Source organism: Kribbella pittospori (assembly GCF_004331465.1).
In the GTDB taxonomy this organism is placed as follows: Bacteria; Actinomycetota; Actinomycetes; order Propionibacteriales; family Kribbellaceae; genus Kribbella; species Kribbella pittospori.
Map to the genome: position 1 here is coordinate 338,946 of NZ_SJKB01000004.1, position 230,686 is coordinate 569,631.

General features: G+C 68.2%; 202 protein-coding genes and 1 tRNA gene (2 of these 203 only partly in view). 79 read left to right on the forward strand and 124 right to left on the reverse strand.

Translation table 11 applies throughout. The features are described from left to right. Positions 1-236 carry the beginning of a coenzyme B12-dependent isobutyryl-CoA mutase large subunit gene (locus E0H73_RS15200; protein WP_131355645.1) on the reverse strand. 1,438 nt of this gene lie to the left of the window's left edge, so 236 of the gene's 1,674 nt are visible here — the first part of the coding sequence; the start codon lies at positions 234-236; its stop codon lies beyond the left edge, outside the window. A gap of 117 nt (positions 237-353) precedes the next feature. Here E0H73_RS15200 and E0H73_RS15205 point away from each other — a divergent pair, with 117 nt between their 5' ends. After that, the gene (locus E0H73_RS15205) at positions 354-1,472 is read left to right on the forward strand and encodes a WVD2 family protein (protein ID WP_202867400.1); all 1,119 of its coding nucleotides are present in this window, start codon (positions 354-356) and stop codon (positions 1,470-1,472) included. Here E0H73_RS15205 and E0H73_RS15210 read toward each other — a convergent pair. From E0H73_RS15210 to E0H73_RS15245, 8 genes are all read right to left on the reverse strand, one after another. Continuing rightward, on the reverse strand, positions 1,452-3,086 hold the full coding sequence (locus E0H73_RS15210; RefSeq protein ID WP_165555681.1) for a dipeptide ABC transporter ATP-binding protein: 1,635 nt from the start codon (positions 3,084-3,086) through the stop codon (positions 1,452-1,454). The two genes, E0H73_RS15205 and E0H73_RS15210, sit on opposite strands and share 21 nt — an antisense overlap. After that, positions 3,083-3,601, reverse strand: coding sequence for a GbsR/MarR family transcriptional regulator (locus E0H73_RS15215; RefSeq protein ID WP_131355648.1), 519 nt, complete (start codon positions 3,599-3,601; stop codon positions 3,083-3,085). The genes E0H73_RS15210 and E0H73_RS15215 overlap by 4 nt, the downstream gene beginning before the upstream one ends. Further along, positions 3,601-5,061 carry a serine hydrolase domain-containing protein gene (locus E0H73_RS15220; protein WP_131355650.1) on the reverse strand — a complete coding sequence of 487 codons (1,461 nt, stop codon included), beginning with the start codon at positions 5,059-5,061 and terminating at the stop codon, positions 3,601-3,603. Before E0H73_RS15220 ends, E0H73_RS15215 begins: the two co-directional genes overlap by 1 nt. After that, positions 5,062-5,955: an ABC transporter permease gene (locus tag E0H73_RS15225; RefSeq protein ID WP_131355653.1), complete on the reverse strand. Its 894-nt coding sequence runs from the start codon at positions 5,953-5,955 to the stop codon at positions 5,062-5,064. Next, a complete protein-coding gene (locus E0H73_RS15230) occupies positions 5,948-6,874 on the reverse strand; it encodes an ABC transporter permease (RefSeq protein ID WP_131355656.1) in 927 nt (308 codons plus the stop codon). The genes E0H73_RS15225 and E0H73_RS15230 overlap by 8 nt, the downstream gene beginning before the upstream one ends. Beyond that, a complete protein-coding gene (locus E0H73_RS15235; protein ID WP_131355659.1) occupies positions 6,874-8,250 on the reverse strand; it encodes a M14 family zinc carboxypeptidase in 1,377 nt (458 codons plus the stop codon). The genes E0H73_RS15230 and E0H73_RS15235 overlap by 1 nt, the downstream gene beginning before the upstream one ends. Beyond that, positions 8,250-9,845: a peptide ABC transporter substrate-binding protein gene (locus E0H73_RS15240; protein WP_131355662.1), complete on the reverse strand. Its 1,596-nt coding sequence runs from the start codon at positions 9,843-9,845 to the stop codon at positions 8,250-8,252. The genes E0H73_RS15235 and E0H73_RS15240 overlap by 1 nt, the downstream gene beginning before the upstream one ends. 162 nt (positions 9,846-10,007) lie before the next feature. After that, positions 10,008-10,511, reverse strand: coding sequence for a MarR family winged helix-turn-helix transcriptional regulator (locus tag E0H73_RS15245; protein WP_131355665.1), 504 nt, complete (start codon positions 10,509-10,511; stop codon positions 10,008-10,010). A gap of 32 nt (positions 10,512-10,543) precedes the next feature. Here E0H73_RS15245 and E0H73_RS15250 point away from each other — a divergent pair, with 32 nt between their 5' ends. The 4 genes from E0H73_RS15250 to E0H73_RS15265 all read left to right on the forward strand — a co-directional run bounded on the left by E0H73_RS15250 (position 10,544) and on the right by E0H73_RS15265 (position 13,442). Beyond that, positions 10,544-10,990 carry a DUF4231 domain-containing protein gene (locus E0H73_RS15250; RefSeq protein ID WP_131355668.1) on the forward strand — a complete coding sequence of 149 codons (447 nt, stop codon included), beginning with the start codon at positions 10,544-10,546 and terminating at the stop codon, positions 10,988-10,990. Between the two features lie 31 nt (positions 10,991-11,021). Then, a complete protein-coding gene (locus tag E0H73_RS15255) occupies positions 11,022-11,768 on the forward strand; it encodes a maleylpyruvate isomerase family mycothiol-dependent enzyme (protein WP_131355671.1) in 747 nt (248 codons plus the stop codon). Between the two features lie 82 nt (positions 11,769-11,850). Continuing rightward, positions 11,851-12,198: a YciI family protein gene (locus tag E0H73_RS15260; RefSeq protein ID WP_131355674.1), complete on the forward strand. Its 348-nt coding sequence runs from the start codon at positions 11,851-11,853 to the stop codon at positions 12,196-12,198. 11 nt (positions 12,199-12,209) lie between these two features. Next, positions 12,210-13,442, forward strand: a complete 1,233-nt coding sequence (locus E0H73_RS15265; protein WP_131355696.1) for an RNA polymerase sigma factor — start codon at positions 12,210-12,212, stop codon at positions 13,440-13,442. Positions 13,443-13,444: 2 nt separating this feature from the next. On the opposite strand, the gene E0H73_RS15270 is transcribed toward E0H73_RS15265, so the two are convergent. The 4 genes from E0H73_RS15270 to E0H73_RS15280 form a co-directional block, all read right to left on the reverse strand. Beyond that, positions 13,445-14,158, reverse strand: a complete 714-nt coding sequence (locus E0H73_RS15270) for a PH domain-containing protein (RefSeq protein ID WP_131355699.1) — start codon at positions 14,156-14,158, stop codon at positions 13,445-13,447. A 109-nt stretch (positions 14,159-14,267) separates the two neighbouring features. After that, the gene (locus E0H73_RS45845) at positions 14,268-14,426 is read right to left on the reverse strand and encodes a hypothetical protein (protein ID WP_165555682.1); all 159 of its coding nucleotides are present in this window, start codon (positions 14,424-14,426) and stop codon (positions 14,268-14,270) included. Positions 14,427-14,720: 294 nt separating this feature from the next. Further along, a complete protein-coding gene (gene meaB, locus E0H73_RS15275) occupies positions 14,721-15,677 on the reverse strand; it encodes a methylmalonyl Co-A mutase-associated GTPase MeaB (RefSeq protein WP_131355702.1) in 957 nt (318 codons plus the stop codon). Beyond that, on the reverse strand, positions 15,677-16,891 hold the full coding sequence (locus E0H73_RS15280; RefSeq protein WP_131355705.1) for an acetyl-CoA C-acetyltransferase: 1,215 nt from the start codon (positions 16,889-16,891) through the stop codon (positions 15,677-15,679). The genes meaB and E0H73_RS15280 overlap by 1 nt, the downstream gene beginning before the upstream one ends. Positions 16,892-17,006: 115 nt before the next feature. Here E0H73_RS15280 and mce point away from each other — a divergent pair, with 115 nt between their 5' ends. The 5 genes from mce (at position 17,007) to E0H73_RS15310 (ending at position 23,613) form a co-directional block, all read left to right on the forward strand. Then, a complete protein-coding gene (gene mce, locus E0H73_RS15285) occupies positions 17,007-17,438 on the forward strand; it encodes a methylmalonyl-CoA epimerase (RefSeq protein WP_131355708.1) in 432 nt (143 codons plus the stop codon). A 99-nt stretch (positions 17,439-17,537) separates the two neighbouring features. Further along, on the forward strand, positions 17,538-18,440 hold the full coding sequence (locus tag E0H73_RS15290) for a sensor histidine kinase (protein WP_131355711.1): 903 nt from the start codon (positions 17,538-17,540) through the stop codon (positions 18,438-18,440). A gap of 243 nt (positions 18,441-18,683) precedes the next feature. Further along, positions 18,684-20,015, forward strand: a complete 1,332-nt coding sequence (ccrA, locus tag E0H73_RS15295; RefSeq protein ID WP_131355714.1) for a crotonyl-CoA carboxylase/reductase — start codon at positions 18,684-18,686, stop codon at positions 20,013-20,015. A 104-nt stretch (positions 20,016-20,119) separates the two neighbouring features. After that, a complete protein-coding gene (locus tag E0H73_RS15305; RefSeq protein WP_238164021.1) occupies positions 20,120-22,135 on the forward strand; it encodes a coiled-coil domain-containing protein in 2,016 nt (671 codons plus the stop codon). Continuing rightward, positions 22,132-23,613, forward strand: a complete 1,482-nt coding sequence (locus E0H73_RS15310; protein ID WP_131355723.1) for an AI-2E family transporter — start codon at positions 22,132-22,134, stop codon at positions 23,611-23,613. Before E0H73_RS15305 ends, E0H73_RS15310 begins: the two co-directional genes overlap by 4 nt. On the opposite strand, the gene E0H73_RS15315 is transcribed toward E0H73_RS15310, so the two are convergent. Continuing rightward, on the reverse strand, positions 23,610-24,509 hold the full coding sequence (locus E0H73_RS15315; protein ID WP_131355726.1) for an alpha/beta fold hydrolase: 900 nt from the start codon (positions 24,507-24,509) through the stop codon (positions 23,610-23,612). The two genes, E0H73_RS15310 and E0H73_RS15315, sit on opposite strands and share 4 nt — an antisense overlap. Positions 24,510-24,601: 92 nt before the next feature. Between E0H73_RS15315 and E0H73_RS15320 the strand changes: the two genes are divergently transcribed. The 3 genes from E0H73_RS15320 to E0H73_RS15330 are packed head-to-tail and all read left to right on the forward strand — an operon-like array spanning position 24,602 to position 27,593. Then, positions 24,602-25,120 carry a PadR family transcriptional regulator gene (locus tag E0H73_RS15320; protein ID WP_131355729.1) on the forward strand — a complete coding sequence of 173 codons (519 nt, stop codon included), beginning with the start codon at positions 24,602-24,604 and terminating at the stop codon, positions 25,118-25,120. Then, complete coding sequence (locus tag E0H73_RS15325) at positions 25,117-25,848, forward strand: ABC transporter ATP-binding protein (RefSeq protein WP_131355732.1); 732 nt, start codon at positions 25,117-25,119, stop codon at positions 25,846-25,848. The genes E0H73_RS15320 and E0H73_RS15325 overlap by 4 nt, the downstream gene beginning before the upstream one ends. Continuing rightward, positions 25,845-27,593 (forward strand): ABC transporter permease, encoded by a 1,749-nt coding sequence (locus tag E0H73_RS15330; RefSeq protein ID WP_131355735.1) that lies wholly within the window; start codon positions 25,845-25,847, stop codon positions 27,591-27,593. The genes E0H73_RS15325 and E0H73_RS15330 overlap by 4 nt, the downstream gene beginning before the upstream one ends. 4 nt (positions 27,594-27,597) lie before the next feature. Here the strand turns inward: E0H73_RS15330 and E0H73_RS15335 are convergent, their stop codons facing one another. The 10 genes from E0H73_RS15335 to E0H73_RS15380 all read right to left on the reverse strand — a co-directional run bounded on the left by E0H73_RS15335 (position 27,598) and on the right by E0H73_RS15380 (position 37,677). Then, a complete protein-coding gene (locus E0H73_RS15335; RefSeq protein ID WP_131355739.1) occupies positions 27,598-28,329 on the reverse strand; it encodes a PIG-L deacetylase family protein in 732 nt (243 codons plus the stop codon). Positions 28,330-28,339: 10 nt separating this feature from the next. Next, positions 28,340-29,212 (reverse strand): carbohydrate ABC transporter permease, encoded by an 873-nt coding sequence (locus tag E0H73_RS15340; protein WP_131355743.1) that lies wholly within the window; start codon positions 29,210-29,212, stop codon positions 28,340-28,342. Beyond that, the gene (locus E0H73_RS15345; protein ID WP_131355746.1) at positions 29,209-30,144 is read right to left on the reverse strand and encodes a carbohydrate ABC transporter permease; all 936 of its coding nucleotides are present in this window, start codon (positions 30,142-30,144) and stop codon (positions 29,209-29,211) included. The genes E0H73_RS15340 and E0H73_RS15345 overlap by 4 nt, the downstream gene beginning before the upstream one ends. Then, positions 30,141-31,421, reverse strand: coding sequence for an extracellular solute-binding protein (locus E0H73_RS15350; protein WP_131355749.1), 1,281 nt, complete (start codon positions 31,419-31,421; stop codon positions 30,141-30,143). The genes E0H73_RS15345 and E0H73_RS15350 overlap by 4 nt, the downstream gene beginning before the upstream one ends. A 1-nt stretch (position 31,422) precedes the next feature. After that, positions 31,423-32,388 (reverse strand): GNAT family N-acetyltransferase, encoded by a 966-nt coding sequence (locus tag E0H73_RS15355; protein ID WP_131355751.1) that lies wholly within the window; start codon positions 32,386-32,388, stop codon positions 31,423-31,425. Further along, on the reverse strand, positions 32,385-33,485 hold the full coding sequence (locus E0H73_RS15360) for an exo-beta-N-acetylmuramidase NamZ family protein (RefSeq protein ID WP_131355753.1): 1,101 nt from the start codon (positions 33,483-33,485) through the stop codon (positions 32,385-32,387). Before E0H73_RS15360 ends, E0H73_RS15355 begins: the two co-directional genes overlap by 4 nt. Positions 33,486-33,945: 460 nt before the next feature. Continuing rightward, positions 33,946-34,713 carry an alpha/beta fold hydrolase gene (locus E0H73_RS15365; RefSeq protein WP_131355754.1) on the reverse strand — a complete coding sequence of 256 codons (768 nt, stop codon included), beginning with the start codon at positions 34,711-34,713 and terminating at the stop codon, positions 33,946-33,948. Positions 34,714-34,790: 77 nt separating this feature from the next. Next, on the reverse strand, positions 34,791-35,090 hold the full coding sequence (locus E0H73_RS15370) for a hypothetical protein (protein ID WP_131355755.1): 300 nt from the start codon (positions 35,088-35,090) through the stop codon (positions 34,791-34,793). Positions 35,091-35,140: 50 nt separating this feature from the next. Next, positions 35,141-36,532: a M28 family peptidase gene (locus E0H73_RS15375; RefSeq protein ID WP_131355756.1), complete on the reverse strand. Its 1,392-nt coding sequence runs from the start codon at positions 36,530-36,532 to the stop codon at positions 35,141-35,143. 113 nt (positions 36,533-36,645) lie between these two features. Then, complete coding sequence (locus E0H73_RS15380; RefSeq protein ID WP_131355757.1) at positions 36,646-37,677, reverse strand: fatty acid desaturase family protein; 1,032 nt, start codon at positions 37,675-37,677, stop codon at positions 36,646-36,648. A gap of 189 nt (positions 37,678-37,866) precedes the next feature. Here E0H73_RS15380 and E0H73_RS15385 point away from each other — a divergent pair, with 189 nt between their 5' ends. After that, positions 37,867-39,162, forward strand: coding sequence for a sensor histidine kinase (locus E0H73_RS15385; protein ID WP_131355760.1), 1,296 nt, complete (start codon positions 37,867-37,869; stop codon positions 39,160-39,162). After that, a complete protein-coding gene (locus tag E0H73_RS15390; protein ID WP_131355762.1) occupies positions 39,114-39,761 on the forward strand; it encodes a response regulator in 648 nt (215 codons plus the stop codon). The genes E0H73_RS15385 and E0H73_RS15390 overlap by 49 nt, the downstream gene beginning before the upstream one ends. On the opposite strand, the gene E0H73_RS15395 is transcribed toward E0H73_RS15390, so the two are convergent. Then, a complete protein-coding gene (locus tag E0H73_RS15395; RefSeq protein ID WP_131355765.1) occupies positions 39,743-40,552 on the reverse strand; it encodes a helix-turn-helix domain-containing protein in 810 nt (269 codons plus the stop codon). The genes E0H73_RS15390 and E0H73_RS15395 overlap by 19 nt on opposite strands. 50 nt (positions 40,553-40,602) lie before the next feature. Between E0H73_RS15395 and E0H73_RS15400 the strand changes: the two genes are divergently transcribed. From E0H73_RS15400 to E0H73_RS15410, 3 genes are all read left to right on the forward strand, one after another. Continuing rightward, positions 40,603-41,391, forward strand: a complete 789-nt coding sequence (locus E0H73_RS15400; RefSeq protein WP_131355768.1) for a phytanoyl-CoA dioxygenase family protein — start codon at positions 40,603-40,605, stop codon at positions 41,389-41,391. 76 nt (positions 41,392-41,467) lie between these two features. Continuing rightward, positions 41,468-42,664, forward strand: a complete 1,197-nt coding sequence (locus tag E0H73_RS15405; protein WP_131355771.1) for an NAD(P)/FAD-dependent oxidoreductase — start codon at positions 41,468-41,470, stop codon at positions 42,662-42,664. A 14-nt stretch (positions 42,665-42,678) separates the two neighbouring features. Next, complete coding sequence (locus E0H73_RS15410; RefSeq protein WP_131355773.1) at positions 42,679-43,575, forward strand: RNA polymerase sigma-70 factor; 897 nt, start codon at positions 42,679-42,681, stop codon at positions 43,573-43,575. Here E0H73_RS15410 and E0H73_RS15415 read toward each other — a convergent pair. The 7 genes from E0H73_RS15415 to E0H73_RS15445 all read right to left on the reverse strand — a co-directional run bounded on the left by E0H73_RS15415 (position 43,572) and on the right by E0H73_RS15445 (position 49,536). Next, positions 43,572-44,303 (reverse strand): amino acid ABC transporter ATP-binding protein, encoded by a 732-nt coding sequence (locus E0H73_RS15415; protein ID WP_131355776.1) that lies wholly within the window; start codon positions 44,301-44,303, stop codon positions 43,572-43,574. The two genes, E0H73_RS15410 and E0H73_RS15415, sit on opposite strands and share 4 nt — an antisense overlap. Continuing rightward, positions 44,300-45,151 (reverse strand): amino acid ABC transporter permease, encoded by an 852-nt coding sequence (locus E0H73_RS15420; RefSeq protein WP_238164022.1) that lies wholly within the window; start codon positions 45,149-45,151, stop codon positions 44,300-44,302. The genes E0H73_RS15415 and E0H73_RS15420 overlap by 4 nt, the downstream gene beginning before the upstream one ends. Beyond that, the gene (locus E0H73_RS15425) at positions 45,148-45,873 is read right to left on the reverse strand and encodes an ABC transporter substrate-binding protein (RefSeq protein ID WP_238164023.1); all 726 of its coding nucleotides are present in this window, start codon (positions 45,871-45,873) and stop codon (positions 45,148-45,150) included. The genes E0H73_RS15420 and E0H73_RS15425 overlap by 4 nt, the downstream gene beginning before the upstream one ends. 169 nt (positions 45,874-46,042) lie before the next feature. Further along, a complete protein-coding gene (locus E0H73_RS15430; protein WP_131355779.1) occupies positions 46,043-47,821 on the reverse strand; it encodes a 3-hydroxyacyl-CoA dehydrogenase family protein in 1,779 nt (592 codons plus the stop codon). A gap of 64 nt (positions 47,822-47,885) precedes the next feature. Further along, entirely contained in the window at positions 47,886-48,338 is a 453-nt protein-coding gene (locus tag E0H73_RS15435; protein ID WP_131355782.1) for an NUDIX domain-containing protein, read from the reverse strand. Further along, on the reverse strand, positions 48,335-49,216 hold the full coding sequence (locus E0H73_RS15440; protein WP_131355785.1) for a class I SAM-dependent methyltransferase: 882 nt from the start codon (positions 49,214-49,216) through the stop codon (positions 48,335-48,337). Before E0H73_RS15440 ends, E0H73_RS15435 begins: the two co-directional genes overlap by 4 nt. Further along, on the reverse strand, positions 49,213-49,536 hold the full coding sequence (locus tag E0H73_RS15445; RefSeq protein ID WP_131355788.1) for a hypothetical protein: 324 nt from the start codon (positions 49,534-49,536) through the stop codon (positions 49,213-49,215). Before E0H73_RS15445 ends, E0H73_RS15440 begins: the two co-directional genes overlap by 4 nt. A 73-nt stretch (positions 49,537-49,609) precedes the next feature. Here E0H73_RS15445 and nucS point away from each other — a divergent pair, with 73 nt between their 5' ends. Genes nucS through E0H73_RS45855 form a run of 3 tightly spaced genes read left to right on the forward strand, consistent with a single transcriptional unit; the run spans position 49,610 to position 50,932 of the window. Then, the gene (gene nucS, locus E0H73_RS15450) at positions 49,610-50,269 is read left to right on the forward strand and encodes an endonuclease NucS (RefSeq protein ID WP_131355791.1); all 660 of its coding nucleotides are present in this window, start codon (positions 49,610-49,612) and stop codon (positions 50,267-50,269) included. 49 nt (positions 50,270-50,318) lie between these two features. Further along, a complete protein-coding gene (locus tag E0H73_RS45850) occupies positions 50,319-50,636 on the forward strand; it encodes a hypothetical protein (RefSeq protein WP_165555683.1) in 318 nt (105 codons plus the stop codon). Next, positions 50,633-50,932, forward strand: a complete 300-nt coding sequence (locus E0H73_RS45855; RefSeq protein ID WP_165555684.1) for an ArsR/SmtB family transcription factor — start codon at positions 50,633-50,635, stop codon at positions 50,930-50,932. Before E0H73_RS45850 ends, E0H73_RS45855 begins: the two co-directional genes overlap by 4 nt. Before the next feature lie 2 nt (positions 50,933-50,934). Here E0H73_RS45855 and E0H73_RS15460 read toward each other — a convergent pair whose 3' ends face one another. Then, a complete protein-coding gene (locus tag E0H73_RS15460) occupies positions 50,935-52,812 on the reverse strand; it encodes a M4 family metallopeptidase (protein ID WP_131355797.1) in 1,878 nt (625 codons plus the stop codon). Between the two features lie 208 nt (positions 52,813-53,020). On the opposite strand from E0H73_RS15460, the gene E0H73_RS15465 reads away from it, so the two are divergent. The 10 genes from E0H73_RS15465 to mmuM all read left to right on the forward strand — a co-directional run bounded on the left by E0H73_RS15465 (position 53,021) and on the right by mmuM (position 63,230). Next, positions 53,021-53,302: a hypothetical protein gene (locus E0H73_RS15465; protein ID WP_238164024.1), complete on the forward strand. Its 282-nt coding sequence runs from the start codon at positions 53,021-53,023 to the stop codon at positions 53,300-53,302. 35 nt (positions 53,303-53,337) lie between these two features. Further along, entirely contained in the window at positions 53,338-55,158 is a 1,821-nt protein-coding gene (glmS, locus tag E0H73_RS15470; RefSeq protein ID WP_131355800.1) for a glutamine--fructose-6-phosphate transaminase (isomerizing), read from the forward strand. A gap of 39 nt (positions 55,159-55,197) precedes the next feature. Next, the gene (locus tag E0H73_RS15475; RefSeq protein WP_131355803.1) at positions 55,198-56,325 is read left to right on the forward strand and encodes an L-talarate/galactarate dehydratase; all 1,128 of its coding nucleotides are present in this window, start codon (positions 55,198-55,200) and stop codon (positions 56,323-56,325) included. Then, a complete protein-coding gene (locus E0H73_RS15480) occupies positions 56,322-57,011 on the forward strand; it encodes a FadR/GntR family transcriptional regulator (RefSeq protein ID WP_131355805.1) in 690 nt (229 codons plus the stop codon). Before E0H73_RS15475 ends, E0H73_RS15480 begins: the two co-directional genes overlap by 4 nt. A gap of 30 nt (positions 57,012-57,041) precedes the next feature. Further along, the gene (locus E0H73_RS15485; protein ID WP_131355808.1) at positions 57,042-57,920 is read left to right on the forward strand and encodes a LysR family transcriptional regulator; all 879 of its coding nucleotides are present in this window, start codon (positions 57,042-57,044) and stop codon (positions 57,918-57,920) included. Between the two features lie 52 nt (positions 57,921-57,972). Continuing rightward, positions 57,973-58,878, forward strand: coding sequence for a 5-dehydro-4-deoxyglucarate dehydratase (kdgD, locus tag E0H73_RS15490; protein ID WP_238164025.1), 906 nt, complete (start codon positions 57,973-57,975; stop codon positions 58,876-58,878). Further along, a complete protein-coding gene (locus E0H73_RS15495) occupies positions 58,875-60,194 on the forward strand; it encodes an enolase C-terminal domain-like protein (RefSeq protein ID WP_238164026.1) in 1,320 nt (439 codons plus the stop codon). The genes kdgD and E0H73_RS15495 overlap by 4 nt, the downstream gene beginning before the upstream one ends. Positions 60,195-60,259: 65 nt before the next feature. Next, on the forward strand, positions 60,260-61,354 hold the full coding sequence (locus E0H73_RS15500; RefSeq protein ID WP_131355811.1) for an esterase-like activity of phytase family protein: 1,095 nt from the start codon (positions 60,260-60,262) through the stop codon (positions 61,352-61,354). A gap of 42 nt (positions 61,355-61,396) precedes the next feature. Continuing rightward, entirely contained in the window at positions 61,397-62,320 is a 924-nt protein-coding gene (locus tag E0H73_RS15505) for an FAD-dependent oxidoreductase (RefSeq protein ID WP_131355814.1), read from the forward strand. Beyond that, entirely contained in the window at positions 62,304-63,230 is a 927-nt protein-coding gene (gene mmuM, locus E0H73_RS15510) for a homocysteine S-methyltransferase (RefSeq protein ID WP_238164027.1), read from the forward strand. The genes E0H73_RS15505 and mmuM overlap by 17 nt, the downstream gene beginning before the upstream one ends. Here the strand turns inward: mmuM and E0H73_RS15515 are convergent. Together E0H73_RS15515 and pdxR are read right to left on the reverse strand one after the other, a co-directional pair. Continuing rightward, positions 63,227-63,610 carry a VOC family protein gene (locus E0H73_RS15515; protein WP_131355819.1) on the reverse strand — a complete coding sequence of 128 codons (384 nt, stop codon included), beginning with the start codon at positions 63,608-63,610 and terminating at the stop codon, positions 63,227-63,229. The genes mmuM and E0H73_RS15515 overlap by 4 nt on opposite strands. Positions 63,611-63,645: 35 nt before the next feature. After that, the gene (gene pdxR / locus E0H73_RS15520) at positions 63,646-65,022 is read right to left on the reverse strand and encodes a MocR-like pyridoxine biosynthesis transcription factor PdxR (RefSeq protein WP_131355822.1); all 1,377 of its coding nucleotides are present in this window, start codon (positions 65,020-65,022) and stop codon (positions 63,646-63,648) included. A gap of 202 nt (positions 65,023-65,224) precedes the next feature. Here pdxR and E0H73_RS45860 point away from each other — a divergent pair, with 202 nt between their 5' ends. Genes E0H73_RS45860 through E0H73_RS15530 form a run of 3 tightly spaced genes read left to right on the forward strand, consistent with a single transcriptional unit; the run spans position 65,225 to position 68,546 of the window. Beyond that, entirely contained in the window at positions 65,225-65,548 is a 324-nt protein-coding gene (locus E0H73_RS45860; RefSeq protein ID WP_165555685.1) for a hypothetical protein, read from the forward strand. After that, positions 65,545-67,761: a TOMM precursor leader peptide-binding protein gene (locus E0H73_RS15525; protein WP_165555686.1), complete on the forward strand. Its 2,217-nt coding sequence runs from the start codon at positions 65,545-65,547 to the stop codon at positions 67,759-67,761. The genes E0H73_RS45860 and E0H73_RS15525 overlap by 4 nt, the downstream gene beginning before the upstream one ends. After that, on the forward strand, positions 67,761-68,546 hold the full coding sequence (locus E0H73_RS15530) for a SagB/ThcOx family dehydrogenase (protein WP_131355827.1): 786 nt from the start codon (positions 67,761-67,763) through the stop codon (positions 68,544-68,546). Before E0H73_RS15525 ends, E0H73_RS15530 begins: the two co-directional genes overlap by 1 nt. Here E0H73_RS15530 and E0H73_RS47950 read toward each other — a convergent pair. The 3 genes from E0H73_RS47950 to E0H73_RS15545 form a co-directional block, all read right to left on the reverse strand. After that, positions 68,543-71,539 carry a helix-turn-helix transcriptional regulator gene (locus E0H73_RS47950; RefSeq protein ID WP_165555687.1) on the reverse strand — a complete coding sequence of 999 codons (2,997 nt, stop codon included), beginning with the start codon at positions 71,537-71,539 and terminating at the stop codon, positions 68,543-68,545. The genes E0H73_RS15530 and E0H73_RS47950 overlap by 4 nt on opposite strands. A gap of 86 nt (positions 71,540-71,625) precedes the next feature. Next, complete coding sequence (locus E0H73_RS15540; protein WP_131355833.1) at positions 71,626-71,985, reverse strand: hypothetical protein; 360 nt, start codon at positions 71,983-71,985, stop codon at positions 71,626-71,628. A gap of 37 nt (positions 71,986-72,022) precedes the next feature. After that, complete coding sequence (locus tag E0H73_RS15545) at positions 72,023-72,400, reverse strand: hypothetical protein (protein ID WP_131355836.1); 378 nt, start codon at positions 72,398-72,400, stop codon at positions 72,023-72,025. Between the two features lie 223 nt (positions 72,401-72,623). Here E0H73_RS15545 and E0H73_RS15550 point away from each other — a divergent pair, with 223 nt between their 5' ends. Further along, positions 72,624-73,085, forward strand: coding sequence for a carboxymuconolactone decarboxylase family protein (locus tag E0H73_RS15550; protein ID WP_131355839.1), 462 nt, complete (start codon positions 72,624-72,626; stop codon positions 73,083-73,085). Positions 73,086-73,093: 8 nt separating this feature from the next. Then, complete coding sequence (locus tag E0H73_RS15555; RefSeq protein ID WP_131355842.1) at positions 73,094-73,801, forward strand: isocitrate lyase/PEP mutase family protein; 708 nt, start codon at positions 73,094-73,096, stop codon at positions 73,799-73,801. On the opposite strand, the gene E0H73_RS15560 is transcribed toward E0H73_RS15555, so the two are convergent. Continuing rightward, a complete protein-coding gene (locus E0H73_RS15560) occupies positions 73,790-75,673 on the reverse strand; it encodes a hypothetical protein (protein WP_238164028.1) in 1,884 nt (627 codons plus the stop codon). The genes E0H73_RS15555 and E0H73_RS15560 overlap by 12 nt on opposite strands. Before the next feature lie 83 nt (positions 75,674-75,756). On the opposite strand from E0H73_RS15560, the gene E0H73_RS15565 reads away from it, so the two are divergent. Next, the gene (locus tag E0H73_RS15565) at positions 75,757-76,242 is read left to right on the forward strand and encodes a pyridoxamine 5'-phosphate oxidase family protein (protein WP_131355845.1); all 486 of its coding nucleotides are present in this window, start codon (positions 75,757-75,759) and stop codon (positions 76,240-76,242) included. Here E0H73_RS15565 and E0H73_RS15570 read toward each other — a convergent pair whose 3' ends face one another. The 4 genes from E0H73_RS15570 to E0H73_RS15585 all read right to left on the reverse strand — a co-directional run bounded on the left by E0H73_RS15570 (position 76,243) and on the right by E0H73_RS15585 (position 80,323). Continuing rightward, a complete protein-coding gene (locus E0H73_RS15570; RefSeq protein ID WP_238164045.1) occupies positions 76,243-77,061 on the reverse strand; it encodes a M55 family metallopeptidase in 819 nt (272 codons plus the stop codon). Positions 77,062-77,070: 9 nt separating this feature from the next. Then, a complete protein-coding gene (locus E0H73_RS15575; RefSeq protein WP_131355851.1) occupies positions 77,071-77,895 on the reverse strand; it encodes an aldo/keto reductase in 825 nt (274 codons plus the stop codon). A 58-nt stretch (positions 77,896-77,953) separates the two neighbouring features. Then, entirely contained in the window at positions 77,954-79,933 is a 1,980-nt protein-coding gene (locus E0H73_RS15580; RefSeq protein ID WP_131355854.1) for a protein meaA, read from the reverse strand. A 75-nt stretch (positions 79,934-80,008) separates the two neighbouring features. Beyond that, positions 80,009-80,323: an STAS domain-containing protein gene (locus E0H73_RS15585; protein WP_131355856.1), complete on the reverse strand. Its 315-nt coding sequence runs from the start codon at positions 80,321-80,323 to the stop codon at positions 80,009-80,011. 134 nt (positions 80,324-80,457) lie between these two features. On the opposite strand from E0H73_RS15585, the gene E0H73_RS15590 reads away from it, so the two are divergent. The 5 genes from E0H73_RS15590 (at position 80,458) to sppA (ending at position 85,527) form a co-directional block, all read left to right on the forward strand. Next, on the forward strand, positions 80,458-80,790 hold the full coding sequence (locus E0H73_RS15590) for a hypothetical protein (protein ID WP_131355860.1): 333 nt from the start codon (positions 80,458-80,460) through the stop codon (positions 80,788-80,790). A 152-nt stretch (positions 80,791-80,942) separates the two neighbouring features. Next, positions 80,943-81,572, forward strand: a complete 630-nt coding sequence (locus E0H73_RS15595; RefSeq protein ID WP_131355862.1) for an RNA polymerase sigma factor — start codon at positions 80,943-80,945, stop codon at positions 81,570-81,572. After that, the gene (locus tag E0H73_RS15600) at positions 81,572-82,696 is read left to right on the forward strand and encodes a CU044_5270 family protein (protein ID WP_131355865.1); all 1,125 of its coding nucleotides are present in this window, start codon (positions 81,572-81,574) and stop codon (positions 82,694-82,696) included. The genes E0H73_RS15595 and E0H73_RS15600 overlap by 1 nt, the downstream gene beginning before the upstream one ends. Before the next feature lie 120 nt (positions 82,697-82,816). Further along, positions 82,817-83,764 carry a hypothetical protein gene (locus E0H73_RS15605; protein WP_131355868.1) on the forward strand — a complete coding sequence of 316 codons (948 nt, stop codon included), beginning with the start codon at positions 82,817-82,819 and terminating at the stop codon, positions 83,762-83,764. Between the two features lie 110 nt (positions 83,765-83,874). Further along, the gene (gene sppA, locus E0H73_RS15610; protein WP_131355871.1) at positions 83,875-85,527 is read left to right on the forward strand and encodes a signal peptide peptidase SppA; all 1,653 of its coding nucleotides are present in this window, start codon (positions 83,875-83,877) and stop codon (positions 85,525-85,527) included. 16 nt (positions 85,528-85,543) lie between these two features. Here the strand turns inward: sppA and E0H73_RS15615 are convergent, their stop codons facing one another. Continuing rightward, entirely contained in the window at positions 85,544-86,317 is a 774-nt protein-coding gene (locus E0H73_RS15615; protein WP_131355874.1) for an SDR family oxidoreductase, read from the reverse strand. Between the two features lie 36 nt (positions 86,318-86,353). Then, positions 86,354-86,938 carry a cob(I)yrinic acid a,c-diamide adenosyltransferase gene (locus E0H73_RS15620; protein WP_131355877.1) on the reverse strand — a complete coding sequence of 195 codons (585 nt, stop codon included), beginning with the start codon at positions 86,936-86,938 and terminating at the stop codon, positions 86,354-86,356. A 49-nt stretch (positions 86,939-86,987) separates the two neighbouring features. Between E0H73_RS15620 and murA the strand changes: the two genes are divergently transcribed. Both murA and fabV read left to right on the forward strand, forming a co-directional pair. Next, positions 86,988-88,274 (forward strand): UDP-N-acetylglucosamine 1-carboxyvinyltransferase, encoded by a 1,287-nt coding sequence (murA, locus tag E0H73_RS15625; RefSeq protein ID WP_131355881.1) that lies wholly within the window; start codon positions 86,988-86,990, stop codon positions 88,272-88,274. A 70-nt stretch (positions 88,275-88,344) separates the two neighbouring features. Next, positions 88,345-89,514: an enoyl-[acyl-carrier-protein] reductase FabV gene (gene fabV, locus E0H73_RS15630; RefSeq protein WP_131355884.1), complete on the forward strand. Its 1,170-nt coding sequence runs from the start codon at positions 88,345-88,347 to the stop codon at positions 89,512-89,514. A 597-nt stretch (positions 89,515-90,111) separates the two neighbouring features. Here fabV and E0H73_RS15635 read toward each other — a convergent pair. Further along, on the reverse strand, positions 90,112-90,663 hold the full coding sequence (locus tag E0H73_RS15635; protein ID WP_202867401.1) for a CGNR zinc finger domain-containing protein: 552 nt from the start codon (positions 90,661-90,663) through the stop codon (positions 90,112-90,114). 19 nt (positions 90,664-90,682) lie between these two features. Between E0H73_RS15635 and E0H73_RS15640 the strand changes: the two genes are divergently transcribed. Further along, positions 90,683-91,948 carry an MFS transporter gene (locus tag E0H73_RS15640; protein WP_131355890.1) on the forward strand — a complete coding sequence of 422 codons (1,266 nt, stop codon included), beginning with the start codon at positions 90,683-90,685 and terminating at the stop codon, positions 91,946-91,948. Here E0H73_RS15640 and E0H73_RS15645 read toward each other — a convergent pair. Both E0H73_RS15645 and E0H73_RS15650 read right to left on the reverse strand, forming a co-directional pair. After that, the gene (locus E0H73_RS15645) at positions 91,935-94,436 is read right to left on the reverse strand and encodes a DEAD/DEAH box helicase (protein ID WP_131355893.1); all 2,502 of its coding nucleotides are present in this window, start codon (positions 94,434-94,436) and stop codon (positions 91,935-91,937) included. The genes E0H73_RS15640 and E0H73_RS15645 overlap by 14 nt on opposite strands. Then, a complete protein-coding gene (locus E0H73_RS15650; RefSeq protein ID WP_131355896.1) occupies positions 94,423-95,190 on the reverse strand; it encodes a winged helix-turn-helix transcriptional regulator in 768 nt (255 codons plus the stop codon). Before E0H73_RS15650 ends, E0H73_RS15645 begins: the two co-directional genes overlap by 14 nt. Before the next feature lie 73 nt (positions 95,191-95,263). Between E0H73_RS15650 and E0H73_RS15655 the strand changes: the two genes are divergently transcribed. Together E0H73_RS15655 and E0H73_RS15660 are read left to right on the forward strand one after the other, a co-directional pair. Beyond that, positions 95,264-96,013, forward strand: coding sequence for a DUF899 family protein (locus E0H73_RS15655; protein ID WP_131355899.1), 750 nt, complete (start codon positions 95,264-95,266; stop codon positions 96,011-96,013). Positions 96,014-96,226: 213 nt separating this feature from the next. Further along, positions 96,227-97,459 carry an SGNH/GDSL hydrolase family protein gene (locus E0H73_RS15660; protein ID WP_131355902.1) on the forward strand — a complete coding sequence of 411 codons (1,233 nt, stop codon included), beginning with the start codon at positions 96,227-96,229 and terminating at the stop codon, positions 97,457-97,459. A gap of 45 nt (positions 97,460-97,504) precedes the next feature. Here the strand turns inward: E0H73_RS15660 and E0H73_RS15665 are convergent, their stop codons facing one another. The 16 genes from E0H73_RS15665 to E0H73_RS15740 all read right to left on the reverse strand — a co-directional run bounded on the left by E0H73_RS15665 (position 97,505) and on the right by E0H73_RS15740 (position 117,328). Next, on the reverse strand, positions 97,505-99,130 hold the full coding sequence (locus E0H73_RS15665; protein ID WP_131355905.1) for an extracellular solute-binding protein: 1,626 nt from the start codon (positions 99,128-99,130) through the stop codon (positions 97,505-97,507). Then, a complete protein-coding gene (locus E0H73_RS15670; RefSeq protein WP_131355907.1) occupies positions 99,127-100,050 on the reverse strand; it encodes a carbohydrate ABC transporter permease in 924 nt (307 codons plus the stop codon). The genes E0H73_RS15665 and E0H73_RS15670 overlap by 4 nt, the downstream gene beginning before the upstream one ends. Beyond that, a complete protein-coding gene (locus tag E0H73_RS15675) occupies positions 100,047-101,093 on the reverse strand; it encodes an ABC transporter permease (RefSeq protein WP_238164029.1) in 1,047 nt (348 codons plus the stop codon). Before E0H73_RS15675 ends, E0H73_RS15670 begins: the two co-directional genes overlap by 4 nt. A 166-nt stretch (positions 101,094-101,259) precedes the next feature. Then, positions 101,260-102,198 (reverse strand): MBL fold metallo-hydrolase, encoded by a 939-nt coding sequence (locus E0H73_RS15680; RefSeq protein WP_131355910.1) that lies wholly within the window; start codon positions 102,196-102,198, stop codon positions 101,260-101,262. A 3-nt stretch (positions 102,199-102,201) separates the two neighbouring features. Further along, positions 102,202-102,975, reverse strand: coding sequence for an enoyl-CoA hydratase/isomerase family protein (locus E0H73_RS15685; RefSeq protein ID WP_131355913.1), 774 nt, complete (start codon positions 102,973-102,975; stop codon positions 102,202-102,204). Further along, positions 102,968-104,062, reverse strand: a complete 1,095-nt coding sequence (locus E0H73_RS15690; protein WP_131355916.1) for a carbohydrate ABC transporter substrate-binding protein — start codon at positions 104,060-104,062, stop codon at positions 102,968-102,970. Before E0H73_RS15690 ends, E0H73_RS15685 begins: the two co-directional genes overlap by 8 nt. Further along, the gene (locus E0H73_RS15695; RefSeq protein WP_202867402.1) at positions 104,059-105,246 is read right to left on the reverse strand and encodes a CaiB/BaiF CoA transferase family protein; all 1,188 of its coding nucleotides are present in this window, start codon (positions 105,244-105,246) and stop codon (positions 104,059-104,061) included. The genes E0H73_RS15690 and E0H73_RS15695 overlap by 4 nt, the downstream gene beginning before the upstream one ends. Further along, complete coding sequence (locus E0H73_RS15700; protein WP_165555690.1) at positions 105,243-105,989, reverse strand: SDR family NAD(P)-dependent oxidoreductase; 747 nt, start codon at positions 105,987-105,989, stop codon at positions 105,243-105,245. The genes E0H73_RS15695 and E0H73_RS15700 overlap by 4 nt, the downstream gene beginning before the upstream one ends. Positions 105,990-106,005: 16 nt before the next feature. Next, on the reverse strand, positions 106,006-107,838 hold the full coding sequence (locus E0H73_RS15705) for a right-handed parallel beta-helix repeat-containing protein (RefSeq protein ID WP_165555691.1): 1,833 nt from the start codon (positions 107,836-107,838) through the stop codon (positions 106,006-106,008). A gap of 5 nt (positions 107,839-107,843) precedes the next feature. Beyond that, entirely contained in the window at positions 107,844-109,709 is a 1,866-nt protein-coding gene (locus E0H73_RS15710) for a right-handed parallel beta-helix repeat-containing protein (RefSeq protein WP_131355927.1), read from the reverse strand. Between the two features lie 6 nt (positions 109,710-109,715). Next, entirely contained in the window at positions 109,716-111,575 is a 1,860-nt protein-coding gene (locus E0H73_RS15715) for a right-handed parallel beta-helix repeat-containing protein (protein ID WP_131355930.1), read from the reverse strand. A gap of 26 nt (positions 111,576-111,601) precedes the next feature. Continuing rightward, positions 111,602-112,396 (reverse strand): RraA family protein, encoded by a 795-nt coding sequence (locus E0H73_RS15720; protein WP_131355933.1) that lies wholly within the window; start codon positions 112,394-112,396, stop codon positions 111,602-111,604. A gap of 12 nt (positions 112,397-112,408) precedes the next feature. Continuing rightward, positions 112,409-114,322, reverse strand: coding sequence for a DUF8034 domain-containing protein (locus E0H73_RS15725; RefSeq protein WP_131355936.1), 1,914 nt, complete (start codon positions 114,320-114,322; stop codon positions 112,409-112,411). Next, positions 114,319-115,197, reverse strand: a complete 879-nt coding sequence (locus tag E0H73_RS15730; protein ID WP_131355939.1) for a carbohydrate ABC transporter permease — start codon at positions 115,195-115,197, stop codon at positions 114,319-114,321. The genes E0H73_RS15725 and E0H73_RS15730 overlap by 4 nt, the downstream gene beginning before the upstream one ends. Further along, positions 115,194-116,042, reverse strand: a complete 849-nt coding sequence (locus tag E0H73_RS15735) for a carbohydrate ABC transporter permease (RefSeq protein ID WP_131355942.1) — start codon at positions 116,040-116,042, stop codon at positions 115,194-115,196. Before E0H73_RS15735 ends, E0H73_RS15730 begins: the two co-directional genes overlap by 4 nt. A gap of 17 nt (positions 116,043-116,059) precedes the next feature. Then, positions 116,060-117,328 (reverse strand): ABC transporter substrate-binding protein, encoded by a 1,269-nt coding sequence (locus E0H73_RS15740; protein ID WP_131355946.1) that lies wholly within the window; start codon positions 117,326-117,328, stop codon positions 116,060-116,062. Positions 117,329-117,504: 176 nt separating this feature from the next. Here E0H73_RS15740 and E0H73_RS15745 point away from each other — a divergent pair, with 176 nt between their 5' ends. Genes E0H73_RS15745 through E0H73_RS15760 form a run of 4 tightly spaced genes read left to right on the forward strand, consistent with a single transcriptional unit; the run spans position 117,505 to position 124,593 of the window. Further along, a complete protein-coding gene (locus tag E0H73_RS15745) occupies positions 117,505-118,623 on the forward strand; it encodes a GntR family transcriptional regulator (RefSeq protein ID WP_131355949.1) in 1,119 nt (372 codons plus the stop codon). Next, positions 118,616-119,380 carry an amidohydrolase family protein gene (locus tag E0H73_RS15750; protein WP_131355952.1) on the forward strand — a complete coding sequence of 255 codons (765 nt, stop codon included), beginning with the start codon at positions 118,616-118,618 and terminating at the stop codon, positions 119,378-119,380. The genes E0H73_RS15745 and E0H73_RS15750 overlap by 8 nt, the downstream gene beginning before the upstream one ends. After that, complete coding sequence (locus E0H73_RS15755) at positions 119,377-121,806, forward strand: glycoside hydrolase family 95 protein (protein WP_131355955.1); 2,430 nt, start codon at positions 119,377-119,379, stop codon at positions 121,804-121,806. Before E0H73_RS15750 ends, E0H73_RS15755 begins: the two co-directional genes overlap by 4 nt. 30 nt (positions 121,807-121,836) lie before the next feature. Next, positions 121,837-124,593 carry a glycosyl hydrolase family 95 catalytic domain-containing protein gene (locus E0H73_RS15760; protein WP_131355959.1) on the forward strand — a complete coding sequence of 919 codons (2,757 nt, stop codon included), beginning with the start codon at positions 121,837-121,839 and terminating at the stop codon, positions 124,591-124,593. Here the strand turns inward: E0H73_RS15760 and E0H73_RS15765 are convergent. From E0H73_RS15765 to E0H73_RS15790, 5 genes are all read right to left on the reverse strand, one after another. Beyond that, a complete protein-coding gene (locus tag E0H73_RS15765) occupies positions 124,580-125,626 on the reverse strand; it encodes a TRM11 family SAM-dependent methyltransferase (RefSeq protein ID WP_131355962.1) in 1,047 nt (348 codons plus the stop codon). The genes E0H73_RS15760 and E0H73_RS15765 overlap by 14 nt on opposite strands. A gap of 141 nt (positions 125,627-125,767) precedes the next feature. Beyond that, positions 125,768-129,028, reverse strand: coding sequence for a glycoside hydrolase family 2 TIM barrel-domain containing protein (locus tag E0H73_RS46580; protein WP_202867403.1), 3,261 nt, complete (start codon positions 129,026-129,028; stop codon positions 125,768-125,770). 77 nt (positions 129,029-129,105) lie between these two features. Next, positions 129,106-131,154: a beta-galactosidase gene (locus tag E0H73_RS15780; protein WP_131355965.1), complete on the reverse strand. Its 2,049-nt coding sequence runs from the start codon at positions 131,152-131,154 to the stop codon at positions 129,106-129,108. Between the two features lie 96 nt (positions 131,155-131,250). Next, positions 131,251-132,258 (reverse strand): LacI family DNA-binding transcriptional regulator, encoded by a 1,008-nt coding sequence (locus tag E0H73_RS15785; protein WP_165555692.1) that lies wholly within the window; start codon positions 132,256-132,258, stop codon positions 131,251-131,253. A 34-nt stretch (positions 132,259-132,292) separates the two neighbouring features. Continuing rightward, positions 132,293-133,693, reverse strand: coding sequence for a glycoside hydrolase family 28 protein (locus E0H73_RS15790; protein ID WP_165555693.1), 1,401 nt, complete (start codon positions 133,691-133,693; stop codon positions 132,293-132,295). Between the two features lie 170 nt (positions 133,694-133,863). Here E0H73_RS15790 and E0H73_RS15795 point away from each other — a divergent pair, with 170 nt between their 5' ends. From E0H73_RS15795 to E0H73_RS15805, 3 genes are read left to right on the forward strand one after another with little or no spacing between them, the layout of a single operon-like run. After that, positions 133,864-135,255: a glycoside hydrolase family 28 protein gene (locus tag E0H73_RS15795; protein ID WP_202867404.1), complete on the forward strand. Its 1,392-nt coding sequence runs from the start codon at positions 133,864-133,866 to the stop codon at positions 135,253-135,255. A gap of 12 nt (positions 135,256-135,267) precedes the next feature. Next, complete coding sequence (locus tag E0H73_RS15800) at positions 135,268-136,674, forward strand: glycoside hydrolase family 28 protein (RefSeq protein WP_131355974.1); 1,407 nt, start codon at positions 135,268-135,270, stop codon at positions 136,672-136,674. Beyond that, positions 136,671-137,957 carry a glycoside hydrolase family 28 protein gene (locus tag E0H73_RS15805; RefSeq protein ID WP_131355976.1) on the forward strand — a complete coding sequence of 429 codons (1,287 nt, stop codon included), beginning with the start codon at positions 136,671-136,673 and terminating at the stop codon, positions 137,955-137,957. Before E0H73_RS15800 ends, E0H73_RS15805 begins: the two co-directional genes overlap by 4 nt. Before the next feature lie 3 nt (positions 137,958-137,960). Here the strand turns inward: E0H73_RS15805 and E0H73_RS15810 are convergent, their stop codons facing one another. Beyond that, entirely contained in the window at positions 137,961-139,187 is a 1,227-nt protein-coding gene (locus E0H73_RS15810; protein ID WP_131355979.1) for a hypothetical protein, read from the reverse strand. Between the two features lie 6 nt (positions 139,188-139,193). After that, entirely contained in the window at positions 139,194-141,629 is a 2,436-nt protein-coding gene (locus tag E0H73_RS15815; RefSeq protein ID WP_131355982.1) for a pectinesterase family protein, read from the reverse strand. A gap of 190 nt (positions 141,630-141,819) precedes the next feature. On the opposite strand from E0H73_RS15815, the gene E0H73_RS15820 reads away from it, so the two are divergent. After that, entirely contained in the window at positions 141,820-142,839 is a 1,020-nt protein-coding gene (locus E0H73_RS15820; protein WP_165555694.1) for a LacI family DNA-binding transcriptional regulator, read from the forward strand. Here E0H73_RS15820 and E0H73_RS15825 read toward each other — a convergent pair. Next, positions 142,823-145,492 carry an alpha-L-rhamnosidase gene (locus E0H73_RS15825; protein ID WP_165555695.1) on the reverse strand — a complete coding sequence of 890 codons (2,670 nt, stop codon included), beginning with the start codon at positions 145,490-145,492 and terminating at the stop codon, positions 142,823-142,825. The genes E0H73_RS15820 and E0H73_RS15825 overlap by 17 nt on opposite strands. Next, positions 145,489-147,225 carry a glycoside hydrolase family 127 protein gene (locus E0H73_RS15830; RefSeq protein WP_131355991.1) on the reverse strand — a complete coding sequence of 579 codons (1,737 nt, stop codon included), beginning with the start codon at positions 147,223-147,225 and terminating at the stop codon, positions 145,489-145,491. Before E0H73_RS15830 ends, E0H73_RS15825 begins: the two co-directional genes overlap by 4 nt. A 123-nt stretch (positions 147,226-147,348) precedes the next feature. On the opposite strand from E0H73_RS15830, the gene E0H73_RS15835 reads away from it, so the two are divergent. From E0H73_RS15835 to E0H73_RS15845, 3 genes are read left to right on the forward strand one after another with little or no spacing between them, the layout of a single operon-like run. Further along, positions 147,349-148,350, forward strand: a complete 1,002-nt coding sequence (locus E0H73_RS15835) for a zinc-dependent alcohol dehydrogenase (RefSeq protein WP_165555696.1) — start codon at positions 147,349-147,351, stop codon at positions 148,348-148,350. Next, the gene (locus E0H73_RS15840) at positions 148,347-149,666 is read left to right on the forward strand and encodes a RuBisCO large subunit C-terminal-like domain-containing protein (protein WP_131355997.1); all 1,320 of its coding nucleotides are present in this window, start codon (positions 148,347-148,349) and stop codon (positions 149,664-149,666) included. Before E0H73_RS15835 ends, E0H73_RS15840 begins: the two co-directional genes overlap by 4 nt. Then, on the forward strand, positions 149,659-151,164 hold the full coding sequence (locus tag E0H73_RS15845; RefSeq protein WP_131356000.1) for a four-carbon acid sugar kinase family protein: 1,506 nt from the start codon (positions 149,659-149,661) through the stop codon (positions 151,162-151,164). Before E0H73_RS15840 ends, E0H73_RS15845 begins: the two co-directional genes overlap by 8 nt. A gap of 715 nt (positions 151,165-151,879) precedes the next feature. Here the strand turns inward: E0H73_RS15845 and E0H73_RS47210 are convergent. The 13 genes from E0H73_RS47210 to E0H73_RS15910 all read right to left on the reverse strand — a co-directional run bounded on the left by E0H73_RS47210 (position 151,880) and on the right by E0H73_RS15910 (position 171,153). Then, positions 151,880-154,174 carry an HNH endonuclease signature motif containing protein gene (locus E0H73_RS47210; protein ID WP_238164030.1) on the reverse strand — a complete coding sequence of 765 codons (2,295 nt, stop codon included), beginning with the start codon at positions 154,172-154,174 and terminating at the stop codon, positions 151,880-151,882. 117 nt (positions 154,175-154,291) lie between these two features. Further along, complete coding sequence (locus E0H73_RS15855; RefSeq protein WP_131356003.1) at positions 154,292-155,410, reverse strand: glycoside hydrolase family 28 protein; 1,119 nt, start codon at positions 155,408-155,410, stop codon at positions 154,292-154,294. Further along, entirely contained in the window at positions 155,403-157,460 is a 2,058-nt protein-coding gene (locus E0H73_RS15860; protein ID WP_131356006.1) for a hypothetical protein, read from the reverse strand. Before E0H73_RS15860 ends, E0H73_RS15855 begins: the two co-directional genes overlap by 8 nt. Then, positions 157,460-158,674 (reverse strand): DUF5605 domain-containing protein, encoded by a 1,215-nt coding sequence (locus E0H73_RS15865; protein WP_131356009.1) that lies wholly within the window; start codon positions 158,672-158,674, stop codon positions 157,460-157,462. The genes E0H73_RS15860 and E0H73_RS15865 overlap by 1 nt, the downstream gene beginning before the upstream one ends. After that, the gene (locus E0H73_RS15870; RefSeq protein ID WP_131356011.1) at positions 158,671-160,071 is read right to left on the reverse strand and encodes a DUF5060 domain-containing protein; all 1,401 of its coding nucleotides are present in this window, start codon (positions 160,069-160,071) and stop codon (positions 158,671-158,673) included. Before E0H73_RS15870 ends, E0H73_RS15865 begins: the two co-directional genes overlap by 4 nt. Next, a complete protein-coding gene (locus E0H73_RS15875) occupies positions 160,068-161,135 on the reverse strand; it encodes a sialidase family protein (protein ID WP_131356014.1) in 1,068 nt (355 codons plus the stop codon). The genes E0H73_RS15870 and E0H73_RS15875 overlap by 4 nt, the downstream gene beginning before the upstream one ends. Next, positions 161,129-162,658: an ABC transporter substrate-binding protein gene (locus tag E0H73_RS15880; RefSeq protein ID WP_131356017.1), complete on the reverse strand. Its 1,530-nt coding sequence runs from the start codon at positions 162,656-162,658 to the stop codon at positions 161,129-161,131. The genes E0H73_RS15875 and E0H73_RS15880 overlap by 7 nt, the downstream gene beginning before the upstream one ends. An 11-nt stretch (positions 162,659-162,669) precedes the next feature. Beyond that, positions 162,670-163,677: an ABC transporter ATP-binding protein gene (locus E0H73_RS15885; protein ID WP_131356020.1), complete on the reverse strand. Its 1,008-nt coding sequence runs from the start codon at positions 163,675-163,677 to the stop codon at positions 162,670-162,672. After that, a complete protein-coding gene (locus tag E0H73_RS15890; RefSeq protein WP_131356023.1) occupies positions 163,674-164,675 on the reverse strand; it encodes an ABC transporter ATP-binding protein in 1,002 nt (333 codons plus the stop codon). Before E0H73_RS15890 ends, E0H73_RS15885 begins: the two co-directional genes overlap by 4 nt. 10 nt (positions 164,676-164,685) lie before the next feature. Continuing rightward, positions 164,686-165,780, reverse strand: a complete 1,095-nt coding sequence (locus tag E0H73_RS15895; RefSeq protein WP_131356026.1) for an ABC transporter permease — start codon at positions 165,778-165,780, stop codon at positions 164,686-164,688. Between the two features lie 5 nt (positions 165,781-165,785). After that, positions 165,786-166,784: an ABC transporter permease gene (locus E0H73_RS15900; RefSeq protein ID WP_131356029.1), complete on the reverse strand. Its 999-nt coding sequence runs from the start codon at positions 166,782-166,784 to the stop codon at positions 165,786-165,788. Continuing rightward, positions 166,784-168,772, reverse strand: a complete 1,989-nt coding sequence (locus E0H73_RS15905; RefSeq protein WP_131356032.1) for an ABC transporter substrate-binding protein — start codon at positions 168,770-168,772, stop codon at positions 166,784-166,786. Before E0H73_RS15905 ends, E0H73_RS15900 begins: the two co-directional genes overlap by 1 nt. A 14-nt stretch (positions 168,773-168,786) precedes the next feature. Next, positions 168,787-171,153: an Ig-like domain-containing protein gene (locus E0H73_RS15910; protein WP_131356035.1), complete on the reverse strand. Its 2,367-nt coding sequence runs from the start codon at positions 171,151-171,153 to the stop codon at positions 168,787-168,789. A gap of 239 nt (positions 171,154-171,392) precedes the next feature. Between E0H73_RS15910 and E0H73_RS15915 the strand changes: the two genes are divergently transcribed. After that, on the forward strand, positions 171,393-173,132 hold the full coding sequence (locus tag E0H73_RS15915; RefSeq protein WP_131356038.1) for a glycoside hydrolase family 127 protein: 1,740 nt from the start codon (positions 171,393-171,395) through the stop codon (positions 173,130-173,132). Here E0H73_RS15915 and E0H73_RS15920 read toward each other — a convergent pair. Continuing rightward, complete coding sequence (locus E0H73_RS15920; protein ID WP_131356039.1) at positions 173,104-174,138, reverse strand: sugar-binding transcriptional regulator; 1,035 nt, start codon at positions 174,136-174,138, stop codon at positions 173,104-173,106. The two genes, E0H73_RS15915 and E0H73_RS15920, sit on opposite strands and share 29 nt — an antisense overlap. A gap of 39 nt (positions 174,139-174,177) precedes the next feature. On the opposite strand from E0H73_RS15920, the gene E0H73_RS15925 reads away from it, so the two are divergent. Continuing rightward, a complete protein-coding gene (locus tag E0H73_RS15925) occupies positions 174,178-177,024 on the forward strand; it encodes a glycoside hydrolase family 2 TIM barrel-domain containing protein (protein WP_131356040.1) in 2,847 nt (948 codons plus the stop codon). A gap of 7 nt (positions 177,025-177,031) precedes the next feature. Here E0H73_RS15925 and E0H73_RS15930 read toward each other — a convergent pair whose 3' ends face one another. From E0H73_RS15930 to E0H73_RS15990, 13 genes are all read right to left on the reverse strand, one after another. Next, positions 177,032-177,463 (reverse strand): DUF2550 domain-containing protein, encoded by a 432-nt coding sequence (locus E0H73_RS15930; protein ID WP_131356041.1) that lies wholly within the window; start codon positions 177,461-177,463, stop codon positions 177,032-177,034. A 133-nt stretch (positions 177,464-177,596) separates the two neighbouring features. Beyond that, the gene (locus tag E0H73_RS15935; protein WP_131356043.1) at positions 177,597-178,001 is read right to left on the reverse strand and encodes a F0F1 ATP synthase subunit epsilon; all 405 of its coding nucleotides are present in this window, start codon (positions 177,999-178,001) and stop codon (positions 177,597-177,599) included. 1 nt (position 178,002) lies between these two features. Beyond that, positions 178,003-179,457 carry a F0F1 ATP synthase subunit beta gene (gene atpD, locus E0H73_RS15940; protein ID WP_131356045.1) on the reverse strand — a complete coding sequence of 485 codons (1,455 nt, stop codon included), beginning with the start codon at positions 179,455-179,457 and terminating at the stop codon, positions 178,003-178,005. A gap of 5 nt (positions 179,458-179,462) precedes the next feature. Next, positions 179,463-180,374, reverse strand: a complete 912-nt coding sequence (locus tag E0H73_RS15945; protein ID WP_131356047.1) for a F0F1 ATP synthase subunit gamma — start codon at positions 180,372-180,374, stop codon at positions 179,463-179,465. 6 nt (positions 180,375-180,380) lie between these two features. Then, on the reverse strand, positions 180,381-182,018 hold the full coding sequence (atpA, locus tag E0H73_RS15950) for a F0F1 ATP synthase subunit alpha (protein ID WP_131356049.1): 1,638 nt from the start codon (positions 182,016-182,018) through the stop codon (positions 180,381-180,383). A gap of 88 nt (positions 182,019-182,106) precedes the next feature. Continuing rightward, positions 182,107-182,904, reverse strand: a complete 798-nt coding sequence (locus E0H73_RS15955; RefSeq protein WP_131356052.1) for a F0F1 ATP synthase subunit delta — start codon at positions 182,902-182,904, stop codon at positions 182,107-182,109. Then, on the reverse strand, positions 182,904-183,473 hold the full coding sequence (locus tag E0H73_RS15960; RefSeq protein WP_131356055.1) for a F0F1 ATP synthase subunit B: 570 nt from the start codon (positions 183,471-183,473) through the stop codon (positions 182,904-182,906). Before E0H73_RS15960 ends, E0H73_RS15955 begins: the two co-directional genes overlap by 1 nt. A gap of 32 nt (positions 183,474-183,505) precedes the next feature. Next, a complete protein-coding gene (gene atpE / locus E0H73_RS15965) occupies positions 183,506-183,730 on the reverse strand; it encodes an ATP synthase F0 subunit C (RefSeq protein ID WP_131356058.1) in 225 nt (74 codons plus the stop codon). Between the two features lie 82 nt (positions 183,731-183,812). Further along, on the reverse strand, positions 183,813-184,595 hold the full coding sequence (gene atpB / locus E0H73_RS15970) for a F0F1 ATP synthase subunit A (RefSeq protein WP_131356061.1): 783 nt from the start codon (positions 184,593-184,595) through the stop codon (positions 183,813-183,815). 97 nt (positions 184,596-184,692) lie between these two features. Further along, positions 184,693-184,908, reverse strand: coding sequence for an AtpZ/AtpI family protein (locus tag E0H73_RS15975; RefSeq protein WP_131356064.1), 216 nt, complete (start codon positions 184,906-184,908; stop codon positions 184,693-184,695). 90 nt (positions 184,909-184,998) lie between these two features. Beyond that, positions 184,999-185,463: a Cg1360 family ATP-synthase-associated protein gene (locus E0H73_RS15980; protein ID WP_131356067.1), complete on the reverse strand. Its 465-nt coding sequence runs from the start codon at positions 185,461-185,463 to the stop codon at positions 184,999-185,001. Between the two features lie 204 nt (positions 185,464-185,667). Then, positions 185,668-186,786, reverse strand: a complete 1,119-nt coding sequence (locus E0H73_RS15985) for a glycosyltransferase family 4 protein (RefSeq protein ID WP_131356070.1) — start codon at positions 186,784-186,786, stop codon at positions 185,668-185,670. Further along, positions 186,786-187,628: an L-threonylcarbamoyladenylate synthase gene (locus E0H73_RS15990; protein WP_131356073.1), complete on the reverse strand. Its 843-nt coding sequence runs from the start codon at positions 187,626-187,628 to the stop codon at positions 186,786-186,788. Before E0H73_RS15990 ends, E0H73_RS15985 begins: the two co-directional genes overlap by 1 nt. Positions 187,629-187,738: 110 nt before the next feature. Between E0H73_RS15990 and E0H73_RS15995 the strand changes: the two genes are divergently transcribed. Genes E0H73_RS15995 through E0H73_RS16005 form a run of 3 tightly spaced genes read left to right on the forward strand, consistent with a single transcriptional unit; the run spans position 187,739 to position 192,628 of the window. After that, a complete protein-coding gene (locus tag E0H73_RS15995) occupies positions 187,739-188,752 on the forward strand; it encodes an adenosine deaminase (protein ID WP_131356076.1) in 1,014 nt (337 codons plus the stop codon). Positions 188,753-188,776: 24 nt separating this feature from the next. Beyond that, positions 188,777-191,632 carry an AfsR/SARP family transcriptional regulator gene (locus tag E0H73_RS16000; protein ID WP_131356080.1) on the forward strand — a complete coding sequence of 952 codons (2,856 nt, stop codon included), beginning with the start codon at positions 188,777-188,779 and terminating at the stop codon, positions 191,630-191,632. 39 nt (positions 191,633-191,671) lie between these two features. Next, positions 191,672-192,628 carry a hypothetical protein gene (locus E0H73_RS16005; protein ID WP_131356083.1) on the forward strand — a complete coding sequence of 319 codons (957 nt, stop codon included), beginning with the start codon at positions 191,672-191,674 and terminating at the stop codon, positions 192,626-192,628. On the opposite strand, the gene prmC is transcribed toward E0H73_RS16005, so the two are convergent. The 11 genes from prmC to E0H73_RS16060 all read right to left on the reverse strand — a co-directional run bounded on the left by prmC (position 192,629) and on the right by E0H73_RS16060 (position 204,639). Continuing rightward, the gene (prmC, locus tag E0H73_RS16010) at positions 192,629-193,456 is read right to left on the reverse strand and encodes a peptide chain release factor N(5)-glutamine methyltransferase (protein WP_131356086.1); all 828 of its coding nucleotides are present in this window, start codon (positions 193,454-193,456) and stop codon (positions 192,629-192,631) included. Next, complete coding sequence (prfA, locus tag E0H73_RS16015) at positions 193,453-194,529, reverse strand: peptide chain release factor 1 (protein WP_131356089.1); 1,077 nt, start codon at positions 194,527-194,529, stop codon at positions 193,453-193,455. The genes prmC and prfA overlap by 4 nt, the downstream gene beginning before the upstream one ends. 172 nt (positions 194,530-194,701) lie before the next feature. Then, complete coding sequence (gene rpmE, locus E0H73_RS16020) at positions 194,702-194,908, reverse strand: 50S ribosomal protein L31 (RefSeq protein WP_130387310.1); 207 nt, start codon at positions 194,906-194,908, stop codon at positions 194,702-194,704. 111 nt (positions 194,909-195,019) lie between these two features. Then, entirely contained in the window at positions 195,020-197,113 is a 2,094-nt protein-coding gene (gene rho / locus E0H73_RS16025; RefSeq protein ID WP_131356092.1) for a transcription termination factor Rho, read from the reverse strand. A 337-nt stretch (positions 197,114-197,450) separates the two neighbouring features. After that, positions 197,451-198,383: a homoserine kinase gene (gene thrB, locus E0H73_RS16030; protein WP_131356095.1), complete on the reverse strand. Its 933-nt coding sequence runs from the start codon at positions 198,381-198,383 to the stop codon at positions 197,451-197,453. Beyond that, complete coding sequence (thrC, locus tag E0H73_RS16035; protein ID WP_131356098.1) at positions 198,383-199,459, reverse strand: threonine synthase; 1,077 nt, start codon at positions 199,457-199,459, stop codon at positions 198,383-198,385. The genes thrB and thrC overlap by 1 nt, the downstream gene beginning before the upstream one ends. 4 nt (positions 199,460-199,463) lie before the next feature. Continuing rightward, positions 199,464-200,756 carry a homoserine dehydrogenase gene (locus tag E0H73_RS16040; protein ID WP_131356100.1) on the reverse strand — a complete coding sequence of 431 codons (1,293 nt, stop codon included), beginning with the start codon at positions 200,754-200,756 and terminating at the stop codon, positions 199,464-199,466. Further along, complete coding sequence (gene lysA / locus E0H73_RS16045; RefSeq protein WP_131356103.1) at positions 200,753-202,159, reverse strand: diaminopimelate decarboxylase; 1,407 nt, start codon at positions 202,157-202,159, stop codon at positions 200,753-200,755. Before lysA ends, E0H73_RS16040 begins: the two co-directional genes overlap by 4 nt. Further along, on the reverse strand, positions 202,156-203,814 hold the full coding sequence (gene argS, locus E0H73_RS16050; RefSeq protein WP_131356105.1) for an arginine--tRNA ligase: 1,659 nt from the start codon (positions 203,812-203,814) through the stop codon (positions 202,156-202,158). The genes lysA and argS overlap by 4 nt, the downstream gene beginning before the upstream one ends. Positions 203,815-203,876: 62 nt before the next feature. Beyond that, positions 203,877-204,407 carry a hypothetical protein gene (locus E0H73_RS16055; protein ID WP_238164031.1) on the reverse strand — a complete coding sequence of 177 codons (531 nt, stop codon included), beginning with the start codon at positions 204,405-204,407 and terminating at the stop codon, positions 203,877-203,879. A gap of 46 nt (positions 204,408-204,453) precedes the next feature. Next, positions 204,454-204,639, reverse strand: coding sequence for a PspC domain-containing protein (locus E0H73_RS16060; RefSeq protein WP_131356108.1), 186 nt, complete (start codon positions 204,637-204,639; stop codon positions 204,454-204,456). A 213-nt stretch (positions 204,640-204,852) separates the two neighbouring features. Here E0H73_RS16060 and E0H73_RS16065 point away from each other — a divergent pair. The 5 genes from E0H73_RS16065 to E0H73_RS16085 all read left to right on the forward strand — a co-directional run bounded on the left by E0H73_RS16065 (position 204,853) and on the right by E0H73_RS16085 (position 210,277). Then, positions 204,853-204,924 (forward strand) — tRNA-Arg (locus tag E0H73_RS16065). Positions 204,925-205,345: 421 nt separating this feature from the next. Then, entirely contained in the window at positions 205,346-206,008 is a 663-nt protein-coding gene (locus E0H73_RS16070; protein ID WP_131356111.1) for a hypothetical protein, read from the forward strand. After that, positions 206,005-206,718: a hypothetical protein gene (locus E0H73_RS16075; RefSeq protein ID WP_131356114.1), complete on the forward strand. Its 714-nt coding sequence runs from the start codon at positions 206,005-206,007 to the stop codon at positions 206,716-206,718. The genes E0H73_RS16070 and E0H73_RS16075 overlap by 4 nt, the downstream gene beginning before the upstream one ends. A 22-nt stretch (positions 206,719-206,740) precedes the next feature. Further along, a complete protein-coding gene (locus E0H73_RS16080; protein WP_131356117.1) occupies positions 206,741-207,472 on the forward strand; it encodes a hypothetical protein in 732 nt (243 codons plus the stop codon). Positions 207,473-207,475: 3 nt separating this feature from the next. Beyond that, positions 207,476-210,277 (forward strand): CHAT domain-containing protein, encoded by a 2,802-nt coding sequence (locus E0H73_RS16085; protein WP_131356120.1) that lies wholly within the window; start codon positions 207,476-207,478, stop codon positions 210,275-210,277. Here the strand turns inward: E0H73_RS16085 and E0H73_RS16090 are convergent. The 9 genes from E0H73_RS16090 to E0H73_RS16130 all read right to left on the reverse strand — a co-directional run bounded on the left by E0H73_RS16090 (position 210,266) and on the right by E0H73_RS16130 (position 216,612). Next, positions 210,266-210,445 carry a hypothetical protein gene (locus E0H73_RS16090; protein ID WP_131356124.1) on the reverse strand — a complete coding sequence of 60 codons (180 nt, stop codon included), beginning with the start codon at positions 210,443-210,445 and terminating at the stop codon, positions 210,266-210,268. The two genes, E0H73_RS16085 and E0H73_RS16090, sit on opposite strands and share 12 nt — an antisense overlap. Next, positions 210,442-211,098 (reverse strand): DUF6338 family protein, encoded by a 657-nt coding sequence (locus E0H73_RS16095; protein WP_131356127.1) that lies wholly within the window; start codon positions 211,096-211,098, stop codon positions 210,442-210,444. The genes E0H73_RS16090 and E0H73_RS16095 overlap by 4 nt, the downstream gene beginning before the upstream one ends. 22 nt (positions 211,099-211,120) lie before the next feature. Then, positions 211,121-211,474 (reverse strand): fumarate reductase subunit FrdD, encoded by a 354-nt coding sequence (frdD, locus tag E0H73_RS16100; RefSeq protein ID WP_131356130.1) that lies wholly within the window; start codon positions 211,472-211,474, stop codon positions 211,121-211,123. Next, positions 211,471-211,851, reverse strand: a complete 381-nt coding sequence (locus E0H73_RS16105; protein ID WP_131356133.1) for a succinate dehydrogenase/fumarate reductase transmembrane subunit — start codon at positions 211,849-211,851, stop codon at positions 211,471-211,473. Before E0H73_RS16105 ends, frdD begins: the two co-directional genes overlap by 4 nt. Beyond that, positions 211,848-212,591, reverse strand: a complete 744-nt coding sequence (locus E0H73_RS16110; RefSeq protein WP_131356136.1) for a succinate dehydrogenase/fumarate reductase iron-sulfur subunit — start codon at positions 212,589-212,591, stop codon at positions 211,848-211,850. Before E0H73_RS16110 ends, E0H73_RS16105 begins: the two co-directional genes overlap by 4 nt. A 2-nt stretch (positions 212,592-212,593) precedes the next feature. Further along, positions 212,594-214,336: a fumarate reductase (quinol) flavoprotein subunit gene (gene frdA, locus E0H73_RS16115; RefSeq protein ID WP_131356139.1), complete on the reverse strand. Its 1,743-nt coding sequence runs from the start codon at positions 214,334-214,336 to the stop codon at positions 212,594-212,596. Beyond that, complete coding sequence (locus E0H73_RS16120) at positions 214,336-214,569, reverse strand: hypothetical protein (RefSeq protein WP_131356142.1); 234 nt, start codon at positions 214,567-214,569, stop codon at positions 214,336-214,338. Before E0H73_RS16120 ends, frdA begins: the two co-directional genes overlap by 1 nt. 100 nt (positions 214,570-214,669) lie before the next feature. Continuing rightward, the gene (zwf, locus tag E0H73_RS16125) at positions 214,670-216,166 is read right to left on the reverse strand and encodes a glucose-6-phosphate dehydrogenase (RefSeq protein ID WP_131356145.1); all 1,497 of its coding nucleotides are present in this window, start codon (positions 216,164-216,166) and stop codon (positions 214,670-214,672) included. Between the two features lie 68 nt (positions 216,167-216,234). After that, a complete protein-coding gene (locus tag E0H73_RS16130) occupies positions 216,235-216,612 on the reverse strand; it encodes a VOC family protein (RefSeq protein ID WP_131356148.1) in 378 nt (125 codons plus the stop codon). A 145-nt stretch (positions 216,613-216,757) separates the two neighbouring features. Here E0H73_RS16130 and E0H73_RS16135 point away from each other — a divergent pair, with 145 nt between their 5' ends. Genes E0H73_RS16135 through E0H73_RS16145 form a run of 3 tightly spaced genes read left to right on the forward strand, consistent with a single transcriptional unit; the run spans position 216,758 to position 218,937 of the window. Continuing rightward, entirely contained in the window at positions 216,758-217,090 is a 333-nt protein-coding gene (locus E0H73_RS16135; RefSeq protein WP_131356151.1) for a YciI family protein, read from the forward strand. Beyond that, entirely contained in the window at positions 217,087-218,274 is a 1,188-nt protein-coding gene (locus tag E0H73_RS16140) for an RNA polymerase sigma factor (RefSeq protein WP_131356154.1), read from the forward strand. The genes E0H73_RS16135 and E0H73_RS16140 overlap by 4 nt, the downstream gene beginning before the upstream one ends. Positions 218,275-218,307: 33 nt before the next feature. Beyond that, positions 218,308-218,937: a maleylpyruvate isomerase family mycothiol-dependent enzyme gene (locus E0H73_RS16145; protein WP_131356157.1), complete on the forward strand. Its 630-nt coding sequence runs from the start codon at positions 218,308-218,310 to the stop codon at positions 218,935-218,937. 14 nt (positions 218,938-218,951) lie between these two features. Here the strand turns inward: E0H73_RS16145 and E0H73_RS16150 are convergent, their stop codons facing one another. Next, positions 218,952-220,508: a serine hydrolase domain-containing protein gene (locus E0H73_RS16150; protein WP_202867405.1), complete on the reverse strand. Its 1,557-nt coding sequence runs from the start codon at positions 220,506-220,508 to the stop codon at positions 218,952-218,954. An 86-nt stretch (positions 220,509-220,594) separates the two neighbouring features. On the opposite strand from E0H73_RS16150, the gene E0H73_RS16155 reads away from it, so the two are divergent. The 3 genes from E0H73_RS16155 (at position 220,595) to E0H73_RS16165 (ending at position 223,545) form a co-directional block, all read left to right on the forward strand. Continuing rightward, positions 220,595-221,128, forward strand: coding sequence for a helix-turn-helix domain-containing protein (locus E0H73_RS16155; RefSeq protein ID WP_165555697.1), 534 nt, complete (start codon positions 220,595-220,597; stop codon positions 221,126-221,128). A gap of 10 nt (positions 221,129-221,138) precedes the next feature. Further along, a complete protein-coding gene (gene cobF, locus E0H73_RS16160; RefSeq protein WP_131356162.1) occupies positions 221,139-221,897 on the forward strand; it encodes a precorrin-6A synthase (deacetylating) in 759 nt (252 codons plus the stop codon). A gap of 70 nt (positions 221,898-221,967) precedes the next feature. Next, positions 221,968-223,545 carry a carboxylesterase/lipase family protein gene (locus E0H73_RS16165; protein WP_131356165.1) on the forward strand — a complete coding sequence of 526 codons (1,578 nt, stop codon included), beginning with the start codon at positions 221,968-221,970 and terminating at the stop codon, positions 223,543-223,545. Here the strand turns inward: E0H73_RS16165 and E0H73_RS47955 are convergent. The 3 genes from E0H73_RS47955 to E0H73_RS16175 form a co-directional block, all read right to left on the reverse strand. After that, on the reverse strand, positions 223,538-223,660 hold the full coding sequence (locus tag E0H73_RS47955; protein ID WP_272949130.1) for a hypothetical protein: 123 nt from the start codon (positions 223,658-223,660) through the stop codon (positions 223,538-223,540). The genes E0H73_RS16165 and E0H73_RS47955 overlap by 8 nt on opposite strands. A 26-nt stretch (positions 223,661-223,686) precedes the next feature. After that, positions 223,687-225,117, reverse strand: a complete 1,431-nt coding sequence (locus E0H73_RS16170) for an MFS transporter (RefSeq protein ID WP_131356168.1) — start codon at positions 225,115-225,117, stop codon at positions 223,687-223,689. 80 nt (positions 225,118-225,197) lie between these two features. Then, a complete protein-coding gene (locus E0H73_RS16175; protein ID WP_131356170.1) occupies positions 225,198-225,680 on the reverse strand; it encodes a MarR family winged helix-turn-helix transcriptional regulator in 483 nt (160 codons plus the stop codon). Positions 225,681-225,847: 167 nt separating this feature from the next. Here E0H73_RS16175 and E0H73_RS16180 point away from each other — a divergent pair, with 167 nt between their 5' ends. From E0H73_RS16180 to E0H73_RS16200, 5 genes are all read left to right on the forward strand, one after another. Then, on the forward strand, positions 225,848-227,011 hold the full coding sequence (locus E0H73_RS16180; RefSeq protein WP_131356173.1) for an MFS transporter: 1,164 nt from the start codon (positions 225,848-225,850) through the stop codon (positions 227,009-227,011). Between the two features lie 10 nt (positions 227,012-227,021). Then, entirely contained in the window at positions 227,022-228,122 is a 1,101-nt protein-coding gene (locus E0H73_RS16185) for a precorrin-3B synthase (RefSeq protein WP_131356176.1), read from the forward strand. Continuing rightward, complete coding sequence (locus tag E0H73_RS16190) at positions 228,116-228,751, forward strand: precorrin-8X methylmutase (RefSeq protein WP_131356179.1); 636 nt, start codon at positions 228,116-228,118, stop codon at positions 228,749-228,751. Before E0H73_RS16185 ends, E0H73_RS16190 begins: the two co-directional genes overlap by 7 nt. After that, the gene (locus tag E0H73_RS16195; protein WP_131356182.1) at positions 228,748-230,274 is read left to right on the forward strand and encodes a precorrin-2 C(20)-methyltransferase; all 1,527 of its coding nucleotides are present in this window, start codon (positions 228,748-228,750) and stop codon (positions 230,272-230,274) included. The genes E0H73_RS16190 and E0H73_RS16195 overlap by 4 nt, the downstream gene beginning before the upstream one ends. A gap of 77 nt (positions 230,275-230,351) precedes the next feature. Next, positions 230,352-230,686: the start of a hypothetical protein gene (locus E0H73_RS16200; RefSeq protein ID WP_131356184.1), read on the forward strand. 400 nt of this gene lie beyond the right edge of the window; 335 of the gene's 735 nt are visible here — the first part of the coding sequence; it begins with the start codon at positions 230,352-230,354; its stop codon lies off the right edge, out of view.

The following is a 230,686-nucleotide window of genomic DNA, read 5'->3' on the forward strand; positions in this document are numbered from 1 at the left end:
TGGCGGATCGTCCAGGTGCGGCCGCGGTAGCCGGTCGGGTACAGGCCGCGGGTGAACGGGTACTCCCCCGGCCAGCCGATCCGCTCCATCCGCGGGTCGTCGACACCCTCGGGAGGTCCGTACACCGGCGCGACCTCGGTGCCGGAGAGCGTGGTGAAATCCGCCTCCCGCTTGCGCGCCGCGTCGTACCGCTGCTGCCACCGGCTCCGGCCGGCCGCGATCTGCTCGGCATCCATCAGTCAGACCTCCTAGAAGACTGGTCCCAAAATACTAGGACGTCCAACTATTTCCAATTCCCGGGCTGACCCCGATCCGGCGAGATGATGCGCGGCAGGACCTGGGGAGGGGATTCCGTGCGGACTTTGACGACCGGACCGGTCGGGGTGCACTACGGCCAGCTGTACGTCCAGAGCCACGAGTTCGTGTCGGATCTGGGCGCGTCCTACGGCGGCCAGCAGAACGGGCTGTGTGGTGCGGCGGTGCCCGGGGCACTGTTCCTGATCACCGGCCTGCACACCGGCGACGTCGGCTTCTCGGTCGAGCTGCACGACTCCGAGCCACCGCTCGACGACGCCTGGGAGGAGATCGTCGAGGCGTCGTTCACGCCGGTCGGCGCGACCACCGCGCTCGTCGGCTGGGCCGGCGAGTGGCAGGAGCCGCTGGACCTGGCCGAGATCGACTACCGGGTGCGGTACTGCGGAACCGGTATGGACGCCGGCCACGAGACCGACACCACACTGGATGACGAGCCGCTCGTCGACCACTACCTGCTGCAGTTCTGGCCGGCGCCGCCCCAGCCGGACCGGGTCATCAAGGTCACGAGCGGTACGGCGGCGTACTGGCACGACTCCGCGCGACAGCAACCGCCTCCACCGACCGCGGAGGAGCGAGCCGAGGCCGAGCGGCAAGCTGAGCTGGAGCAGGAGCGCAGGCAGGCCGAGGCACGACTCGAGGTCGAGACGCGGGAGTGGGGCGGCACCCTGCCGAGCGAGGCGCTGCGCGCACTCGGCTGGGAGGCGATCCCGGTGGCGCTCACGGACCGCGCCGCGGCCGAGGCAATCGCGCGAGCCGACGCCGGGACGCAGCGAGCGGTCGCACGGTGGGCCGCGCGGCGCGCGTACGAGGAAGCCCGACTGACCGGGCACGACTGGGTCGCAGCAGCACTCGCCGCGATGGACCGGGGCGAGGAACTGCCGGAACCGTTCGACACCACCAGCAAGGCGTTCGATCGGGCCTGGGGCGATCAGAGCGTGACGAAGACGCTGATCACCACCCGCAACGGCAGGTACGACAACTTCTCGCAGCAGGCGATGGCGATCCCGGCGATCTTCGAGGCGTGCGCCGACGAGCCGCTGACCGCCGCGATCGGGGCAGTGCGGGTCGCCGTCGACACCTTCGGGTTCGGGCGGGAACAAGAGTTCTTCGCCGAACTGCGCCGGACCTTCCCAGCGCTAGCCGACCAGGCGTACTGACCGGCGGTGGGCCTGTTCGCGGGGATCGGGGACGGGCGCCGCTTCCAGCAGACGAATCGTGTACGGGTCCTGGGGTGCGCGTAGGACGGCCTCGCGGGTGCCTTGTTCGACGAGCTTGCCGTGGCTCATCACGGCGACGCGGTCGCAGACCTGGTCGACCACCGCGAGGTCGTGACTGATGAACAGGCAGGCGAAATGCAGCCGGTCCTGCAGTGACCGGAGCAGTTCGAGCACCGTCGCCTGCACGGACACGTCAAGTGCCGATGTGGGTTCGTCCGCGATCAGCAGTCCGGGATCGAGCGAGACCGCCCGCGCGATCGACACTCGCTGCCGCTGACCGCCGGACAACTCGTGCGGATACCGTCCGGCCCAGCCGCGCGGCAGCTCGACGCTGTCCAGCAGCTCCTCGACCCGTCCACGCAGCTGATCACCCCGTACGCCGCGATGGACGGCGAGCGGCTCGCCGATGGACTGACCGACCGTCGCGCGCGGGTTCAGTGAGCCGGCCGGGTTCTGGAACACCACGCCGATCCGGGACCGGGTCTGCCGCACGGCCGACGACGACGCGGTGGTGAGAGCCTGACCGTCGACCCGGACCTCGCCCGAGGTGATCGGTGCGAGGCTCAGCACGGACTTTCCGATAGTCGACTTCCCCGACCCGGACTCCCCCACCAGACCGGTGATCTCGCCGGGGTTGAGCGCGAGGTTCACGTGATCCACCGCGAGGACCGTCTTGCCGCGCCGGCCGCGGTACTCGACCACGAGATCCTCGACCGACAGAGCCGGCGTACCTTCCGTCGGCCCGGAGGGTTTGTCGTCACGGAGACCGCCGCGCGGCACCGCGTCGAGCAGCGCCCGCGTGTACGGCTGCGTCGGCCGGTCGAACAGTTCGTGGACGTCGGCCGTTTCGACCACCGATCCCTTGCGCATGACAACGACCCGGTCGGCCACGTCCGCGACCACGCCCATGTCGTGCGTGATGATCATGATCGCGCCGGAGATCTCCGACCGCATCGCGAGCAGTACGTCGAGCACCTCCTGCTGCACGGTCACATCGAGCGCGGTGGTCGGCTCGTCGGCGATCAGCAGCTCGGGGTCACAGGCGACCGCGATCGCGATCATCACCCGCTGACACTGACCGCCGGACAGCTGGTGCGGGTAATACTTCAGCCGCGACTCGGGCTCGGGGATCTCGACCATCCGCAGCAGCTCGATCGCCCGCTCCCGGGCCTGGCCGCGAGACAGTCCCGGCTGGTGCGCCCGGATCATCTCGATCAGCTGCGACCCGATCGTGAACACCGGGTCCAGCGCGCCGACCGGGTCCTGGAAGATCATCGCGATCCGCCGGCCGCGCAGCGTCGTCAGCTCGGCCCGCGACATCGACAGCACGTCCTCGCCGCCGAAGCTGATCCGCCCGCCCACCGTCGCGTTGGACGGCAGCAGCCCGAGCGCCGCCAGCGACGTGACGCTCTTGCCCGATCCGGACTCCCCCACGACCGCGAGTACCTCGCCCGGCCGGACGGCGAAAGTCACGTTGTCCACCGCGCGATGCGTCGTACCGCCGACGGTGAAGTCGACGGTCAGGTCCTCGAACCGCAGGATGTCGTCGGTCACTCGCCCTCCTCGGCGTCGAGTTTGTCCTTGTACTCCTGCCAGTCGAGGAGCATCTTGCGGTGGTACGTCGCCAGCCACTCGAAGTAGTTGCGCGCGTTCCGCAGCCGCTTCCGCGGACCGGTCATCCCTTCGGGCAGCTCGGCGAGCATGTCCTCGAAGACCTGCCGTTGCTTGCCGAGAGACCTGCGCTCGCCCGCGAGGAAGCTCCCCCAGACGTCGTCCTCGACCTTGAAGTAGTGACTGCGATCCCCCGGTACGGCGTGCCGCGCGATGAACCCGAGGTCGATCAGCCGACGCGTCGTACTCGAGATCGACCCCGCACTCGCGGACAGCGCCCGGGCCAGCTCGGCCGAGGAGACGAACGGCTTGTTGCTCACCATCAGGTAGCCGAGCACCCGGCCCTCCATTCGCGGCGAGCCGGCCAGCTCTCTGAGCAGGGCGAACTGCTCGACGAACTCCGCGCGGCGCGGGTCCTCCTCCCAGGCCTCGTCGTCGACCGGTTTGTCATCCGCCATTACGACCTCCTGGCCAAAGCGTGCACCTCGGCGTCCGCGATCTGCGCCGAACGGCGCGCCCGGAACACCTCGACCGGCCACCGCGAGCTGCCGCCGTACCGGACGACCTCGGGCTGTCCGTCGGCATCCCAGGTGAACTCCACCTTCTCGCCGATCGACCCGAACCCGGCCGCCGGTACGACGGCCAGCGTGTTCTCGTCGATGACCTGGAGCTCCTCGTAACTGTCGACCGGGTCCGGCGCGGCCGGGAAGAACGCGACCAGCCGGCCACCGAGCAGCGCGATGCTCATCACGCCCATCAGGTTCGCGAAGTTGCCGCAGAACCGGCGCCCGTCGATGTCGCTCGGCACCGCGGAGCCGGCCGGAGCGTCAGCAGCCAGGTTGAGCAGCTTGACCACGCCGGTCGCGAGGATGCCGGCCGGGCCGCCGATGCAGTTGGTGAGCACCGACACGACGATCTGGTCGACCGGGTCGATGAAGGTCCGGGTGATGTGGCCCGGGTACCCGCCGCTGTGGCCGACCAGTCGGCGGTCGCCGACCTTCACGATGTCCAGGCCCAATCCGTACCGGCCGATCTCGCGGCCGTGCGCGTTGACCAGGCTCTCGTCGCGCTGCAGCAGCCGCTTGCTCGCGTCGGACAGCAGCTGATCCGCTCCGAAGAAGTGCGCGGCGCCGTACGACGTGAGGTCCTCGGCGGTCGAGTAGAAGCCGGTGGCCGCGGCCATCGCCCGAGTGTCGACGTGCGGGATGGTCTCGCGTACGTCGGAACCGTCCAGCAGCCCGGTGTGTCCACCGGCGTACTCGCTCGCCCGCTGCGGGTCCCATTCCGCGCCAGTGTTCGCCAGGCCGAGGCGAGCGGTGATGTTGGCGGCGACGTAATCGCCGTACGAGCGCCCGCTCGCGGACTCGATCACCAGGCCGAGCAGCGAGTAGCCGATGTTCGTGTACTTGAAGTGCTCGTTCGGCTCGAAGACCTGACCATGGCTCAGGCACAACTCCACCAGCGCCTTGCGGTCCGGGAACGGATCCATCAGCTGCCAGTAGTCCTTGTCGACGCCGTCGCGGATCACGCCGCCCTGGTGACCGAGCAGCTCGCGCACGGTGACCGGCGCCAGCGCACTGCCGGCGAGCTCGGGCACGTGCGCGTCGATCGGGTCGTCCAGGCGGACCTTGCCCTGCTCGGCCAACTGAAGGATCGAGGTCGCGGTGAACGTCTTCGAGTGCGACGCGATCCGGAACAGGTGGTCGGTCCGCAGCGGCGTACCGGCCACCTCGTCGCTGTTGCCCAGCGCGGTCGACAGGACGAGCTCGTCACCGACCCGGATCGCCGCCTGGACTCCCGGGGTCCGCAGGTAGCGGCGCTGGTACTCCAGCCAGCTCTCGATCGCGGGTGCGGCTTCACGAGCGGTGGTGAGGTCATACGAGGACAAGGCGGCGTCCGTTCTGTCGTGGGTGGTCATTCAGGAGCGTCCCTTCGGGTTGACCGCGTCGCGGAGTACGTCGCCGAGGGTGATCAGGCTCAGTACGGTCGCGGCGAGGAAGATGCCCGGGTAGATCAAGGTGTGCGGTGCCTGCTGGAACCTGGACTGCGCGGTGGCGAGTTGCAGGCCCCACGAGATCGACGGCGCCCGCAGGCCGAGGCCGAGGAACGTCAGCGTCGACTCCGCGACGATCACGCCCCCGACGGTCAGGGTGGCGACCGCGAGCACCGGTCCGATCGAGTTCGGCAACACATAGTGACTGAGAATGCGGCTGGTCGGGAACCCCATGGCCTTCGCCGCTTGCACGTACTCCGCGTCCCGGGTCGCACGGACCGTCGTACGGACCATCCGGGCGAGCGCCGGCCAGGAGAACAACGCGAGCACGAGCGCGACCGACAGCACCGACCGCTTGCCGAGACTGTTCAGTACGACGATCGCCCCGAGCAGGAACGGGAAGCCGAGGAAGACGTCGGTCAGCCGGGCCAGCACCGAGTCGGCCCAACCACCGACGTACCCGGCGATGGTGCCGACTCCGACGGCGATGACGAGCGCGACCAGCGTGCACATCAGGCCGACCGCCAGCGACGCGCGAGCGCCGTGGACGACGTTCGCGTAGACGTCGCAGCCCTGCAGGTCCTGGCCGAACGGATGCCCGTGCGACGACGGACGCGCGCTCGCCGAGATGTCGCACGCACGCGGATCCGGGTTGCCGAACCATCCGCCGACCCAGCCCGGGAACAGAGCGAGCAACAGGAGTACGGCGAGCACGGTCAGCGGCACCCAGAACAGCACGCGGTGGCGGACGGTCGCCCAGACCCCGCGGCCGGCAAGCGTGTCGTCTTCGATCGGCTGCACCAGCACCTGGTCAGTCATGGCGGATCCTCGGGTCGAGCAGCGAGTTGAGCAGATCGACGACCACGCTGGTCAGCAGGAAGATCAGGATCAGCGCGGTCGCGATGCCGACCACGGTCGGGCCCTCGTGCACCCGGATCGACTGGAACAGCAGCTGACCGACCCCGGGCAGGTTGAAGATCCCCTCAGTCACCACCGCACCGCCGAGCAATGCGCCCAGGTCGATCGCCAGATAGGTCAGCACCGGGATCGACGAGTTCCGCAGTACATGGATGCCGACCACTCGGCGCCGAGTCAGGCCCTTGGCCCACAGCGCCCGGACGAAGTCCGAACTCATCGTGTCGACCACGCTCCCCCGGGTCAGCCGAGCCACCGCAGCCAACCCGTACAGCGCCAGCACTGTCGCCGGCAGCAGATACGACAACGGCCAGCCGTCGGTCACGCCGGCGATCGGCAGCAGCGACAGCTTCACACCGAACACCAGTTGCGCGGTCACCGCCATCACGAAGATCGGCACCGAGGTGATCAGAATCGTCAGGATCAGTACGCCGCGGTCGATCCAGGTGTTCTTCCGCAACCCTGCGATCAGGCCGAGGCCGACCCCGATCACGACCTGGATCACCCACGCGGTCAACGCCAACCGGATCGTCACCGGCCACCGCGTCGCCAGCCGCTCCGCCACCGACCGGCCGCGGAAGTCGACGCCGAGGTCGCCAGTCAGCAGATGGCCGAGATAGCGCAGGTACTGCGACCAGAGCGGGTCGTTCAGGTGGTAGAGCTCCCGGATCCGTTCGACCACCGCCGGGGACAGCGGCTGATCGCCACCCAGGCTGGAGATCGGGTCGCCGGGCAGCGCGAACACGGCCGCGTAGATGGCGAACGTGACGCCGAAGAACACCAGCACGAGTTCGATCACTCGCCGGATGGTGAAGCGCAGCATCAGCCCGCCTCCCGCCGTACGGCGTTCAACAGCGCGAGAGTGGCGGCGTACTGAACTCCGACGAGGTCCTTGATCGGGACGGTCCGCAGCTCCTGGTCGAGCGCCGCGGCCTCCTCCTGCCACTCGCGGTAGTGCTCACGCATCCGCCGACACAGTGGATGCAGTACGGCGGCCGCACTCCCCCGCGCGATCTCGCCCTCGAGCGAGCGCAGCAGCATGCCGCCGAACCGCAGCCGGAACGACCGGTGCACATCGGTCAGCCCGAAGGCCTCCGCGACCGTCGCCACTCGCGCGGGGTCCTCCTTCTCGGCCCGGAGCCGGTCGCGTTCCGGCCGCTTCGCCAGGTACGGGAGGAAGGCGTCGGTCGCACGGACCAGTTGCGAATCGTCGGACAGGTACGGGCGGGCGGCGTCGAAGATCTCGATCATCGCGTCGAGATCCTTGCCCAGGGCATCGGCCATCCGGGCCAGCACCTCGCGGTACGGCACCTCGCTCGGCGTCTGGTCGTCGTTCGCGGGATGAGTCCAGTAGGGCAGCTCGGCGACCAGGCTGACCGTCCCGTGCCGTTCGGCGTACTCCGAGGACGACCCACCCGACGACGTGTACGGCGTCAGCCCCAGACTCTCGGTGTAGTCGTACGTCGCCTTGGCCGAGATCATCTCGTAGACCGCAGGACCGAGCGGCCGCGCGACCGGTGACTCGGGTTCGCCGAGGTCGAGCGGCAGACCGAACGACGCGGTGATCGCGTGCAACTCGTCGACGAAACCGCCGAGCTCGCGGGTGACGTAGTAGTACACGCCACCGACCTCGGTGTTGTGCAGGGAGACGGCGACCACCGGCTTGAGCTCGTCGATCACCCGCATCAGCGCGAACGCCTCGGGCATCACCTGATCGAAGTACGCGTTCTTGTACTGGAACGGGAACGACCACTCGACCTGCTCGGCCGGGGCCGGGCGGTAGAAGTGCTCGAGACAGTTCACCCGGTTGAACGGACCGTCGAACCAGCCCTCGTTCAGACGGGTGCCGTCGGGATCGATGCAGCCGATGATGTTCCAGCGGCAGCCGCCGCGGAGGTCCTCGTCGGCGCACAGGTCCTCGGCCAGCCGGATCGCGGTCCAGAAGCCGATCGGTTCGTTCGGGTGTACGCCGGCGTACACGAGCGCCTCGTCGGGGCCGGCGCCGATCGAGTACATCGTGATCGGGTCGCCGAGGCGCGACGTACCGATCCGTCGGCTGGTGACCAGGCCCGGGTAGCGGCCGGCCAAGTCGTCGAGGCGCTCGGTGATCTCGTCGACGCCCGGGAAATGGTCCAGGTCGGGCACGCGGTGGGCCCGCTCCAGGATCTCCTGGAGCGGGCCTCCGTTGGTTGCTGTCATCAACTATCCGCCAGGGTGGTGTTCTCGAGCTCCAGGCTGCCCGCACCCTCGGCCAGCTTCGCGATCCGGTCCGAGGTCGCGTAGGTGTACTTCTCGAAGAACATCGGCGGGGCCGGGAAGTCCTTGATGATCGCCTTCTGGACGTCGACGTACCCCTCGATCGCCTTCTGCGGATCGACCTGCGCGTCCGCCTTGGCCAGCAACTGCTCGACCTGCGTGGTGTAGTAGGGGATGCAGTTCACGCAGCCGCCGGACTTGGTGTAGAAGGACCGCAGCGTGTTCTGCTGGCTGGCGTAGAGGGCGCCCCAGCGGGAGAAGTACGGGCCGCTCAGCTTCTTCTCGTTGCGCAGCTTCTGGAACTCCGGGAAGTCCGTGGTCGGCGTCGCGGTGACGTCCTTGATGCCGAGATTCTGCCGCAGTTGGTTGGCGTACGCGTTGTAGAGGTCGTCGAGACCGGAGCCGCCCGGGTAGCGGATCTCCATCTTGCCGCTGAAGCCGCCCGCCTCGGCCAGCAACTGCTTGGCCTTGGTGGGGTTGAATGTGCAGAGCTCGCCGCAGAGGTCCTTCGGCGTACCCGGCTCGCCCGGTGGGGTCAGCGCTGTGGCGGGCGTCCAGATCCCGCCGTAGATCACGTTGCTGACGGCCTGGCGATCGATCGCCATCGAGATCGCCTCGCGGACCCGGACGTCGGAGTACCGCTTGTCCCACAGCGGCAGGCCGAGGTAGTTCATGCCAAGGCCCTCGAAGACGTACGCACGGTCGCCGAAATCCTTCCTCACCTGCGCCATCCGGGCCGCCGGTACGAAGATGATGTCGGTATTGCCGGCCTGGACGTCGGTGTAGGCCGTGGTCATGTCGGTGTACGGCTTGAACACGATCTCGTCGATACTCGGCTTCGGGCCCTGGTAGTTCGCGAAGGCCTTGACCGTCATCGGCTCGTTCTCGGTGTAGCTGCCGTCCATCTCGAACGGCCCGTTGCCGATCGGCTTCTTGCCGTACCCGTCGAGATCCTTGTACGCCGCCTCGGGCATCGGGAAGAACCCGGTCTGCGCCTGCGACAACTGGGTCGGGAACTGGCCGTCGGGGCTCTTCAGCGTGACCGTGAAGGTGAGCTCGTCGACCACCTTCAGGCCGGACAGCTCCTTGGTCTTCGGTGCGCCCTTGGCCGGGTTGAGAGCGTCGTACCCGGCGATGTTGACCAGTTGGCCGCTGTTCTCCCAGGCGTTCGGCCCGTAGGCGACCGTGTTCCACGCCTTCACGTAGCTCTCCGCGGTGACCTTCTCGCCGTTGTGGAAGGTCCACCCCGGGCGCAGCTTGACGGTCCAGTGCACGGCGTCGGTCGACTTCACCGATTCGGCGTTCAGGTAGGTCAGGCTGCCGTCGCTCTTCACGTAGGTGAGGGCGGAGAACAGCGCCTTGTCCTGCGCGAAGGCGATGGTCTGACGGCCCGGGTTCAGCGTGACCGGGTCGTCGACGGCGTACGAGATCGACCGCACCCCGTCGGCCGGGGAGGCGGAGCCGCCGCCGGAACAGCCTGACAGCGTGAGGGCGCCGGCGAGCAGGACGGCGGTCACCCGGACAGCACGGCGTTTCATGGGTCCTCCAGCTACTTCCGCGGCCGCAGGGCGGGCCGACTGTGTTCCCCCGATCCTGGATGCCCTGAGCTTGTAGCGCAATAGGGAAACTTGGGAAGTTTCAGTAGGAAATGAACTCTTAGCGCAGACGTAACACTCGACAACAGCTGGTTGAGGCAGGGATCAGCTGAAGTCGCCGGCGTTGTGGCGAAGCGGTTCGAGCACCGACCAGAGCATCTTGAGCTGGTCCTCGGTGAGGCCGCTGAGCGCGAAATCGGCGGCGACCAGGTCGGCGGTGGCGCGCTCGACCAGCTCCCGTCCGTCCTGGGTGATCTCGCACAGGACCGCCCGGCCGTCGTCCGGGTGCGGGGTCCGGGTCACCAGCCCGGCCGCCTCGAGCCGCCGTACGATCGAGGTCACGGACGTCGGGTGGACCTGGAGTCGCTCCCCCATCTTCCCCAGCGGCAGCGACCCACGCCGCGAGAACGTCAGCAGCACCAGAGCCTCGAACCGCGCGAACGTCAGCCCGTGCTTGCGAAGGATGTCGTCCAGTTCCCCGATGACGATCTGCTGGGCCCGCATCAGCGACGTGACGGCCCGCATCTGCTCGACCGCACCCCACCGCCGGCCCCACTGCCGCGACGCCTCGTCGATCGGATCGAACGGCAACGCCCTCTTCCTCGCCATGAGCCGAAGGTTAGCTGGAGACTAGGCACACCATGGGCAGACTCAGAGATTCGGATTTCCCGGCGCTCGGCACCGACGCGCCCGCGGAGCAGTTGATCAGCCTCCGCTTCCGCTGGTATCACCACCAGGCCAACCAGGCCCGGGTCGCCTACCGAGGGCTCGGCACCATCCAGCTCATCGCGGCCTTGTTCATCGCGACCTCGGTCGCGATCAGCGCACCGACCTGGCTCGCTCCGTCGCTCGGCGCCCTGATCGCGCTGGCCGAGGGACTCCGGACGCTCTTCGGGTTCAAGGACTCCTATCCGACCTACCGCCGGACCGCCGAGGACCTGCGGAACGAAGCCTGGCTGTACGTCCAGCGCGCCGGCCGGTACACAACCGCCGAGGATCCGGCCAAAGTGCTGACCGAACGCGTGGTGGAGATCAGCCACACCGAGACCGCCGACTGGGAAGAAGCACTCAAACAGCGGAGCGTCTGAAACTGTCTGCGGGGTCTGGGAGGGTCCGGATATGACGTTGTCGACGGAGCGGGCCGAGTTCTATCTCGGGCACGTGCGGGCTGAGGGTGCACGGCTGGAGGAAGTCGGGCGGATGGGGCTGGATGCGGCGATCCCCAGTTGTCCGGGGTGGACGGTGGAGTCAGTACTGCGGCATGTCGCGCAGGTGTACGTGCACAAGGTGGAGGTGCTGCGGCTCGGCGCGCTGCCCGACCCATGGCCGCCGGACTTCGACGCACGGGAGACCTTCGAGTGGTACGACGAGGCGCTCGCAGCGATCGTGGCCGCGTTGGAGAAGGCCGGTACGTCGCTGGAGACCTGGACGTTCAACCCGGACGACGCCACCTCGGGGTTCTGGTACCGGCGGATGGCGCTGGAGAGTGTCGTGCACCGAATAGACGTCGAGCAGGCCCATGGCGTGGTCACACCGATCGCCGTCGAACTGGCGCTGGACGGTATCGACGAGTTGCTGTTCCCGAACCTCGGCGGACCGTGGTGGGAGGAGGGCGACACTGACCACCCGCTCGACGCGACCGTGCGCATCACGTCCGAGGGCCGCACGTGGACGATCAGCGCGGACAGCACCAGCGTCACCGTGCAGCAGGGCGACGAAGGCGATGCGGCCGCCGAGATCTTCGGATCACCCGATGCGGTGTTCCTCTGGCTGTGGGGTCGCACGGATGCTTCCGCGATCCAGACCGCCGGCGACGAGAGCGTCGTACGGGAGTTCCGTGCGCGGGTCGCGGAGGCCACTCGCTGACGGATGTCCTGTTCGCGGGTTGCTGTTCGTTCACTTGCCGAGGGACCAGAGTGGTTCCTGCAGCAAGGAAAGGAGTGGGCTGATGGCGCAGTACCTGGCGCTCGTTTACAGCGCGGACGTGGACTGGTTCGCACCTGAGCAGGCCGAGGAGCTCGCGGAGTACCGGCGGTTCCAGGACGAGAACGCCGGCCTGATCACCGCCAGCGCGGTCCTCCATCCGACCAGTACGGCGACCGTCGTACGGGTGGAAGGTGCCCGCGGCGGGAAGGTCGTCACCACCGACGGGCCGTACGCCGAGACGAAGGAAGCACTGACCGGCTACTACCTGGTCGAGGCCGAGGACCTGGAGGCGGCGATCGCGATCGCCCAGCAGATCCCGTCGGCGTGGAACGGCGCGGTCGAGGTCCGCCCGGTGATCCGGGCCCGCTGAAGGCTCCGACGATGGAGCCAGGGCACGACGCGGTGGCCGAGACGGTCCGGGTCGAGGGGACACGCATCCTCGCGACGCTGATCCGGACCGTCGGCGACGTGCAACTCGCCGAGGACGCCGTCCAGGAGGCCACCCTGGCGGCCCTCGGCGCCTGGCCGGTGACAGGAGTACCGCCCGAGCCGCGCGCCTGGCTGACCGTGACCGCCCGGCGCAAGGCGATCGACATCATCCGGCGCGAACGGGCCCGCGCCGACAAGGAACGTGACAGCACCCAGCTGATCGAGCTGGGCCGCACCGACATCGTCCCGGCCGAGGTGGTCCAGGACGACCTGCTGCGGCTGATCTTCACCTGCTGCCACCCCGCGCTCTCACCACCAACCCGAGTCGCGTTGGCCTTGCGCACCTTGTGCGGACTGTCTCCCGCGCAGATCGCCGGCGTCATGCTCACGACCGAGGCCGCGACCGCGAAGCGCCTGACCCGAGCCCGGCAGAAGATCGCCGCCGCCCGCATCCCGTACCGGGTGCCACCCGAGGCCGAACTCCCCCAGCGCCTGCCCGCGGTCTGCGGAGTGGTCCACAGCCTCTACACGTCCGGCCACGCTCCGGTCGAAGGACAAACGGCGTACGACGTCGATGTCTGCGCGGAGGCAATCCGGTTGGCGGAGCTCCTGCACGAGCTGCTGCCCGATCAGTCGATGCCGACCGCCGTACTCGCACTGCTGCTGCTCACCGAGGCGCGTCGCCCAGCCCGCCTGGACGCCGAGGGTGAGGTCGTCACGCTCGACCAGCAGGACCGCGGCCGCTGGGACAACGCCGCGATCGCCCGCGGAATCGAGCTTCTCAACGACTCGCTCCTGCGCTCGAACCAGCAGGCCGATGCCTACCAACTCCAGGCCGCCATCGCGGCCGAGCACGCCCGCGCACCCAGCTACGACACCACGGACTGGACGGAGATCCTCCGCCTGTACGAGCTCCTGGTGTCGGTCGCGCCCAGCCCGGCAGCCGACCTGGGACGCGCGGTCGCGGCCGCCGAAGCAAAAGGCACCACAGCGGGACTCGCCTTGCTCAGCGAGCTCACACCCAGCCCACGCTGGCACGCCGTCCGCGCCGAGCTACTGGCCCGCGATCACCGGTACGACGAAGCAGTCGAGGAACTCACCCAGGCGCTGGAAGGTCCGTCGACCGACGCCGAACGACGCCATCGCGAGCGTCGCCTCGAACTCTTCCGAGCCGCGGCCGACTGAGCTCAGTCCTCGTCGGTCCACTTGCCGCGTTCGCTGTTGAAGATCGACTTCGACGCCGGACCGGAGGACGGTGGTGGGCCACCGCGACGCGCCGGCGCGGCGGGCACCGTGGTGGTGATCTCCTGCGCGGAGTCCATCCCGATCGGACCGGTGCCGTCGTCGTCGGAGTCGTCGTCGCCCTCCACCACGTCGACGCTGGCCGACGCGCGCAGGCCCGTGCGCTGGATGACGCGCTGGATGGTCAGGTCACGGTCGTCGGGACGGCTGACCCACTTGATCTCGCGGAAGCCCTGGTCCTGCGCCGCGGACTCGAAGACGAAATGGCCGTAGCCGAAGATCCGGCCGACGATCGGCTTCTGCAGGGTGATGTCGAGGACTCGCGCGATCGGGGTGGTCGCGACGGTCTGCGAGAAGACGCCACGGATCCGCATGACCCGCATGTTGGTGACCACGAACCGGTCCCGGTGGTGGGTGAGGAACTGCCAGAAGGCGTGCGTGAGCAGCACCAGCACGAGCGCGAGGATGACGGGCTGGCCACCGATATCCGTCGTCACCATCGCGACCAGCAAGGCGGTCGCCAGCGCGACCTCGAGCATCGGCGGCAAGTACACCACCCAGTGCTGGCGGACCTCGTCGATGACGACCTCGCCCTCGTCCGAGATCAGGTGCCGCCGGACCTTCGGGTCGAAGATCCGGAACAGGCCTATGCCGGCCATCCACTCACTCCCCTACCACCCTCTCTTGCCAACCGCCGCGCGCCGCGTTGCGGCCCGTACAGCCAAGTGTCCCGCACGATTGCTCGTAACGGGACACTCGGACGGCAGATCAGCTGAACAGCGCGCTCAAGAAGGTGATCACACTCTCGAACGCGTCACCGATGGCCGAGAACGCGCCTCCCACCGCATCGGCCGCGTTCGCCGGCTGAGTGAACAGATAGAAGGCGGCAAAGGCGATGACCGACCAGATCAACAGCTTCTTCGGCATGTCACCACTCCTCGTTAGCAACCACTCGGTCGACTGTATTTGAGTTTGTATCACGGACCGTCACCAATTGTCACTGACTGAACACAGCCCACCGCACAATGCTCACCAGCTACAAGGTCCATTCTGTAACGGATTCGGGGGCATGGCACCCACCGGCGCGCCGCCACGAGACGTGCATCCCGCCGTACGGCGGAAATCCTGCGATGTTTGCCCGATTTCGGAACAGCCATTGGATGAACACCAGGGAGAGACACAATGTGACAGTCCGTGGTCGGGTGTTGCATCTGAGATTGATCAGAGCGCCGCGATCAACTCGTCCGCGGCGGTGTAAGGGTCCGTGTTCCCCTCAGCGACCTTGGCGGCCAGGACATCGAGCCGCGCGTCGCCGTGCAGGTGCGCGAACCGGGATCGCAACGAGGTCATCGCGATCGCCTCGATCTCGTCCCGGGCCCGGCTCCGGCGCCGTTCGTCCAGGACGCCGTTGGACCGCATCCAGGCCAGCCGTTCCTCGATCGCCGCCACCACCTCGTCGACGCCTTCGTTGCGCGAGGCAACGGTCTTCAGGATCGGCGGCGACCAGGCGCCTTCCGGTCGTTCGGCCAGTGCGAGCATGTGCCGCAGGTCGCGGGTGACGTTCTGCACGCCGTCCCGATCGGCCTTGTTCACCACGTAAATGTCGCCGACCTCGAGGATGCCGGCCTTCGCCGCCTGGATGCCGTCACCCATCCCCGGCGCCAGCAGGATGAGGGTGGTGTCCGCCATCCCGGCGATCTCCACCTCGGACTGCCCGACACCGACGGTCTCCACCAAGACAACGTCGTACCCAGCCGCGTCGAGCACCCGCAGCGCCTGCGGGGTCGACCAGGCCAGACCGCCGAGATGCCCACGGGAAGCCATCGACCGGATGAACACCCCGGTATCGGTCGCGTGGTCCTGCATCCGCACCCGGTCCCCGAGCAGCGCACCACCGGAGAACGGCGACGACGGGTCGACCGCGAGCACACCGACCCGCTTCCCGGTCGCCCGGTACGCCGTGACGAGCGCCGACGTCGACGTGGACTTCCCGACGCCGGGCGAGCCCGTGATGCCGACGATGTGCGCATGACCGGCGTACGGCGACAGGGCCGCCATCACCTCACGCAGCAAGGGCGATTCGTCCTCGACCAGTGAGATCAGCCGGGCGACGGCCCGGGAGTCACCCTCCCGGGCCCGCTCGACCAGCTCCGAGACCGGTGCGGTCCGGCGCGGCATCAGCTCTTCGGGACCCGGACGATGAGCGCGTCGCCCTGGCCACCGCCACCGCACAGCGCGGCCGCGCCGACACCACCGCCGCGGCGGCCCAGCTCGAGCGCGAGGTGCAGGACCAGCCGGGCACCGGACATCCCGATCGGGTGTCCGACGGCGATCGCACCGCCGTTCACGTTGACCTTGTCGGCGTCGACCTTCAGCTCCCGCGTGGACGCGATCCCGACCGACGCGAACGCCTCGTTGATCTCGATCAGGTCGAGCGCGGTGGGCTCGATGCCTTCCTTCTGGCAGGCCTTCGCGATCGCGTGCGCGGGCTGGCTCTGCAGCGTCGAGTCCGGCCCCGCCACCGAACTGTGGGCGCCGATCTCGGCGATCCAGCTCAGCCCGAGCTCCTCGGCCTTCGCCTTGCTCATCACGACCACGGCGCAGCCGCCGTCGGAGATCGGCGACGACGACCCGGCCGTGATCGTGCCGTCCTTGCCGAAGGCCGGACGCAGCCGGGCCAGCGCCTCGACAGAGGTGTCACTGCGGACACCCTCGTCGCTGTCGACCACGATCGGGTCGCCCTTGCGCTGCGGCACCTCGACCGGGATCACCTCGTCGGCGAACAGACCGTTCTTCCAGCCCTCGGCCGCGCGCTGGTGCGAGCGCACGGCGAACTCGTCCTGCTCCTCGCGGCTGAGCTTGAGACCCTCGTTGTTGGCCTGGTCGGTGAGCGCACCCATCGGCTGGTCGGTGAACGCGTCCCACAACCCGTCGTACGCCATCGAGTCGACCATGGTGACGTCGCCGTACTTGAAGCCCTCGCGGGACTTGGGCAGCAGGTGCGGCGCGTTCGTCATCGACTCCATCCCGCCGGCCACGACGATGTCGTACTCACCGGCGCGGATCAGCTGGCCGGCGAGCGCGATCGCGTTCAGGCCGGACAGGCAGACCTTGTTGATGGTGATGGCCGGGACGGTCATCGGGATGCCGGCCTTGGCGGCGGCCTGCCGGGCGGCGATCTGACCGGCGCCGGCCTGCAGCACCTGGCCCATGATCACGTACTCGACCTGGTCCGGCGCGACGCCGGCCTTCTCCAGTGCGCCCTTGATCGCGAAGCCGCCGAGCTCGGCGCCGGTGAAGCCCTTGAGGCCACCCAGCAGCCGCCCGATCGGGGTCCGCGCGCCGGCGACTATGACAGTGGTGTTCGCTGAACTACGGGTGGCGTCAGACATGTTGTCACGATACCTGCGACCGCACTGGTACGCCGCTGTCGATCAAGTCACACACGTCGTGTCAGCTCTGCCACTTTCCATGGATTCCGGCCGCCGGCTGCGCCACTCTGGCGCTATGAAGAGCACCGTCACCGGGACCTTGTTCGACGCGATCGACCACGTGGGCGTTGCCGTGGCCGACTTCGACGAGGCGGTCCGGTTCTACGCCGAGGTGTTCGGCATGACGGTCGCGCACGAGGAGATCAACGAGGAGCAGGGCGTGCGCGAGGCCATGCTGTCGGTCGGCGACTCGGGTTCGTCGATCCAGCTGCTCGCCCCGCTGTCGGACTCCTCGCCGATCGCCAAGTTCCTGGTCCAGCGCGGGCCGGGCATCCAGCAACTCGCCTACCGGGTCAGCGACCTCGACGCGGTCTCGGCGACCCTGCGCGAGCGCGGCGCCGAGCTCCTGTACGACGAACCGCGCCGCGGCACCGCCGGTTCGCGGGTGAACTTCATCCATCCGCGCTCGGCCGGCGGCGTCCTTGTCGAGCTCGTCGAACCGGCCTGAACCCGGCCCTCACGACCGGTCTGTTACGGCTCTCGAACACCGGGTGACGGCGCGCCCCGACGCGCTGCCCGGTAGCGGTCGCCGGACTAGGCTGTTCGGGTGCTGAAGGACAGCGCCACCGACTCTCCGGGCGGTGCGCACGCAGGGTTCCGGCACGACGCCTTCGTCTATACCTGTAGCGAGGAGTTCGTGCTTTCCGCGGCGCCGTACGTCCGTGACGGCCTGGCTGCCGGTGAGAAGGTCGTGGTCGCACTCCCCCCGGAGCGGAATGCCGAGCTGCGCCAGGCGCTCGGTGAGGCGGCCGAGCAGGTGCGTTTTATCGATATGACCGTCGCCGGCCACAATCCGGCCCGGATCATTCCGTTCTGGCGTGGGGTCCTCGACGAGCACCCGGGCCGAGTGGTTCGCGGGCTCGGCGAACCGGCGTACGCCGGCCGGACGGCAGCGGAGTACGAGGAAGCCTTGCTGCACGAGGCTCTGCTGTCGGTGGCCTTCGCCGACGCTGTGGGTTTCCGGCTCCGCTGTCCGTACGATGCGGTCGTCGGGATCGATCCGACGGTGACGCATTCGGTGCCGGAAGGCCTTGCAGAGAAGACATTCCGGACCGCGCTGCCCGCCGTACCGGATCGGGCCGAGCGCTGGGAGTTCGTGCGCGGCGAGCTCGCGCAGATCCGGCAATGGGTCAACGCGCGGGCGTCGTCGCACGGGGTGTCGCCGGATCGGATGGACGACCTGGAGCTGGCGCTGCACGAGATCTGCACGAACAGCATCCGGTTCGGCGGTGGCTTCGGGACGTTGTCGGTGTGGATCGAGGACGGCTCACTGGTCTGCGACGTCGCGGACCAGGGACGGATCGACGATCTGCTGGTCGGACGCGTGCTGCCGCCACTCGACGGACTCGGCGGACGGGGCGTCTGGCTGGCGAACCAGCTGTGCGATCTGGTGCAGCTGCGGTCGGGCGACGACTTCACCCAGGTACGGCTCTCCACCCGCCTGCGCTGAATAAGACCACTGACAACGGTGGACTACACAAGTGACGGTCGTCTCACCGGCCCCCGCTTGTGTTACAAGGCACAGCCAGACGTGCATACTCAGCGGTAAGTTCCGCTCACCGAGAGGGTGTCTGGGAGTCCTGCGTCGTCGCGAGCAGGTGCTCGGCGGAGTGCCGAGGTGCCCGCCGAGTGCCGCGCAGCAGGCGCAGGACTCCCAGACACCCTCTAAGACCGCCGTTGCAGGAGGTACGACGTGAAGCAGATCCTTGACGCGATTCTCGCCGGTGACACCGCAGCCGTGGCCGAAATCGACGTACCCGATCACTACCGCGGAATCACAGTCCACGCCGACGAGGCGGACATGTTCGAGGGTCTGGACAGCAAGGAGAAGGATCCGCGCAAGAGCCTGCACCTGGACGACGTACCGACGCCCGAGCTCGGGCCGGGTGAGGCGCTGGTCGCCGTGATGGCGAGCGCGATCAACTACAACACCGTGTGGACGTCGATCTTCGAGCCGGTCTCGACGTTCGCGTTCCTGAAGCGGTACGGGAAGCTGTCGCCGCTGACGGCCCGCCACGATCTGCCGTACCACGTGGTCGGTTCCGACCTGGCCGGCGTCGTACTGCGGGCCGGGCCCGGGGTGAACGCGTGGAAGCCCGGCGACGAGGTGGTCGCGCACTGCCTGTCCGTCGAGCTCGAGTCGCCCGACGGGCACAACGACACGATGCTCGACTCCGAGCAGCGGATCTGGGGCTTCGAGACGAACTTCGGCGGCCTGGCCGAGCTCGCGCTGGTGAAGTCGAACCAGCTGATGCCGAAGCCGGAGCACCTCACCTGGGAGGAGGCCGCGTCCCCGGGTCTGGTGAACAGCACGGCGTACCGGCAGCTAGTCTCCGCGAACGGCGCCGACATGAAGCAGGGCGACGTCGTGCTGATCTGGGGTGCGTCGGGCGGGCTGGGTTCCTACGCGACGCAGTTCGCGCTGAACGGCGGAGCGATCCCGGTGTGCGTGGTGTCGTCGCCGGAGAAGGCGGAGATCTGCCGGGCGATGGGGGCGTCGCTGATCATCGACCGGTCGGCCGAGGGGTACAAGTTCTGGGCCGACGAGACGACGCAGGACCAGAAGGAGTGGAAGCGGTTCGGCGCCCGGATCCGTGAGCTCACCGGTGGCGACGACCCCGACATCGTGTTCGAGCACCCGGGGCGGGAGACGTTCGGGGCGTCGGTGTACGTCGCCCGGCGCGGCGGGACGATCGTGACGTGTGCGTCGACGTCCGGCTTCATGCACGAGTACGACAACCGGTACCTGTGGATGAACCTGAAGCGGATCATCGGCTCTCACTTCGCCAACTACCGGGAGGCCTGGGAGGCGAACCGGTTGATTGCCAAGGGCATGGTCCATCCGACGGTCAGCAAGGTCTACCCGCTCGAGGACACCGCCCAGGCGGCGTACGACGTCCACCGCAACCTGCACCAGGGCAAGGTCGGCGTACTCACCCTGGCGCCGAGCGAGGGCCTCGGCGTCCGCAATCCGTCGCTCCGGGCGCAGCACGAGGCCGCCATCAATCGCTTCCGTAACAGATAACGGTTGGGTCGGGTCGTCCCAGGGGCCCGATTGGCTGGTTACGCCCGAGTTCTGACAGGCTTAAGGTGGGGGATTCAGTGAGCCGCCAGAAGGGAATCTCGGGAATGCCTGACGAGTCGAGCCTGCCATTTTTCGACCGTACGGCGACAGCGGCCGGGGGCTTCCCGGTCAGTCGACGTGGGTACGACAAGCAGGCCGTGGACGACTATGTCCGCGCGCTGGAGATGCAACTCGTCGAGGCCCGTAACAGAGCCGATGAGCTCCAGGGCAGTGTCGCGCCGATGCAGCGGCAACTGGAGGAGACCCGGCGTCAGCTCGACGCCAGCGCCAACCCGTCGTACGCCGGACTCGGCGACCGGGCCGCGCAGATCCTCCGGCTCGCCCAGGACCAGGCGTCCGAGGCGCTCGAGGAGGCCCGCCGCGAGGCCGATGAGCTGCGCAGCACGGCCGCCAAGGAGGCCGCAGCGGTGCGGGCGACCGGTGACCGCGAGGCCGAGGACATCCGCTCGGTCGCGCTGAACGAGGCCGACAGCCTGCGCCGGACCGCCGAGGGCGACGCCGCCGAGCTGCGCCGTACCGCGGAGACCGAGGGATCTGAGGTTCTGCAGGCCGCGCGGCGCAAGGCCGAGCAGCTGCAACTGACCGCCGAGTCGCAGGCCAGCACGCTGAAGAACGGTGCCCTGCACGAGGCGGAGAAGATCCGTACGGCGATCCAGCGCGAGTCCGCCGCCCTGCGGGCCCGGCTCGCCGACGAGCGTGAGCAGCAGGCCAAGGAGCTCGCCGACAAGCACCAGCAGATCGCGGCCGACACCGAGAACCTCACCACCCAGATGCGCGAGGCCGCCGAGGCTTCCGAGCGCCGGGTGGCGGAGGCCACCGAGCAGGCTCGCAAGATCCGCGCCGAGGCCGAGGAGTCGGCCGAGCGGACGATCACCCGGGCGCGGCGCGAGGCCGAGCAGTTGCTGACCACCGCGCGGACCCGCTCCGAGTCCGAGCTCGCGAACGCCGCGGACGAGGCGGAGCGGTCGCGCACGATCGTCGCCCGGGAGACCGAGCGGCTCGCGAAGCGCCGCGACGGCATCCTGACCCAGATCGCGGGTCTGAACGAGATCGCCAGCAACATCGCCCGCCAGGCCGCCGAACTCGACTCCGAGACCGCGGCCCCGGCGTACGTCAGCCCCTTCAACCGCCAGCAGGCGGCGGACTCATTGGGCGGGCCGTCGAGCAACCCGTTGGCCGGGCCGCAGAATGCGCCGGCGCCCAGCCCGTTCGCGGCACCGCCGGAGGCAGCCGCACCGAGCCCGTTCGACGCACCGTCTTCTGCCGGCGCGATCGGTTCTGACTCTGCTGACGCACTGGGTGACTCTTCGGCCGATTCTGGAGCTGCTGCGGACGGCGGCGCGTCCGCCGGATCCGCCGCTTCGGCTGCCCGGCCGTTCGCACCGAAGGATGAGAGCCCCTTCGCGCCCAAGGACGAGAGCCCGTTCGCCCCGAAGGGCGAGAGCCCGTTTGCGCCCAAGGACGACAACCCGTTCGCCGCGGCCACGCCGGTGCCGGCTGAGGCGTCGTACGCCGAGGGTGAAGAGGGGCCGTTCACCGGGGCGAGCCCGTTCGTCGGGCTGGGTGCGGGCGACGCACGGGTCGACGAGACGCGCATCGACACCGCATTGCGGGTCGACCCGAAGGACACCGACGACCTGGTGAGCAAGACCGCCGGCGGCCCGGCCGACGAGTCCGACTCCGCCACGTCCACGTCGACCACTCCTGACGCATCCAGCTCTGCTGCGTCGAACTCGTCGTCCACCTCGGCCGCGTCGAGCTCTGGCGCGTCGACCTCTCGCGCGTCCTCGCGGTCTGCGTCGTCGAAGGCGTCTACGTCGGTCGATGACTCGAAGGCTGCCGGCTCGAAGGCTGTCGATTCGAAGGGCGCCGACTCGGCAGACGATTCGAAGGCGGACGACGACGAGCCGGCGGACTCCACCAAGATCGACGAGTTCCGGCTGGATGACCTCGTGTCGGAGGAGACTCAGGCGCGGGCCCGGCCGAACGGCTCGGTCGACGAGAAGAAGACCGACGAGGCCAAGGCGGGCTCGCGATCCCCGAAGGACAAGACGACGTGACGCCAGCCGGCGACGACACCTCCACTACGACCCCCGACCGGGACCTCGCCGAGGCAACCCGCGAAGCGCAGGAGGCCGCCGCCGACGCAGAACAGGCCGCGGACAAGGCGGACCACTCCGCCGACGCAGCAGCACGGTCCGCCCAGCAGGCGGACGGATCAGCCGACGAAGCCGGCGAGTCCGCGGACAAAGCCGACGAATCGGCCGACGAGGCCGACGAGTCCGCCGACACAGCGGATGAGTCGGCGGACAAGGCCGACGAGTCCGCCGACAAAGCCGATGAGTCTGCGGACAAAACGGTCGAGTTGGCCGGCAAGGCCGCTGACAAGGCGGCCGAGTCGGCGGAGGATGCCGAGGCTCTCCCGAAGACGGCGGACGACGATCTCGCCAGCGAACTGCTGATCGAGGAGCGGCACCCGGACGTCGGCATGGGCCTGCCCGGCCCGCCGTTGCGGCGCTCGAGCCCGTTCATGTTCGGCTTCTTCGCGGCCCTCGGCGTACTGGTCGCCTGGGGCTTGTGGAACGCGGCCGGCCAGGCCAAGTCGGTCCTGATCCTGCTGCTGGTCTCCATGTTCATCGCGGTCGGCCTGAACCCGCTGGTCGAGTGGTTCATGCGCCGCGGCCTGAAGCGCGGCCTGTCCGTCGGCGTCGTGTTCCTGCTGATGATCCTCGCGGTCGCCGGCGTCGGGTTCGCGATCGTGCCGGTGGTCACCGACCAGATCAACAGCCTGATCCGGAACGCACCGCAGTGGCTCGACCTGCTGCAGAAGTCGCAGACGCTGGACGAGCTCGACAAGCGCTACCACTACGTCCAGAAGGCCAAGGACTACATCCAGGACCCGGCGCTGGCGCAGCGCGCGTTCGGCGGCATCCTCGGTGTCGGCAAGGTGGTCGCGAACGCGTTGTTCAACACGTTCACGATCCTGATCCTGACGCTGTACTTCCTCGCCTCGCTGCCGTCGGTCAAGCGCGCGGCGTACAGCCTGGTCCCGCGGACCCGGCGTACCCGCGTCTCGATTCTCGGCGACGAGGTGCTGGCCCGGGTCGGCGGCTACGTCAGTGGCCAGTTCATGGTCGCCCTGTGCGCGGGCTTCTGCATGTTCGTGTTCCTGGAGATCGTCGGTCTGCGCGAGTACGCCGTGGCGCTGGCGATCGTGGTCATGTTCACCGCGTTCATCCCGATGGTCGGCGGCCTGATCGGTGTCGTCCTCGTCTCGCTGATCGGCTTCACTGTCGGCCTATGGACCGGCGTCGCCTGTCTCGCGTACGGCATCATCTACCAGCAGATCGAGAACTACGTCGTCGCCCCGCGGATCATGCGCCGGGCCGTCGACATCCCCGGCGCCGTCACGGTGATCGCCGCCCTCCTCGGCGGCGCCCTCCTCGGGGTCGTCGGCGCCCTCCTGGCCATCCCCTGCGCCGCCGCCCTCCTCCTCATCATCCGAGAGGTCTGGGTCCGCAAAGCCGACGACTCCTAAGCGCCTACGTCTCTGACCGCCCGTACGACGAGGTCCGGGCGGTCGAGATGCATGTAATGGCCGGAGTCAGGGACGATCGTGTGGCGACCGTTGACCGTGGCAACCAGTTGGTCCAGGACAGTGGTCACCTGCTCGGTGCTGTCCGCCGGCCTACCCTTGGTGGCCGTGAGCACCACAACCGGTAGCTCCGGCCAGACACCCTGCGCACGGCGGGCGGCCAGGTCGTCGACGTGGTCGAGGATCATCGGGAACTCGTCGAGGTACGTGAACAGCTGCTCGTCCGTCTCCAGGTAGGACAGGCACGCCTCGATCAGCAGGCGCTGGAGGCGCTCATCTCCTCCGACACTCCGGGCGACGTCAGCGGCCAGCTCGCGACCGAACTTCAGCACGTCCGCAGCCCGCGAATCCTCGCTCGCCGGCGCGGTCCGGCTCGGGTGTCGGTTGTCCCCGCTGAGGAGCTCCGACCAGAAGACCTCGTGCGAGGGGTCGAGCAGCACCAGACCGGCGACCAGTTCGGGCCGTTCCCAGGTGGCCAACTGTGCCAGCAGACCTCCCCAGCTGTGCCCGACAACGACACACGGTCCGACCGCCCCAAGGACTGCCAGCAGATCACCGAGCTGCAGCTCCAGGCTGAGCGGCGCCGGTTCGCTGACACCGTACCCGGCCCGGTCGTAGAAGATCACCCGATAGTCGGGAGCGAGTGCCTTGAAGACCGCCGCGAACCCGGCGGCCGGCGACATCGCGCCGGCCTCGAACAAGACAGTCGGCCCCGCGCCCGCCTCGAGCCACCGCAGCACGCGACCACCCCGATCGAGCTCACGCCGCTCACATCTCCCGTCGACGAGTGGCGCGAAAGCGGCAGCCACCTTGTCCGACGGCGCGTACGACGTACCCAAGGGTCTTCCTCCAGAGCCCGGTCAACCTGTCGGAATGTAGTCCACGCGCAGGGTCTGGACAGATAGATAGCGGGTATATATTCTCGCTATCTATGCGGTCGTTGTTTCTGGCGTTGCTGGCGGACGAGAACCGGTACGGGTACGAGATCAAGCAAGCCCTCGAGCAGGAGTTCGGGGAGCTGCTGCCCGCCTTGAACGCCGGCCAGATCTACTCGACGCTGGCGCGGCTCGAGCGGGACGGGCTGGTGACCAGCGAGAGCATCGAGGGCGACAACCGGCGCAAACGGGTGTACGAGCTCACCGAGGCCGGGCGGGCGGCGCTGACGGGATGGATCGAGACGCCGGTGCCGGGCACGCGGCTGAAGGACGAGTTCTTCATGAAGCTGGTGATTCTCGCGTCGGCCGGGCTGGCCGAGCCGAAGGCGCTGATCGCGGGGCAACGACGCGAGTACCTGCAGTCCCTGCGTGACCTCGATGCGATGGTGGCGACCGATGGGTCCCGACCGGCCGCCGAACTGCTGGCCGAGGGCGCGATCCTGCACCTGAAGGCCGACCTGGAGTGGCTCGACCTGATCGAGCAGCGACTGCCGATGCAACGGGAGCCGGCATGACACCGGTGCTCGAGACCCGAAGGCTCGCCAAGACGTACGACACCGGGGGAACCCAGGTCCTGGCCGTCCGCGGTATCGACCTCACGATCAACAGCGGCGAGTTCGTCGCGATCGTGGGACCGAGCGGGTGCGGGAAGTCGACGCTGCTCAACCTCATGGCGGGGCTCGATCGCGTGACCGCCGGCGAGGTCTGGCTCGGCGACGAGCGGATCGACCAGTTGAGCGAGACCGCGCTGGCGCGGATGCGCCGGCAGAAGGTCGGGTTCGTGTTCCAGTTCTTCAACCTGATGCCGACCCTGTCCGCCATCGAGAACGTCGAACTGCCACTCCTCCTGGTCGGCCGCCACCGGAAGGAAGCCCGGGACGCCGCGAGCAGACTGCTGGACGACCTCGGTCTCGAGAACAAGTACGACGCAGCGCCGTCCCAGCTGTCCGGAGGAGAGCAACAGCGGGTCGCCCTCGCCCGTGCCCTGGCGAACACGCCGGACATCCTGCTCGGCGACGAACCGACCGGGAACCTCGACTCGGCCTCGTCCCGCGAGGTGCTCGCTCTCCTCCGCATCGCGCGCGACCGGGGCCAGACGCTGCTGCTCGTAACCCACGACACCCGTGTCGCCGCGGCAGCGGACCGGGTGATCACCCTTCGCGATGGGCTGGTGAACGACGACACCGAGCTGCAATCGGCCCGACCGGTCACGCTCCCCTTCGACGCCGGTGGACCGGTATGACGCTCACCCTGGTCAGGCTCGCGTTCGCGGGACTCCGCTCCCGGCTACTCGCGAGCGCGCTGACCGTCCTGCTCTGCACTGCCGCGGCGGCGACCATCGTTCTCGCGCTCGAAGTAGGGGCGACTGTCCGCGATCCGTGGCAGCGGACCTTCGACGAGGCCAACGGCGCCCACGTCCTCGCGAACGTCGCCTCGGCGGCGGATGCGGACAAGATCGCGAGACTCCCCGGCGTCGCCCAACGAGACGAGCCCATCCCGAACGCGAACGCCGACGTACTGGGCACGACCGACCGATTGCAGCTCGCCGGTCAAGCATCCGCCCCACACGTCAACACAGCAATCCCGATCGACGGCGTAGGCCAACCCGCGGACGGGATCGTGCTCGAGCGCAGCTTCGCCGAGGCCCTCGGTCTCACCGTCGGTACGACGGTGCGCCTGGCAACGACTGGTGATCCGGTGGAGCTGACCGTCGTCGGTACTGCGGTGTCGCCCAGCCAGCCGCGCTATCCCCGCCGGAACCCCGGACTGGCCTGGGTATCACGCCCCACGCTGGAGCGGGTCCAGCCGGACACCGGTCGCTGGCGCTGGACCGAGGCCGTCCGCCTGGCCGATCCGGCTGCCGCACCGGACTTCGCCGTACGGGCTGCTGGGGCCGTGCCGCCGACCACCGCAGCCTTCGAGACATGGCAGGACCAGCGCGCGAGTGCGTTGGAGGAGGCTGCGCCCACTCGGCTCGTGCTCACGACGTACACAATCGTCTTGCTTGCGGTGGTCTTCGCGGTGGTGGCGATCCTGGTCACGGCCCGCGCCGGCGCGCAGCATCGCGAGATCGGATTGCTGAAGGCTGTCGGCGTCACTCCACGCCAGATCACCGTGGTGTTCGCGCTGGAATCCGCCGGACTCGGCCTGATCGCGGTGGTCCTCGGCTTCGCGATCGGGGTACCGCTCGCGCCTCGGCTGGCCGCGTCGAGTATCGCGACAATGGTGGGAGCGCCAACGATCGCGATGAACCCGTGGCATCTGCTCGTCGCCGCCTGCCCTGTGTTGATCGTGCTGATCGGCAGTGCCGCGTCGTCGGCCCGGCGCGGCATCGGGTTCACTGTTCTGCAGGCGATCCAGTCCGGCTCCGCGGCACCTGCGTCGCGATCACGCCTCGGCCGCCTGATCGGCCGGGCGGCCCTTCCGGTCGTGTTGTCGCTCGGTCTCAAGGACCTTGTCACCAGGCGACACCGAGCCACGCGGCTGGCCGGTGCGATCGTGGTCACCGGGGCAGCCGTCGTCTTCGCGCTCTCGATGCAGGCCAACCTCGACGCCCAGGCCGCCGACGAGGTCAGCGACGTACCGCGTGAGCTGCCTGTCCTCGTCTACACCCTCGACGCCGTACTCCTCCTCATCACCGTCACGACCCTCATCGCGGTCGCCCTTCTCTCCGTGCGCGAGCGCGTCCGCGAGTACGGCGTACTGAAGTCCGTCGGCCTCACACCCCGGCAGATCGCGTCCAGCCTGATCAGCGCCCACGTAGCCCTCGCCACCGTCGCAGTCATCCTGTCGATCCCGGTAGGCATCGCCCTCTACATCACCGTCTACGGCATCGCCGGCGGAAGCCCCGAGGACCGAGTAATCGCCTCCTGGTGGTCACTAGCCCTCATCCCGCTCGGCACCGTCTTATTGGTCGCCCTCGCCACCAGCCTCCCGGCCCGCCTAGCCACCCGAATCCCAGCCGCCGAAGCCCTCCGCTACGAGTAGTCCCCTACGGGCCTGCGAGTTTGGTGATCTCCGGAGTGGCGTTGGTGTGGAAGGCGCAGGCTCGGGGGTAGCCGGCTAGGCAGCCTCGGGTGGTCATGAGGGCGGTGTAGTAGTCGATGTAGCGGAAGCCGTAGGTTTCGCCCCGGGCGAAGGCCTGGTGGCGGATCGCGGAGACCCAGAGGTAGAAGGCCTCGTCGGGGATGGGGACGTACATCGACGGCTGGAAGCCTTCCATGTCCTCCCAGTTCTCGGCGTGCAGGATCGAGCGGACGCCGTGCCGCGGGAGTGCGGCGAGCTTGCCCACGGCACCGTCCATCCCGTCGATCTCCTGGTCCGACGGGAGGCCGGCCAGGAACCGGGCTCGCTCGGCCAGGCTCGACGCATGTTCGTGGTCGCGGTGGATGCTGTGTTTCCAGTGCGCGATGAGCGTGTCGGGCTGCTTCTCGCGGATGATCGTGGCGAGTTCGAGCGCGACGTCGTCGGAGTCGGGGAGGAAACCGTCGCTGTGGTCGAGGACGATGAAATCGGCGCCGATCGCGGCGGCGAAGGCCTCGCCCTCGGCGATCTTCTGCTTCTTGTACTCCGACGGGGTCATCCGCGGGTGACCCCGCTCCCCCGGCGTGAGCGCGACGATGGTGGCGCTCGCGCCCTCCTGGACCAGCTTCGCCAGGGTCGGCCCGGCGGTCAGGTCCATGTCGCCGATGTGCGCCCCGACGGCGAGCACTGATTTGGTCACAAGGGTCTCCTCACTTCAGGCCACTCAGTACGACGCCTCGCACGTAGTACTTCTGGAACAACAGGAACACAACGAGCACCGGCAGGGTGCTGAGGACCAGGCCGGCCATCACGATCGGCATCGTGCGATCGGGGTCGAGGAAGCTCTGCAGCAACTGGATCCCGACCGGGAGGGTCTGCAGGGATGGGTCGGACGACGAGATCAGCAGCGTCCAGATGTACTCGTTCCACTGGCCGATGAACGTGATCAGGCCGAGCGTGATCGCGACCGGCTTGGTCTGCGGCAGCACGATCAGGCGCCAGGTCTGCCACTGGTTCGCCCCGTCGATCTTGGCCGCCTCGAGCATCTCGTCCGGCAGCGACACCATGAACTGCCGCATCAGGAAGATGCCGAACCCGCTCACCGTGAACGGCAGGATCAGCGCGATCAGGCTGGTGGTCAGACCGCCGTCGCCGCCGCGGCCGAGGATGTCGTTGCCGCCGGCCAACGGCCAGTTCAGCATGATCAGGAACGTCGGAATCAGCAGCAGGAACGGCGGCAGCATCATCGTGGCCAGGATGAACCGGAAGATCACCGCGCGGCCGCGGAACCGCAGCTTGGCCAGTGCGTACCCCGCCATCGACGACGTGATCAGGACGCTGACGGTCACGCTGACCGTGACGATGACGCTGTTGCGAAACAGCCGCCCGAGCTCGAGCTGGTCGAACGCCGCCTTGTAGTTGTCCAGCCCGAAGGACTTCGGCAGGAACTGGTACGGGATCACGCCGTACTCCCCCGCGCCCTTGAACGAGCTCATCAGCATGTCGAGGAACGGCATCACCATCGCGACGCCGCCCAGGATCACGACCAAATACGAGAACCACGGGAACCGACGGCGCCTCATGACGTCTCCTCCCCGCGCCGCCGGGCGATCCACAGCTGCAGCAGCGTGATCACGAAGATCACCACGAACAGCACCATCGCCATCGCGCTCGCCGTCCCCCAGGCGCCGAACTTGAACGCCTGCTGGTACATCTCGAACGCCGCCACGTTGGTCGCGTTGACCGGTCCACCATCACCTGTCATGACAATGATCAATGCGAACGACTGCAGGCCGGCAATGAACTGTGTGATCAACACGAACAACAGCGACGGCCGCAGCAACGGCAGCGTGATCTGCCAGAACATGTGCCAGCTGTTCGCCCCGTCCACCTCGGCGGCCTCGTAGTACATGCCCGGGATCGCCTTCAGTCCCGCGGTGAGGATGAGCACGGCGCCTCCGATCGAGGCCCAAGCGTGGACGACAGTCACCGACGGCAAGGCGTACGACGCATCGGACAGGAAGCCGATGCTGTTCACGCCGAGCTTGTTCAGGATGCCGTTGATCAGTCCGGCCGGCTGGTACATCATCTTCCACACGTTGCCGATGGCCACCACCGTCGCGACCACCGGCAGGAAGTACAGCACCCGCCAGAAGCCCTGGAAGCTCAGCCGGTCGATGCAGTAGGCGACGAGCACCGATCCGACCGTCGCCATCACCACGGACCCGAAGGCGAAAAGCAACGTATTGACGAGAATCGGCTTCACGAACGTGCCGTCGAAGCTCAGCACGTCAGAGAAGTTCTTGATCCCGGCGAACTTGATCGTGCCGAGGTCGAAGCCGCCCCAGTCGGAAAAGGCCAGCACGACGGCGAAGATGAACGGCAGGATCAGGAACACACAGAAGAACAGTAGCGACGGCGCGAGGAACAGGTACGCCGCCCGTCCCTCGCGATGCAGGGCAGGTCGCTTGGCCACGGTCACCGTGGCCGTGCGGACCTGAACAGCGGTCGTCATTGCGGCTTGACTGCCTTGGCCGCCTGCGCCAGCGCCTCGTCAGGACTCTTGCCATTGGCAAGCACAGTCATGATCGCATTGTGCAAAGCGGTCTTCGCCTCGTAGGCGCCCGCCTGGTTCGGCTCCGGCATCGCGTACTCCGCCGCTGCGTAGATCGGCTTGAAGTTCGGGTCGGTCAGCGTCTTCTGGTACGTCGCAGCGTCCGCGGCGCGTGGCGGGATCAGGCCCTGGTCGGCCAGCCACTTGCCCATCTCGGTGACGCCGCCCTCGGTCTGGTGCTCGTTCAGCCAGCTGAGGAACTTCCACGCCTCGTCGGAGTGCTTGCTGCGCTGGTTCACGCCCATGAAGAAGCCGTACGCGAGCGATCCCATGCTGCCCGCGGTCGGTCCCGGGATCGGGGCGACGCCGACGTCGGAGTACTTGTCCTTCATCTGGGTCTTCAGGCTGCCCAGCCACCAGCCGGCCTGGATCGCCATTGCGACGCCGCCGCTGCGGAACTGCTTGGTCGGCGAGATCGACGGGTTGGTCGCCTTCGCCGCGGCAAGGTCGGCCTCGACCTGCAGGGCGGATTTGCCGGCGTCGTTGTTGAACTGCGGTGAGCCGTCCTTGCCGAGGAAGGTTCCGCCGGCCGAGTCGAGCAGGGACAGGAACGGGTGTGCCGACTTGTTGTCGCCGTCCTGGATCAGGCTGAGGCCCTCGACCTGGACGTTGCCGTTGGCATCGCGCTTGACGACCTTCTTCGCCACGTCCTCGAGCTCGGCCCAGGTCGCCGGCGGCTTGCTGACGCCGGCCGCGGCGAGAGTCTTCTTGTTGTAGAAGAGCGCGTAGGTGTTGAACTCGGTCGGGTAGCCGAGCAGCGTGTCCCCGGTTGTGACCGCGCCGAGAGCCGCTGGGCTGTAGCTCGCCTTGATCTTCTGGGCGATCTCGTCGGGCACCTTCGCCACCACGTTCGCCTTCTCCAGCTGGCCGCCCCACAGTCCGTAGGCGCTGACGATGTCCGCACCGCGGCCGCCGGTCTGCCGAACGGTCAACGTGGTCAGGAGGTCGTCGAACTTGACCACCTCGGACTTCACCTGGATGTCCGGATTCTCCTTGTTCCACTGCGCGATCATCTTGTCCAGCCCACTCTTGGCCGGATCCGAGGCGTAGTGGCTGAGCAGCGTGAGCTGCACCTTGCCGCCACCACCACCCGAACCGTCCCCGCCACCGCAGGCAGCGCCAGTGGCCATGAGTCCGAGTGCCGCGATCAGGGCCGGGATGCCCTTTCTGATACGCATATCAGTCCTTCCCGTCGGACCGGACCAGGGAAGCCCGGAGGATGGTGAACGTGCGGGTGATGGTGAAGCCGGTCTTCAGATAGAGCTGCCCGGCCGCGGATTTCTCGCCGGTCCAGAGGAACCACGCGCTGTGGGCGCCTACGCCGGCCATCCGCTCCAGCGTCAGATGCAGGAGCACCTTGCCGAGCCCGGTACCGCGGCTCTCCGGGAGTACGCCGAACGGTCCGAAACGATCGATCACACCTTCGTAGGTGCCGTGCATCGCCCAGCCGAGGATCCGGCGGCCGGGATCACGCGCCACCACGATCCGGTCCAGTGGCATGCCCGCCACCACGGCCTCACGGATCGCCCGCGCCCAGTCCGGGTTGAAATCAACCCCGGCAATGTTGATCAATGTGGTCAACTCATCACCGGTCGGGGTTCCGAACGTGTATCCATCATTGATCAACAGGTTGATCCGGTCGCGGACGTCGGGCGGGATCTCGTACCCGACCAGGCTCCGGTCCATTGCGACTGCGTCGTACTGCGGCTCGAATCCGAGGGCCGCGGTTAGTCGTTGGGCAGCTGGGTAACGGGCGCTGTCGAGGCCGGGCAGGAAGTAGTTCGGGGTGTACGAGGAGAAGAAGACCTCGGTCCGGCCTTGGTCGCGGAGCCAGTCCATGGCTGCTGTCAACAGGTCGCGGCCGATCCCTTGGCCGCGGTGGTCCGGGTGCACGAAGAAGAAAGGGATCCATCCGCTGGCTGGTTCGAGGTCGTCGCCTGCGGCTGCGATCAGCCGTCGTACGGCGTAGGCCGCGCCGACCACCTGGTCGTTGTGCACGGCAACCTTGAGCCCGGCCGGGTCGAAGTTGCGGTCGACCAGGAACTGGTCGAGGAACCGCGCATAGCCGATCGGGTCCGCCGGCGCCGCCGCCGTCCACACGGAGGCAAGCGCCGGACCGTCACCAACCTCGAACGAGCGGATCATCGGGTCGTCCCTTCGTAGAGGAGTGCGTCCGGGCGGGGCCAGTCGAGAGTTGTCGAGGGCAACAGGGCTACCGGGTCCTCCCGCGCCTCGAGTGACTTGCGCAGGGAGTCGGAGCCCCAGAGCTTGTCGAGCGACGGGAGTAGACCGAAGTCGGAGGGGTAGAGGTCGTTCAGCACCCGGAGCATGACCAGCGCGGTCCGCACCGGCTGGTACGCCGCCCGGTCCACGACATGCACCTGGACCCCGGGCACCGCCTGACCGGCGTACTTACTGAAGACCGGTTCGAACCAGGTACGGCGGAACACGACGCCGGGGAGCTCGCACTCGCGCAACGCCGGGACGAACCGGGCGTCGATGAACGGCGCCCCGATTGTCTCGAACGGCCGGGTAGTGCCGCGGCCCTCGCTGAGGTTCGTGCCCTCGAAGAGCCCCGTGCCGGGATAGACGAGAGCGGTGTCGAGGGTCGGCATATTCGGCGACGGCGGTACCCAGGTCATCCCGGTCTCCCACGAGTCGCGGGACCAGCCGTCCATCGTGATGACTGTTGCCTCACCCAACTGACGGGCCAGCTCGCCGACGGTCAGACCGTGCCGGAGCGGGATCGGGGCGCGGCCGACGAAGCTCTCGAAGCCCGGCTGGAGCGCCGGGCCTTCCACCTGCACGCCGCCGAGCGGGTTCGGCCGGTCGAGGACGACGAACGGCTTGCCCAGGCGTTCGGCCGCTTTCAGGCAGTCGTACATCGTCCAGACGTAGGTATAGAACCGCGTGCCGATGTCCTGGATGTCGAACAGGAGCACGTCGACGCCGGAGAACAGGTCGTCGAGTTCGCGACCGTGGCGGAGATAGGTGTCGAAGACGGGCAGCCCGGTGTCCGGGTCGACGCCTTCCGCCTCGCTCTCGCCGGCTTGCGCCGTACCGCGCAGGCCGTGTTCGGGACCGAAGAGCGCGGTCAGGGGAAGACCGGCCTCCAGCAGCGCGACCGAGGTGGGTCGCAGATCCGGCAGTACGCCGGTGAAATTCGTGATCAATCCGAGGCGGCCGTCGTCCACCAGCCCCGGTTCCCCGGCCAGACGCTCCGCGCCGGTCCGGACTGCCATCGCCAACCACCAACCCAGATCGTGGATCCTGCAGGAACTGGGTTGAAAACTTACCGAGGTCTTCAGGCGGAGGTCAATGGATTACGGACAAACGTTTACCACCAAGCCGTCAGGGGGCTGCGGCGAGGCCAGATAGTCCATCACCCGGGCGTTGATCTCCGCCGGGCTGTCCCGGGTCCGCAACTCTTCCATCCACTCGGCGCACACCGCGTTCGACGCGCTGAACTCGAGGGCGATGTTGTCCGGATCACGGAAGTTCAGGTGGGACGCAAACGCCTCGTCCCGGATCGGGGTGTCTGGGCAGGGAGGGTGTGCCCGGGCAGGGAGGGTGTGCCCGGTGGGAGGGTGTGCCCGGGCAGGGAGGGTGTGCCCGGTGGGAGGGTGTGTCCCGGCGGGAGGGTGTGTCCCGGCGGGAAGGGTGTGTCTGGGCGGGGAAGGGTGTGTCTGGGCGGGAAGGGTGTCAGGGCAGGAAGGGAGTGAGCGCCGCGAGGAAGTCGTCGAGGCGCTCGGCGTGGACCCAGTGACCGGCTTCGGGGACTTCGGCGTACTGGACCTGAGGGAAGTATGACGCGATCGTCGCGCGGTGGTCCTGCTGGACGTACTCCGACTTGCCGCCGTAGATGAACAGCGTCGGGCCGTCGTACCGCAGGCCCTCGATGTCGGAAGGCCAGCCGGAGATGGCCGGCAGCGCCGCCTCGATCACCGGCAGGTTGGGCCGCCAGCGAGCACCGGCATCGTCGAGGATCAAGTTCTGCAGCAGGAACGCCCGGGTCCCAGGAGTCGGTACGGCGTCCACCAACTGGGCGTCGACGTCGGCCCGCCGCTGGACCGACGACAGATCGGCGCCCCGCATCGCCCGCGCGTACTCGACGAACGCCGGCGGATAGGCGACCGGCGCCGCATCAACCACGACCAGGCGCTCCACGACCTCCGGGAACCGCAGTGCGGTCAGCATCGCGGTCTTACCACCCATCGAGTGACCCACGAGTGCGACCGGCCCCACCCCGAGAGACTCGATCGTCTCCCGGACGTCGTCAGCCATCTCCGGATAGCTGATCGTGTCGGTGTGCGGCGACGTGCCGTGGTTGCGCAGGTCGAAGGCGAACACCCGATGCGCACTCGCGAGCCGACGGGCCGCGGTCATCCAGTTCCGGCCGGACCCGAACAGTCCGTGCATGACCACGACCGGCGTACCGGAGTCGCCGTACGACGCAACCGGAAGCTTCATCCAAACCCCTTCGTGTATGAGGACTGGCAGGCTGACGAGGTCGCAGCTTCTGCGAGAAAAGCAAGTGCGGTGGGGATCTACTTGTGGCGCTGCCAGCAGGCGGTGTGCCAGTGGCGGCGTTCGTCGAGGGACTGGGCGCCGCCGATCGCGGCGAGCAGGCTGGGGTTCTCCGGCCACACCACGACGTGCGGTGTGCCTGGCGCGATCTGCTGGTCGCACCCCGGGCAGCGGTACGACTTCCCGGACGCGGAACCGGACACCCGGCGGACGATCCACCCGCCGTCGGCGCGTTCCTCCCGGAGTTGGCTGCCACCGAGCAACGGCCGGTCGCTGACGGGCCGCTGCCACTTCGACGGTTTCCTGCTCCGGGGTGACATAGCCCTGCAAGGCTATCCGTATGAGCCACGTCACCCCGGCCCAGGCAGGCTCAGCCGCGGGCGACGGCGTACGCCGCGCAGCCGATCAACTCCATCGAGACCTGGAGACGCTCCAGGCTGACGTTCTTCGCGATGGTGTCCTCGGGCGAGTGGTACGGCGGCTCGAGGAACGCCGGTGAGATCTCACCACGCCAGGAGAAGTTGGCCGCCGCGATCCCGACCTCCTGGAACGACTGGTGATCGGACGCACCACGCTGCACCGGCCCGACCAGCTGTGGGTCGTACCCGAGCCGCTGACCGGCCGCTCGGACCGAGTCCGTCGCGGCGTTCGCGAGACCGGTGAAGGACAGCAGCCAGTACGTGATCGCCGGGTCCCAGCTGGTCGCAACCATGTCGTTCTGGAACACCGCCAGATGCCGGTCGCGCTGGTCCTGCGCCAACTGCGCAACGTGGTACCGCGACCCGATCAACCCTTGCTCCTCCGACCCCCACAGCGCGAACCGCAGTGTCGCGTTGGTGGAGATCCGGCTGAAGACCTTGGCCAGCTCCATCGTGAGCACGGTCCCGGAGCCGTCGTCGTTGGCTCCCGGCGCACCGATCACCGAGTCGTAGTGACCGCAGACCATCACGATCGGCGAGTTCGCGCCGCCGCGGCCACGGCGTTCACCGATCACGTTGTTCGACACCAGGCCACGATGGGACGTCGTACTGATCCGCAGCGGCAGCGAGTTCACCACCGCGAGCGCTTCCCGGATCAGCCGCTTCTGCACCTGAGCCACCCCGAGCATCGGGATCGGCGCGTCGGTCAAACCGCTCGGAGAGAACGCCGAGGCGCGACGCGGGAACACCTGGTCGGCGGGCAGCAGGATCACACCCACTGCTCCGCGCGCCGCCGCCTCTGCGACGAAGGCCGGACGCGCGGCCGCGGTGTCATCCGCGATCACGATCGACCCCGCAACGTCGGCCGGCCAGACCGGAGCCGTCGCCGCGCCGACATCGCGGACCGGTCCTTCGGCCGTGACGTCCAGCTTGCCGCCGGGTGCGGCTCCGGCCTGCCAGCTCAGGTCATCGGGGAGGATGCCCCGGACGTCGAAGATCTGGGCAGTGAACTTGTCGGCGACCGAGAACGGCTCCAGCCGGGTCCGGTAGCCGAAGTCGTCGAGCTGGCCGGCGATGTAGTCGGCCGCGCGCTTCTCACTCGTGGTCCCGCCGATCCGCGGGCCGATGTCTTCGGACAGCACCTGCAGGTGGCGCAGTGCGCGCTCCGAGGACAGACCGGACACGATCTGACGGTCGTACTTGTCCAGCGTCGGGCGGTTGACCGCACCGGGTCGCTGGTCGTCCGCGGCCCAGGCGGGGGCGGCGGGAAGAGCCGTGGCGGCGGTGACTCCGGCGACGGCGCCGAGCAGGCCGCGACGACTCAAACCGGACGATTCGGTCATACAAGGTCTCCTCACAAGGTGGGCGGCCCCGAGACCAGAGACCGTAACCGATCTGCGACTGGGTCGCTCCCCCTCGTGACGGATTTTCTTGCAGGACAGGGAAATCCCGCGGTTCAGGCGTGCTGTTCGCGGAGTTCGCGGCCCACTTCGTGCAGATGGCGCAACCCCATCCGATACGAATCGATCAGGCCGGTGCTCACGTACGGCATCCCGATCCGTCCGCAGTACTCCTGCACGATCGGCTGGGCGAAGCGGAGGTTGGCGCGCGGCATGCTCGGGAACAGGTGGTGCTCGATCTGGTAGTTCAGTCCACCCATCATCCAGTCGATCACCAGACCGCCGTTGACGTTGCGGGACGTCAGTACCTGCTTCTCCAGGTGGCCCCACTGGGTGTCGCCGTCAGGCATCTCCATGCCCTTGTGGTTCGGCGCGAACACGCTGCCGAGGTGCAGCCCGAACACCATGTGGTGGATCAGTGCGAACAGGACCGCCTGGCCTGGCGACATGATCAGGAACAACGCGCTGAAGTACAGCACCAGGTGCGCGGCCATCAGGCCGAGCTCGAGCCTGGCCTCGCGGCGCGGGCGGCCGAGCAGGAAGCGGATGCTGGAGACCTTCAGGTTGAAGCCCTCCAGGGTCAGCAGCGGGAAGAAGATCAGCGCCTGGTTGCGGGACAGCCAGCCGTGCAGGCCGGTGCGGCCCTCGGCCTGCTCGAGGGTCCAGACCAGCACGCCCTCGCCGACATCGGGGTCCTTGTCGGTGTGGTTGGGATTCGCGTGGTGCCGGTTGTGCTTGTCGTTCCACCAGCCGTAGCTCATCCCGAGCAGCAGGTTGCCGTGCACCAGGCCGATCCAGTCGTGCAGCTTGCGCGATCCGGCGATCTGCTGGTGCCCGGCGTCGTGCCCGAAGAACGCCGCCCGGGTGGTCAGGATGCCGAGCGGAATCGCCAGCAGCAGCACCCACCAGGTGCTGCCGAGAACCGCCGCGCCCGCCCAGGTCAGGCCCATCAGCACCACGTTGATCCCGATCGCCATCGCGTACGCCGCAGTACGGCGTTCGAGCAAGCCGGCCGACTTGATCTCGCGGAGCAGCGGGGAGAAGTCGCTGCCGCGGGTAGCAGGAGATAACGCGGTTGGCTGAGCCATTAGGTCCTCGTCTCAGAAGCGGGGGGAGGCCTAGGCGTACAGCCGCGGCCAGCGTACGTCATCAAGCCTCATCGCCCTAACGGCCGAGCACACGAGTGCTACGACCCGGATGCCCGGGGGAGGCAGCGCCAGCGTGGAAGTGGACCTAACACCACTGAGCGGGCCCACACGCTCAGTCATGATGGGTGTATGACCACCATCGCCACCCAGGCACCGCCGATGCGGTACCCCAAGCTCGCCCAGCCGTGGATCGCGCTGGCCCTGTCGATCCTGGCCGAGCTCGGGATCGCGTTGTTCGTGCTCAACGTGGTGGCCGTGCCGCTGATCGCGGTCTGGGTCGGGATCCCGCTGCTGCTCGCGTTCGTTCCGGCCGCGCGGTGGTTCGCGAACTGCCACCGCACGATGCTGGCCGGCTTCCTCGGTGAGCGCATTCCCCGCCCGTACAAGAAGCCCCCGATGCCCGGCATCCTGATGTGGCTGCGGACCACGCTGACCGATCCGGCCACCTGGCGCGACATCATCTGGCTGCTGGTGAACGCGGTGATCGGCTTCACTCTGTGTCTGCTCAGCGCCGTTCTGTTCCTGGCGTCGCTGTTCTACCTGGTCTACCCGCTGCTGGTCGGCGTCACCCCGGAGGGCGTCTTCACCGAGCCGTTCGGCGGGCTGGTCACGGTGAACTTCTGGACCAGCTTCCTGGTCACGCCGGTCGCCCTGATCGCCTTCATGATCTGGTACGCCGCCGGTGAGCGACTGCTGAAGGCGAACGCCTTCATGGCCCGTTCCCTGCTCGGCCCGACCGAGAGCGCGAAGCTGGCCCTGCGGGTCCGCGAGCTGGCCGAGTCCCGCGCCGAGACCGTCGACACCCAGGCGGCCGAGCTGCGCCGGATCGAGCGGGACCTGCACGACGGCGCCCAGGCCCGCCTGGCTGCACTCAGCATGAACCTGGGCATGGCCGAGGAGATGGTCGCCCGCGACCCGGCCCAGGCGGCGGCGCTGCTCACCGAGGCCCGGGAGTCGGCCAGTACGGCGCTGTCCGAGCTGCGCGACCTGGTCCGCGGGATCCACCCGCCGGTACTGGCCGACCGCGGCCTGGAAGGTGCGGTCAAGGCGCTCGCACTGTCCTGCCCCTTCAAGGTGGATGTCACGTTCGACGTCCCCGGCCGGCCGGCCGCGCCGGTCGAGTCGGCGGCGTACTTCGCGGTGGCCGAATGCCTCGCGAACGCGGTGAAGTACTCGGCGGCGACGAATGCCTGGATCCAGATCACGCACGAGGAGGAGAAGCTGCACATGATCGTCGGTGACGACGGCGTCGGAGGTGCGGTGATCCGGCCCGGAGGCGGTCTGTACGGTATCGAGCGGCGGCTGGCCGCCTTCGACGGTACGTTGACCGTGGTGAGCCCGAGCGCCGGGCCGACCACCGTGATCATGGAGCTGCCTTGCGAGTCCTCATCGCTGAAGACCACGCCCTCCTCCGGGACGGCCTGATCCGCCTGCTGGAGGCGCACGACTTCGAGGTCGTCGAGGCAGTCGACAACGGTCCCCGGCTGGTGCCCGCCCTGGTGGAGCACCGGCCGGATGTGGCCGTTGTCGACGTACGACTCCCACCGACCTTCACCGACGAGGGCCTGAAGGCCGCGATCGAGGCCCGTCGCCAGGTCCCCGGCCTGCCGATCCTGGTGCTCTCGCAGTACGTCGAGCAGCTGTACGCGCGGGAGCTGCTGACCGGCGGCGGGGGCGCGGTCGGCTACCTGCTCAAGGACCGGGTCTCGAACGTGGCCGAGTTCCTCGATTCGGTACGACGGGTGGCCGCCGGCGGGACCGCGATGGACCCGGATGTGATCGGTCAGCTGCTGGCCCGCAACACCCGCGACGAACCGATCGGCCGGCTGACACCACGCGAGGCCGAGGTGCTCGGCCTGATGGCGGAGGGCCGCTCGAACGCCGCCATCGCCGGCGCCCTCTTCGTCACCGAGAAGGCAGTCAGCAAACACACCAACAACATCTTCTCCAAGCTCGACCTCCCGCCCTCGGAGGACGACAACCGCCGGGTGATGGCAGTCCTCACCTACCTGTCGTCGCGCTGACGGTAGGTCGTCGGGCTGCTGCCGGTGTGGTGGCGGAAGCGGGTGGAGAAGTACAGCGGGTCGAGATAGCCGACCTGGGCGGCCACTGATGCGACTGAGCGGCTGGTCAGCTCGAGGAGGTTGCAGGCCGCGTCGAGGCGGCGGCGTTCGACGAACTGCTGTGGGCTGACGCCGAGCTGCGCACGGAACAGGTGCGCGAAGCGGGACACCGAGAGATTCGCCGCGCGAGCCAGCCGGGGTACGTCGAGGTTCGCGGTCAGATCCTGGTCGATCAGCTCGATGGCGCGCAGCAGGCGGTCGTCGATCTGCACCGCCTTGGGGTTCTGGGTGTCGCACCACAGCAGGGCGGCCTCGAGGGAGTTGGCGCTCAGCTGCTCGGCCTGTGGGAGGACGCTGCTCTGGTGCCGGACCGCGTCACGCAGGTGGTCGGCGATCCGGTCGGCGGTCGGCCCGGCAGGGCGGAGCTGAACGATGCCCGGGGCAACTTCCGGCCAGTCCAGTAGCGGGAGCCAGTCTGGTTTCGGGTTGAGGTGGGCGTAGAGGAAGTGCCACCGCTCCCCCACAGTGCCGTAGTCGTGCAGCGTGCGTGGACGGACGAGGGTGATGCTGCCCGGATCTGCAACAACGGTGCCGAAGCGTCCGCAGCCGTCCAGGGTGTGCACCAGCAGCCAGTCGGTCGTGCCGCGCCGGCGGTAGGTCGCGTAGTCGGAATCCTCGTCGAACTCACCGGTGAGCAGCCGCCGGACGACCGGCGTCGGCGAATCCCCAGTAGCAGGATCTCGAAGGTTCACAACTCGATAGGCTATCGTCTCGGCCGCCCGTCGCCGCCGATCCTGGAAGCATGACCGACGTACTGGCCGAGATCTATAGCGACGAGGGGATCGTCCAGGTCCCGCAGGTGCTCTCCACCGCCGAGGTCGAGCGGATCAGAATCGTGTTCATGGAGCAGGTTGCCGCGGATCACTCACTCGCGATCGACGACGGCGTACCGGACGACGATCCACTGGCGCGATATCCGCGGTTCGTGCATCCGCACCGGCGGCCCGAGGTCGAGGCCGGCAAGATCTCGCTGGAGCTGATGCTGGACAGCCGGATCCTCGATGTCGTCACCACTCTCATCGGGCCCGCGCTGGGCGCTCAATCGATGTTCTACTTCAAGCCGCCAGGTGCGCGCGGCCAGGCGTTGCATCAGGACAACACGTTTCTGCGGGCCGACCCGGAGACCTGCCTGGCGGCCTGGATCGCGATCGACGACGTGGACGCGGAGAACGGCGGGCTCGCGGTGGTCCCCGGTTCGCACAAGACCGAGCTGGTCTGTCCCGAGCCGGCCGACCTGGCGGAGTCGTTCACCAACGCGGAGGTCCCGATCCCGGACGGTCTGCGGAAGGTGCAGACGAAGATGAAGGCCGGTGACGTGCTGTTCTTCCACGGCAGCGTCGTCCACGGCTCCCGCCCGAACTCGAGCACGGACCGCTTCCGGCGCGCGCTGATCTTCCACTACATCCCGGAGGACAGCAGGGAGATCGCCGCCTTCTACAACCCGCTCGTCCGGCCGGACCGGCGTACGGCGGTCCTGCCCGAAGCCATCGGCGGCGGTCCCTGCGGCGACTACGCGGACGCCGAGCCGTAAGTGATCTGACTCACTGGTGTCACATCCGCCGGGGGCGCGGTGTCTTTAAGGCCATCTCTGAGACGAAGGAGTGGCCATGACCGAGAAAACCGATGTCATCCTGATCGGCGGCGGATACGCCGGCGTGATGGCTGCCAACCGCCTGACGCAACGTGACGACATCCACGTGACCCTGGTCAACCCACGTCCGGCCTTTGTCGAGCGGATCCGGCTGCACCAGCTCGTCGCCGGGTCGGACGACGCGCTGGTGGACTACCAGAGCGTCCTGGCCGGCGGCGTTGAACTCGTGGTCGACAGCGTCACCCAGATCGACGCGGCCGGGCGCCGCGTGATCCTGGCGAGCGGGGGCGCCCTCGACTACGACTACCTGGTCTACGCCGTGGGCAGCGGCAGCGGGAAGTCCAGCGTGAGCGGCGCGGCGGAGTACGCCTACCCGATCTCCACCCTGGAACAGGCACGGCGGCTCCAGCCGGTCGTCGACGCCGCGCCGGCATCGGCCGCGCTGACGGTCGTGGGCGCTGGACCGACCGGCCTGGAAACCGCATCCGAACTGGCGGAGCAGGGCCGTACAGTCACCCTTGTGTGCGGAAAGGTGCTCGGGCCGTACCTGCATCCGCGGGCCCGGCGCTCGGTCGCCCGGAAGCTCGCCAAGCTCGGCGTGACCGTGCTCGAAGGCGACGGCGCGACGGTGACGGGCGTAACGGCTGACGCGGTCCAGCTCAGCGACGGCGGCGAACTGCACAGCGACGTGACGATCTGGACCGCGGGTTTCAGCGTGCCGGATCTGGCCACCCGCAGCGGGCTGAGCACGGACTCCCTCGGACGGCTGCTGACCGACGAGACCCTGACCAGCGTGGACGACGTACGCATCATCGCGGCCGGGGACTCGGGGGCGCCATCCGACCTGCCGGTGCGGATGAGTTGTCAGTCCGCGATGCAGCTGGGTCCGCAGGCTGCCGAGACGGTGCTGAGCCGGATCGCCGGCAAGGAGCCCGCCAGCCTTGACGTCGGGTTCTTCGGCGAGTGCATCAGCCTGGGACGCCGTGCCGGCGTGGTCCAGTACGCCAAGCGGGACGACACCCCGACCAGCGTGTTCTATCTGGGCAACCGATCCATGGCGATGCTCAAGGAAGGCGTCTGCAAGAGCACCATCTGGCAGCTGCGGCAGGAGGCGCGCCGACCCGGCAGACTCGATCTCTGGTTCAAGGATCGCCAACGCCGGAAGGTAGTGCGTGCCAAGGCCGCGCCCGTGGACGCAGGCCGGCCGGCCTGACGAGAGGTTCGGAGATGAGCGACCAGTCCAGTGACCCGGCGACCGACGCCTTCGTCGCCCACCGGAACCTGCTGTTCACCGTCGCCTACGAGATCCTCGGATCGGCGGTCGACGCGGAGGACGTGCTGCAGGAGACCTGGCTGCGGTGGAGCAAGGTCGAGCTGGATCAGGTCCGCGATCAGCGCGCCTACCTGATCCGGATCACCACCCGCCAGTCGCTCAACCGCCTGCGCACGATGCAGCGGCGCCGGGAGGCGTACGTCGGTCCCTGGCTACCCGAACCGCTGCTCACCGCGCCGGACGCGGCCGAGGACATCGAGCTGGCCGAGAGCGTGTCGATGGCGATGATGCTGGTCCTCGAGACGCTCACTCCGACCGAGCGGGCCGTCTTCGTCCTGCGGGAGGCCTTCGGTGTCAGCTACGACGACATCGCGGCGGCCGTCGACAAGAACGCGGCGGCCGTCCGCCAGATCGCGCACCGCGCCCGGCAGCACGTCGACGCCCGCCGCCCCCGGACGGTCGTCTCCCCGAAGGAAGGACGGGCGGCCTTCGAGGCGTTCCAGCGCGCGGTCGAGGCCAGCGACCTGCAGGCCCTGCTCGACGTACTCGCGCCCGACGTGGTGCTGGTCAGCGACGGCGGCGGCCTCAAACTCACCGCGCTGCGGCCGATCATCGGTGCAGAGAAGGCGATCCGCATGTTCGTCGGCAGCGTGCAGAAGGTCGGCGGCACGCTCACCGCCGAGCCGACCATGATCAACGGCAACCCGGCGCTGCTGTTCCGCTTCGACGGGAAGCTCGACGGCGTCGTCGCCCTGCGGATCGAGGACGCCCACGTCACCGGCATCTACTACGTCCGCAACCCCGACAAACTGTCCCACCTCGAGTCGGAAACCCAACTCACCTTGCGTTAGGTCCGGATGCGGCGGAGGAATTCTTGGGTGCGGGTTTGGCTCGGGTTGTCCAGGACCTCCGCGGGTGGCCCGCTTTCGAGCAGGCGGCCGTGGTGCAGGAAGCAGACCTGGTCGGCGATCTCGCGGGCGAAGGCCATCTCATGGGTGCAGATCAGCATCGTCATCCCCTCCGACCGCAGGTCGCGGAGCAGATCGAGGACCTCTCCGACCAGCTCAGGATCGAGAGCCGAGGTGATCTCGTCGAGCAGCATCAGGGTGGGTGAGTTGACCAGCGCCCGGGCGATCGCGGCGCGCTGCTGCTGACCTCCGGACAGGTCGTCCGGCCGCGCGTCCGCCTTGTCGCGCAGGCCGACCCGGTCCAGCATCTCCAGCGCCCGCCGACGCGCCTCGTCGCGCGGAACCCCATGCACCCGGATCGGCGCCAGGGTCGCGTTGTCGAGGACAGACAGATGTGGGAACAGGTTGTACGACTGGAAGACGATCCCGATCCTGGACCGGATCCTGTCCGCGTCGGCCCGCGGGTCGGTGATGTCGGCGCCGGCCAGCTCGATCACGCCGTCGTCGACCACCTCGAGCAGGTTGATGCACCGCAGCAGCGTCGACTTCCCGGAGCCGGACGCGCCGATCAGCACCACGCACTCGCCCTCCGAAACCTCCAGGCCGAAGTCGTCGAGCACCACGTTGTCGCCGTACGCCTTCCGCACTCCTCGCAAGGACAGCAGGCTCACACCGGTCCACCTCCCCCGCCGTACCAGCCCTGGCGGCGTGCGACGTAGTCGGTCAGCCGGGTCAGCGGGATCGTCAAGGCGACGAACAGCAGCCCGGCCACGACGTACGGCGTGAAGTTGAAGTCGATCGCGGTCTCCAGTTGCGCCGCGCGGATCGCGTCGATGACGCCGAGTACGGCGATCAGTCCGGAATCCTTCTGCAGGCTGACGAAGTCGTTCAGCAGCGGCGGCATGACCCGACGGACCGCCTGCGGCAGTACGACGAAGCGCAGCGTCTGGCGGTACGACAACCCGAGCGAACGAGCGGCCGCGCGCTGCGACGGATGCACCGACTCGATCCCGGCGCGGAAGACCTCGGCGACGTACGACGAGTAGGTCAGCACCAGCGCGGCCCCACCCCAGACGACCGCAGCGTTCGGCACGCCTTGGAGCCGCAGAGCCGGTACGCCGAAGCCGAGCAGGAAGATCACCAGCAGCAACGGCAGCCCGCGGAAGACGTCCGTGTACGCCGCGGCGAACACGCGGAGCGGGAAGAAGATCGGGCCGCGCAAAGTCCGCAGGATCGCCAGCCCCATCCCGATCACGACGATCAGGACCGCGCAGATCAGCATCACCCGGATGTTCAGCCACAACCCCTCGGCGACGACCGGCAACGCCTCCCAGGCGCGCTGGGGATCGAAGAACGTTGCCCGGACGCGCGGCCAGCCCGGTGTCGATCCGATGCCGATGGCAACGAGCGCCAGCAGCACCACCGAGCTGACCACCGCGATCAGGGTCGAGCGCCGCGCTCGTCGCTGCCGGTACGCGATCCGTTCCAGCTGCAGCGCGGACGGCTGCCAGTCCGTCACGACAGTTCCGGCGCGCCCTGCGTGGTGAGGTATTCCTTCTGCAGATTGGCGAGCGTCCCGTCGGTCTTCAGCGCGTCGACCGCCTGGGACAGACACCCGGTCAGCCCGGATCCCTTCTCCAGCACGAAGCCGAACTGCTCGACCTGACCTGACGACGCCGGCAGCTGACCGACGATCTTGCCGTCGTCGAGCTGCGCCGCGGTCATGTAGAACCCGGTCGGCAGGTCCACGACGATCCCGTCCAGCTGCTTGTTCTTCAAGGCCTGGACGGCCAGGTCGTTGGTGTCGTACGGCGCCATCTTCTGCTTCGGCTTGATCAGTTCCTCGGCCGTCGTGTAGCTCGTCGTACCGACCTGGGCGCCGAGCTTCGCGTCGGCCAGCTCCGCGACCGACTTCGCGTTCGCGATCTTGCTGCCAGCGGTCGTGATCACAGCCTGCCGGACGTCGTAGTACCCGGACGAGAAGTCCACGGCCTTGCGCCGGTCCTCGGAGATCGACACCTGGTTCACGTCGAAGTCGAACTTCTTCGGCCCGGGCGCGAACGCCGAGTTGAACGGCACCGTCTGCCACTTCACCTCGGCGGTCTCGAAGCCGAGCTTCTTCGCCACCGCGTACGTGACGGCCGACTCGTACCCCTTGCCGTTGGCCGGGTCGTCGTTCGAGAACCACGGTTCGTACGCCGGCTTGTCGGTACCGACCGCCAGCGTCCCGGCCGTCTTCACCGCCAGCTTGTCCTTCGCGCAGGCGTCGGCGCCTTACGGCGTCGACGTACTGCTGGACTCATCCTCCGGAGCACACGCGCCGAGCCCGAGGACCAGCGCCACCCCCACCGCCGCCACTGCACGAGATCTCATGCGCAGCAGCGTAGATCAGCGGGGCGTGACTGTGCAGTTAGTTGCTGTAGTCGCGGAATCCGCGGCCGGTCTTGCGGCCCAGGTAGCCGGCGGTGACGAGGTGCTCGAGCAGCGGCGCCGGTGCGAAACCGGGCTCTCGGAACTCGAGGTAGAGGGTCCGCTGGATGGCCAGCGAGACATCCAGGCCGACCACGTCGAGCAGCTCGAACGGACCCATCGGGAGCCGGCAGCCGAGCTTCATCGCGGCGTCGATGTCGTCGACCCCGGCGTAGTGCGCCTCGAGCATCCGGACCGCGTCGTTCAGGTACGGGAACAGCAGCGCGTTCACGATGAAGCCGGCCCGGTCGCCGCACCGGACCGGGTGCTTGCCAGCAGCAACCGCCAGCGCCGCGACCGTGTCGGCCACATCGGGCGACGTGCTGACCGTGCTCACGACCTCGACCAGCTTCATCACCGGCGCGGGGTTGAAGAAGTGCAGCCCGACCACGTCGGCCGGCCGCTTGGTCGCCATCGCCAGGTCGATCACCGGCAGACTCGAGGTGGTCGTCGCCAGGATCGCACCCGGCTTGCAGATCTCGTCGAAGGTCTCGAACAGCGCCTGCTTGACGCTCAGCTCCTCGACCACGGCCTCGACCACCAGGTCGACGCTCGCGAGGTCGTCGAGCTTGGCCGTCCCGGTGATCCGGCGCAGCGTCGCGTCCCGCTCCTCCGACGACAGCTTGCCGCGCTGAACGCCCTTCTCCAGCGAGCGTTCGAGGCCGGCCCGGACCCGGTCCACCTTCTCGGTACCGCGGGCGACGTACAGGACGTCGTACCCGGACTTGGCGCAGACCTCGATGATTCCGACGGCCATCGTCCCGGAGCCGACCACGCCGACCTGCTTGACCGGGCGTACGGCGATCTCCGCGCCGTCCGACGCCGGCGTGTGCTCGTCGTCGACCACGACCGGCGAATCCGGCGCCTCGTAGGTGTAGAAGCCGCGGCCGGTCTTGCGGCCGAGAAGTCCGGCGGTGACCATCTGCTTGAGGATCGGGGCCGGCGCGTGCAGCCGGTTGCGGCCCTGCTTGTACATCGTGTCGAGGATCTCGTACGCCGTGTCGAGGCCGATCAGATCGAGCAGCGCGAGCGGACCCATCGGGTAGCCGCAGCCGAGCCGCATGGCCGCGTCCACGTCCTCGCGGGTCGCGTAGCGCGACTCCACCATCGAGACAGCGTGGTTCAGGTAGCCGAACAGCAGGGCGTTCGCGATGAAGCCGGCCCGGTCGGCCGCCACCACCGGGACCTTGTCGAGCCGGCGGGCCAGCGCGAGCACGTCCTCGACCACGTCCGGCTCGGTGACCACGGTCCGGATCACCTCGACGAACTCCTGCACCGGTGCCGGGTTGAAGAAGTGCATGCCGACGACGCGGCGCGGGCGCTGGGTGGCGACGGAGATCTCGGTGACCGACAGGGACGAGGTGTTGGTGGCCAGGATGGCGTCCTCGCGGACGACCTTGTCCAGCGCCGAGAAGATCTCGCGCTTGAGCTCGAGCCGCTCGATCACGGCCTCGATCACCAGGTCGCAGTCCGCGAGCGCCTCGATCGAGGTGGCGAAGGTGACCCGGTCGAACAGCGCCTGCTGGTCCTCGACCGACAGCTTGCCGCGCTTCACCGCCCGGTCGGTGGAGTGCTGGATGTGCCCGCGGCCGCGCTCGGCCGCCTCGTCGTCACGCTCGACGCCGACCACGGTCAGGCCGTTGCGCGCGAACACCTCGGCGATCCCGGCACCCATCGTGCCCAGACCGACCACACCCACCGTCTTCAGTTCCCGAGCCATGGCCCGAACTATGCCAGTCCCACTACTGGTCCGCCCATGAGCTGAGTCACCCGGGAGGCCAACCTCACACCTCGTCGAACACCACGGGCGACTCGAGCCATCCATCCAGCAGCCAGGCCGGATCCGGGGCGCTGTCGAGCATGGACGCGACCGGTTTCGGCTTGAGCTCGTGCCCAAGCAGGTCCCCGACCGGCAGCCACACCGCCCGATAGCTCCCAGCCTCCGACTCCGCAGTACTTCCCATCTCCGGCCCTTCACCGGCCCCGAACTCGCCACCGATCGACTCCGCCAGGAAGTAATGCTGAGTGCTCGTGCCGAAGTTCACCACGGCGACCAGCCCGCGGATCTTCACCAGCACACCCAGTTCCTCGTGGGTCTCGCGCCGGGCCGCCTCCGCCAGGCTCTCGCCCTCCTCGACCTGGCCGCCGGGCAGGACGTGGTATGTCCGTCCGTCGCGCACCCGCTCGATCGCGGCCACTCCGTGCCGGGAGAGCAGGACGATCCCCGCGCGGATCATGCGCGGGTCGCCAGGACGCTGAACCAGAAGCCGATCCGCGACTCACTGCGTCTGACCTGCTCGACGTTCCAGCCGGTCGCGGCGAGCAGTTCGCGCAACGGTTCCTCCTGCCACATCACGAAATGCCGGGGCAGGTCGAGGTTCCGGTTGGACCACTCCTCGCCCTTGCCCTCCCGGGTCGCGAAAGCAAGAACCGGCGCGGCCCGCAACGCCTTCCGGAGCACTCCGGCCAACTGGGCGCGGTCGAAGTGCAGGAAGACCGCGTCGGAGAACACAGCGTCGTACGGGCCGCCGAAGTCGTCGGTGATCGCGTTCAGCCGATCGGCGTCGTACCCGTCGGCGCGCATCATGTCGAGGAAGGCCTGGGTCGCGTCGGTACGCCGTACGACGAAGCCGCGGCGCTCCAACTCCAGCGCGTCGCGGCCGGTCCCACTGCCGAGCTCGAGCACGTTGGCGCCGGGCGCGACTCCCTCGGCGAGCAGATCGATGAGCAGCTCGTTGGGCTCCTTGGGGATCGATTCCCGGAACTTCTCGGAGGCCTGCTCGTACGTCGCCAACGTCACCTCGTTGTCCGTCGGCACCCGGGTCCACCCGTCGCCGGAGTGCTCGACGATCGCCGGGAGCTTGAGGCCGAGATCGGCGCCGAGCACGACCACGGTCTCACCGCGGTGCAGGTCCGCGATCGCCTGGAGCTCCTCGTCGGGACGCTGCGCGAGCTCGGGTACGACGGTCAGCCGGACGCCGAGGTGGTCGGCCAACCGGGTGCCGGCTGCCACTTCGAACGGGCCGGCGTACACCTGGGCGATCCTGTCCCCGACCACCGGATCCTGCACATCCCCAGGCAGCAGCAGGATCCTCGCGGGGCACATGAGATTCATCCGGCGACATACTCCAAAGCCTCGGCGGCGTAGTCCGGCCAGACCGCGGACTGTGTCAGCGGGATCACCACCCACTCCTTCATCGGCCGGCCCATACCCGGGTCGAACGCCTCGACGCCCGGCAGCGCGAGGGCCTTCTCCCGCGGCTCCGGCGGGAGCTTGAACGTCATGGCGTCACCGAACATCCCGGCGAGCACCTTCTTACCGGTCTTGAGACAGGGCATGCCGAACATGCTTCCCCGCACCACGCCGGCCGACTCCAGCCCGGCCGCGACCGCGTCGTACTCCGCGATCGCCTCTTCGCTCACCTTCGGCATCATGTCCACCACCCTCCCACTCCGACCGGCCAGGCAACATGGGTTCCCGCCGGGTTGTGGACTACGGTTCTTTCTCGTGCGCTTGGTGATTGCTACGTGTTCTGTGGATTACTCCGGTCGGTTGACGGCTCATCTGCCGATGGCGCCGCGGTTGCTGATGGTGAAGGCGGACGGGTCGGTGCTGATTCATGCCGACGGCGGGTCGTACAAGCCGCTCAACTGGATGTCTCCGCCGTGCAAGCTGACCGAGGACGGCGACGTGTGGAGCGTCACCAACAAGGCGGGTGAGGAGCTGCGGATCACCATCGAGGAGGTGCACAGCGACACCGCCTACGAGCTCGGCAAAGATCCCGGTCTGATCAAGGACGGCGTCGAGGCACACCTGCAGGAACTGCTGGCCGAGCACGTGCACACGTTCGGCGAAGGCTGGACCCTGGTACGGCGCGAGTACCCGACCGCGATCGGCCCGGTCGACCTGCTCTGCCGCGATGCCGACGGCAAGCACGTGGCCGTCGAGATCAAGCGCCGCGGCGAGATCGACGGCGTCGAGCAACTCACCCGGTACGTCGAACTCCTCAACCGCGACCCGATGCTGGCCCCGGTCCGCGGCATCTTCGCCGCCCAACTGATCAAGCCCCAGGCCAAGGTCCTCGCCACCGACCGCGGCCTCGAATGCCTCACCGTCGACTACGACGCCCTCCGAGGCATGGAATCCGACATACTCCGCCTGTTCTGAACCCATCGAGGTGTTGACAGGCGTTCACAGCAGGCAGTTACTTAGCAATATGGCTAAGGAAACGGTGATCTGCACCTATCGGGTGCGGAGGGATGCCGAGCACGAGTTCCGGGAGGTGCTCGGCGGGCATTGGGCGACGCTGCGCGGGCTCGGGTTTGTGACAGAGGACCGCGCGACGGTGTTCCGGTCGGTGGACGAGCCGACGTACGTCGAGATCTTCACCTGGGTGGACGGCGGATTCGCAAGGGCGCACGAGCACCCCGACGTACTCACGCTCTGGGAGCGGATGGACCCGCTGCTCGAGGAGCGGGATGGCCAGCCGAAGTGGGACTTCCCGCACTACCTCCCCCAGGATCTGCCGGCTTGACCGCCGGCTCCCGCGGCGGGCGGGACCTCGACGACCTCGACCGGGTGTTCACCGCCCTCGCGCACCACTCCCGCCGTACCATCCTGCTGGTCCTGCACCTGCGCGGCGGCGAGATGACCTCGGGCGAGATCGCAGGCCGCTTCGACCACTCCTGGCCGACAATCACCCGCCACCTGGGGGTCCTGGAGCAAGCCGGACTCGTCCACGTCACCCTGCGCGGCCGCGAGCGCGTGTACCGCCTGGACCCCGACCCGTTGTTCGCGGTCGGGGTCCCCTGGCTCGACAGGTTCCGCTGACCTCAGCAGGCAACGACAGCGTCGACTGTGAAGCCTTGAGCCGTCACCGCGCCGTCACTGGTGAAGTGGACGGTGCCGGTCGGCGTACTGATACACGGCGAGGTGGCGCCGCGACGGGAGGTGCCCGTGTACGTCGCCAGCACGTTCCCGCTCGCATCCGACACGGTCACGAAGTCGAAGTTCTTCTCGGTGTCGAGCAGGCTGAAGTGGAACGCGAATCCGCCGGATCCGTTGTCGTAGACCCACGTGCAGTTCCCGTTGTTGCCGTACGGATGCGGCGTTCCGAACGGGATGGTGGCGTCCGGGTCGCTCACGCACGGCGGAGGCGGCGGTGTTCCCGGCGTGCAGCCGCCATGAACGCCGACGGCTGCCCACGCGGCGTTGATCGCCGCCGTGTTCGGACCCGCGACCGCCAACGTGGCGTTGCGGGCGTCGCAGAAGTTCGCAAACTCCGGCAGGCTGGTGAACCCGTTGTAGAACACCGTCCCGGCGGCGTTCAGCCCGATCGCCGGCACCGTGACGTTGCAGTCGGCGGTGTGCGTGTGGCCGTTCGACCCGACCGCGTCGCAGCCGGCGTTCTTGCCGCCGTTGACGGCGAGGTAGTAGGCGTGGTTCGAGATCCCGCTGTTGCTGTGCACGAACCCGTTGTCGGTCGCACCGACGAGCAGTTCGCTGTAGTGATCGGGGTCGTCGTCCTCGCGCGGGTCGGACATGTTCCGGAACCCGGGGGCCACGTCGGGCGCGAGGAACACGTCCTCGGCGATCAGCCAGTCGGGTGAGCCCGCGGGGTCGAGGCCGCGCTGCGCGGCGTAGAACTCGATCGTGTTGCCCATCATGTCGCTGAAGGACTCGTTCAGCGCACCGGACTCGTTCTCGTAGATCAGGTTCGAGGTGAACTGGGTGACGCCGTGGGTGAGCTCGTGCCCGACCACGTCCAGGCCGCCGGACAGCGAGATGCAGGTCGTGCCGTCACCGTCGCCGTACGCCATCTGCTCGCCGTTCCAGAACGCGTTGCAGTACCGGTTCGCGTAGTGCACGGTCGAGATGATCGGCATGCCGTTGTCGTCCAGGCTGTCGCGGCCGAAGACACCGGAGTAGAAGTCGTCGGTGACGTTCGCGTAGTAGTGCGCGTCCACACCGGGCGCCTGGCTCGGCGAGAGCAGCTTGGGCTTGTTGAAGTTCCAGTGGTCGTCGGCGTCGGTCATGATCGTGCCGGGCTGCACCTGCTTGTTACCCGCGTCGTACGTCTCCTGCCGGCCGTCGACGGAGCGCAGGAAGAAGGTGCCGCCGATCCGGCGGGTGTCGATCTGCTTCGTATCGCCCTTCACCCCGATCCCGTCGCCGTGCGCGACCGCGTCGTACTGCTTCTTGACCGTGCCGGTACTGGCGTCGACCCATTGCACCCAGCGCTGACCCGTCCGCTGGCTGACGACCTGGTGGAAGAGCCGTCCGTCCTTGGGATCGATGCGCAGTGCGGACGACCACTTCCCGGCGGCGCCGACGCGCTTGGCCGCGGCTCCACGGGCACTTGCGGCGGACACCGACGCGCTGTTCTTCGCCTTCAGGCCGGGGAAGTACGTGCCGATCACGGCGCTGGTCCGGCCGGATTTGTCGGTGAGCACGGTCAACTGACCGCCGACGACCGACGCGGTCCCGACCATCTGCTGGTACCGGGTCTGGGTGCCGCCGTCGGCCCGCTGGGCGGTCCAGAGCCGGACCATTCCGGGCGGTACGGCGAAGGCGCGGGCATCGGCTCCGGACAGGGCGATCGAGCCGCCACGGAGCGGTGTCGTGGTCACCTGACCGGCCGTCGCGGTCGAACCGCCGGCGGTGACGAGTGCGAGGGCCGCGATCGCGGCCAGAACACGGGAGCGGGACATGGGGGACCTTCCCTGGTCGATGGGCTATCGACGGGACGGCCGATTCCCCAGCCCCGAGAGTCGTCCCGGTACAGTGCCAGTCCTACGCCGCGGGGCACGCGCCAGCAAGATCCTGGAACAGGTCGCTGGAGACTGACCAGGAAGCCATATTTGCCCGATTTCGGGCAAAACCTTGGCTTGGACCCCTGGAACACTGCAAGGTTGACGGGTGATCAGTGAGGCGGCGGTGGGGCCCGTGGACGAGCTGGCCGAGCAGGTCAGCCGGACCACCGGGCTGTCGGCGGACGACGCGCGGCGCGTCGTGGCCGACGTACTGGCCTATTTCACCGAGACCACCGAGGAGTACGTCCGGCGCCGGCATCGGGAGTTGCAGACCTACGGCGCCCGCAACGACGAGATCTTCGCCCGGCTCGGGACCGAGCTCCGGCACTGGCCCGTGCGCTCCCACGAACTCTCCACGCGGCAGCTGCGACGGATCGTCTACGGCTGAGCGGCGAGCAACCAACCTTCGAAAGGCACCAACACATGTGCGGAATCGTCGGGTACGTCGGCACCAAGCCGGCCGCGCCCATCCTGGTGGACGGACTGGCGCGGCTGGAGTACCGCGGCTACGACTCGGCAGGTGTCGCGGTCCTGGGGTCCAGCGAGCTGAAGGTGCACAAGGACGCCGGCCGCGTCCGTGAGCTGGAGGCGTCGCTGCCGAAGCGGTTCGGCGGCAAGCTCGGCATCGGCCACACCCGGTGGGCCACGCACGGCGGCCCGAGCAAGGACAACGCGCACCCGCATGCCAGCGGCAACGAGCGGATCGCCGTCGTCCACAACGGCATCTTCGACAACGCCGGCGCGCTGCGGGCCCAGCTGGAGGAAGCCGGCGTCAAGCTCCGCTCGGAGACCGACACCGAGGTGCTCGCGCACCTGATCGAGCAGTCCGAGGGCGGCACCCTCGAGGACAAGGTGATGGCCGCCCTGCGCCGGATCGAGGGCACCTACGGCATCGCCGTGATCGACCTGGACTTCCCGGACCGGATCGTGGTCGCCCGCAACGGCAGCCCGCTGATCCTCGGCATCGGCGACGGCGAGATGCACGTCGCCTCCGACGCGGCCGCCCTGATCCGCTACACCCGTCAGGTCGTGTACTTGGACGACGGCGAGCTGGCCACCGTCCGCGCCGACGGCTACCGCACCTTCACCCAGGACGCCGCGCCCACCACCAAGACCGCGAAGACGGTCGAGTGGGAGGCCGACGAGTACGAGCGCGGCCTGCACGAGCACTTCATGATGAAGGAGATCCACGAGCAGCCGGACGCGGTCGGCCGGGCCATCCGCGGCCGCCTGGACGAGCGCTTCCACACCGTCCACCTGGGCGGCCTGAACATGGACGCGCGCGAGGCCCGGGAGATCAAGCGGGTCAAGATCCTCGGCTGCGGCTCGGCGTACTACGCCGGCCAGATGGGCGCGCAGTTCATCGAAGAGGTCGCCCGGATCCCCGCCGACGCCGAGCCGGCCTCGGAGTTCCGCTACCGCAACCCGGTGGTCGAGCGGGACACGCTCTACATCGCGGTCAGCCAGTCCGGCGAGACGCTGGACACGCTGGTCGCCGTACAGGAACTGAAGCGCAAGGGCGGCCGGGTGATCGGCCTGGTCAACGCGGTCGGCTCCAGCATCGCCCGTGAGGTCGACGGTGGTGTCTACCTGCACGCCGGCCCAGAGGTCTCGGTCGCCTCGACCAAGGCGCTGACCAACATGGCGGTCGCGTTCGCGATGCTCGGCATCCACCTGGGCCGGATCCGCGACGTCTCCCCCGCCGACGGCCGCCGGCTGATCGAAGGCCTGAAGAAGCTGCCCGAGCACATCCAGTCGATCGTCGCCCAGGAGGAGGAGCTGGCCAAGATCGCCGGCCGGCTCGCCCAGCACGAGAGCCTCTTCTTCGTCGGCCGGACCCGCGGCTACCCGGTCGCCCGCGAGGGCGCGCAGAAGTTGAAGGAGATCTCCTACCGGCACGCCGAGGCGTACCAGACGTCCGAGCTGAAGCACGGCCCGCTCGCGCTGATCTCGCCGGACGTGCCGAGCGTCGCGATCGTGCCGGACGACGAACTGGTCGACCGCAACATCGGCGCGCTGCACGAGATCGCCGCCCGGTCCGGCCCCCTGTACGTCGTCACTCACCCGACCGTCGACGTACCGGACGGGGTCGCCGCGAAGATCGTCGTACCGAAGAACGAGCCGGAACTGGACCCGATCCTGCTCACCGTCCCGCTGCAGATCCTCGCGTACTACGCGGCGGTCGCGCTCGGTCACGACGTCGACAAGCCGCGCAACCTGGCCAAGTCCGTCACGGTCGAGTAGTCAGTCGTCGTACAAGTCACGCACTTGTACGATGACTGGATGCCGAGCGATCAGATCCGCCATGTTCGCCTGTCGTCCGTCGTTCTGCCGCTGGACCGCCCGATCAGCGATGCCAAGGTGCTGACCGGGCGGCAGCGGCCGATGACCGAGATCGTGTTCCTGTTCGCGCAGATCGCGACCGCGCAGGACCAGCACGGGATCGGGTTCAGCTACTCCAAGCGGGCCGGCGGGCCGGCGCAGTACGCGCACGCCAAGGAGATCGCGGCGAACCTGATCGGCGAGGACCCGTCGGACATCGGCAAGGTGTACGACAAGTTGCTCTGGGCCGGCGCGTCGGTCGGGCGGTCCGGGGTGGCGACGCAGGCGATCGCGGCGATCGACATCGCATTGTGGGACCTGAAGGCGAAGCGGGCGGGACTCCCGCTGGCCAAGCTGCTCGGTGCGCATCGCGATTCGGTCCGGGCGTACAACACCTCCGGCGGGTTCCTGCACGCGCCGATCGAGGAGGTCAAGGAACGCGCGTCGAAGTCGCTGGCCGACGGGATCGGCGGGATCAAGATCAAGGTCGGTCAGCCGGACACGCGGATCGATCTGGACCGGGTCCGCGCCGTCCGCGAGCACCTGGGCGACGGCGTACCGCTGATGGTGGACGCGAACCAGCAGTGGGACCGGCCGACGGCGCTGCGGTTCGGGCGGGTGCTCGAGCAGTTCGACCTGGTCTGGATCGAGGAGCCGCTCGACGCGTACGACGCCGAGGGACATGCTGAGTTGGCGGCAGCACTGGACACGCCGATCGCGACCGGGGAGATGGTGTCGAGCGTGGGCGAGCATGTCCGGCTGATCGAAGCGCGGGCCGCCGACATCATCCAGCCGGACGCGCCCCGGATCGGCGGCATCACGCCGTTCCTCAAGCTGGCCACGCTCGCGGATCATCACGGGCTCCAACTGGCGCCGCACTTCGCGATGGAGATCCACCTCCACCTGGCCGCCGCCTACCCGCGCGAGCCGTGGGTCGAGCACTTCGAGTGGCTGAATCCCTTGTTCAACGAGCGTCTGGAGACCTTGGACGGTCGCATGCTCGTCCCGGATCGGCCCGGTCTGGGCTTCACCACGACCGAGCAATGCGCTGCTTGGACGGTCGACAGCTGCGAGTTCGGCACGCGATGAGCGGGCGGGGACTGGCCTACGAGCTGGTCGAAGAGCTCAAGCGGCGGATCCTCGGTGGGGAGCTTGCGCCCGGGGAGAAGTTGTCGGGCGAGAGCGCGCTGATGGAGGAGTTCAGGGTCAGCCGGACGGTGGTGCGGGAGGCGATCTCGCGGCTGCAGGCAGCCGGATTGGTGGAGACGTTCCAGGGGCGCGGGTCGTTCGTCCTGGAGGTGCCGACGGGTGAGTTCGGGTTGCGGGAGGTGCGGTCGCACCAGGACGTGCTGGAGTTGCTGGACTTCCGGATCGGGGTCGAGAGCGAGGCGGCCGGGCTGGCAGCGGTACGGCGTACCGAGCGTCAACTGAAGGCGATCGAACGGGCGTTGGACGACTTCCGTCGGATCGGGGACGACCCGAGCCGCTCGGTCGAGGCTGACTTCGCGTTCCACCTCAAGGTCGCGGCCGCGTCGGGCAACCGGTTCTATCGCGAGCTGATCGGGTCCCTCGGTCCGATGATGATCATGCTGCCGCGGACCCGCCTCGATCCGGCGTACGAGATGTCGGACGCCACGCACCTGACCCGGGTCGTGCACGAGCACGAGAACATCTACGCCGCGATCGCCCGCTCCGATCCCGAGGCGGCGCGGGCTGCGGCGCGAGTGCATTTGGCCAACACCCGGCACCGGCTGGTGATGCCTGGGCGAGGCTGATCCGGCGCCCGGTGATACCTTCCGGGAATCATGTTCTCGCTCGACCAGCTGAGCGCCTTCGTCGCCGTCGCCGAGGAGCTGCACTTCGGCCGCGCCGCCGAGCGGCTGAACATGACCCAGCCGCCGCTGAGCCGTCAGGTGCAGAAGCTGGAGCGGGCCGTCGGGGTGCGGCTGCTCGAGCGGGACAACCGGCGGGTGGAGCTCACCGAGGCCGGGCAGGCGTTCCTGACCGAGGCCCGTCGGCTGCTGGCACTGGTCGAGACCGCCGGTGATCTGGCCCGCCGGGTCGACCAGGGCGCGGCCGGCACGCTGCGCCTCGGCTTCACGGCTGTCTCGGCGATCCGCACGCTCGGGCCATTCCTGCGCCGGATGTCCGACGAACTGCCGGACGTCGACGTGATCCTGCACGAGCGCGTCACCCCGGCCCAGCTCGACGGCCTGCTGCGCGGTGAACTGGATCTCGGCCTCGGTCGGCCGCCCTTCGACACGCGTCTGCTCGACTCCCGGGTCGTGTTCCGCGAACCACTATCTGCCGTTGTGCCGAGCAACCATCGGCTCGCGTCGCTGGACCGGCCGCTGACCCCGGCCGACTTCGCCGACGAGCCGGTGATCAGCTACTCCCCCACCCAGGCCCGCTACTTCCACGAACTGACGGTCCGATTCCTCGCCGACTCCCATCCCCGGATCGAGCAACGGGTCCAGCAGATCCTCACCGTCGTCCTGCTGGTCGCGGCGGGTCGCGGCGTCGCGCTCGTTCCCGCTTCGGCGCGCAGCCTCGGGGTCGAGGGCGTGACGTACTGCGAGGTCGGCGTACCGGGTGAACCGGTCGAACTGCATGCGATCTGGAACCGCGACTCGACCAGCCCGGTGCTGCAGCGGGTCCTCACGATGCTCCCAGAGCATCGATAGATCCAACATCGATCTTGGACAGGTATCCACACCGGTTCCTAGGCTGACCAGCATGACCCCTGCCGAACTCGCGGCCCAGCTCAAGACCGGACTGCTGTCCTTCCCTGTGACGCACTTCAACCCGGATCTCAGCTTCAACGAGTCCGGCTATCGCGAGCACCTTTCCTGGCTCAGCCAGTACGATGTCGCTGGGTTGTTCGCGGCCGGCGGCACCGGTGAGGGCTTCTCGCTGACGCCGGCCGAGATCGACACGGTCGTCCGCGCGGCGGTGTCCGAGGTAAACGGCAAGCTCCCGGTGATCGCGCCCGCGACCGGCGGTACGGTGACCGCGATCGCCCAAGCTCAGGCCGCGGAGGCCGCCGGGGCTGATGGGGTCCTGCTGCTGCCGCCGTACCTGACCGAGGCTGGTCAGCGTGGGCTGATCGAGCATGTGTCGGCGGTCTGCCGCAGTACGAACCTCGGAGTCACCGTCTACAGCCGCGCGAACGCGATCCTCACCGACGTCTCCGTCGCGGAGCTTGCCGACCGCAACGAAAACCTGGTCTGCCTGAAGGACGGCGTCGGCAACATCGAGATGATGACCCGCACCTACGCCCGGGTTGGCGACCGGCTCACCTACATCGGCGGACTGCCGACGGCCGAGACGTTCGCGCTGCCGCTGCTGCAGCTGGGCGTCAGCACCTACTCGTCGGCGATCTTCAACTTCGTGCCCGAGTTCGCGCTCGGCTTCTACGCCGACGTACTGGCGCAGGATCGCGAGGCGGTCTACCGCAAGCTGAACGAGTTCATCCTTCCCTACCTGGACATCCGGGACCGGACGAAGGGGTACGCCGTCTCCATCGTCAAGGCGGGCGTGACCGCGATCGGCCGGTCCGCGGGACCGGTGCGGCCACCGCTGCAGGATCTGAGCGAGGACGAGTTGGCCCAGCTCACCGAGCTGATCGGCAGGATCAAGTGACGCCGACCATCACGTCCGTCGAGGTCGTGCCCGTCGCCGGGTACGACAGCATGCTGCTGAACCTGAGCGGCGCACACGGACCGTTCTTCACCCGCAACGTCGTGATCGTGACCGACAGCTCGGGCAACACCGGCCTCGGTGAGGTCCCAGGCGGCGACAAGATCGCGTCGACCATCACTGAGGCCTCGAAACTCTTGGTGGGCAAGGAGATCGCGCGCTACCGCCAACTGCTGCGCTCGGTCGGAGCCGCGTTCTCGGACCGCGACGCAGGTGGCCGCGGCCTGCAGACTTTCGACCTGCGTACGACGGTCCACGCGGTGACGGGACTGGAGTCCGCGCTGCTCGACCTGCTGGGGCAGCATCTCGGCGTACCGGTGGCCGAGCTCCTTGGTGACGGGCAGCAGCGCTCTGCCGTGCCGGTCCTTGGCTACCTCTTCTATGTCGGCGACACCGGACGAACGGATCTTCCCTACCTGATCGACTCCGGCGCGGATCGGTGGTCGAAGCTGCGGCGACAGCCGGCGTTGACCCCCGACGCGGTGGTGGCGTTGGCCGAGGCGGCGCAGGAGCGGTACGGGTTCGCGGACTTCAAGCTGAAGGGTGGAGTGTTCGACGGACCTGTTGAGCTCGACGCCGTCCGGGCGTTGGCTGCACGTTTCCCGTCGGCCCGGATCACCATCGACCCGAACGGCGCGTGGTCGGTGCGGGACGCGATCGCGTGGTGTTCGGGCATGGACGACGTACTCGCGTATGTCGAGGATCCGGTCGGTGCGGAGCCGGGATTCTCCGGGCGCGAGACGATGGCGGAGTTCAAGCGTGCGACCGGGCTGCGGACGGCGACGAACATGATCGCGACCGATTGGCGCGAGCTCGCGCATGCCATCCGGGTCGATGCCGTCGACATCCCGCTGGCCGATCCGCACTTCTGGACGATGGCCGGTTCGGTGCGGGTCGCGCAGTTGTGCGCGGACTTCGGACTGACCTGGGGGTCGCACTCGAACAACCACTTCGATATCTCGTTGGCCATGTTCACGCACGTGGGCGCGGCGGCACCGGGCGACATCACGGCCCTGGATACGCATTGGATCTGGCAGGACGGGCAGGCGCTGACCAAGGAGCCGCTGCAGATCGCCGGCGGGGAGATCGCCGTACCGACGCGTCCTGGTCTCGGTGTCGAGCTGGACCGCGAGGCGCTCGCCGCGGCACACGCTGTCTATCTGGAGCATGGGCTCGGGGCACGTGATGACGCGATCGCGATGCAGTACCTGGTCGAGGACTGGACGTTCGATCCGAAGCGCCCCTGCCTGGTGCGGTGATGTTCACCTGATGTTGTGCGCGATAGGTTTCGATCGGTGCTGACGTCCCGATCAAGGAGCCTTGAATGCGCTGGCAGAAGCCACTCGCCGCAGCAGTTGTCCTGACCGCCCTGACCACGACGCTGACCGCATCGGCGACGCCGGGCAAGCATCCCGGTGGTGGTGGTTCCTGCTCGCCGAACGCGCAGTTCCTCGGCTTCAGTGATGCGCTGGACAAGACGACGTTCGACGGGCAGCCGGTCGCCGGGCTGTCGGCGCTGAACGTGACCGGCGCGCACAGCGCGACCGCCCTGGTGGACAACGTCGGGACCACGCCGGCCCGGGTGTTCCAGCTCAAGACCAACAGCAAGCCGACGGCGGTGAGCGTCGACGGGATGACGATCCTGCGCCGCCCGGACGGTACGCCGTACACGGGTTTGGACTTCGACGGCGAGGGCCTGGTCGTCGAGCGGGGCGACCGGACCATCCTGGCCACCTCCGAGCGCGAGCCGTCGATCCGCCGCTTCCGGCTGTCCGACGGCAAGGAGATCGCCTCGCTGCCGGTGCCGTCGCGCTTCCAGGTCGCGCCGGCCGGTGAAGCGACGAGCAACGCGACGTTCGAGTCGCTCGCGGTCAGCCGTGACGGGCTGTCGCTGTTCGCCGGCATGGAGGGCCCGCTGGCGTCCGACGGCACCGACGCCGACGGGCGTACGCGCAACCGCATCCTGCGGTACGCCGGGTTCCCGGGCCACGACTACCGCGTCGCCGCGCAGTACGCCTACAAGCCGGACCCGGGTCTCGCGCTGGTCGAGCTCGCCTGGGTGAACCGGGACGAACTGGTGTCGATGGAGCGGACGTTCACGCCGGGTGTCGGCAACACGATCCGGGTGTTCACCGTGTCGCTGCGGCGGGCCGTCGACGTGTCGAAGCAGGCGTCGCTGGCGGATGCGCCGGAGAAGGTCTTCCTGCAGAAGAAGCTGCTGTTCGACCTGGTGAACTGCCCGCCGTCCGGTGCGGTCGCCAAGCAGCCGCAGCCGAACCCGCTGCTGGACAACGTCGAGGCGCTCGCCCTCGGTGGCTTCCTCCCGGGCGGCCGTCGGCAGCTGTACCTGCTGTCCGACGACAACAACGGCGCCACCCAGATCACCCGGTTCTATTCGCTGGCGGTCGACCTGCACTGACATCACATGGCGTGATGCGTACGCGCGGGTCACAATGTGTGAATGCGCGTGATCGTGGTGGGTGCGGGCGTGATCGGGCTGACCTGTGCCGTCCGGCTCGCCGAGGGTGGGTACGACGTGGCCGTGTTCGCCCGCGATCTGCCGCTGGAGACGACATCGGCGGTGGCTGCGGCGATCTGGTACCCGTACTTGTCCGCTCCCGAGGACCGCGTCGCCGCCTGGTCCAGGACGGCGTACGAGGAGTTCTCCAAGCTCGCGGAGCTCGAGCCGTCGGTGCGGATGCGGCGCGGGCGCGAGTTCCTGGTGGAGCGGAAGCCGGATCCGCGCTGGGCCGACGTACTGCCTGATCTGACCCGGGTGTCGCCACCGGCCGGGTTCGAGGACGGCTGGTCGTTCACGACGGCGGTGATCGAGATGCCGGCGTACCTGCAGTCGCTCGTGAAGCGGCTGGACCAGGCGGGCGGTACGCTCACCCGCGCTGCGTTGCCCGCGTTGCCGACGACCGCTGATGTGGTGATCAACTGTGCGGGCCTCGGGGCTCGACTGACCGCGAGCGACCCGACCGTGACGCCGGTGCGGGGGCAGGTGATGACGGTCGAGCAGTGCGGTCTGACCAAGTGGCTCGTGGCCGATCGGTCGCCCTCGGAGCTGACGTACGTCGTACCGCGGGAGCATGACGTGGTGGTCGGCGGCACCAGCCAGCCGAACGACTGGAACCTCGCGGTCGATCAGGCCACAGCGGATCAGATGCTGGAGCGGGCGGCCGAGTTGGTTCCTCAGTTGCGCAAGGCAAAGATCATCCGGCATCGGGTCGGTCTGCGGCCGGCTCGTCCGACGATCCGGTGCGAGCTGGTCCGGACACGGACCGGCGAGCCTGTGATCCATTGCTACGGACATGGCGGTTCCGGGGTCACGCTGTCCTGGGGTTGCGCGGACGAGGTCTTCGAGCTTGTCCAGGGAATCTGACCGGCCGATCATCCTGGACGGCGGTCTGTCGAACGCCTTGGAAGATCGCGGGCACGACCTGTCGGATGCGTTGTGGTCGGCGCGGTTGTTGAAGGACGCGCCGGATGAGATCGCGGCGGTGCATCGGGCGTACTACGAAGCCGGGGCGATGGTGGCTACGACGGCGAGCTATCAGGCGAGCGTGGTCGGCTTCGAACGCGTCGGCGTGCCGCGAGCCGAGGCCGAGCGGCTGATCGCGAGCAGTGTGCGGATCGCCCGCGAGGTGCGCGACTCATTCACCGACGGCCTGCGGCGGTTGGTCGCTGCGTCGGTCGGGCCGTATGGCGCGATGCTCGCGGACGGATCGGAGTACCGCGGCCGGTACGGCGTGAGCGCGGCGACCCTCCGTGATTTCCACGGGCCGCGGATGGAACTGCTGATCAGTGCTGAGCCTGACATGCTGGCGGTCGAAACCATCCCGGACACCTTCGAAGCCGAGGTCCTGGTCGAGCTGCTCGCCGAGCTCGACTTCCCGGCGTGGTTCTCCTACTCCATCTCCGGGGCCCACACCCGAGCCGGCCAACCTCTCACCGACGCCTTCGCGATCCCCACGATCGACCAAGTATTTGCCGTAGGCATCAACTGCTGCACCCCCGACGACGTCCGGCCCGCAGTCGAGACAGCCGTCACCATCACCGGCAAACCAGCCATCGCCTACCCCAACACCGGCGAGACCTGGGACGCCACCGCCCGCCACTGGACCGGCCACCGAACAACCCCCGCCACCACAGCGCCCCTCACCTCCGACTCCTCCCTCGCCCCCGATCCCTCTCTCGCCTCAGCCTGGTTCGCCGCCGGCGCGACGTACATCGGTGGATGCTGTCGAGTCGGCCCCGACGACATCCGCGCACTCGCGGACGCGATGGGCTAGTTCTCCGCGTAGACGATGAGCTTGTTGCCGTCCGGGTCAGCCAGGTGGAAGACGCTGACGCTGCCGATGTCCTCAACCGCACCCACCTCCGTGGCATGCTCGACGGCGAACGAGTGCGCCGCCTGGATGTCGTCGGCGTGCAGCATCAGCAACGGCTCACCGGGCCGAAACGTCCCCCTGGCATGGGCGTGCCCGTCCAGCGTCAGACCGGTGGGACCGTCCATCGGCACGTCGTAGATCAGCCCCTCGTGGCTGGCCTGCTGCCTGGGCACTCCGAGCAGGTCGCCGTACCAATCGATGGCGCGCTGCATGTCGGTGACATGGACGAACACAGCCCCGATCCGGTTGTGGATCGGCGAACCTCCAGGCGCATCAACCATGTCCGCACGTTAGCTGCCGGCACCGACGGTTTTGGTCAGACGCCTAGGACCTGGCAGAGGAGGTCCAGGGCGCCGGGGTAGGCGTGGTCGGGTGGGGTGCCGTAGCCGACGATGATCGCTTGGCGGGTGGCCGGGGTCGGGTTGAAGTGGTAGCTGCTCAAGCTGGCGAGACCCAGGCCCTGGCGGGCGGCTCGGGCGACCATGTCTTCCGCGTCACCGGGGACCTCGAGGAGGACATGCATGCCGGCCGAGATGCCGGCGACCTTGACGTTCGGGGCGCGGACGGCGAGCAGCTCGACCAGGCGGTCCCGGCGCCGGCGGTAGTGCAAGCGGGATCGCCGTACGTGCCGGTCGTAGTGGCCGGAGGCAATGAATTCCGCGAGGGTGAGCTGCTCCAGGGTCGCGGTCTGGAAGTCGGCCGTCCGCTTGGCCGCGACCACCGGCTCGATCAACCGCTGCGGCAACACCATCCACGCCAGCCGCAGCCCCGGCGCAAGGCTCTTGCTTGCCGTCCCGGTGTAGACGACCCGCTCGGGATCCAGCGCCTGCAGCGCCCCCACCGCCTGCCGGTCGTAGCGGAACTCGCCGTCGTAGTCGTCCTCGATCAGCACTCCCCCGGTGTCCCGCGCCCATTCGACCGCCGCAGTACGACGCTCAGGCGCAAGCGGCACGCCCATCGGCATCTGGTGTGCAGGTGTGAGCAGCGCACCGTCGCCAGTCAACTGTGACACCTGCGCACCAAGCTCATCGACCGCGAGCGGCACAGGCGTGAGACCCCGCGACCGGATCACGTCCAGGTGCAGGGCGTACCCGAACTCCTCCACGGACACGGTCGTCCCGCCGAGGTTCCGCAGTACTTCGCTGAGCAGACTCACGCCCTGCACATAGCCGGAGCAGATCAGGATCCGCTCGGGATCGGCACGTACGCCGCGGGCGCGGGCGAGGTAGTCGGCAAGCATGCGGCGCAGTTCGATCCGGCCGCGCGGATCGCCCAGGCCGAACGCCTCGTTGGGTGCCGCGGTCAACGCCTTCCGCGCGGCGGTCAGCCACTCACCGCGCGGGAACGTCGAGACATCGGGGGCACCGGGAGTCAGGTCGTAGCGGTACGCCCTTGCCGCGGGCAACGACACGTCGGGGGCCGGCGGCGTGGTGGCACGGTTGGCGACGACGGTGCCGGAGCCTTGACGGGCGGTCAGCCAGCCCTCGGCAACGAGTTGACCGTACGCGTCCGCAACAGTGTTGCGGGCGATGCCGAGATCCTTCGCCAACGACCGCGACGACGGCAACCGCGTGCCGGCCGGCAACCGCCCGCTCCGGATCGATGCATGCAACGCTTGAACCAGATCGTTCCGGCCGCGTGACGCCGCCAGGTCCAGATGCAGGTCAGAACCGGCAGCCCCTCGATCCTCCATGTTCTGGACCTTATGCCTCGACCGAATGACTCAGCCACGCGAACCACCGGGTGCCGGACCCCTTGAGGCCTACTGCCGCCGGGACGATACTCGAAAGATCGGCTGTGACCGGCCGATTCGTGGTGGGGGGCGCCGCAGACACAACGGGGCGCAGGGGGATCACGTGACGTCACCTCGCCGTCCATGCTTGGAGGGGGAAGCGATGCCAGGTCAGGAGGAGTACGACGAGCTCGAGGGCAGGATCGTCAAGCTGGAGCAACAACTGACGACCCGGTCCGTGCCGGACATCCAGGACATCTCTGCGGAAGAGTTCCGCATCTATATCAAGGTCCGCGACATCTTGGCGGTCCTGTTGGGCGGTGGCACCGGCTGCGCACCGGGCAGGTTCAGCCCCGGCGTCGACTCCGGTGGGACCGGCTGCGCGCCGGGCGGATTCAACCCCGGCGACGACACCATCGGCACAGGCTGCGCCCCGGGCGGGTTCGGCGGCGGTGCGGTTGGGCGATTCGGAGACCTCGGCGGATGACCTCGAGGCGGCCGGGCTCGGGACCGTTCATCACGTCGGTCCCCGGCCTGGACGTCGTCGCCTCCGGAAGCGGGACGCGTCACGACGACGTCATTCTCAGGACGCCGTCGGCGACGCTGCGACTGGAGGGTGGGGTCGCGCGAGTGGTGCGGGACAGGATCCTGCCGGCGCTCGCACAGCCACTCAACCGCGCGGATCTGCTCGACGACTTGTCCGATCTGCCGACTGCCGAGATCGATCGACTGATCGGCTCGCTGCTCGAGTCCGGCGTCTTGGTGGAGGAGAACGGCGCGGCGCCGGACTGGCTGTATGCGCTGCCCTCGGCCGACCACGAACTGCTCGCCAGGCGGTTGGCTGCGGTGCGAGTTGTTGTGTTCGGTCATGTTCTAGGGGGACCCGGCATCCCAGGCCTGGTTCAAGCGCCGTACCCGTCTCGCCGCGACGAACTGCCCGCCTTGATGTCGGGTGCGGATCTCGTCGTCGCGGTTGGTGATGGCTCGCTCCCGGTCCTGCATCAGTGGGTCAACGCGGTCGGCCTGGAGCTCGGCGTACCGACGTTGCATGCGGAGTTGCAGGCCACCGGAGCGACGGTCGGTCCTCTGGTACTGCCCGACGGCGGCCCTTGTTACATGTGTTGGCGGATGCGGGCGCTGTCCTGTGTGAACGATTTCAGTGCGGCGATGGCACTCGAGGAGGCGCTCGATGCTCGCCGGCTCGTGGACGCTGCCGCGAGGCCATCGCTGCCGGCACTTCTGCCCATGGTCGCCGCGGCGCTGATGACCGAGGTACTCGCACTGACGCTGTCGATCGCGCCGCCGCGGCTGACTGCCGATGTGCTCACCCTCGATGCGCTTGGTGGCGGCGAGGAGTTGCATCCTGTGCTGCCGCACCCGGACTGCCCGGTCTGCGCACAAAGAAAACGTCGGCCGGTGGAGGCTACCGACTTCGAGGGCATCGCCAACCGCACGGTCGACCCGCTGTGCGGCGTGGTCCGCAGGCTCGTTCCCTTCCCGAAGGATGTCGATGAGCCGGAGCGGCCGTACGTCGTCCAGGCCGAACTGGCGAACGCCCTCTTCCGCACCGACGGCAATCCGTTCGTCGTCTGCTCCGGCAAGGGCTGGACCCGGCAGCAGGCCCGCGACAGCGCTCTTGGTGAGGCTCTCGAACGGCACGCGGCCATGACGTGGCGGCCTGAGCGCACGATCACATCGACGTACGACGGGTTGGACCGACCGCGCCTGCATCCGCGGGACCTGGTGCTGTTCGCGGATCATCAGTACGAGACAGTGCCCTTCCAGCCGTGGCGGCCGGAGACCGAACTCGCGTGGGTGCCGGGACTGTCGCTGGTGAGCGGCGATGAGGTCTGGATTCCCTTGCTGGCAACGCATCTGGGCTATCGGCCACCGCCGGAGGCCGGGCTGTTCCCGACCACGTCGAACGGGTTCGCGGCCGGGCCGGACCGGGACGGCGCCACGCTGCGCGCGTTGCTCGAGGTGATCGAGCGGGACGCGTTCATGATCGCGTGGTCGCATCGGCTGCTGGGTCATTGCGTGGCCGCTGCCGACGTACCGGACGAGCAGACGCTCGGGATCGCCGCGACGCATGCACGGCGTGGGGTCGAGATCGTGGTGCATCTGTTGCCGACCGACACGATCGCGTCGGTGGCCCTCGCCATCGCGTGGTCGGACCGGACTCCGGCCGCGGTTGTCGGGCTCGGAGCTGGGCTGGATCCGGTCGCTGCTGCCCGGTCCGCGGTGCTCGAAGTCGGACAGGCGCGACCGCTACTGCGCGCTCGCCTCCGGCAACCGGGGGTCAGGGCTCGGATGGCCGAGCTGGTTGCCACGCCGGCGAAGGTCGCGAGTCTGGGCGATCACAGCCTGCTGTACGCCGCGGGTGGGATGCGCTTCCTCCGAGAGGCTCCGCGTCAGCCTTGGCCGGATGCCGCGTCATCCGGGCCTGCCGACTTGGCGGTTCTGATCAAGTCGCTGGCCGAAGTCGCCGGCGACGTACTCGTTGTGGACGTCACGACGCCGGACGTCGCCGCGCTCGGGGTGCGGGTGGTGCGTGGGTTGGTGCCGGGGTTCGTGCCGATCTGGTTCGGCGCCAACCAGGCTCGACTTGGCGGGCGGCGACTGCTGGAGATGCCGGGCCGGATCGGGCTGCGGCCCGCGCGCTTGGATGAACTGAACCTCGACCCGCATCCCATGGCGTGATGACGATGACTGCTTTCCGTACCGCTCAGCCGCTGGCCTGGACCTTCCACCGCGGTACTGTCCGCCGGCGATCCGACAATCCGCAGGTACTCCAGCCGCGGCCGGAGCCGGGGCGTGAGGACCCGTCGGCGCCGTGGATCAAGTTGCCGCCAAGCTTGCGGGTCGCCGCACCGCTGGCCGACCTTGTGCGCGGACGGGTGTCCTGCCGAGTGTTCCGCGACGAGCCGATCGGTTTCGCGGAACTGGCCACGCTGCTCCGGGCCGGGTATGGCGTCACCGACGACAGCGCGATGCTTGACCGGGCGGTGCCTTCTGGCGGCGGGCTCTATCCGCTGGAGGTGAGCCTGCTGGTGCGCTCGGTGGACGGACTGCCGGCGGGGATCTACCACTACGTTCCTCTTGCGGACGGTCTGGAGCGGGTGCGCGGCAAAGCGGTGCCCGAGCCGCTGATCCGCAACCTGTTCCTCGGCCAGCCGTGGGCGGCCGAAGCCGCCGTCGTCCTGGTGTTCTCGGCTGTCTGCGCGCGCAGCCTCGGCAAGTACGGCGACCGCGGCTACCGCTACCTGTTGCTGGAGGCCGGCCACGCGGCGCAGAACGTCGTACTCACGGCGACCGGGCTCGGACTCGGCTCGGTCAACCTCGGCGGCTTCTTCGACGACGAACTGTCCGGGCTGCTGCGGCTCGACGTCGAGTCCGAGATCGTCTTGTACGGAACGGCGATCGGCCATCCGACGCCTGGTAATCGCATCGCCCGCCGAGGTCTCGACCGGCTGACGGACGGCTAGTCGTGATGTCCAGGGACGTCGGTCGGCGATCGGCGCAGCCGGATGGCGAGGGCAGCCACCTCGCGACGGGACGTCGTACCGGTCTTGTGCAGCAGGTTCGACACATGCACGCTGACCGTCTTCTCGCTGATGAACAGCGATTGCGCGATCTCGGCGTACGTCCGGTTCGCGACCAGGTGGGCGAGCACCTCCTGCTCCCGCTTGGTCAGGGATCGGAACGGTGCCGCGGGTTCGTCGTCCGTCGGTGCCGATGGCTCGTCGAGCTGGATCTTGCCGAGGCCGGCCAGCGTCTCGACCTGCTGCTGCAGGGGATCCGCGCCGACTTCGACGGCGAAGTGGTGCGCCGACCTCAGCGGTACGGCGACGACGGCCCGGGCAGCTCTCTCGGCGAGCAAGGCCTGTGCCCACCGCCAGGATGCGACGGCTTCCTCCCACCGAAGGCCTGCGGCACCGCAGCGGTGTGCAGCATCCTCCCAAGCACCTGAGGTCGGCGTCTTCGCCAGGCATCGTTCCGTCTCGGCGGTGAACAGCGCCTGCATCGCCGGTTGGATCAGATCCTCGGGCGTGATGACTTCGAACGGCGGCGGCGACAGCCGTGCGCGCGAGGCCACCAGGTCCTCGAGGTGGGCGCGAGCCTTCCGGAGGCTTCGGCCGTCGCGCCGGTCTCGAGCGGACTCCGCCAGATCGGCCGCCGCGCGTGCACCCCCCATCAGCATCTCGTCCGCGTCGCGGGGATCGGCGATGTGGATGGTCATTGTGCGCGACAGTAGATCGAGAGCCGCCTCCGCGTGACCCGTCGCGAGCAGGTACTCGGCCAGGACGGGCGGCGCACCCAGCCCGAGACGCTCCTCCAGTGCCGGAATCAGCTCGTTGGCCCGCTGCAGGTGCATGCCTGCCACGTCCAGGTTCCCCTGGCGGATCGACAACGACGCCGCGCTCAGCCGAACCATCGCACTCGGGCTCGGAAGACAAGCCAAGGCAAGCCCCTGCCGGGTGACGTCGCTGCTCTCGGCGAAGCGTCCGAGGATCAACAGGTCCTTCGCCAGGATTCCGGCCGCGAAGACCGCCGACGACAGTGCCCCCACGTCGAGTGCGAACCGGAGGAACTCCGTTGCCGGCTCGACGCATGCCGCGACACCACCGCGTTGGAGCAAATAATTGCGTCGGGCCACGAGTGTCCGCCACAGCACATCCGGATCGCCAGTCTTCCAGGCCGAGCGCAACGCCGTCGCAGTGTCCCCGTCGGAACGCTCGTTGCGCAGATCCGCGCATCCGCGGGCCGCGTAGGCGAGGCTGAGTGCCGCACTCGATCCGACGCGCTCCGCAACCAGCACCGCCTCCTCGGCATGTTGGCGCGCCGGCTCGACATCGTTGTTCCAGGCTTGTCGCCAACTGAGGCCGGCCAGGGCTTCGGCGTACTCCGCGCTGTCCGGATACGGCCGGCTCAGCTCGACCGCTCGGCTGGCCTCGGCGATCGCCTCATCGCTCAGCCTGCCGGTTGCCCAGGCCGAGTCGGCCCATCGCCGCCGCAGCCTGCTGGCGCGGAGCGGGTCGGTGCGCTCGTCCACGAGTTCGAGTGCGCGGCTCCACGCCGCGAAGCTCGCCTCGCCTTCGCCGACCAGTTCGTTGGCTCGCGCGACGCGCTCGAGCAGGTCGCCTTCATCCGCCCGGCCGGCTGAGTCAGTGCCGTACACCGTCGACCACAGGCGGGCTGCCCGGCGGAGATGGATCGCCTCCTCGCGCCGCGAAATGATCCCGTTCGCCAGGTCGGCCGCCCGCAGCGACGCTTCAAGGCAGGACGCCAGATCGTGCGCGCCCTCGTAGTGCAGAGCGAGGTCGCCTTGCCGTTGGACTTCGTCGGGACCGGTGGCGCTGCGGGTCTCGAGCGTCTTGGCCCAGGCGGCGTGCACGGATTCCGCCTCGCCGGGCACGAAGGTCGCGTACAGAACCTCTGCCAGCAACGGGTGCCGGAACCAGCACATGTCCACACCCTGCGCCACGCTGATTCCGGTGTCGGTCGCCTCGACCAGCGCGTTCGTCAGGGCCTCGGGGCCGATCCCCCGCGTCGCCGCAACCTCCCGCAGGTCGTCGATCGACGTCGGCCGTCCGGACACCGCCAGCACCCGCATGACTTCCCGGGCCGGAGCCGACAGCCGATGCCAGGCAGCGAGCACGGCCGCCCTCAGCTCCGCCGGCAGATCGGCAGGCAACTCCTCGTCGCCCACGGTGACCCCCTCGAGGAGCAGTTCACTGAGATACGGGTTGCCGTCGGACCGTCGTACGACGTCGTCCACCAGGCGATGGTGCGGGTGATCGCCCAGGTGCAGCTCGAGCTGCTGCTCGGTCTCGTCCCAGGTCATCCGATTCAGCCGCAGGCCGGTCACCGACGGCATCCGCCGGAGGTCCGCGAGCCAGCTGTGGATCGGATCACCGGTACCGAGCTCCTCGTCGCGATACGTGGTCAGAATCGCCAGTTGCTGTCCACGGAACCCGGCGATCAGATACGAGAGCGCATCGCGGGACGCAAGGTCGGCCCACTGCACGTCGTCGATGACGAGAACTGCCGGGCGATGCGAGGCGATCGCCATCACGAGTGCATCGACCACGGACAGCAGCCGGATCGCACTGCTGGAGGTGTACGCGTTCAGTGACGGCAACAATCCGCCGGCCGCAGGAACATCAGCGAGTACGTCGGCCAGCTCGCGGGGATCGGCCGACTCCGCCCAACCCTCCAGCGCACTGATCAGCGGACCGTACGGCGAGTCCACCGCGCCGAAGCGAACGCATCGGCCCCAGAGCACCGCCACGCCGCGGGCCGCGGCCTCGTCAGCGGCGACTCGCACCAGGCGAGTCTTGCCCACGCCCGCCTCTCCGTGTACGAACACCGCACACGGCCGTCCTTCGGCAGCCGCCCGGATCGCCGTTCCGAGGATCCTTCGTTCCTCGGCCCGACCGGCGATTCGGGGTGAGCGTAAGACCCCCGCCCCTCCCACAACCCCCAGTCTGCGCCCGTGACGCCGGGCTGTCGCTGTAAATACCCGTGTGCTTGATCAACGTGGATCAATCTGTGTGCACACGATCAATGCGACTGCCCGGCCGGGTTCGGCGTTCTCCGGGTCTCCGGATGCAGGTCGAAGACCACCCGCGCCGGTGCCACCGGGTCGTACCTGATCGGGACCCGCTGCCCGGCGTACGGGACCTGGCCCGGCAGGGGGTACCGAACATCGTTGCGAATCAACGAGGTGCCCACCGGGAAGCGGACCAGCAAGAACGTGCGGTTGCCGGCCCGCAGTACCGAGAGCACCTCGGCGTCCACCTGGCGCCAGTTCGCGGACTCGAGTTCGAGATCGTCGAGCCCGGGGTCGGGCTGGCTGATCAGGGCCAGAAGCCCTGCCCCCACAACCAGCCCGACGCTTGTCAGCACTGCGATCATCCACATCGGCTGTGCCTCATCCCGCGGAATCCGGACGGCCTGATCAGCCGGCCAGCGCGTGGCGACGCCGGTACAGCCACATGCCGCCGAAGGCGATGGCCGCACCACCGAGTGCGGAGGCACCGGCCTGCAGAGCCTCGACACCGTTGTCGTCCGACAGCCTCTGGGCCGACACGGTCTTCCCGGCCGGCACCTCGTAGGCCGGGTCGTAGTTCGGGTAGTTGTACTCCGGACCGGTGGTCTCGGATCCCGGGTAGCCGCTACCTTCATCCGGCCAGTCGGGTGGCGGAGCCGCTGGGCCGCGCTGAGAGACCGATGCGGAGTCAGGCTCGTTCGGCATGGCGGACGCTTGCGGCGTGGTGAGAACGACGGTGCCCATCGCGACTGCGGACAGAGCGAGGACGGTGTACTTGCGGTTCATGATTCCTCCGTGAATTCGGCGGCGGCGGGATCGCCGCTCTTCATTCACAGTCGGCCTCAGGGGCCTCTGGCCACATCGGGGGTGACCCCTCAGAAATGCAGTGCTACCCCTCAGATTCGGCCAAGGTGCCGCCCGCCGCGTCTGAGGATCGGCAGAATTGGCCCCCGGATCCGGCGGGGAAGTGGACCAGCGACCTGGGCCGATCCAGGCCTAGGTTGGTGGCATGAGCACAACGACGCGGCGGGTGAAGCTCGCCAACCTGGTTCCCGACTTCTATCAGGCGATGATCGCGCTGGACGCGGTCTCCGACGCCGGCATCGATCCGAAGCTGGCGAACCTGATCAGGATCCGTGCCTCCCAGCTGAACGGGTGCTCGTACTGCACCGACATGCACTCGCTCGATCTCCTGCACCTCGGTGACGACCAGCAGCGAATCTCGCTGCTGCCGGTCTGGCGGGAGGCGCGCAAGTTCTACACCGAGGAGGAGCAGGCCGCGCTCGAGCTGACCGAGGCGATCACGCTGATCAGCATCGACCACGTCCCGGACGAGGTGTACGACCTGGCAGCAAGCGTGTTCGGCGAGAAGGACTTGGCACAGTTGATCGCATTGATCATCACGATCAACATGTGGACCCGGGTCGGGGTGACCGGACGGATGGAGCCCGGCCACTACAAGCCGAGCTGAGCCGCGCGATGACATCGGGAGCGGAGAAGTTCCGGGCCTTGCATCACGGCGGGACGCCGCTGATCCTGCCGAACGCCTGGGATCCGGTCAGTGCCAGGATCATGGCCGAGGCAGGCTTCCCAGCGATAGCGACCAGTAGCGGCGCGGTCGCACGCGTCCTCGGGTACGACGACGGTCAGCTGACCCCACCGGCGGAGATGTTCACCGCTGTCGCCCAGATCGCGCGGGCGATCGACGTACCGGTGACTGCTGATCTGGAGGCCGGTTACGGCCTGGCGCCGAAGGAGTTCGTCGACCGCGCGCTCGAGACCGGAGTGGTCGGCTGCAACCTGGAGGACTCGGTGGACCGTGTGCTCACCGACCCGGCGCGGCAGGCCGACTACTTGGCCGAGGTCCGCGCCGCCGCAGGTGCGGACCTGGTGATCAACGCCCGGGTCGACGTGTTCATCCGCGGTGGTGATGTGGCCGACGCCATCGCCCGCGGCCGGGCGTACCGCCGCGCCGGCGCCGACTGCGTTTACCCGATCATGGCCCCGACCGACGTCCTGGCCGAGGTCGTCGAAGGTATCGGCGGACCGATCAACGCCCACGCAGCGATCGGCGGTCCGACCGCCGCTGAGTTGATCGCCGCCGGCGCCCACCGCATCTCCTACGGCACCAGCATCCACACCCACCTGATGAACAACCTGCGCGAACTGCTCCCCTCACTCACCTGAGGCCCTGAGGGCATAAACCAATGCCCAGTCCTGGTCGTTGGCCAGCGGGTCGGCGACATGGGCGGGCTGTCCGTTGACGCAGCTCGGGTAGACGAAAGCGCAGGTCGCGGAGCCGTCCGGGGAGAAGTTGACCAGGTTCGCGCGGAGGATCGAGTCCGTCGCGGCATCCAGCCAGGCCGCCGTCGACGGCTCGACCAGTTCCCGCGGCCAAGCGGCGTACACAGCTGCACTCAGCACGGACCAGTAGTGCGGGAAGACGTCGCCCCACAACCGCAGCCGGCCGAACCAATACCCGTCCCAGTGCCGGATCGCGACATGCCGCAGTCGTACGTCGGGCTGATCGGCGGCGAACGCGGTCAGCCACGGTAACCGGCGATTCAGCTCCGCGCCGTCGATCTCGTCGGGCGCCATCCGGTACGCCGCCACGAGTAGCTCGAGCAAGGGCGCGACCATCGACTGCTCGTAGTTGACCTCGTGCGGCGGCAACTCGTCGCCGTACGCGATGAACTGGCGGGCATGCCGGATGAGGTGATCGCGCATCCCGAGTTCGCTCAGCAGCGGACCGAGGTCGAACGCCAGGAAGTGATCGCCGCCGAGTTCGTAGTACCGGTCGAGGATGCGCGCGGCAGCTGTCCGATCGCCCTGCCCGAGCAGGAACCTCGCGAACCACGGGAAGTTGTACAGCCGCACCCGGTCCTGATGAATGCTGTCGTCCTGGACCGTGCCGTCCTCGTCCACCACATGCTCGCGGACAAAGCGCTCGTACCCCGCCAACGCGTCGTCCAACTCGGCCCGATCACCCCAACCGCGATCACGGACCTCCTGCAGCAGCAGCGCCATCCCGATCCGTTCGCGCGCATCGGACCAGTCCGCCCATGCACCCGACAGCACAGTGAGCCCACTGTCGTTGTCGTACGGCACGAAGGCGTACTGGCGACTGTCCGCCAGCTCCGGCCGGCGCTGCCGCTCGAGGATGAACCGCACCCGCCGCTCGGCGATCTCGCGTAGTGGCTGATGGAACAGTACGGCGATCCGGGCGGTCCGCTTGCCGTCCGTCGCCTCGACGTGCACCAGACCGGGCTCGTCGCTCGTGACCGCACTCGGACCGTCTCCGGTGAGCTGGATCGTCTCCCCCACCTCGGCGGCCAGCCGGTCAGCGCCGATGAGCGGCTGCCGGTCCGCATGGAATCCCGGCAAGTCGTCGTACCAGGCCAGCTGCCAGGTCCACCGGTACGACGCTCCCGGCGCGAGCGTGATCGGCGGCTGACCGCCCATCGCGTGCTGCGCGCGAGCGTGGTCGGTCGGGTGAAGGTAAATGTGCCCACGAACGTTGCTGCTCGTCCCCGGCTCGCGCGACTCCACCGAGTACGCCCACAGTTCGCCTTCCTTCAGCTGCAGACCGAGCCCGGGACCGCTGCCGTCCATCGGCACCGCCCACACCCATGCATCCGCGCCACCTGTCCACACATGCGCGTGCACAGCCCCCGTCAGACTCTCCCGACTCGAGCGATAGATGTCGCGGTACGGCGTACTGATCGCAATCGACCCGACCGTCACCGGCTCGGCCCCGGCGTTCCGTAGCTCGTAGGTCTCCGTCCACTGCTCGCCGAAGCGGCGGCCGACGCGCAGTTCCAGCTCACCCAACTGGTAGAGCAGATCGAGCCCGGTCTGCCGCCAACGCACGAGCGCCGGGTCGTCGAAGCGGTGGCTGCCACGGTCCGTGATCACGAAACCCTTGCCCCAGGCGTGCAGCGTGTCGTGCACGGGTCCGGGATCGAGCAGGACCCGCCGTCCGTCCGGGTGGACGACCTGCTCGACCGCCCCGTCGTCACCGACCTGGACCGTGCCCGGACCGAATGCGAAGATTTCCACGATTTCCCAACCTATCGATGTCGAGCGCACCGCATCGGCTTCGTCCCCCTGATGAGAACACCTCCGAACGGAAGGATCCGATCATGACCAAGGACGAGATCGCAGCGGTACTGGCCAAGCCCCACTCGCAGGCGTTGATCACCGGCCCCGGGCCGGCCCGGTTCGCCTACGACGGACTCGACGGCGCCCCCAGGGTGATTCCGATCGGCTTCTGGATCGAGGGCGACCGGATCCAGATGGCCACCGTGCCGAAGGCGGCGAAGGTCGCGGCGCTGCGGAAGAACCCGAAGGTCGCGCTCACCATCGACAAGGGAGCCTTCCCGCCGAAGGTCCTGCTGATCCGCGGCACCGCGGAGGTCGAGGTGGTGCCCGGCGTCCCGGAGGGCTACCTGCTGGCCGGGCACAAGGTGATGACCGACGAGCAGTACCCGGACTGGGAGGCCGGAGTGAAGGGTCTGTACGACGAGATGGCCGTCATCACCATCACCCCGACCTGGGCCAAGCTCCTCGACTTCGAGACCACCATCCCCAAGGCGGTCGAGGATCTGATCAAAGAGAAGTCGTCGTGATCACTCGCTGACGCCGCGGCTCAGGAACACCGCAGCGATGAAGGTGCGGAACAGCCGCAGCGGATCGTCATTGCGCAGGGCAACGATCTTCTCGTCACGTCGCTCGACGCCGCGGAGTTCGCAGGCCAGTTCGGCCAGCGCGCGGTTGTGGTACCGGATGGTCAGCTCGGCCGGCAGCGTGATGGTCGGCAGCCGGAAGTCGGCCAACCGGTCCACTGCACGCTGCGCACCGTCCCGGATCAGCTCGCGGGCCGTGTCCGGATGCACGGACAGGGCGGCGTTGTGCGAGACCGACTCCTTGACGACGACGGACTCGATGTCGGGGCAGAACGGCTGCGCCTCGTCGATCGTCACCCGGTCGCCCGAGATGAGGACGACGGGAACCCCATGGGCAAGCGCAACCAGTGCGTTGACCCCGGCCTCGCCGGCGATCTCACCGTTGAGGCGTACTTCGGCGATCGCCCTGGGGTTGTACGTGTGGAAGAGCACCGACGACGTGGAGTTCGCCGACCCGTGGTACGAGATGAACAGGGCCGCGTCGAAGGAGTCGTCGAGGCCTTCCATCATGTACAGCGGCTTGTGCCGCCCGGACAGGTAGCCGGCACGGCCGTGCAACTCGTCCGGGCGGAGATTCTGCATCGTCGAATGTGAGTCGTTGACCAGAAACTCGGTCGCACCCGCGGCCAACGCGCCGTCGATCGCGGCGTTGACCTCCGCCTGCAACTGTCCGCGGTAGTACTCGTACTCCTGTGCGGGACCGCGGACCTGGCCCCAGTCGACGACCCCCGCCGTACCTTCCATGTCAGTCGACAGGAACACCTTCAAGGGTCAGGACCACCACTTCTGACCGAGAGCCTCGTCGGTCTGGCCGGTGGTGTCGAGGGCGTCCAGCGCGGAGACGGCTTCGGCGTCGAGTTCGAAGTCGAAGACTGCGAAGTTCTCCTCGATGCGCTCGCGGTGGGTGGACTTCGGGATGACCGACAGCCCCTTCTGGACTGCCCACCTGATCAGGACCTGTGCGGGGGTGTGGTCGGTGGCAGCCGCGATCCGCGCGACCACCGGGTCGCCGAGGTGCCGTCCGGTTCCCAGCGGGCTGTAGGCCTGGGCGACGATCCCTGCGTCCTCGCAGGCTGCGACCAGGGCAGCGCGGTACTCGAACGGGCTGAACTGGATCTGGTTCACGGCCGGCTGGATCTGGCTCGTCTTCAGAAGCTCCTGGACCTCGGCCGCGCTGAAGTTCGAGATGCCGATGCCCTTGGTCAGGCCGGCTTCAACGGAGGCTTCCATGCCGGGCCAGGCCCACGTCGGTCCGCTCTGCGGCCAGTGGATCAGGTACATGTCGAGGTAGTCGGTGCCGAGCCGCTCCAGGCTCTTCTCCGCCTCGGCGCGCGGGTCCTTGTTGCCCGGGTAGAACTTCGTGGTGAGGAAGATGTCCTCCCGCGGGATCCCGCTGCTGCGGATCGCCCGCCCCACACTCGCCTCGTTCCGGTACGCCTGAGCCGTGTCGATCAGCCGGTAGCCAATCTCGAGGGCCCACTCGACCGCCCGCTCCGTCTCCGGCCCGTCCGCCGCCTGCCAAACCCCCAGCCCAAGCACCGGAATAGCCCCACCGTTCGAGAGCCTCAGAGTCGCCTCAGCACTGTTAGCCGTCATGTACTCCTTCTACCACGCCCACAACTCGCGAGCACGACAGCAGTTGCCCCACGGACACCTACAGCTTGTGGGCGTGGCGGATGACGTCTACTACGTCGGACATCATGCCGGTCAGGTCGTAGTCCTTGGGGGTGTAGACAGCGGCTACTCCGGCGGAGCGGAGTTCTCGGGCGTCGGCGTCGGGGACGATGCCGCCGACAACGACCGGTACGTCGTCGAGGCCGGCCGCACGCAGTCCGGACACGACCGCGGGGACGAGCTCCATGTGGGAACCGGAGAGGATCGAGAGGCCGACGCAGTGAACGTCCTCGGCGACCGCGGCGGCGACGATCTGCTCAGGTGTGAGACGGATGCCCTGGTAGATGACCTCGAAGCCGACGTCGCGGGCGCGGACGGCGACCTGCTCGGCGCCGTTCGAGTGGCCGTCCAAGCCGGGCTTGCCGACCAGGAAACGCAGGCGCCCGCCGAGCTCCTCCGACGTGGCGGCGACCTTCTCGCGTACGGCGGCGATCGCCTCACCACCACCGGAGACGCCGACCGACCCGGTGACCCCGGTCGGAGCGCGGTACTCGCCGTACATCTCCCGCAGGACCCCTGCCCACTCCCCCGTGGTCACGCCCGCGCGGGCGCACTCGAGGGTGACGGGCATGAGGTTGTCCGTGGTCTTCGCAACCGCGCGCAGCTTGCCCAGCGCAGCCTCGACTGCTGCTCCGTCACGGCTAGCCCGCCACTCGCGCAAGGACGCCAGCGCCGCGCTCTCAGCAGCGGGATCAACAGTCTGGATGGCGGTGTTCAAGTCCGCGGTGAGCGGTGACGGCTCGGTGTTCTCGAACTTGTTCACCCCGACGACGACCTGCTCGCCGGACTCGATCCGCTGCCAGCGTTCGGCATGCGACGCGACCAGCGCCTGCTTCAGGTACCCGCTCTCCACCGCGGCGACCGCACCACCCATCGCCTGGACGCGATCGATCTCCTCGCGAGCGCCATCGACCAACTCGGAGACCTTCGCCTCGATCACGTGTGATCCGTCGAAGATGTCGTCGTAGTCGAGCAGATCGGATTCGTACGCCAGCACCTGCTGCATCCGCAGCGACCACTGCTGGTCCCACGGCCGCGGCAGCCCGAGCGCCTCGTTCCACGCCGGCAACTGGACCGCACGGGCGCGGGCGTTCTTCGACAGCGTGACTCCGAGCATCTCGAGCACGATCCGCTGCACGTTGTTCTCCGGCTGCGCCTCGGTCAGGCCGAGCGAGTTCACCTGAACGCCGTACCGCAACCGCCGTGCCTTCGCGTCCGTCACGCCGTACCGGTTCAGCGTCAGGTCGTCCCAGAGCCGGACGAACGCGCGCATCTTGCAGGTCTCCTCGATGAACCGCACCCCGGCGTTCACGAAGAACGAGATCCGCTGCACCACGTCGCCGAACCGCTCCGGCGGCACCTGGCCGGCGTCCCGAACACGATCCAGTACGGCGATCGCCGTCGACAACGCGAACGCAAGCTCCTGCACCGGCGTCGCGCCGGCCTCCTGCAGGTGGTAGCTGCAGATGTTGATCGGATTCCACTTCGGGATGTTGGCGACCGTGTACGCGATGACGTCGGTGGTCAGCCGCAGGGACGCGTCCGGCGGGAACGCGTAGGTGCCGCGGGACAGGTACTCCTTCACGATGTCGTTCTGCGTCGTCCCGGTCAGCTCATCGGGCAGTGCGCCCTGCTCCTGGGCCGCGACCTGATACAGCGCGAGCAACCACATCGCCGGCGCGTTGATGGTCATCGAGGTGTTCATCTGCGCGAGCGGGATCTGGTCGAACAGCGCCCGTACGTCGCCCAGGTGCGCGATCGGTACGCCGACCTTGCCCACCTCGCCCTTGGCCAGCGGATGATCCGCGTCGTACCCGGTCTGGGTCGGGAGGTCGAACGCGACCGACAGACCGGTCTGGCCCTTGGCCAGGTTCCGCCGGAACAACGCGTTCGACTCGGCAGCGGACGAGTGGCCCGCGTACGTCCGCATCACCCACGGTCGATCCTTCTCGGTCGCCATGTACCCGAGAGTAGGACTCTGTTCCCTTGTGAGTCGCGACCTCGTGACCGGTGTCACCAGGGGATTGGGTCACATTCACGCGCCGACGGGAAGCGGGCTCCGCTCGACCCGCAGGACCCGGTGCAGCCGGGTGACGGCGAGGATCCGGATGACCGAGGGCATCGGGTGCCACAGGACGAGCTGCCGCCCGAGCGACTGCGTCCGGCGGTGGGTGGCGACGAGCAGGCCGAGACCGGTGGCGTCGACGGCGTCCACCCGTTCGAGGTCGACGATGACGTCGCCCACGCAGGTGTCGATGACGGTGTTCAGGGTCTGCCGGACGTCGCCGACGGTGCGGACGTCCAGGATGCCGGTCAGTTGTACGACGTTGTTCGGGGTCGGTGCGAGCATGTCCGTGCCCTCCGCTCTTCCGGCGGCCCCCGAGTCATCGGCCGCGTGGCAGCGTGTCCAGCTGTGTGATCGTAAAGACTCCCCGGAGACACGGAAGGTTGCCAAGACCTCGCGACCTTTTATTTCGCGAGACAATGGTGTCCGTGTTCGGTGAGGAGTACTTCGTCTTTCCGGTCGTGGCCATCGCCCTGGCCGGGCTGATGGTACTGCTTTGCCGCTGGGCTTTCTCGAAGGCCAAGGGCGGGTCGCTGGTTCGGCGGGTCGATTCCCGTCCCGCCGAGCGGGACGCGTTCGGGCTGCTGATCGACGTCCGGACCGTGCGGACCTACAACGAGGCGCGGATCAAGGTGTCGATGCTGAAGGACTTCGGTATCAAGGCGACCGCGGCCCGGACCAAGGAGGGCTGGACCGTCTACGTGTGGCCGAACGACGAGGCCGCCGCCCGCGGGCTGCTCGACACCCACTGATCTTTCTCCCGCACGCGTGTCCTCCGGAGAGCGCTCTCGCGCGTCTAGCCGCCGGGGTCAGGAGATCGAGGCGGGGTCGCGAGAAGGGGTCTGGGGACATCGGGCAAGAAGTGGGTGAGCCGACCGGCAGCACAGCAGACGCGAGGAGTTCGATGACGCCCGACGTGGCTCTGGCCACCCTTGCGTTCCCCGGTCGGCTGCCGGCTGCCGCCGTACCCGCGGAAGCAGACGAGGACGGGCGGCTGCTGGAGGCGTCGGTGCGGGAGCCGGACCGGTTCACGCCGATCTTCGACAAGTACTTCCCACAGGTGCACGGGTACGTCGCCCGCCGGCTCGGCGCGGATGTCGCGGACGACCTGGCGGCGGAGACGTTCCTGATCGCGTTCCGGCAGCGGGACCGGTTCGACCGGCGCAGCGGGGTGGTGCGGGCGTGGTTGTACGGCATCGCGACCAACCTGATCCGACGGCACCGGCGGGACGAGGTCCGCGCGTGGCGGGCGCTGGCGAAACTCCCACCACCCCTTCCGGTGACCGGAGCCGAGGAGCGGATCGCCGCGCAGGTCACCGCTCAAAGCACGAGACGCGAACTGGCCGCCGCCCTGGCGAAGGTCTCGGCCAAGGACCGCGAGGTACTGCTGCTCGTCGCCCTGGGCCAACTCACGTACGACGAGGTGGCCGCGGCGCTCGGGATCGCGTACGGCACGGTCTGCTCCCGTCTGTCCCGGGCCCGCCGGATCGTCCGGGAATCACTCGGCCACAACCCCACGGGAGGTGACGCCTGATGAACGAGCTCGACTCCGTCCGCAAGGCGTTCCCCTCGGCTGATGCCCCTTCCCCGGAAGCGACCGCCGTCGCACGCCAGCAACTCGACGGCTTGATCCGCGAGCAGCGCGGACCCAGCCGGTGGTTGGTGGTTGCGCGGGCCGGTTGGGTGGGAACTGCTGTGACTGCCGCGACGGCAGTGGTTGCTGTGGTCGGGCTCGGTGTCCCGTTGGTGCGTGGCACCGGGGGCGGGAGTGACGTCGGAGTGGCGCCCGCAACGGTGACTCCGACGACCCCTCGGCTCGCCACCGCCAGTCAGGTGCTGATCGCGGCCGCGGTGCAGCAGGAGAAGAACGAGAAGCTGTCCGGGAAGTTCTTCCGGGTGCGCAGCCTGCAGGTGGGGCCGACCGTCCGCGTGGGACAGCCGAAGTACACGGTGCAGGGGCGGTCGATCATCGAGAGCTGGATGCCGATGAAGCCCGGGGTCGAGTCGTGGTTCGGCTGGGCGGGGCTCGGCTACGGCCCGGCGACGGCGACCGACGTAGCCAAGTGGCGCGCCCAAGGATCACCGAAGACCTGGCAAGTGCCGGGCGACCGCGATCCGCTGAGCAGCCGGGCCATGGCGCCCGTCATCCACGAGATGTCGTTCCGGGACGTTCCTCCTGGCTACTTCCTGACCGGAACCACGCCGCTCAGCGCCCAGCAGATCGCGGTGCTGCCGACCGATCCGGCACTCCTCCGCGCCTACCTCGTCACAGCGGCCGACCCGCTACCGACGCCCTCCGATCGTGACTACGCCGTGTTCGCTGCTGCCGGCCAGCTCCTGTTCGAAACCCCGTCGCCACCGAAGCTGCGCGGCGCCGCCCTCCGCGTGCTGGCCGCACTTGCGGGGACACGCATTCGCACCGGAGTCAAGGACCCGATCGGCCGAGTCGGGACGGAGATCACCATCGACCTGCCGAAGGCCATCCCCAGCGGCTCCACCACGACTCTGGCGCGCGGCCGCAGCGTCTACATCATCGACGCCACCACCGGCCGGCTGCTCAGCTCGACGATCGAGGGCCTGAAGGGCGGCTCCACCGTCGTGCTCGAGTCCGGCTGGACCGACCAGAGTCCGAAGCCCCCTTCGCCGACCGTCCGTTGACCGGTCTGTACCGCTGGCCACTGCATGGTCACGGAACGTATTCGTCGTAACGCCGAGTGCCACCACAACGATGAGGCAGGCACTGCCCGTGAGGCATCGAATACTGGAAGGGACTTCCTCTTGAAGAGAATGCGACGTGCTGCGCTGGCTATCGCCGGGGTGGGCCTGCTCGCCGCCGCTGCGGTTCCGGCAACCGCCGCCACGCCGAAACCCGACAACTACCGAGCCACCGGCAAGTCGGCCGGCAAGCTCCCGACCACCAAGGCACAGGCCGCCACGGCAGCCTGCGGCATGGGGGTCGGAGCGGTGAACGCCGTCGGTACCGCCGGCGGCTACGACATCACCGCCACCCGGCCGCCGTCGGTTCTGCCGCTGGAGACCTTCAAGCTCTTCAACGTCCGGGCCAGCACCACCTGGTACTTCACCGACGGCGCCCAGCAGGACTACTACTCCAGCCTGATCCTGCAGGGCTCCAACCTGTACGGCTCGATCGTCAGCTACAACGACGTCGCGCCGGACCCGGACCTGGCCACCGTCAAGCTGGGCACCGGCTGGACCAGCTTCCGGGCGATCGCGAGCTCCAACTACGTCCTGGGCGCCGCGCCGCACTCGTTCCTGTACGGGCTGCACTCCAACGGCTCCCTGTACCGGTACACGGTGGGCGAGACGGTCCGCGCCTTCGGCTCGGCACCGGGCTTCGGCACGGTCAAGGCGATGACGCTGATCGCCGAGACGGCGTCGTACGACACACTGCTCGTCTCGCTGACCGGCGGTTCGCTCTACACCGTGCGGGTGCCGGTCACCAACCCGATGAAGCCGATCGTGAAGAAGGTCCGCAGCACCGGGTTCGCGGCGTACGAGTCGCTGATCGCACAGCGCTGCGGCGCGGCGAGCACGCTGCTGTCGGCGTTCGACAACGACACCAAGACGGTGACCGTGTACGCCGTCAGCCGGGCCACCGGCGAGTCGACCGTCATCAACAACTACGGCAGCGCGCCGGCCACCTTCGGCGGTACGGCGAGCTTCCTCCTGACCGGCGACGCGGGTCCGCAACTCGTCGGCGAGTGAAGTGGGGGTTGCTGGCGGCGTCTAGGTCGTGTCTGGTGATCCCACGCCGTAGCGAGCAGGTGCTCGGTGCGGTAGGCGGGGGATTACCAGACACGGCCTAAGGTCGTTGTATGGGGATTCTGCTGGAGCTGGATCTGACCCGGGGTGTACTCGAGACGCCGCCTGCTTCGCCGGTGGCCGCGTTCCGCGCGCGGCATCTGCCGACACTGCGTGAGCTGGTGGCGGCGTTGCGGAAGGGCGCGCGGGACGACGAAGTCGTCGGCCTGGTCGCGCACCTGGGCGGGCATCGGTTGTCGCTCGCCCAGGTGCAGGACCTGCGCGAGGCGGTCGCCGACTTCCGGACGTCGGGCAAGACCGCCTTCGCCTGGACGGAGTCGTTCGGCGAGGCCGGCGGCGGGACCGTCCCGTACTACCTGGCGACCGCGTTCGACGAGATCTGGGTGCAGCCGTCCGGTGAGCTCGGCATCACCGGGGTCTCCGTGGGGGCGATCTTCGTCCGCGGGGCGCTGGACAAGGCCGGAGTGATCCCGCAGTTCGGCAAGCGGCGTGAGTACAAGACCGCCGCTGACACCTTCACCGAGAAGGAGATGACCGGTCCGGCGCGGGAGATGGCGTCCCGGCTGGCCGAGTCCGCGTTCGAGCAGATCGTCGAGGGCATCGCCGTACGACGACGGCTGGACACCGCTCGCGTGCGGGAGCTCGTGAACACCGCACCACTGTCCGGACAGGCCGGACTGGACGCCGGACTGGTGGACCGCCTCGGCTACAGATCCGATGTGTACGACGCCCTGGAGAAGGGTCTCGGCGAAAGCACCAGACTGCTCGCCGAGCGGTACATCCGCCGCGGTCCGCGCACGCTGGAGGAGCTCCGCAAGGTCCTCCCCTGGCCGCAGAAGCCGATGGTGGCTGTCGTCCGCGTCTCCGGCGGCATCAACGTCGGCCGCAACTCCAGCAGCCCGCTCGGTGGGCCCAGCTCAGGGTCCGACACGGTCGGCGCCGCGCTGCGTGCCGTGGCCGAAGAGGACAAGGTCAGGGCAGTCATCCTCCGGGTCGACAGCCCGGGCGGCTCGTACGTCGCCTCGGACGCGATCCGCAACGAGGTACTGCGGCTGCGGTCCACCGGGAAGCCCGTCATCGCGTCGATGGGCACAGTGGCTGCGTCTGGCGGGTACTTCGTCGCGATGCCGGCCGACGTGATCGTCGCGCAGCCCGGCACGATCACCGGATCGATCGGCGTACTGACCGGCAAGGGCGTCGTACGGGACGCACTGGGCCGGATCGGGATCACGCAGGAGGCCGTGTCGGAGGGTGAGAACGCGCGGATGTACTCCGCGCAGGAAGAGTTCACCGACGAGCAGTGGGCGCGCTTGGAGGAGACGCTCGACCGCATCTACAAGGACTTCGTCGCCAAGGCCGCACTGGACCGCGGTCTGCCCGAGGAGCAGCTGGAGTCCCTGGCCCGGGGCCGGGTCTGGACCGGCGCCGACGCTCACGACCGCAAACTGGTCGACGAGCTCGGTGGCTTCCAGCACGCACTCACGCTGGCCTGCGACCGAGCCGGTCTGGACCGCGACGAGGTCGCCCTGGCGACAGTCCCGCATCGCAACCTGCTGGAACGCCTCCGCCCGCCGACAACCACAGACGACCTCGCTGTGACCATGCAACCACTCACCCTCGACGGCCTGACCACGAGCCTCTACAGCGCCCTGGGCCTACCACCCGCCGGCCTGCTCCGGATGCCGCTCAACTGGCAGCTGGGGTAAGCGACTCGCCGCTGGTTCAGAGCGTGGGCGTCAGACCTCCGTCAATGATGATGTCCGCGCCGGTGAGGTTGGCGGCCCGGTCGCTGGACAGGAAGACGACCAGGTCGGCGACCTCCTCCGGACGGGTGAAGCGGCCGGTCACGGAGCCGGCCGCGGCCTGGGCTGCCACGTCGCCGGGGTCGGCGCCGACTGCCCCACCGACCGTCTCGGCCACGCCGCCCTTGCCCAGCCACAGATCGGTCGCGACCGGACCGGGGCTGACGGTGTTCACCCGGACACCACGCGGCCCCAGCTCCTTGGACAGCGACTTGAAGTAGCTGAGCGACGCGGCCTTGGCGGCGCTGTAGTCGATCACCAGTGGATCAGGAAGGGTCGCGTTCACCGAGCAGACCGTCACGATCGCTCCGGACCGCTCGATGAGTGTCGGCATCGCGGCCCGGGTCGTGCGGACGGCAGAGAGCAGATCCAGGGTCAGAGTCTCGAGCCAGTCCTCGTCCGTGACCGAGCCGGACCCCGCCGGCCGCGGCCGCACCATGCCGACGTTGTTGACCAGGATGTCGAATCCGCCGGTCATCGCCAGTGCCTCGTCGATGAACCGGCCCGGGCCGTCCGCCGTCGCAAGATCGACCGCGATCGACTCCACCGGCAGCGAGCCGAGGTCGCCGCCGACGGTCCGCGCGCCGGCGACGACTTTCGCGCCTTCGGCAAGCAGAGCCCGGGTCGTCGCCAGCCCGATCCCCCGGCTGGCACCGGTGACCAGTGCTGTCTTGCCACTCAGGTGCAGGTCCATCCGCAGTACCCCTTGCTCATGCGTTGATCGGAACGTTTACGGGGTGCGCTCGCCGCCTGGGACCCAGAGGACGTCGCCGCCGGAGGAGAGGTTGGCTACGCGGCCCAGGATGAAGAGTAGGTCGGACAGGCGGTTCAGGTACTGCAGGGCCAGCAGGTTGACGGAAGGGCCGTGGGTTTCCACTGCGGCCCAGCCAGCGCGCTCGGCCCGGCGGACGACGGTGCGGGCGACGTTCAGGTAGGCGGCGCCCGGCGTACCGCCCGGGAGGATGAACGAGCGGAGCTTGGTGAGGCGGTTGTTGTACTCGTCGCACCAGCCTTCCAGACGGTCGACGTACTCCTGGGTGATCCGCAGCGGCGGGTACTCCGGGTTCGGCGTGATCGGGTTGCACAGGTCGGCGCCGACGTCGAAGAGGTCGTTCTGGATTCTGGTCAGCAGGACGACCAGAGTGCTGTTCAGGTGACCGGCCGCGATGGCCACGCCGATGGCGGAGTTCGCCTCGTCCACCTCGCCGTACGCCGCCAGCCGCGGATCGGTCTTCGAGGTCGTCGAATTGTCGCCCAGGCGGGTCTCACCGGCATCACCGGTCCGGGTGTAGATCCGCGTCAAGTTCACAGCCATGGAAGGACTCTACGCATGTCCGGGGACACCGGTTCGCTACAGTCGGCGGGTGGAACGGTTTCGGATCGCGGGTGAGGCACGGCTCGAGGGAGCCGTGGAGGTCGCTGGAGCGAAGAACAGTGTGCTCAAGCTGATGGCGGCCGCCCTGCTGGCAGAAGGTACGACGACGCTGCGGCAGGTGCCAGGCATCCTCGACGTGGCCTTCATGGCCCAGTTGCTGGAGACGCTCGGCTGTGAGGTCACGGTCGACGCGGAGGCGCAACTGGCGACGATCGCCGTACCGCATGAGGTCCGGTACCAGTGCGACTACGAGTTGGTGCGCAAGCTGCGGGCGTCGATCTCGGTGCTCGGACCGTTGCTGGCCCGCTGCGGCAAGGCAGAGGTGGCGCTGCCGGGTGGCGACAATATCGGCTCACGCGGACTGAACATGCACGTCGCCGGGCTGGAGTCGATGGGCGCGAAGGTGCACATCGAGCACGGTTTCGTGATCGCCGAAGCACCACAGGGCCTGCACGGCGCCGAGGTCTGGCTGGACTTCCCCAGCGTCGGCGCGACCGAGACGATCATGATGGCCGCGGTGCTGGCCAAGGGCACCACGGTGATCGAGAACGCGGCCCGCGAGCCGGAGATCCAGGACATCGCCGCGATGCTGGTCGAGATGGGCGCTCAGATCGACGGCGCCGGCACACCGCGCATCGAGGTGAGCGGTGTGGCCGGTCCGCTCAACCCGGTCGACCACACCGTCGTCGCGGACCGGATCGTGTCCGGGAGCTGGGCGTTCGCGGCCGCTATCACCAAGGGTGACGTGACGATCGCCAACGGACATGCCCACCACCTCGAACTTCCGCTGGACAAGCTGCATAAGGCCGGCGCCGAGATCACAGTGCTGAACCCAGGCTTCCGGGTCCGGATGGATGACCGACCGAAGCCGGTGGACGTGGTGACACTGCCCTACCCGGGCTTCGCGACCGATCTGCAGGCGTTCGTGATCGCGCTCAACGCGCTGAGTGACGGCGCTGCGATGGTGACGGAGAATTTGTTCGAAGGCCGGTTCACCTTCGCACAGGAGTTGACCCGTCTGGGCGCACAGATCCAGACCGACGGGCATCACGCCGTGGTTCGCGGCGTGCCGCGGTTGTCGGGGGCTCCCGTCGTGGCCAGCGACATCCGGGCCGGCGCAGCGCTCGTGCTGGCTGGGCTTGCGGCCGAGGGCGAGACGCTGGTGTCCGCGGCCCACCATGTGCACCGCGGCTACACGGACTTCGCCGGCAACCTTCGCCGACTCGGCGCCGACGTCACAGTCGAGCCGGACGACGCGGAACTGTACTGGAACTGAACCGGACTTCTCCGCGCACTCTTCTGGCACTCTGCCGCGCCCGCGCTCTGGGGCGGGTTAGGGTCCTGGCATGACTGAGCGCGTGATCAAGCCCCTGGGCCGTGGATTCCTCTTCCTGGACTCGCATCCGGCCGGTTGTGCCCGGATAGTTCGTGACCTGGCCGGCCAGGTCGAGCGCCGGGCACCAGAACGCCGTACCGCGCTCGTCATCGGCTCCAGCTCCGGCTACGGCCTGGCCACGACCATCGCAGGTCTCGCGCGCTACGGGATCGACGGGATCGGTGTGTCCTTCGAGAAGGCACCGACGGCTCGGCGTACGGCGACCGCCGGGTGGTACCGGACTGCGGAGACGGCTGTGCTCGCGGCCGAGTTCGGTCGAGACTTCCGCTTCTTCAACGCTGATGCGTTCGCGGACACCACGAAGGACGAGGTGCTCGGGCTGATTGCCGAGCGGTTCGGCGGCGTCGACCACCTGATCTACAGCGTCGCCGCGCCTCGGCGGGTCGATCCGAGGACCGAGGAGACGTTCCAGTCGGCGATCAAGGCGATCGGCGCACCGCACACCACCAAGAGCCTCGCCTACGAGGACGGGCAACCGGTTCTGCAGGAGGTCGGGATCGAGGTCGCGACCGACGACGAGATCGCCCAGACGGTCAAGGTGATGGGCGGTGAGGACTGGGCTCGCTGGGTCTCGGCGCTCGACGAGCGCGGGCTGCTGAAGCCCGGTTTCAACACGGTCGCGCTCACCTATATCGGGTCCGAGCTGACCGGGCCGATCTACCGGCAGGGCTCGATCGGCGCCGCGAAGGCGGACCTCGAGCAGACCGCGGTCACGCTCGCCAAGGACGGCGTGAAGGCGATGACGTCGGTGAACGGCGCGGCGGTCACCCAGGCGTCGTCGGCGATCCCGGGCATCGGTCTGTACGTCAGCCTGCTGCACAAGGTGCTCGGCGACGGGCTGCGGACTCCCGTGCAGCAGTCGGTCGCCCTGTGGGATCAGCTGACCGGCGAGACACCGCTGGATCTCGACGACGAGGGCCGCATTCGTCTCGACCGCTGGGAGTTGTCCGACGACGTGCAGGCCGCGGTTCGCGCGCAGTGGGAGTCCGCGACGCAGGACAACATCGCGGACGTTGCCGACACCGCGTGGTTCCTGGCCGAGGTACGGCGCCTGTACGGCTTCGACGTACCGGGAGTCGACTACGAGGCACCAACCGAGGTCGACGTCACCTGGCCCTGAGCCCCGGGCGTCTCGGGAAGGCTCTGCGCGTTCACCGCGCTCTTCACCACGCGATGTCGAACGCGGCGGGGACCTGTCACTTGACCCCGCGGACGTCCTGGTTCGTTGCCGAGGCACCGGCAGCGCGAGCTGTACCTGTAGCGGATGACAATGACCGCTGTGCCGTCACGCCGAGGGTGGGTGGCCGGGGACGGCCGGGTTCGGGGGTGGCGGCCGGCTCCGGGGAGGATATCTGCCCCCGATCGGGACTGCTCGGCTCCCCAAATCAGGAGGTTGATGCATCGGGGCTGCCGATGATGAGCCCGCGCCTGCGGATCCGGGCCCCCGAGCGTGCGGATCCGGGAGGCCCGCGGGTGATGCTCGCTGACGGGTTATGTCATCGCCGGCGGCATCTGAAGATGCTGTCGGCGAAATAACCGGCCAGTGGGCGCGTCACGGCCGGTTCGCTCGGTGTGTCGGTGGGTCCGTCCGGCTGACGATCAATCGCACGGGAGAGCTGACCCCGACCGGCGTGACCAGGACGACGGCGACAATCCAGGACGTCAACGTTGACCGGTCCACCGCGCAGATGGTGCTTCCCGAACCACGGATCCAGGCTCAGGCGCGGGCGCGGTATTTGCGCATCTTGTTGCGAGAGCCGCAGAGGGACATCGTGCACCAGCGGCTGCGACCGGCCGGGCTGCGGTCGTAGTACACCCAGCGGCAGGTGTCGGCGGCACACGCCTTGAGCCGCGGCCAGTTGCCGACAGCAACCGACGTCGCGATGTCCGCCGCGAGGCGGGAGACCAACGCCTGGACGCCGGTCAGGCCGTCCGCCGGGCGGACCGTCGCGCCCCCGTCGGCTGACAGCGCCAGCGTCAGCGGTGCTTCGGCGAGTAGCCGATCGAGCGCCGCGAGGGACTCCGCCGGTACGTCGATACCGGCGTGCGCCTGGCAGACGTCCCGCAGCGCCTCACGCAGTGTCAGCACCTCCGCGAGGTCAGCCCGACCGAACCGCGGACCGGACAAGCCGTGGTCAGCGCAGAACGCGCTCAGGTCCGCAGGGCTCATCAGCGCGTCCTGCTCCAGCTCCAGATCGACGGTGTTCACCAGGTCCTGCACAAGCGTCAGCGGCTCAGGGGCAGGGGTCCGCTCGCCGGGCTGAATCACAGTTGCCACGTTACCGGCCATGGGGCATGATCCGGTAACGGAGTTACTGGATGAGGCGGAGGTACTGGTAACGGTGGACGGCGACTTCAAGCGTTTCTGGGCGGGACAGACGGTCTCCGCGGTCGGCACCCACGTCACCGCGGTCGCGCTTCCGCTGACCGCAGCGCTGACCCTCGACGCGGGAGCAGCAGGCGTGAGCGCCATCGCGACGGCGACCTACCTGCCCAGCGCGGCACTGCCGCTGCTGACCGGGCACTGGCTCGAAGGGCGGCGCAAGCGCGGGGTGATGATTGCCGTCGACATCATCCGCGCCGCGGCGCTGATCGTGATCCCGCTCGCCTGGGCGATGGACCAGCTCAGCCTGCCGCTGCTGGTCGCGGTCGCCTTCCTGGTCGGCGCGGCGAGTGTGGTGTTCGACATCGCGTCGTTCGCCTATCTCCCCGACTTCGTCCCCGAGGCGGAGCTGCCGTCCGCCAACCGCGCACTCCAGGGCTCGTCCACCGCAGCACAGGTCGGCGGCCCGGGCCTGTCCGGAATCCTGGTCCAGTTGCTCGGCCCCGCCGTCGCCCTCCTCGTAGACGCCGTCTCCTACCTGGCCAGCGCTGTCGGCGTCGGCTCGGCGCAACGGCCGGAGATTGCTCCACACGCCACTGACGATCGGCCGGGTCTGTGGGAAGGCGTTCGGCAGATCAAGGTCAGCCCGTTCCTGCGTTCGCTGACCGCCCACGCCGCGCTCTACAACGCGTCGGCGCAGATTCTCGTCGTCAACCTCGTCGTCCTCGCGGTCAAAGAACGCGGCCTGTCCGCAGGCGGGTACGGCATCGCCCTCAGCGCCGGCGGCGCAGGCGCCTTCGTCGGCGCAATGCTCGGTCTCCGGCTGGCGAAACGCCTCGGCTACGGCCGCGCCTTCGGTACCTCTCTGGTCCTCTCGACCGGACTACCACTCCTGCTGGCGTTCCTCCCAGGCCGAGGCATCCAGTACGGCGTCCTCCTCGGCGTACTGCAGTTTCTGTCCGGCATCGGCCTCGGCAGCGCCAACGTCCTGTCCGTGACGATCCGCCAACTGCTCATCCCCCGCACCGCGCTCGCCCGCAGCAACGGCGCCTACCGCACCTTCACCTTCGGCGTCCTCCCGATCGGCGCCGCGCTCGGCGGCGTACTCGGCAGCACCTTCAGCACCACCGCGGCGGTCGCCGTCGGATCCATCGGCATGGCGTTGTCAGCCCTGCCGATGTTCGTCCGCGAAGTGAGAACCCTCGAGACCGCGGTGACTACAGCGGCTTGAAGGATGCCATTTCCAGGACCAGGTCCTCGGCCTCGTCCGAGGCGGCGAGGTCGATGCTGGCGGTGATGCGCCAGTCGTGGTTGCCCTCGGGGTCGTCGATGATCTGCTGGACCTCCCAGTAGCCCGGGTGCTCCTCGATCATGAACAGCGCGGGACCACGGGCCGCCGGACCGGTGCCGACCACGTCGTGCTCCGCGTAGTACGCCGTACCTGCCTCGGCCCAACGGCCGGCGTCCCAGCCCGACTCGGAGTCGAGTTGGCCGAGCTCGGCCCAGCGGTGCAGGGCGACCAGCTCGACCCGGCGGAACATGGCGTTGCGGACCAGCACCCGGAAAGCCCTGCTGTTCAAGGTGATCCGGCGCGGACCGGCCGGGACCGGCTCGGCCGCCTCCTCGGTGGTCGGGTTGGTCAGCTCCTCCCACTCGTCGAGGAGGCTGGAGTCGGTCTGCCGAACCACTTCGCCGAGCCACTCGATCAGGTCGGTGAGGTCCTCGTTCACCTTGTCCGGTGGCACCGTCTGCCGCAGCGCCTTGTAGGCGTCGCTCAGATACCGCAGTACGACGCCCTCCGACCGCGCCAGCCCGTAGAACCCGATGAACTCACCGAACGTCATCGCCCGCTCGAACATGTCCCGGACGACCGACTTCGGCGACAGGCCGGAGTCCGCGATCCACGGGTGCGTCTGCCGGTACATCTCGAACGTTGCCTCAAGCAACTCATTGAGCGGCTTCGGCCAGGTCACGTCCTCGAGCAGTTCCATCCGCTCGTCGTACTCGATGCCCTCGGCCTTCATCGCATTCACGGCCTCGCCGCGGGCGTGGTGCTCCTGCGCCCACAGCACCGCGCGCGGATCCTCCAGCGTCGCCTCGACCACCGACACCACATCCAGCGCGTACGACGGATCCTCGGGATCGAGCAGGTCCAGCGCAGCCAATGCGAACGTCGACAGCGGCTGGTTCAGGCTGAAGTCCTTCTGCAGGTCCACGGTCAGCCGAAGTGTCCGGCCGTTCTCGTCCGGCTCGTCGAGGCGCTCGACCACGCCGGCGGTGAGCAGCGTGCGGTAGATCTGGATCGCGCGGCGGATCAGCCGGACCTGGACCTTCGAGTCCTCGTGGTTGTCGCGGAGCAAATGCCGCATGCTCTCGAACGCGTTGCCGTCGCGAGCGATCACGTTCAGCAGCATCGCGTGGCTGACCCGCATCCTTGACTGCAGCGCCTCGGGCTCGGCCGCGACCAGGCGATCGAACGTGTCCTCGCCCCAGGTGACGAACCCCTCCGGCGGCTTCTTCCGCTGCACCTTGCGCTGCTTCTTCGGGTCGTCACCGGCCTTGGCCAGCGCCTTCACGTTCTCCACCACGTGATCCGGCGCTTGTACGACGACTGTGCCCGAGGTGTCGTAGCCGGCCCGGCCCGCGCGACCCGCGATCTGGTGGAACTCCCGCGCCTTCAGGATCCGCTGCCGGCGTCCGTCGTACTTGCTCAGTGCGGTGAGTACGACGGTCCGGATCGGGACGTTGATGCCGACGCCGAGGGTGTCGGTGCCGCAGATGACCTTGAGCAGGCCGGCCTGGGCGAGTTGCTCGACCAGGCGGCGGTACTTCGGCAGCATGCCGGCGTGGTGGACGCCGATGCCGTGCTTCACCAGCCGCTGCAGGGTCCGGCCGAAGCCCTTGCTGAACCGGAAGTTCCCGATCAGCTCGTTGATCTTCTCCTTCTCCTCCTTCGAGGAGACGTTGATGCTCATCAGTGCTTGGGCGCGTTCCAGCGCGGCGGCCTGGGTGAAGTGGACGACGTACACCGGCGCCTGGTGGGTGGTGAGGAGTTCCTCGAGCGTCTCGTGCAGCGCAGTGGTGACGTACTTGTAGATCAGCGGGACCGGGCGTTCGGCCGAGGACACGATCGCGGTCGGGCGGCCGGTACGGCGGGACAGGTCGATCTTGAACCGCTCGACGTCGCCGAGGGTCGCCGACATCAGGATGAACTGGGCGTCGGGCAGCTCCAACAGAGGCACCTGCCACGCCCAGCCGCGGTCCGGCTCGGAGTAGAAGTGGAACTCGTCCATCACCACCTGGCCGACGTCAGCGGCCGAGCCCTCGCGCAGCGAGACATTCGCCAGCACCTCGGCGGTGCAGCAGATGATCGGAGCCCCGGCGTTCACCGATGCGTCGCCGGTCAGCATGCCGACCTTGTCGGCGCCGAACACGTCGCAGAGCGCGAAGAATTTCTCCGACACCAGGGCCTTGATCGGCGCCGTGTAGAACGTCCGCCGTCCGTCCGCCAAAGCCGCGAAGTGCGCACCGGTGGCGACCAGACTCTTTCCCGAGCCGGTCGGCGTCGACAGGATCACGTTCGACCCCGTCATCACCTCGATCAACGCCTCCTCCTGCGCCGGGTACAACGAGATCCCCTGCTCCCCCGCCCACCGCGCGAAGGCGTCGTACAGGTCGTCAGGCTCGGTCGTCCCCGGCAGTTGCTCAGTCAGCGTCATCGATACCCATTGTCCCTGACTCCCGGTCATCGGCCGGAACCCGGATCCCCTCAACCAGCCGCCGTACGACGGACCGGTCGCCGGTGATGCTGGTCGCCGCATCACCCGCGGGCGGCAGCGCATGCCGCCCGAACGCCGCGAGCAGCTCAGCAGTGGTCGTCCGCACCACCGCGTCGGCCGCGTCCGGTACTGCGTGCGCGACCTCGGCGCCGGCCGAGGTGAGGCGTACGCCGAACACCCCAGCTGCCCCGTGGTCGTACAACTCGATCCGAATACTCGCGTCCCCACCGGCACCGGCATTGGGGCCGGCGTTGGCGTTTTCAGCGGCGTCGGCGCCGTGATTGGTGGCGGCAGCTCGGTTGGTGACGGGCGGGGCGTAGTACGTGCGGATGGTGAGCATGGCGCTGTCGGTGCTCACGAAGATCTGGTCGTCGGTCGGCGGCGCCTCCAGGGCCCAGGTTCCGAGCGCGATCACGATCGGCTCGAGGCGGCGTCCCCAGTCGGTCAGCTCGTAGACCTTGGCGGACGCCGGCGGTGGCAACGCGCCGCGGCGCAGCACACCCGCGTCCGTCAGCTCACGCAGCCGATCGGCCAGCGCATTTGGGCTCGCGGCAGGCAGCGCCGCCTGCAGGTCCGTGAACCTCTTCGGCCCGAGCAGCAACTCGCGCACCACAAGGAGCGCCCACCGCTCACCGACGATGTCAAGGCCGCGCGCAGTCCCGCAGGCCTGACGGTAGCCCCGCCGTACCGGCATCCGAACCTCCCGACTCTGTACTTGCTTAATCATAGCAAGCACTTGTAATTTCATAGCAACCAAGGAGGAGACCATGACCATCCCACCAGCACCGCCGATCGCCGACCGCGACACCTGGCTGCGGGAACGCAACGAACTGCTCGTCCGCGAAAAGCAGCACACCCGCGAGGGCGACACCATCGCCGCCGCCCGACGCCGGCTCCCCATGACCGAGGTCGACGGTTCGATCCAGCTCACCGGCGCGAGCGGACCCACACCGCTGCGCGAGATCTTCGCGGGCCGCGACGAACTGGTCGTCTACAAGCACATGTTCCACCCCGGCAAGCCGCTCCCCGACCAGTGTGAGGGCTGCACGATCAGCCTCTGGGGCGTTCAGGACACGTCGTACCTCAACGCCGTCGGCATCACCTTCGCCGTCTTCGCCGAGGGCCCGTACGACGAGATCGCGGCCCTCCGTGACTTCATGGGCTACCCGCACCCGTGGTACTCCAATCACGCCATCGACGACCCCGCGGTCGCCGGCGGCGGTGTCTACGCCTGCTTCCTCCGCCGCGACGACCGGGTCTACCTCACCTACGAGACGACGAACCGCGGCGTCGAGACGGCAATCCCAACCCTCAAGCTCCTCGACCTGACGGCGTACGGCCGCCGCGAGCAATGGGAGGACTCCCCCGAAGGCTGGCCCCAAGAACCCACCTACTCCTTCTGGCGCACCGACGCCCAAGGCAACCGCGTAGGCCTCGGCCAAGGCCGCCCCACCCCCCAATGGACCCGCCCCAACGTCACCTCCGCCACCTCCCAAACCCCACACCACTGTCACTGAACACAGAACAGCCGCTCCACCAGGACCCACGGATCCCGGGCGGCGGTTGCCTGCGCGGCTCCGGTGGGACGAGGGCGTGCGGACGATTGTTCCGGAGCTGCCTCGGGGGTTCTCCCGGTGTCCGCGACCGTTCGTCTCGGGAAACGGACCGTTGGGCGCTGCATCCAGTGCAAACGATTGCAGACATGTCTATTCAAGAGTGACTTGATGGGCATGGATACTTCCTCGTGGCGCCGGGTCGGCGCGAGCTTGCTGGTGACGGCGGTGGGTGCGGCGGGTCTGGTCAGTGCCGCGACACCGAATGGTGATGGGGCTGCGACCGTCGGAGGGTCGCAGCTCGTGACGACATGGGGTGCGGCCGACGACATCGCCGGTGGGACCTTGAGTGACGTGACGGTCCGGAACGTGCTGCGGACGAGTGTCGGTGGGCAGGATCTGCGGATCCGGATCTCCAACGCGAACGGGGATCAGCCGCTCGTGACGGATTCGGTGTACGTCGGCCGCCACCACAGCGGGGCGTCCGTCGTACCAGGGTCGAGCCGGCGGCTGACGTTCGGCGGGAAGACGACCGTCGTGCTGCCGCCGGGAGCGATGGCGGTCAGTGATCCGTTGCCGGGGGCGGTGCCGGCGTTGACGAGTTTGACGGTGAGTCTGCACGTGGTCGGGACGACCGGGGTGATCACGGCGCACAACCGGGCGATGCAGCACAGCTACAAATCGACGTCCGGCGATCACGCGGCCGACGAGTCGGCAACGTCGTACCAGACCGAGTCCTCGCCGTGGTACTTCCTCAACGCGGCGATCGTCGAGGCTCCGCATCAGGTGGAGACGGTGGCGACGCTGGGCGATTCGATCACGTCGTCGGTCGGTACGACGATCGACACGAACCGGCGGTGGCCGGATGTGCTGGCGGATCGGTACGGGCAACTGCCTGAGCCCCGGCGGCTGGCGATCTCGAACGAAGGTATCTCGGGGAACCGGGTGCTCGGTGGGGTCGCGAAGGCGGGTAGTGCTGGGGCCAGCGCGTTGGCGCGGCTCGACAAGGATGTGCTGACGAAGCCCGGCGTACGCACGGTGTTGTTGCTGGAGGGGATCAACGACATCTATGCGGGTGCTACTGCTGACGAACTGATCGATGGGTATCGGCAGTTGATCGCGCGGGTGCATGCCAGTGGGCGGTGCATTGTTGGTGGGACGCTGACGCCTGTTGGTGGTTCGTTCGTGTACACGCCTGAGAAGGAGGCGGCGCGGCAGGCCGTCAACTCTTTCATCCGTTCGAGCGGTGAGTTCGACGGTGTGGTCGACTTCGACGCCGCCACCCGGGATCCCGCCGACCCCAGTCGTCTCCAAGCCGCCTACGACGGCGGCGACGGCCTCCACCCCAACGACGCAGGCAACCAGGCGATGGGTCATGCGGCCGACCTCAACACTCTTCGTTGTAACTGAGAGAGAAGCACCGCCCGCACCAGTTGGTGCGGGCGGTGCGGGCGGTTACTTATTGCCTTTGATGGCTAAGGCTTCTTCGTATTCGTGGCGGATGGCGTCTCCGCCGGCCTTTCGCCAGTCGGCGTTGGCCTTGTCCCAGTCGGCGAGGTCGGCGCGGCCCAGCTGGATGTCCTTGGTGAGCGCGTCGAACCGGGTGTCGAACACCTTCCCCTTCGTGGACTGCGTCGGCGAATACAGCCCGTACGTCGGCTGCAGGATCGCCGTCGGCAGGATCGTCTTGAGGTGCCCGTACGCCACGTCGACCGCCTCCGGGTGTCCCGGGAAGTAGACCGGATACCCACCATCGGCGAGGTACTGGATCGGGAACTCACCCAGGCAGACCTCACTGCTACCGGCCTCCGTCAGCACCGGGTCGGTGCCGTTCAGCTTGTAGTGGCGCCCCTGCAGACCGAACTTCCGGAACAGGTACTCCTCGGTCCCGAACGGCGCAGCGAACCAGTTCAGCACCCGCAGCAACATCCGGGTCCGCTCCGGCGAACTCGGCCGCATCGCCGCGATCGAGTTGTTCGGTGCACCCAGCAGGAACCGCCCGACCTTCCCGGCATCATCGCGGACGACCGGCAGCCCGATGGCGAAGGTCTTCACCGTGGCGCGCCGGTAGAAGCTCTGGATCGAGGAGTACGTGTCCTGAGTCATCACCGCCGATCCCTGTGTGAACCAGACCTTCTGGTTGTTCTTCGCCACGCCGTCGGGATGGATCAGCCCGTCCTTCTGCAACTGCCGGCCGATCCCGATCATCTGCTTGTGTTCCTCGAGTTCCCGGCTCTGCACCAGGCGCCCGTCGCGAACCTCCCACCCGTTCGGCAACCCGAGCATCGCGCTCAGCGCCGCCGTCGGCGGGACAGCGAACGCCCACCGGTTCTTCTTCTGGTCCGTGACCGCCTTGGCGACCTTGATCAACTCGTCAACGTTCGGCGAACCGAGTTCGACACCGAGTTGATCAAGGATGTCCTGCCGGGCCAGCAGCAGGTTGGACGACATCACCCCGCGCTGGATCGGAACCGCCCGGATACCACCGGAGTACACGCACCCGCGCCACGAGTCGGTCGACAGGTTGGCCAGGAACGGATACTCCAGAATCGCATCGCCGGACAGGTACTCGGTCAGATCCTGCGCCCGCGCTTCGAGGAACTGCGGTAGATACGCGAAACCGCTGTCGACATTGAACAGATCCCCGAGCGTGTCACCGGCCACCGACGTCGCGAACTTGTTGACGTAGTCGTTGCCCGCGGCCGAGGTGATGGTCAGCTCCAGCGGTGACCCGACCCTGCGGTTCAGCTCCTGCCAGTACGGATTGCGATCGGCGGTCGGCGGGATCGGGTTCGACGTCGGCACGGTTCCGGACACGTCGCTGCCGTCGCCGGGTTTGCCCTCGGTGACCCGGACCGGCTGCGCCGGGAACCGGTAGAAGCAGTCCGGCATCAACGGATGGCTCCGCGGCAGGTCCGGCTTCGGACCGTCGAACCGCCGGTACGTCGGCAGCGCGACCGGCTTGTTCAGCGCCGCGATGTCCGTCGACCTGGTCACGGTGGCGCACCCACTCAGTCCACCGATGCCCGCGGCCGCGGCCAGCGAGCCGCCGAGCAGTCTTCTTCTGCTGATCATGGTCATCCCTTCACCGCGCCGGTCAGCATGCCCTTGGTGAAGTGCCGCTGGAGGAACGGGTAGACGATCAGGATCGGCACCAGCGAGATCACCAGGATCGCCATCTGGATCGACTCCTGCGGCGGCAGTTGATCCGCCGACGCTCCACCGAGATCACCACTGCTGAGCTCGGTGTTGTTGATCACGTACGTCCGCAGTACCAGCTGCAGCGGCCACTTCGCGGTGTCGCTGATGTAGAGCATGGCGTTGAAGAACGCGTTCCAGTACCCGACCGCGTAGAACAGGCCGATCACCGCAAGCACCGCCCGCGACAGCGGGAGGACGATCGACCAGAAGATCCGGAAGTCGCCGGCCCCGTCGACCCGGGCCGAGTCGATCACCGAGGCCGGGATACTCATGAAGAACGAGCGGAGCACGATCACGTTGAAGCCGTTGATCGCGGTCGGCAGGACCAGCGCCAGCAGCGAGTCGAGCAGCCCGAACTCCTTCACCACCAGGTAGTTCGGGATCAGGCCCGGGCTGAACAAGATGCTGAACAGCACGATCATCAGGATCGGCCGCTGCCCGAACGAGCCGGGCCGGCTCAGCGCGTACGCCAGCATGGTGGACCCGGCCAGACTGATCAGGGTGCCGCCGAGGGTGATCACGAAGCTGACCAGCAGTGCCCGTTGCACCACACCGCCGTTGAAGATCGCCCGGTAGGAGGCCCAGTTGAGGCTGTCCGGCCACAGCACGAAGCCGCCGGACTCGGTCACATGCGCCTGGCTGGCGATGCTGGTCGAGATCACTCCGATGAACGGGACGATCACGACCGTGCAGCACAGCAACAGGATGATGCCCTTGAGGACCCGTGTCGGGATCGTGGGTACGTCGTCGATCGTCGACGACCGGCGCGTAGTTCCGAGGAGATTCGTCTGGGTACTCATGCTTTCTGGTACACCCCCGCCTCACCGAAGATGTGTGCGACCTTGTTGGCGCCGATCACCAGGGCGACGCCGAACAGACCCTTGACCAGGCCCACCGCGGCCGAGACTCCCCATTGGCCGGCCAGTACGCCGTTGTTGTAGACGTAGGTGTCCAGGACTTCACTGGCCGGTCTGCCGACCAGGTTCTGCTGCAGGATGATCTGCTCGAAACCAACGGTGAGCGAGTCACCGAGCCGCAGGATCAGCAGCAGGATGATCAACCCGCGGATCCCCGGCACGGTGATGTGCCACAGCTGCCGCAAGCGCGACGCTCCGTCGACCCGAGCCGCCTCGTACAGGCCCTGATCGATCTGCGTCAGCGCGGCCAGGAACAGGATCGTCCCCCACCCCGAGTCCTTCCAGATCACCTGGCTGGTGAGCAGCGCGATGAAGCTGTCGGGATTGCCGAGGAAGTCGATCGTGTCGATGCCCCGGGCCCGCAACGTGTTGTTGATCAGGCCGCTGCCGCCGAGGATCTGCTGGAAGATCGCGATCACGATCACCCAGGACAGGAAGTGCGGCAGGTACAGCACCGACTGGACGACGCGCTTGATCCGCTCCGACAACAGGCTGTTCAGCAGCAGGGCCAGCGCGATCGGGGCCGGAAAGACGAAGATCACCTGGACCAGCGTGATCAGCAGCGTGTTCTTCAACGCGTTCAGGAACTCTGCGTCACCGTTGAAGATCACCGAGAAGTTGTCCAGACCGACCCAGGCACTGCGTCCGAACGGAACGAACGGCAGGTACTCCTGGAACGCGATCAGGTTGCCGAGCAACGGCAGGTAGTGGAACGCGAGCAACAAGGCCAGACCGGGGATCGCCATCAGCAGCAACACCTTGTCGCGGCGAGCTCGCGCCCACCAGGACAGCTGCTGGCCGCCGGTGGGCGGTGCGGATCTCTCGGCGGTCGAGATGCCCGGCGGTCCTGAGTCGGACGGCCTGGCTTGATCGATCAACTTGGTTTGGTTCGCTTCGGGGCTGAGGATTTCGTCTGCTCGAGCCACGCGACACTCCCTGCGTCGTCGGTGAACGTCGCTCTCCCGTGGGAGAGCGCTTTCCGTTCCCCCCTGTTCGATGTTGTCGTGTTTTGGGGAGTGGCGCAGCTTCAGCCGGAGAGTCATCCGCGAATCCGGCCGGCCCGATGCGATTCAGCCGCGGTTCAGCCGCGGTTCAGCCGCGGCGATGCCAGCGGGGTTCGATGTCGCCCTGCCGGGCCAGGTGTTCCAGGTGGGCGCGTGCCATCCGGACCGTCTGGAGGTTGATGCCTCCATAGCTGCCGAGATCGGTGCCGATGGCCGTAGCCAGTTCACGGACGGTGAGCGAACCCTTGGCCCGCAGGAGTTCCACCGTGAGCGCTTCGACCTCAGCCACCCACTCCAGGCTCTCGGTGATGCGCTTGCGGCCGGCATCCGAGTCCAGTACGTCGCCATGTGACGGAACGAGGGCGTCGAAGTCCAGCTCCAGCAGGCGATTCAGCCCGCCGACGTACCGATCGACGTCGGTGTAGAGCGGCGCCAGCCAGGTGGAGCTGTCCAGGTAAGGCTGACCGCGACCTTGCACATCGTCGAAAGAGAACAGAGTCCGGGACGATTCATCCAGTACGGCGATGTGGCCCGGGCTGTGCCCGCTCGTCGTCATGACGCGGAGTGAGCGATCAAGCGGAAGGTAATCGCCGTCGCGCAGCAGTACGTCGACCCGAACGCGCTCGTCCAGCATCTCGAGCAGCTCCGAGCGTTCGGCCGACGACAAGTCCATGGCGGCCGGATCCGAACCCCAAAGCTCAGTCAGCAACAGCTCGTTGTCCTCCAGCCAACCCACCTCAGCCGCCGGAGCAGCCACCCGCGCACCACTCGCCCTCTTGAGTACGGCGTTCCCACCCATGTGATCGGGATGTGCATGACTGTTGACGACAAGGGTCAAGTCGGCCAGCCCGAGCCCCAGTCCAGCCAATTCGGGTGCCGTCGCGGCCTCAGGCGTGGAGGAAATCCCTGCGTCGAGCAGCACGAGCTCCGAGCCCGCGTCGATCACATGCAGCCACAACGGCAACCCGCAGACATGTGGGTAGTCCGTCGCCAACCGATGGATTGCCGGTGCGATCTCAACGGGCACAGTTCACCGTCCTTCGAAGTCGCCGGTACGACGCTCCGCAAAGGCCGCCCGGCCTTCGGCTGCGTCGCGGGTGCCGAGAGCAACGGCCTGCAGCTCCCGCTCGTACTGGATGGCCTGTTCGAGTCCCATCGACCACGCGGCCCGCAGGTTCGCCTTGGCCGCCTGGGCCGCGATCGGTGGCCGCGCGGCGATCCGGTGCGCCAACTCGGTTGCGGCAGGCAACACCTCGGAGGCGGGCAGCACCTGGCTGACCAGCCCGATCCGCAACGCCTCCGCGGCGTCGATCGGATCACCGGTGAGCAGCATCATCGCCGCATCACTGGCCGGCACCGACGCCGCAAGCAGGGCCGTCACCCCGCCACCACCGATCCACCCGAGCTTGATCTCGGCCGCGGCGAAGCTCGCCGTCGACGACGCCAGCCGGATGTCACAGGACAGCGCCAGCTCCAGGCCGCCGCCGTACGCATAGCCGTTGATTGCCGCGATCACCGGCGTACGCAGGGCGCGTAAGGCATCGCAGTAGTCGCGGCGGTTCCGGAAGTGCCAGGGACCGTCATACCGGTCGAGTTCGCCGATGTCGCTGCCGACGGAGAAGGCGCGGTCGCCCGCACCTGTGACCACCACGGCCCGGATCGAGGGATCGTCGTCGATCCTCGGGATCAGCTCGAGCAGTTCTGTGCTCATCGAACGGGTTGCCGCGTTCAGTTTGGCCGGCCGGTCGAGCGTGAGCAGCCCGACGTACCCGTCCTGCTCGAAACCGATCCGGCCGTCATCCATGACTCACGCTCCGGTAGTCGTCCTCGATCCGGTCGACCGCAGCCCCCGGATCCTGCGCATCGTCCAGCAACTCCCGCACGCGCTCCGACAGTTCGTCCTGGAAGGCGATCCATCCGTCGAACCGAGGCCGGATGTACGACGTCGTGAGCGTGCCGAGCGTGGCCGAGTAGTGCCCGTTCCACGCCTTGTCCACCACGTCGGACGCCCACACGGCCGCGGTCGCCGACTGCCCGCCGACCGTCGACACGACATCCAGCTGAGTCCCGACATCCAGCAACCCGCGCACGTACTTCGTCACCGCCAGGACCTGTCGGTACGCCCGCGGAGTCACAGCCAATCCAGTCCCACCCAGCGTGCTGTTGGCCAGCCGGTCCGCCGGTCGCAACCGCGGTGCGGCCGACCACGCCAGCGGCTGCCGGTCCTCCCCCACCGCGCCGTAGTACGCGTAGCTGTACACCAGCGGACAGCACACCAACTCGTTGCTCTCAGCAAGCAGCTCGTGGATCCCGATCGGATCGAGCTCCGCCACACTCCGATCACTCCGCTGCCAGACAGCGCGCAGCACCCGGATCGCCTCGACCGCTCGATCCCGATCGAGCAGCCGAGCACCGGTCCGATCGCCGGCGAGTCCGAGCAACATCAACCCGGCATGCGGCCCGGCGACACACAGCACGACGCCCGGCAGCTCCAGCACGTCGGACCAGGTCGCCGGCGGCTCTGTCACCCGGTCCGGCCGATACAGACAGGTCTGCGTCGCCGCGTCGATCGGTAGTGCCCAGCCGTACCCGTTCAGCCGATAGCTGTCCCACGTCGGCTCGACCGCCCGCGACCGCCACACCTTGAGATCCCGCGCCGCGAACACGTCCTCCACCGGCAGGATCGCTTCCGCCTCGACAGCCGCTCCCAACCCGGGATGATCGACCACGAGCAGGTCGTACTGCTCGGCCAGCTCCGCCAACGGCGTGGACTCGAACCCGGACAACGGCTGCCGATCCCACACCACCTCTACGCCGGACTCCTCGAACGCCTCCAACGGCCGGTAACCACGTGGGTGGTCCCACGTCAGCCCGCGCAACTGCACGGTCACGGCGAGACCACCGCGCCTTGCTGGAGCAACGCCTGCCGTTGTTCCGACGACAGCCCCAGCTCGGCGAGCAGCTCATCGGTGTGCTCACCGACGAGCGGCGCCGGACGTCGTACCTCCGCAGGCGTCCGGCTGAACCGATACGGGAACCCCGGCGTCGTCACCGCACCCTCGGTCGGGTGCTCGTACGTGACGAAGGACCCGTTGTGCAGCACCTGCGGATCCGTGCGTACGTCGGCGTACGACAGCACCGGCCCACACCAGACACCGCGCTCGCGCAGCTTGTGCAACCAGTGGTCGGTCGATTCCCGCCGCAACGCGTTCGACACGGCCGCGGCGATCTCGTCGCGCCGGGCGAAGCCGTCCCGCTCCGCATCCAGCCCGGCCAGCTGCGGCGCGTCGAGCACCTCGGCCAGCACCGGCAAGTTGGCGAACGCCAGCGAGAGATAACCGTCGGCGGTCGTGAAGATGCCGTACGGCGCACGAATGTAGCTGTGCGCGTGCACCTCCTCGGACCTCGTCTGTGGAATGCCGCCGACCGTGTGCACGGACAGTTCCTGCATCTGCAGAGCGATCACCGCGTCGAGCATGTTCACCTGCACGAGCTGACCTTCACCAGTGCGTTCGCGATGCAGCAACGCGGCGAGCACGCCTTCAAAGGCGCTGTACGCCGTGACCGCATCGGCAAGGAAGTACGGCGCGGCGACCGGCGGCTCGTCCGGACGACCGGCACTGAACAACGCACCGCTCATCGCCTGGACCAGCAGGTCCTGTCCCGGCCAATCGGCGTACGGACCGGTCTCGCCGTACCCCGAGATCGACACATAGATCAGGTCGGGTTTCAGCGCGCGCAAAGTCTCGTAGTCCAGGCCGAGCCGGGTAGCGACACCCGGGCGGTAGTTCTGCAGGAACACGTCGGCCGACTTCACCAGCTCATGAACCAACTCCCGGCCGTCAGGAGACTTCAGGTCGACTGCGAGGCTGCGCTTGTTCCGGTTCAGCGACAGGAACGACGCGTTGACCTCGTTCCCGGTCGCGCCACCGGCAGCGGTATGCCGTTGCCATTCGCCCGTCACCGGCTCGACCTTGACGACGTCCGCGCCCAGGTCGCCGAGCCGCATCGCCGCCAGCGGTCCGGCCATCGCCACCGATACGTCGAGGACGCGGTAGCCGTCGAGGATGCTCACTGGGCGGTCCATCCCGCGTCGACCGGCAGGACGGCACCGGTGATGAACGACGCGTCGTCGCTGGCGAGGAAAGCGATCGCGGCCGCGACCTCCGACGGCTGCCCGATCCGGCCGAGCGCGTGATGCCGGTCGACCATCGCCTGCATCGCGCCGGGATCGTCCGCGCCGCTGACCTTGCCGTTGCGGATCAGCGGCGTGTCGATCAGACCGGGTGCCACGCAGTTCGCGCGCACGCCCGCCCGGCCGTGGTCGAGCGCCATCGCGCGGGTCAGGTTCTCCACGCCGGCCTTCGCCGCGCAGTACGCCGACCGATTGCGCTCTCCGACCGTGCCGATCGCCGAGGAGATCGTCACGATCGCCCCACCGCCCTGCTCGACGAAGCGAGGCAGGACGGCGCGGCAGGAGTTGTAGACGCCGGTCAGATCGACATCGAGGATCGTCTGCCACTCGTCCGGAGACGTGTTCGGCACGGTGTCGCACACGTCGACCCCGGCCGCACTGACCAGGACGTGAACAGCATCAAGCGATGCGACCAGCTCGGCTGTCCCAGTGAGGTCCGTGACATCCAACTCGTACCCGCGACCGCCCAGCTCGGTGCCCAACGCAGCCGCAGCCTCGCCGTTTCGGTCGCACACGATCACGGTGCCGCCCTCGGCAGCGATCCGGCGGGCGGTGGCCGCGCCGATCCCGGAGGCACCTCCGGTGATCAGCGCGACCTTGCCCACAAACCGTTCCTTGTCCATAAGTAATCCGGGAACCTCAGGGCTTCTCGTAGGGGAAGGAAGGCAGTACGCCGATCTGGTCGTACTGCATCCGGGAGTCGTCGAACCCGGGCTCCCAACTGACATTGGCGAATGTGTCGCACGGTCCCGCCGACGGCCCGTGGTACGGGTCGCTCTCGGTGTCGGTCACCTTGATGTCGGAGAACGCGAAGGCACAGCCGCCGAAGTCCATGTGCACGCCGTACGGCTTGCTGTCCGGCATCGACGGATCCGCGTTCGCGTCGTCGATGATCATCTGGGACACCGCCGCGTCCGGCGTGTACGGCGGCTGATTGCGAACGCCGTACGCGTAGAACGGACCGGTGTCACCGCTGTCCTGCGCCAGGTGCGACAGCCGCACGTGGTGGACGGTGTTGCCGCCGGCGTAGTTGTCCGCGTTCGGAATCTCCGGACGCGACTCGATGCTGATGCCGTACCGGGCACCGTGCTCGACGACGGTGTGACTGATCTCGTTGTCGCCGCTGTTCATGATCTCGACGCCGGCCGAGTCGCCCGGGACGAGCTCGCCGATGTGATGGATGTAGTTGTTGGTGAACGTGTTGCCGTGGGCAACGTCACCCTCGCCCGGCCAACCGCCCTCGACCTTGATGCCGTCGTTGCCGAGGTGCTCGAGCAGACTGTCCGACACCGTGGTCTTCTCGTTCGCGAACAGCAGTTCGATCGCGGTGAATCCGGTCTGCTGCAGGTGCATCCGGGTCAGCTTGACGCCCCGGGTGTTGGTGAGCGTGATCGCGCCCCACCGGTTCCGCGGCAGCTCGATCTGGGTGTCGTACTTCGGGTACTTGCGCTTGAACCCGGAGTCGCCGGTCTGGTTCCAGCCGTACCGGTACCACTCCATGAAGTCGGTGTGCTGGATGGTCAGCCCGTCCAGCGTCAGGTTCTCCACGCGCCGGCTCGCGGACGCACCGGCGACCGAGAAGACCTGCGTCACCGTCGGCCGCATCACCGTGACACCGTCCATCGTGCCGCCGGCCGGCTTGTAGTACAGCGTCTTGTTCGGGTAGTCCAGGTAGTACTCACCGGCCTGGTCCAGCAGGCTGAGCGAGTTCTGCACGAAGTACCGCGAACCGCCGCCGGAGTTGATGAATCCGTAGCGTGCCGGATAGACGAGCGTGGTGCGCTTCTTGGTGAAGTTGATGTCGAGCATCGGGATCGTGTCGGTGAACCACGACCACGACCCGCCCGACCACACCGTCACCTGCGCCGGCCAGTCGGTCCCGAGCCGCAGGTCCCACGACGGGTCGATGTCACCGGTGGTGAATCCGAGCTGGTCGCGCACCGCCTCCTTGGTCGAGTCGAACAGGATCGACCGGTTGTACGGCGCCCAGGCGTCATCCGCCTGCCGGTTCGGGTACCGCGCGGTGGTGGCGCGCTTCCCCTCGGCGTACAGGCTGTAGAACGGCTGGTTGACATCAACAGGCGCCTTGAAGATGCCGTCCTTGTACGGCGTCCACCCGGTGACCTCCCGGGCACCCTCGAACACGGCCTTCCCCGGCCCGTCCACACTCCGGTACGCCACCCCGGAATCCCGGTCGTCGAAGGTGATCGCCTTGTCGACCTGGTACGTCCCTGCTTTGAGGTTCACCACCGGAGCACAGGTGAGGACCGGCTTCTTGGAACGGACGGCGTCGCGTGCATGCTCGACCGTCTTCCAAGGCTTCCGCTCGCTCCCCGCGGCAGCATCACTCCCGGTCGGTGAAACCCAGAACGACTCGCACCTGGCCGATCCCTTCGGAGCCGCACCGAGCGCGGAACCCGCACCGACGACGGCGAGAGCGAGACCGATGACCAAACCACCGACCAATCTCATCCGGCTCACCGCCCCGCCACGTCGTACGGGAAGGAGGGCAGGACGCCGATCTTGTCGTACTCCATCCGGCCGGTGTCGAAGCCCGCCGCCCAGTTGGCGTTGGTCACCTCGTTGCATTGGTACGACTGGTACTTGTCGTCGGTCACCTGCCCGACCTCGACGTCGCTGAAGCTGAAACCGCAGCCGCCGGCGTCCATGTGCACGCCCCGGGTGCCGCTGTCCGGCATCGAGGCATCCGGGATCACGTCGGTGATCACCATCTGCTTCACCGTGTTCCGGACCGGGTGCGGCTCCTGGTTGTCGACGCCGTAGGTGTAGAACGCGCCCATGTCACCGCTGTCCAGACCGGTTTGCTCCAGCCGGATGTAGGAGAACTCGTTGTCCAGCGCGTAGCCCTCGCCGTCGGTCACCTCGGGCCGGCCCTCCAGGCTGATGCCGTACCGCGCGCTGTGTTTCACCACGACGTGCGAGACCTTGTTGCCGCCGGTGTTCATCAGCTCGATCCCGGCCGCGTCGCCCGGGACCAGCTCACCGATGTGGTCGATGTAGAGGTTGGTGAACGTGTTGTGGTTCGCGACGTCGCCCTCGCCCGGGTACGGGCCTTCGACCTTGACGCCGTCGCCGCCGATGTTCTCCAGCAGGGTGTCGGCGATCGTCACGTGGTCGTTGGCCGTCAGCAGGTAGACACCGTGGTAGCCGGTGTCGCGCACGTGCAGCCCGGTCAGGTCGACGTTGCGGGTGTTGGTCAGGGTGACCGCACCGAAACGGTTGCGGGTCATCTCGATCTGGCGGTCGTACTCGGGGTACTTGTGCTTCTGGCCCGAATCTCCGGCGCTGATCCAGCCGGATCGGTACCACTGCATGAAGTCGGTGGCCGCGATCCCGAGTCCGTCGAACGCGATGTCGTGCAGCCGGCGCGCGGGCGAGACCCCGGCCAGCGACAGCACCTGGGTCTGCGTCGGGCGCAGGACCCGCTTGGCGTCCATCGTGCCGCCGCGGGGCTTGTAGTACAGCTCCTTGTTCGCCCAGTCGAGGTAGTACTCGTCCTCGGCGTCGAGCAGATCCAGCGAGTTCTGGACGAAGTACCGCGACCCGGACCGGGAGTTCATCATCGCGTACCGGGTCCAGTAGTCCAGGATGACCTTGTTGTCCTTCCAGTCCGCGTTCTTGATCGGCACCGTGTCGGTGAACCAGCTCCACGAGCCGCCCGACCAGATCATCAGCTGCGCCGGCCAGTCGGTGTAGCTGTTCAGGTTCCAGGTCTCGTTCCAGTCACCCTCGGTGTAGCCGACCTGGTCCCGCAGTGCCTCCTTCTCCGGCTCGATCAGGACCGACTTCAGGTACGGCGCCCATGCGTCATCGGCCTGCCGGTTCGGGTACCGGGCCGTGGTGGCCCGCTCGCCGTCGACGTACAGGGTGTAGAACGGCTGGTCGATGTCGACCTTGGCCTTGAAGATGCCGTCCTTGTACGGCGTCCAGCCGGTCACCTCCTGCGCCGCCTCGAGCTCCGCCTTCCCCGGACCGTCCACGCTCCGGTACACGACCTTGTGCCCGTTCGATCCCGAGTCACGGTCGTCGAATCCGATCGTCTTGGCCACCTGGTAGGTGCCGGCCTTCAGATTGACGACCAGGTCGCAGGACATCCGCTGGTTCAGCCCGCGCGCCCGGATGGTGTCGCGAGCATGCTCGATCGAGCGCCACGGCTTGCGTTCGTTCCCCGGCGCGGCGTCGTCGCCGGTCGGCGAGATCCAGAACGCGTCGCACTTGCCCGGCCCCGCGGCCGGGCCGGCGGCTCGCGCCGCCAGGCCGCTGCCGAAGACGAGCGCCGGAAGGGCGAGCCCGGCGATCACTCCACCGATGAATCCACGCATCTCAGCTCACCGGCCCGACACGTCGTAGGGGAAGGTGGGCAGGACGCCGATCTTGTCGTACTCCATCTTCGAGGCGTCGAACCCGTCGGCCCAGTCGGCGTTGGTCACGTCGTTGCACTGGTAGGACTGGTACTTCTGGTCGGTCACCTTCCCGACCTGAACGTTGCTGAAGGCAAATCCGCAACCACCGGCGTCCATGTGGACGCCGCGCGTGCCACCCGCGTCCGGCATCGACGGATCGGGGATGACGTCGCCGATGACGAGCTGGTCGACGGTGTTCGTGACCGGATGCGGTTCCTGGTTGTCCACGCCGTACGTGTAGAACGAGCCCATGTCGCCGCTGTCCAGGCCGGTCTGCTCCAACCGGATGTACTTGAAGCTGTTGCCGGACGCGTACTGATCGCCGTCGGTGACCTCCGGCCGCGACTCCAGGCTGATGCCGTAGCGGGCGCTGTGCTTGACCTCGATGTTCGAAATGGTGTTGTTGCCGGTGTCCATCAACTCGATCCCGGCCGCGTCGCCCGGCACCAGCTCGCCGATGTGGTCGATGAAGGTGTTCGAGATCGTGTGATGGTTGCTCAGGTCACCTTCGCCCGGCCAGCCGCCCTCGACCTTGATGCCGTCGGCGCCGATGTTCTCCAGCAGGCTGTCGGTGATCTTGGTGTGATCGTTGGCGAACAACAGGTAGACGCCGGTGAAGCCCGCGTCGGACAGGTGGAGCCGGGACAGGTCGATGTTGCTCGTGTTGGTGAGTGTGATCGCGCCGAACCGGTTCCGCGGCAGCTCGATCTGCCGGTCGTACTCCGGGTACTTGTGCTCGACCCCGGCGTCGCCGCCGGCCACCCAGCCGTTGCGGTACCAGCTGACGAAGTCGGAGTACTGGACCCCGAGCCCGTCGAAGCTGACGTCGTGCAGGCGGTCCTGCGGCGACGTACCCGCGAGGTTCAGGACCGTCTTGACGGTGGGCCGCAGCACCTTGATGCCGTCCATCGTGCCGCCGCGCGGCTTGTAGTAGACCTCACCGGCCTTGGCGTCGAGGTAGTACTCCCCCGGCTGGTCCAGGAAGCTCAGCGAGTTCTGGAAGAAGTACCGCGATCCGCCGTTGCTGTTGACCATCGCGTAACGGGTCCAGTACTTCAGCGTCGTCTGCGTCTTCTTGAAGTTCGTGTCGAGCAGCGGGATCGTGTCGGTGAACCACGACCACGAGCCGCCCGACCAGATCGTCACCGACGCCTGGCTCATGTCCCAGCTGGGATCCCAGTCACCGGGATTGCCCCACAGCCAGTTGTGCACGTCCATCTTGTCCTCTTCGAACAGGACCGACCGCAGGTACGGCGACCACTGGTCGTCGCTGCCGCGGTTCGGGTAGCGGGCGTTGGTGGCCCGCTTCCCGTCCTCGAAGAGCGTGTAGAACGGCTTCGACGCATCCACCTTGGCCTTGTAGATGCCGTCCTTGTACGGCTCCCAGCCGGTGATCTCCTCGGCACCTTGAATCGTTGCCTTGCCCGGGCCGTCAGCACTGCGGTAGATCACCCGGTGCCCGTTCTTGCCGGAGTCGCGCTGGTCGAACCCGATGGTGGAGGTGACCGGGTACTCGCCGGCCTTCAGGTTGACGGTGATGTCACAGTTCATCCGGTCGTTGAGGTGCTTGGTCCGGATCTCGTCGCGAGCCCGGGTGATCGTCTTCCACGGGTTCTTCTCGGTGCCCTTGGTGGCGTCGTTGCCGTTGGGTGCGACATAGAAGCTGTCGCACCGGGCCGCGCCGGCGGGCTGGGCGTTGAGCTGCACGGCTGCGACCGTCACCAGGGCGGCAGCGACCACCCCGGCGCCGACGCTGAGCGCCGTACGCCTGGTTCTGTTGGACATGTTGGGCGGGGTCCTCTCTCGGAGGGTCAGTCGCCGGCGTTGCCGTTCTGGCTACGCCAGCGCTCGTACTCGAGGCGGGTCTTCTCGGTCAGGGGGTAGTAGTCGCGCAGCGGGGCGCCCTCGTCGATCCGGGCCCGGCTGAACTTCTCCCACGCGTCGTGCTCGGCGGCCGCCTGGACGACGGCCTCCGCGCGCCGCCGCGGGACGACGACCGCGCCGTCGTCGTCGGCGAGCACCAGGTCACCGGGCAGCGTGAGGACGCCACCGACCGCGACCGGGACGTTGTACGCCCACGGGAACAGTTCGGCCTGGGACGCGTAGTGCGGGGTGGCTCCGGTGGACCAGATCGGTACGTCGAGCTGCGACACCCGGGGTACGTCGCGGATCCGGCCGTCGATCACGATGCCGGCCCCGCCACGGAGCTTGAAATAGCGGACCAGCATGTCGCCGAAGCAGCCGGTGGTGTGGCTGCCGTAGGCCTGGACCACCAGCACGTCGCCGGGCTGTACCTCGTCGAGCACGGCCCACAGCGCCGTGCTGCGCTCGATGTACTCCTGCGTCTGACCGTCGGCGATGTCCTCCCGCTGCGGCATGAACTGCAGGGTCAGCGCCCGGCCGACCGCCTTCTTGCCGGGGAACATGCTGGTCGGTCCGTCGACGAAGGTCCGGCGGATGCCCTGGCCGTGCAACCGGGCACAGGCGGTCGCCGACCCGATCTCGGCCAGCCGGGACACCAGGCCGGGATCCGATGGCGGCGGGGTGTCGCCGCGCACCGGCAGGTCCCAGACCGGTGCCACCGGGGCTTGTTCCGTGCTGCTCATATATCTCCTCAGTCAAAGCGCCAGGTGTGCGGCGCGGTAGGTGTTTCTGGTCAGCCGCAGCTCGAGCCGAATGGTCCGGCCCGGCGGCATCGTCACTTCGAGTCTGTTGCTGTCGACAACGACCGTGCGGGTGCCCGGCGTCGGCGGCGGTGAGGTGTACGCCGGGGACGGTCCGGGGTACGCGCCCGTCGCGGTGGACACGGTGGCCTCGTCGATCCGGTCGGTGCCGAAGCTCCCGGCCTGGACGATCACGCGGCGGGTCTGAGTCGCGGACAGGTTGACCAACTGCAGGCAGGTCCGGTCCGGCTCGACCGTGTCGACCAGTGCGGCGACGTCGGCCGGCAGACCAGGCCGTCCACGGTCGGGATCGAGGTACAGGACCCGAAGCGGCAGCAGTCCACCGTTGTACAGGAGCTGCGGTGTGCCGGTGGTCAACTGCAGCAGGGCTTCGGTCGCGACCGGGTTGTGCCGCTGCCAGTGATGGATGTTCAGGTCGGCCGGATCGGTGGTGTCCACCGCCATCAGATCCATCCGGCGTTGCACCTGCGACAGCGCGACGCCCAGCATCGCCTCTGGATAGCCGGGGTTGTCCCCGGCGAGGTAGGCCAGCCAGGGTGCTTCGTGCCCGGCGTCCTCCTTGTTGCGGAAGTCACGGACGGTTCGCCAGTCATAGCCGCTGCGTTCCCTCAGTTGCCGGAGCCGATCGCGGTCCGAGGACTCGAACCCGGCCTGCCACAACCAGATCGGCAACCCGAGCTGCGGCGGCTGGTAGTCGAACCAGCCGTCGTCTCCATGCCGATTCGGGATCAGCAGAGTCGGCTTGGCGCAGTCGTCGCCGAGCTCGGCCTGCCAGCGGTCGCGGATACTCAGCTCGGTCTCGTCGACCGCGCCCGTGATGCCGCGCTCGTACAGGTGGTCGAGCAGGTTCCTGGCGATGTCGAGCCGCGTGGAGTCCCCGGTCAGCACAGCGCCGTTCAGTGCTGCGATGCACGCGGCCGAGCCGACGCTGTAGACACCGTGCGGCCAGTTCCAGCCGTAGTTGGCGCCGTACCAGCGGCCGTCGTGCAACTCGCCGACGATCCCGCTCGGCCCGACGTTGTCGGGGACCAGCCCGTCGTTGGCTGCGGCCCTTTCCTGCCAGGCGTCGAGGTACTCCAGCGTCCACGCGGCGAAGCGATCGTTGTGATCGTAGAGCCAGGCGTTCGCGGTCAGAGTGGTCGCCGCGAGGTTGACCGCGCTGTCGCCGGCACCCTGACGCCGGATCATCTCCGCGCCCATCAGGTCCGCGTTCGCCGGATCCTTCAGGTCGTCCCAGCTGGTGATCCCCGGTACGCCGGCCAGCGGCAGCCCGAAGATGCGCATGTTCGTCAGGTCGGCGCCGTACGTCCGCCACTCGTCGTTGATACCCCAGCGCGGACCACCACCGCCGTTGTGCGGTGCGCGGATCGTGCGCGTCGCCGGGTCGTAGTTGCCCGCCGGTGAACCGGGGAGGTAGAGCTCCGCGAACCGGTACGCCCGTTCGCGGAACACCTCGTCGCCCGGATCGGCCGCACACAAGGCGTAGAAGAAGATCATCGACTCGCCGATGTGGAACCAGTCGTACCCGCGCTCGAACTCGTCGACCAGGAAGCCCAGGTCGGTGAGCTGGCGGGTGACGCCTTCCCAGTGCCACTTGGCGACGTCGATCAGGTCGTCCGCACCGCCGAGCTGGTAGAGCACGGGCCAGTTCACGAACGCTTCGTAGAAGTCGTCCGCACCGTCGCGGCTCTGCACGGGTCCGGCGTACCGGAGGCTGCCGTCGGGCAGGCAGTACCGTTCGCGGAACAGCCACCAGCCCTCGTCCATCACGTCGAACAGGCGGCGCTGCATGATCGCCCACGCGGGCGGGGTGCCGATCGGAGTCTCGGCAACAATCGGTTCGGTCATCCCTTGGTCGCCCCCGCAGTCAGGCCGCTGATCACGTGCCGCTGCAGCAGCACGAAGACCACCAGCAACGGGGCCACCGCGAGCAGCAGCGTCGGGAAGACGACCGTGTAGTCGGTCGAGTACTGGCTCACCGCGGCGTACACACCGGTGGTGACCGTGTAGAGACCGCTGCCCGGGCCGAGGATGATCTGCGGGTTCACGAAGTCGTTCCACACCGAGAAGGTGTTCAGGATGACCATCGTCACCACGGCCGGCTTCATCAGCGGGAACACGATCGACCAGAAGATCCGGTGCTGGCCGGCTCCGTCGACGGCGGCCGCTTCATCCAGGCTGGCCGGGATCGTCATGATGTAGCCGGCGTACAGGAAGATCGAGAACGGCAGGGTCAGTGTCGTCTCGAACAGCACGAAGCCCGGGATGGTCCCCATCAGCCCGAGGAACTTCAGCGTGTAGACGACCGGGATGACCAGCACCTGGCTCGGGATGAACGTGCCGGCCACGAACAGCAGCAGGAGCATGCGGTAGCGGCGTTCACTGCGGCGCGCGATCACGTACGACACCGGGCCGGCCAGCGCGACGGACAGGACGTTCACCGAGACCACGAACAGCGCGGTGACGGCGTACCCCTTGAGGATGTTGAAGTCCGGGTTCGTCCAGGCCTTCTGCAGGTACTGCGTCGTCAGTTGGTCGGGCGACAACGAGAAGGGGTGGGCCAGGATGTCCTGCTGCGACTTGAACGCGCTGACCACGAGCAGGTACATCGGCACCAGCATCAGCACACTGGTCACGATCAGGAACGCGATCCGGCCGGCGCCCTTGGTGCGCAGCGGCTTGAACTGCACTGTCGCCACTCGAGGCATGCGAATGGCGCTCATCCTTTCACTCCCTGATCCGCTCTGGATCGCAGCCGCGCGACCGTCAGGGCGAGTCCGGCGGTGACGATCATCAGTACGACGCTCTGCGCCGACCCGAACCCGAGCGCGTTGTTGTGGAAGGAGTCCCACAGAATCAGGTACGCCGCCGTCTGCGTCGAACCGGCCGGTCCGCCGCCGGTCAGCGACACGACCAGGTCGTACGTCTTCAGCAGCGTGACCAGCGACAGCACGAGGTTCACGGTGACCACCGGCGCGAGCGCCGGCAGCGTGACGTTGCGGAAGGTCTGCCGCGCCGACGCCCCGTCGATCCGGGCGGACTCGAGCAGATCCTTCGACACGGTCTGCAGGCCGGCGAGGTAGAGCACGACGTTCACGCCGAACCCGGCCCACACCAGTACGCCGATCAGACTCGCGAGCGCCCAGTGCGGATTGGACAAGAACGGCAACACCTCAGCGCCCTTGGTGGTGAGCCAGCCGTTCACGACACCCGACGTACCGAGGACCGCGCTCCACAGGAAGCCGACGACCAAGGCACTGAGCACGTGGGGATAGAAGAGGACGACGCGGAAGAGCGAGTTGAGCCGGGACGCACCGTTCACCAGCAGGGCGAAGCCGAGACCCAGCACGCTCAGGAGGACCGTTCCGACCGCGGCGATCACCAGCGTGACCCAACCGGCCCGGAGCGCCTCCTCGCTCTTCGCGAGGTCGAGGTAGTTACGCAGGCCGACCACCACCGGGTTCGCGCTGTACCCGTTCCAGTCGGTCAAGCTCAGATAGACCGAGAGACAGACCGGGACGACGAGCATGACGACGAACAGCACCAGGGCGGGACCGACCATACTCATCGTGGTCAGTCGCGCTCTCACGACTTCGACCCCATCCACCTGTCGATGCGGGTCGCCACGTCCTTCGCGCTCTTGCCGGTGTAGAGGCTCTGGACCGCCTTGTTCCATTCGCCGTTGAACCCCGACGGCAGCGTGTTGGCGCCGTACCCCTCGCCCTGGGCGACACCCTTCGGCGCCTGGTCCAGGATGTCCTGCACCTGCTTGCCGAGCGGCGTCAGCTTGTCGGTGAAGCCCTTGCGGAAGTTGCCGTCCTGCGCGAGCTGACTCTGTACGGCGGCTTGGTCGGTGACCAGGAACTGGACCAGCTTCACGGACAGGTCGCGCTGCTTGGTCGACTTCAGCACCATGTACGGCGCGGCCATGGTCACGCCCTGCGGTCCCGGGTACGGCTGTCCGGCCTCGGTCGGGGCGGCGAACACGCCCAGGTCGAAGGTGGGTTTCTGGCTCTCCGCGGTCCGGACGAACCAGCTGCCCATGACGTACATCGCGGACTTGCCGGTGAGGAAGTTGGTCTGCGCGTTCACGTCGTCGAGGCCGAGCGCGTTCTTGTCGACGTACCCGCTCTTGATCCAGGACTCGTAGCGCTGCAGCAGCGGCAGCATGCTCTGGCCGACGCCGAGCTGCTTGGAGCCGACCTGCTGGTACCAGTCCGGGTGCTTGGTGGCGATCGACGGGTCGCTGAGCTGCAGCAACTGCAACCCGGTCACGTAGTCACCGGCCGTCTGCAGCGGCAGGTAGCCCGCCGCCTTCAGCTTGCCCATCGCGGCGGTCAGCGCGTCGAGGTCCTTGGGCGGCGCGGCGATGCCGGCCTTGGTGAACGCGTCCTTGTTGTAGAAGACCAGCGACTGCGCCTGCTGGCCGACGCCGACGGTGTAGACCTTGCCGTCCAGCGCGGCCTGCTGCGCCAACGGGGTGTCCTTGGTCCAGGCCTGGTCGGTCAGCTCGAGCATCTGCGGCGCGAGAACCTTGTCGGCCATCAGCGTCTCGACCACGTCCGGAGCGTTTCCGGCCGCGAGCAGCTGCGGCAGCGAATCCTTCACGCCCGAGCCGGTCGGCGCCTCGATCTTCACGTCGACGCCGGGGTTCGCGTCCTCGAACGGCTTGACCAGTCCCTCCCAGTACCCCTTGGTCAGGTTGGGCGTGATGTTCACCAGCATCCGCACCTCGCCGGTGGCGGCACCGGCCGAACCTTCATCGTCGAACCCGCCACCACCACAGCCCGCCGCGCCCACCAGGATCACGACTGACGTCAGCAGACCGAGCTTCCGCCGCACCGAACGAGACATTCCGGGTCCTCCTCAGATCAACCCGGCGTCGGGGGCGGCCGGGCGTCGTTATCGAGTGACGATGCAGAGGAGCGCGCTCAAGTGTCAACGTATAAACGGCAAACTGGACGTTCTGAGTCAGAAGTCAGTGCCATATAGGGTCGACAGAACGACGTGAGCCGGGTCACCATGCAGCCATGCCCGATGCCGGAAGACCCAAGTCGCCGCTGACTCTGTCGTCAGCCGAGCGGGCCGCGCTGACCCATCTTGCCTCGGGTCCGCAGACCAGCGCAGCGATGCGCCTGCGCAGCCGGATCGTGCTCGCCTGCGCGGAGGGTGAGTCGAACAAGGACGTCGCGGACCTGCTCGCGGTCACGCCGGGAACGGTCGGCAAGTGGCGGCGGCGGTTCCTGCGGATGGGGATGGCCGGTCTCGACGACGGCATGCGCAGCGGCCGGCCCCGGATGGTCGACCGGATCCAGCTCGGCGCGATGGCGCCAACATCGATGGCCGATTCCGGACACCTGCCGTCGACGCGCGAGATCGCGGCGACGTACGGCGTCTCGCAGTCGACCGTCTCGCGCCGTCGCCGGGAGGAACTGCACCGGCATCGCACCGGCGGCGGCGGGCTGGCGTTGCACGCGACGCAACCCGCTCCCCCGCCGTCGAGTGAGAACGAACTGCTGTCCGATCGTGTCTACGAGGCGATCCGCGGCTGGATCCTGTCCGGCGAACTCGCGCCCGGCATGCGCGTGGTCGAGTCCGAGATCGCCCGCGTCCTCGGCACCAGCCAGACACCCGCCCGGGAAGCGGTACGGCGCCTCGCCCACGAGGGACTGGTGACGTACCGGCCGCGGCTGGGGAACTTCGTCACCGAGATCTCGCAGGTCGAGGCCCGCGAGGCGCGCGAGGTCCGGGTGCTGCTGGAGAGCGCGGCCGCCCGGCGTGCGACCGGGAACGTCCCGCAGGCGGAGCTGGACCTGCTGCGGATCGAGGTGCAGCGGATGACCGACGCCGCCGACCACCACGACATCGGTGCGTTCCGGGAGGCCGACCTGCGCTTCCACCGCCAGGTCCTCGCGACCAGCGGCAACTCGATGCTGCTCCGCGTCTGGCGCACCCTCGAGCCCGCGCTGTGGAACCTGCAGGTGGTCTCCAACGCCATGTACGCCGGCGACTGGGGCCTGATGGCACGGCGGCACCTCGATCTGATCGAGGTGCTGTCCGGCACCGACCCCGAGGACTCCGCCCGCCTCTTCTCCGCCCACGCCCGCGGCGAGAGCTCGATCACCAGACCCGCGGGCCGCCATGATTGACGCTCACGTCCACGTCTGGGACATCGAACGACGCAAACTGCCGTGGCTGCCTCCAGGTCATCCTCTCCGTCGTGACTTCACGCTCGACGACCTGTCCGATGATGACGTCGTACTGGTCCAGGCCGATGCGGATCCCCTGGAAGTCACCGACCTTCTCGACCTGGCTGCCCGCACCCCGTCGGTTCTCGGGGTCGTCGGCTGGTTCGACCTGCTGGATCCTCCGGAGTACTTCCCCGAGGACCCACGGCTCGTCGGCATCCGCAGTCCGCCCGTTGACCAGACCGACCCCGACGTACTGATTGATCCCGCGCACGTGCGCGGCGTACGGGCCGCCACCGCTGCCGGCCTCGCCATCGACCTCCTGCTTCGACCACCCGCCCTGATCGGCGCCGCACGCCTCGCCGAAGCGGTGCCCGACGCACGCCTGGTGCTTGACCACCTCGGCAACCCGCAGACCGCCGACACCACCTGGCGCACCGGGATGAAGGCCCTCGCCGCCGCGCCGAACGTGACCGTGAAGCTCTCCGGCACCGCCCACCTGCCGCCCGACGACCTCGCCGAGCTCGTCGACGTGGCCCTCGATCTCTTCGGCAGCGACCGGTTGATGTTCGGTTCGGACTGGCCCGTGTCCACGCTGTCGGCCGGTCGTTCCGAGGTTGTCCGCCGTACCGCTGATCTGCTCCCCTCCGCCACGCACAACGACGTGTTCCGCGGCACCGCCCAGCGCACCTACCGCCCCAGGGAGACCGCCCCATGACCGAATACACCCGACGCCAGGTCCTGCGGACCGCCGGCGCCGCGGCCGGCACCGCTGTCGTCGCCGGCTCACTCACCGATCCACTCACCGCCGCTGCCGCTCCGCCGGCTCCTGGCAGCGACACCAATCCGCTGACGCTCTGGTACATCCAGCCCGCCACCGAATGGCTGCAAGCACTTGCCGTCGGCAACGGCCGGCTCGGCGCGATGGTGTACGGCGGGACCGCGACCGAACAGCTGCAGCTCAACGAGGACTCGATCTGGGCCGGCGGCCCGCACCAGTACGACGACCCGGTCGGGCGCGAGGTACTGCCGGAGATCCGCCGGCTGATCGCCGAGGAGCAGTACCTCGACGCGCAGAACCTGGCCGACGAGCACTTCATGGGCCGCCCGACCGAGCAGATGCAGTACCAGCCCGTCGGCAACCTGACGCTGACCTTCCCGGGCATCACCGACGCCGGTATCTCGTCGTACCGGCGAGAACTTGATCTGACCACCGCGATCACCTCCGTCAGTTACGTCCACGCCGGCATCCGCTACACGCGCGAGGTCTTCGTCAGTCATCCGGCGCAGCTCCTGGTGATGCGCTTGACGGCGGACACGCGCGCCACACTCACCTTCGACGCGACCTTCAGCACCGAGCAGGCCGCCACCTCGGACCGCTTCGACGACCGCACGTTGGCCCTCAACGGCATCAGTGGCGACGCTGAAGGCCTGACCGGCTCGGTCAAGTTCTGCGCCCTCCTCCGCGGCTTCACCGAGGGCGGCACGCTGGCTGTTGCCGAAGGCAAGCTCTCGGTCGCCGGCGCGGACGCTGTCACGCTCGTGTTCTCGGTCGGCACCAGCTACCGCAACTACCAGGACGTCAGCGCCGACCAAGTGGCGCGCGCCGTAGCACCGTTGCCCAACGAGCGCCCGGCGTACGGGCGGCTGCGGCACGACCATGTCGAGGACTATCGCCGGTTGTTCGGTCGCCTCGACATCGATCTCGGTACGTCGGACGCGGTCGCGCTGCCGACCGACCAACGGGTGCAGGCGTTCCGCGACGGCGGGGACCCGCAACTGGCCGCGCTGTACTACCAGTTCGGCCGGTATCTGCTGATCTCCAGCTCACGCAGTCCCGGGCAACCGGCCAACCTGCAAGGCATCTGGAGCTACAAGATGCTGCCGGAGTGGCAGTCGAAGTTCACGCTGAACATCAACTGCGAGATGAACTACTGGCCGGCAGGTCCGGCCAACCTCGCGGAGTGCTGGGATCCGCTCTTCCAGATGATCTCCGAGCTCGCCGAGTCCGGGGCGCGGACCGCCGCAACGATGTACGACGCTCCTGGCTGGGTCGCGCACCACAACACCGATGGCTGGCGGGGTACGGCTCCGGTCGACTTCGCGTTCTACGGTGTCTGGCCGACCGGTGGCGCGTGGTTGTCGCTGTTGTTCTGGGAGCGGTACGAGTACACCGGCGACCTGGAGATGCTGCGGCAGTACTACCCGGTGCTGCGCGGATCGGTGGAGTTCTTCCTGGACCAGTTGCAGACCGACGCGAAGACGGGCTGGCTGGTGACCAGTCCGTCGCACTCACCCGAGCTGAAGCACCACGACTACGACAACGTCGGCGTGAGCATGTGCGCGGGCCCGACGATGGACACCGAGATCCTGCACGACCTGTTCAAGGTGTTCGGACAGGCGGCCGCGCTGCTCGGCGAGGACTCGGCGATGGCTGCGCAGGTGGCAGAAACACGGTCCCGGCTGGCGCCGATCCAGATCGGCTACCTCGGCCAGATCCAGGAGTGGCTGATCGACTGGGAGGAGGCCGCGATGGAGACGAGTCGACATGTCTCGCACTTGTGGGCCGTCTTCCCGAGCGACCAGGTCACTCCACGCCGTACGCCGGAACTCGCCGACGCGGCCCGCAAGTCGCTGGAGCTGCGTGGTCCTGCGGTCACGGCCGGGTGGTCGCTCGCCTGGAAACTGAATCTGCGCGCCCGACTACTCGAAGAGGACAACGCGTACAAGCACCTCACCCAACTTCTCGCTCCCGGACGCACCGCGCCGAACCTGTTCGACCTGCATCCGCCGTTCCAGATCGACGGCAACTTCGGCGGTATCTCGGGTATCACCGAGATGCTCATGCAGAGCCACTCCGGCGAGGTCGCTCTCCTTCCCTGCCTGCCTGCCGCCTTTGCGAATGGACGGATCCAGGGTCTGCGAGCCCGCGGCGGCTTCGATCTGGATCTGTCCTGGTCCGAGGGCAAGCTCACCCGGGCTCGCATTCATTCGCTGCTGGGCAACCGGCTGCGGCTGCGCACCGGCGTACAGGTCGACGTGAAGTCCAGCGCCGGTCCGGTCGCCTTCGCGCGACCTGAGGACGGCGTGGTCGAGTTCCGCACCCGGCGGGGCGTCGACTACTTCGTCGAGCCGCGCCCCTGACCTGTCGCCACCGCCCCGAAAGGTTCCAGCATGCCTGTTGGTCGATGGACCCTGCCCATGCTCATCACCCTGCTCGCCACCAGCGCCGGTTCGCTCGCCGCGGCCGGCCCGATCCCCCAGACCGAACCCAGCCCGACCACCGCCTGGCACGACGGCGCCCTGCGCACTGATCCGGCCGGTCTCGTCGGCCGATCCGATCTCGTCCAGGAAGGACCGGCCTGGCGTGCGTACCAGGCCATGCCGCTCGGCAACGGCGTCCTCGGCGCCGCGGTCTGGGCCGAGAAGGGCTTCAGCGCCCAGCTCAACCGGGTCGACACCTTCCCCGATCTCAAGTCCGCCGGCCGGCTCGTCGTACCCGGTCTCGATCCGTTGATGCGCGCATCCGACTACAAGGGCCGGCTGGCGTTGTACGACGGCCAACTCGTGCAGAGCGGTGGCGGGATGTCGGCCCGTTCGTACGTGCGCGCCGATGCCGACCAGTTCGTGCTCGAGGTCACCGGCGCCGATCCTGGCAAGACCCAGACCGCTGATCTCAAACTCTGGCCGGGTCGTACGCCAACCACGAGCGCGGCCGGTGCGGTCGCAGCACTGGCGGAGACCTTCAAAGACGAGGCATCCGGAGGTGTCACCGGTGCGGTTGCCGCGTTGACCGCGCGGGCGCGGGACGTGTCCGCGTCCGTCGTTGATCCGCTGACTGTCCGGCTCACCTTCCGGCCCAATCGTGACGGCAGCTTCCGGCTCGTCGTCGGCGTACCGTCGTACAAGGGTGGCGATGTAACGACTGCCGCTCGCCATGCGGTGGTCGAGGCCCACAGCAACCATCTCGCCTGGTGGCATGACTTCTGGGCAAAGGCGGCGCCGATGCGGATCACGTCCGCCGACGGCACCGGCGAGTACGTCGAGAACCTCCGCACGCTGCAGCTCTACACGATGGCCGCGTCGATGCGTGGCCCGGTGCCGAGCACCCATGGTGCGGTAGTCCGGATGTTCTCCTCGTCCCAGGACCAGGCCGACTGGGATCAGGACGCGTACTGGCACTTCAACCTGCGCATGCTCGTGTCCGCGAATCTCGGTGCGGGCATCGGCGATCTCAACGCGCCGTACTTCGACTTCTATCTCGACCAGGCCGCGGCGATGAAGGAGTGGACGGCCACCCACTGGACCGGTGCCCGCGGGATCTGCGTGCCCGAGTTCCTGCGGTACGACGGGACTGCGGACGGCTGTGACAACACGTCCGAGCCGAACTACACGACCCGCATCCTGAGCAGTGGGGCCGAGCTGGTGAACAACATCTGGCAGCAGTACCGCTACACCGGCGACCGGGCGCTGCTCAACGGCAGCTACCCGTTGATGCGGGAGGTCGCGGACTTCTACCTGTCGGCGCTGACACCTGGTGAGGACGGCTACCTGCATCTCGAGCACGTCAACGCACTCGAGGTGCAGTGGGACACCAACGACCCCACACCGGACCTCGCCGGGATGCGGGTCATCTTCCCGATCGTCGCCGACCTCGCCTCGGCGCGAGGTGATGACGCGTTCGCCGGTCAGCTGCGCGAGGCGGTCGGCAAGCTGCCGTCGTTCCGGACCGTGCAGCGTGGTGGCGAGGAAGTGCTCGCGTGGTCCGGCACTGATGAAGAAGCGCACAACACGCAGAACCCGGAGATGGAGGCGCTGTGGCCGTGGGGTCTGTTCGACGAGACCTCTAGCCTGATGCAGGCGACGTACCGGCAACGGGTCTACCCGCAGGACAAGGACTGGGGGATGGACGCCACGTGGGCCGCGCGTCTTGGGCAGTCCGATGAGGTGAAACGGCTGCTGTTGAAGGGGATCGCGGACTTCCAGATCTACCCGAACGGTTTCACCGTCCACCGGCCTGGTCAGGAAGCGGTCCGGAACCACAGCTTCTACAACGAGTGGGGCGGGGTCGTGACCACCGGTCTGCAGGAGGCTTTGGTCCAGTCGTACGACGGTGTCGTCGACGTCGCGCCGGCGTGGCCGAGTGACTGGGACGTGTCCGGGTCGGTGCAGATCGAGGGTGGTCACCGGATCAGCACCGAGGTGCACGGCGGCGTACCGAACCTGGTCGGGATCGAGGCCGGGAGCAAGGACACGCTTCGGGTGCGCAACCCGTGGCCGGGTCAGCAGGCGCGGGTGATCGATGATCACGGCCGGGCTGTGGTGGCGCCGACGACTGCTGACGTTGTGACGGTCCCGGTGGCGGCGCATGCGTCGTACGTCGTGGAGCGGGTGGCTGTGCCGCTGTCGTCGTTCCGGTTCGTGCCGTTGACCGGTACGCCGGCCACCGCGGTGAAGACAGTCGGCAACCGGATGCTCGGCGTACCTGTGAGTGAGCCGCCGCTGGACAGCGATCTGGTGAGTGTGCGGACGCCGGAGAAGTTGTCGAACCTCGTGAAGGCTCAGGCGGGCGCGCCGATCTATGTGGATCGCAGCTACACGATCACCGATCTGCCGGCGCAGTTGGCTGGGCAGGCGTTGGTACCGGGCGCCAACGATGACTCGAAGGCGACCGGTCCATCGGACTACATCACGCTGGAGCTGAGCCAGCCGGCCACCGTGTACGTCGCCTTCGACCCGCGGGGCGAGGGCGTCTGGTGGCCGGGATGGCTCAGCTCGTTCACTCGGACCGGCGAGACCGTTGGCACGACCGACCAACGGCTCATCCTGTTCAAGCGCGACGTACCAGCCGGACAGTTGGCGCTCGGTGCCAACTCCGGGATTGTTGACAAGGGCAACTCGACCTACATCACCTTCGTCACCCCGCGCTAGCCACTACGATCCGGGGATGCTGCCCGGCGACAGCGACGTCGTACACGTCACTGACCCGCCAGGCGGCATCCCCGATCATGTTGGCCGCCTGTTGGTGGTTGAGGATCGCGACCACGAGCCCGTCCGGCTGCAGGATCCCGCGCCATTGGGCCAGGTACGGCGTGAAGCTGCCGATCCCCAGCCGGACGTCCCAGGGTGGATTCGTGAGGATGCGATCCACCGGACCGTCCAGTCGCGCCGCGTCGCCGGTGCTCCAGACGATGGACGAGTCGCGCGGCGAATTCATCCGCGCGGCCGCGACGGCGATCGGCTCCTGGTCGATCCCGACGTACGTCGCTGCCGGCTCGATGGCCTGTGCTTCGAGAAGCAGGGTTCCTGCACCGCAGAACGGATCAAGGACTCTGTATCCCTCAGCGATGCGTGCCAGTCGGGCCATCGCGGCGGCCACCGGCGGATGCAGGCTGCCGGTGACAGTCTGCCGGCGCCAGACGCGGCGGTGCAGCGGGACGTCGTACGGCCGGACGCCGATCCACAGCGTCTTGCCGTCGAGGATGACCCGCCACTCCGTCCGGTCGACCGGCGGAGCCTCGCCGGTGCGGCGCGAGTGGTACCTGGCGCCGGACCGCTCCTGGATGAGGCGGCCAACCAGGTCTTCGATGTCGAACCGGTTGTAGTTGCGCCGGCCGAGGGACGACGCGGTCACCGCGAAGTCTCCTGCATCGTTCAACTGGACGCAGGCTTCGGTGACGGCCGCTGCCAGATCCTGCTTGGTACGCCCCGGATCGGGCACGGCGGCCTGGACGACGAACAGGTCGTCGGCGAGGCGTGGTGGGGTGGTGATGATCGTCGCCGCGGCGGGCTCGACGATGAGTTGTCGCTTGGACAGGTCGATCACGCGGTGGCTCGCAGCGGCCAGTTCCTCGGCCGCTAGTTGCTCCAGGCCCGTGACGGTTCGCACGAGTACGACCCGCTGTGAACCGGTGCGGAGGGTTTGGGTGATCGATTCTGCCGCGACTGTACGCGCAGATCGCATGAAGGGTCTCCCGGTCAGCGGTCGGGAGCGGCCTAGTAGTCCGCTCCCGCATCGCCGGCCTCGGGCGGGTCGTGCCGAACACGACCGCTACAGCCTCGGACTGGCCAGCGGGAAGCTAGCTCAGTCGGAAGAAGTTCATGATCATGCGTCCGATCGTCCCACAGCGTGTTCAGCGCTGCGACCGAATTGATGGAACGTGAGGGAGAAGGTGTACGACCCTGGCTCGAGGGTGTGTTGTGGCGTCGCGGGTGGTCCGCAGGACGCGGAGCCGAGGCCGTTCTGCGCCAGGTCGAGGTTGAGGTAGATGTGCTCGCGCGGGGTCAGGTCGGAGCGGTGGCGGGCGCGTTCGAGGTCCTCGGCGGTCCAGCGGCGTGCCGTCAGCTGGAAGTACGGCGCTCCCTCCACTCGGAGGCCGTTGCCCTGGGCATCGGTCAGTTCTGCCCAGCGCACGTCGATCCGCGATCCGTTCTCCTGAGGTACGACGTACGGCGTCTGCATCTCGTCGACCGTGCTGGTGTACCGCCCGACCCGGGCCGCCTCCCGACTGTCGGCGTACGCCTCCCCCGGTCCACCACCGAACCACCGGACTCTGTCCAGGCTGCTCGGCACCGCCATCCGTACCCCGACCCGCGGCCAACTCCCACACCGCGGCGACACCGCCGTACCACCCCACTCCCCCTCCGGCTCGACCTCAACCGTCAGCCGCAACCCATCTCCCACACTCACCCACCGATAAGTCGCCCGCACCCCCACCCCAAGCCCATCAGGCGCCACCCGCGCCCGCACCACCAACTCCTCGTCCCCCACCCGCCCCGATCCGCGACCACCCCGCGGCCCCTCCACCCGCCCCGATCCGCGATCACCCCGTGTCTCCCCCACCCACCCCGATCCGCGATCATCCCGCGGCTCCTCCACCCGCCCCGATCCGCGCTCACCCCTCGGCTCCTCCACCAGCTCGACCCGATGCAACAACCGATCCAACCCAGCCGCCCGCCACTCCCCCACAACCCCATTCCGCCCACCCTGCCCACAGTCGTTGTCAGTAGGCGCCCGCCACAAATCCAACTCCGGCCCGCCCACCTCAACCCCACCCAACCGAACCAGCCGCCCGGTCCCCCGCTCGAACTCCCCTACCCCAAGCCCAATCCGCTCCCCACCCCCACGCAACCCAACCCGCTCCCGCAGGCCGCTCAGCCCAGCCCGCTCCTCATCCACCCCGCCCGACACAACCGGCCCCACCTGCACCCCGCCCGACCCAGCCCACTCCCCATCCACCCCGCCCGACACAACCGTCTCCCCGGTCACCCCGCTCGGGACAGCCTCTTCCGGCTGCATCCCGCTCGGCACGGCCCGCTCTGGCTGCACTCCGCTCGGCTCGACCTGCGTCGACTGCGCCGGGCTCGGCGTATCGCGCCGGTCCTGCGCACTTCCGCCATCCAGGCGGAACTGGGTCCAAGCCACCTCGTGCCCGGCGGAGGCCCACGCCTCGTCCTTCGCCAGCACCGCCCGTACCGTCAACCACCGCTCGCCGACCAGACCCGTCGAGGGCAGATCAACCGGTGGCTGTACTTCCACCGTGGAACCCGGTTCGACCTTGGGAACTCCCAGCCGGCCGGACCCCACCTCGACACCATCGCTCTCTTCCGACCACAGGAACTCCAGGTTGTTGAGGGTGGTGAAGGTTTGGAGGTTGTGGATGGTTAGGGGGTTGGGGCCGGTGATGCGGACCGGCTCGATGACCTTTTTGTATTCGGTGAGGCCGGGGGACGGAGTGCGGTCGGGGAACAGGAGGCCGTCGATGCAGAAGTTGGCGCCGTGGACGCGCTCGCCGAAGTCGCCGCCGTACACGTGGTCGGTTGCGCCAGGCAACAGCAACCCGTGATCGATCCACTCCCAGACGAACCCACCCTGCAGCCGCGGGTACCGCTCGAGGATCCGCTGATAGTCGGCCAGCCCGCCAGGACCGTTGCCCATGGCATGGGCGTACTCCGCGAGCACGAACGGCAACCCACGCCGGCGGGTCTCCAACTCGGGGCTGTCCTCGGTCTCCGGCGGTACGTCCTCGGTCCGGGTGCCGATCGCTTCGAGATCCTCGAGGGGCGTGTACATCAGGCTGTAGAAGTCGGAGAACTCGTAGCTGCGGTCCCGCTCGTAGAACACCGCCCGCCCGGGATCGCGCTCGCGGGTCCACTCGGCGAGCGTGCCGAAGTTCCGTCCGCGGTGGCTCTCGTTCGCCAACGACCAGACGATGACGCTCGGGTGGTTCTTGTCTCGCTCCACCATCCGGCGCATCCGGTCCAGCATCATCGGTGCCCAGTCCGGATCGTCGGCCGGGTTGCCGCGCCAGTCGGTGTAGATGAAGCCGTGGGTCTCGATGTCGCACTCGTCGATCACCCACAGCCCGAGCTCGTCGCACAGGTCGAGGAACGCGGGATGCGGCGGATAGTGCGCCGTACGGACCGCGTTGAGGTTGTGCTGCTTCATCAGCACGAGGTCCTGCCGCATCGCCTCGACCGTCATCGCCCGGCCGCGGCGTTCGTCGTGCTCGTGCCGGTTCACCCCGCGAAAGAACAGCGGCTGCCCGTTGACTGTCAGCAGCCCGTCGGTCATCGCGACCGTCCGGAAGCCGATCCGCAACTCCACGGTCTCGCCGTCGACGGCGACCTGGGCGTCGTACAGGCGCGGTACTTCCGCCGTCCATGGCTCAACGCGTGGGATCGTGACGGTCTCGCCCGGCTGCAGTTCGAGCCCGAGCTCCGGGATCGTGATCCGCGGGTGAGACTGAAGGGGATCGGTGCCAGGCTCACGCCGTACGAGGGCTGACGGTTTGACGTCGACTCGCAAGGTGCCGGCGCCGGTCAGGTGGTCGTAGTCGGCGTGGACGAATACATCCTCGATCAACGGCCGGCTGAGCAGCGCCACGTCGCGGAAGATTCCCGGCAGCCACCACATGTCCTGGTCCTCGAGGTAGCTGCCCGACGACCATTGGTGCACTCGTACGACGAGTAGGTTCCGCCCCGGCTGCAGCAACTCGCCGACGTCGAACTCACTCGGCAGCCGACTACCCTTCGCCGTCCCGACCTCGGTCCCGTTGAGCCAGACCTTGAAGCATGAGTCAACGCCTTCGAAGCGCAGTACGGCGCCAGCTCGCTGCCAGTCTGCTGGCAGGTCGAACCATCGACGGTGGTCGCCGGTCGGGTTCGCGTCCGGCGTCCGCGGCGGATCGATCGGGAACGGGAACGCGGTGTTCGTGTACCGCGGCCGGTCGTGCCCCTGCAGCACCCAATGCCCGGGGAGTTCCAACTCATCCCAGTCCACGTCCACGTCTGGCTGCATCACATCCGCCGGCGCCTCAGCCGGCCCACTCCACAGCTTGAACTCCCACCGCCCGTTCAAACTCATCCGCGGCCGCGAAGACCTCAACCAAGCCCGCGGCTCCCGGCATCCAGTCCCCGGCGCCAGATCCTCGTAGTACGCCGTCATGCCGCCCCCTCCCGCAACACCCGAACATCCCAAGCCCCCAACTCAACCCGCCCCACCAAACCCCCACCCAACACATCAACCATCTCCCCAGGCGCCTCAACCACAACCGCCTCCCCCGACCAGTTGTGCACAAACCACAACCGCTCCCCCACCCCATTGACCGCAGACAAAGCAGTAACAGCCTCCGGCAACCCACTCCACACACCACTTGTTCTATGGAGTGCAGCAGCCAGAACCGGATCCGGCACTGTGCCGACGTAGGTCACCCGACCCTCGCCCCAGCGTTTGGTGGTGATGATCGGGCGTTGGCTCCCGCCGGGATGGTGGTACCAGGCGAGTGGGTCGGCGTCGTCGATGAGGAGGGTTTCTGCCCAGCGGGTTGCGTGGCCGGGGAGGCCGGTGACGGGGAGGTCGTCGTGGAGGTTTTCGTATTCCTGGTAGTGGAGGCCGGCCGCCTTGGACAGGCGGGGTGGAGCGGGCTCTGGGCGGGGGCGAGCGTCCGGGTCTGCGTAGGCTGTGCGGGGGCCGAGGATTAGGTGGCCGCCGGCTCGCGCGTAGTCGGCCAGCAGCTCCAGCTGTTGATCGGACGCGATGTAGAGGGCTGTAACCACAAGGGTTGGGTACTGCGCGGCGAGGGCCGCGGGATCGTTGCCTAGGCGCTCGATGGGTAGGACGCCTGGACGTAGGCCGGCGTCCAGGATGCCGGTGTAGAAGGCGTTGACGATCATCCGGTACGACGACCTGTCCGGCGCACCACCCGGATGCGCGAGTGGCGGTTGGAACTGCAGGGCCCATTCGCTCTCAACCGACCACACGACCGCCACATCCACGTCGGGCCGCAACCCGACGATCGACGAGCCGGCTCGGGCCAGCTCGTCGCCGATCACCGCGATCTCGTCGTACACCCGGCCCGGTTGCAGGTCGTGGCCGAGGATTCCGCCCCAGAACGTCTCCGCACCGTGGTGGATCGAGTGCCAATGCCAGTACTCGACCATCCGCGCACCACGCGACACGAACCCCCACGCGAGCTGCCGCAACTGACCGTCGTACGGCGGCCTGTTCTGATGCGAACCACCGATCGACGTCGCATTCGTCTCGGTGACCAAGAACGGCTCCCCACGTGACCCCTGCACGCGATCCGCGGCCAGATACAGCTCCGCGACACTCCGCCCGATCCACCCGACCTCGAGTCGCGACGGTCGCGCCGGCCGCTCCAACCCGTCCTGCACGTCGACATAAATGTTGCCCGCCGCAACGTCCAGCCGCGACGTCAACGGTACGTCGGCCACCGCCGGCCGATCGTAGGCCAGACAAGTCGTCACGAACTGCTGCGGCCGCCGCAGCTCCCGGACCAACTCCGCCTGCCACCCGATGAACTCGGTCGTCCGCTCCGCCTGGAACCGTCGCCAGGCCAGGTCGTACGACGGCGTACTGTTCCCGTCCGGCCGCCACAACTCGGACCAGTCGCTCAGCCGATGCGACCAGTACGTCAATCCCCAGGCCTCGTTCAACGCATCGACGTCACCATAGGTCGCCCGCAAGCGAGCAACGAACGCCGAGAACGCCGCCGAGTTGTGCGCGAGCAGCACCCCAGGCTCGTTGTCGACCTGGTAGCCGATCACGGCCGGATGGTCGCGATGCCGCCCGACGATCCGCCGGATGACCCGCTCCGCATGGAACCGGAACGCCGGTTGCCCGAAGTCCACCTCCTGACGGATCCCCCACGGCACCCGCTCCCCCGTAGGTCGCTCGGCCGCGATCTCCGGATGAGCCCGCTGCAGCCACGGCGGTACGGCGTACGTCGGAGTCCCCAGTACGACGTCGATCCCCCGCTCACCGGCCGCATCGAGCACGGGCAGGATCCACTCGAGGTCGAACACGCCGTCCCGTGGTTCCCAGGTCGACCAGACCGACTCACCGACCCGGATGGCGGTGATACCGGCCGCCGCCATGAGATCCAGGTCAGTGGCGATCCGATCGCCGACGGCCCGCGGCAGGTATTCGGGGTAGTAGGCCGTCCCGAGCACAACACGTGGCGGCAGCATGAGTAGACGCTAACTCATGCCGCGATCCCCGTGCAATCGTTTGCACACAGGAATCCCACACAGCGAATCTCACACAAGGATTCCCCCGCAGGCAGTTCAGGTAGTTCGGATCCGAGCCCGCCGCCGCGCCGGACCGGTGCTGGCCCGGACGACCAGCTCCGGCGTGAGCAGATCCGGCCGCGGCCAGTCGTTCCCGGCGAGGCGCGTGGCGAGCTGCTCCCAGGCCAACTCCCCCAGCCGCGCCCGCTCATTCCGCAACGATGTCAGCGGCGGCCGTGCGTACGCGGCGATCGGGATGTCGTCGTACGACGCGACCGACAACTCGGCCGGGACGTCGACGTCGTTGTCGTGCATCCAACTGAGCAGCCCGACGCCGACCAGGTCGTTGAACGTGATTACCGCGGTCGCGCGACTGCTCAGCACGGTCGGCCCAGCGTCGTACCCGTGGTTCCCGGCCCAGCCGCCGTCCATCTCGTCCAGCGTGACATCGAGCGATCGCGCCGTACGACGCAACGTCCGGCGACGTTCGCCATCGGACCACGAGGACGCCGGACCGCCGACGTACAAGACTCGTCGGTGGCCTAGACCGGTGAGGTGCTCGAGCAGCAACCGGCTCGCCGCGCGGTAGTCGATCGCGACCGCGCCCGCGTTCTTCACGGTCCGGTTGATGCAGACAACTGGCACCGGCAGAGCGAGCGCCTTCTCCAGGCCGCTGCGGGTCAGGCGTGAACTGCAGAGCACGAGCGCACCTGAGTGGTCGACGAGCTCCTCGACGAGCCGCAGCTCCTCGGCCGGATCCTCGCCACTCTCCCCGATCAACAACCGGTAGCCGCCCGCCCGAGCGGACGCGGCGAGGCCCTTGAGAACCTCGGAGAAGAACGGGTTCGTCAGGTCCGGCACGGTCACGCCGACCGTCAACGGACGGCCCAGTTTGAACTCCTGCGCCCGCTTGTCGGCGCGATAGCCCAACTCCCCGGCCACCGCGCGCACATGCGCGACCACTTCAGGAGAGATCAGGTCGGAACCGTTCAGCGCCCGCGACACCGTCGACACCGACGTGCCCGCCTCGCGCGCCACGTCGATCAGCCGAACCCGCTCCGCCACCACTCACCTCTCACCTCTGCGGGGCGGGGTTTGGTCACCCCACCCTCGTGCCCGCGATCCAGACGTTCCGGATCGTCACATCGTCGGCGTACTGTACGACAGCTTCCGCCGCGACCTGGTCGAACTTGCTGTTCGTGACCGCCACGGCACGAATCCGCTGTGTCTCTGCTCCTACCATGCGATACGCCCGTTCGGCCCGGGCCACCCGGACCCGGTCGAACCGGATGTCGCGGACGTCGGGGAACAGCGACTGGTCGCCACCACCGGAGTAGCTGAAGGTGATCTCGAGGGGACGATACATCCACGCACGGGAGTCGACGTCGGACAAGTCCACGTTGCGTACATACCCGCCGCGGGTCGAGGTCGACTTCACGCACAGCACCCACTGGACGTACGCCTCCTCCGCGGCCGGGTCGGCCGGAATGTTCAGGCGGCGTACCCAGACGTCCTCGATCCCGCCGCTCATCTCGCTGCCGATCGCGACCGCGGCACCGCCGCTGACGAAGGTGCAGTCCTCGATCAGGATCCCGCGCGAGGGCAGACCGAGCCGCCGGCCGTCGGCGTCCCGGCCGGACTTGATCGCGATGCAGTCGTCGTGCGTCTCGAACGTGCAGTCGCGGATCAGGACGTCCGTACACGACTCCGGGTCGCAGCCGTCGCCGTTCGGGCCGAGGTTGCGCACAGTCACGCCCTGGACGGTGACGTTGTGGCACTCCAGCGGATGGATCGTCCACATCGGCGAATTGAGGACGGTCACACCCTCGATCAGCACGTTCGTGCACCGGAAGGGCTGGATGAAGCTCGGCCGCAGGTAGTGACCGGCACCGAAGACGCGCTCCTCGACCGGGACCTGCTCGTTGTTCATCCGCTCCAGCTCGCCCCAGTCCTCGCGCTGGTTCGGCAGGCCGGTGTGCCAGCCGTACTGGCCACTGCCGATCAGGTACCACCAGTGCTCGTTGTCGCCGGCGCCGTCGAGGACACCCTCGCCGGTGATGCCGATGTCGGTCTGGCCCTCGGCGCGGATGAGCGACGAGTAGTTGTAGACCTCCACGCTCTGCCACCGGGTCCGGACGACGGGCAGGTAGTCGGCCGGATCGGTGCTGAACCGGAGAGTCGAACCAAGCTGCAAATGCAGGTCCACGCGGCTCAGCATCTGGATCGCTCCGGTCTGCCAGACACCGGGAGGTACGACGACGTGACCGCCGCCGGACTCGTGACAGGCCCGGATCGCCGCGTTGATCCCGGCGGTCGCGTCCTCCGGCGTCGCGCCGTACGCCGTGATCGGGAACCACGCGTCGCGGAACCGCGGCGGCGAGATCCGCGCCCGGAGGGCCTGCTCAGGGCCGGCACCCGACGCGAGCGCGGGAACTCCGATGCCTGCAGCAACTACCCCGCCGAGGCCGGCGCCGAGGATCTGACGGCGAGTGGGATGCATGGGCGGCACCTTCCGATCGAGCTGGGCGGGCAAACCTTTGCCCGCAAGTATCCAAGAGATTCCGGGCCGGTCAAGAGTTCGTCCACGCCAGCCGTTGACAGCGCGGGCCGACGACGGCACGATCGATTGCAATCGTTTGCACTCTGCATTGCCTGTCGAGGAGGCTGAGCATGTCCGCCCCAGTTCGTCGCCGTACTCTCCTGTTGGCCAGCGGAGCTCTTGCGATCGTCGGCGGAGGTACCGCCCCGGCCGCCGCCGGCCGACCATCACCCGATTCCCAGGTGGACGCCATCCTGCGCCGGATCCGGCCACCGCGGTTCCGCGATCGCTGGTACGACGTGACCGACTTCGGCGCGGTCGGCGACGACGCGACCGACTGTACGGCGGCGATCCGGGCCGCCATCGAGACGTGTCACAAGCACGGCGGCGGTCACGTCGTCGTACCGGCCGGCATCTTCCGGACCGGTGCCGTCCACCTGCTCAGTCGCGTCGACCTGCACTTGGCGGCCGGTTCGAGGTTGGCGTTCAGCCAGGACCCGGCGGCGTACCTGCCCGTGGTGGCGACCCGCTACGAGGGGACGGAGTGCTACAACTACTCCCCCTTCGTCTACGCGTACGGACAGCGCGACATCGCGGTCACCGGCAGCGGTGTCCTCGACGGTCGGGCCGACGACACGCACTGGTGGGACTGGACCGGTGGGCCGCCGCCGAACGAGTCGCCCGACAAGACGCTGCTCATCCAGATGGCGGCGGACGGCGTACCGGTGAAGGAGCGGGTGTTCGGCGCCGGGCACTATCTCCGGCCGAACCTGCTCCAGTTCAACCGCTGCACGAACGTGCTGCTCGACGGCATCACGGTCAAGGACTCACCGATGTGGAACCTCCACCCGGTGCTGTGCCGCAACGTCACCATCCGGGACGTGGTCGTCGACAGCCCGAACGGGCCGAACAACGACGGCATCGACCCCGAGTCGTGCACCGACGTCCTGATCGAGGGCTGCACGATCTCCACCGGCGACGACTGCATCGCGTTCAAGTCCGGCAAGGACGCCGACGGCCGGCGGGTGAACGTGCCGACCCGGTACGCCGTCGTCCGCAACTGCGAGATGGCCGACGGGAACGGCGGCGTGACGGCCGGCAGCGAGACCAGCGGCGGCATCATGGACATCTTCGTCCGCGACTGCACGATGAGCAGCCCGCGGCTGGAACGCGCGATCCGGATCAAGAGCAACCCCGACCGCGGCGGCACGATCGCGAACATCGACGTACGCCGGGTGACGGTCGGGCAGGCCGCGGACTCGGTGATCGAGATCGTGCTCAACTACGCCAACGTCACCACCGGCGCCTACCCGCCGGACGTGCACGGCATCAGCATCAGCCAACTCACAGCCGCCGCGGCGCCTCGCGCGCTGAACCTGCTCGGCCTGCCCGACGACCCGCTCCGCGACATCCGGCTGCACGACTGCCGCTTCGACGCGATGAGCGAGGAGAACGTGATCCAGGACGTCGAAGGGCTGCGACTCGACCAGGTCTGGATCAACGGCACCCGCGTGGACAACTGAAGGAGCCTCTCGATGGACAAGCTCAGCCGCAAGAACTTCCTCAGACTCGGCGCCGGAGCCGCACTCGCACCGACCGGCGCGGCCTTCCTCGGCGTTGGTGAGGCAGCAGCCGCACCCGACACCGGTCCCGGCTGGGGTCACGTCGGCGACATCCTCCGCAACACCCGCCCTCCCCGCTTCCGTCCCCGCGACTTCCTGATCACCACCTACGGCGCGATCGCGGACGGCACGACCGACGCGACCGCTGCCATCGCGAAGGGGATCGACGCGTGTCACCGCTCCGGCGGCGGACGAGTCGTCGTACCGGCCGGAACCTTCAGCACCGGCGCGATCCATCTGCAGTCCAACGTCAACCTGCACGTGTCGGACGGCGCGACGCTGCTGTTCAGCACCGATCCGGCCCAGTACCTGCCGGTCGTGCTGACCCGCTTCGAGGGCGCCGAGTGCATGAACTACTCGCCGCTCATCTACGCCCGCGACTGCGAGAACATCGCCGTCACCGGCACCGGCACGCTCGACGGCGGCGCGACCTGGGACGACTGGTGGTCCTGGGTCGGTCCGTCGAGCCCGGACGCGCAGGCACTGCAGCAGATGGCCGAGGACGGCGTACCGGTGAAGGATCGCGTGTTCGGCGCCGGCCACTTCCTGCGCGCGGCGTTCATCGAGACCCAGTCCTGCCGCAACGTGCTGATCGAGGACGTGACGATCCTGCGGTCGCCGTTCTGGGAGATCCACCCGGTGCTGTCGCGCAACATCAGGGTGCGCGGCGTCCACATCGACAGCCGCGGACCGAACAACGACGGCATCGACCCGGAGTCCTCGCAGTACGTCGTGATCCAGGACTGCGTGCTGGACTGCGGCGACGACTGCATCGCGATCAAGTCCGGCCGCGGCGCCGACGGCCTGCGGGTGAACGTGCCGTCGGAGAACATCCTGATCGAGAACTGCACGCTGAACATCCGGTACGGCGCGATCACGATCGGCAGCGAGATGACCGGTGGAGTGCGCAACGTGTTCGTCCGCAACTGCACGATCGGCAGCCCGAACCTGTACTTCGGTCTCTACATCAAGACCAACTCGGTCCGCGGTGGCTACGCCGAGAACATCTATCTGGACAACCTGCAGATCTCCAACCTCACCAAAGAGGTGGTCTCCTGCAACTTCTACCGCAGCGAGGGCGACACCGGTCCGCTCACCCCGAGGGTGCGCAACGTCGAACTGCGCAACATCACCGTCGGCCATGCCCGCAACGCCTTCTCGATGTTCGGCTACCCGCGCTCACCGATCCAGGGCTTCCGGCTGATCGACTGCACGTTCACCAGCATCGACGACGTGAGCGAGATCCAGGACGTCGACATGTCGTTCCGCAACTTCACGGTCAACGGCAAGAAGATCACCGACCCGGCGCAACTGCTGTGACGGACGGCTGGTCGGACGCCGACCGCATCCTGGCCGACGTCCGACCACCTGTATTCCCAGATCACGACTTCCCGATCACCGAGTACGGCGCAACGCCGGAGCACGCGACCGCCGGCCTCGCGCACGCCATCCGCGCGTGTCACGAGTCCGGCGGCGGCCGGGTCGTCGTACCTCCCGGGGTATGGCACACCGGCGCGATCCACCTGCGTTCAAGGGTGAATCTCCATGTGTCCGAGGGCGCGACGCTTCGCTTCAGCACCGACCCGGCGCACTACCTCCCGGTCGTCAAGACCCGGTACGAAGGGCTCGAGGTCTACAACTACTCGCCGCTGATCTACGCCAACGGATGCACCGACATCGCGATCACCGGCACGGGCACGCTCGACGGCCAGGCCGGCTGGGACAACTGGTGGGGCTGGTTCCACACCTGCGACGAGGACTTCGGGCAACTCCGCCAGCAGGCGGCGTTCGGCATCCCCGTGACGGAGCGGGTGTACGGCGCCGGGCACCATCTGCGGTCGAGCTTCATCCAGCCGTACGAGTGCACGAACGTGCTGATCGAAGGCGTAACGATCGTCCGGTCGCCGTTCTGGCAGGTCCATCCGGTGCTGTGCCGGAACGTGACCATCCAGGACGTCGTCATCGACAGCCAGGGTCCGAACAACGACGGCGTCGACCTCGAGTCGTGCCGCTCGGTGGTGATCCGCGGCTGCACGTTCGACGCCGGCGACGACTGCATCGCGCTCAAGTCCGGCCGGGAGGCGGACGGCCTGCTGGTGAACGTTCCGACGGAGGACGTCCTGATCGAGCAGTGCGTGATGCGGGTCAAGTACGGCGCGATCACGCTCGGGTCGGACCTGACCGGCGGGATCCGGAACGTGTTCGTCCGCGACTGCACGATCGGCGGTCCGAGCCTGTACTTCGGTCTGTACATCAAGACCAACGCGATCCGCGGGGGCTTCGCGGAGAACGTCTATCTGAAGGACCTGACGATCTCCAACCTCACCAAGGAGGTTGTCCAGTGCAACTTCTTCCGCGGAGAAGGTGACAGCGGGCCCCTCACGCCGTACGTGCGCAACGTGGAGCTGCGCGGCATCAAGGTCGAGCGGGCTCGCAACGCCTTGATGCTGCGCGGCTACCGGCGTTCGCCGATCCAGGACTTCCGGCTGATCGACTGCGACTTCACCGTCGACGCGCCCAGCACCGTCCAGCACGCGGCGCTGAGCTTCGACAACGTCTCCGTCAACGGTCACCCGATCACCGACGTCCACCAGCTCCGCTGACCCTCACGGAAGGTGGGCGCAGTGGACGTCCAGGTCCCAGAGGATGACGGACAACGCGTACGGGCTGATCGTGTGCTCGCCATGGGTGGCGTCCTCGAGCAGCTCCCAGTGGCCGTTCGACTCGTTGCTGACGGCATCGGTGCCGATGACGGCGATCCGCTGCCGGACGGCGGCCTCGTAGGAGCGGTGGCCGACCCCGTTGAAGCAGCACTCGTCGAACCGGTTGAGGATCTGCATCTGCCGGCGGTGCCGCCCGACCGCCGCCAGTGCGTAGAGGTCAGGGAAGTCGGCCAGGCCGTAGAACCCGGGCTGCATGTCCTGCCGCTGCTCCCAGTCTCCGCGGGTCGGGCTGGGCTTCGGTGAGCCTGGCCGGACGAAGAACGGCAGCGATCCGGCAGTCGGATACGACCGGGTGATGCGTGGATCGAGGGCCGGGTAGATGGTCGTCGCCCAGCCGCCGCCGGACAGGCCGACCATCTGCACGGACGACGGCCGGTAGGTCTTCTGGACGTAGTTCATCGACACCGCGAGCGGCTCCAGGAACAGCGCGAGCGGCGAGTAGTTCACGGACTCCCACTGCGGGAGATCGTTGTGCGACGGCTGCAGCTGCACCGACGGGTCGGCCGGGTCCTGGATGGTCTTCGGGTTCCAGTGGTAGAAGGGCATCGCGAACAGCAGCACCGTGTAGCCGTGATCGAGCAGCCCCTGCGCCACCCGCTGCATCGTGTCGAGCGGCTCGCCGTGCCCGTTGTGGTAGAACGCGACCCGGCTGTGGTTGCTCCGCGTCGGCTCGAGGACGAAGACGGTTGCGACGTACCCGAATGGCATCGCCACGTCGAGGCGGTCGTACCGGCGTACGCCGGTGAACGCGGGCAACTCGGCCGGCACACCGACGTCCCGTCGTACTGTCGGAAGACCGGTCGGCATGACCCCGGTGTCCTTCCAGACCTGGGCGACCAGCTGCGGGCGGAGCGCGTCGGCGTCCGCGGCGGTGTGGATCTTCATCAGGTCCTCGACGTCGACGCCGACAACCACCTCGGGCAGAGTCTTGTACACCGCAGCGTGGGCGGCCGCGATCTCAGCGTTGACCGGCGCGACGGGGCGCGGTGCCGGGCGGCCCGCAGGCGCAGCGGGTGTCTCAGCGGACGCAGTAGCCGGCCAGCCGGTTGCGGTGGTGGCGGTCACGGCGAGAGCTCCTCCGAGCACGGATCTGCGATTGACGATGCTCATTCTGGTTCACCTTTCGGGGCGGGGGACGACCGGGTGCCAGCCGCCGAAGACGGACGACGGGTCGCGCAGTTGCGCCGCCTCGTCGTCGCCGAGCTGCCGGGAGCACGCCAGTCGTGAACTGGTGTCGATCGGGCGGCCGTTGAGGTCGGTGCTGTGGTACTCCCAGAACCGGATCTGACCGGCGGCCGCGCAGTCGTTGGGGCTGGTGATCTGGAAGCCGGTCGTCTTCACGTGGCTGTCCATCGCCGAGTCGATGAAGACGACCTGGCTGGTCGGGAACCGGCTGAGCTCGGCCCGCGCGAGGAACACGCTGTCGTCGGGTACGTCGGGAGCCCGGGTCAGCCGGACGCGGACGAAGATGTTGCCGGGACCGTTGTCGACGTTGCGGACCTGGTTGTAGTAGCCCTCGTGCAGCGCCTTCAGCTCCGAGTCCTGCAGGAAGACTCCGCCGGTCCCCCAGACGAAGTCCACATCGCCCTCGATGTAGCTGTCGGTCACGAAGGCCTGTCCCTGCAGCCGCAGGCTGTCTTGGTACCCGAGGATCCGGACCCGGGCGAGCACGATCCGGTTTCCGTTGCCGAAGAAGGCCTCGGCCTGGGACCCGCGGTACGGCGTGAGGTTCTGCACGGTCACGTCCGTCATCGTGAAGTCGTCGGCGAACACGCCCATCGCGGATCGCCAGCAGTTGAAACGATCCGACTGCGGGATGACGCGGCGCTGACAGTACGCCTGCTCGATCGGCACGTTCGCCATCGCGGAGTCGCCGTTCAGCAGGTTGTTGTTCGGGTAGCCGATCACGGTCCGGCCGGCGCCCGCGCCGGTGATGGTGATCCCGGGCTTGGTCGGCGGAACCCAGACCAGCTCGCGGTAGAGGCCCGGCGCCACATCGATCGTCGCTTTGTCGCCGTCGGCCACGAAGTCGATCGCGGCCTGGACCGTGCAGAAGTCCGCGTGACCGTTGCCGTTGACACTCAACCGGCTGTCGGTCCTCGGGTCCGGCCGGCTCCGGAACGTCCAGCCCTTCGTGATCCCGGGATGGCCGACGACGAACCCTGGATCGACCGTCACGTAGTACGCCTGCCCAGGAGCGAGCCGCTGATGCGGATGGACCGAGACGGTCCGCCCGTCGACGACCACCGGCTGGTACGTCCACGTGTGCAGCTGACCGAAGTCGGTCCGCGCGTCACCGACCGAGCGGTGGTACGACGTGAGGTCCGCGAGGTCGATCGTGTCGACGACTTCGCCGCCGGCTGTGTGGATCTGAAGCTTGCCACGGACACCGAGTCGGACCGGCCCGCGGAAGGTCATCGTCAGCGGGGTGTCCGAGCAGGTGGCACCTCTCGGAGACACGTTGGCGGCGTCACCGGAGCTGCTCGGGCGCCAGCCCGTGAGGTGTTCGAGCACGGTGGTGAGCTTGGCGGCTGCGACCTGATGGCCCTGGACGTTGGGGTGGGTGCTGCCGTTGTAGTCGTCCGGTCCGAGCCAGCCGGTTGTATCGACGTACACGATCTTGTGGTCCTTCGCGGCACGGACGGCGGCGGCGATGTCGGCCGCGTGCGTGCCGTTGAAGGGGCGCAGAGCAACGATCAGGGTGTGCGGATCGGCGGCGCGGATCGTGCGGAGATAGGCGAGGTACGCCGGGGTGAATTCGGCGCTGTTGTAGGCGGCGTCATTCGTGCCGAAGTTGACGACGACCGCACCGGGGTCGATCGGCTCGGCTGGGAAGCCGGCCAGGTTCCAGCCGAACGAGTCCGCCGCCGCACCGACGTTGCCGTGACCGGGCTGAAGGATGCCCTGCTTGCCGAAGCCGACCTGGTTCGTGTCCGCGCCGAACGCCTCGCCGACCAGGTGCGGGTAGCTCTTGCTGCCGTCGGCGCAGTCGCTGCCGAGCTCCGCACACAGCGCCATCACGCCCTGGGTGATCGAGTCGCCGTAGAACTCGATCCGATGCTCGGCCGTGGTCGGCAGCGGGACAAGCTGCGCCAAGGGAGCCAGTTCGATCTTCTCGAGGACGACGCCGGACTGCAGCGGCACCGTCCAGCGGTTCGCGTACTCGTCCACGTCCTTGACCATGATCTCGGCCGTGTGCGCGAACGCCGGATCGAGTCCCTCGGCGAACACCTTGTGATCCTCGTCGACCTTCACCAGGACGGGATCGCCGCCGTCGATCGCGACGTACAGCTGGGCCGGGCTCGTGATCGCCTCGGTGTCGAACCAGGCGCCGAGCCGGTCGCCGGTGAAGCGGAATCGCAGCGACGAGCCGGAGTTCACCGTGATCGCCACGTCGTCGTCGCGGCCCCAGTGACCGTCCAGCTCGATCCGCGGATCGAACGGTCCGAACGTCGCCGGATTGTCCGCGGCGGCCGCCGTACCGGCGGGCACGATCAGGGTTGCGAGGCCCAGCAGGACGGCCAGGCAGAGGCTCAAGAGGCGGTTTCTCACGGTGGTCTCCTCGCGCGGACCGCCGTGGCAGCTGCCCGGGGCGGTGGGCGGGTAATCCTTTTCCTCGGCTACCGTCGCAGCGCTTCGGGGCTGCGTCAAGACCTTGGCGGGCAGAATCGGCGCGAAACGGGAAAAGGTTTACATCACTGTGGTGGCAGCGATCGTGGCGCGGACATGGTCCAATGATCCGGTGAGAAAGCCGACCAGCGACCGTGCGTCCGCCGGCCGGGCCACGATCCACGACGTGGCCCGGCTCGCGGAGGTGTCGACGGCGACCGTGTCCCGGGTGCTCAGCGGCGGCAAGCCGGTCTCGCCTCAGGTGGCGGACCGGGTGCGCGCCGCCGCGCAGGAGGTCGGCTACCGGCCCAACCCTGCGGCGCAGACGCTGTTGCGCGGCAGCAGCCAGACCATCGGCGTCGTCGTACCCGATCTGGGCAACCCGTACTTCGCCGAGATCCTCAAGGGCATCGCGGCCGAAGCCGCCGGCGACGGGCATCACACGCTCGTGGCCGGGACCGAGGAGGATCCGGAGCAGGAGTACCGGTCCGCGATCGAGCTCGCGCGCTGGGTCGACGGTCTGCTGCTGTGCGCGCCGCGGATGAGCGCTCCACAGCTCAAGGAGGTCGCCGAGGCCAGCCGCCGACTGGTACTGATCAACCGGGTACTGCGGCACCCGTCAGTGGGAGCCGTGGTCGTCGACTACCACCATGGCATCCGGGAGCTGTGTGCCCACCTGGCGTCGCTCGGCCACGAGCGAATCGTCTACCTGGAAGGGCCGTCGACCGCTTGGTCCGATCAGCAACGGCAGCGTGGCTTCCGCGCGGCCGGTCTGCCTGTGACCCGAGTCGCGTGCGGCTCGTCCCTTCGTGACGGGTATGCGGCGGTCGACGAAGCGTTGACTCACGAACCGACCGCGCTGATCGCCTTCAACGATCACGTCGCTGTGGGCGTGCTGAGCCGGCTGCGAGAGCTCGGTGTCACGGTGCCGGACGACCTGTCCGTGGTCGGTGTCGACGACGCTCCGATGAGTGCCCACACCGACCCCGGACTCACGACGTACGCCGTCTCGACGGTGGAGCTGGGCCGCCAGGCATGGCAGCACTTCAGTCCCACCGCCTCGACGGCGACCACTCATCTGTCGGGCGAACTGGTGGTCCGGGGATCGACGGCCCGGCCGCGACGGCGTCGTACGGTCAAGCCTTCGCGGTGAAGCTGTAGGTGCCTGCGCCGACTCTGCACACCTGCTGACCCAGTGGTTGTCCGGACTCGCGGACCGAGTCGGGGTCAGGGGTTGGGACGTGGATCGTCGCGGTGGCTCCTGGCGGTACGACGACGTCCAGGCGCAGTACGCCGTCGGTGATCTCCCAGCGAGTGGAGACTCTGCCTGTCGGTGTGTCGTAGGAGCCTTGGGCCCAGGTCAGGCGGCCGCCACGGCGCGGTCTGATCACGAGGTCCCGGAAACTGACCGACTCCGGTGACTGGCTGATGCCGGCCACGTCGGCGTAAAGCCATTCGCCGACCGAGCCGAGCGAGTAGTGATTGAAGGAGTTCATCGCGACCGGGCCGAAGCCGTTCTCCTCGGTCCAGCCGTCCCAGCGCTCCCAGATCGTCGTCGCGCCGTGCTTGATCGAGTACCCCCAGGACGGATTCCTGTCGTCGTGCAGCAGGTCGTACGCGAGGTCCGCGTGCCCGTACTTCGTCAGGATCGGGCACAGCAGCGCGACTCCAGCGAACCCGGTCGTCAGTGATCGGTCCCTCTGCTCCAGGTCAGCGACGAGGTGCTTGACCGCCGCATCCTCCTCGGGCAGCAAGCCGAACGCCAACGGCAGCAGATAGCCGGTCTGGGTCTCGCCACGGATCTTGCCCTCGGCGTCAACGAACTCCTTCCGGAACGCCTGCGCAATCCGCTCCCACAGCTCGCCGTACGTCGCGGCTTCGTCCTCGAGACCGAGGACTCGCGCAGCCGCGGCGGTGAACTCGACGCTGCGGGCGAAGTACGCCGTTGCGAGGACATCCCGGTCGGTGCTGACTCCAACCTGGAGCCAGTCGCCGTAGTGGCCGCTGGTGCGGTTGCGCCAGATCAGGTCGGGGTTGGCGCGGTGGACGTAGTCGACCCAGCGGCGCATCGACGGCCAGGCCTTTCGCAGTACGCGGTCGTCGCCGTACATGCGGTAGAGCGTCCACGGCACGATGGTCGCCGCGTCGGCCCACGCGGGTGTGCCGTGGCGTCCTGTGATGACATGCGGGATGACATCGGGGATCGCGCCTTCGTCGGTCTGTGCCGTGGCGAGGTCGGCCAGCCAGTTGTCGAAGAACGTGAGGACATCGGCCTGGTACGCCGCGGTGGGCAGGAAGATCTGCGCGTCGGCGGTCCAGCCGAGTCGCTCGTCGCGTTGCGGGCAGTCGGTCGGGACGCTGACGAAGTTGCCGCGCTGACCCCAGCGGATGTTGCTCAGCAACTGGTTGACACCCGCATCGGAGCACTCGAAGCGCCCGGCGACCGGAGTGTCTGAGTGCAGGGCTCGACCGGTCACGTCCTCCGTCGTCAGCTCACCCGGGTAGCCGTCGATCTCGACGTACCGGAAGCCGTGGACGGTGAAGATGGGTTCGAAGTACTCCTCTGCGGCACCGGCGCTGACGAAGTAGTCGGTGGCATCCGCGGTGCGGAGATTGGCGGTGTAGAGCTCTCCGTCGGACTCGAGCATCTCGCCATGTCTCAGGCGGATGCGGTCGCCTGCCTGTGCGCCGCGGATGCGGAGCCGGACGCGGCCGGCGATGTTCTGGCCGAGGTCGACGATGAAGCGGCCGTTGCCGCGCGCGGTGACCTCGGTGGCCGGTAGGTCCTCGGTGACGCGGACTGGTTCAGTCGTTGCGGCGATCAGGGTCGACGGGTCGGCGCCCATGTCGCCCACGGGCGCCCAGCCGGTGGCGTCGTACCCGGGGCTCGACCAGTCGCCGAGCTCGAGCCTGGCGTCGTACGACTCCCCCATCAGCAGGTCGGCGAACCGGATCGGGCCGGGGCGTTCGACCCAGCTGCCGTCCGTCGCGACGACGGTGCGGGAGCCATCCGGGTGGTCGACGACGAGTTGCGCGAGCAGTTGCGGCTTCTTGCCGTAGTGGTGTGCGTGACTGCGGGTGTCCCAGCCGACGTACCCTGACCACCAGCCCTCACCGAGCACCGCACCGATGACGTTCTTGCCCTCTCGCAGGAGGTGCGTGACGTCGTACGTCTGGTAGGCGAGGCGCTCGCGGTAGTCAGTCCATCCGGGCGTCAGCTCGTCTGCTCCGACCCGCTGACCGTTGGCGCTGAGCTGGTACAGGCCGTGTGCTGTTGCGTAGACGCGGGCTCTGGCGACCGGCTGCTTCAACTCGAAGGAGCGGCGGTAGTAGCGCGGCGGTGCGATGGTGGCCTGGCGCACCGACCGTGGCTCCGCGCGGTCGACCGGTGGTTCGAACTTCGGATCGGTGTCGTAGTCGTGCTCCAGCCAGTGCGCCTCCCACTCCTCTTTGTTGAGGAGACCGGTGGCAAACGTTGCCGACGTCTCGGACTGGTCGCCGGCGGCGTCCCGGACCTCCAGCGTCCACACGTAGTCGGTCTGCGACGTGAGCGGCGCGCCACCGTGGTCGACGTATGTCCGGTCGTCGGTCCGCCAACCGGAGTCCCATACCTGTACGCCGTCACGCAGCAGACGGACGCGGAACGCGTCCTGCCGATCGCCACGCACCGGTGACGCCAGCCGCCAGCTCAGCCGCGGCCTCGCTGTCCCGATGCCGAGTGGGTCCGCCCGGTGCTCGCAGCGGAGGTCGTACGGCGTCAGCGCTTCGACTGTCGGTGGATCGGTCAGCAGCCAGCCAGATGTCACCAGGACCACTCCGTCTCGGGTCGGTGGAGTTCGTAGTCACGCAGACCGCCGGCGTGTTCCGGCCGATCGCCGTACATGGGCCGGGACCGGCCGGGCGGGTCGATCGCGACCACGTCGTCGCCACGCCAGGTGGTCCGGAATTCGTTGCCGGCAGCAAACTCGGTGGTGGTCTGCTCGACCATCGGGAAGGTCACTGTGATCCGCTCCCCTGGCTGCGGCTGCGGGATCGAGAGGTAGCCGTCCGGCGCCCAGATGCGCTCGGCGCCGGTGCGTGTCTCGTCTCCTCGGTTGAGCGTCAGCCGCGCATACCCCGCCCACTCCGGGATGCGGACACGCAGCTCCTCCACCGGCTCGTTGATGTGGAGCTCGACCTTGCCCTCCACGGGCAGGTGGCTCACGACGTCGACGGCGTGGTGCGCGCGGGTGAGGAGCAGGTTGACGCGGGTCACGTCGGCGTTGCCGGTGACGATGCTGTTCCACGCCCAGAAGAGTCCGCGGACGCCGGAGCCGACGCAGCACGCCTGTACGTCGTTGGTGTGGCCGCGGCCCAGCGGTACGTCGGACACGTAGTCGTTCGGAGCGCCGTACCCGCAGAACGCGCCGAGGACGCGCTCGCCCACATCGACGTACGTCCGCCAGCCCGGCTCGTCACCCGAACGGTCCGGAGCGGACTCCACCCAGCTCACATCGCGCAGCTGCGACGCTGCCAGGTGGTTGCGGACGAACCGCTCCACCACCGACCAGTACGACGTCTGTCCGCTGGCGGCGAGCGTCGTACCCAGTCCGATGAGGTCGACGAGTGAACAGGTCTCGTGCTCGTAGCGCTGGTCGGCCAGGTCACCTGGGGTCCAGCCGAACCTGGTGGCCTGAGTGAGCACCCAGTCGTAGCTGCGTCTGGTGAACTCGGTCAGACCGTGGTCGCCGGTGTGCCTGGCGAGTCTGGCGAGTCCCTCCAATGTGCCGACGCGGGTGTGGAAGTGGCCGCTGCGGTATGCGCGGGCCCGGTTGAAGCTGCCGTCCGGGAGGAACACGCCGCTCTTGTCGACGATGAGGCGGGCGAACCACTCGCAGAGCTCGAGAGTGTCGCTGTTGCCGGTCGCCTGGTGGTAGCGCAGCAGCGGCATGATCAGGCGGCCGGAGAACGACGCGGGGTCGGGCGCTAGGTGCAGGTCGATGGCGTTCGAGGAGGGCCAGCCTTCGGTCGTGTACTCCGAGGCCGGGTAGAACCAGACGTCGCGTTCCTTGATCGCGATCCGCTTGAGGGCTGCGATCTGTGCGTCTGCTGCCTTCTGCGCTTCCGGATCGCCAGTGGCGACGACTGTGGTCGTCAGGGCGAGCAAAGTGGCGCGCTGGTCGATCAGGTTGGCGTTCGGCAGCCAGTGACCGCGGGGGTGGACGCGGCGATAGGTCAGACCGTCTTCACCTAGCAGTGCGAAGAGGGTCTGGCGGTAGCGGTCGGCGATCGCGACCCAGTGTGGGTCCCACTGCGGGTTGCCGTGGGGGGTGCTCTCCTTGCCGCCGGTCATCTGGCGGGCCAGGAGGATCGCGTCGGTCAGACGGCCGTGGCTGGAGCCGTAGTCCCAGTCGCCGTGGTCCAGCCGGGCCGGACGGGACAGCAGGTTCGCGCTGAAGAACGGGATGCCGTCCAGGTCGTCGTCGGCCAGACCGGTCACCGCGTTCATCGCCAGCGCGGCCCGTTCCTCGAGCAGCAGGGTCGCCGGGATCGTCGCCATGAGGAAAACCTTTACCCCCAGGCGGGGCGATGTCAACGGGCTATCCACAGATTGGCGGATCGGCCTTGTTTTCTTGAGGTTTCCCGGCGGAGACTGGCGGGACCCGATCGAAGGAGAATGCTGATGAGGGCAGCCCTGCTGGAGGCACCGCGACAGGTCTCGGTGAGTGAGGTGCCGGATCCGGACACTGGTGGAGACGTGCTGCTCCGGATGCGTGCGGTCGGGTTGTGCGGGTCCGACCTGCATACGTGGCTCGGGCATCATCCGTTCCGGAAGCCGCCTGTCGTGCTCGGGCACGAGGGTGCCGGCGAGGTGGTGGCGTCGGGTGATTCGCGCTTCAACGTCGGCGATCGGGTCGCCGTACTGCCTGCGTTGTCGTGCTGGGAGTGCACGCGCTGCGAGGCCGGGGATCCTCATCTGTGCGTGCACAAACGGGTTCCGGGCAGCGGCTGGCCGGGGATGCTGAGCGAGTACTTCGCCGCGCCCGGGCGGGTGCTGGTGCCGTTGAGCGACGAGATCGGGTACGACGAGGGCGCGATGATCGAGCCGGTCGCGGTGGCGTGGCATTCGACGTCCGCGGTGCGGGCGGGTGATGCGGTCGCTGTGCTCGGTGGCGGGGCGATCGGGGCGTTGGCGGCTGCTGTTGCGCGGGAGCGTGGGGCTCGCGCGGTGCTCGTGAGTGACATCAAGCAGCACAATCGGGACTTCCTTGCGTCGCAGGGTGTTGATGCGGTGGTGGATCCGGCTGAGTTGGAGGCTGTTGGGGCTGAGGTCAGTGGCGGGGACGGGTTCGATGTGGTCGTGGTCGCGTCCGGGCATCCGAGTTGCCTGGCGGAGGCTTTGGCGTTGTGCCGGCCGCGGGGCCAGGTGGTGTTGCTGCCGATGTTCGGTGGCGCGCTGACGGTGGACCTGAATCCTGTGGTGCTGAAGGAGGTGACGATCCAGGGGTCGACGATCTACACCCCTGCAGACTTCGCTGCGGCGGCCCGGTTGGTGAACCACCGTGTGCTCGACGTCAGGCCGTACATCACGTCGATCGCTGGGTTGGACGAAGTGCCTGAGGTGCTCGAGGCAATCGACGCCGGCTCTGACCACATCAAGACTCAGATCGACCCGACCCGATGAGCCGGTCGGAGGTCGTCGCGACGTACCGGGTGGATTCCTACCTCCCGTTGGAGCAGGCCGCGGAGGTGATCGCCGGCGAACAGTCCACCGGCACGTTCGTGGCAGTCGCCCGCGAGACACCCGAACTCCGCGACCGCTTCGCAGCCCGAGTAGTCGCGATCGAGCCGACACCCTCGTCGGCAGCTGATCTGGCCGGCGCTGATCTGGCCGGCGCTGATCTGGCTGGCGCGGATTTGCCTGGTGCGATCCGGCCGGCGGGGGCGCGGCGGCGGAGCGGGCTGGTGCGGATCGCGTTCGGGTTGGAGAACTTCGGCCCGTCCCTGCCGAACCTGCTCGCCGCAGTCGCCGGAAACCTCTTCGAACTCCGCCAACTCGCCGGCATCCGGCTACTGGACCTGTCGTTGCCCGACGCGTTCGCGGAACGCTACCCGGGCCCGCAGTACGGCGTCACCGGGACCCGGCGCCTCCTGGACCGACCGGACGGCGTACTGCTCGGCACCATCGTGAAGCCAAGCATCGGCCTGCCGCCCGAGGAGTTGCGCATCCTCGTCCGCGAACTGGCCGAGGCCGGCATCGACTTCATCAAAGACGACGAGCTGATGGGCAATCCACCTCACTCACCACTCGCCGACCGAGTCAGAGTGGTCACCGAGGAACTGGACAAAGTTGCCGCGCGCACCGGACGACGCCCGATGTACGCCTTCAACATCACCGACGACCTGGACCGAATGGCCGCCAACCACGACCTGGTCCACAACGCCGGCGGGACCTGCGTCATGGCCTGCATCAACCTCATCGGCCTAGCCGGTCTCGCCTGGCTACGCGAGCGCTGCGCCCTCCCCATCCACGGCCACCGCGCCATGACAGGCGTCTTCACCCGAGCTCCCCAACTCGGCATCGACTTCGTCGCCTGGTCCAAACTGGCCCGCCTGGCCGGTGCGGACCACCTCCACACGAACGGTCTGTCCAACAAGTTCTACGAAACAGACGACGAGGTCCTCCGCTCAATCGCCGCAGTCCGCGAACCCCTCCTCGGCGGCTACCAGACCCTCCCCGTCCTCTCATCGGGCCAGACCCCCGGCCTGGCCCCGGAAACCTACCGCCGAACCGCCACCACAGACCTTCTCGTCCTGGCCGGCGGTGGGATCCACGGCCACCCCGACGGCCCCGCCGCCGGCGTCACCGCCATGCGGGCCGCCTGGCAATCCACCACCTCCGGCCGCGATCTAACCGAAACCGCCCAACAGGTCCCCGCCCTCCAACAAGCCCTAGAAACCTTCGGGCCACCCAGCACGTCCGGAGGCGGCCATGGTTGAGGTTGCGTTCTACGGCGACGACTTCACAGGGTCCACGGATGCGCTGGCTCAGTTCACCCGCCTGGGATTTCGCGGGATCCTGCTGGTCACGATGCCTGCGTGGGACGAGCTTCAGGCGTTGGCTCGGCAGTACGACGTGATCGGGGTGGCCGGGATCGCGCGCTCGTTACCACCCGACGAGCAGGAAGCCGAGATCCGCCCGATCCTTCAAGCACTGCGCGACCTGGGTCCACACTTCGTCCAGTACAAGGTCTGCTCGACCGCCGACTCCTCCCCCACCCTCGGCAGTATCGGTTGCGCCCTGGAGGTCGGCCGCTCCATCTTCGGCCCAGCCGTCGTACCAATCCTCATCGCCCAACCAGACCTGGGCCGCTACACAGTCTTCAGCCACCACTTCGCCGCCGAAGCAGGCACCACCCACCGCCTAGACCGCCAACCCACCATGTCGTCCCACCCCACCACCCCCATGCACGAATCCGACCTCCGCCGACACCTGGTGAACCAAACCAACCTCCGAATCGGCGCCGTCCACCTAACGTCCTACCCCGACCTCCCAGCCCACGACACCAACGCGACGTACGACGCTCTCATCCTCGACGCCCTCACCGACGCCGACCTCCAATCCATCGCCCACACAATCCTCACCCCACCCACCACCCCCACCTTCGCCATAGGCTCCGGCGGCCTCTCCCGCGCACTCGCACTGGCCCTCACCAGCCCGCCTCCCACCTGTGACCACCCCGACCCAACGCCATCCGCCGCCGACTCGAAGCATCCCAAGCCGAGCACCCCTCCGTCCGACCCCCCAACAACCCTCACCGACCAGTCACCCACCCGCGACCGCACCATCACACCACCCGCCGACAGTTCGAGGCAGCCGGCGACGAGTACGTCTGCGTCCGGTCTCGCAGCAGTTGGGCACCCGACCACGCGGCCCAAGAACCACGCGATGCCTGGTCGCGGTGACCGAGCACAGGTGAGCGTCGCTGGGCAGGTGCTCGTTGTGTCCGGTAGCCAGTCGCCTCGGACCGCCGAACAGATCGCCCACGCGGTCGCGTCCGGCTGGCATTCGCTGCCGCTCACTTACCGACCGGCCGCGGCGCCCGACAGCTCACCCTCGGTCGTGACCGAAGCAGTTCGCGTACTGAAGGCTGGGGCACCTGGGGTCGTGGTGCACACGGGCGAGGCGATCGGCCGAGCCGCGGGTCAGCTGCTCGGTGCCTTCAGCAAGGAACTGGCCGCAGTCGTCCGGGAAGTGGTTCGCACCACGCAGGTACGACGGGTCGTGGTAGCCGGCGGCGACACCTCCGGACGCGTACTCCGCGAGCTCGGCGTCACCGCCCTAGAACCGTCCCCCACCATCCCGCCCCACCTCGGCCAGGGCCTCACGCTCTGCACCGCGATCTCCACTGATCCAATGCTGCGGGGCATCCAGTTCCTCCTCAAAGGCGGCCAACTCGGCGACCCGAACCTCTTCGCCCGTCTACGCCACGCCTGACCCGATCGCCCGCACTCTACGACCCCAGACACCGGTGCTCCTCGTGGACCACTTCGAGGAGGTCTCGCTGTGCCAGGACGAACCTTCTTGAGCGCCGGTACCGCGTCCAGGTGCTCGGCCCAGAAAGCTCGCGCGACTGTGATGTGGCTGAATGCAGAGTGCGAGCGGGCGTCATGCAGCGCATCACTTCCGCACGAACGCATGTGGCGTCGCGGGAGCAGAACGACCGCCTGCACCGCCCCGGCTGGGGCGCGGAGGCTCGACGCGTCGCGAGGTGGATCCGTGCGGAGCTCACGTTCCGCGCGTATGGACAGCCGTTGGGGCCGCTGGGTCGCCCCACGGATCGTGCTGGGCCGCTCGCGCGGAAGAGGCTGAGGCACCGCGGGAAGCAGAACCCGAGGTGGATCCGCACGGAGCTCACGTTCCACGCGCACGGACAGGCGTTGGGGCCGCTGGGTCGCCCCACGGATCGTGCCGGGCCGCTCGCGCGGATGAGGCTGAGGCACCGCGGAGGACAGTCGGCGTGTCCGAGTCGCTCGTTGCCGTGTCGCCCCATATCGCTTGGCGTGCAGCCTCTCGGCGAGCCGCACCATCAGTGCCGCAGTCGCCCGGGCGCGCAATTACCCGCGACGCGTCTCCCACGCGCCCATCCCGTGACCGCACACTGTCCATGCGTGCAGCCTCGCCTGACCGGACCCCGTCCGACCGCAGCCCGTCAGACCGCAGCCCGTCCGAGCGCCACTCGTCTGATCGGAGTCCGTCCGAGCGCGGCCCGTCCGACCGCAGCCCGTCCGACCGCAGCCCGTCCGACCGCAGCCCGTCCGACCGCAGCCCGTCCGACCGCAGCCCATCTGAGCGCAGCCCGTCCGACCGCAGCCCGTCCGACCGCAGTCCGTCTGAGCGCAGCCCGTCTGAGCGCAGCCCGTCCGACCGCAGCCCGTCCGAGCGCAGCCCGTCCGACCGGAGTCCGTCTGGGCGCTGTACGTCCGACTGGTGTTCGTCTGGCTGAGGTTCGGCTGGCGGGGGGTCGGCGTGCGAACCGTCCTCGGACGGTTGTCCGTGGAGGGTTTCGTGCCGGGGGTTGGGAGGTGCGGCTGCGGGCGGTCTGGCGGATTGGGGTGGTGAGACAGGTGCGCGATGTCGATGACGACGTGGAGCTGGTGGGTCGGCCCAGGTGGGGCGGGTGACGTGGACTTTGCCGTTGGTGATCGTGATGGTCCAGTGGCCGGCGTGGAGGTCGATGTGGTGGCGGCGGCAGAGCAGGACGAGGTTCCAAGATGGCGGTCTGACCGCCGTCGATCCAGGAGCGTAGGTGGTGGGCGTCGCATTGGACGGGTGGGGCGCCGCAGACGACGCAGCCTTTGTCGCGGGTGTTGAGGGCGCGGCGCATGGCGCGGGTGACGAGGCGTTCTGATCGGCCGACGTCGAGGGGCTCGGAGTTGGAGCCGAGGACGAGCGGGATGATGTTTGCGTCGCAGGCCAGGCGTCTGATCGCGGCAGCGGACAGGTTGTCGCCGTACACGAGGTGCCCGGTGGCGTCCGCGGCGGCCGCCTTCAGGTCTTCCAGGTCGATGGTGACCGTGATGTTCGCCTTCGCCCCGAACCCTGGGATCCCACCGTTGGCGTTCGTTCCGCGACCGGTGCCGGTCGTCGCACCCGCGAAGGGGCCGGAGCCGGTCGTCGCACCCGCGGAGGGGCCGGTGCCGGTCGTCGCACCCGCGGAGGGGCCGGTGCCGGTCGTCGCACCCGCGGAGGGGCCGGTGCCGGTCGTCGCACCCGCGAAGGGGCCGGAGCCGGTCCTCGCACCCGCGAAGGGGCCGGTGCCGGTCGTCGCACCCGCGAAGGTGGCAGTGGCTGGCGGGGTGGCGCCAAGGTCGGCGCCGACTCCGGGGAGCGGGAGCGCGGTGGCGGTGCCGTGCGTGGCGGTCGCGTTGGCGGTGGCGGTGCCGTGCGTGGCGGTGGCGGTGCTGTGCGTGGCGGTGGCGGTGCTGTGCGTGGCGGTGGCCGTGGACTCCGGCGACGCCAGGGTTGTTCCAATGGGATCTGCGGTCGGCTTGGCAACGCCTGGTTCGGTGATGCTGGAGGCGCTGGGGTTGCCGGCGGCGGCGACAGTGGTGTTTGGGCTGCGGGTGTGGGTGGTGTCTGTGGCGGTGGCGGCGAGGGTTAAGGCTGTGGTTAGGGCGTCGGCTTGGCGCTTTTCGCGGGGGCGGGGGTCTAGTTCGCCGTCGAGGGTTTTGTGGGGGCGGGCGCCGGTGTGGATGAGGGCGCGGAGGAGTTCGGCGTTCTCGTTGGCCAGGTAGCCGCGGAACTTGACGCCGTTGTCGGCGGTGATGAGGGCGAGGGATTCGCGGGCGTAGGCCTTGTGTTCGTCGGGTTCGGGGCCGTCGGTGTCGAGGAGGTCGCGGATTTGCTTGCCGGCTTTGCGGAGTTCGCCGGGGGTGAGGTGGCGGGCGAGGTTGACGAGTTGTTGTTCGGCGACCTGGAGGTCTTCGACCGGCACTGTGGTGGGGACGCGTTCCAGGGCGGAGACGATCGCTTCGGCCTGCGCGGGGCGGAGGAGCCATGCAGTCGAGTGATCTTGGCTTGTCTCGTCGGCCTCACCGTAGGTCTCGTTCTCGGTTTCTGGTACCCCGCCGCCGTTGTCCTCACCGGCGGTCTCGGACTCGGTAGTCGGGAGGGCGCTGTCGCCGTCGCCGTCGGTGTCGGACTCGTCGGGTCCCACCACCACAGGATCTGTTAGGGCGGTGGTGACGGTGGGGTATTTGGGGAGGGCGCGGGCCAGGCGGACGTCGCGGTAGGCCGTGGGGCGGTCCAGGCGGTAGCGGAAGGCTAGGAGCTGGACGGTGTCGTGGGCGCCGAGGTCTGCTGCGTGGCCGGTGTTGTCGAGGGCGGCGATGAGTTGGAGGCGGTAGGTCTGGCGCCGGTCGAGGTCGGCCTCGAGTTGGTCGAGAGTGGTCAGCAGCTCGCTGCCGCTCATCGACCAGATCGGCTGCTCGCCCAGAAGTTCCATACCGACAACAGTAACCACAGCCACCGACACTTCTCAAACCCAGAAGGCCTTATCCACAAAGGGTTTCAGGACTTCAGATCGTCCACAGGTTGTGGATGTTGCTGCGGGCAACGTTGCCTATGGGAGCAGGTGCAGGTCGGTGACGGGCGAGGTTGGGGTGTCGTGGATTTCCAGGGTTTGGGGGGTGTTGTGGGCCTGGAGGTTGGTGATGGTGATATGGCGGACGGTTGGGGGGAAGGGGCTGGGTGGTGGGGTGGGGGTGGCATGGGTGGTGGTGATGTGGATGGCGGAGGTGGTGACGGCGTCGACTTGGGTGTCTTGGAGGGTGATGTGTTCGATCGTGCCACCGCGGTGGAGGTTGGTCTTGATGCGGAGGGCGTGGTCGACGGCCGGGCCGGTGATGTGGAGGTCCCGGGCGTGGATGTGGTGGATGCCGCCGGAGGTTTCGCTGCCGATGGTGACGGCGCCGTGGCCGGTGCCGAAGCGGCAGGACTCGATCAGGATGTTCGCCGACGGGCGGGCGACGCGGCGGCCGTCCGCGTCGCGGCCGGACTTGATCGCGATGCAGTCGTCGCCGGTGTCGAAGGAGCAGCCGGAGATGACCACGTCCTGGCAGGAGTCGGGGTTGCAGCCGTCGTTGTTCGGGCCGCGGCTGTCGACGGTGATACCGCGCGCGAGTACGTCGGTGCAGAACACCGGATGCACCACCCACATCGGCGCGTTCACGATCCGTACGTCCTCGATCCGCACCCGCCGGCAACTGTGCGGCTGGATGAAACTCGGCCGGAACCCGTGCCCAGGTGGAAAGATCCGGTCATCGACCGGTACGCCGTCGTCCACCATCCGCAGCAGCCGGTTCCAGTCGTCGACCGGCTTCGTGTCTCGCCACCAGTTGTCAGGCCCTGCGCCACCGTCCAGTGTCCCGGTCCCGGTCACCGCGACGTTCACCTCGTCGTACGCGTAGATCAGCGGCGAGTAGCTCCAGCACTCGATCCCCTGCCACCGGGTCCGCACCATCGGGTACGCCGAACGGTCGGTCGAGAACCGCAACGTCGCTCCGACCGACACGTGCAGCTCCACGTTGCTCCGCAGCCGGATCGGGCCGGTCAGGAACAGGCCGGCGGGCACCACGACCCGGCCACCGGTCAGCTCGCAAGCCTTGACGGCAAGCTCGATGGCCCCTGTGCAATCGAAACCCTCACGAGCGCCGTACTCCGTGATGACGTGGTCAGTCATGCGGCTCCAGGGAACGGATGCGGAGGGCGTTGGCGAGAGGGACGGCAATCACCCAGGACGGGTTCCAGGTGTTGCTGTGTCCTCGGCGCTGCCAGTGTGTCTGGAAGAACGCTTCGCCTTGCTCACCAGGGATCTGGAAACCCCACTCACCAGGGCCCGCAGAGATGCCTTGTCCCATCGCACCCATCGTGGTGCGAGCTGCGGCGGCCAAGTCGGGCCGATCGGTGGTGAGGCCGAACTCCATCAGCTCGTACGTCGGGAAGAACGCGTCCAGGTGATGGTTCTGGACACTGACAGCCGGCCAGCCGATCGCGTTGAAGCCGGCCGCTCGCAGTGGAGAGTCGAGGTCCAACTCGGGCGACCAGACATAGACCCAGGTGAGGAGCCAGTCGGCAGCGACCTCGGCCCACTGCGCGTAGAGGTCGTCTCCAGTCAGGCGGAACAACTCGTACGCGGCGAGGAAGAAGTACATCCCCGCCTCCTTGTCCTCGCACGCAGCGTCGAGGGTGGAGCGGGCGAACGGACGATCGAACGTCCGCGCGTGCTGCCCGTGATACCGCGTCAGCCACGTCGTCGCCTCCGACAACAACCAGTCATCCCCGAGTACGACGGACGCCTTGAGCGCCGCCAGCACGCACGGAATGCCGGCCGCGGACAGCATGGACGCGGCGGGCTTGCCGTCGAGGCGCCACCCGATCGGGAACGTGCCGTCCGGCAGCAGCGCGCCACGCAGGAACTTCAGTGCACCAGCGAGCGCATCCGGCCAGGACGGCGGCACCGGCTCACCCTCAGCGCGGAACAGCGTGATGATCTCGGCCAGGTCCGCGATCGTCTCGCCGTACGCCCGACTCGAGACCATCGCGCGGCCGCCGCTGCGGAAGCTGGTCCAGCGGCGGCTGCCGACCTGGTAGGCGTTGTGCCGCAGCCCAGGCGTCCGCGTCGAGCTGCCGGCGAGGTAGAACTCGACGGCCGCGCGGCAGCGGTCGATCCTGGTCCGGTCGCCGGTCTCGAAGCCGAGCCGGGCGTCGCACCAGGCGAGCTTCAGGGCCTGGCCGGTCCAGCCGTACATGAAGTGCCGTGCCTTCGCCGGACCGTTGCCGACGACGTCGCTGAACTTGGTGTAGCCGGCTACTGTCCCGTCCCGGTACCACCTGTTGTCCAAGGCAATGGTCTTGCGAGCGACGACGTCGTCGAGGCCAAGCGGGTGGGCGCCGGCCAAGGTGAACAGCGAGCGGCCGGTCCGGACGAGCTCGCGGAAAGCGTGCCCCCGATACTCCTGCGGTCCCCAGTCGAGGACCAGCCGTTGGACGTACTCCTCTCCCGGCCGCAGCGTCAGGTAGCCATCCTCGGTCGACTCCGTCTCGGCCTTGCTGACGTACCGGACGTCCTGTTTGCCGTCGAACATCAGTACGCCGCTCAGCGCCGCGATGACAGGCCCTTCCTGGCGGATGACCCCCAGCGAGCCGTAGCGGACCTGCCCGTCGCCGGACCGCCGAGGCTCCGGGCGGGAGAACACGCTCAGCCAACGGCGCTCGCGGCCGGCGCGCCACTCCAGGTTCACGCCAGGGATCGGGAGCCGGTCCTCCTCGGCGACGAAACCCCCGCCGGGCTCCGGACCGATCCGGGGTACGGCGCGCGCCGGGTCTGCGGACGGATTGTCGTTGTAGATCAGCCCGGGGACGGTCAGCTGGCTGTCGGTGACGCGGCCGAGGTCGAGCATCAGTCCGACGGCCAGATCACCCAACCGCCGCTGGCCGGTGTTGCGCCACCGGAGCTCCAGGTTCAGCCGATCGTCCGCGTCGAAGGAGAGCCGGATCTCGACCGCAACAGGCCCGGTACGGCAGCCGGCCCGATGCTCACCCGGCCGCCGCGAGATCCACCAGCCCTCCCGCTGCATGACGTTGGGCTGCCACGGTCGTCCGGACGAGCACGTGAGCAGCTCGGCGACCGGTCGCTCCAAGTACGGCGTACTGGTGCCCAGGTGGAGGACTACTCCGTCGGAGGTGCGGCGGAGTTCGGCGGTCCGGGGGCCGGACGTGAGGGCTGGCATCAGGAGGCTCGACGGATCTGGATGGCCTGGTACTGCGTGCCAGGGAGGCGGACGGTGAGGGTGTCGGCAACGGTCTCACGGGTGCTGCGGACAGTGTGGTTCCAGACGTCGAGTACGTCGACCTGGTAGGTGCCGACCGGGAGAGTGAAGGTGCGGTCGGGGAACTGGTGCTCGCCGAGGTACTGCAGGTAGTAGCTGCCAGGTACGGCGAGAGTCGGAGCGTCCCGGTAGTCGTCGATGGGCTCCACTCCGTCGGGCAGCTCGTCGAGAACCTCCCGGAGCAGGCGCAGGCGTTGCGCGACCACACCGGTCGGGCGGGTTCCGCCGGCCGACCACGGTCCGCCGTCGGAGTCGGCGTACCACTCGCCGTGGGTGACGTGGGCGCCTCGGACGGTGCCCTCCCAGATACGGGTGAGCAGCTCCTCCGGTCTGAGGCTGGTGTCTGGCGTGGCGCCGTCTCCCTCGTAGCCGCACGCGTCGACGAGGACGGGCTTGGCGTAGTCGCGGCGGAGGGCCGTGACGCCGCGCAGGTTCTCGAGCGGCACGCTGAGGTGGGTGAACCACGGCGGTCCGGGGTCCACGGCTTCTGGTGCTGCGTGCACGGAGATCAGGTGGTTGCTGGAGTCGCACTCCGCGATCAGCTCGGCCAGATGGCGCGCGTCCGAGGACGCGTCCAGACACCAACTGACGTTGCGATAGGCGGCCAGTCGGTTGACCAGGTGGCGGATCGCCTGCTCTTCGGATGGCAAGAGGATCTCGGCGTCGATGCCTGCTGCGAGGAGGTCGCGGACCTGAGCCTCGAGGCGCTGCGGGTTGTCGGCGCGCAGTCGGACCCGGGTGAACGGGGAGGCGGCGAGAGCGCGGCCGGCCGCGGCCCAACAGTCGGCCGAGTCGCCGGTCGGGTGGTCGAACCAGGTGGTGGTGAGGGGGTGGTACGGCGTCCCGTCGGCACGGCGCAGAGTGGTGCCGGACGAGCGGATCGGCCCGGACGTCGTCGCCGGGGTGCAGGTGAACGCCAGTGGGCCGGCGGTCGGGGCGCCCGGCAGCGCGTAGTGCCAGATGCCTTCCAGCGACGGCATGAAGCGGATGAGCCAAGGGTCGCCGTCCTGGAAGGACTCCGCGTAGGCAGACTCGCCGGACTCGTGCCGGAACACCGTCGAGACCGGTCCGCCGACCTGCAGCTCGAGCACGCCCCAGCGTTCAACCTCGGTCATCGGGTGCCTCGCAGGACTAGGTAGGGATGAGTGGGGAGCGGGATGCGACAGGAGCCTGAATACGAACCGGCGACAGGAGTGATGGTCAGCGCCCGCGTGTCGATCAGGTCGAAGCGGAAGGGATCACCTGGCGGAAGATCCAGCTCAACGGCCGACGGTTGACGGTCGCCCAGGTACTGCAGGACACACCGAGAGGCATCCACCTCGCCGTCACCCAGCCGCGGCAGCTCGGCGAACACCGAGCGCAGGAAGGCGATCCGCGCCGGACTCTCGCCGTACAGCCGACCGCCGACCGAGATCCACGCCCGCGTCTCGCGATCGACGAACGATTCGCCGTGACCGACGTACCCACCCAATGACATGCCCTGCCAGAAGCGATGCACCATCTCGTCCGCGGTGAGATTGCCCCACCGACGCCCGGCGTTCCCCTCGTAGCCGATCTCGTCGATCACCACCGGCTTCAGGCACGCGCGCCACGCGGCGACCTCCGCCCCATCCCAGTGCTGCACGCTCTGGTGGGTGATGCACGGCTTGCCGAAGTCGTACGGCGTGAAGACCTCGTACATCTTGGTCCCGTTGTGGATCGACCGCAGCCGCTGGTACGGGTCGTACCGCTGCACCAGTTGCAGCAATCGATCCCAGTCCGCGATCGTCTTCTCCCGGTTGAAGTCGTACTCGTTCGACAGCGACCACCAGACATTCCGGTACGCCGCCAGCCGCGCGACCACATACCGCAGGTACGCCGCATCCTCGGCAGCCGTCATCCGGTCGAACCCCCAGACCCCTCGGTCGTAGGGGTGGAACAAGATCAGATCAGCCTGGATGCCCAAGGCAAGCAGGTCGGCCACCCGAGCCTCGAATTCCCGGAAGAACGACGGATCGAACCGGCTGACGTCGACCGACCCCGGCGTGGACCCCGCGAACGGCGTCCGCTCCGGGCGCATGCCGTCGGTCGGCAGCAGACACATCCGCACCTTGTCGAAAGGTGCCGACCGCAACGATGCGAGCGTCAGCTCCTGCAGGTCCTTGGACTGGTACGTCCAGTGGTAGCAGGTGGTCCCGATGCAGTCGTACCGGCTGCCGTCGGCGTACGCGAAGTGATGTGCGCCGCGCACCCCGACCGGCCCGTGGTTGCCCGGGCCGGGCGGGATGCACAGCAAGGTACCGCGATGACCGTCGAGCTCGGGTGCGGAGCTGCTCGTGAGGTACGACCACTCCCCTTCCCGGTCCGGGCTGAACCGCGCCCGGTACACCCCGTCGCCGTCGTAGAAGCCGTCCACCGTCAGCACCCGGTTCCGGTACCGATAGGCGACCCGGAACTCGACGTCGGCGAACGGGTTCCCGTCGGCCGGCCCGGTCAGGGTGAGCTCGTGCACTCCCCACCGCTCCACAGTCATGGCAGTCGGTCTCCCGCCTCGATCCATTCGGGCGTCAGGATCACGTGCTTGATGGTCTTGCGCAGATACGAGTACGCGACGTGCAGCCGCCCGTCGCGGGTCTGCAGCAGCGTCGGATACGAGTAGCCGAACTCGCTGTCGCGGTACTCCTCGTCCTGCACCTGCAGGTTCCGCCAGTACGGCCAGGACGCGCCATCGTCCTCGGACAGCGCCAGTGTCAGCGGAGTCCGCAACGTCTTCCGCCGCACGCCGCCCTTCCCGTCGGGCACCCAGCGGAACTGGTCCCGCTCGGCCGACGAGTCGTTGAACACGAGCACGAGCCGGCCGTCGGCCAACCGCAGCACCTGGATCGCCGAGTTGTTGTTCGGCAACGCAGTGCGCTCCGGCGCCGACCACGTCCGGCCGCTGTCCTTCGACACGGACCGGTGGATCCGGTCCGCCGCACGACTCCTGAAGTACCCGAGCAGCTCGCCCGGCGCGACCTCAACCGCACTCAGCTGCACTTGCCCGATCGCGTCCGGCAAATCGATCCGCGTCCAACTCACACCCTGGTCTGAGCTCAGCAGGACAACCGTGGTCTCCGCGGACTTGTCGCAGTCGTACGCCGGCAGCAACCAGTCACCGTTGCTCAGCACAACGATCGGGTTGCGGACGAAGCTGCCCGGGCGGTCGAACAGAACGTCGCTCGGGACCCAGGTCAGCCCGCCGTCACGCGAGACGCGGCGCAGCACGCGCGAGGTGGACTGATCGTGCGGCTCGTTCGAGGTGTGTAACAGCCACACCTCCCCGGACGGCGCCACGAACAGCACCGGGTTCTGTTCGGAGCGGTCCGGGTCCGCGGACATCGGCACGGGCACCGTCCAGGTGTCCGAGCCGGCGGGGAGCCGGGACAGGACGATCCTGGTCTCCGCCTCCCCCTCCTTCGGCCCGTTGAACCAAGCACACAACAGATCGCCGGCCGCAGTCTCGACCAGGGTCGCCGCGTGACTGTCGCCCTGGTGCAGCGTCGGCAGCAGCGCGACGCCGTCCCGGAGACGACCGTCGAAGCGTGGATCGATCACCATGTGAATCCTGCGGCGACCTGCGCCTTGATGTAGTTGGGGATGTCCTGCTGCTCGGCCACCTGCAGCGCCGAATCGACATCCATCCCGTCGATCAGCACGTGCTGCCGGAACACCTTGTAGAGCGGGATGTCCCAGTACTCGGTGTTCTGGTAGTTCTTGACCACCGCGTTGTCACCCCAGTACACGCCCGACGTGTCGATCCCCTGCAGCTCCGGAATCGCCGTACCGAACGCGTTCACGACCGCATCCGTCTGCAGCACTGCCTTCACGCCGTACGACGAGAGCCGGGTCTGAGCCTCCTCCGACACCAGGTACTTGAGGATGTCGAGGGACTCGGCCTGATGCTGCGACTGCGGCGGGATGTACGCCGCCCTGGCGTTCGGCTGGTAGATCGCGGTCGAGCCGCGCGACAGCACCGGCATCGAGGTGACGCCGATGCTCACGCTCTTGGCCCATTCGGCGTAGTCGGCCGCGTCGTCCTCCTCGACGTACAGCGAGCTGAGTGCGTAGGCGTTCAGCTTCGACAGCGTGTTGACCGCCATCGCCAGGTGGCCAGGGAAGCTCATGTCGCCCTTGAAGAAGTCGTCCACCGTGGTGAAGCCGTTGCCCGGCAGCATCAGGAAGCGGTGCATGTTGTCGGCGACCCGCTTCCACTCCGTGGTGGTCAGGCTCACCTTGATGTCCTCCGGCGCCGGCTGCTCACTGTCGCCGGGCACGAACGGGTACAGACCGAGCTGGTTCAGCGCCAGGTAGTTGTCCGGGTGCTGCATGAAGCCCTTGTAGTGGTGGATCCCGTCCTGCGTAGTCAGTCGCTTGGCGATCTTGTAGATCTCGTCGTACGTCGACCCGGTCCGCGGGTAGCGGACGCCGAACTTGTCGAAGATCTGCTTGTTGTAGAGCAGCACGTGCTCGTCGATGAACAGCGGTACGCCGTACAGGCCACCGTCGGAGCGTGACTTCACCAGCTCGACCGAACCGAGGTTCAGCGCGGACAGGTCGATCCCGGCCTGCTGCACCATCGAGGTCATGTCCTGGACCCAGCCGAGCGGCTCCAGGTCGCGGTCGATCCGGGTCCGCGGGTCGTCGATGATCAGGTCCGGCACCCGGCCGGCCTTGGCGATGTCCTCGTAGCGGATCGGGTAGTCCCAGGTGGCGTACTTGAGCTTCACATCCGGGAACTTGGCCCGGATCGCGTCGCCGAAGACAGCGTCGAAGTACCGGGTCGCCTCGCGGCCGTCGTCGTCGCCACCGAGTTCGAACGGCTTGAAGTTGACCGCGAAGACGAAGACCTCGTCGTCGTCGACGGAGAACGGCTTGCCGTACTTGTTCGGGATCTCGACGGTGCCGGCCGCGGACCGGGCGCCGGCGCGCGGGGTGGCGGTGGTCGAACTAGCTGCCGCCGGGGCCGCCTGGAGTGCGCCGCCGAGGGCGGCGAGACCGCCGATCAGGGCGGTGTTCCGGACGAACCCGCGCCGCGACAACCCGGGGGTCTTGTCCTCGGGAGTGTTCTGAGTGTCGGACATGGTGAGCCTTTCTAAGGGGCGGTGGCGTCCGCGAGGACGCCCTTCAGCTCCAGCTGTTCGGCGAGGTGACAGGCGACCCGCCGGCCGCCGACCTCGCGCAGCTGAGGTACTTCGGTGCGGCACCGGGCTTCGGCGTACCCGCACCGTGGATGGAACGGACAGCCGGCCGGCACCTTGGACGGATCCGCGATCTCGCCGCGCAGGACGATCCGCGATCGCTGTCCGCGCGAGGCCGGATCGGGATCCGGGACGGCGCTCAGCAGCGCCTCGGTGTAGGGATGCAGGGGCTTGGTGTAGAGCTCTTCGGTCGAGGCGCTCTCGACGAGCTTGCCGACGTACATCACCGCGACGTCGTCGGCGACGTGCTCGACGATGCCGAGGTCGTGGGAGACGAACAGGTAGGTGAGGCCGGACTCTTCCTGCAGGTCCTTCAGCAGGTTGAGGATCTGGGCCCGGACCGACACGTCGAGCGCGCTGACCGCCTCGTCCGCGACCACCAGCCGGGGGTCGGTCGCCAGTGCTCGAGCGATCACCACACGCTGCCGCTCACCGCCGCTGAAGGCATGCGGGTACCGGTGCGCGTACTCCGCTCGCAGCCCGACTCGACGCAGCAGAGCGCCGACCTTGTCGTCGATCTCGTCGCGATTGCCGCCGCCATGCACTCGCAGTGGCTCGGCGATGATGTCGCGCAAGGTCTTGCGCGGATTGAGTGAGGAGTGCGGGTCCTGGAAGATGAGCCGCACCTGCGCGCGGTACGGCTTCAGTTGCTTCTCGGAGAGCGGTGCCAGATCGACGCCGTCGAACATGATGCTGCCCGACGTCGGTTCGTAGGCGCGCACGATGCAGCGTCCGAGCGTGGTCTTCCCGCAGCCCGACTCGCCCACCAGACCGAGCGTCCGGCCGGCCTTGATCGACAGGTCGACACCGTCGACCGCCTTCACCACGCCGCGGTTCCCGCCGAAGAACCCGCTCTGCAGCGGGAAATGCATGGTCAGGCCCTCAGTGGTCAACAGATTCATCGCTCCCCCTCGCCGTACAGCAGGCAGGCGACGTCGATGTCGTCGGTCCGTACCCGAACCGGCACGATCTCGTCGCACTTGCCGGCCATGAACGCATCGCAGCGCGGATGGAACCGGCATCCCGACGGCCGTTCGTACGGCGGCGGCACACTCCCCCGCACGGCGGCCAGCCGGTCCTGACCGCGTTGCCCGAGCCGCGGCACCGAGCGCACGAGCGCCTGGGTGTACGGATGCTTGGGCTTGGTGAGCACCGAGGTCGCCGGACCGTGCTCGACGACCTCGCCGAGATACATCACCGCGACCTCGTCGGCGACCTGTGCAGCGACACCCAGGTCGTGCGTGATCAGCATGATCGCCATGCCGAACTCCTCCTGCAGATCCTGCAGCAGGTCGAGGATCTGGGCCTGCGTGGTCACATCGAGCGCGGTGGTCGGCTCGTCCGCGATCAGCAGCCGCGGCCGGCACGACAACGCCATCGCGATCATCGCGCGCTGCCGCATGCCACCGCTGAGCTCGAACGGGTACGAGTCGACCCGGCGGTTCGGGTCCGGGATGCCGACCCGGCCGAGGAACTCGATCGCTCGTTCGCGGGCGACGGCCTTGCTGACGTTCTCGTGCAGCCGGATCGCCTCGACGATCTGGTCGCCGATGGTGTGCACCAGGCTGAGCGATGCCATCGGCTCCTGGAACACCATCGCGATGTCGGCCCACCGCACCTGCCGCAGCCGCCTGTCCTTCGCGGCCAGCAGGTCCTCCGGGTCGCCGGCGGACTCGTCGCCGTACAGCAGCACCTCGCCGCCGACGATCCGGGCCGGGCGTTCCACGAGCCGGAGGATCGACCGTGCGGTGACGCTCTTGCCGCAGCCCGATTCACCGACCACGGCGAGCGTGCGACCGCGGCTCACGGTCAGGTCGACACCGTCGACGGCCTTGACCACACCGTCCTCCAGCTCGAAGTGAGTCCTGAGGTCGCGGACTTCCAGCAAAGGCATAGCCATCGGAGTCCTCCTACTTGTAGGGATCCGCGGCGTCGCGGAGACCGTCGCCGACGAAGTTCATGGCCAGTACGACGACCACGACCGCGAGGCCCGGGGTCAGCAGCCAGGGGGCGGTGGCGACGGCCCGGATGTTCTGCGCGCCCTCGAGCAGAACACCCCAGCTCACCGCCGGCGGCTGCAGACCGAGGCCGAGGAACGACAGGCTGGTCTCGCCGAGGATCATCCGGGGCACCGCCATCGACACCGACGCGATGATGTGGCTGGCGAACGACGGCACCATGTGGCCGAAGATGATCCCGCCGCGACCGACACCGTCCAGCCGCGCCGCCATCACGAAGTCCTCCTCGCGCAGGCTGAGGAACCGGCCGCGCACGTCGCGTGCCAATCCGGTCCAGCCGATCAGCGAGAGGATCACCGTGATCGCGAAGTACCGGGTCAGCGGTCCCCAACTGCCTGGCAGGGCGGCCGACAAGGCCATCCACAGCGGCAGCGTCGGGATCGACATGATGAACTCGATGACCCGCTGGATCGCGTTGTCGACCCGGCCGCCCAGGTACCCGGAGATGCCGCCGATCAGCATGCCGAGCAGGAAGCTGGCGAACACCCCGACCAGGCCGATCGACAGCGAGACCCTCGCCCCGAGAATCAGCCGGGACAGCAGATCCCGGCCGGACTGGTCGGCACCGAGCAGGAAGAAGGGTTCGTTCGCGTTGGTCGGACCGATCAAGTGGATGTCGGACGGGATCACCCCGAGGACTTTGTACTTGTCGCCGTGCACGAAGAACCCGACGTCGATGATCTTGGACTTGTCGACGGTGAAGGTCTGCTCGAACGTCTCGTCGTTGCGCGTGGATGAGAAGCCGTAGACGAACAGGCCGTGCTCGGTCGACACGTTCAGCCGCTGCGGCGGTGCGTACGGCAGGGATGTGTGGGCGGTGTCGCTGCCGGACGGCGCGAAGAACCCCCCGAAAGCCGCGACGAAGTAGATCGGGACCAGGACGATCAGACCGATCAGCGCCAGTTTGTGCCGGCGGAACTGCCGCCACATCAACCGCCACTGCGTCTGCGAGACCGTGGTCTGCTGGGCAGCGTTCTGCTGGAGCATCCGGCCTATCCCTTCTGGAACCGGGCGCGGATCCGCGGATCCCACCAGGCCAGTGCGAGGTCGCTGAGCATCGTGCCGATCACCGTCAGCGTGCTGAGGATCAGCACGAAGCTGCCGACCAGGTACATGTCCTGGCTCTTCACCGCACCGAGCAGCAGCGGACCGCTGGTCGGCAGGCTCATCACGACCGACACGATCGTCTCGCCGCTGATCAGGCCCGGCAGCAACCAGCCGACCGTGCTGAAGAACGGGCTGAGCGACATCCGGACCGGGTACTTGAGCAGGAGCTTCCACTCCGGCAGCCCCTTGGCCCGCGCGGTCGCGACGTACGGCTTGTGCAACTCGTCGAGCAGGTTGGCCCGGGTGATCCGGATCAGCCCCGCGGTGCCGGCCACGCCGACCACGACGATCGGGATCCACAGGTGCGAGACCAGGTCGAGCAACTTGCCCAGGTTCCACGCGGCATCGGCGTACTCCGGTGAGAACAGTCCGCCGACGCTCTGGCCGAAGTACCGGAATCCGACGTACATCATCACCAGCGCGAGCATGAACTCCGGCACAGCCATCCCGATGAAGCCGAGGAACGACGCGACGTAGTCGCCAGGCGAGTACTGCCGCAGGGCGCTGTAGATGCCGATCGGGAACGCGATCGCCCAGACGAACAACAGGCTCGCGATCGACAGCACCATCGACAACAGCACCCGGTTGCCGATCAGGCTGGCCACTGACTGGTTCCAGGCGAACGACTGGCCGAGGTCACCGTGCAGCACGACGCCGGAGATCCAGGTCAGGTACTGGACCAGGAACGGCTTGTCCAGCCCGTAGTGCCGCTTGAGCTCGGCGATCTGTGAGTCCGGGATGTCCTGGCCGCGGGCCTCGGCGTTGGCGATCACCGTCGAGGTGTAGTCGCCCGGCGGCAGCTTGATGACGACGAACGTGACGAAGGAGATGGCCGCCAGCGTCACCGCCATCCACAGCAGCCGCCGGACGAGGAAGCGCAGCATTATGCCCCGATCGAGAACTGTTCGGGGTGGACGATGCCGGGGGCAACCGCCTCGATCATCTGCTCCGGGACGTTGTGGAAGTCGTTCTTCACGACGCCGTAGGTGTTCGGGACGCTGCTGGTGCCGATGTAGTAGAACTGGTCGGCCGCGATCTGCAGCACCTGCTTGCCGAGGTCGAGCGTCTTCGCGGCATCCGGCTCGTTCCGGGCCTTGGTGAACAGGTCGAGCTGCTTCTGCACCTCGGGCGGCGGCGTGATGCCTTCCTTGCCATGCGTCTGGTACCACTGGGCCCAGCCGACGCCGTACCGCGCGCTGCCGTCGTTGGTCGGCACCCAGTAGTGGTCGCCGCCGGTGCCGGTCGGGAGGACGAAGGTCCCACTGGTCCAGGTGCCGGCGTCGTGGTCGTTCGCCTTCACGCGTTCCTTGTAGAGGTCCTCGCTGACGGCCTGCGTCCGCAGTTCGACACCTACGGCGAGCCACCGCTTCTTGACGAACTCGATCGCCTCGACGTGGTCCGGGAACGACTCGCTGACCAGCACGGTCACCGACACCGGCTTGCCGTCCGCGCCCAGCCGCCGTCCGTCGGCCGCCTTCTTCGTGAGCCCGGCGGCGTCCAGGTGCTGGTTCGCCTTGGCCACGTCGAACTCCAGGTACTGCGTGGCCAACTGCTCGTTGTAGTACGGCGAATCCTTCGGCGGAGCACCCTGCCAGGCCTCACCCTGGCCGGCGTACACGGCGTCGATGATCTCCTTGCGGTTGATCGCGTACGACAGCCCGATCCGGAACTCCTTGTTCGCGAACAGGGCCCGCTTCACCGGGTCCTTGTGCGTCTGGTTGATGCCGATGATCATCGTGTTGGTGAGCTGGGTCGGCACCTCGAAGATCTTGTAGCCGCCCTTCTCCCGGTTCTGCGCCACCACCGGCTTGTTCTGCGGCGTACCGAAGTTGCGGTACTGCATGCCGAACTCGCCGTTCATCACCTTGAGCAGCTCGACCTGGGCATCCTGGACGACCTCGACCCGGCAGGCGTCGATGTACGGCAGCTGCCGGCCCTGGTCGTCGACCTTCCAGTAGTACGGGTTCCGGGTCAGGGTGACCGCGGAGCCCTTGCCCAGCGCGGTCGTGACCTTCCACGGCGCGAGCGTCGGCTGGTCGGGGTTCGTCCAGGGGTTCTGCTTCTGCGCGAACAGGTCGGTCCAGCTGCCGACGCCGGCCTTCTTCGCCAGCGCGTTCGCATTCTTGTTGTACTTGAGGTGGAACTGCTGGAAATAGTGCTTCGGCAGCAGCATCCCGTAGGCACCCTCACGCAGGAAGATCCCGTCGGCGATCTGGCTGATCAGGGACGGCTGCGGCGCGGTGTAGCTGAGCTTGACGGTCCGGTCGTCGACCTTCTCGATCTTCGCGAGCTTGCCTGTATCGGGCGAGGCGAACGCATCGTAGATGCCGTCCGGGTGCAGGCCGGTGTCGCACTGCACCTCGAGCAAGGTGAACAGCATGTCGTCAGCAGTGCACGGCTTGCCGTCGGACCACTTCAGGCCCTCGCGGAGCGTGAAGGTGATCTCCTTGCTGTCGGCATCGACCGTGTACTCGGCGGTGTTCGCCTCGATCTCGTCGTACCCGGGCTTGCCGGTCTTGTCCGGCTTCCAGCGGACCAGCGGCTCATAGGCCAGGCCGTTCCACAGCCACTGGGTGTCCTCCTGGGTCAGCATCGCTGACCGCCAGGTGCCGCCGTACTGCGCCTTGCCTGCCAGCGGCTTGATCACCGGTGGGTTCTTCGGCAGTCGCTGCTCCAGCGGGGGCAGGGATCCCTTGTCCACCAGGGCTTTCAGCATCGGCGACTCCTTCTCGCCGGCCGCGGCGACCTGCGCACCGGAGCCGGCCGGCTTGGTGTCGAAGAAGCCGCAGCCGGGGACTGTCGCCACTGCCAGCAGGCCCAGGCCGCCTTGCAGCAGCCCGCGCCGGCCGATCGTTCGTTGCTCTCGGGACATCTTTGCTTCCTGCCTCACTGCTCGACCGAGATGTTGCTGAACTGCGCGGTCCCGTAGTCGACGAGGTCGTTGTCGACCTTGCCGCCGTCGATCGCGAATCCGATGTAGAAGGTCCGGCTCGGCATCACGAGCTTCTCGTAGCCGAAGCGGTCCCACGTGGTCTTGTCGGTGGAAATGAAGGCCTCGAACTCGACCTCCCGCGCCTGCGGACGCTCGCGCCGCAGCAGCCGCAGCCAGTACTGCTTGGTCGGGTCGAGGTAGCTGTCGTCCCAGGGCCAGGGACCGACGCTGGGGTTCGGTCCGTCGGTCTGGATCCGGATCGCCTGCGCCTTCATGCCGCCGTCGTCGGTGACGTCCGGTGCTCCACTCGCGTTGTCGCCAACCGTGCCCATCCCGCCGGCCACGCCGTACCCGACGCCGCCGTACATGAACGGAGCGGCCGGGTCGAGACTGTCGCGGATCATCAGGCCGGCCGTGATGCCGTTGGCAACCTTCGCGAGCTTGTCGAGCCGCGTGGTGATCTGGGCGACCGATCCGGCACCGCCGACCTGGAGCTTGCGGTAGACGTAGTGGAAGTTGCTCGAGCGGCCCAGGATCCGGCCGGAGCCCTTGATCGTGAGGATCCCACCGTCGAGGCTGCCCGATCCCTGCACCACCGGCTTGCCGACGGACGCAGATGTCCAGCCCGGCGTACCGGCCTGAATGTTGACGTGCACCGGCACCGCGGTCGACTGTGTCGCGGTCCCGTTCCGGTCCGTCGCCCGCGCGGTCAACCAGTAGGAGCCGTCAGCAACGTTCCTCCACTCGATCTTGTACGGCGCCTTGGTCGCCGTACCGATCAGCTGGTCGCCGGCGAAGAACTCGACCGTGGCGAGCTCCCCACCCTTGTCCGCGGCGGCATCTGCCTGGACGGTCACGGTCGGAGCGGTCCGGCCGGGGATCGTCTGGTTATGCCGTGGGCTGGTGATCCGCACGCTCGGGTTGCCGACCGGGTCGGGCACGATCGAGTTGAGGTAGTTCTCGAGGTAGGTGTAGCCGTTCGGCGCGATCTTCTGGGCGTCGGACGGGTCGTTGGGGTCCAGGCCGTTGGCCTGCTCCCACCAGTCCGGGATGCCGTCGTGGTCGGAGTCCAGCGGTGCCTCGGTCTGGACCAGCGTCGGGAAGCCGCCGACCTCCTTCTGCGAGTTGATCAGCCGGCCGGTGCCGTTGCGGACATCGTTGACGACCCGCTCGTCGACCGCATCGCGCCGCGGCAGGATCGCACCGGCGTTCGCCAGGACGGCGTCGTACGCCTTGGCCGCCGGCTGCGGCTCGAACGTCCCCGGGATCGGCTGCGGCTCGGACAGCTCGACGATGCCGCCGATCGGGTACCGGATGCCGCGCCGGTTGTGCGCGGTGACGTCGGGATGACCGTCGACGTGGTTGCCTGCGACGTACCACTGGCCGCCGCGGTTGGCGCTCACGATGACCGGTGCCACTTCGCCCAGGGTGGTCGGGCCGGGCTTGTAGTAGTTGCCGACGATGTTGATGCCGTTGGCCCACTCACCGCCGTACACCGAGGTGTAGCCGTGGTCGTAGACCACGTTGTTGAAGTGGTCGACCTCGAGGTTGATGCCCTCGGTGTAGCCGAACCGCGGCTGCCGTCCGCCCTGGTGGGCGATCAGGTTGTGGTGGTAGGTGTTGCGCTCGCCACCCCAGATGCCGCCGTACCCGTGCCGGTTCTTCGGGTGCGCGGACAGCGCCAGGCCCTCGGAGACGATGCACCACTGGATCGTGACGTCGAAGTTCCCGTACGGCGACAGGCACTCGTCGACGGCCCAGCTGAACGAGCAGTGGTCGATGACCAGGTTGCGGATCTCCGGACTGACCGAGCCCGGCACGTTGGTGTTGAAGGCGTCGTCGGCGATCTCGTTGCGGTCGCTGAGCCGGAACCGGATGTAGCGGATCACGATGTCGTGCGCGCTGCCCTTGATCCCGGTCCCGTATCCGGAGACGCAGATGCCGCCGCCGGGCGCGGTCTGGCCGGCGATGGTGAGGTTGTTGCCGGCGATCAGTAGCTGGGATTTCAGCTCGATCGTGCCGGACACCCGGAACACGATGGTCCGGTCAGAGCCGGAGACGCCCTCACGGAGCGATCCCGGGCCGGAGTCGGCGAGTGTAGTCACCTCGTACACGGATCCGCCGCGGCCACCCTTGGCCCACTTGCCGGCACCCTCGGCACCGGGGAAGGCGGGAAGCTGATCGTCGGCGGCCGCGGTCCGCGCCGTCGCGACGGTCTGGGCGGAGGCCGACGGGGCGATGCCGAGAGAGGCAGCGGCGCCGACGGCGGCGGTCGTTCCGACGAAGGTACGCCGGGTCCAGCCGGAGGAGATTTCGGTCATCGTCCACGCCTCACTTTGGGGCCTCACTTTCGCAGGGGCGGCTGCCGCTTGAGCACCAGATGTGAATATCTAGTCGGCATCGAATGGATCGACGGCCTCATGGTTGCCGAGGTTACGAAGGAGTGTCAAGAGCATGACGCGGATGATTTGCAATCGTTTGCAGCCACGGGATCGCTCGTTGGCAATCGTTTGCATCGAAGTCTTGCCGCAGGCTTCGCCCGGATGGTTTCCTGTCAGCCATGCCCCTTCGCCCACTCCCCCTCGGTGCCACCAAGATCACCGGCGGCTTCTGGCGGGAGCGCCAGCAGACCAACCGGACGTCGACGATCCCGGCCGCGGGACTGCGGCTGGAGGAGGCCGGGACTCTCGGCAACTTCCGCCGTACGACCGGTGGGTTCGTCGGCAAGCTCTTCGCCGACACGGACGTCTACAAGTGGCTCGAGGCGGTCGCCTGGGAACAGGCCCGCGAGCCGGCCGAGGATCTTGCGTCCTGGCAGACGACTGCGAGTGCGCTGGTCGCGGCAGCGCAGGAACCGGACGGCTACCTGAACACGCACACGCGACTAGCACTCGACGGCCGGCGGTTCGGAGATCTGGAGAAGGGGCATGAGCTGTACTGCGCGGGCCACCTGCTGCAGGCGGCGGTCGCCCAGTCCCGCGCCACCGGCGATCGCACGCTGCTCGAGGTCGCGTGCCGATTCGCCGATCTGCTCTGCAAGACCTTCGGGCCTGGGCGGATGGAAGGCGTCGACGGTCATCCGCTGATCGAGATGGCGCTGGTCGACCTCTACCGCGAGACCGGGACGGCGTCGTACCTGGAGCTGGCGTCGTACTTCGTCGAGGCGCGGGGACGTGGGTTGCTGGTGCCACCGGGGCACCACGGACCGGCGTACTTCCAGGATCATCTGCCGGTGCGTGAGGTGCGGACACTCGCGGGGCACGCCGTACGCGCGTTGTATCTGGCGTCCGGGGCGACTGATGTCGCGGTCGAGACCGGTGACGCTGAGCTGCTCGATGCGCTGCGGGAGACCTGGCAGACGATGGTCGACAGCCAGACGTACCTGACGGGTGGCGTCGGCTCACGGTGGTACGGCGAGGCTTTCGGCGACCCGTACGAGTTGCCGCCGGACACGGCGTACTGCGAGACGTGTGCGGCCATCGCGAGTGTGCAATGGAGCTGGCGGCTGCTGCTTGCTACGGGCGACAGCAAGTACGCCGACCTGATCGAGCGGACCCTGTACAACGCGGTGATCTCAGGGGTCTCGCTGAGTGGTGAGTCGTTCTTCTACGTCAATACGTTGAAGGTGCGGCAGCATGCGTACGCCGACGACCAGCGCTCGGCGGCTGCGGGAAGGCAGCCTTGGTACGGCACGGCGTGCTGCCCGCCGAACGTGATGCGCACGCTCTCCTCACTCGACCAACTCGTGGCGACGTCGGACTCCGATGGAGTCCAGGTGCACCTCTACGCACCGGCTGTGGTGACGGCTGAGTTGCCTGTTGGCAGGGTCGGGTTCGAGGTGGCGACCCGCTATCCGTGGCATGGGCGGGTGACGGTGACCATCACCGAGACGCCGTCGGAGCCGTGGACTCTTGGTCTTCGTATCCCTGCCTGGGCAGGTGGTGCCAGCGTTTCCGGACCGCTCCGACGGTCATGGTCTGTTGGCGACCAAGTGGTGCTGGAGTTGCCGGTGGAGGCGCGGCGTACCGAGCCGGATGATCGGATCGACTCGGTGCGCGGGTGTGTCGCGATCGAGCGTGGGCCGTTGGTGTACTGCTTCGAGCAGGTCGACCAGGACGTCGTACTGGATGAGACGGCTGTGGTGGCGGGCGATCTCGTCGAGCGGGAGCGGCCTGAGCTGCTCGGTGGGGTGACGACCGTCGAGGTGCCGGGACGAGACGGGCCCTTGACGGCGATTCCCTACTACGCGTGGGCGAATCGGACGGTCGGACCTATGACTGTGTGGGTCGATGCTCGCTGATTTGCTCACCAGCCAGGCGCTCGGCGACCGAGCGGTCGGTGATGAGTACGTCGACCCAGCCGCCGAGCAGTGCCGCGCGGATGGCGGCGTACTTGCGCATGCCGCCGGCGACGCCGACGCTGCGGAGGTCGTCGCTGCGGACCTGAGCGGCCGACAGACCGAGCACTCGCTGGTCGAGCTCGGAGCGGACCGGTTTGCCGGCCTCGTCGAAGAAGCGCAGGCAGATGTCGCCGACCGCGTCCTGGTCCCGCAGCACCTTCTGGTCCTCGGGGGTCATCGCGTTGCCGCTCTCCTTCAGCAGCGGCGACGGCTCGAGGCTGCCGATCCCGACCAGCAGCAACGTGAGGCGCGACCACGCATCCATCACCTCGGTGACCACCGGGTCCTTCATCAGTGTGCGCTTCGCGCTCACACTGCCGACCAGGCCGGGCACTGGAAGCAGTACTGGCGAGGCGCCGGTCAGGTCCGCCAGCCGGCCGACCAACCGAGCCGCGCGGGCCTGAGCGGCCGGGTTGCCTACGCCGCCGAGGACCTGGACTACCTCTTCGGCGACCTGCGTCGGCCGCGGCGTCATCGACTCGACCGTGGCGAGCAGCGTCGAACTCCAGGACGAGATGCCGATCCGGTCACCGCCGGTCAGCGTGGTCTCCAGGTACACCGAGGCTGCCGCGCCGAGCGCCGGGATGATGTGCCCGTCGTCCTCGCCACTGGCGTCGACCACGATCACCTCACGCAACCCGTAGCGCAGCTCGATCGCGTTCTCGAGTTCGGTGTGTACGCCGCTTGGCGGGATCACGACCGTACGAACGATGCCGGCCACCACGGCCTGCTTCAGCAGCCGGGATACCCGCGGCTGGGAGATGTGCAACTGCGCGGCGATCTGCGGCTGGCGCACGCCCTGCTCGTGGTACAGCTTCGCGACCTTCGTCAGCAACCGCAGCTGCTCAGCCGACGGCTGTCGCCGGACCCCTTGGCGTGGGCCCTCTCCCGCACTCGCCGTCGTCATGCTCAGCATGCTAGCCACCTACCGCATCGGATGGTTTGAATGACTTACTACGAAGACGCTGGGCCTGGGTACGGCGTACTGCCTGCGCGGGCGGCGATCCATACGGATGCACCGTTGATCAATCTGAACGGGAACTGGCGGTTTCACCTTGCGGAGTCGGTGGGCGAGGCGCCGGACGGGTTCGAGCGGGACGACTTCGACGACTCGGGTTGGGCTGTTCTGCCGGTGCCGTCGAGTTGGCCGATGCACGGGTACGGGCGACCGGCGTACACGAACCAGGCGTATCCGTTCCCGGTCGATCCGCCGTACGTGCCGACCGAGAATCCGACCGGCGATCATCGCCTGGTGTTCGAGCTGCCGACGTCGTGGAGCGGTCCGACGGTACTGCGTTTCGACGGGGTCGACTCGTGTGCGCGGGTGTGGCTGAACGGGGTGGAACTCGGGGTGACGCGCGGGAGTCGGGTGCCTGCCGAGTTCGCCGTCGGTGGGGTCCTGCGGCCGGGGCGGAACGTGCTCGCGGTCCGGGTGCATCAGTGGTCGTCGGGCAGTTATCTCGAGGATCAGGACATGTGGTGGCTGCCGGGGATCTTCCGCGACGTCACGCTGATCGCACGGCCCGTCGACGGGGTGGGCGACGTCTTCGTGCACGCGGACTACTTGGATGGTGCCGGGGTCTTGCGGGTCGAGGCCGGGCCGGGTGCGGTGGTGCGGATTGCGGAGCTGGGTGTCGAGGCGCCGGTCGGCGAGACCGTGACGATCCCGGAGGTCGAGCCGTGGTCGGCGGAGGTGCCGCGGTTGTACGACGCCGTGGTGGAGACGGCTGGTGAGACTGTGGCGATGCGGATCGGATTCCGTACTGTGGCGATCGTCGACGGGGTGCTCACGGTCAACGGCCGGCGGGTGCTGTTCCACGGGGTCAATCGGCACGAGCACGATCCCGCGCTGGGTCGCGTCGTACCCGAGGAACGGCTGCGGCAGGAGCTGCTGGTGATGAAGCAGCACAACATCAACGCGATCCGGACCAGCCACTACCCGCCGGACTCGCGGCTGCTGGAGCTGTGCGACGAGCTCGGGTTCTGGGTGATGGACGAGTGCGACTACGAGACGCACGGCTTCTTCCTGCTGGACTGGCGCGGGAACCCGGCCGACGATCCGCGCTTCCTGGACGCGTCGGTGGACCGGATGCGGCGAATGGTCGAGCGGGACAAGAACCACCCGTGCGTGGTGATGTGGTCGCTGGGCAACGAGGCCGGAATCGGGCGGAACCTCACCGCGATGGCGGAGTGGACGCGGGAACGCGATCCGTGGCGACCCGTGCACTACGAAGGCGATCCGAGCTGTGCGGACGTGGATGTGTACAGCCGGATGTACGCCGCGCACGCCGAAGTCGAGGAGATTGGGAAGCGCGCCGAGCCGGCGCTGGACGATCCGGTACTGGATGCGCGGCGCCGGGCGATGCCGTTCGTCCTCTGTGAGTACTCGCATGCCGGAGGCAACGGTCCGGGTGGACTGCCGGAGTACGAGGAACTGTTCCACCGGTACGAGCGGTGCCAGGGCGGATTCCTCTGGGAGTGGATGGAACACGGCATCCTGCGTCCGGATGGCACCTACGCGTACGGCGGCGACTTCGGCGAAGAACTACACGACGGCAACTACGTCCTCGACGGCCTCGTCTTCCCCGACCTCACCCCCCAACCAGTCCTCCTGGAAGTCCGCAAAGCCTACGAGCCCATCCACCTGACCATCACCCCCACCACCCTCCACCTCACCAACAACTACGACGTCCTGGACACCTCACACCTCTCCCTCCAATGGTCCACAGCCGACGAAGGCGAGGTAATCGCCCAAGGCACCCTGCAACTGCCGGTGATCCCCGCCGGCGGCCACTCCTCCGTGCAACTCCCGCCCCTAACCACACCAACCCAAAACCGAGAACGCTGGCTAACCATCCGAGCAGTCCTCACCACCGACACCCCCTGGGCCCCCGCAGGCCACGAAGTAGCGTTCACGCAAGCAGCCATCACCCCGAGCCCACGACGGGTTGCTACGTCACCGGCGGTGCAGGTCATAACTACAGATGGCGAGGTGTGGGTCGGACCGGGCCGGTTCTGTCCTCGCACTGGGCGGCTGACTGGGTTGCGTGGGTGGGAGGTGGAGCACGTGCCTCTGGAACTATGGCGGGCGCCTACTCAGCATGATGCTCGGACCTGGGATGCGACGACGCGTGATCGGAAGGCTCGGTGGGCTGCGGCCGGGTTGCACCGGTTGCGGTATCGGACGGTGTCGGTGGAGCCGGACGGGGACGAGCTAGTCGTGGTGACCATGGTCGGCGCCGCGGCGACGGATGCTCGGGTGCTGACGACGTACCGCTGGAGTTCGGACGGCAACCGGCTGACCGCGGACGTGCAGGTCGAGCCGCTGGGCGAGTGGACGGTGCCCTGGGCGCGCCTCGGGGTGACGTTCGGACTGCCGGCTGGGTTCGACCGCGTGACCTGGTTCGGACTCGGACCGGGGCAGGCGTATCCGGACTCCCGGGCAGCTGCGCGGATCGGCCGCTACACCGCGACCATCGACGACTGGCAGGTGCCGTACATCTACCCCCAGGAGAACGGCGCCCGCGCCGACGTCCGTTGGGCCGACCTGTCCGGAACAGCCGGCAACCTCAGACTGACAGCCGACCCGCACCTGGCGCTAACGCTCCGCAAATGGAGCATCGCCGAACTCGCCGCCGCGGACCACCGAGAAGACCTCACCCCCAGCGCCAACACCTGGCTGACCCTGGACGCTCTCCAACACGGCCTAGGCAGCCCAACCAGCGGCGCCCCGATCCTCCCGCCGCACGACCTACAACCCCAACCCCACAATTTCCGCTTCAGCCTCGGCTGAGCAGGAGTTAGTGGTAGGTCTGGCTGCTGGGTGGGGCGGATTCTACCCAGGCCAGGACGCCGGTGAGGGCCTCTTCGGTCATGGCGAAGTGGACTGTGCGGTCTTGGAGGGCGGCGTCGACTATGACGTGGCCGGCGTAGGTGACCAAGGGCTCGTTGCCCATCGGGCGGCGGGTGGTGATGCCTTCGAGTTGGCGGCGGTTGACGACCAGCTTCGGCCACCAGACCAGGCTGAAGACGCGGAACCACTGCAGTTCGTCACCGACGTAGCGGGCCAGGCCGAGGGCCCAGCCGCGGCCGTGGTCCTTCTCGGCCAACTGGAGGCTGCAATCGAAAGTGCCGCCGTCCCTGGACAACCAGCGACGGCGGCACGCGAACGCGATGATCAGCAGTACGGCGGCAAGCAGACAGACCCCGACGACATCGAGGACTGTTCTCATACCTTGCCGACCTCATTCCCGGTGCCCGATAGCGTACTGCCCCGGACACCCCGGAGAACCGTACTGTCAGTGACGATGTTCGATTATGGCAGGTGGGTGCTGTGCCGATTGCGGCCCCACCCCACCGCCGCGGTCAGGCCGTCTTCTCGGCGGCCCTCACCCTGGCTTCGGCGAGGCGGACCTCGTCGGAGTCGGCATCGGTCTCGCTGCCGGTCGCCAGCGCTTCCTCGAGTTCGCGCCGGGCCTCCTCGAGGTCGATGTCGTGACCCATCTCGGCGTTCTCGGCCAGGATCGAGACCCGGTCGTTGGCCACCGAGATGAAGCCGTCCGGCGCGGCCGCGACGAAGTACTCGTCGTCGACGGTCCGCACCTGGACGGTGCCACCCTGCAGCAGGCCCAGCAGCGGCGCGTGGCCGGGCAGGATCCCGACGTCACCGTCCGTGGTGCGGGCGATGACGATCCTGGCCTGACCCTGCCACACGGTCCGCTCGGCCGCGACCAGCGCGACCTCGAGGTGCTTGGCAGATTCGTCGGCCATGTCAGTTTTCCTTCTGCAGCTCAGTCCACTTGCGGTCGACGTCGTCGAGCGAACCGACGTTGAAGAACGCCTGCTCGGCGACGTGGTCGTACTCGCCCTCGGTGATCTTCTTGAAGGACTCGATGGTGTCCTTCAGCGGCACGGTCGAACCCTTGATGTTGGTGAACTTCTCCGCCATGTAGGTGTTCTGGGAGAGGAACTGCTCGATCCGGCGCGCCCGCGCGACGGTGATCTTGTCCTCTTCGGAGAGCTCGTCGACACCGAGGATGGCGATGATGTCCTGCAGTTCCTTGTTCTTCTGCAGGATCTGCTTCACCCGGACGGCCACGTCGTAGTGCTCCTGGCCGATGTACTGCGGGTCGAGGATCCGCGACGTCGAGGTCAGCGGGTCGACGGCGGGGTACAGACCACGCGACGCGATGTCACGCGAAAGCTCGGTGGTCGCGTCCAGGTGGGCGAAGGTGGTCGCCGGCGCCGGGTCGGTGTAGTCGTCCGCGGGCACGTAGATCGCCTGCATCGAGGTGATCGAGTGACCCCGGGTCGACGTGATCCGCTCCTGCAGCACGCCCATCTCGTCGGCCAGGTTCGGCTGGTAACCAACGGCCGACGGCATCCGGCCGAGCAGCGTGGAGACCTCGGAACCGGCCTGGGTGAACCGGAAGATGTTGTCGATGAAGAGCAGCACGTCCTGCTCCTTGACGTCGCGGAAGTACTCCGCCATCGTCAGCGCGGACAGCGCGACCCGCAGCCGGGTGCCCGGCGGCTCGTCCATCTGACCGAAGACCAGCGCGGTGTCCTTGAAGACGCCTGCCTCTTCCATCTCGTTGATGAGGTCGTTGCCCTCACGGGTCCGCTCGCCCACGCCGGCGAACACCGACGTACCACCGAAGTTGTGGGCGATCCGGTAGATCATCTCCTGGATCAGAACGGTCTTGCCGACACCCGCACCGCCGAACAGGCCGATCTTGCCGCCCTGGACGTACGGCGTGAGCAGGTCGAGCACCTTGATGCCGGTCTCCAGCATCTCGGTCTTCGACTCGAGCTGGTCGAAGGCCGGCGCCTTGCGGTGGATCGGCCAGCGCTCGGTGATCTCGAACTCGGACTCGTCCTGGTTCAGGCACTTGCCGGTCACGGACCAGACCCGGCCCTTGGTGACGTCGCCGACCGGTACGGAGATCGCAGCACCGGTGTCGCGCACCTCGACGCCGCGGACCAGGCCGTCGGTGGGCTTCATCGAGATGGCCCGGACGATGTTGTCGCCGACGTGCAGCGCAACCTCGAGGGTGATCGTCTGGGTGGTGTCGCCCAGGGTGATGTCCACCTCGAGCGCGTTGTACATGTCCGGCAACTCGTCCGCTGGGAACTCGATGTCGACGACCGGGCCGATCACCCGGGCGACGCGACCAACACCAGTAGAGCCGGCCTCGTTGTTCTTCTCGGTAACCGTGGCAGTCATTTCTCTCACTCGCTCCCGGCGTTCGCGTCGGCCAGCGCGCTGGCACCACCGACGATCTCGCTGATTTCCTGGGTAATTTGGGCCTGGCGGGCCTGGTTGAGGTCCCGCGTGAGCTTCTCGATCAGGTCCTGCGCGTTGTCCGTCGCCGACTTCATCGCCCGCTGCCGGTTGGCCAGCTCGGAAGCGGCCGCCTGCAGCATGCAGTAGTGGATCCGGCTGGCGACGTACTTCGGCAGCAGCCCGTCGAGCACCTCTTCGGCGGACGGCTCGAACTCGTACAGCGGCAGTACGTCGTCCGCCGCCGGCGCCTCCTCGCCCTCGACGACCTCCAGCGGCAGCAGGCGGATCACGTCCGCGCGCTGGGTCAGCATCGACACGAACCGGGTGAAGACGATGTGGATCTCGTCCACGCCGCCCTCCTCGGTCGGGGTCAGGAAGGCCTCGATCAGCGCATCGGCCATCTCCCGCGCACGGGCGAACGACGGAGCGTCGGAGTCACCGCTCCACGACTGCGCGACCTCGCGCTGCCGGAAGGTGTAGTACGCGATGCCCTTACGGCCGCTGAGGTACGGGACGACCTCTTTGCTGTCCTCGCGCAGCAGCTGGTTCAGCCGCTCCCCTTCACGGATCACGTTGGCCGAGTACGCCCCGGCCTGACCGCGGTCGGAGGTGATCAGCAGCACCGCGGCCCGCTTCGGATCGGGCTTCTCGGTGGTCAGCGGGTGGTCGACGTTCGAGAACGTCGCCACCGCCGACACGGCACGGGTGAGCTCACGCGCGTACGGACCGGCCGCCTGGGCGCGCTGCTGCGCCTTGACGATCCGGGACGCCGCGATGAGCTCCATCGCCCGGGTGAGCTTCTTGATCGTCGAGACCGAGGCCTTGCGATCGCGTAGCTCCCGCAGATTGGCTGGCACGGTCGATCAGCCCCGCTTCTGCCGGACGATCTGCTCCTGCTCGACGTCCGCCTCGTCCATCGCCTCAGCCTCCGCCTCGGTGCCCAGCAGGGTGCCCTCGGAGGTCTGGAAGGTCGGCTTGAACGCGTTCAGCGCCTCGGTCACGGCCTGGGCCGAGTCGTCGTCGAACAGACCGGATTCGCGGATGCTGTCGAGCACCTTGCTCTCCCGGCGCAGGTAGTCCAGGAAGTCCCGCTCGAAGCGCAGTACGTCGTCGACCGGGACCTCGTCGAACTTGCCCGTCGTACCGGACCAGATGGAGACGATCTGCTCCTCCACCGGGTACGGCGAGTACTGCGGCTGCCGGAGCAGCTGGACCAGCCGCTGACCCCGGTCGAGCTGGCGGCGGGAGGTGGCGTCGAGGTCGGACGCGAACATCGCGAACGCCTCCATCGCGCGGAACTGGGCCAGGTCGATCTTCAGCGAGCCGGACACGTTCTTCATGCCCTTGACCTGCGCGGCGCCGCCGACCCGGGAGACCGAGATACCGACGTCGATGGCCGGCCGGATGTTGGCGTTGAACAGGTCGGACTGCAGGAAGATCTGACCGTCGGTGATCGAGATGACGTTGGTCGGGATGAAGGCCGACACGTCGTTGGCCTTGGTCTCGATGATCGGCAGACCGGTCATCGAACCGGCGCCGAGCTCGTCGGACAGCTTCGCGCAGCGCTCCAGCAAGCGGCTGTGCAGGTAGAAGACGTCACCCGGGTACGCCTCACGGCCCGGCGGGCGGCGCAGCAGCAGCGACATCGCGCGGTACGCCTCGGCCTGCTTGGTCAGGTCGTCGAACACGATCAGCACGTGCTTGCCCTGGTACATCCAGTGCTGGCCGATGGCCGAGCCGGTGTACGGCGCGACGTACTTGAAGCCGGCCGGGTCGGACGCCGGGGAGGCGACGATGGTGGTGTACTCCATCGCGCCGGCCTCTTCGAGCGCACCGCGGACGGCGGCGATCGTGGAGCCCTTCTGACCGACCGCGACGTAGATGCAGCGGACCTGCTTCTTCGGGTCGCCGGACTCCCAGTTCGCCTTCTGGTTGATGATCGTGTCGACCGCGATCGCCGTCTTACCGGTCTTGCGGTCGCCGATGATCAGCTCGCGCTGACCACGGCCGATCGGGATCATCCCGTCGATCGCCTTGATACCGGTCTGCAGCGGCTCGCGGACCTCCTGGCGGTCCATCACGCCGGCCGCCTGCAGCTCCAGCGCACGGTCGCCCTCGAGGTCCTTGATCTCGCCGAGGCCGTCGATCGGCTTGCCCAGCGGGTCGACGACGCGGCCGAGGTAGCCCTCGCCGACCGGCACCGACAGCACCGAGCCGGTCCGGCGGACCTGCTGGCCCTCGTCGATCCCGTCGAACTCACCGAGGACGACGACTCCGATGTCGCGGACGTCCAGGTTCAGCGCGATGCCCCGGGTGCCGTCCTCGAACTCGAGCAGCTCGTTGGTCATCGCCGAGGGCAGGCCCTCGACATGCGCGATACCGTCACCCGCGTCGACCACGGTGCCGACCTCTTCGCGGGCCGCCTCCGCCGGTTGGTACTCGGTGACGAACCGATCCAGGGCGTCCCGGATCTCCTCCGGCCTGATCGTGAGCTCAGCCATTGTGTTTCCTGCTTCCTTGACCCTGCTGGCCTGTTGTGGCTCTAAAGGCTTTCCCGACCCCTAGCGCCGCTTATGTCGTTAAGGGGGTTCAGCCCGCGATGCGCCGTTGCGCTTCGTCGAGCCTGGCCGCGATGGTTCCGTCGATCACTTCGTCGCCGATGTCCACCCGTACGCCGCCGACCACGGTCGGGTCGACGATCACGTTCAGCTGGATCTCCCGGCCGTACTGACGGCCGAGTGCCTCGGCCAGCCGGGTGCGCTCGGCCTCGGAGAGGTCGGTCGCGACCCGGACGGTGGCGATGCTGGCGTTGCGCCGGGCCGCCGCGGCGACCTGGTAGGACCGCAGCGACGCCGCGAAGCTCCGGCCGCGTCCGTCCACCGCACGCTCGGCCAGCCGCATCGTGGCGGCGTCGGCCTTGCCCTGCAGCAGTCCGGCGAGCAGCTGCTGCCGGGCGGTGAGCGGGATGTTGTGGTCGCTGAGCTTGTCGCTCAGCCCCCGCTCCATCGCGACGATCCGTTCCAGCCGGAACAGCTCGTCCTCGACGTCGTCCAGCTTGCCCCGGGTGTCGGCGTACGCCACCTCGGCCTCGACACTGAGCTGGTCCAGCGCGTCCGCGAGGTCACGGCTGCTGACCCAGCGGCCGGCCACGGCGGCGGTCACCACCTCTTCCGCGGGGGCGGAGATCTTGCCGCCGAGCAACTGCTGGACCAGCGCGACGCGGGCGTCCCGCGGCCGGGCCGGGTCGGTCAGTGCACGCCGGAGCGCGCCCGTGCCGTCCAGCAGCTTGGCCACCGAGAACAGCTCGGTGCCGAGCTCATCGGTCACCGTGACACTCGCCAGGGCCTCCTGGGCCTTGGCGAGTGACTCCTTCGATGCGCCGCGCATCAGCCGTCCGTTCCGACGGCCTGACGTGCGGACTCCGAAGCCTCCAGGTCGGCCAGGAACCGCTCGACGATGCGACGCTGACGCGCCTCGTCCTCGAGCGACTCCCCGACGATGCGGCCGGCCAGCGTGGTCGCCATCGTGCCGACCTCGGCCCGCAGCGAGGCCACGGCCTGCGCCCGCTCGGCGTCGATCTGGGTCCGCGCGTGCGTGACGATCCGCTCGGACTCGGCGTTCGCCTGCTCACGCATCTCCGCGATGATCTGCGCACCCTGCTCACGCGCGTCCTCGCGGATCTTCGCAGCCTCCTGCCGGGCCTCGGCCAGCTGCGCGTTGTACTTGTCCAAAGCCGCCTTCGCCTCGGCCTGAGCCTGCTTGGCCGCGTCCATCCCGCCTTCGATGGCCGCGGTCCGATCGGCGTACGCCTTCTCGAACCTCGGCACGAAGAACTTGGCGAAGGCGATGGCCAGCAGGACCAAGAACACGAAGCCGAAGATGATCTCGGCGGTGTGCGGGAGCAGCGGGTTCGGCTGCTCGCCCTCCGTCGCCAGCGGTAGCACCATCGTCAACATGTCTGAATCCTGTCAGTCAGAGGGGAAGTGGCTCAGGTACGGAAGACGAACGCGAGCGCGATACCGATGATCGCCAGAACCTCGGTGACGCCGAAGCCGATCCACGCGATCGACTGCAGCTTGCTCTGCGCCTCCGGCTGCCGCGCGGTGCCGTTGATCACGGCGGCGAAGATCAGGCCGACGCCGACGCCCGGGCCGATCGCGGCGAGGCCGTAACCCAGTACTGCGATGTTGCCGGTGATGTCGAGTGCGGTCATTGCAGTGTGTTCCTTTCGGTACGGATAGCGGCTATCCGGATTTCCGTTACTACGGTCTGTGGGGCGGTGCAGGTACTGCGGATCAGTGATCTTCGGAGATGGCGCTGCCGATGTACTGCGCGGTCAGCACGACGAAGATGTAAGTCTGGATGACCTGGACGAACAGCTCGAGACCGGCGATCGCGAGGCCCATCAGCCAGGTCACGACGCCGACGCCGGCCAGGGCGATGTTGCCGGTCTCGAGGACCAGGTACTCGCCACCGAGTACGAACACACCCAGCAGGATGTGGCCGGCGAACATGTTGGCGAACAGACGGAGGCTGAGCGAGATCGGCCGGACCAGGATGTTCGAGATGAACTCGATCGGGATCATCAGCGGCATCAGCCAGACCGGCACCCCGGCCGGCATGGTCTGGTGCTTGAAGTAGCCCCACGCGCCGTGCTTGCGAATGCCGACCGTGTTGTAGATCACCCAGCTCATGATCGCGGCGACGTACGCCCAGCCGATGTGGCTGAAGGTCGGGAACTGGATCAGCGGGATGGTGGCCGCGACGTTGTTCAGCAGGATGAAGAAGAACAGGCCGCACAGGTAGGGCACGTACTTCATGTGCTCCGCACTGCCGATGGCGTCGCGGGCGATCGAGTTGCGGACGAAGTTGTACCCGAGCTCACCGGCGAACTGCAGCTTGCTCGGCACGATCGCCGATTTGCGGGACGCACCCCAGAAGAACCAGATGATCACGACGACGGACAGCGCGGACACCAGCACGGGCTTGGTGAACCAGTCCACGCCGTCGATGATCGGCGGAAGGTCGAAGCTTTCGGGACCGGGCGGGGTGAACTCGGTCGGAACGCCGGCTATCACCGGGTCTCCTCTCGCGTCGTGCTCAAGTCGGACGCCTTCTGATCAAGGGCAGGGCGGCTCAGGGCATGGCGGTCAACAACGTCAGACCCGGCGTGGGTCAGGACCGCGACCCGTACCGGAAGTGCAGCAACAAAACGGTGAGCCCGGCACCGAGGACGATGCCCACCGGGAGTAAGAACTGGGTGCCGAGCAGGCGATCCAACCCGAACCCGATGCCGCCGTACAGAACGACACCGCCGATCAAGTAGGACAGGACCCGCCAGCCGTCGCCCGCATTCCCGGGTGATGGCTTCGGATCCTCGTGCTCGCTCATTGGCACCCGAAAGGTACCAGTCCGCGACACGACCGGTCACACCGGCACCTGTAACACCCACCACACCAGGGGAATCATTACCCAAGGTGGTCATGCGGTCACCTCGCCGTCGAGGTCGTAGATCGGGATGCGCAGCCGCGACCAGGCCCAGATCTCGCCGGCCATCCAGCCCATCACGACGACCAGTGCGCAGATCCCGAGCACGGTCAGATTCACGTGCCGGGCCAGGCCGTCCGAGCTCAGCGCGACGGCGAGCAGGCCACCGAAGATCGCGATCCGGCCGGTGTACGACGCCATCGCGACGGCGAGTTGCATCGTCGGGGAGGTACGGCGGGACAGGTGCAGCGCGAGCAGGCCCGCGCCGGAGAAGATGACGACCATCAAGAACCCGAGCAACGCGCCCCACAGGCCGGGGAGACCGGCCGCGACGGTGGACACCGCGGCCGCGTTGACGCCGACGACCAGCGCGGCGATCAAAGCGCCACGCAGCATTGCCAGCGCCGGGTGCCGAGTGGCCTGGCCGGCGACTTTCGGGCTGTGAGCCGAGGGAGCCATCTGCTGGTTCCGTCCTGCTGGCGACCGGGTCTCGCGGCTCGGTCGTCGGGTGGGCGGGGTCAGGGGTGTCGCTGTTCTTTGCTGGTGCTTGTGAAAACTAGCACAAAGTCTGCATGGTCAGCAAAACGAGCGGTCCTGCCGCTGTACACGAACACCCTATCGGTAGGCCACCCCGACGAGTGGTCTGGTCCCCGGTCTTCTGGGTCAGACCTTGGCGAGCGGTTTCCGGGATCGCCTCGGCAGACCGGTGGTGAGCAGGACCGCGGTGACCGCGACGGCCAGCACGATCAGGGCTGTCCACCAGAACAGGACGAGCCCGAGGACGACCACGCCGTACGCGATCAGGGCGGTCCACAGGTACATCAGCAAGACGGCGCGACGGTGCGAGTGGCCGCGTTGCATCAGCCTGTGGTGCAGGTGCAGTTTGTCGGCCGCGAACGGCGACTGGCCGGCCTTCGTACGGCGTACGTAGGCCATCGTCAGGTCCAGCGCAGGGATCGCGAGCACGGCGATCGGCAGGACCAGCGGGAGCAGTGCGGGCAGCAGGCTGGAGCCGCCGACCTCGTACGGAACGGCGTTCGGATCCATCTGGCCGGTGAGGCTGATCGTCGACGCGGCCAGCATCAGGCCGATCAGCAGAGCACCGGAATCGCCCATGAAGACTCGGGCCGGGAAGAAGTTGTGCGGCAGGAAGCCGAGGCAGGCACCGGCCAGCGCGACCGTGATCAGCGTCGAGGTCGTCGCCCGGTCGAGGTTCTGCTCGAAGTTCAGCAGATAGGAGTAGATGAAGAATGCGGTCGCCCCGATCGCGGTGACCCCGGCGGCCAAACCGTCCAGGCCGTCGACGAAGTTCACCGCGTTGCAGGACACCAGCAGGATGCCGGCGGTCAGTACGGCAAGCTGCGCGGCCGATGGCGACACCACGCCGCCGGGCAACGGGAGCCAGTACAACTGGATGCCCTGGACAACCATCACGCCGACTGCGAGCACCTCGCCGGCCAGCTTGGTGATCGCGTCCAGCTCGTACAGGTCGTCGACCACGCCGACGGCGCAGATCACCACGCCGCCGATCAGGATCGCCCGGGCGTCGTGCGCGACCTGCAGGCTGTTGCCGAGGAACGGCAGGCTGGACGCGACCGCGAACGCGGCGATCAGGCCGCCGAGGATCGAGATGCCGCCGAAGTACGGGATCGGGACCTTGTGCACGTCGCGGGCCCGTACCTTCGCCACGGCGCCGTACCGCAGCGCGATCTGCCGGGCCACGCCGGTCAGCAGGAAGGTCGTGGCCATCGCCACGAACAGGACCAGCAGATACTCGCGCACTAGTCCGCAGGCCTCACATCATCCGGTTCGGACGGCTTCTCGTCGTCCTTTGCTGAGGACGGCGGCTTCTCGTCGTCCTGCTCGTTGGACGCCGCGACGGGTTCCTCGGTTGGCTTCTCCTCGGCCTCGTCCGGCTTGGCTTCCGGTTCGTCGGCCTTCGCTTCTGATTCTTCGTCCGGCTTCTCGTCATCAAGGTAGCTGGTGACGCCAGGGACGATGGCTCGGAGCTGCTCCAGCGACAGGGCACCGAGGCGTACGACGTGAGGGGTGTCGCCGGTGATGTCGACGATGGTGGACGGCTGCCCGCCGGTCGCCGTACCTCCGTCGAGGTAGACCGCGACCGTGTCCTCCAGTTGCTCCTCGGCGTCGTACACGTCCAGCGCCGCGGGCCGGCCGCTCTTGTTCGCCGAGCTGACCGCGAGCGGACCGGTCCGGGAGAGCAGTTCGCGGGTGTTCTCGTGGTCGGGCACGCGCAGTGCGACCGTGCCCTTGGTCTCCCCCAGGTCCCACATCAGCGAGGTCTGCGCGTGGCAGATCACCGTCAGCGGGCCGGGCCAGAACTCCTGGCACAGCGTGCGGCCGTCGTCGGGGACGTCGGTGGCGAGCGCGTCCAGCGACTCCACCACCGAGATCAGCACCGGCGGCGGCATGTCGCGGCCGCGGCCCTTGGCATCCAGCAACCGCTGGACGGCGTCCGCCTTGAAGGCGTCCGCGGCGATTCCGTAGACGGTGTCGGTCGGAAGGACGACCAGGTCGCCGGCCTCGATGGCGTCCACGGCCGCTCGATAGGCCGGTGCCAGCTCGTCGCCGGTGAAGTCGAAGCGCTCACTCACGCACCGCATCGTGCCACCCGCGACCCCTGCGACTCCAGCCGGGCCACGGCCCGGCGGATCCTGACAAGCGAATGTGAGCTTTCCGGCGGATCGGTCCGGAGACTCCTTAGGATCCCGGCATGACTGTGTCGCGTGAGTTCCTTGCCGGGTTGCCGAAGGCCGAACTGCATGTCCACCACGTCGGAAGCGCGTCGCCGCGGATCGTGGCCGAGCTCGCCGCGCGGCATCCCGAGTCGCCGGTGCCGGCCGATCCGGCCGCGCTGGCCGAGTACTTCCAGTTCACCGACTTCGCCAAGTTCATCGAGATCTATCTGAGCGTCGTCGAGCTGATCAAGACGCCCGAGGACGTCCGGCTGCTGACCTACGAGGTCGCCCGCGAGATGGCCGCGCAGAACCTGCGGTACGCCGAGCTGACCTGTACGCCATACACGTCGGTGGTCCGTGGGATCGCGCCCGAGGCGTACTGCGAGGCGATCGAGGACGCGCGGGTCGCGGCCGAGAAGGAACTCGGGATCACGCTACGGTGGATCTTCGACATCTCCGGTGAGGACGGGCTGCCGGGCGCCGACGAGACGCTGCGGATCGCGACCAAGATCCGGCCCGAGGGCCTGGTCGGGTTCGGCCTGGGCGGCCCGGAGATCGGCGTACCGCGGCCGCAGTTCCAGCCGCACTTCGAGGCGGCGCTGGCCGCTGGGCTGCACAGCGTGCCGCACGCGGGCGAGACGACCGGTCCGGAGACGATCTGGGATGCGGTCCGGGTGCTGAAGGCCGAGCGGATCGGCCACGGTACGTCGGCCATGCAGGACCCGGCGCTGGTCGACTACCTGGGTGAGCACCGGATCCCGCTCGAGGTGAGCCCGACGTCGAACATCGCCACCCGCGCGGTCGCGTCGTACGACGAGCACCCGCTGCGCGCGATGGTCGACGCCGGCCTGGTCGTCACCATCAACTCCGACGACCCGCCGATGTTCGGCACGAACCTGACCAACGAGTACGCCGTCGCCGCCCGGCTGCTCGAGCTGGACGATGCCGGTGTCGCCGAGCTCGCCAAGACCGCCGTACGGGTCTCGTTCGCCGAGGACTCCGTGAAGCACGCCCTGCTGCAGGAGATCGACGCGTATGTAAGCGCGTAATCGCTCCGCGTTATCCTTCGGGGCGTGACGGGCGATCTGCGGCTGGACCTGCTTGGCCCACTGCATGGCTGGTCGGGCGGCCGTCGGCTCGATCTCGGCCCGATCCGCCAGCAGGCTCTGCTCGCCGTTCTGGCGCTGCGGCCTAACCAGGTGATCACTCCGGACGAGTTGGTCGACCTCGTCTGGGGTGACGCCCCGCCGTCGACCGGCAGGCAGATCGTGCCGCCGTACATCTATCGGCTGCGCAAGTTGCTGCCGGAAGGTGTGCTGATCCGTACGCGGGACGGCTACAGCCTGCGGATCGCACCGGATGCGGTGGACCTGAGCCGATTCGAGGCTCTGGTCAACGCCGGTCACGCTGCCCGGGACGCAGGCCGGCTGGACGAAGCAGCAGCCCGTCTGACCGAAGCCCTCGACCTCTTCACCGGCGAGCCCCTCAGTGGGCTCGCCGGGCACTACCTGAGCGCACAGCGCCATCGCCTCACCGAGCGCCGTCTCAAAGTACTGGCGGAGCGGATCGACCTGGACCTGGAGCGAGGCAGGTACGGCGATCTGGTGCCCGAACTGGTCGCATTGGTCGAGGAGGACCGGCTGCGGGAGCACTTCGCCGGACAGCTGATGCTGGCGTACTGGCGAAGCGGCCGGAGCTCCGAGGCGCTCGACACCTACACGCAGACACGGCATGAGCTGATCGACCAGCTCGGAGTGGAGCCCGGTCCGGCACTACGCGCCATCCACGAGCGGATCCTGCAGAACGAAGAGCAGACGGAGAAGGTGAGCCGTACGGCGGTCCGGGACGAACTGCCGTACGACGGTGCCGCGTTCGTGGGCCGCGAGGACGCACTGCAACAGGTGGTCGACGCAATGGCCACCCGCGACCGGACTGTCATGCCGGTGGTGGCGATCGACGGCATGGCCGGCGTCGGCAAGACGGCTCTGGCAGTCCGGGCCGCACGGCAGCTGAGTGAGCAGTTCCCGGAAGGCAGGCTGTTCATCGACCTGCACGGCTACACGCCTGGGCGCGAGCCGGTGTCTCCCCTGCAGGCGCTGGACCGGTTGCTACGCACGCTCTCTGTCCCAGCAGACCGCATCCCTGCCGATCTGGAGGAGCGGGCCGCCTTGTGGCGTTCCGAGCTCGCTGGTCGCCGCATCCTCGTCGTACTGGACAACGCACTCGACTCTGCCGGGATTCTGCCGTTGCTGGCCGGCAGTCCGACGTGTGGCGTGCTGGTGACGAGCAGACGGCAGCTGACCGGGCTGGACGCGACTGTCCGCCTGGCACTCGACGTACTGCGGCCCGACGACGCTCGCGCACTGCTGGCGGAGATCGTGGGAGCGGATCGCGCAGCCGACCCGGAGGCTGCTGCGGCTGTGGTGAGCCACTGCGGTCATCTGCCGCTCGCGATCCGCGTCGCCGGTTCGCGGCTGCGGCATCGGCCGAGCTGGACGATCGAACATCTGAGCAAGCGCCTCGACGCAGAGGACCGACGGCTCGCGGAGCTCAGCACTGACGGTGGTGGAGTCTCCCCCGCTTTCGCCTTGTCCTACGAGCATCTGCCGGCCGACCAGCAGCGTCTGTTCCGGCTGCTCGGTGTGATGACCGGTCAGGACATCGAGCCGTACGCCGCTGCCGCACTCGCCGAGGTGGATCCGGTGGACGCGGAGGATCTGCTCGAGCAACTCGTGGATGCGAACCTGCTGCTCCAGCTACGACCAGGCCGCTTCCAGTTCCACGACCTGCTGCGGCAGTACGCCGGGACGCTGGACGCCGAGCCGGGTGCTGTCCAGCGTCTTCTGGACTACTACCTCTACGCCACCGCAGAAGCGAGTGCGGCCATCTTCAGCACGCGCCTGCACCAACTCCCCATGCCACCTCCAGTGCCGCTGCCTGTCTTCGAGACGGCTGCTGACGGGCTGGCGTGGATCGACATCGAAGGCGCCAACGTGCTGGCGACGATCCGGGTCGCGGAGGCGAGTGGCGCCGACCAGCATGCCTGGCGACTCGGTCTAGCGGTGTCCTCGTGCTTCTACCAGCGTGCGCGGATCTACGAGATGGAAGAGGCGCTGGAGCTCGCGCTGCGTGCGACCCGTCGGAACGGCGATCCGGACGCAGAGTCGCGCGTGCTGCTGTCCATCGGCAGCCTCGGCCGCTACCGCCGTGGTCCGGAGGAGAGTCTGCACACCCTGCAGCAGGCGCACAGCAAGCTGCCGGACGACGCGGACCTGGTGCTGCGGGCTCGAGTGCTCGCGTCCATCGGCTACAGCATGGCGAAGATCAGCCCGGATGCCGAGGCGATCGCCGTACTCGACGAGGCTCTGGAGGTGTCACGTCAGTCCGGCGATCGGAGCATCGCGTCCCGGGTGCTCGGGTATCTCGGGGTGACCTATGGCGACCGGCTCGAGTTCCCCGAGGCGTTGGCGGCGTACGAGAAATCGCTGCGGTTGGCGCAGGAGGTGGACGACCGGTCGGTGCAGGCCGAAGTACTGAACGGGATCGGCGAATGTCTGCTCGAGCTCGACCGCGTGGACGAGGCGGTGACCGCACTGACCACTGCACAAGAGGCGGGGATCGAACGCGGGTCCGACTACAGCCTGATCTACACGTACGCGTTCCTCAGTACGGCGTACACGCGGCGGGGGCAGTGGGCGGAGGCGCTGGAGGTCGGCCGGAAATCGCTGGCGCTGGCGCTGGACAGCGATTCGCGGCAGTCCGAGCAGAACGCGCATCTCCGGCTCGCGGAAACCTTGCTGGCCAAGGGCGATCCGGTCCAGGCGCGTCCGCATTTCGCGCGGGCGCTCGAGCTCGCTCTCGACGACGGGCAGGAATCGGTCATCACGCGCGCTGCCGATGGCCTGGCCCGAACCAGCGCGGCGGCCTGAGTGGGTTGGTTCCTGCGCGGTTCGTGGTTGGCTGGAGCGATGCGGAGAGTCTGTGGGGTGCTGGCGATGGCCGGTGTTCTGGTCGGCGTGGCCGCCTGCACCGATGTCCCCGCGAAGGTCGCCTCCACACCTGCCCCGACGAAGACAGAGCACAGTCCCTCCGCACCCGCGACACCACCACCGCCTCCAGCTCCCCCGGCGGGCAACCAGTTGCCGCGGGGCGGGCGGGTGATCTTCCCGAAGTACCAACTCGTCGGGTACGTCGGGCTGCCCGGCTCACCCGCACTCGGGCCACTGGACAAGGACCTGGAGAAGAAGGCGGCGACGCTGGAGAAGCTCTCCAGGTCGTACGCCGACGGGCGGACACCGCAGCCGGTGATGGAGCTCATCGCGGTGGTCGCGAAGGGGTCGCCGGGCAAGGACGGGCTGTATCGCGGACGGCTGGCCGACGCCGCGATCGACGAGTACCTGACGGTTGCGCGCAAGCACAAGATGCTGTTGCTGCTGGACATCCAGCCGGGCCGCGCGAAGATCCTGCCCGAGGTGAAACGGCTGGAACGCTGGCTGAAGGAGCCCGACGTCGGTCTCGCGTTCGACCCCGAGTGGGCGGTCGGTCCGGGTCAGGTCCCCGGCCGGGTCTTCGGCCATACGACCGGCGCCGAGCTGGACAGCATCGCGTCGTACCTGTCGGGTCTGGTCCGTGCCAACAACCTGCCGGAGAAGGTGTTCGTCTTCCACCAGCTCTCCACCCGGATCGTCAGCAACGAGAAGGCGCTGACCAAACACCCCGGCGTCGTCACGATCAAGTCCGTCGACGGCATCGGCGCTCCCGTCGACAAGCTCAAGACCTGGGGCAAGCTGACAGCCGCGCTTCCACCGTCCGTGCACGCCGGCTTCAAACTCTTCTACACCGAAGACGCGCGGCAGGGCCCGCTGATGACGCCACCCCAGGTCCTCGCCCTGAAGCCCCGGCCGGAGTTCGTCGTCTACGAGTAGCTAGATCCTGCGGCCGGTGCTGAACCGGTGGCGACCGGAGAGATCCAGTTGGTCGCGGACCTCGGTGAAGGACCCGGTGGCAGTGAAGACGGCAGGGGCGGATTCGCCTTGTACGTCGGCATGTTCGCAGGCGAACCAACCGCCGGGCTTGAGCAGCCGGGCCGCGGTGGCCGCGACGACCTTGATCTCGTCGAGGCCGTCGTCCCCGGACCACAGGGCGAGGGCCGGGTCGTGGTCGCGGACCTCGGCGGTGACGGACTCCCAAGCGGTCAACGGGATGTACGGCGGGTTGGCGATCACCGCATCCACCTGGCCGTCGTACTCCGGGAGGCAGCCGTCGATGTCGCCCTCGTGGAGGGTCGCACCGGTGCCGGCCAGGTTGCGACGGGCCCAGACGCAGGCCTCGGGTGACAGCTCGACGGCGTGGACCGTGCTGTCGGGACGTTCGGTCGCGACCGCGCCGGCGATCGCGCCGGAGCCGGAGCACAGGTCGACCACGAGCGGCTCAGGTACGTCGGCCAGCCGGTCAAGGATCCAGCCGACCATCACCTCGGTTTCCGGCCTCGGCACGAAAACGCCGGGTCCGACCGCCAGTTCCCGGTAGCGGAAGGCCGCCGTACCGGTCAGGTGCTGGAGGGGTTCGCGATCCGCCCGGCGAGCGATCAGCTCGTCGTACCGGCGTGCCTGGTCCTCGGTCGGGTCGCCGAGGTTGAGGCGGCTGGTGCCGGTGACGAAGGCGAGCAGTTCCGCGGCGTCGAAGTCGGGTGAGGCGACGCCCGCGTCGCGCAACCGGGCCGCGGCATCGGCGACCAGGGTCTTGGTGCTCACTGGGATTCGACGGCCTCGAGCCGCGCGGCGAGGTCGGCGTCGGTCAGCGCCTGGATCACCGGCGCCAGGTCGCCGCCGAGGACCTGGTCGAGGTTGTGCGCCTTGTAGCCGACGCGGTGGTCGGAGAAGCGGTTCTCCGGGAAGTTGTAGGTGCGGATCCGCTCGGACCGGTCGACGGTCCGGATCTGCGACCGGCGGGCGTCGGACGCCTCCTGGTCGGCGGCCTCCTGCGCGGCGGCGAGCAGCCTGGACCGCAGGACGCGCATCGCCTGCTCACGGTTCTGCAGCTGGGACTTCTCGTTCTGCATCGACACCACGATGCCGGTCGGCAGGTGGGTGATGCGGACGGCCGAGTCGGTCGTGTTCACGCTCTGCCCACCCGGACCGGACGACCGGAACACGTCGATGCGCAGATCGTTCTGGTCGATCTCGACGTCGACGTCCTCCGCCTCCGGCAGCACCAGGACGCCGGCCGCGGACGTGTGGATCCGGCCCTGCGACTCGGTCACCGGCACCCGCTGGACCCGGTGCACGCCGCCCTCGAACTTCAGCTTCGCGTACGGCGCCTCGCCCGGCTCCGGAGTGCCCTTCGCCTTCACCGCGACGGTGATCGACTTGTAGCCACCGAGGTCCGACTCCGCGGAATCCAGGACCTCGGTCTTCCAGTTCTGCGACTCGGCGTACTTCAGGTACATCTTCAGCAGATCACCGGCGAACAGGGCCGACTCGTCGCCGCCCTCGCCCGCCTTGATCTCGAGGATCGCGTCCTTGTCGTCGCTCGGATCGCGCGGCACCAGCAGCACCTGCAGCCGCTCGGCGAGCTCCTCGCGGCGGGCGGTCAGCTTGGCCGCCTCCTCCGCGAACGCCGGATCCTCGGCCGCCAGTTCCTTGGCCGCGCCGATGTCGTCCGCGGTCTGCAACCACTCGTCGTACGTGCGGACCACCGGCGCCAGCGCGGCGTACCGCTTGCCGACCCGGCGGGCGTTGGCCTGGTCGGAGTGCAGCGCCGGATCCGACATCTGCCGCTCCAGTTCGGCGTACTCCGCCTTGAGCGTCTGAACCGCCTCAAACATGCGCACTCCTCCTCTCGCAACGCTCCGCTATCCGAACCGCGCCAGCCCCGCGCAAAGGGGGTGCGGGTGGCGAAGCCCCCGCTCGCGGCAAGCGAAGCGCAGCCGCACAAACACGCGAAGGCGAGGTGGCCTGCGCTGTCCGCAGGCACACCTCGCCCATCGCCTTCGCCAGCTACTTCTTGGCGTACCGCTTCTCGAAGCGGGCCACCCGGCCACCGGTGTCGAGAATCTTCTGCTTGCCGGTGTAGAAGGGGTGGCACTGCGAACACACGTCGGCGTGGATCACGCCGTTCTCCGCGGTCGAGCGCGTGGTGAACGTGGCGCCACAGGTGCAGGTCACCGTGGTGTCCACATACGTCGGGTGGATGTCGCTCTTCAAAGGATCTCCTAGGTTCAGGTGCCCCGGGTCGCCCGCGGATGCGGACGTGAACCGGAACCGACAGACCAGTTTGCCACCCGAGGGCGGCAAACTGGTAATCGACTGTTTCTCTCAGTTCCCGTCGTCGGTGCTGCGGGCGCCGCCGGCCGACGGGGTCGTCTTGTTGACCTGGAGCAGGAACTCGATGTTCGACTTGCTCTCCTTGAGCTTGCCGATCAGGAGCTCCAGGGCCGCCTGGCCGTCGAGCGCGGACAGCACCCGGCGGAGCTTCCAGACCACGCTGGTCTCGTCCTTGCTCATCAGCAGTTCCTCGCGGCGGGTGCCGGAGGCGACCACGTCGATGGCCGGGAAGATGCGCCGGTCGGCGAACTCGCGGCGCAGCCGCAGCTCCATGTTGCCGGTGCCCTTGAACTCCTCGAAGATCACCTCGTCCATCTTCGAGCCGGTCTCGATCAGCGCGGTCGCGAGGATGGTCAGCGAGCCGCCGTCCTCGATGTTGCGGGCCGCACCGAAGAACCGCTTCGGCGGGTACAGCGCGGACGAGTCGACACCACCGGACAGGATCCGGCCGCTGGCCGGCGCCGCGATGTTGTACGCCCGCCCGAGCCGGGTGATCGAGTCGAGCAGTACGACGACGTCGTGGCCCAGCTCGACCAGCCGCTTGGCCCGCTCGATCGCCAGCTCCGCGACCGTGGTGTGGTCGTCGGCCGGACGGTCGAACGTCGAGGCGATGACCTCGCCCTTGACGGTGCGCTGCATGTCGGTGACCTCTTCGGGCCGCTCGTCCACCAGCACCACCATCAGGTGCACTTCGGGGTTGTTCGTGGTGATCGCGTTCGCCAGCGCCTGCAGCACCATCGTCTTACCGGCCTTCGGCGGCGAGACGATCAGGCCGCGCTGGCCCTTGCCGATCGGGCTGACGATGTCGACGATCCGGGTGGTGAGCACACCGGGCTCGGTCTCCAGCCGGAGCCGCTCGGTCGCGTACAGCGGGGTCAGCTTGTTGAAGTCCTGCCGCTGCTTGGCGATCTCCGGGTCCGCACCGTTGACGGTGTCGATCCGGACCAGCGGGTTGAACTTCTCCTTGCGCTCACCCTCCTGCGGCTGCTTCACCGCACCGGTGATCGCGTCACCCTTGCGCAGGCCGTAGCGCTTCACCATCGACAGCGCGACGTACACGTCGTTCGGGCCGGGCAGGTAGCCGCTGGTCCGGACGAACGCGTAGTTGTCGAGTACGTCGAGGATGCCGGCGGCCGGGACGAGGACGTCGTCCTCGCTGATCGTCGGCTCCGGGTCGAAGCGCTCGCCGCGGCCCCGGTTGCGGCTGCTGTCGCGACCGCCCTGGTTCTCCCGGGTGCGGTCGCGGTCGCGGCCCCGGCGGCGCCGGCGACGGCCCTCGCCCTCTTCGCCGCGGTCGTTCTGGTCCTGCCGGTTCCGCTGGTTGTCCCGCTGGTTGTCGCGGTCCTGGCCACCCCGGGTCTGGTTGTCCCGGCCCTGGTTGTCCCGGTTGCGGTCGCGGTTGCCGTCACGGTTCTGGTTGTCCCGGTCACGGTTCGCGTCGCGGTTGCCGTCCCGGTTGGTGTCCCGGTTCCGGTCGCGGTTGCGGTCACCGTCGCGGTTGTCGCGGTTGCGGTTCTCACCGCCCTGCTCGGTCTTCGGCTCGGCCGTCCTCGACTCGGCCGCTTCGACCGGGGTGGAGCCGTTCTGCGCGGCGCTGTCCTGCGCCGGAGCCTGCGCGGCCGGAGCCTGCGCGGCCGGCGTCTCGACGGCGACCGGCGCTGCCGTGGAGTGGTCGGCACCGGACTGGCCGGCACCGTTCTGGCCGACGGTCTTCTCGGCCGCGGCGCGGGTCCGGCGACTGCCACCCTCGCGCTTCTCGGCCCGCCCGGCCCGAGCGGCCGGTGCGTCGGCCGTGGGGGCCTCGGCGGCACCCTCGTCCAGGGTCGGCTGGCTCGACTTCGGGCGCGAACCGCCCGTGGAGCCACCGGCCTGGGCGGCCTTGATCGCCTCGATCAGCTGGCCCTTGCGCAGCGCGCCGGTGCCCTTGATGCCCAGCGTCCCGGCGAGCTGCTTGAGCTCGGGGAGCAGCATGCCCTCGAGGCCGCCTCCGGCCTTCCGGCGACGCGTGGCGGTGGTGGCCGCGGCGTCGGTACCCGGGGCCGGTGAGGTACCGGCTCCGCTGGAGGCTTCAACAGTTTCTGTCACGTGAGGTCCTTCCCACACGGATGGACGATGTCCCTGAAAGGCTCATCGCCCGGAATCATCACCCACGACCGACGAAACGGCGACGTGGGTATCAAGAGGCTCTCGCTCGATCTGAGTCCCTCCGGACGTTTCCGGCGCAGGCGGCGCAAGATCAGTCCGCTGGAGGGTCGCCACACAACACAGGGTGCCGGGAGCACAGCCCGGATCGTGGCGAGAGTTCACCGATCACCTGGAGGGGATCGGGTGAGTCGAGACTAGCACCACTGGGGGTCGTTCTGCTGACTCGAGGGATACAACGCGTGTCAATTGCCGATCATTCCCCTCCGGCCCCGGCACGCTATCCGGACTCCATCGACCAGACCTGTACGCCGACTGGATCAATGGCCAGGTCGTACCGGGTCCAGCCGTCCGGGGCGTCCGGCGTACCGCGGAAGAATGTCGGCTGACCTGCGGCTTTACCTGCCGGCGCAGAGGTTTCATCTGGGCGGCCCAGTACGGCGACCGTCGGGCCGGCACCGCTGACGATCGCGGCCAGTCCGCTCCCCCGCAACTTGTGCACCAGCGCCAGGCTTTCCGGCATCGCGGGCTCGCGGTACTCCTGATGCAGCCGGTCTTCGGTCGCAATCAGCAACAACTCCGGGCGCGTGGTCATCGCGGCGACCAACAATGCCGCTTTTCCGGCATTCGCGGACGCGTCGATGTGGGAAACAACGCCAGGCAACAATCCGCGCGCCTCCTTTGTCAGCACGCGATTGTCGGGTACATAGGTGACCACCGCGAGCCCGTCCGCAGGGTCCAATCTGATCGCCCGGCCGGCGTCCCCTTCGGTCCACGCGATCGTGAATCCACCCAGCGCGGCCGCGGCCACATTGTCCGGATGCCCTTCGATCGCGTTCGCCAGTACGACGATCCGATCGCGATCCACCGGTACGCCGGCCAGCCCGTACGCCGCCGCGAGTCCGCCGACGATCGCGGCCGACGACGACCCCAGTCCGCGGCCGTGCGGGATCCGGTTCTCGCACCGCAACGTGAATCCGGGCACCGGCACACCCAGCGCATCCAGGCCGGCACGGATCGAACGGACCACCAGATGCGACTCGTCCAGCGGCACCTCGCCCTCACCGGATCCGGTCACCTCGACAGTCACCCCGGATCCACCGGGCGTCACGACCAGGTCGTCGTACAGGGTCAAGGCCAGGCCGAGGGCATCGAAGCCCGGCCCGAGGTTGGCGCTGGTCGCGGGCACCCGGACCCGGACCTGGTCCGGCATCAGGCGAGGCCGGCGACGCGGGCGACGGCGTCGGTGTCGGCGGGTGTGACCGGGGACTCGTCCACCTTCGCGTGATCGAGCGCGGTGTCGATGTCCTTCAGGCCGTGACCTGTGACAGTGATCACGACGGTCGAGCCGCCGTGCAGCCATCCGTTCGCCTTCGCGTGCAGCAGACCGGCGACGCCGGCCGCCGACGCAGGCTCGACGAACACACCCTCGCGGGCGGCGAGCTCACGTTGTGCGGTCAGGATCTGCTCGTCGGTGACCATCTCGATCCGGCCGCCGGACTCGTCCCGGGCGGCCTCGGCCAGCGTCCAGGACGCCGGGTTCCCGACCCGGATCGCGGTCGCGGCGGTGTCCGGCTTCTCGACGATCGCGCCACGCACGATCGGAGCCGCGCCCTCGGCCTGGAAACCCCACATCTGCGGGGTCTTCGAGGCCAGCTTGTCCTTGGCGTACTCCTGGTACCCCTTCCAGTACGCCGCGATGTTGCCCGCATTGCCGACCGGGAGCAGGTGCAGGTCGGGGGCGTCGCCGAGCGCGTCGCACACCTCGAACGCCGCGGTCTTCTGACCCTCCAGACGGACCGGGTTCACCGAGTTCACCAGCGCGACCGGGTAGTGCTTGCCAAGCTCGCGGACGATCCGCAGGCAGTCGTCGAAGCCGCCGTCGATGGTCACCAGCCGTGCACCGTGAACGATCGCCTGCGCCAGCTTGCCCTTCGCGATCCGGCCGGCCGGGATCAGCACCAGCGGGACCAGCCCGGCCCGAACGGCGTACGCAGCCGCCGACGCCGAGGTGTTGCCGGTCGACGCGCACACGACGGCCTTGTCACCGGCCTGGGCGGCGAGCGAGATCGCGACCGTCATACCGCGGTCCTTGAACGAGCCGGTCGGGTTGTTGCCTTCGACCTTGAGCCAGACCTCGCACCCGGTCTGCTCGCTCAGCCACTGCGCGGCCACCAGCGGCGTCCCGCCCTCGCCGAGCGTGACCACGGGAGTGTCCGCCGAAACAGGCAGCCGGTCCCGGTACTCCTCGATCACGCCTTGCCACTGATGAGGCCGCTGCTGAGCCATGCCCTTATCCGCCTTCCACCCGCATCACACTGCTGACTTCACGAACGATGTCCATGTCGCGCAGGGTCTCCACGGTTGCGGACAACGCTGCGTCGGTCGCGGTGTGGGTGACCACCACCAACTGCGCGTCACTCCCCCGGCCCTCCTGGCGGACGGTCTGGATCGACACGTCGTGCTCGGCGAAGGCGTGGGCCACTGCCGCCAGCACACCGGCCTTGTCGGCCACGTCCAGCGACACGTGATAGCGGGTCACCGCGTCACCCATCGGCCGCACGGCCCGCTGGGTGTACGACGACTCGCCGACCCCCGGCACACCCTTGAGCCGGTTGCGCGCGGCGGACACGAGATCCCCGAGGACTGCACTGGCCGTCGGGGCGCCGCCGGCACCACGACCATAGAACATCAGCTGCCCGGCCGCCTTGGATTCCACGAAGACGGCGTTGTACGCGTCCCGGACGGAGGCGAGCGGGTGGTTCGCCGGGATCATCGCCGGGTACACCCGGGCGCTGACCGAGTCGGTCGTCTCGTCCAGCTCACAGATCGCCAGCGACTTCACCACACAGCCCATCTCGCGGGCCGAGGCGATGTCGGTCGCGGTCACGTCGGTGATGCCCTCGCGGTGTACGTCGGCGATGGAAACCCTGGTGTGGAAGGCCAAACTCGCCAGCAGCGCCGCCTTCGCGGCCGCGTCGAAGCCCTCGATGTCCGCGGTCGGGTCGGCCTCGGCGTACCCGAGTGCCTGGGCCTCCTCCAGCGCCTCGTCGAAGCCGGCGCCGGTGCTGTCCATCTTGTCCAGGATGTAGTTCGTGGTGCCGTTGACGATGCCCATCACCCGGGTCACGTCGTCACCGGCGAGCGACTCACGCAGCGGCCGCAGGATCGGGATCGCGCCGGCCACGGCCGCCTCGAAGTACAGGTCGCGCTGGTACTTCTCCGCGGCGGCGAACAGCGTCGGTCCGTCCTCCGCGAGCAGTGCCTTGTTCGCCGTGACGACGGACGCACCGTGCTCGAGCGCGGACAGGATCAGCCCGCGGGCCGGCTCCAGTCCACCGATCACCTCGATCACGAGGTCCAGGTCGCCGCGCGACACCAGGGCCTGCGCGTCGGTGGTGACCAAGGACGGGTCGACGGCGATGTCGCGCTCGCGACCGGCCCGGCGTACCGCGATGCCGGCGATCTCGAGCCGGGCGCCCACGCGGGCGGCGAGGTGATCAGCCTGCTCGGTCAGGATCCGCACGACTTCCGTGCCGACCACACCACAACCGAGCAGGCCTACCTTCAGAGGTTTGTCGTTCACTCCTCAGCCCCCATGTCGAGCAGTAGCAGGTCGTCTTCGGTCTCTCGGCGTACGACGACCCGCGTTCGACCGTCCTTCACCGCGATCACCGGTGGCCGCGGTACGTGGTTGTAGTTGCTCGCCATCGACCGGCAGTACGCACCCGTGCCCGGTACGGCGATCAGGTCGCCGGGTCGCACGTCCGACGGGAGGAACTCGTCCTTGACCACGATGTCGCCGGACTCACAGTGCTTGCCGACCACACGAGCCAGCGACGGCTCGCTGTCGGAGTAGCGGTTGGCGAGCGTGCAGGAGTAGTCGGCGTCGTACAGGGCGGTGCGGATGTTGTCGCTCATGCCGCCGTCGACCGAGACGTAGGACCGGGAGGCGCCGTAGTCGAGCTCGACCTCCTTGACCGTGCCGACCGAGTAGACCGTGCACATGGCCGGGCCGACGATCGCGCGGCCGGGCTCGATCGAGACCTTGGGCACCTCGACCTCGAAGGCGCGGCACTCGTGCTCGACGATCTTGCCGAGCTCGGTCGCCAGCTGCGCCGGATCGGACGGGTCGTCCTGGGTCGTGTAGGCGATGCCGAAGCCACCACCGAGGTCGAGGTCCGGCATGTCCACGCCGAGCTCGTCGGAAACCCTTGCGTGCAAGGCGATCACGCGCTTCGCGGCCACCTCGAAGCCGGACGAGTCGAAGATCTGCGAGCCGATGTGCGAGTGCAGGCCGAGCAGCTCCAGCTCCGGCGCTTCGTTGACCCGGGCAACGGCTTCGAAGGCGGCACCGGAGGTGATCGAGAAGCCGAACTTCTGGTCCTCGTGCGCGGTCGCGATGTACTCGTGGGTGTGCGCCTCGACGCCGGCCGTGACCCGGATCATCACCGGCGCGGTCGTCTTCCGCTCCCGGGCCAGCTCGATCAGCCGGCTGATCTCGTACTCCGAATCGACGATGATCCGGCCGACACCGGCCTCCAGCGCGCGGACCAGCTCCCGCTCGGACTTATTGTTGCCGTGGAACCCGAGCCGCTTCGGGTCGGCGCCGGCCCGGAGCGCGACGGCCAGCTCACCCCCGCTGCAGACATCCAGGTTCAGGCCTTCTTCCATCACCCAGCGGACGATCGTCGTACTGAGGAAGGCCTTTCCGGCGTAGTAGACGTCGAAGTCCTTGAAGGCGTGCTTGAACGCGCGGGCGCGGGCGCGGAAGTCGTCCTCGTCCAGCACGTACGCCGGGCTGCCGTGCTCGGCGACCAGGTCGCGGAGGTCGACACCGCCGATCACCAGTGAGCCCTCGGCCGACTTCTTCGCGGTGGACGACCACAGCTGCGGGACCAGGTCGTTGACATCGCGCGGGGTGCTCAGCCAGGCGGGCCCGCGGTGCCCGGCCTGCGCGTGCAGGGCCCCCGCCTCGTGCGCCCTCACATCCGCTCCGGAGCGGAGACGCCGAGCAGGTCCAGCCCGTTGGCGACCACGGTCCTGGTCGCGCCGACCAGGGTCAGGCGGGCCTTGTGCACCGGCTCCACCTCCTCGTCACCGCGCGGGAGCACGCGGCAGCTGTCGTAGAACTTGTGGAACGCGGACGCGGTGTCCTCCAGGTAGCGCGCGACCCGGTGCGGCTCGCGCAGCTCCGCCGCCGTTGCGACGATGCGCGGGAACTCGGCCAGCGCGCGGAGCAGGTCGCCCTCGCGCTCGTGGCTCAGCAGGCCCGGCTCGAACTCGTCCAGCTTGATGCCGAGCTCGTCCGCGTTGCGCAGGATCGACGCGAGCCGGGCGTGCGCGTACTGCACGTAGTACACCGGGTTCTCGCTGGCCTGCCGGGTCATCTCCTCGATGTCCAGCGTCAGCGGGGAGTCGGCCGGGTAGCGGCACAGCGTGTATCGCAGCGGGTCGACGCCGCCCTCCTCGACCAGCTCGGCCAGCGTGACGATGGTGCCGGCCCGCTTGGACAGCCGCATCTCCTCGCCGCCCTTGAGGATCTTCACCAGCTGGCCGATCAGGATCTCGATGTTGTGCTCGGGGTCGTCACCGGCACAGGCCGCGATCGCCTTCAGCCGGTTCACGTATCCGTGGTGGTCGGCGCCGAGCAGGTAGATACAGACGTCGAAGCCGCGCTCGCGCTTGTTCACGTAGTACGCCGCGTCGGAGGCGAAGTACGTCGGTTCGCCGTTCGAGCGGATCAGGACGCGGTCCTTGTCGTCGGTGAAGTCCGTCGTCCGCATCCACAGCGCGTCGTCCGCGTCGTACAGATGACCCTGCTCGCGGAGCTTCTCGATCGCGTGGCCGACGCCGTCCTGCTCGTGCAGGCTGCGCTCGGAGAACCAGACGTCGAACTTGGTCCGGAAGTGCTCGAGCTGGGCCTGCTGCTCCTTCAGCTGGCGCTCGTACCCCGCCTCGCGGAAGGCGATCAGCTGCTCGTCGGCGGGGAGGTCGGTGATGCCGGGGACCTCGGCGACGATCTGCTTGGCGAGGTCCAGGATGTACTCGCCGTGGTAGCCGTCCCCGGGGATCGGCTCGCCGTGCGCCGCGGCCTGCAGGCTGGCACCGAACTTGTCCATCTGGGCGCCGCGGTCGTTGATGTAGAACTCGCGGCTGACCTTCGCACCGGCCGCGGTCAGCACCCGGGCGAGCGCGTCGCCGACGGCGGCCCAGCGGGTGTGGCCGAGATGCAGCGGGCCGGTCGGGTTGGCCGAGATGAACTCCAGGTTCACCGTCTGGCCGTGCAGGCTGTCGGAACCGCCGTACGCCGGGCCGGCGTCCAGGATCGCCTGCGCGATCTTGCCCTGGGCGTCCGCCGCGACCCGGATGTTGATGAAGCCCGGACCGGCGATCTCCACCGCGGTGATCGCGTCGTCGTCCTGCAGCTTGACCGCCAGCAGCTCCGCGAACTGGCGCGGATTCAGCCCCGCGCGCTTGCCCAGTTGCATGGCGACGTTGGTGGCGTAGTCCCCGTGCTCGGGGTTCTTGGGGCGCTCGACCTTCAGCTCGCGCGGCAGCCCGCCCTCGACGGTGATGGTCCCGTCGTCGGCGAGCGCGGTCAGGGCCTGGAGGATCTTCTCAGCGAGCTGTTCCGGAGTCACCGCCTCAGCCTAATGGCCCCACCCCGAAACCCTTGACTCACCATCCACAGCCCGGTACGCGCTCAGTGCCGTGCGCTCACGACGATCTGGGCGTTCGGAGTCAGGGCGGCGTCCCAGGCAACCGGCTTCCCGTCCATCGTGGCGGTGAGTGAGGTGCAGGCGTCTGCGAGGCATTTGCCGTCGTACTTCACGCCCCAGAGGGTGAAGAACTGTTGGAGGGTGGGGCGCTCGGCGGTGGTTTTGGCCTCGACGTACACCAGGCCGTCGGCAGTGTGCGTGTGTACGGCGGCCTGCTCGGCGCGGACCCGGTCGACGCCGATGCCGGCCGGGACCTGCACCGGCTTGCCGTCGACCGAGACCGCGATCTTCAGCGTGTACGGCGACGGGCCGGAGAAATCGAGCGGGAGCCGTTCGAACCCCGCCTTGTCGATGTACGACACCCCGTCCCGCGGCGCGTCCCAGGGCGGCGGACCGGTCCGGATCTCGGCCGGACCGGGCGGCGCAGGACCCACCTGGCAGCCGCCGGCCACACTCGTCATGAGGAGCAGGGCGGCCGCCGTCGCACCCACCCGGCGCCACCTGCCTGCTCTCATGACGAGCCAGGTTGCCATGTGGCACCGGGGGTGCGGACCGCCGGGGTCAGTACTCCGACGGCATCAGGATCCAGAGCACCAGATAGATCAGGACCTGCGGGCCCGGGAGCAGACAACTGACCACGAAGATCAGCCGCATCGTGTTGGCCGAGATACCGAACCTGCGGGCCAGTCCGGCACAGACACCGCCGATCCAGCGACCGCTCGACGGGCGAACCAGTGTGCTAGCCATGAGTTCAGATTTCCTTTCCACAGATGGACTTACCTCCACTATGACTCCGAATCCGCCCGAGTCGATCCCTCCACACCGCCGATCCAGGGTCCGCTCAGGGTGCCCCGGGCGACCGGATCGGTGACCCACCTGGCGTCTTTCGTCGGGCGCCGCGCGGAGCGCACCCGATTCGGGACTCAGCGCACTTTCCTGCTACTGTTCTGACGTTCCTGAGCCCCCGTAGCTCAGGGGATAGAGCACCGCCCTCCGGAGGCGGGTGCGCAGGTTCGAATCCTGCCGGGGGCGCGACCGATCTGGCCGATCCTTGCTCGCGGAGTGCGCGAGCGGTGGATCGGTCGTTGTGTTTTGTGGGGGTGCGACCCCCACACCCCGCCCGGAGGGGCTTCGCCCCCCGGACCCCCCATCGTGGTGGCTGCTGTGGGTGCCTACGGATCCGGTGGCGGCTGTGGTTGCTGTGGTTGCTGTGGTGCCTACGGATCCGGTGGCGGCTGTGGTTGCTGTGGGTGCCTACGGATCCGGTGGCGGCTGTGGTTGCTGTGGGCGCCTACGGATCCGGTGGCGGCTGTGGTTGCTGTGGGCGCCTACGGATCCGTCTGGTGGGTTGCGGTGGGTGCCTACTGGTCCGGTTGTGGTGGTTGAGTGCGGTCGGTCACGGCGGGGTTGCTCGTAGTATTGTTGCGGGCTCTCGGTTGAAGGGGTCGGTGCTGTGAGGGCGCTGCTGGGGATTCCGTCACTGGTGCTGGGGATCGTCGTCGTGGCGATCGCGGACGGGGACGTCGCGCAACTTGTCGGGCTCGGGCTGTGGTGGGTCGGGGTGCTGCTGCTGGTGGATCTGTGGCTCGGGGACGGGCTGCCGGCTCAGTTCTTGTGGGGACTCGGGACGGCGTTGGCCGTGTGGGTCTACAGCTCGGACCGAGCCCAGGTTGTTGTCCTGGAGCATTGGGTTCTGATCATCACCGGGGTAGGCGTGGTGCTGATCTTGATGCTCCTGCAGCGATTGGGAACGGCCAGGAGGCCTCAACTGGCTGAGCCGGCCCGACCAGCGATGAAGGTGGCGGAAGGACCGGGGATCACCGGGCTGCTGCGGGTGATGGAGCGGTACGCCGTACAGGTTTCCGACCGTGGTGAGGTCGGCGGGGCGGATCCGCAGCAAGCGCTCAGGAGGTATCGGGACACTCACGGAAGCGACACGGTGTCGTCGTCCGCGGCGCCGCCCGCGTTGCAAGGTGCGGTCGTCCGGTTGGGGCGAGAACTGGAGGGCGTCCGGCAACGGCAGCCGATAGAGAGTGAAGCGTATGTCGCGGCCGTCGTGCTCACCCGGTACGCCGAGCTCCTGGCCGACCTGACGCTCGAGCAAGAGCGAGTGTGACGGTGGCCAAGGACTTCGAGAACATCGTGCAGAAGGCCCTCGCCCGGTGGGACGAGGCCCGCGGGTTCGAGGCTCGGGGAGAGCTGCGCCACGCCTTCTGGGCCTACAGCAAGGGCATCGGATACTTCCTGTCCTATCTGCGGCTGACCGATCGCCGGCACCTCGTGCCGGTTCACCACGCGATGGGAACGATGTGCCGTGAAATCGTCCGCGTGGCCGAGCTGCGTGGCTCCACCCGGGAGGCCGTGGACCATGCCCGGATGGGCCTGGCCGCCACCCATCTCGCCGCGCCGTCGGTCGGCCGGCCCGCGAAGGTCCGGCAGTTGCTCCGTACGCCGGCCGGCGAATCGATGGTCCATCGCGTCATCGGAGGTGACGCACCACCGTTGACCGTCGCTGCCCTGGTCACCGCCGCTGCGGAATCACGGCTGATGCTGGCCGATCTCCTGCGCAGGCACCCCGGGCGGCAGCCCGCAGACCGCTGGACGATCGGCACCGGTGAACGCGTCAGCTACCCGGCGTACCTCACTCGCTATCGCCGGGCGGTGCTGCCCAGCTGTGCGGGGATGGACGAGACCACGGAGATGCGGCAACTGGCCGTCGAGGCGGTCCTCACCTACGACGAGCTGTGCCGGTCACAGCACGGTTCCGAGTCCGCCGTACGCCGTGCCACCGAGACGCTGGCCCGCATCGAGGGAGTCGTCCTGTGATCACTCGGCCAGGAGCACGCTGATGGCGCGCACGGCCGACAGCTCGCTGCAGACCGGGCTGATGCGATGGGACACGGCCCGCAGGCAGGTTCAGGAAGGCGAGCGTCGTCGCGCCGCGCTGACGTACCACGTGGGGGTCCAGGACGTCCTCCTCAGCGTGACTCTGAGCCGGACCGCGCAGGCGAGTGGCAGCGGGCTCCCAGGATCCTCCGACCTCGTCGCCCTCTATCACGCGCTCGCGGCGATGACCCGCGAGGGAGTTCCCCTCATGGAACAGATCAATGCGACGAAGCCGGCCCGCCGCAACGCCCGGACAGGCCTCGCGGCCGCGCACCTGGCGGACCCGGCCCAGGGACGCCCGGAGCAGGTTGCAGGAGCCCTCGCAGCCGACGCGGAGTCGCCTCCCGTTCTCGATCTGAACGGCGACGGTCCACTGTCCGACGAAGTCCTGATCGCGGCCGCGGCCGAGGCCCGGCTGATCCTGGCCACGCTGCTGGCCGACCGGCCGGACCTCCGGCTGCCGCACCGCCGGCCGTGGTCGATCACCACCGAACCGGCTCGTCACTTCGCCTGGGAAAGACGGCGGTTCCGCTACGCGATGCTGCCGAGTTGCGCAGGGCTGTCTCCCGTGGACGAGATGCGGCAACTCGCGCAGGAGAGCCTGCTCCTCTACACGGAGCTGTGGCGAGCGAACTCTCGTCATGAGCCGGCCCGCGACCGTGCCCGGGACCTGGCCGCGCGCATCCGGAACTGATCAGTGCCGACGGCGATCTGGGGACTGCTCGGTGCTCTGCTCATCCTGGCCTGCGCGGCGCTCACCGATCGGACGCCCCGCCTGGTCCAGTACCGGTTCCCGGGGTTCGCCGCCGGCTTCCTCGCCTACGCACTGACCGGTGCGAGGGCGACCGATCACGGGTGGATCTTCGACGCCACCCACGCCACGTTGGCACTCGCGGGATGCGCCTGGTTCCTGCGCTTCGCCCGGGGGCGACGCGGAGATCCGTCGTACGACCCCGACGCCGTGGCGACCGGGACGGCCCGGGGGCACGACCACCTCCAGCGGTACTTCGTCACCGGCGACGTCGCCGCGCTGGATCAGGCCGTCGACCAGCACCGGAACGCAGTCAAGACGACAGCGCGCCAGGCGAGGCACCTCACGCACGTCGTCGCCCTCCTCGGCAGCCTGAAGGCTCGCTACGAGCGGGCCCGCCACCTGAACGACCTTGAGGACCTGATCGACACCGCCCGCGAATCCGTTGCCTCTGGCATCGGTGGAAGAACGCAACGCGGGCTGGTGCAGGCCTTGCTCAGTACGGCGCTCCGGCTGCGGTACGACCACGTCGGTGCCGTCGTCGATCTGAACGCCGCCCGGGAGGCGAGCGCGGAGTCGATCCGGCTGGTGCCCTTCGGGAGCCGCCATTTCCCGTTCTGCAGCAGCGAACTGGCCAGGTGCTTCCAGAGCGAGTACGAACGCACGCAGCACCTCGAGAGTCTCGACCTCGCAATCGCGCAGGTGCGGCAGAGCCTGAAGTCCGTCCGCCGCGGCGCCGGACGGCCGGTGGACCTGACCATGCTCTGCGTCCTGCTGGCCGAACGAGGGCGGCAGACCGAACAGTTGGGTGATCTCGACGAGGCGGTCGAGGCCGGCCGGAAGGCCCTGACCAGCACAGCACCGACCGATCGCCTCTTCCTCCCGTGCCAGAACAATCTGGCCATCGCGCTGCGGACCCGGTTCGACCTGCGTGGGCGGGTGGCCGGCGCCGTGACCGCGAACAATGGGTACGAGGTGCGGACACGGGTCGGTGACCTCGACGAGGCGATCCGGCTGGCACACCGAGCCGCGCAACTGGTCGCGGCGGACGCTCCACAACGAGCGGACCATCGCCTGAACCTTGCCCTCGCGCTGTACGCCAAGCACCAGTACGGACTGCAGCGCCACGAGGATCGCGAGCATGATCTCCACTGGGCCCTCGAGGCCGCGCGCGACGCCGCGACGCATCCCTCGGCCGATCTCGTCACCCGGATCAGGGCCGGTCTGACCTGGAGTGAGATCGCCGCATCGACCGGCGGGTACGCCGAGGCCGTGACAGCCTTCGAGCACGTCATCGAACTGTTGCCGCGCGTCGCGCCCGGCGAACTCCGGCGCTACGAGCAGGAGGACAGGCTCGGACGCTGGGCCGGCATCGCCTCCGACGCCGCGGCCTGTGCGCTCGAGGTCGGACGCTACGAGCAGGCGCTCGCGCTTTTGGAACAGGGCCGGGGCGTACTGCTGTCGCGCGAACTCGTGGTCCGCGCCGACCTGACCGCGTTGCGGGCCGCGAACCCCAGCCTCGCCACGGAGTTCGAGGAACTCCGGCCCACGTTCGACGCGACGCCGATGGCGTCGACCGACGATCGGTCCCGCCGAGCGCGACGTCAGCGGGACGAGCGGTGGGAGGAGTTGGTGCAGCGGATCCGCAGTGAGCCCGGATTCGAGGACTTCGCCAGGCCGCCGAGTGTCGAGCGGATCCTCGAGCAGGGCTCGAAGGGGCCGGTGGTGTACCTCAACGTCAGCCGGTATCGGTCGGACGCCATCATCGTCCAGCCGGACGGCCTCAGCACGTGGCCGCTGCGCGTCACCCCGGACGACGCGATCGAGCAGAACCGCCGGCTCCAGCTCGCTCTGCGCCCCGGCGACCTCATCGACCCGGATCGTCAGGAGGTCGTGCACGACGTACTGGCCTGGCTCTGGGACCGCGTCGCCGAACCGGTGCTGGACGCGGCCGGGATTCCGGTCCCGGCGGCACAGGCCGAGCTGCCGCGGATCTGGTGGATTCCGGTCGGGCTACTGGCTCCCTTTCCGATTCATGCTGCCGGTCGCCACCTCACCGACGCGGCCTCGTCTGTTCTGGACCGGGCGATCTCTTCCTATGCACCGACGGTCCGGATTCTCGCGGCGGCGCGGGCGCGGTACGGCGGTCGATCCGGGCCACGCCCGCTGGTCGTCGCGATGTCGCAGACGCGCGGCGCCGAGCCGCTCGGCAACGCGGCGGCGGAGGCCGAGCTGGTGCGGACGCTGTTCCCGGGCTCAACGGTCCTCACGAACCATGCAGCGACCAGACAACAAGTACTGGACGAGTTGCGGCGCCACGACTGGGTCCATCTCGCCTGTCACGGCATCGTCGATCCGCTGAGCCCGTCACGCGGTCGCCTCCTGCTGGGTGATCACGAAGAGCACCCGCTGACGACGGCCGACATCTCCGGTCTCGAGCTACCGGATGCGGCCCTTGCCTACCTCTCGTCCTGCGGGAGTGCCCGCACCGGTGCCCGCCACGCCGACGAAGCACTCCACTTCGCGACCGCGTTCCAGGTCGCCGGGTTCAGCGATGTCATCGCGACCCTCTGGAGCATGCCCGACCGGGTGGCGCAGGGGTTCGCCGCCGACACCTACGCCGAACTGAGCCGCGCGAACACCGCGCCGTACGCCGCGCATGCCGTGCACCAGGCCACCCGCCAAGCGCGATCGAGATACCCGAACCTTCCGGGGGTCTGGGCGGGCCTGGTGCATCTAGGACGCTGAAGGCTCCGAGTTCTCGCCTGATCGGGGAGCCACCTTGGATGCCCCGGCCGGCTCGGACGGCGCCTCCGTCGGCTCAGGTACGTCGTCGTCCGGCGTGTAGCCGCGGTGGTGGACCGGGTCGCTCATCAGCTCCCGCTCGTACGGCGTCAGCTCGCGGCGATTCGTCATGCCTGCACCGGCCGCCTTTCCTGCGCTTGCTCGGGCAGCAGCAATTCAAGCAGGTCGACGTCGGCGCCGCGAACGTGCAGTCCGGCGCTGCGCGCGATCGGCCGGACGAACCGCCCGGCGGGATCCATCACCCAGGAACTCTGCAGGAACACCTCCGGCGGCTGCGGGTACGAGCTCGCGTACGACCTGGACCCGTACCACCCACCGGCCCACGTGCCGTCCTTCAACCGGACCCGGACGAAGCACGATCCCCTGTTCTCGAACATCCGGTCCCACGCGGTCGGCGTACTGCGGTATCGGGCCGACCGCAGTGTGCGGCGCTGCCACCAGGTGACACCGCCGGCTGCGGCGGCGGGGACCACGACGAACAGCAGCAGTCCCAGCAGGCCCGCCTGGCGGGCATCATCGGTGAGGCCCTGCCAGCCTTGGGTGCCGACGCGGCGAGCCAGCCGGACCAGTGCGGGACCGGCCACGATCAGGTACAGCAGATTCAGCAGGATCGACGCCGCGATGGAGCGCAGTACGCGTTCGGAGAGGTCACGCTCGCCGGGAACCGGGCCGCGCCACCGTTCGCGCAGAAACTGGTACGTGATCCCTGGCAGCACGAACAGGGCCAGCAGTGCCACCTGAAGCACGGTTGAGGGCGTTCCCATTCGCCCGAGGCTACCGGTTGGATCAGACCGTCAGCAGGAGTGCGGCGGCTATGACGGAGCCCACGACCGCGCCGCCGTAGCAGAAGATCACGATGGGGACGGCGAAGCGCTTGAGTTGGAGGCCGTCGTAGAGGGTGTAGCGGAAGCGGTGGGCCCAGTGGAAGAGGGCCAGGGCGGACAGGCCGAACAGCACGAGCCGGGTGAGTGGATTGTGCAGTACGGCGTACAGGTGCTCATGCGTCGGCGGTGTCAGCCAGTCCAGCGGGAACGCGATGCCGAACAGGAAGAGCAGGATCGGGAGCATCAACGCCGCGACCATGCCGCCGGAGCTGAACAGCATCCACAGCAGGGGTTCGGGCGAGCGGCGGTGGTTCATCGCAGCACCAGCCAGGCGACGATTGCCGACAGCACCAACCAGGCAAGGTAGTGCGCGGCAACGATCTGCCGCGGCGGCACCCGGTGCCCACGCGCCTTGACCACCATGGCTCGCGGCGCCAGCCCGAACCAGGTCACCACATGCAGCAGCAGGAACAGCATCGTGATCACGTTGATCGCGACCATCCACCACTCGCCACTGCGGTCCAGGAACCGCTGGTACGACGTCGGCCCGTCGCTGACCGCGTTGACCAGCAGCAGGAGGTAGACCACCGTCCACGCGACGAACACGCTGCTCAACTCGCGGAGTACGAAGAGCAGATAGGACCGGCGCTCGAGCCACCACAACAGGTGAACCGGCCGCTCGTACACACTCATCGCCGGCTCCTCGGCATCAGCAGGCCCTTGATCGCCTGGGTCGCCGCGGTCAGCTTGTACCGCTGGATCGCGCCCGCCGGGTCCACGCCCTTCGGGCACGCGGCACTGCACTCGCCGACGAAGGTGCAGGACCAGATCCCTTCCGGCGACGACAGGACGGCGAGACGCTCGTCGGCACCCTCGTCCCGCGAGTCGAGGTTGTAGCGCTGCGCGAGCGCGATCGCCGCCGGGCCGACGAAGTCCTGGTCGAGGGCGTACACCGGGCAGGCCGAGTAGCACAGCATGCAGTTGATGCACATGCTGAACTGCTGATAGTCCTCCAGCTCCTCCGGTGTCTGCAGGTACTCCCCCTCCTCGAGCGGACTGTGCACGTCCCGGACCAGCCACGGCTTGACGGTCGGCAGCTTGTCCATGAAGTCGCCGATGTCGACGACCAGGTCGCGGATCACCGGGAAGTTGTGCAGCGGCTCGATCCGGATCGGTCCGGGCGCGTAGTCGGTGAGGAAGGTGGCGCAACTCAGCTGGGGATCTCCGTTGACCGTCATCCCGCAGCTGCCGCAGATGCCCATCCGGCACGACCATCGGAAGGACAGCGTGCCGTCCAGATGGTCCTTGATGTAGCTGAGGCCGTCCAGGACGGCCCACTGCTCACGCAGCGGGACCTGGTACGACTGCAGGACCGGTTCGGTGTCCTCCCCGGGCCGGAAGCGCGCGACCTCGAGGGTGATCTCGTCTGCCATCACTATCTCCCGTACACGCGTTCGCCCGGCGGCCAGCGGGTGATGGTCACCGGTAGGTACGTGACGCGGCCGGTCCCGTCGGGTTGACGGCGGACCAGCGAATGCGCCAGGAAACGATCGTCGTCGCGGGCCGGGAAGTCGGTGCGCTGGTGTGCTCCGCGCGACTCCTCCCGGCGCAGCGCGCAGGCAATGATGCTCTCGGCAACATCGAGCATGAACCCCAGCTCGAGCCAGGCGATCAGCTCGGTGTTGAAGTTCGTGCTGTGGTCGTCGATCGCCGCGTGCTGGTACCGCAGCCGCAGCTCGGCCAGCCCGTGCTCCGCCTTGGTCAGCGAGTCGCCGTCGCGGTAGATCCCGGCGCCGTTCTCCATCGTGGTCTGCATCTCGGTGCGGATGTCCGCGATCCGTTCATGACCCTCGGCACGCCGGGCCAGCTCCCCGGACAGCCGCCGCTCCTCGTCCCGGCCCTGCGCCAGGACAGCCTCGGGTACGGCGGTCCGGTAGCGGCCGGCGAACACCGCGGCGGCCCGGCCGGCCCGGGTGCCGAACACCAGACACTCCGGCAACGAGTTCGACCCCAGCCGGTTCGCGCCGTTGATGCTGACACAGGCGACCTCGCCGGCGGCGTACAGGCCCTCGAGTGACGTGGCACCCCGGATGTCGGTGTGGATCCCGCCCATCATGTAGTGCACCACCGGACGGACCGGCACCAGTTCCTTGACCGGGTCGATGTTCTGGTAGTTCGTGCACAGCTCGCGGACGAACGGCAGCTTGGCGTCGATCAGCTTCGCACCCAGGTGCCGCAGATCCAGGTGGACGACCGGCCCGTACGGCGTATCGGTCGTCCGGCCCTTCTCCACCTCGTGGACGAACGCCTGGGACAACCGGTCGCGTGGGCCGAGCTCCATGCTGCGCAGGACCGGCGTCGGCGACGGCGTACCGAGGTCGTAGTCCTGCAGATAGCGATAGCCGTCCTTGTTCAGCAGCCAGCCGCCTTCGGCCCGCGTCGCCTCGGTGATGAGGATGCCGGTGAACGGCAGGCCGGTCGGGTGGTACTGCACGAACTCCATGTCCTTGAGCGCCGCACCGGCTCGGTACGCCAGCGCCATGCCGTCACCGGTCTTGATGTTCGCGTTCGTGGTGAACGGGTAGACGCGTCCGCACCCGCCCGTACACACGATCACTGTGCTCGCGGTGATGGTCTCGATCCGCCCGGTGGCCAGTTCGATCGCGACAACGCCGTACGCGCGGCCGTCGTCGACCAGGATCTTCGTGACGTACCACTCGTCGTACCGGACGATGTCGGAGTACGAGAGCGCGGTCTGGAAGAGCGTGTGCAGCAGGTGGAAGCCGGTCCGGTCGGCGGCGAACCACGTGCGCTTCTTCTTCATGCCACCGAAGGCCCGGACCGCGATCCGTCCGTCGGGCTGCCGGCTCCACGGGCATCCCCAGTGCTCGAGCCGGAGCAGTTCGCGCGGCGCCTCGGCGACGAACGCCTCGACCGCGTCCTGGTCGCAGAGCCAGTCGCTGCCGGACACCGTGTCGTACGCGTGCTCGTCCAGGCTGTCGTCGTCCGCGGCAACGGCCGCGGCGCCACCCTCGGCCGAGACCGTGTGGCTGCGCATCGGATAGACCTTCGACACGACCGCCACCCGCAGTGCCGGGTTCGTCTCGGCCACCGCGATGGCAGCACGGAGCCCGGCGCCGCCGCCCCCGATGACCACGACGTCATGGAAGGTGGTCATCAGGCCTCGTGCTCGCCGCTGTGCTCGTCGGACAGGACCTTGCCGTCGTGCCGGACGGTCCGGATCCGCACGCTGCCGTCATGGAACTCGTGCTGCATGTGCCGGCAGCCGCAGGCGTAGTGCATGTCGTCGAGCCGGAAGCCCTCGAAGTCGTCCTCCTGGCTCCGGTCCGCATCACCGAGCCGCCCGCAGGGCGCCCGCTCCCCCGTGAGGTGGGTCTTCGTCCCGGTCATCCTCCTACCCCCTAACCGCTCGAGGCGTTTGTGACCTACATCACGCCTCGATAGTGCGCCTAGGTTTTCGCGGCGGCAATGCCTGAGTCGCCGGGAAGAACTACTGCTTGCGCTCCCGCCATTCGCGTTCGAAGGGGAGCCGCCAGGCGCGGGGGGCGATCAACTGGTGGATCGCGTTCGGGCCCCAGGTGCCCGGCTGGTACGGCTTCACCGGCGGCGGATCGTCCAGCAGCAGGGCCGAGCGGTCCCAGAGCGACTCGATACCCTCCGCGGTGGTGAACAGCGTATGGTCGCCGCGCATGGCGTCAAGGATCAGGCGTTCGTACGCCTCCAGTACGTCGCCCGCGCTCTCGGTCTCCTGGGTGGAGAACTGCATCGAGAGCTTCTCCAGCCGCATCCCCGGGCCGGGGCGCTTGCCGTAGAAGGACAGCGAGACCCGGGACGAGTCGGCCAGGTCGAAGGTCAGGTGGTCCGGGCCCTGGGCACCGACCCCGGAGCCGGCCGGGAACATCGTCTTCGGCGCCTCCTTGAAGGCGATCGAGATGATCCGCTGGCCCTCGGCCATCCGCTTGCCGGTGCGCAGGTAGAACGGCACGCCGGCCCAGCGCCAGTTGTCGATGCCGACCTTCATCGCGATGAAGGTCTCGGTGTCGGAGTCCGGCGCGACCCCGTCCTCGTTGCGATAGCCGCCGTACTGGCCACGGACCACGTCCTGGGTCTGGATCGGCAGCATCGAGCGGAAGACCTTGTTCTTCTCCTCGGAGATCGCCCGCGGCTCCAATGCGGTCGGCGGCTCCATCGCGACGAACGACAGCACCTGCAGGACATGCGTGACGACCATGTCCTTGAACGCACCGGTCGGCTCGTAGAACGTGGCCCGCTGGTCCAGCCCGAGCGACTCGGGGATGTCGATCTGCACGTGGTCGATGAAGTTGCGGTTCCAGATCGGCTCGAACAACCCGTTCGCGAACCGGAACGCGAGGATGTTGAGTGCCGCCTCCTTTCCGAGGAAGTGGTCGATCCGGAACACCTGCGCCTCGTCGAAGGTCTCGTGGACGAAGTCGTTCAGGTCGATCGCGCTGGCCAGGTCGTCGCCGAACGGCTTCTCCATCACGACCCGCGCATTGTCGACCAGGTCCGCGTCGCGCAGCATCGCGATCACGGACTGCGCCGCCTTCGGGGGCACGGACAAGTAGTGCAGCCGGCAGGCGTCAGGGCCGAGCAGCGCCTCCGCCGACTTGACCGCGGCGGCCAGCGCCTCGGGGCCGGCGGTCACCGGCACGTACTCGAGCCGGTCGGAGAACACCGCGCATTCCTCGTCACTCATCCGGTGCGTCCCGAACCTCTCAACGGCCTCCCTGGCCCGGACCCGGAACTCCTCCGTGGTCAGGTCCTCGGTCGCCGACCCGATGATGCGTACGTCGGGAGCGAACTTGGACTGCTGCAGATACGCCAGACCGGGCAGCAGTTTGCGCTTGGCCAGGTCACCGGTCGCGCCGAACAGCACGATCACGTGCGGCGCCAGCGGCACCGGGTCGCGCCGCGACGGCCGCGACCCCGGTGCCGGATACGCGATGGTCTGGGTACGGTCAGGCATTCAGTCCTCCCACGGACGCCACCGGAGCCAACATCCGCAGTCTAGGTGCCTGAGGTGACGCTCCGGCGTCAGGCGGATTGCCAGAGTCCTAGGACGTTGCCCTCGGGGTCTTCGAAGTACGCGGCGAAGCCCATGTCGCCGACGGCCATCTTCTCGCCGACCTGCTTGCCGCCGAGGCTCTCGACGGTCTTCAGCGCGGCGTCCACGTCGGTCACGTCGACAGTCAGCACCGGGCGGGTGAGCTCCTTGGTGCGCTGGAACATGCCGCCGTTGATGAAGCCGGGCTCGGACGGCATCGCCTGGTCGTCCACCGGCCCGGTCGACGCCATCGTGTAGTCCATCTCGGGCATCTCCATCAGGTTCCACCCGAACGCTTCACGGTAGAACGTCCGCGCTCGCTCACCGTCGTCGTACGGAACCTCGAAGTGCACAATTCGACCGGTCATAACCATTCCCCTCCCCGGGTGGTCGGCTGTTGCCGACGCTAGTCCCGGCAGGTCGTTTGAGCCAGGTCTGGACGGCTACGGTGGAGCTGTCTGTTTCCGTCCGGACCGTTCGTCGGTGGGGTGAGACATTCTGTGGAGGAGGACCATGAAGTACCTGCTGATGATCTGTGCTGAAGACGACTCGCACGCGAACGACGGCTGCGGCGGGTGGTCGGAGGAGATGGAGCAACGCGGCGTGGTCGCGGGCGGTGCCGGGCTGCGCCCGCCGGCGGAGGCGACGACCGTCCGGGTCCGGAACGACGAACTCCTGCTCACCGACGGCCCGTTCGCGGAGACCAAGGAGCAGATCGGCGGTTTCGTGCTGATCGACTGTGCCGACCTGGACGAGGCGATCGAGATCGCCGCCAAGCACCCGGCAGCGGGCTACGGCACCATCGAGATCCGCCCGGTGCTGGAGCCACCGCCGGGGGTGAGGTGACGTTCGAGGAGATCTACCGGCAGGAGTGGGGCCAGGTGGTCGCCACTCTGATCCGCGTGACCGGTGACTGGGAGCTCGCCGAGGAGGCCGCCCAGGAGGCGTTCGCCGCGGCCCTGGAGCGCTGGCCGCGGGACGGCGTACCGGACAAGCCCGGTGCCTGGTTGACCACCACCGCACGCAACCGCGCGATCGACTGGCTGCGCCGGGAGGCTGTCGGCACCGCCAAACTGCAGGAGGTGGCTGTGATGACGCATGAGCCGGACGCGCCGTACGACGTACCGGACGACCGGCTGCGGTTGATGTTCACGTGCTGCCATCCGGCGCTGGCCATGGAGGCCCGGGTCGCGTTGACACTGCGGACGCTGGCCGGTCTCAGTACGGCGGAGATCGCGCGGGCGTTTCTGGTGCCGGAGACAACTATGTCGAAGCGGCTCACCAGGGCCAAGCAGAAGATCCAGCACGCCGGTATCCCCTACCGGGTCCCGCCGTCGCACCTCCTGCCCGAGCGGACGCCCGCGGTACTGGCTGTCCTCTACCTGCTGTTCAACGAGGGGTACTCCGATATCGTCCGTAACAGCCTTAGTGCTGAAGCGATCCGGTTGACGCGGCTGCTCGTGCAGCTCATGCCGGACGAGCCGGAGGCCGCCGGACTGCTCGCCCTCATGCTGCTCCACGACGCCCGCCGTGAGACCCGCCTGACGCCGGACGGCGAGCTGATCACGTTGGAGGACCAGGACCGGACTCGGTGGGACGGTGAACTGATCGCCGAGGGCGAGGCACTGCTCGATGCGACGCTCCGCCGCGGTGCACCCGGGCCTTACCAGGTGCAGGCCGCGATAGCCGCTTGTCACGCCACCGCGCGTACGGCGGCCGACACGGACTGGCCGCAGATCGCGGCACTGTACGGACAGCTCAAGCAGACGCCGGTGATCGCGCTCAATCGCGCCGTCGCCATCGGCATGGCCGACGGGCCAGGCGTGGGACTGCGGCTGGTGGACGACCTGTCCGCGGGGCCGTTGACCGGCTATCACCTGCTCCCGGCGACCCGCGCGGACTTCCTCCGGCGCCTCGGGCGATGGTCCGAGGCGGCATCGGCGTACCGGGAGGCAATCGAACTCGCCGGGACGGATGCGGAACGCCGATTTCTGCAAAGAAGGTTGAGCGAGGTGTCTGTCCGGGCCTGATCCGTTCGTCGGTCGGACGAAAGGAGATTGCTCATGACTGACATCCGATCGGCCATCGCGGGTGAGCGGACCGACCTCGCCGACATCCTCGCCGGCCTGCCTGCGGACGACTGGGACAAGCCGAGCCTGTGCAAGGGCTGGCGGGTGCGCGAGGTCGTTGCCCACATCACCATGCCGTTCCGCTACTCGACTCCGCAGTTCCTGCTGGGGATGGTGAAGGCGCGCGGGAAGTTCGATCGATTCGCCGATCTGGCCGCCCGGCGGGACGCGGCGGCGTTGAGTGCCGCGGAGCTGACCGCCAGCCTGCGCGACAACGTCAACCACGGGTGGAAGCCGCCGGGCGGTGGGTACGAGGGCGCGCTGTCCCACGACGTGATCCACGGCCTCGACATCACCGTTGCCCTCGGCATCGACCGGACCGTGCCGGCCGACCGCCTGCGCCACATCCTCGGCGACCTGAAGCCACGCCAGCTCAAGTACTTCGGCGTCGACCTGACCGGCATCCAACTCCGCGCCACCGACCTGGACTGGACCTTCGGCACCGGCGATCCCCTCACCGGCACAGCTCAGGACCTCCTGCTGATCCTGTCCGGCCGATCCCTCCCTCCAGCCCACCTCACCGGCCCAGCAGCCACCCGCTTCACCACGGAAGTCTCCCGATAACCATCAGCCTGCGGTTAGAGCAGGCGTGGGTGGGTGAGGTTTGCCTTGCGAGCACCTGTCGTACGACGGTCCGCGGGCTGGTGACGGAACAGGCGGCCGCCGTAGCGGAGCCATTGGGGGTGGCCGTTGGCGTCGAAGACGAAGTTGACTCGGATGTGGGTGGGTTGGCCGGAGGGGTCCAGGGCGAGGGCGTAACCCTTGCGGTAGAACGCGAGGCGGAGGGCGACCTCGCCGTCGACCTTGGCGACCAGTTCGCCGTCCTCGGCGACCAGGTCCAGCCCGAGGTCGCTCGGTTGGCCGTCGAACCCGATCTGCTGCGAGACGTACGTTCCTTCGTACGCCGCCAACCGGTGCGGCGGCAGCTCCCGCGGTACGGCGCGCAGGTTGCTCACGTTGGCGAACTCGCGCAGCGCCCAGTCGTCAGCGAACAGCTCAGCCACCAGCGACGGACCGCTCTCGGAGTTGGTCAGCAACGTGATGGCGAAGTCTCGCTTCGGCACCATCAGGAAGCCGGAGTGCTGACCGGACCAGTCGCCGCCGTGCTGTACGACGGTCGGCCCCTCGGCCGTGGGCCGCAGCATCCAACTGACCCCGACACCGTTGAGCTCGACGAACAGCGTGCCGCCGGGACCGGGGTTGGACTGCATCGCCCGGCGGGACCGGTCGGCGAGCAGGTGCGGGAACCCAGAGTGGCCCAGGTGGTAGCGCGCGTACCGCAGTTGGTCATGGGCGCTCGAGATCAGTCCGCCGGCCGCGTGCAGACTGCGCGGCATTGCGTCGAAGGCCGGCTCGACCACGGGTTTGCCGTCGACGATGTTGTGCGACGCCGCGATGCTGAAGCCCTCGAGCTCGCTGCGGAAGTACCGGCTGTGGGCCAGCCCGAGCGGATCGACGACGAGCTCGCGAACCGCTGACTCGTACGGCTTGCCGGTCACGACCTCGAGGATCCGTCCGGCGATCCCGATCGCGGCGTTGTTGTACGAGAACACCTTGCCGAGCGGCGTGAGTTGCGGGACCTGCGTCATCCCGGCGACGTACTGAGCCAGCGCATCGTCGCCCTGGCCGGTGTCGAGGAAGTAGTCGCCCTGCCAGCCGGCCGAATGGTTGAGCAGTTGGCGGACCGTGACGCGGGCGGCGACCGATGGGTCCGAGGTGATGAAGTCCGGTAGATACCGGCGTACCGGCGCGTCCAGGTGGATCCGGCCGCGTTCGACCAGCCGCATGATCGCGGTGGCGGTGAACGTCTTCGTGGTCGACCCGATCCGGAACACGGTGTCGGCGGTCACCGGCGCCTGCGTGTCGACGCTGGTGACGCCGAAACCGCGGACGTACTCCCGGCCGCGGTACCACAGGCCCAGGCCGACGCCGGGGATCGCGTACTTCGCCATCCCGGCCTCGATCTTCTCCGCCAGGCGGCCGATCGCGGCGGGTTCACGAACGCTTCCGGCGACGGCGGGCAGCGCGGGTACGGCGGCCAGCGGGACGGCGGCGGCCGCGGCGCGGAGCACGGTCCGCCGGGAGAGGGTGGTTGGTTGGTTCGAACGGTGGATGAGCTGCGAGCGGAGCGACACGGCAGTACGGCAGTCTCCTCGGTCGAGGGCGAATGCTTCCGTTCGAGATATTATTACCGAAGTTGGGATCAATGGGAGGCCTGGCCATGAACGAGTCGCCGACGCCGGTGGCGGATCTGCTGCTGCACCCGGTCCGCTGGCGGATCGTGCAACGGGTGCTCGGCCGCGAGCTGACCACCACCGAGCTCAAGCACGACCTGCCGGACGTCCCGGCCACGACCCTCTACCGGCACGTCGCCGTACTGATCGAGGCCGGCTACCTCACCGTGGTCCGCGAGCGGCGGGTCCGCGGTACGACGGAGCGCACGCTGTCGCTGGACCAGACGAAGGTCGGCCGGATCGACGAGCGGGAGGCGCGCGCGATGACGCCGGAGCAGCACCGGCAGGCGTTCCTGCTGATGCTGACCCGCCTCGCCGCCGACTTCGACCGCTTCGTCGAGCGCGGCGACCTCTACCCGCGGCTCGACCAACTCGGCTACAGCCAGCTCGCGCTGTACGTCGACGCCGACGACCTCGCCAGTCTGCGCGAAGGGCTCAACGCCCTCCTCGAGCCCCACCTCCAGGAGAAGCCGGGCAAGGACAGGCTGACCCTGTCTCTGGTCTCGCTGCCGGACGTCTAGGCTGCGGGCCATGCGGGAGATCGTGGTGATCGGGGTCGGTGCGGGTGATCCGGAGCAGGTGACGATGCAGGCCGTCGCGGCGCTGAACCGGGTCGACGTGTTCTTCGTGCTGGACAAGGGCGAGGTCAAGCAGGAGCTCGTGGACCTGCGCGAGGAGATTCTGCGCCGGTATGCCACGGACAAGGACTACCGGGTCGTGGTCGGCCGCGATCCCGAGCGGGACCGGACCACTTCGGCGTACGTCGAAGCCGTTGACGACTGGCGGCGGCGCCGGGCCGATGTGTGTGCGGAGCTGATCGCGGCGAACCTCGGTGAGGATCAGGTGGGCGCGTTCCTGGTCTGGGGCGACCCGACGCTGTACGACAGCACGCTGGCGATCCTGGACGACATCTTGGCTCGCGGTGAGCTGGCGTTCGAGGTCGAGGTGATCCCGGGGATCAGCAGTGTGTCGACGCTCGCGGCGCGGCATCGGGTCGGGCTGAACCAGGTGGGTCGGCCGATCCAGATCACCACCGGCCGGCGGCTGGCGAAGGCCTGGCCGGAGGACGTGGACGATGTGGTCGTGATGCTGGACGCGCAGACCGCTTTCACGTCGTACGCCGATGAGGATGTCGACATCTATTGGGGCGCGTACCTCGGGACCCCGGACGAGCTCCTCATTTCCGGCCCGCTCCGCGAAGTCGCCCCCGAGATCGAGAAGGTCCGCGCCGAGGCCCGCGACCGCAAAGGCTGGATCATGGACACCTACCTGCTCAGAAGGCGTGGTTAGACCAAAGGTGTAGAGGGTCTGGCCTTCGGGCCGAAGCGGTGGGTGGGCGGTTCCGCCGAGGGTTTCGGGTATGACGAAAAGACTCTTGGCGATACTTGCGGCTGGGCTTGCTCCGGCCGCTCTTCTGGTGAGTGCGGTGCAGCCTAGTGCTGCTGCGCAACCGACCGTCGTACGGACCGATGGCGGGCTCGTGCAGAGCACGGCCGTCGGCGATGCGCTGGTCTACAACGGGATCCCGTACGCCGCTCCGCCGGTCGGGCCGTTGCGGTGGAAGGCGCCACAACCCGCGAAGCCGTGGGACGGCGTACGGCAGTCGAAGATCAGCAACCCGTGTCCGCAGCAGGCCAACCCGGAGGTGCCTGACGGCGCATCCACCGAGGACTGCCTCTACCTGAACGTCACCACCCCGGCAGCCAAGTCGACCAAGCCGCGAGGTGTAGTGGTCTGGATTCCGGGCGGCGGATTCTTCTCCGGCGCCGGCTACAACTACGGCGCGTCCAGGCTGGTCACCCGCGGCGACGTGATCGTGGTGACGATCAACTACCGCCTCGGCATCTTCGGGTTCTTCGGCTACCCGGGTCTGCCGGGGTCCGGCACCTACGGTCTGCAGGACCAGCAGGCAGCACTGCGTTGGGTGCAGCGGAACGCGCGAGCCTTCGGTGGCGACCCGCGCAACGTCACGGTGGCCGGTGAGTCCGCGGGCGGCATGAGCGTGTGCGCGCAGCTCACCTCCCCCACCGCGACGGGCCTGTTCGCGAAGGCGATCATGCAGAGCGGCTCGTGCGACTTCAACTGGGCCGACAACAGCCAGTACCCGGGCCAGGCGGCCGACTCCCCCTTCATCCCGGTCAGCAGAGTCCAGGCCAACGGCAAGGAATGGGCCGAGAGCAACAAGGACAAGCTCGGCTGCAAGCCCGGCCAGTCCACGCTCGCTTGCCTCCAGACCGCGAAGTCCGACGTACTGGTCGAGGACACACTGCAGTTCACCCAGGTCGGGTACGGCGGTACTGCGACGATGCCACTGAGTCCTGCGAAGGCACTGAAGGCCGGACTGTTCCACCGTGTGCCGATCATCTCCGGCAACAACCACGACGAGGCCGCCGCATGGTTGGTTGCCTTCGGCGACGTCACAGCCGACAGCTACCCGCAACTGGTGATCAACATGGTCGGCACACAGCAGGCGCCGAAGATACTGCGTGAGTACCCGCTCAACCGGTACGAGTCTGCTGCGGCAGCGTGGACTGCCGTCACCACGGACCGGATCTGGTCCTGTACTCAGGTCGCCAGCGATCAGCACGCCGCCCGCAGGGTGCCGGTGTATGCGTACGAGTTCGCGGACAAGCACTCGCCCCTCGCAGCCGACGGACTGGGCGCCATCCACGCCGCGGAGTTGCCGTACCTCTTCGGCCTCGGCGGCTACGACTTCCCATTCCCGGAGCCGCAGCAGCGGCTGTCGAACCAGATGATCGACTACTGGACGGCGTTCGCCCGCACCGGCAACCCGAACGGGCACGACCGCCCGCACTGGTCCCCCACCACGAGTCGCACCGTCACCGGGCTCTCACTGGCTCCCACGGACCAGACCGGCATCCAGCCGGTGAACCTCAGCACCGAGCACCACTGCGGTTTCTGGGCCGGGATCAGCTGACCTTGCGCAGCAGGTCCCAACCCCGCAGCACCACCGGGGACAGGATCAGCAGGAGCAGCGCGTGGAACTTGACCCCCGGAACGAGGATCACGAGCAGGAAGGCGATCAGCGTCAACCCGGTCAGCGCCAGGGAGCCGACCGTCAGTTCCGCGGAGTCCTGAGCAGAGTGGTCGACAGCACGAGCGCACCGAGGACGAAGGCCGCCGCTGCGAGCCAAGCGACTCCGTAGCCGTCCCGGAGCGCCAGTACGTCGCTCGCACCGTCAGCCAGCCGGCTGGTCGTGGTGGACGCGGCCAGAGTCGCCAGTACGGCGGTCCCCACTGCGGCACCGGCTTGCTGTGCGGTGTTGTTGAGCCCAGACGCCAGTCCGGCATCGCCGGCGTCGGCGCTCGACATCGCGAGCATGATCGCTGCCGGGATGGCCAGGCCGATGCCGGCTCCCATCACCGCGAGCACAGGCGCGACGTTGACGACGTACGAACCATCGACCGGTGCCTGGCTGATCCAGAGCAGGGCGGCCAGGAAGGCTGCCAGTCCGGCGATCAGCATGGTGCGTGGGCCGAAGCGGACCGTCAGGCGTGGGGCGATGGAGAGCGACATCAGCGCGTTCATGATCGGCGCCGGGAGGAAGGCCAGGCCGGTGGTGAGGGAGTCGTAGCCCAGGACCCGCTGCACGTAGAGGGCGGTGGTGAACTGGAAGCCGAAGCCGGCCGCGAACAGCAGGACGACTACGACGTTCGCGACCGTGGTCTGGCGCTTGCGGAAGATGTGCAGTGAGAGCAGCGGATTCACGCTGCGGGCCTGACGGAGTACGAAGGCTGCCAGGAGAAGGACCGCCGCGGCGGCGAGGACAAGCGTGCGCGTGAGCTCCGCGTGCGGCTCGGCGGTCTGGACGATCGTGTAGACGGCGAGCGACAGACCCGCGGTGACCAAGACTGCCCCGAGTACGTCGGCGCCCTTGGTGAGGCCGAGGCCCTTCTCTGCTTGCAGGAGCCGTACGGCGAACGCGAGCGAGACGAGGCCGATCGGCACGTTGATGAGGAAGGACCAGTGCCAGCCGACGGTCTGGGTGATCACGCCGCCCAGGATGAGACCGATCGACGCACCGCTGGCCGAGGTGAAGCTGTAGACGCCCATCGCGCGCGCCTGCTCGCCCGGGGCCGGGTAGAGGCCGACGATCATTCCGAGAATCACGGCCGAGGCGAGTGCCCCACCGACTCCCTGCAGGAATCGCCCTGCGATCAGCACCTCCGCGCTGCCCGCTGTACCGCACAGCAACGACGCTGCCGTGAACAAGCCGAGGCCGGCCAGGAAGACCCGCTTGCTTCCGATCAGGTCCCCGATCCGTCCGGCCAGCAGGAGCAAGCCCGCGAAAGCGATCAGGTAGGAGTTCATCACCCAGGCGAGGCCGGCCTGTGAGAACCCGAGATCACTCTGGATGGTCGGCAACGCGACCGTGACCACGGTCCCGTCGAGGATGATCATCAACTGCATGACGCACAACACCAGCAGGGCTTTCGTCCGTCCGGCCGCCACCGGACGCCCCGCCTGAACCACCGTTTCCACTGCCATCACCCATCTCCTTGCCCAGCTCGAAGCAGAACAAGTACGACGGTAGCAGATAGTTCCGTACTAGACGATCTTTTGGTGGATTACCTCGTGCGTTGCCGGGCGCGGCGGACGGAGACGGCTTCGACCGGGACCGAGAGGTGGCCGTCGACCAGGTCGACGAGGGCGTCGACGAAGGGCTTGCGTTCGCTGGCGGTGAGGGCGTCGAGGACCTCGGCGTGGACCCGGTCGACGATGCGCTGCCCGTCGGCGGCGATCTTCGCGCCGGCGGGGGTGACGGCGATGATGCGAGCGCGGCGGTCGGTGGCGGAGGGCTTGCGCTCGGCGTACCCGGCCTCTTCGAGCGCGTCGACGGTGACGACCATCGTCGTCTTGTCCATGTAGGCCAGCTCGGCGATCTGGATCTGGGTGCGCTCCTCCTCGAGGGCATGCCGCAGTACGCACTGCATCCGCAACGTCAGCCCGATCTCCGCCAGGGCAGCCGACAACTGCGTCTCGAGCACATGCCCGGCATGCGTGAGATAGCCGGTGAGGTCAGGAACCGTACGCACAGGAGTCTTCGCCATAACCTCCAGGGTAACGCGAGATCATCTACTCCCAGATCATCTCGTGCCCAATCATTCCGCCGGCCGTGCCTGACGCCGACAGTGTGTTGGGTAGCGGGAATGCGACGTGTGGGGCGGTGTCGTGAAGTTGCGAGTGTGAGGGGATCGGGGGCGGTTGGCTGGTTGGCATGACTGTTGTGACAACATCGACGCCGACCGTTCGCTGGTTCGGCGTGATCGCGGTGACGTTGGGGATCTTCACGATCACCACCACCGAGATCCTGCCGATCGGACTGCTCACCCCGATCGGCGCAACCTTCTCACTCACGCCCGGACGCACCGGCTGGCTGATGACCATGCCTGGACTCGTGGCGGGCGTCGCGGCGCCGGTGATCACGGTCGCCACGGCCCGGCTGGACCGGCGGCTGATGCTGTGCGCGCTGATGATGCTGCTCGCGGTCGCCGGACTCCTCGCGGCTGCCGCGCCGGTCTACTGGGTCGAACTGCTCGCAAGGTTCCTCGTCGGCCTGACCGTCGGCGGCTTCTGGTCGATCGGCGCCGGCCTGGCCGCGCGACTCGTCCCCGAACGGTGGACCGCCCGCGCGACCGCAGTCATCTTCTCCGCGGTCCCGTTCGGCTCGGTGCTCGGCGTACCGGCGGGCACCGTCCTGGGTGAGCTCGCCGGCTGGCGTACGTCGTTCGCCGTACTCGGAGTGCTGTCGCTGGTGGCGCTGACTGCTCTCTACCTCACCGTGCCGCCGCTACCGCCCCTGCAGGTGACCCGGCTTGTCGTACTCCTGAATGCGCTCCGCCGCAGCAAGGGCGCGATCGTCGTCACCTGCATGCTCGTGACGGCGCACTTCGCCACCTACACCTACGTGACGCCCTTCCTGCGCGAGGTCGTGCGGCCGGAGCTGATCGGCGTGTTCCTGCTGGTGTACGGCGCCGCCGGCTTGGTCGGCAATCTCATCGCTAGTACGGCGGTCGCACGCAGCGTCCACCTCACCTTCGCCGGATGCGCCGCCTGCATCGCCACCGCGACCCTTCTGTTGCCGGTCCTGGGTCGCAGTACGACGGGAGCCCTGGCGCTGCTCATCGTCTGGGGCATCGGGTACGGCGGTGTGCCGGTCTGCTCGATGAACATGTTCGCGAAGGCCGCGCCGGCGTCGCGGGAGGCGGCGACTGTGCTGTTCACCGGCTCGTTCCAGGCGGTGCTGTCCACCGGGGCGTTGCTGGGCGGTCTGGTGGTGGACGGCTGGTCCGTGTCGACCGTCATGGTCGCGGGCGGGGTGTGCGCGGCGCTGACCGCCGGAGTGCTGCTGTGGTCCAGAGCACAGGAGGCGGGGACGTAGCATCGCGGTTGTGTCGAGGACTCAGACGGACCGGTGCCCGGGTGTGCTGGCGGTGCACCAGGCTGCCGACGGAGGCCTTGCCCGCGTCCGCCTGCCGGGTGGCGTGGTCCGTGCTGACCAGTTCGACGTACTGCGGACGGCCGCTGCGGAGCTCGGGGACGGGCGGCTCGAGCTGACGTCGCGGGCGAACGTGCAGATCCGCGGACTCGCGCCGGATGCGCCGGTTGAGCTGTCCCACCGGCTGTTCGAGGCCGGGTTGCTGCCGTCACTACCGCATGAGCGGGTGCGGAACATTCTGGCGTCACCGCTCTCCGGTCTGGACCAGGAGAGCCGGTACGACGTACTGCCGGTTGCGGCTGCGGTCGATCGGGAGCTGTGTGCTCGGCCCGGGTTGGCTGAGCTGCCTGGGCGGTTCCTCTTAGCGCTGGATGACGGGCGCGGGGATCTGGCTGGCGTGCGGGCGGATGTGTTCGTGCGTGCGGTGGACGAGCGTGAGGGGCTGTTGAGCCTTGGCACTCTCGGTGTGCGGGTGGGGTGGGGTGACGCGGCCGAGATGATGGTCGCGGCGGCTGAGGCGTTCTTGCGGGAGCGTGCACAGGAGTGGCGGATCGCGGAGCTCGAGGGTGGTGAGGCGCGGATCCTCGGCCGGCTCGGGTTGCAAGCTACGGAAGAGCTGCCGAGTACGAGTTCGGTGGTGCAGGCTGGGCAGCACGGGTCGGCGCTGGTGGTGACGGTGCCGCTGGGAAGTCTCAACCAAGAACAGTCCGCAGTGCTCGCCGACCTGGACCAAGACTTCAGGGTGACTCCTTGGCGCTCGGTTGTCGTCCAGGGTGCGGATAGTGAACAGCTCGAGCGGGTTGGGTTGGTCACAGATCCTGACTCGGCGTGGAACGGTGTGACAGCGTGTGCTGGGCAGCCGGGATGCGCGAAGGCGCTGGCGGATGTGCGGGCCGACGCGCGGCGGGTGACGCCACGGTTGCCGCGGCACGAGCGGCCGATGCACTGGTCCGGCTGTGAGCGGCGCTGCGGCAAGCCGGCCGGCGAGTTCGTCGACGTACTTGCCGTGGGCAATGGATATGTGATCGACGGTGAGCGGATGGGGACGTGGTGAGCGGGTTCGAGTACGTGCGCGACGGCGCGGAGATCTACCGGCGGTCGTTCGCGACGATCCGGGCGGAGGCCGCACTCGGCGACCTCCCGGCCGACGTGGCGCAGGTCGCGGTCCGGATGATCCACGCCTGCGGGATGACCGACCTGGTCGCTGACCTCGCCTGGTCGCCGAACGTGGTCAAGAACGCGCGGACCGCACTCCAGAACGGCGCACCGATCCTGTGCGACGCGCAGATGGTGGCAGCCGGCATCACCCGGCGGCGCTTACCCGCGGACAACCGCGTCATCTGCACACTGAGCGAGCCGGGTGTGCCGGACCTGGCCCAGCAACTGCAGACCACCCGCAGCGCCGCGGCCGTCGACCTCTGGCACGACCACCTGGCCGGTTCTGTCGTTGCCATCGGCAACGCGCCGACCACGCTGTTCCGATTGCTCGAGCTGCTCAAGGACGGCGCGCCGCGACCGGCCGCGATCCTCGGCATCCCCGTCGGATTCATCGGCGCCGCCGAGTCCAAGGACGCGCTGGCGGCGAACGACCTCGGCCTGGAGCACCTCGTCGTCCGCGGCCGCCGAGGCGGAAGCGCGATCACCGCAGCCGCCGTCAACGCCATCGCAAGCGAGGAAGAGTGACAGGCAGATTGTGGGGCGTCGGGCTCGGCCCGGGCGACCCCGAACTGGTCACGGTGAAGGCAGCCCGGCTGATCGGTGCCGCCGACGTGATCGCGTTCCACAGCGCACGGCACGGCCGGAGCATCGCGCGCTCGGTCGCGGCGCCGTACTTGCGGGACGGTCAACTCGAGGAGCACCTCGTCTACCCGCTGACCACCGAGACGACCGATCACCCCGGCGGCTACCAGGGTGCGATGGACGACTTCTACGCCGACTGCGCCGTTCGGCTGGCCGCGCATCTCGACGCCGGCCGGGACGTCGTCGTACTGGCTGAAGGCGATCCGTTGTTCTACGGGTCCTATATGCACATGCACAAGCGTCTGGCCGACCGGTATCCGTGCGAGGTGGTCCCCGGCGTGACGTCGGTGAGCGCGGCGGCCGCCGTACTCGGGCGACCGTTGTGTGAGCGGGACGAGATCCTCACCGTGCTGCCGGGCACGCTGCCGCCCGACGTACTCGCCGATCGGCTCCGGGACACGGATGCGGCTGCGGTGATGAAGCTCGGGCGCACGTTCGAGAACGTGCGGGAGGCGTTCGAGCTGGCCGGGCGCGCCGACGAGGCCTGGTACGTCGAACGCGCGACGACCGACGCACAACGCACGGCTCCCCTGGCCGAGGTCGATCCCGAGAGCGTGCCGTACTTCTCGCTCGCCCTGCTCCCCAGTCCGATCAACAACACCTTCACCGCGCCGACTCCCAAGACCGCCACGGACGGCGAGGTCACCGTGGTCGGGCTGGGTCCGGCTGGACCGGAGTGGATGACACCCGAGGTCCGGGCGGCGATCGCGAGTGCGGACGACCTCATCGGCTACGGCCCGTACGTCGACCGGCTGCCGGATCGCGCTCGTCAGCGCAAGCATGGGTCGGACAACCGGGTCGAGTCCGAGCGGGCCGCGTTCGCCCTCGATCTGGCCCGGAAGGGCTCGAAGGTGGTTGTGGTCTCGTCCGGTGATCCCGGCGTGTTCGCCATGGCCAGTGCGGTCACCGAGGTCGCGTCCGAGCCGGAGTACGCCGATATCGCCGTACGCGTGCTGCCCGGGATGACTGCGGCGCAGGCTGTCGCGAGCCGGGTGGGCGCACCGCTCGGGCACGACTTCTGCGTGTTGTCGCTGTCGGACCGGTTGAAGCCGTGGGACGTCATCGCCGGCCGGCTGACGGCGGCCGCGGCGGCGGACCTGGTGATCGCGATCTACAACCCGGCGTCGAAGTCCCGGACCTGGCAGGTCGGCGCCACTCGCGACCTGCTGCTCGAACACCGTTCGCCCAGTACGACGGTCGTCATCGGCCGGGATGTGGGCGGTCCCGGAGAGTCGATCACCGTGACCACGCTGGCCGAACTGGACCCCGGGCAGGTTGACATGCGCTGCCTGTTACTGATCGGGTCGTCCCAGACCCGCACCGTGCCCCGCCCGGCCGGCCCCCTGGTTTTCACTCCCCGCCGATACCCGGCGACGGACAGTGATCCCACCCCAGGGGCCGGTTAAATCCGCCCTCCGGCAGTGTCGGACCAGACTCCGAGGGGTAGGTCTGGCGCGAGACTGACCAGTGAGGAGAAGCGGAGATGGCCCAGCAGTACGGCGACACCGCCACAGCGCAGTACAGCGGCGACACCGCCACCATGACTGCCCCCGGTTCGGCCGCGCCCGACTCGGACGCGACCACCACCCAGCGCTACGAGGAGGCCCGCGCCGCCGCGCACCGTGCGATGAGCAACGTCACGATCGTCCCGGACCATTTGCCCGCACCGACGGCCACCACCGAGCCCATCACCGATCCGGACCTGCTCGCCTACCGCGGCTTCAAGTTCGGTGCTGCCTTCTTCGGCTGGCTGATCTCCATCGCGATGTCGGTCCTGCTGCTCGCGGCCGCGGCCGCCGCGGCGCTCGGTACGGCGGA

What these genes read in the sequence shown, in the direction of transcription:
- E0H73_RS15215 (WP_131355648.1), bottom strand. Translation starts at nt 3,601, where the DNA reads ATGGCGGATGACAAACCGGTCGACGACGAGGCCTGGGAGGAGGACCCG.
- E0H73_RS15220 (WP_131355650.1), bottom strand. Translation starts at nt 5,061, where the DNA reads ATGACCACCCACGACAGAACGGACGCCGCCTTGTCCTCGTATGACCTC.
- E0H73_RS15225 (WP_131355653.1), bottom strand. Translation starts at nt 5,955, where the DNA reads ATGACTGACCAGGTGCTGGTGCAGCCGATCGAAGACGACACGCTTGCC.
- E0H73_RS15230 (WP_131355656.1), bottom strand. Translation starts at nt 6,874, where the DNA reads ATGCTGCGCTTCACCATCCGGCGAGTGATCGAACTCGTGCTGGTGTTC.
- E0H73_RS15235 (WP_131355659.1), bottom strand. Translation starts at nt 8,250, where the DNA reads ATGACAGCAACCAACGGAGGCCCGCTCCAGGAGATCCTGGAGCGGGCC.
- E0H73_RS15240 (WP_131355662.1), bottom strand. Translation starts at nt 9,845, where the DNA reads ATGAAACGCCGTGCTGTCCGGGTGACCGCCGTCCTGCTCGCCGGCGCC.
- E0H73_RS15245 (WP_131355665.1), bottom strand. Translation starts at nt 10,511, where the DNA reads ATGGCGAGGAAGAGGGCGTTGCCGTTCGATCCGATCGACGAGGCGTCG.
- E0H73_RS15250 (WP_131355668.1), top strand. Translation starts at nt 10,544, where the DNA reads ATGGGCAGACTCAGAGATTCGGATTTCCCGGCGCTCGGCACCGACGCG.
- E0H73_RS15255 (WP_131355671.1), top strand. Translation starts at nt 11,022, where the DNA reads ATGACGTTGTCGACGGAGCGGGCCGAGTTCTATCTCGGGCACGTGCGG.
- E0H73_RS15260 (WP_131355674.1), top strand. Translation starts at nt 11,851, where the DNA reads ATGGCGCAGTACCTGGCGCTCGTTTACAGCGCGGACGTGGACTGGTTC.
- E0H73_RS15265 (WP_131355696.1), top strand. Translation starts at nt 12,210, where the DNA reads ATGGAGCCAGGGCACGACGCGGTGGCCGAGACGGTCCGGGTCGAGGGG.
- E0H73_RS15270 (WP_131355699.1), bottom strand. Translation starts at nt 14,158, where the DNA reads ATGGCCGGCATAGGCCTGTTCCGGATCTTCGACCCGAAGGTCCGGCGG.
- E0H73_RS45845 (WP_165555682.1), bottom strand. Translation starts at nt 14,426, where the DNA reads ATGCCGAAGAAGCTGTTGATCTGGTCGGTCATCGCCTTTGCCGCCTTC.
- meaB (WP_131355702.1), bottom strand. Translation starts at nt 15,677, where the DNA reads ATGCCGCGCCGGACCGCACCGGTCTCGGAGCTGGTCGAGCGGGCCCGG.
- E0H73_RS15280 (WP_131355705.1), bottom strand. Translation starts at nt 16,891, where the DNA reads ATGTCTGACGCCACCCGTAGTTCAGCGAACACCACTGTCATAGTCGCC.
- mce (WP_131355708.1), top strand. Translation starts at nt 17,007, where the DNA reads ATGAAGAGCACCGTCACCGGGACCTTGTTCGACGCGATCGACCACGTG.
- E0H73_RS15305 (WP_238164021.1), top strand. Translation starts at nt 20,120, where the DNA reads ATGCCTGACGAGTCGAGCCTGCCATTTTTCGACCGTACGGCGACAGCG.
- E0H73_RS15320 (WP_131355729.1), top strand. Translation starts at nt 24,602, where the DNA reads ATGCGGTCGTTGTTTCTGGCGTTGCTGGCGGACGAGAACCGGTACGGG.
- E0H73_RS15325 (WP_131355732.1), top strand. Translation starts at nt 25,117, where the DNA reads ATGACACCGGTGCTCGAGACCCGAAGGCTCGCCAAGACGTACGACACC.
- E0H73_RS15330 (WP_131355735.1), top strand. Translation starts at nt 25,845, where the DNA reads ATGACGCTCACCCTGGTCAGGCTCGCGTTCGCGGGACTCCGCTCCCGG.
- E0H73_RS15340 (WP_131355743.1), bottom strand. Translation starts at nt 29,212, where the DNA reads ATGAGGCGCCGTCGGTTCCCGTGGTTCTCGTATTTGGTCGTGATCCTG.
- E0H73_RS15345 (WP_131355746.1), bottom strand. Translation starts at nt 30,144, where the DNA reads ATGACGACCGCTGTTCAGGTCCGCACGGCCACGGTGACCGTGGCCAAG.
- E0H73_RS15350 (WP_131355749.1), bottom strand. Translation starts at nt 31,421, where the DNA reads ATGCGTATCAGAAAGGGCATCCCGGCCCTGATCGCGGCACTCGGACTC.
- E0H73_RS15355 (WP_131355751.1), bottom strand. Translation starts at nt 32,388, where the DNA reads ATGATCCGCTCGTTCGAGGTTGGTGACGGTCCGGCGCTTGCCTCCGTG.
- E0H73_RS15360 (WP_131355753.1), bottom strand. Translation starts at nt 33,485, where the DNA reads ATGGCAGTCCGGACCGGCGCGGAGCGTCTGGCCGGGGAACCGGGGCTG.
- E0H73_RS15365 (WP_131355754.1), bottom strand. Translation starts at nt 34,713, where the DNA reads ATGAAGCTTCCGGTTGCGTCGTACGGCGACTCCGGTACGCCGGTCGTG.
- E0H73_RS15370 (WP_131355755.1), bottom strand. Translation starts at nt 35,090, where the DNA reads ATGTCACCCCGGAGCAGGAAACCGTCGAAGTGGCAGCGGCCCGTCAGC.
- E0H73_RS15375 (WP_131355756.1), bottom strand. Translation starts at nt 36,532, where the DNA reads ATGACCGAATCGTCCGGTTTGAGTCGTCGCGGCCTGCTCGGCGCCGTC.
- E0H73_RS15380 (WP_131355757.1), bottom strand. Translation starts at nt 37,677, where the DNA reads ATGGCTCAGCCAACCGCGTTATCTCCTGCTACCCGCGGCAGCGACTTC.
- E0H73_RS15385 (WP_131355760.1), top strand. Translation starts at nt 37,867, where the DNA reads ATGACCACCATCGCCACCCAGGCACCGCCGATGCGGTACCCCAAGCTC.
- E0H73_RS15400 (WP_131355768.1), top strand. Translation starts at nt 40,603, where the DNA reads ATGACCGACGTACTGGCCGAGATCTATAGCGACGAGGGGATCGTCCAG.
- E0H73_RS15405 (WP_131355771.1), top strand. Translation starts at nt 41,468, where the DNA reads ATGACCGAGAAAACCGATGTCATCCTGATCGGCGGCGGATACGCCGGC.
- E0H73_RS15410 (WP_131355773.1), top strand. Translation starts at nt 42,679, where the DNA reads ATGAGCGACCAGTCCAGTGACCCGGCGACCGACGCCTTCGTCGCCCAC.
- E0H73_RS15430 (WP_131355779.1), bottom strand. Translation starts at nt 47,821, where the DNA reads ATGGCTCGGGAACTGAAGACGGTGGGTGTGGTCGGTCTGGGCACGATG.
- E0H73_RS15435 (WP_131355782.1), bottom strand. Translation starts at nt 48,338, where the DNA reads ATGATCCGCGCGGGGATCGTCCTGCTCTCCCGGCACGGAGTGGCCGCG.
- E0H73_RS15440 (WP_131355785.1), bottom strand. Translation starts at nt 49,216, where the DNA reads ATGAATCTCATGTGCCCCGCGAGGATCCTGCTGCTGCCTGGGGATGTG.
- E0H73_RS15445 (WP_131355788.1), bottom strand. Translation starts at nt 49,536, where the DNA reads ATGATGCCGAAGGTGAGCGAAGAGGCGATCGCGGAGTACGACGCGGTC.
- E0H73_RS45850 (WP_165555683.1), top strand. Translation starts at nt 50,319, where the DNA reads ATGGCTAAGGAAACGGTGATCTGCACCTATCGGGTGCGGAGGGATGCC.
- E0H73_RS15460 (WP_131355797.1), bottom strand. Translation starts at nt 52,812, where the DNA reads ATGTCCCGCTCCCGTGTTCTGGCCGCGATCGCGGCCCTCGCACTCGTC.
- glmS (WP_131355800.1), top strand. Translation starts at nt 53,338, where the DNA reads ATGTGCGGAATCGTCGGGTACGTCGGCACCAAGCCGGCCGCGCCCATC.
- E0H73_RS15475 (WP_131355803.1), top strand. Translation starts at nt 55,198, where the DNA reads ATGCCGAGCGATCAGATCCGCCATGTTCGCCTGTCGTCCGTCGTTCTG.
- E0H73_RS15480 (WP_131355805.1), top strand. Translation starts at nt 56,322, where the DNA reads ATGAGCGGGCGGGGACTGGCCTACGAGCTGGTCGAAGAGCTCAAGCGG.
- E0H73_RS15485 (WP_131355808.1), top strand. Translation starts at nt 57,042, where the DNA reads ATGTTCTCGCTCGACCAGCTGAGCGCCTTCGTCGCCGTCGCCGAGGAG.
- kdgD (WP_238164025.1), top strand. Translation starts at nt 57,973, where the DNA reads ATGACCCCTGCCGAACTCGCGGCCCAGCTCAAGACCGGACTGCTGTCC.
- E0H73_RS15500 (WP_131355811.1), top strand. Translation starts at nt 60,260, where the DNA reads ATGCGCTGGCAGAAGCCACTCGCCGCAGCAGTTGTCCTGACCGCCCTG.
- E0H73_RS15505 (WP_131355814.1), top strand. Translation starts at nt 61,397, where the DNA reads ATGCGCGTGATCGTGGTGGGTGCGGGCGTGATCGGGCTGACCTGTGCC.
- E0H73_RS15515 (WP_131355819.1), bottom strand. Translation starts at nt 63,610, where the DNA reads ATGGTTGATGCGCCTGGAGGTTCGCCGATCCACAACCGGATCGGGGCT.
- pdxR (WP_131355822.1), bottom strand. Translation starts at nt 65,022, where the DNA reads ATGGAGGATCGAGGGGCTGCCGGTTCTGACCTGCATCTGGACCTGGCG.
- E0H73_RS45860 (WP_165555685.1), top strand. Translation starts at nt 65,225, where the DNA reads ATGCCAGGTCAGGAGGAGTACGACGAGCTCGAGGGCAGGATCGTCAAG.
- E0H73_RS15525 (WP_165555686.1), top strand. Translation starts at nt 65,545, where the DNA reads ATGACCTCGAGGCGGCCGGGCTCGGGACCGTTCATCACGTCGGTCCCC.
- E0H73_RS15530 (WP_131355827.1), top strand. Translation starts at nt 67,761, where the DNA reads ATGACGATGACTGCTTTCCGTACCGCTCAGCCGCTGGCCTGGACCTTC.
- E0H73_RS15540 (WP_131355833.1), bottom strand. Translation starts at nt 71,985, where the DNA reads ATGTGGATGATCGCAGTGCTGACAAGCGTCGGGCTGGTTGTGGGGGCA.
- E0H73_RS15545 (WP_131355836.1), bottom strand. Translation starts at nt 72,400, where the DNA reads ATGAACCGCAAGTACACCGTCCTCGCTCTGTCCGCAGTCGCGATGGGC.
- E0H73_RS15550 (WP_131355839.1), top strand. Translation starts at nt 72,624, where the DNA reads ATGAGCACAACGACGCGGCGGGTGAAGCTCGCCAACCTGGTTCCCGAC.
- E0H73_RS15555 (WP_131355842.1), top strand. Translation starts at nt 73,094, where the DNA reads ATGACATCGGGAGCGGAGAAGTTCCGGGCCTTGCATCACGGCGGGACG.
- E0H73_RS15565 (WP_131355845.1), top strand. Translation starts at nt 75,757, where the DNA reads ATGACCAAGGACGAGATCGCAGCGGTACTGGCCAAGCCCCACTCGCAG.
- E0H73_RS15575 (WP_131355851.1), bottom strand. Translation starts at nt 77,895, where the DNA reads ATGACGGCTAACAGTGCTGAGGCGACTCTGAGGCTCTCGAACGGTGGG.
- E0H73_RS15580 (WP_131355854.1), bottom strand. Translation starts at nt 79,933, where the DNA reads ATGGCGACCGAGAAGGATCGACCGTGGGTGATGCGGACGTACGCGGGC.
- E0H73_RS15585 (WP_131355856.1), bottom strand. Translation starts at nt 80,323, where the DNA reads ATGCTCGCACCGACCCCGAACAACGTCGTACAACTGACCGGCATCCTG.
- E0H73_RS15590 (WP_131355860.1), top strand. Translation starts at nt 80,458, where the DNA reads ATGGTGTCCGTGTTCGGTGAGGAGTACTTCGTCTTTCCGGTCGTGGCC.
- E0H73_RS15595 (WP_131355862.1), top strand. Translation starts at nt 80,943, where the DNA reads ATGACGCCCGACGTGGCTCTGGCCACCCTTGCGTTCCCCGGTCGGCTG.
- E0H73_RS15600 (WP_131355865.1), top strand. Translation starts at nt 81,572, where the DNA reads ATGAACGAGCTCGACTCCGTCCGCAAGGCGTTCCCCTCGGCTGATGCC.
- sppA (WP_131355871.1), top strand. Translation starts at nt 83,875, where the DNA reads ATGGGGATTCTGCTGGAGCTGGATCTGACCCGGGGTGTACTCGAGACG.
- E0H73_RS15615 (WP_131355874.1), bottom strand. Translation starts at nt 86,317, where the DNA reads ATGGACCTGCACCTGAGTGGCAAGACAGCACTGGTCACCGGTGCCAGC.
- E0H73_RS15620 (WP_131355877.1), bottom strand. Translation starts at nt 86,938, where the DNA reads ATGGCTGTGAACTTGACGCGGATCTACACCCGGACCGGTGATGCCGGT.
- fabV (WP_131355884.1), top strand. Translation starts at nt 88,345, where the DNA reads ATGACTGAGCGCGTGATCAAGCCCCTGGGCCGTGGATTCCTCTTCCTG.
- E0H73_RS15640 (WP_131355890.1), top strand. Translation starts at nt 90,683, where the DNA reads ATGGGGCATGATCCGGTAACGGAGTTACTGGATGAGGCGGAGGTACTG.
- E0H73_RS15645 (WP_131355893.1), bottom strand. Translation starts at nt 94,436, where the DNA reads ATGACGCTGACTGAGCAACTGCCGGGGACGACCGAGCCTGACGACCTG.
- E0H73_RS15650 (WP_131355896.1), bottom strand. Translation starts at nt 95,190, where the DNA reads ATGCCGGTACGGCGGGGCTACCGTCAGGCCTGCGGGACTGCGCGCGGC.
- E0H73_RS15655 (WP_131355899.1), top strand. Translation starts at nt 95,264, where the DNA reads ATGACCATCCCACCAGCACCGCCGATCGCCGACCGCGACACCTGGCTG.
- E0H73_RS15660 (WP_131355902.1), top strand. Translation starts at nt 96,227, where the DNA reads ATGGATACTTCCTCGTGGCGCCGGGTCGGCGCGAGCTTGCTGGTGACG.
- E0H73_RS15665 (WP_131355905.1), bottom strand. Translation starts at nt 99,130, where the DNA reads ATGACCATGATCAGCAGAAGAAGACTGCTCGGCGGCTCGCTGGCCGCG.
- E0H73_RS15670 (WP_131355907.1), bottom strand. Translation starts at nt 100,050, where the DNA reads ATGAGTACCCAGACGAATCTCCTCGGAACTACGCGCCGGTCGTCGACG.
- E0H73_RS15685 (WP_131355913.1), bottom strand. Translation starts at nt 102,975, where the DNA reads ATGGATGACGGCCGGATCGGTTTCGAGCAGGACGGGTACGTCGGGCTG.
- E0H73_RS15700 (WP_165555690.1), bottom strand. Translation starts at nt 105,989, where the DNA reads ATGGACAAGGAACGGTTTGTGGGCAAGGTCGCGCTGATCACCGGAGGT.
- E0H73_RS15705 (WP_165555691.1), bottom strand. Translation starts at nt 107,838, where the DNA reads ATGAGATTGGTCGGTGGTTTGGTCATCGGTCTCGCTCTCGCCGTCGTC.
- E0H73_RS15710 (WP_131355927.1), bottom strand. Translation starts at nt 109,709, where the DNA reads ATGCGTGGATTCATCGGTGGAGTGATCGCCGGGCTCGCCCTTCCGGCG.
- E0H73_RS15715 (WP_131355930.1), bottom strand. Translation starts at nt 111,575, where the DNA reads ATGTCCAACAGAACCAGGCGTACGGCGCTCAGCGTCGGCGCCGGGGTG.
- E0H73_RS15720 (WP_131355933.1), bottom strand. Translation starts at nt 112,396, where the DNA reads ATGAGCAGCACGGAACAAGCCCCGGTGGCACCGGTCTGGGACCTGCCG.
- E0H73_RS15725 (WP_131355936.1), bottom strand. Translation starts at nt 114,322, where the DNA reads ATGACCGAACCGATTGTTGCCGAGACTCCGATCGGCACCCCGCCCGCG.
- E0H73_RS15730 (WP_131355939.1), bottom strand. Translation starts at nt 115,197, where the DNA reads ATGAGCGCCATTCGCATGCCTCGAGTGGCGACAGTGCAGTTCAAGCCG.
- E0H73_RS15735 (WP_131355942.1), bottom strand. Translation starts at nt 116,042, where the DNA reads ATGAGTATGGTCGGTCCCGCCCTGGTGCTGTTCGTCGTCATGCTCGTC.
- E0H73_RS15740 (WP_131355946.1), bottom strand. Translation starts at nt 117,328, where the DNA reads ATGTCTCGTTCGGTGCGGCGGAAGCTCGGTCTGCTGACGTCAGTCGTG.
- E0H73_RS15745 (WP_131355949.1), top strand. Translation starts at nt 117,505, where the DNA reads ATGCCCGATGCCGGAAGACCCAAGTCGCCGCTGACTCTGTCGTCAGCC.
- E0H73_RS15750 (WP_131355952.1), top strand. Translation starts at nt 118,616, where the DNA reads ATGATTGACGCTCACGTCCACGTCTGGGACATCGAACGACGCAAACTG.
- E0H73_RS15755 (WP_131355955.1), top strand. Translation starts at nt 119,377, where the DNA reads ATGACCGAATACACCCGACGCCAGGTCCTGCGGACCGCCGGCGCCGCG.
- E0H73_RS15760 (WP_131355959.1), top strand. Translation starts at nt 121,837, where the DNA reads ATGCCTGTTGGTCGATGGACCCTGCCCATGCTCATCACCCTGCTCGCC.
- E0H73_RS15765 (WP_131355962.1), bottom strand. Translation starts at nt 125,626, where the DNA reads ATGCGATCTGCGCGTACAGTCGCGGCAGAATCGATCACCCAAACCCTC.
- E0H73_RS46580 (WP_202867403.1), bottom strand. Translation starts at nt 129,028, where the DNA reads ATGAGTTTGAACGGGCGGTGGGAGTTCAAGCTGTGGAGTGGGCCGGCT.
- E0H73_RS15780 (WP_131355965.1), bottom strand. Translation starts at nt 131,154, where the DNA reads ATGCTGCCGCCACGTGTTGTGCTCGGGACGGCCTACTACCCCGAATAC.
- E0H73_RS15790 (WP_165555693.1), bottom strand. Translation starts at nt 133,693, where the DNA reads ATGCATCCCACTCGCCGTCAGATCCTCGGCGCCGGCCTCGGCGGGGTA.
- E0H73_RS15795 (WP_202867404.1), top strand. Translation starts at nt 133,864, where the DNA reads ATGTCCGCCCCAGTTCGTCGCCGTACTCTCCTGTTGGCCAGCGGAGCT.
- E0H73_RS15800 (WP_131355974.1), top strand. Translation starts at nt 135,268, where the DNA reads ATGGACAAGCTCAGCCGCAAGAACTTCCTCAGACTCGGCGCCGGAGCC.
- E0H73_RS15810 (WP_131355979.1), bottom strand. Translation starts at nt 139,187, where the DNA reads ATGAGCATCGTCAATCGCAGATCCGTGCTCGGAGGAGCTCTCGCCGTG.
- E0H73_RS15830 (WP_131355991.1), bottom strand. Translation starts at nt 147,225, where the DNA reads ATGGCGACGATCCCGGCGACCCTGCTGCTCGAGGAACGGGCCGCGCTG.
- E0H73_RS15835 (WP_165555696.1), top strand. Translation starts at nt 147,349, where the DNA reads ATGAGGGCAGCCCTGCTGGAGGCACCGCGACAGGTCTCGGTGAGTGAG.
- E0H73_RS15840 (WP_131355997.1), top strand. Translation starts at nt 148,347, where the DNA reads ATGAGCCGGTCGGAGGTCGTCGCGACGTACCGGGTGGATTCCTACCTC.
- E0H73_RS15845 (WP_131356000.1), top strand. Translation starts at nt 149,659, where the DNA reads ATGGTTGAGGTTGCGTTCTACGGCGACGACTTCACAGGGTCCACGGAT.
- E0H73_RS47210 (WP_238164030.1), bottom strand. Translation starts at nt 154,174, where the DNA reads ATGGAACTTCTGGGCGAGCAGCCGATCTGGTCGATGAGCGGCAGCGAG.
- E0H73_RS15855 (WP_131356003.1), bottom strand. Translation starts at nt 155,410, where the DNA reads ATGACTGACCACGTCATCACGGAGTACGGCGCTCGTGAGGGTTTCGAT.
- E0H73_RS15860 (WP_131356006.1), bottom strand. Translation starts at nt 157,460, where the DNA reads ATGCCAGCCCTCACGTCCGGCCCCCGGACCGCCGAACTCCGCCGCACC.
- E0H73_RS15865 (WP_131356009.1), bottom strand. Translation starts at nt 158,674, where the DNA reads ATGACCGAGGTTGAACGCTGGGGCGTGCTCGAGCTGCAGGTCGGCGGA.
- E0H73_RS15870 (WP_131356011.1), bottom strand. Translation starts at nt 160,071, where the DNA reads ATGACTGTGGAGCGGTGGGGAGTGCACGAGCTCACCCTGACCGGGCCG.
- E0H73_RS15875 (WP_131356014.1), bottom strand. Translation starts at nt 161,135, where the DNA reads ATGGTGATCGATCCACGCTTCGACGGTCGTCTCCGGGACGGCGTCGCG.
- E0H73_RS15880 (WP_131356017.1), bottom strand. Translation starts at nt 162,658, where the DNA reads ATGTCCGACACTCAGAACACTCCCGAGGACAAGACCCCCGGGTTGTCG.
- E0H73_RS15885 (WP_131356020.1), bottom strand. Translation starts at nt 163,677, where the DNA reads ATGAATCTGTTGACCACTGAGGGCCTGACCATGCATTTCCCGCTGCAG.
- E0H73_RS15890 (WP_131356023.1), bottom strand. Translation starts at nt 164,675, where the DNA reads ATGGCTATGCCTTTGCTGGAAGTCCGCGACCTCAGGACTCACTTCGAG.
- E0H73_RS15895 (WP_131356026.1), bottom strand. Translation starts at nt 165,780, where the DNA reads ATGCTCCAGCAGAACGCTGCCCAGCAGACCACGGTCTCGCAGACGCAG.
- E0H73_RS15900 (WP_131356029.1), bottom strand. Translation starts at nt 166,784, where the DNA reads ATGCTGCGCTTCCTCGTCCGGCGGCTGCTGTGGATGGCGGTGACGCTG.
- E0H73_RS15905 (WP_131356032.1), bottom strand. Translation starts at nt 168,772, where the DNA reads ATGTCCCGAGAGCAACGAACGATCGGCCGGCGCGGGCTGCTGCAAGGC.
- E0H73_RS15910 (WP_131356035.1), bottom strand. Translation starts at nt 171,153, where the DNA reads ATGACCGAAATCTCCTCCGGCTGGACCCGGCGTACCTTCGTCGGAACG.
- E0H73_RS15915 (WP_131356038.1), top strand. Translation starts at nt 171,393, where the DNA reads ATGCCCCTTCGCCCACTCCCCCTCGGTGCCACCAAGATCACCGGCGGC.
- E0H73_RS15920 (WP_131356039.1), bottom strand. Translation starts at nt 174,138, where the DNA reads ATGACGACGGCGAGTGCGGGAGAGGGCCCACGCCAAGGGGTCCGGCGA.
- E0H73_RS15925 (WP_131356040.1), top strand. Translation starts at nt 174,178, where the DNA reads ATGACTTACTACGAAGACGCTGGGCCTGGGTACGGCGTACTGCCTGCG.
- E0H73_RS15930 (WP_131356041.1), bottom strand. Translation starts at nt 177,463, where the DNA reads ATGAGAACAGTCCTCGATGTCGTCGGGGTCTGTCTGCTTGCCGCCGTA.
- E0H73_RS15935 (WP_131356043.1), bottom strand. Translation starts at nt 178,001, where the DNA reads ATGGCCGACGAATCTGCCAAGCACCTCGAGGTCGCGCTGGTCGCGGCC.
- atpD (WP_131356045.1), bottom strand. Translation starts at nt 179,457, where the DNA reads ATGACTGCCACGGTTACCGAGAAGAACAACGAGGCCGGCTCTACTGGT.
- atpA (WP_131356049.1), bottom strand. Translation starts at nt 182,018, where the DNA reads ATGGCTGAGCTCACGATCAGGCCGGAGGAGATCCGGGACGCCCTGGAT.
- E0H73_RS15955 (WP_131356052.1), bottom strand. Translation starts at nt 182,904, where the DNA reads ATGCGCGGCGCATCGAAGGAGTCACTCGCCAAGGCCCAGGAGGCCCTG.
- E0H73_RS15960 (WP_131356055.1), bottom strand. Translation starts at nt 183,473, where the DNA reads ATGTTGACGATGGTGCTACCGCTGGCGACGGAGGGCGAGCAGCCGAAC.
- atpE (WP_131356058.1), bottom strand. Translation starts at nt 183,730, where the DNA reads ATGACCGCACTCGACATCACCGGCAACATCGCAGTACTGGGTTACGGC.
- E0H73_RS15975 (WP_131356064.1), bottom strand. Translation starts at nt 184,908, where the DNA reads ATGAGCGAGCACGAGGATCCGAAGCCATCACCCGGGAATGCGGGCGAC.
- E0H73_RS15980 (WP_131356067.1), bottom strand. Translation starts at nt 185,463, where the DNA reads ATGGCTCCCTCGGCTCACAGCCCGAAAGTCGCCGGCCAGGCCACTCGG.
- E0H73_RS15990 (WP_131356073.1), bottom strand. Translation starts at nt 187,628, where the DNA reads ATGCGGTGCGTGAGTGAGCGCTTCGACTTCACCGGCGACGAGCTGGCA.
- E0H73_RS15995 (WP_131356076.1), top strand. Translation starts at nt 187,739, where the DNA reads ATGACTGTGTCGCGTGAGTTCCTTGCCGGGTTGCCGAAGGCCGAACTG.
- E0H73_RS16005 (WP_131356083.1), top strand. Translation starts at nt 191,672, where the DNA reads ATGCGGAGAGTCTGTGGGGTGCTGGCGATGGCCGGTGTTCTGGTCGGC.
- prfA (WP_131356089.1), bottom strand. Translation starts at nt 194,529, where the DNA reads ATGTTTGAGGCGGTTCAGACGCTCAAGGCGGAGTACGCCGAACTGGAG.
- thrB (WP_131356095.1), bottom strand. Translation starts at nt 198,383, where the DNA reads ATGCCGGACCAGGTCCGGGTCCGGGTGCCCGCGACCAGCGCCAACCTC.
- thrC (WP_131356098.1), bottom strand. Translation starts at nt 199,459, where the DNA reads ATGGCTCAGCAGCGGCCTCATCAGTGGCAAGGCGTGATCGAGGAGTAC.
- E0H73_RS16055 (WP_238164031.1), bottom strand. Translation starts at nt 204,407, where the DNA reads ATGAGAGCAGGCAGGTGGCGCCGGGTGGGTGCGACGGCGGCCGCCCTG.
- E0H73_RS16060 (WP_131356108.1), bottom strand. Translation starts at nt 204,639, where the DNA reads ATGGCTAGCACACTGGTTCGCCCGTCGAGCGGTCGCTGGATCGGCGGT.
- E0H73_RS16080 (WP_131356117.1), top strand. Translation starts at nt 206,741, where the DNA reads ATGGCGCGCACGGCCGACAGCTCGCTGCAGACCGGGCTGATGCGATGG.
- E0H73_RS16090 (WP_131356124.1), bottom strand. Translation starts at nt 210,445, where the DNA reads ATGACGAATCGCCGCGAGCTGACGCCGTACGAGCGGGAGCTGATGAGC.
- E0H73_RS16095 (WP_131356127.1), bottom strand. Translation starts at nt 211,098, where the DNA reads ATGGGAACGCCCTCAACCGTGCTTCAGGTGGCACTGCTGGCCCTGTTC.
- frdD (WP_131356130.1), bottom strand. Translation starts at nt 211,474, where the DNA reads ATGAACCACCGCCGCTCGCCCGAACCCCTGCTGTGGATGCTGTTCAGC.
- E0H73_RS16105 (WP_131356133.1), bottom strand. Translation starts at nt 211,851, where the DNA reads ATGAGTGTGTACGAGCGGCCGGTTCACCTGTTGTGGTGGCTCGAGCGC.
- E0H73_RS16110 (WP_131356136.1), bottom strand. Translation starts at nt 212,591, where the DNA reads ATGGCAGACGAGATCACCCTCGAGGTCGCGCGCTTCCGGCCCGGGGAG.
- frdA (WP_131356139.1), bottom strand. Translation starts at nt 214,336, where the DNA reads ATGACCACCTTCCATGACGTCGTGGTCATCGGGGGCGGCGGCGCCGGG.
- E0H73_RS16120 (WP_131356142.1), bottom strand. Translation starts at nt 214,569, where the DNA reads ATGACCGGGACGAAGACCCACCTCACGGGGGAGCGGGCGCCCTGCGGG.
- zwf (WP_131356145.1), bottom strand. Translation starts at nt 216,166, where the DNA reads ATGCCTGACCGTACCCAGACCATCGCGTATCCGGCACCGGGGTCGCGG.
- E0H73_RS16130 (WP_131356148.1), bottom strand. Translation starts at nt 216,612, where the DNA reads ATGACCGGTCGAATTGTGCACTTCGAGGTTCCGTACGACGACGGTGAG.
- E0H73_RS16135 (WP_131356151.1), top strand. Translation starts at nt 216,758, where the DNA reads ATGAAGTACCTGCTGATGATCTGTGCTGAAGACGACTCGCACGCGAAC.
- E0H73_RS16145 (WP_131356157.1), top strand. Translation starts at nt 218,308, where the DNA reads ATGACTGACATCCGATCGGCCATCGCGGGTGAGCGGACCGACCTCGCC.
- E0H73_RS16155 (WP_165555697.1), top strand. Translation starts at nt 220,595, where the DNA reads ATGAACGAGTCGCCGACGCCGGTGGCGGATCTGCTGCTGCACCCGGTC.
- cobF (WP_131356162.1), top strand. Translation starts at nt 221,139, where the DNA reads ATGCGGGAGATCGTGGTGATCGGGGTCGGTGCGGGTGATCCGGAGCAG.
- E0H73_RS16165 (WP_131356165.1), top strand. Translation starts at nt 221,968, where the DNA reads ATGACGAAAAGACTCTTGGCGATACTTGCGGCTGGGCTTGCTCCGGCC.
- E0H73_RS16170 (WP_131356168.1), bottom strand. Translation starts at nt 225,117, where the DNA reads ATGGCAGTGGAAACGGTGGTTCAGGCGGGGCGTCCGGTGGCGGCCGGA.
- E0H73_RS16175 (WP_131356170.1), bottom strand. Translation starts at nt 225,680, where the DNA reads ATGGCGAAGACTCCTGTGCGTACGGTTCCTGACCTCACCGGCTATCTC.
- E0H73_RS16180 (WP_131356173.1), top strand. Translation starts at nt 225,848, where the DNA reads ATGACTGTTGTGACAACATCGACGCCGACCGTTCGCTGGTTCGGCGTG.